Genomic DNA, 162,559 nt, shown 5'->3' on the forward strand with positions numbered 1-162,559 from the left:
GGCTCCACGAAGCGACGCACGAAGAAGTCAACAACCCCGCGTCCACGCCGCACAGGTTAAAGATCAAGCTAAGGGCTGTCCCGTAATCCCTGGCGTGCGCACGACGACAGCTACGGCACCTCGCCGCGCTGTCGGAACGCCCGAATACATCCAGTACGCGGACGCTCCTCCGCCTTGCGATGCACCGCATCTGACGCCGCGCGCTGATCCACCAGGGATTACGGGACAGCCCTTATCTTGAGCCGCGCCTCGTCGTTCTCGCGCAGCGCGGGGCCCGTGTAGTGGTGAATGCCGGCCCCCATGACCCGCTTGACGCTGCCGTCGTACTTCCCGTCGATCAGGAGGTACTTCGAGTGAATGATCCGGCTGCTGGTGGACGATTTGCCGTCGTGGTCGTCGTTGCAACAGACCGGGGTGAATCCCGTCGAGGGTGTTCCAGATGGTGTCCGTGCTGTTGCCGGTGCCGGGATAGTAGGAGAAGAAGTACACCTTGTACGTGGAGAAGCTTGCGCTGGTGTATTTCCAGGTGGACCAGCTCTTGCCGACGAGGGCGTCGAAGTGGGTGCCGTGGGCGTTGTAGAGGGCCGGGGAGCTCTACTACGCCGAGCGGGAGAGGCTCAGGGTGCCGGGCCAGGCAGCGACGGGGTAGCCGCGGATCATGTGTGCCCCCCCGGCAGGCGCGACAGGGTGGCCCGGCCAGGAACCAGGGTCAGCCCCGGCAGGGGCGTGTCGCCTCCGGGCGTGCCGCTTATGTGGGCACCAGACTGCCTGATATCGGCTGATTCGACACAGGTTATGCGGGTACCCACGTGCATGGGTGGCGGACTCCCGTGAAGGTGCCGATGTCACCTCCCGCAGTGCGGTTCCCGGGGCGCCCGGTCGCACTGCCACGCAAGCCGGGCCCACCGGCATTGGAACCGTGGGAAGGCCGTCGGGATGTAGCCCAGGCCCCCCGGTGACGTTCAGGAGCAGCTATGACCCACATTCCCTCGGCGGAGCAGGTGGACGTCACCTTCATCGGCAACGCCACGCTCCTCGTGCGGTACGGCCCTCTCACGCTGCTCACCGATCCGAACTTCTTGCACCGAGGGGAGCGGGCCTATCTCGGCAACGGCCTCTCGTCACGACGGCTGCACGATCCGGCGATGGAACTGTCCGGTCTTCCCGCGCTGGACGCCGTCGTGCTCTCCCATTTGCACGGGGACCACTGGGACCGGCGGGCCCGGCGAGGGCTGGGCAAAGACCTGCCGATCCTCACCACGCCGCACGCCTCGCGCCGTTTGCAGGGGCTGCACGGCTTCTCCCGTGCGGTGGGGCTGAGGACCTGGCAGTCCCAGACGGTGGTGCGTGGCGACCGGCAGGTGTGTGTGACGGCACTTCCCGGCCGCCATGGGCCCAAGGGTGTCCACCGGCTGCTGCCGCCGGTCATGGGGAGCCTGTGGGAGTTCGGGACGGTGGGCCGCGCGCCGGATCACCGTCTCTACGTCACCGGTGACACCTTGATGTTTCCGGGCATCCAGGAAATCGCGCGCCGTTGTCCCGATGTGGGGTTGGCCATTCTGCATCTGGGCGGAACCACACTGCCCGGCGGTCTCCTGGTGACCATGGACGCGCGCCAGGGAGCCGAACTCGTCCGGACCCTTCGGCCAGGAAAGGTAATGCCCGTCCACTACGAAGAGTACGGGGTAATGCGGTCCCCGTTGTCAGACTTCCTGGCGGAAGCAGCCAGGCAGGGATTCGCGGACGAGGTGGTGCATTGTGCACGGGGCGATCACTTCACGTGGGGGAATCCCGCATAGATGTGATGCTCATTGCGCGTCGAGTCCCGGGCGGCCGTATCGCAGCGGGGGAGGAGCGAGCCTTTTCGCTTTTCGTTCCCCGCTGTGGTCGCGGTGAGTTCTTTCAGGGTTTCCCGGCGGAGGGAAGGCCCACCAGCGCCTGCAGTTGTTGGGGTCGGAACGGGGTCGGACCGTGCCACTCCACCAGCATGACGGTGGCGTCGTCGTTGAGGCGGCCGTGGTGATAGCCGAGATGGTGTCTGATCAGTCGGCGCAGGGTCTCCGGCACGGGCAGGTCGTCAGCGTGGTGGCGGATGAGGAAGTCGATCAGTCGTTCGAGGCCGAATTCCTGCCCGTCCTGGTTCCGCGCTTCGGTGATGCCGTCCGTGTAGAGCAGCAGGCGGTCCCCGGGTTCCAGTTGGTCGCGGCGCAGCGTGCCGGGCAGGCCCAGCCCCGTACCCAGAGGAGGGGCGGGCGGGCAGGTCAGGTGCACGACTGTACGGTTGCCGCGGATGACGACCGGGGGGTGGTGGCCGTAGTTCGTCCAGGTCAGCACGCCGGTGGGTAGGTGAAGTCCGCCCAGGAGGCTCGTGGCGTAACGGCGGCCGGCGAACTGCTCGGTCAACGTCCCTCCTACGCCCTCCGCGGTCTGCAGGAGATCCGCGCCCTGGCGGCGCCGGTTGCGGGCCGCGGCCAGCGCGAGGTTCGCGGTCAGTCCGGCGGCCGTGTCGTGCCCCATCGCGTCGAAGATCGAGAGATGCAGGGTCTCGTCGGCCAAGGCGTAGTCGAAGGCGTCCCCACTGACCTGGTAAGCCGGTTCCATGATCGCGCTGACCAGGACGCGGTCGGTGGCGAAGGTGCGCGGTGGCATCAGCTGCCACTCCATCTCGGCCGCCACCTTCATCTTCCGGCGGCGGACCAACTGGGAGTACGAGTCGCTCGTTTCACGCTTGCTCACCAGGAGGAGAGCGATCAGTCCGGCGAGAACGCTCAGGTCCTCGTCCACCTCCACCTGGGCCCCGGGGACACCCACTCGGAGCACCCCCAGACGCTCGGCGCCGTCCAGCAGGGGGACCCACCACTCGCCCTGCGTGGTGGACGAGGCCGGCAGGATCCGGCCCAGCTGAAACGCTCGCCCCGCGACGGTCCCCTCCACGGAGATCGAAGGCTGCGCGTCGGGTTCAGCGGGATCAGCACCGGCGGAGGCGGTCAGCAGATACAACTGTTCCTGCTGGAGATCGGCCAGATAGATCAGCACACGGGGCCAGCCCACCCGGGCGGCCCGCGACGCCACCGCGTTCGGCAACTGCTCCATGGGCATGAGATGGCTCGCGGAAATCAACCCGGCCAACGCCCCTGCACGCGTCATTCCCGCGCTTTTCATCCCCGAGCACCTCTCTGGACGGCCGACCCGCTGGCCGGCCGAGCTACCGGCGTCACCCCACCGGCCGAGGAACGGACACCTCGGACAGTAGGAGAATGACCGATTTGTCGTGGGAAGCGGTGAACGCCTCGCCCGGGGCGGCGAGCCGCGGCCTGTGAACGGCCGCTCCGTGCGGAGCTGAGGCCCACGGTGACCGGCCAACCCGGGCGGACCGACGTATTGACAGTACGCCGTCATGTCGCTGTGATGAGTGGGAGCGCTCCCATCCTGCACTGCCCTACGGTTCCCCAGCCCGAGGAGGCGCACATCCGATGGTTCCCGCACGATTACTGCGCAGACCCTGGACAGCGGCCGGAGCCGCCCTCGCGCTGGCCTTGTCCCTGTTCGTCGTGGTGCCCGCCAGCGGCTCGGCCATGGCGTCGGGATGCCGGGTCGACTACACCGTCAACGAGTGGGCCGGCGGCTATACCGCCCAGGTGCGTATCACGCATACCGGTCCCGAGCTGAGCGGTTGGCGGCTGACGTGGACGTACGACGGTGACCGGCACGTCACCTCCGCCTGGAACGCGACCGTCACGCAGACCGGCCACTCCGTGACTGCCGTCAACACGGCCTGGAACGGAGCGCTGACCAGCGGCGGTACGGTCGACTTCGGTCTGCAGGGGACCTGGCAGGCGGCCGACTCGGCACCCACCGACTTCGCCCTCAACGGCGTGTCCTGCGGCGGTGACGGCACCTCACCGCCGACCACGCCGCCGACCACGCCGCCGCCCACGACGCCACCTCCGACGACGCCGCCCCCCACGACACCGCCCTCCGCGTCATGCGGTGATGCCGCCGTCTGTGAGGACTTCGAGAACCAGGCCGGTCCGGCCCCCGCCGGCAACTGGCGGTTCACCGCACCCGACTGTCAGGGCACGGGCACGGCCGCCGTCGATACGGCCGTCGCGCACAGCGGCACCCGGTCGCTGCGGTTGGACGGGCGGGCCGGCTACTGCAACCACGCCTTCGTGGCCGCGACCGCGGACCTGTCGTCGGTCGGCCCGGTGCTGCACGTCCGCATGTGGGTGCGGCACACCACCGCGCTCCCGGCCGCGCACGTCACCTTCGTGTCGATGCCGGACAGCTCGCAGGGCGGCAAGGCGCTGCGGATCGGCGGCCAGAACGGCGCCCTGCAGTGGAACCGGGAGAGCGACGACGCCACGCTCCCGGCACAGAGCCCGGTCGGCGTGGGCCTGAGCAGGCCCATGCCGACGGGCAGCTGGCAATGCCTGCGGTTCGCGATCGACACCTCGGCACCGGGACTCGACACCTGGCTCGACGACGAGCAGGTGCCGGGGCTGCACGCCGACGGCGTACCGACGCAGGACGTCGACGGGCAGTGGCTCTCCCGGACCACTCCGCCGAGGCCTACCGCCCTGCGGCTGGGCTGGGAGAGCTACGGGACCGGCGACGACACGCTGTGGTTCGACGACGTGGTCGTCGGATCCTCGCCGGTCGGCTGCTGACGCCCGGCCGCCCGGCGAGCGAGGGAGAAACGGCGGCGGGCTGACGACGACACCGCGAGGGTGGAATCCGTCAGCCCGTCTCCGGCTCCGCTTGCCTCGCCTGAACGCAGGTGACCCGGGTCGTCCGCAGTGGGCGGTGGGAGACCTCGGTCGTGTGCAGGCCGTGCGCGCGGCCCTGGGTGCCGATGTCCGCCTGGGGGGCGCGTGTGCGACGCGGTGGTGGAGGCCGGCCGCCCGGGGACGGGAGGGACGGCCGTGCACGAGCTAGGCGTGGCCCCCGAATCCCCTCCTGGGACGATGACCTGCTGCCGCCCGCACACGCTCTCGAGTCGCCAAGCGCCGGCCTGCCACTTCAGACAGCAGCGGTGCCTGAACACGTGGGGCGGACGGCCGCCGGCCGCCTGCCCTCGTTCCGCGCCACCGCCACCTCGGGGGCGCTGGACCGAAGGAGCGCGTCGGCCTTCGCCAGAGCCTGCCTCACCTCGGAGACGCCCGTCATGACACACAGCGTGTACGCCGTGTCCTCGCGTTGCCGGACGGTGCTGGGGGTGGAACGGCGCTCGTCCTCGATCACCGCGTCGGCGTAGCGGGACAACGCGGCACGCAGGTCAGCAGGCGTGGGATGCAGCAAGGCCAACTCCTCATCCAATGGATTCGTCCTCCCGGCCGACACGGCAGCACGGGTGTCGTTCACGACGACGTCCGAATGCCCCGCTTCATGCGAAGCATTCCTGGGTTTCTCTGTGGTGTGTGTCCCCGGCCGGACGGCCGGGCGAGCCGGCACAGCGCGAGGACTGCCGTCGGCTCCGCTCCGTCCGCGGTCCCGAGGCGGCATCGCGAGGCCGGCCCAGCGGTTCGGCTGACGGTCGGCGGAGGGATGCCGCCCAGGCGATCCCCGCACAGGCGATCCCCGCACAGGCGGGCTGCCCGTCACCCCGTGGATTCGTCCGGGGTGGGGTGTTCCGGGTGGACGCTCGCGTTGCGGGCGGCGCTGCGGCCCGAGCCGGCCTCGTCGGGGTCGGGCTTGTCGGCCGCATCGGCCTCCGCCTCGCTCCCCGGCCCTGCGGCCGGGAGTACCACGTCGAGCGCGTCCTCGCCCTCCTGGACCTGCTGATCGGGCATATCGGCCGGTACGGGCGGCGGACTGCCCTTCGCCCCGGTGTAGGCGGGGCCCTGGGGCCTGCGGTCGGTCATGCTGCTCCTCCCGTGGGTGCGCGCCCACTGCGGGTGCGGCGCGGTCCGGTGTCGCACCTCGCGTACCCCGCGCGCCCGAGACGACGCACGGTCCGCCCCGCTGTGCCCTGTGCCGGGCACGGGCGATGCAGTAGGCAGGCTCAATTCCACGTCATCCGTGCGTCGCGCGCATCCGCTGCCGCGATTGCGGCGGAGATATCGGCACCACGGCCGTGCGCGTACCGGAAGGCGGGAGCCCTGCGGCGAGACGCGGGCAGCGGAAGGTGCGCCGTGCCGCAGCCGGCGTCATCAGGGCCGCCAGGGCCGCCGGCGGACGGTGAGCGGTGCACGGGGATCACTGGTGAGAGTTGCGGCACACGCGGGAGGCGGTACGTCGTGCCGCACCGGGTATACGGGGCCACGGGCGGCCGAGGGCGCCGCCCCGTACGTGACGTGAGGAGAACCTGATGGACGGGATCGTGCTGCTCAAGGAAGACCACAAGACGGTGGAGAAGCTGTTCAAGCAGTACGAGCAGGCCGGCGACAACGCCCACGCCCTGAAGCGGAAGATCGCCGACCGGGTGATCAGCGAACTGACCACCCACACCTGGATCGAGGAGAAGATCTTCTACCCGGCCGTCCGTGAAGCCGCCCCCGACACCAAGGACGACGTCCTGGAGAGCGTCGAGGAACACCACGTGGTGCTGTGGATGCTCTCCGAGCTCAAGGACCTCGACCCGGCCGACGAGCGGTTCGACGCCAAGATGAGCGTCCTCATGGAGAACGTGCGCCACCATGTCGAGGAAGAGGAGAAGGAGTGGTTCCCCGACGTCCGCAAGGCCATGGGACGCAACCGCCTCACCGAACTCGGCGAGCAGATGGAAGAGGCGAAGAAGAAGGCTCCGGGGGAGCCCCTCGCCGTCCCCAGCGCCGACCGGTAGCCCCACGCGCCGGCGAGCCGGGCCCGGTGGCCGCCCTCTCGGGCCAGGGCTCGGCATCCCCGCCCGAACCGCGGGGCCAGGCATCCGAGCCGAGAACTCCCCGGCCCGGTCTCCGGGTGCGGCGGCGCGGAGAGCGGCCGACGCCGTCGGCATGGGCCTGGGGCACCCTCGGCGGGCGGCCCAGGCCGATGCCGTCGCGTACGCGGGCCTTCGGAGCCGGTCCTCTCGGCGATGACGGCGGCGGCCAGGGCGGGAGCGGAAAGGGCCACCGCGTCCTCAGTGCGCGTCTATCGAGGGTGCGCCGCCCGGCGCAGGGCCGTGAGGAGTTCTCGATTACTGGCCCCTTTGAGCACGAACGCGCAGACGCCGGCCCCCGTCATCTGCTCGATGGAGCCCTTGTCGTCGTACGCGGAGAACGCCACGATGCGGCTGGCCGGGGAACACCGCGCGATGTCCCGGGCGACGGACGGGCCGCCGCCGGGGAAGCGGATGTCCAGGACCACGAGGTCCGGCTGATGGCGGCTCGCGAGCCGGAGCGCCTGCTCGTCGTTGCGCGCGGTGCCCACGACCTCCAGATCGGGCTGTGCTTGCACGACCTCGCGCAGGCTCTCCAGGAGCATCAGGTTGTCGTCACAGAGGATCACGCTGAACGGGGAGCCGGGGGAGTCGTCCGGTGTCGCCGCGGTCATGGCGCCTCGTCGGTCAGCGCCGGGACGGGAAGCGGAAGCGGATTGGGCACCCAGAACTCGACTGTCGTGCCCGTTCCGGGGCGGCTGTGCATCGACCACCATCCGCCTGCCGTCTCCGCTCTCTCCCGCATCTCGATGACCCCGAAGTGATCGCGGGTGCCGTCCTGGGACATCGGTGCGCCCGTACCGTCGTCCCTGACGTGCGTCACGATGCCCCCGTCAGCCGACTTGATACTGAGATCGACTCTGCTCGCATGTGCGTGCTTGTGCACGTTCAGCAGAGCTTCCTGAACGATGCGGAAGATGGTGATGGCGGTCTCGGGCGGGGGTTCCCGGTCCAGCTGGTGGTCGAAGGAGTAGGGCATCCCCCACGAGGAGCCCACGACGTCCTCCAGGTGACTGGAGAGCCCCTCGACCAGGCCATGCCTGTCGATCCCGGGCGGATGCAACCGGAAGGTCAGGCTCCGGAGGCGGCCGATCGCTTCCCGTACCGATGTGTCGAGACGCTGCAGTTCCGCGGCGTACGGCTCCGGCATGCGGTCCGCCAGCAGTTCCAGCCGCATGCCGACGGCGACCATGGCCTGGATGGAGTCGTCGTGGACGTCCCACGCGATGCGCCGTCGTTCCGTCTCCTGTGCCTGGACCAGGTGGTCGAACAAGCGGCGTCGCTCGGTGAGGGCGTGCTGCGCTGCCCGCCGTTCGGACATGTCCCGGGTGACCTTGCCGAAGCCCTGCAGTACGCCTTCTTCGTCCCACAAGGCGGTGATGACCACGTTCGCCCAGAACCGGGAGCCGTCCTGGCGGACGCGCCAGCCCTCGTCCTCCAGTCTCCCTTCGGCCACGGCGGTCTCGAGCTCCCACTGCGGCTTGCCCGAAGCCTGGTCCTCGGGCGGGTAGAAGACGGAGAAGTGCTGTCCGAGGATGTCCTCGGCCTTGTAGCCCTTGATCCTCTCCGCGCCCGCGTTCCAGCTGATGATGTAGCCCTGGGGGTCGAGCATGAAGATGCCGTAGTCCAGCACCCCCTGGACCAGCAGGGTGAAAGCCGCGTCCGACAACGGAGCGGCCTGCTTCCTCACCCACTTCCGCTGCTGCGGCTCCCGCGTCACTTGAGGAGTCCTTCACGTCGCGCGATGGTCACGGCTTCCAGCTGGGAACGTGCCTGCAGCTTTTCCAGCACCCGTTGGACATGGTTGCGCCCCGTGTTGAGAGCGACCCCCAGCTGCTCGCTGATCTCCGCGGTGGTGTGGCCCTCTCCCAGGAGATGGAGGGCTTCGCGCTCCCGCGGAGTGAGGTTCGCGCCGAGCCCCGGCGCCCGGCCGGTCAGCCTCTCCAGCACGTCGCCCAGGAGGTCCTGGCTGAACACCACCTCACCCGCCGCCACCCGGCGAACGGCCTCCTCCAGTTCGCTCAGACCGCGGGCCTTGAGGATCAGGCCCGCTCCGCCGGTCTCCGCGACGCGCGCCGCTACCGACGCGCTGCCCTCGCCGGCCAGGACCAGGACGCGCACGTCCGGCACGAGTGCCAGCAGATCGGGGATGGCGTTGACCCCGTCACCGTCCGGCAAGCGCCGGTCCATCAGTACGACATCCGGCTCGTACCGCTGCACGTCGGCGAGTGCCGACCCGACGGAAGCCGCGCGTGCCACGATCTGCAGATCGGGCGAGCGCTCCAGGGCAAGGCATATCGCCTCGGCCACCATGTCGTGGTCCTCGACCAGCAGGATCCTGACCGGTCGGCTGTGCGGGGGAGGTGAAGGCATCGGTGCATCCTCGGAGTGGGCGGATCGCCTGATCATGCCAGTTCTCTGAACGGCGACTCCGTAGTGGCCGCCGTTCCGTCCGCACGCGGAGCCGCGGCCGTTCCCGCCGGAGCGCCGTCTGCCGACTCCGGGGCCGTCCGCGTGTTTCCCGCGGTGAGGATGTCGTCGGCTCCGATGAGGCGGAGCAGCCGCGCCAACTGCGGGCCGACCCCTTCCACGACAAGATCCACGCCTGCGCGAAGAACGGCGATCCGTGCCCTGAGGAGAGCGCTCAGGCCGGCACAGTCGCAGAAGGAGACACCGGCCAGATCGAGGCACAGGCGGGGCGGCTCCTTCGCCAGGCACGCCGTCACCGCCTCCTGGACGACGAAACCGCTGTCCAGGTCGAGTTCGCCGACGAGAATCACTCGGACGACGCCCGAGCGAACCACGACACGCGAAGTGAACGGGTGAACATTCATAGCGCCCCGCACCTTCCCGTGTTCACGTGACGCGGGGAACTGCCCACCGCGGTGTCACGAGGCCTGGCTGCGGAGGGGCCCCCTGTCGTCAGCTGCCGCATCACTACCCCATAGTGTGAGGACATCAGTGTCGCCCTAGTGAATCTGCACTAGATGCAGAAGTCAACCCGCGTCGGCGGAGGCTGGCGCACCGCGCAGACGCGCAGAACGCCAGGCCGTGGGGCGGGTACTCCACCCGGACCTCTCATCGCCGACGGTCACGCCGCGCGGGGGAGGCGTAGCGGCGGGTGCCCGGGGGCAAGGGGGGAGGCATGACGACCACACTCGGCGCCTTCGTTCTCGGCACTCCCGACCCTCCCGCACTGGCCGACTTCTACCGGGCCCTGCTCGGCTGGCAAGAAGTCGAGCGCGAGCCGGAGTGGGTGCGCCTGAAAGCTCCGGAACGGGAACGCCCCAGCCTGAGCTTCCAGCTGGAATCCGATCACACCCCTCCGCAGTGGCCGCAGCGACCGGGGGCGCAGCAGATGCAAGCACACCTGGACCTCCAGGTGGACGACCTGGAGGCGGAGACCGAGCGGGCTCTCGCCCTGGGCGCGACGCTGGAGGAGCATCAGCCCCAGAAGGACGTGCGGGTGCTCCGTGACCCTCACGGCCATCCGTTCTGCCTCTTCCTTCCGGGCGCCTGAACGCCACCGGCCAGGCACCGGGGCATCGCCCTCGCGGCCGGCCGCGACGGCTTGATCGTCCTTGGGCGGGGTAGCGAAGTGGCATGGCCACTGACAACGCATCCACTGCCGCGAGCGGCTCCGCGCATCCCGAGGTCGACGTCCGGGCGCTGACCGGCATCCTCGACGGCGAGTACGCCGGGATCCGTGACCTCGTCCGGACCAACCTGGTGACGTACGCCTCCGTTCTGGAGGAGGCCGACGAGCTCGGAGTCGACGCCTACCGCGAGCGGGTGCGTGAGCTCGTGGTCGAGATGGCCGCGACGGGTCAGACAGGCATGGGTTTCCCGCGCGAGTACGGCGGGGGCGGCGACGTCGGAGCGTCGATCGCCGCGTTCGAGACGCTCGCCTTCGGCGACCTGTCGGTGCTGGTGAAGGTCGGCGTGCAGTTCGGGCTCTTCGGCGGCGCGATCCTGCACCTGGGCACCGGACGCCACCACGACGCCTATCTGCCGGACCTGATCACCGGGCGGCTGATGGGATGCTTCGCCATGACCGAGACGGGGCACGGCTCCAACGTGCAGGCACTCGGCACCGTCGCCAGATACGACGCCGCCGCCCAGGAGTTCGTCCTCACCACCCACGGCGACCAGGCGCGCAAGGACTACATAGGCAACGCTGCCCGCCATGCCGAGCTGGCGGTCGTCTTCGCCCAGCTGGAGGTGGACGGGGAGCGCGAGGGCGTGCACGCCTTCGTCGTACCGGTCCGGACCGGCGGGGAGGTGGCGCCCGGTGTCCGGATCGAGGACGACGGCCGCAAGATGGGCCTCAACGGCGTGGACAACGGCCGCATCTGGTTCGACGACGTGCGGGTGCCGCGCGAGGCGCTGCTCAACCGGTTCGCCGACGTCACCCCCGACGGCGTGTACGAGAGCTCGATCGAGAACCCGGACCGACGCTTCTTCACCATGCTCGGCACTCTGGTGCAGGGCCGGGTCAGCGTCGGCGGAGCGGGGGTCAACGCCGCCAAGGTCGCCCTCGCGATCGCCACGAAGTACGCAGTGCGGCGCCGGCAGTTCCGAGCGACCTCGGACGCGGAGGAACACGTACTCCTCGATTACGGTCTGCACCAGCGTCGTCTGCTGCCGCTCATCGCGCGCACGTACGCGCTGCACTTCGCACAGGACGTGGTGCGCACGGAAGTGCACGAGGTCTTCTCCGGTGTCAGGGACGACGAGAGCACGCGGCGCCGGCTGGAGTCACGGGCCGCCGGCACCAAGGCGCTCGCCACCTGGCACGCGACCCGGGTCGTCCAGGAGTGCCGCGAGGCCTGCGGGGGCGCCGGCTATCTCACGGTCAACCGGTTCGCCGCCCTCAAGAACGACAGCGACATCTTCACCACCTTCGAGGGCGACAACCACGTCCTGCTGCAGCTTGTGGCGAAGGGGCTGCTCACCCATTACGCGAGCGAGTTCGAGGACCTGGACCAGCTCGGGATGGTCCGCTACGTCACCAGCCTCGCGGTCGATACGGTCATCGAGAGGACGTCCGCGCACAAGCTCCTGGAACGGGTGCGTGACATTCTGCCCGGCGGCGACGAGTGGGACCAGGAAGCCGGCCTGCTCGACTCCGCGTACCAGCTCGCCATGCTCCGCTACCGGGAGGAGCACATGCTCGCCGGCGTGGCCCGCCGGCTCAAGCGGGGGATCGACCAGGGGCGCGACCCCGGAGACGTCTTCTCGCAGGCGCAGGACCACGTCATCGCCGTCGCCCACGCACACGTCGAGCGGCTGGTGCTGGAGGCGTTCGTCGACAAGGTGCGAGCGCTGCCCGAGAGCGGAAACAAGGTCGCGCTGGGCTTGTTGTGCGACCTGTTCGCCCTCTCGACGATCGAGGCGGACCGGGCCTGGTTCATGGAGCACGGCCGCCTGACCGTCCAGCGCTCCAAGGCGATCAGCCGGGAGGTGAACGAACTCGGCCGCAAGGTCCGGCCCCTCGCCGTCGACCTCGTGGACGCCTGGGGCGTCCCGCCCGAGATGCTGCGCGCGCCGGATCTGGTGGGCTGATCCGGGGGCCGCGCTCCTCCGTGCGGCCAGGTCCGGGACGGTGCCGGACGAGAACGACAGAACAGCCCTGGACCCGAATCGATTCGGGGCCAGGGCTGTTCTGTGCGGTGCGGGCAGGAAGTTCGATGAGCGGTCACCCGCACCTGAGGGCTCCCGCAGGAGCGTCAGCGTCTGCGGGAGGGGCGGCCGGCTCCGATGCCCGCGACGTGCAGGGCAAGAAGTGTCAGGCCCAGGAGCATGACGTTCACGGACGAGAAGACGTCGTTGGTGGTGATGTCCGCCGCGTTGATCAGGAAGGCGATGCCGAACAGGACGGCCGCTGCTATGCCGAGCATGAGGTGCTCCTCTCGAAGGGGGTGACGTGCGTGTGCCCGGACATCCCACGGACAGACCTCCTTTTCGGCTCGGCTTGCGATACCGGCCGGGCCGCGTGACGCCGCCGCGGGGGTGTGCCTCCAAGGCGGGGGTAAGAGGGCGGAGAGAGAGCGGAGAGAGCGGAGTGAGGGAGGGACGATGACGAAGGACACGTCGCTGCGCGCTGTGGGATGGGCGCAGACTTTTCCGGTGTCGCAAGGAGTGCGGGCGGGTCGTCGGTGGACGCGGGAACACCTGGCGTCCCTGAAGTGGACCGAGGACGCCCCCGAGACGGTGGACGCGATCCTGCTCAGTGTGTCGGAGCTGATCACCAACGCACACGTGCACGCACACAGTGACGCCCAGTTGGTCCTCACCTGGGACAGCCACTGCCTGCACGTGAGTGTCCACGACTCCGACCCCCTGCCGCCCGCCAAGCAGCCCGAAGACCTCACCATGACCGGGGGGCGCGGACTGGCCATCGTCGACGCGCTCGCCGACGGCTGGACGACGCATCCCCAGGCGTCGGGCAAGACCGTCACCGCCTGCTTCGTGCCCCCGGGCGCTCCGAAGCCCCGGCACGGTGGGGACGTCAGCTGAGTTGGGGGCGGGAGCGACGCGGAGCGGGAGGAAGGGCGCCCCGGTCCGGCATGGCCGGGGCACGCCTCACGCGCGTGAGGCCCGACATGCGTGTGGCCCGGCACGGCCGGGCCACACGCATGTCGGAGAGGGCGCGTCGCGCTCTCCGGGTCAGTGCTTGAAGGCGTCCTTCGCCTTCTCCTTCGCCTGGCGGGCGTCGCCCTTGGCCTGGTCGGCCCTGCCTTCGGCCGTGAGGCGTTCGTTCCCGACCGCGCGGCCGGCGACCTCCTTGACCTTGCCCTTGGCCTGCTCCGTCTTTGCCTGGGTCTTCTCATCGGCAGCCATGTCATTCACACCTTGCTCTGCTCGGCGTCAGGGACACTTCTCGTGTGACCGGTAGAAGCACGTGCAAACACCGCGTCGGTGGCCGGGTTCCGGGATGTCGTCGTCATCCACCATGACGAAGGGCCGAACCGCGTCAGCCCCCTTGGAGTCCGGCCCTCTCCGTCATGCCGAGCGGCTCGTGAGGCCGAGTTCGCCCCCTGCCCCGCCCCCTCCTCCCTCGCTCATCGCTCCGAACCCTCCGCGCACAGCGCCACGAGAGCGTCCGCGTGGGAGAGGCCGCTCTCCTCGACGACCTCGCGCACGCTCTGGGCCTCGCGGACCAGGGCGAGGCGGACGTGCCCGGAGGAGTCCGCGCGGTAGCCGTACACAGCGGGCCGGGGCAGGGAGTTGTACGAGAAGTGCGACGAGAAGTAGTACGCCCCGGTGTCGTACAGCGCCACCACGTCCCCCGGGCTGATCGCCGGCAGTTCGCGGGCGACCGCGGTCAGGTCTCCGGCGAAGCAGCACGGCCCCGCGACGTCCACGACCTGGAGCGGCCCCTCCTTGGGACGGCCCGCGGCGTCGAACACGCCGACGCGCAGGGGCCACGCGTCCGGCATGAACACCGTGCGGGTGGCCACCTGGGCTCCGGCGTGGGTGACCGCGATCCGCCGGCCACCGGCCGACTTGGTGTACTCGACGACCGAGCCGATGGTGCCGCTCTTCGCCAGCAGCGAGCGGCCGAACTCGGTGACCAGCGTGTAGCGGCCGTCGAAGAGTCCGGGGGCGACGCCGCGCAGTTCGGCGACGTAGTCGGCGTACGTGGGGCGGTCGTCCTCGGTGTCGAAGTTGACGGGCAGGCCGCCGCCGATGTCCAGGCCGGTGATCCGGGCGTGCCCCACCTGGTTGTTGATCCGCTCAGCGAGGTCGTACGCGGCGCCCACCCCCAGGGCGATGAGCGGCAGCGGGCAGCCCTGGGAGCCGACGTGGGCGTGCAGGCGGTTGAGCCAGGGGCGCCGGGCGAACGCGTCGATCACCGCGTCGACGGCTCCCGGGTCGCGCAGGGCGACGCCGAATTTGGACGTCGCGGTCGCGGTGCTCATCGCCCCGATCGCGCCGGCCCCGACCTGGGGGTTCACCCGCAGGCCGACGGGGCCGGCCGGTTCGCGGCCTGCCAGCAGACGGTCGACGCGCGCCAGCTCCTGGAAGTTGTCCAGGTTGATCGCGATGCCGTGATCGAGCGCGAACTCCAGCTCCTCGACCGTCTTCGCGGGGCTGTCGAAGACCAGGCGGCCGGGGCTGAAGCCGGCTGCCAGCGCCTGCTCCAGCTCACCGGGCGAGGCCACTTCGCATCCCATGCCCGCCTCGGCGAGCAACCGCAGCACCGGGACCAGTCCACAGGCCTTGGCCGCGAACGTGTGGTGGACCGTGGCCGGGCCCTCGAACGCCTCCTTCAACGCGTCCACCGCGGCCAGCACGCCGTCGACGTCGAGCAGACCGACCAGGGGCGCGCCGGGGCCGAGCAGGCCCTCCTCGACGGCACGGGCGAGGGCCGCCTCGCGTGCGCGGCTGCGCTGAGGGGCCTTGTCGGAAGTCACCTGAACCACACTCCTGCGGGAAGGGTCGCTCGTGCACCGCGCCCGTCGGTTCGCGGGCCGTGGTGCCCAGCTTCGGCGTGCGCAGCCCGTCATGTCTTCGTCGTCCGGAACCAGGAACGACCGGTGAGCTTGTCCGTGCCGACAGGGGAACGATCACGCAGAGGGCCCCCGCGCCGGAACGTGCCCGTCCGGTGCGGGGGCCGGGGCTCTGCGACGGCTCAGGGCCGGGCGGTCCCCAGACGCAGACCGATGTCCGCCAGGAGCCGCACGGCCGGGTCGGCCAGGTCCACGCCGAAGAGCTCCCGGGCGCGGCGCAGCCGGTACCGCAGGGTGTTGGGGTGAACGTTGAGGCGACGCGCGGCGGCGGCCGTGTCGCCGAACGCGTCGAGATGCGCGGAGACCGATGCGCCGTACCACGACCCGTGCGCCCGGTCGTGCTCCAGCATCGCGTGCACCGGTCCCGAGAGGGTCTCCCACAGAGGGGCCACCCGGTCGAGCAGCCGCAGCACCGTCGCCTCCGCCGCCACCTCCGCGTACGACGCCACCGCCGACCCGGCCCCGCCGGCGGGCAGCCGCGCGGCCCGCGCCCTCAGCACCCGCACCACCAGCTCCGCCGCGTCCCGCGAGTGGGGCAGCTCCGCCAGGTCCGCCACGACGGGCCCGGCCCCGGCGAAGACCACGCCGCGCGACACCGCACGGACCGTCGCCAGCAGGGTGCGCGCGGGATCCGCCTCACCGTCCACCGCCGGCACCAGGGCGTACAGCCGCTGCCCCGACCGTGCGGTCACGCACCCCGGACGGTAGGCGGCGGCCTGCAACGCGAGGACGTCGAGGACTCGTTGCGCGACCTCACCCGGTGCGGGCTCCAGGCCGTCGTACGCCTCCGCCACCATCACGGCGTACGGCCGGCCCCGTACGATCCCGGTGTCGTACGCCGCGTGGGCGCTGCCCGCGAGGAGTGCGTGCACCGCCCCCTCGCGCGCCCGGGTTGCGGCCCGGCCCCACGTCCGGTGGTGCGAGAGATGGGGGACGGCGGCGCGGCCCGCCGTCCGCAGCGCCGCCACCGCGTCCTCGGCCAGCGGCCGCCCGTCGGCGGCGGCCCAGATCGAGCCGAGAACCTCGGAGCCGTGCCGCACCGCGACCGCCAGCCGCTCGGCGTACCGGTCGTCGGCGGGTCGCCGCACCACGTCGTCGGTGCTCCACAGGGCCTGGAAGAAGCCGCTTTCCCGTAGTTCGGCGACCCGCCAGCGGGGCACCTCCTGGCCGAGGATCGTGAGCCTGCGCATCGGATCGGGCTCGTGATCCATCCGCGAGTACGCCAGCACCCGCGACTGCGGGTCCTCGATCGTGATCGCGCCGCCGACGAGGTCCGCGACGGTGTTGGCCAGGCCCGACAGATCGCCCAGCCGCAGCCCGTCCACCCCGGCCGCCCCCGCGGACCGGTCCGCGGCGCTGTGCGCCCATGCCGTCCGCAACTGGCCGAGCACCTCGGTCCAGCCCTGTCCACGTCGCCGGGTCAGCAACGCCGTACGCCCCCGCTCCGCCGCCTCCAGCAGAGCTGTTCGCGGCCCCCGGGCTCCGCGCCGCATCACCACGGCCGCCGCCCCGGCACGGTCCGCCGCGCCCAGCACGTCGACCGCCTCGGGCGAGGCGACCTCCACACCGACCGCGAGCAGGACCAGCCCGGTGGCGGCCCAGGCCTCTTCGTCCCTCTCCTCGCCCGAGTCGTGCAGCACCACGTCGGACACGGGCACGCCGGTGCCGCACGGGGCCATGACGACGTCGAGCGTCCCGGAGGGGAGCAGGGCGAGGAGCTGCGCCAGTGTGGGGCCGGGGGCGGGGCGGTCCGATTCAGCGATGCGCATCCGCCCATACTCGCCGCATGCCGCTTCCCCTCGGTGCCGAACGGTCCCTTGGACCGGAACAGTCCCCGTTCGTCCCCCGCTTTGCTCTGCCGTACCGCCCTGCGGATAGTTTGTGGCAGGACAGGTACGCAGGCCCGTGACGGCGGAGGCCCACGGGGGACGGGAGGTCGGGAAGAGTGTCGCTGCGCGGAGGCGATCCAGCCGAGATCGGCGGTTATCCGCTCGAGGCACGGCTCGGCTCGGGTGGCATGGGCACGGTTTTCCTCGCCCGTACGAGTTCGGGGCGGCCTGTCGCGATCAAACTGATCCACCAGCAGTTCGCGGGGGACGAGGAGTTCCGCATCCGCTTCCGGCAGGAGGTGGCGGCGGCGCGGCGGGTGAGCGGCGCGTTCACCGCCGCCGTGGTCGACGCAGCCCCCGAGGCGGAGCAGCCGTGGATGGCGACGACCTACATCGAGGGGCACACGCTCGCCCAGCACATCGCCGCTGAGGGCCCGCTGAACGGGGCGGAGCTGAGGCGGCTCGCCGTCGGGCTGGCGGAGGCGCTGCGCGACATCCACCGGGTGGGGGTCGTCCACCGTGACCTGAAACCCTCGAACGTCGTGCTCTCACCCGAGGGCCCGCGCGTCATCGACTTCGGCATCTCGCGCGCCGTGGACCAGCAGACGCTGACGATGACCGGGCGGGTCATCGGTACGCCGCCCTTCATGTCGCCGGAGCAGTTGCAGGCGCCGCGCGGCGTAGGACCGCGGTCCGACGTCTTCTCGCTGGGGACGCTGCTGGTGTACTCCTCGACGGGTCGCGGTCCCTTCGACGCGGACAGCCCGTACATGACGGCGTATCAGGTGGTGCACGAGGAGCCGTCGCTGGACGCCGTGCCGGTGGCCCTGCGCGCGGTCGTGGAGTTGTGCCTGGACAAGGAGCCCGAGGGGCGTCCCTCGGCGGACGAACTCCTCGTGCTCCTGCGGGACCTGCCGGCCGACCTCGGGGGAACCGAGGCGAACCGAGCCGGCGCGGGCCGCACCCGCGACATGATCACCCAGCATCACCTGGCGACGCCGGCCACCCCGGTGCCGGCTGCCGCCCCGGCCGGTCCCGATGCAGGGAGCGCCCGCACGCCCCTCGGCCGCCGTCTGCGCAGCCGATGGCGGCCCGCGCTCGCGGCCGCCGTCGCGGTGGCAGCGATCGGCGGGGGAGTCGCCGCACTCGACACGGGCGGCTTCGGGGAGAACGGCGGCGACACGGGCGACGGCGTCGCGGCGCCGGGCGCCGCGCTGCCGGCCGGCTTCCGGCCGTGGCGTCAGACCGTGCGGGGCGGTCGGGAGGACATCCCCGACGAGCTGCGCTGCGTCGCGCGCGGTGACGCACTGTTCTGCGGGGGCGGCGGGGTGGTCGCGACCCGGGTCGGCGCGCTGGACGGCTCGCGGGTGTGGACGGTGAAGAGCCCGGGCGTCCCCGTGCAGGGCATGCATCTGGTGGGCGCCACCGACGACACGGTGCTCGGCTTCCGCTTCGCCGCCGAGGACGCCCCGCAGGGCCCTCCCGCCGAGGTGGTGGCCATGGACGCGGACAACGGCCGGGAGCTGTGGTCCGTGCCGTCCGGCGCCCAGTCGACGGCCGTCACGGGGCGGACGCAGGACGCCCTCGTGATCGGCTCCGCCGTCGTGACGGTCGATGCCCTCAACTCCCGCCTGGAGGCGCGGGACGCGCACAGCGGTGAGGTCATCTGGACGGCGTCGTTCCCCACGGGCACGCAGTGCGCTCCCGTCCCGGCGGGCCCGCGCCTCTTCGCGATGTGCGCGACGGACGCGGAACTGGACGCCTCGGAGGTGCGCCACCCCACCCTGTACACGGTCGACCGCGCCTCGGGAGCACTGGGCAGGCCCATCGCGGTCGACGGCCCCGCCGTGCCGATGGGTGTCGCCGACGGCGAGCTCGTACTCCTGCGGGCGCACACGGAGGGGACGGCCCTGGCCGGCTACGACGGGGTGGCGCGGGTCGACCCGGGCTCGCGGAAGGTCACGTACTCCCGGCTGGACAAGCCGTACGCGGGGACGCCCGGCATGGCGGACGGCACCCTGTACGTCAGCGGGCAGACCGGTCTCGTCACGGCGCTCGACGCCGCGACCGGCCGGAAGAAGTGGTCGCGGCAGACCAGCGTGGAGGGCGGGTCGGGCCCCGTCGCGGGAGGCGACGCCCTGTATTTCAGCTCGGCCACCGGCCGCGTGGTCGCCCTGTCGCCGTACGACGGCACCCCCCTGTGGACCACGGATCCGCAAGCCGATGGTCTGACGGGCGAGCAGGGCGCAAGCCCGCGCGTGACCGTTGCCGGGCGGGTGGTGATCGTGGCCGCGGCGAAGAACACCCTCTTCGCCTTCGACGCGCAGAACCCGCCGAAGTCGGGCTGACGGCCGGGTCCGCGCCTGGTGGGACCGGCCCTGCACGGGCCACGCGACGGGGCGGGGACCGCGTCCGGAGCCCGGCGGCCCGCCCCTCGGGAGCGAGTCGCCGGGCCGGGCCGGATCAGACCGCCGGAGAAGCGGCCAGCAGGTCCGCGGGGATGCCGCCCTGGTCAGGGGCGTAGAAGTTCTTGATCTCGGCTTCCCAGACGTCCACCCCGATGCGGTCGGCGTCATCGGGCTCGAAGGCGTCGAACAGGGCGTGGATGTTCGGCAGGTCGAAGCCGACCCCGCGCAGCATGCCGATGAACACCGGTCGGGTGACGGCACCGCTGCCGTCGAGGTCGCCGAGGCGCGCGAAGCCGGCCGCGAACGCGTCGACCGCCTCGTCGAAGCGCTCCGGCGACAGGACGCACGCCTCGTACTCGGCGTAGGTGATCCGGCCGTCGTGATCGGCATCGAGGCCACCGGCCAGCGCGTTCCAGTAACGCGTGAAGCCGGCCCGCATGGCCTGCTTGCGGGCCTCGTCGGCTCCCGGCACGGCTGCGGCGACCCGGCTGCTCATCAGATCGAAGTCGTCGGCTTCCAGGACCCCGTTGCCGTCGGCGTCGAACAGGGTGAACACGAGTTTCACACGCTTGACCGCTTCGCTTCGCATGGGCTCTTACCTTTCGTCAGGCCAGGAGACGGGGACGGCCGCGCATACCGGCTGCGCCGTACGGTGCACGACGGTCCGGAGGCGTACCGGAGCCGCCGGCAGGTGCCGCGGAGATCGCGTGGGACGGGGGAGACCCGTGTCTCCGGCGGGCCGGTCGCACTGCCCTCGCGCTGTCACTGTGCGGGCTGAGGGAATCCGGTGTCTTCGGGAGACCTGGCTGTTCAGCAGAAAGAATGAAAACAGCGCCGCTCCCGCATGAACCGGTCGCCTCGCCGCCAGCCGGTTCCGCACGCCTCCTCGGACGGCGGCCGGGCGCCTGTGCCGGTCGTCGGGCCGCCCGTGGGAGACCGGGTGCACGGACCGAGCCGGCCGTCGCCGTGCTCCCCCTTCGAGCCCCGCGGACCCCGCGGGCGGAGCGGGCATCAGCCGCCCCGCGTCCCGCTCCCGCGTTCCGGCCGCACGGGGAAACCGCTCCGGACCGGCGGATCGGACAGGAGCCGGCGGGAGCGGCGCGCGCGGCGCACTGGGGGCGCCGGCAGTGCCCCGTCCGGTCTCCGCGCGCCCTACCGGGGGCTACGGGCCGCCCGGATGATGAACGGACCGCACCATTTCCTAGCGCATCCGCACACCTGCTTCCTGGCCGGGTGGACGTGCGGTGAAGGGACTCATCTTGTTGCTTCTCATCTCCCCGGACGGCGTCGAGGAGGCACTCGACTGCGCGAAGGCGGCGGAGCACCTCGACATCGTCGACGTCAAGAAACCCGACGAGGGCTCGCTCGGCGCGAACTTCCCGTGGGTCATCCGAGAGATCCGCGAGGCCGTCCCGGCGGACAAGCCGGTGTCCGCCACCGTGGGAGACGTGCCGTACAAGCCCGGCACCGTCGCCCAGGCGGCGCTCGGCGCCGCTGTCTCCGGAGCCACCTACATCAAGGTCGGCCTCTACGGCTGCACGACGCCCGACCAGGCCGTCGAGGTCATGCGGGGGGTCGTCAGGGCGGTGAAGGACTACCGGCCGGACGCCTTCGTCGTCGCGTCGGGGTATGCCGACGCCCACCGGATCGGCTGCGTCAACCCGCTGGCCCTGCCCGACATCGCGCTGCGCTCCGGCGCCGACGCGGCCATGCTCGACACCGCGGTCAAGGACGGTACACGGCTGTTCGACCACGTTCCGCCGGACCTCTGCGCGGAGTTCGTACGGCGGGCCCACGAAGCCGACCTGCTCGCCGCCCTCGCGGGCAGCGTGAAGGTCCGCGATCTCGGCGTGCTGAACCGCATCGGCACGGACATCGTCGGGGTGCGCGGCGCGGTCTGCGAGGGCGGCGACCGCAACAGCGGACGGATCCAGCCGCACCTGGTGGCCGCCTTCCGGGCCGAGATGGACCGGCATGCCCGGGAGCACACGGCGACCGTCACCGCCGCGAGCTGACCCTCGCGTGCCCACACCTCAGCGCCGGCAGTCGCCCACCACTCCCGGCGAGCGCTTCACCGTCCTCGATCCGGCCACCGGCGAGGCCTTCGACGAGACTCCCCACCAGCAGCCGGACGAGCTGGACGCCGTCGTCGGCCGGGCCCACGACGCCTGGCACGGCTGGCGGGCCGACCCTGCCGCGCGCACCACCGCACTCCTCGCGGCAGCCGACGCCGTGGACGCGGCCGGGACGGACCTCGCCCCCCTGCTCACCCGTGAGCAGGGAAAACCCCTGGCCGAGTCGTACGCGGAGGTCGCCCGCACGGCGGCCCGGCTGCGCTACTTCGCCGAGATGGCGCCCCGGCGCCAGCCCTTCACGGACGGCCGGCCGGTGCGCAGCGAGATCCGCTGGCGACCGCTCGGGCCCGTCGCCGCGCTCGTACCGTGGAACTTTCCCCTCCAGCTCGCCTCCGCGAAGTTCGCGCCCGCGCTCGCGGCAGGCAACACGATGGTGCTCAAGCCCTCCCCCTTCACCCCTCTCGCCACGCGGCTGCTGGGATCCGTCCTCTCCACCGCCCTCCCCGAGGACGTCCTGACGATCGTCACCGGCCGCGAACCCCTCGGCGCGCGCCTCGCATCCCATCCGGGGGTGCGCCACGTGACCTTCACCGGTTCGATCCCCGCGGGACGGGCTGTGGCCCAGGGCGCGGCGGCCACACTCGCCCGCGTCACCCTGGAGCTGGGGGGCAACGACGCGGCGATCCTGCTGGACGACGTGGATGTGGAGCGGATCGCGGACCGGCTGTTCTGGGCGGCGTTCCGCAACTGCGGGCAGGTCTGCATGGCGGTCAAGCGGGTCTACGCCCCGGCCCGGCTCTACTCGCACGTGGTCGAGGCCCTCGCGCAGCGCGCGAAGGCCGCCGTCGTCGGCGCGGGCCTCGATCCCGCTACGGAGCTGGGGCCGGTCAACAACGCCCCCCAGCTGGCCCGGGTCGAGCACTACACGGCGCGGGCCCTGGCGGACGGCGCCCGGGCCGTGGCCGGGGGCCACCGGCTGGACCGGCCGGGCTACTTCTTCGCCCCGACGATCCTGGCCGATGTGCCCGCCGGCAGCCCGGTGGTGACGGAGGAGCAGTTCGGCCCCGTGCTGCCGGTGCTGCCGTACGGGAACCTCGACGAGGCCGTCGAGGCGGCCAACGACACCGGTTTCGGGCTGGGGGGCTCGGTGTGGGGGACCGACCTCGACCGGGCCGAGGAGGTGGCCGACCGGCTGGAATGCGGCACGGCATGGATCAACCACCATGCCGAACTGTCCCTCGCCCAGCCCTTCGCGGGCTCCAAGGAGAGCGGTGTCGGCGTCGCGGGCGGCCCATGGGGACTCTTCGGCAATCTCAGACCGTTCGTCGTGCACCGTCCGCAGGAGGCGTGACGATGAGGTTCGGCGCCGCGGTACTGCGTTCGTACGAGAGCCCGTTCACCGTCGAGGAGGTGCTGCTGAACTCGGGGCCGGCCGAGGGCGAGGTCCTGGTCGAGATCGCGGGCTGCGGGATGTGCCGGACCGATCTCGCGGTCCGGAGGTCGGCGGGCCGCTCACCGCTGCCGGCGGTGCTCGGCCACGAAGGGGCGGGGGTCGTGGTGGACACGGGGGGTCCGCACACCGGCCTGGACAACGGCGACCACGTCGTGCTGAGCTTCGACTCCTGCGGCCGCTGCCACAACTGCATGGACGCTGCCCCCGCCTACTGCGACTCCTTCGGTTCGCTCAACCTCTTCGGAGGGAGGAAGGAGAACGCCGCGCGGTTCACGGACGCGGCCGGGGACGAACTGGCGCCCCGGTGGTTCGGCCAGTCCTCGTTCGCCGAGTACGCGGTGGTGCCGGCCCGCAACGCCGTGCGCGTCGACCCCGCGCTGCCCGTCGAACTGCTCGGCCCGCTCGGCTGCGGATTCCTCACCGGCGCGGGAGCGGTCTTCCACTCCTTCGGCGCCGGACCCGGCGACACCGTCGCGGTCTTCGGCGCGGGAGCGGTGGGGCTGGCAGCCGTGATGGCGGCCACCGCCTCCGGAGCGGTGAGCATCGCCGTCGACCGGCACCCCGCACGGCTGGCCCTGGCCGAACGGTTCGGCGCGGTCCCGCTGCACGCGGCATCGGCCGACCTGCCCGGCCGCATCCGGCAACTGACCGACGGCGGCGCGTACTACGCGCTCGACACCACGGCCTCCGCCCAGCTGATCAACGACGCGCTCCGGGCGCTGCGCCCGACCGGCCACCTCGGTCTGGTGGCCCGGCTCCACACCACGTTGCCCCTCGAACCGGGGGCGTTGGACCGAGGCAGGAGGATCTCCCACATCTGCGAGGGGGACGCGGTGCCGGGACTGCTGATTCCGCGGCTGACCGCCCTGTGGCAGGCCGGACTGTTTCCCTTCGACGAGCTGATCCGTACCTATCCGCTGACCGACATCAACGAGGCCGAACGCGACTGCGAAGCGGGCCGCGTGGTCAAACCCGTCGTGATTCCGGAGCGGAGGCGGCGATGAGCGGGACACGGACGCCTCTCGCGCGCCGATCGCCTTCGTCCGCCTTCGATCCGTCATCCGTGTCCCTCGCTGTTCGTGGTCCCAGCTCGCCCAACGGAGGAAACGTGGCCGGTACAACGCATCACCACACCGGTGGGGAAGGCGTGGAAGGGGGTGTCGGGGTGACCGCTCTCCTGGTCGCCGCCGCCCGGGCGATCGAAACCCATCGCCCCGACACCCTGGCACAGGACATCTACGCGGAGCACTTCGTGCGGGCCGCACCGGCGTCAGCCGGCTGGCCGGTCCGCCCGCACCAGGTCCCGGACGGGGACACGAACCCGCTGTGGGGGCGGTTCGCGCGCTACTTCGGTCTGCGCACGCGCGTCCTCGACGACTTCCTCCTCCGCTCGGTGCACACCGGAAGCGCCCGCCAAGTGGTGGTACTCGGGGCGGGGTTGGACTCGCGGGCCTTCCGGCTGGACTGGCCTCCCGGCTCCGTGGTCTTCGAGGTCGACAGGGAAGGGGTGCTGGCGTTCAAGCACAAGGTGCTCGACGGCCTGTCGGCCACCCCCAGGGCAACCCGCGTTCCCGTCCCGATCGATCTGCGTGCCGACTGGGTGGGAGCGCTGACCGACGCAGGCTTCGACCCGGCCGCACCGAGCGTCTGGCTGGCCGAGGGGCTGCTGTTCTACCTGCCGACCGCCGCCGAGACGTACCTCATCGACATGGTGGACCGGCTGAGCACGGAGGGGAGCGCTCTCGCGTACGAGGTCAAGCTCGAAAGGGACCTGATGGAGTACCGCGACAGCCCGCTCTACACCGCCACGGCACGTCAGATCGGCATCGACCTGCTCGAGTTGTTCGACCGGGAGCCGCGGCCTGATTCCGCCGGCGATCTGGAGCGCAAGGGCTGGTCCACGGCGGTCCACACCCCCTTCGACTTCACCCGCCATCACGGACGCGGCCCGTTGCCCGAGCAGAACGACGCCCTGGCGGGCAACCGGTGGGTGTTCGCGACCAAGCCCCGGCCGTAGCGCCGCGGTCTGTCGACCCGCCATCGGCCGGGGCCGGAGTCTCCCCGCAAGCAGGCACCCCTCAGGGCTGGAAGAGGCGTCGATCAGCGCGAGGCCGCCGGATCAGCGGCGTCGGAGCGAACACTTCCGGTCTGTCCGCAGCAGGCCGGCATCGCTCATCACATGGCGAAGGCAGGAAGATCTCTCTTCCTGCCACTCCCAAGATATAGCGCACCGGGGGGCTTGCGGCAAGACCCGGGTCGTGACGCAGAATCGTCCGCCGATGCCCCAACCTGCGGAAACGAGGGCGCCGGGTGCCGTCGACGTCCGGGGGAGGCGGTCACGCCGAGCCTGTGGTGCGGCCGGCAGCGACGTCGCGGGCGCCCGGGGCCGGAGTGCGGGGCGGGCGCGCGTACCGGCCGTCCGTCAGGGGGAAGGCAGCGCCGGACGGGGGCGTGCCCGACGGGAGATGCGACAGAAAGGGAGGCGCCGGTGATTCGATCGGGCACCGCAGTACAGGGGAGCACGGCCGTACCGGAGGAATCGCGATGAACGAGCAGTACGTGTGGGACCTTCGAGAGGTTGACGAGGGACAGGCCGAGGTCGTCGGCGGCAAGGGCGCACACCTGGGCGCGCTGTCGCGGATCGAAGGCGTCCGCGTCCCGGACGGCTTCTGCGTGACGACCCACGCCTTCCGGCGGATCATGGCGCAGGCGCCATCGGCCGGCGACCGGATCGATCAGCTGTCGCGCCTGAACCCGGACGACCGGGAGGCGATCCGCACGCTGAGTGCGGAGATCCGCCGGACGATCGAGGAGATCGCCGTTCCGGGCGATCTCGCGTCGGCGATCACCGGCGCGCTCTCCCGGCTCGGCGAGGGGGCCGCCTGCGCCGTGCGGTCCAGCGCGACGGCGGAGGACCTTCCGACGGCGTCGTTCGCCGGCCAGCAGGACACGTACTTGAACGTCGTCGGAGCCTCCGCGGTCCTCCGGCATGTCAGCCGGTGCTGGGCCTCGTTGTTCACCGAGCGGGCCGTGACCTACCGGCAGCGGAACGGCATCGACCACCGAACGGTCCACATGGCCGTGGTCGTGCAGCGGATGGTCTTCCCGCACGCGGCCGGCGTCATGTTCACCGCCGACCCCGTCACGGGCAACCGGAACGTCGCGACCGTGGACGCCGGCTTCGGCCTCGGTGAGGCCCTGGTCTCAGGCCTGGTGAACCCGGACGTCTTCGAGGTGCGTCACGGCGAAGTCGTCACCAAGGCGATCGCCGCCAAAGAGCGTGCCGTTCGCGCCGAGCCGGCCGGCGGCACGCGGGAAGTGGCGATCGATCCGCAGCGGCAGGAGGAGCCGGCGCTGACGGATGCGCAGGTCGTGCGGCTCGTGCAGCTCGGACGGCGTATCGAAGCGCACTTCGGCCGCCCGCAGGACATCGAATGGTGTCTGGCCGACGACGGCTTCCACATCGTGCAGAGCCGGCCGATCACCACCCTGTTCCCCGTCCCGGAGAGCGACGACCAGGAGAATCACGTCTACGTCTCCGTCGGCCACCAGCAGATGATGACCGACCCCATGAAGGCCCTGGGGTTCTCCATGTGGCAGCTGACGGCCATGGCGCCGATGCACGAGGCCGGCGGGAGGCTGTTCGTCGACGTCACCCGGCGCCTCGCCTCGCCCACGAGCCGAGCCGCCCTCCTGGACCTCATGGGGAAGGGCGATCCCCTGGTCAGGGACGCTCTGGAGACGGTCCTCGAGCGCGACGGTTTCGTCCCGTCGCTCCCGGACCCGGCGCCCGGCGGGCCGCCCGGAAGGGCTGCGCCCGCCCCGATCGAGACCGATCCGGCCCTCGTCACCCAGCTGATCGAGCGCAGCCGGCTGTCCCTCGCCGCCCTGGAGCGCGACATCCGGACGAAGACAGGACCGGCGCTGTTCGACTTCCTGCTGGAGGCCTTCGAGGAGCACAAGCGCGTCCTCAGCGATCCGCTGAGCATTCAGGTGATCATGGCGGGCATGGAGGCCACGTGGTGGCTCAACGACAAGCTGCGGGAGTGGCTGGGCGAGAAGAACGCGGCTGACACGCTCACGCTGTCCGCCCCCGACAACGTCACGTCCCGGATGGGACTGGAACTGCTCGACGTGGCGGACGTGATCCGCCCGCTGCCGGAAGTGGTGGCGTTCCTGCAAGGCGTGGAGGACGACGACTTCCTGGACGAACTGGGGAAGCTCGCGGGCGGGACCGAAGCCCGCGACGCCATCGAGGCCTACCTCGACCGGTACGGCATGCGCTGCGTCGGCGAGATCGACATCACGAGGCCACGGTGGCGCGAGCGCCCCAGCACGCTCGTGCCCGTGATCCTCGATCACGTCAGGAACTTCGAGCCGGGCGCCGCCGAGCGGCGCTTCGAGGAAGGGCGGCAGAGGGCGCAGGAGAAGGAACGGGACGTGCTGTCGCGCTTGCGGGCCCTGCCGGAGGGGGACGCGAAGGCCGACGAGGCCAAGCGGATGATCGACCGGGTCAGGACCTTCATCGGATACCGGGAGTACCCGAAGTACGGCATCGTCAGCCGCTCCTTCGTCTACAAGCAGGCCCTGCTGGAGGAGGCCGGGCGTCTCGTGCAGGCAGGGGTGCTCGCTGAGAAGGAGGACGTCTTCCACCTCACGTTCGGGGAACTCCACGACGTCGTGCGGTCGAACCAGGTGGACGGCCGGCTCATCCAGCGGCGCAAGGACGCGTTCCGGTCCTACCACGCCCTCACGCCGCCCCGGGTGCTCACCTCGGACGGCGAGGCGCTCACCGGGGCCTACCGGCGCGACGACGTACCGGCCGGCGCCCTGACCGGCCTGGCCGTTTCCGCCGGGACGGTCGAGGGAAGAGCACGCGTCGTCCTCGACATGGCGGACGCCGACCTCGAAGCGGGCGACATCCTGGTCACGACCTTCACGGACCCCAGCTGGTCGCCCCTGTTCGTCGGCGTCGCGGGCCTGGTCACGGAGGTGGGCGGCCTGATGACCCACGGCGCGGTCATCGCCCGGGAGTACGGATTGCCGGCCGTCGTGGGCGTCGGACAGGCCACCCGGATGATCCGGGACGGGCAACGGATCCGTGTGCACGGAAGCGACGGATACGTCGAGATCCTGCCGTGACCGGCCGCCCCACCGGGACGCCTCGTCCGTAACCACCGGGCGCACGGCCCTCGTTGCTCACGGGATCGACGCACGGAGATGCCCGGCTGGAACGGGAGCGCCGGGGAGCGGCGGTCCCGGTACCGGATCCATGGAGCAGTCGTGAAAACCCTGTGGAACCGCTGTCGGTGCGGCCGCTTATGCTGCACCGGACGATCAGGCGGGACCAGGGGAGGGCGCGGCATGTTCGGCAAGCTGTTCGGCAGGGACGGCGAGAGACCGGCGGCGGGTCCCCACGCGCTGCCGGTCCCGCGCAGGCAGAAGAACGGGATGTACACGCTGCGTGCGCTCGGGGACGTGCGGGTGCTCGCGCTGGTGGAGGCGGCCGACGCCGGGGAGTGGGAGTCGGTCAAGGTGGCGTTGGAGCCCTTCGATCTGGGCCGTGAGCACCAGGTCCTGAACGAACTCGAAGAACTGGACGGTGTGCAGGACTGGATCGGCCGAGCGGTCGAGGAGGACAAGGAGCACCGGGCGACGGCCCTGCTCATATCCGGGGCGCGTCACATCAACTGGGGCTGGGAGGCGCGCACCGCCGCGCGCGCCGTGAACGTGACGCAGGAGCAGTGGCGGGTCTTCCACGAGCGGCTCCACATCGCGGAGGAGCAGCTGCTCGAGGCGGCCGAGCTGCGGCCGGACTGGGTCGCGCCGTGGCGCCGGCTCCTCACCTCCGGCCGCGGCATGTCGCTGGGGACCGACGTCAAGGAGGCCCGGCGCGACGCGGCCCTGCGCCGTGCCCCGCTGGACCTGGAGACCCACGTCGAATGGGTCTCACAGTTGCAGCCCCGCTGGGGCGGTGAGCCCGGCCAGGCCATGGTGTTCGCCCGCGACGCGCTCGCCCGCGCCCCGCAGGGGGACCGGCTCGGCTGCGTGATCGCCATGGCGCACATCGAGGACTGGGTCGAGTCGGACCAGGAGGGCTGCCTCAGAACCCCCGAGATCCAGGCCGAGTTGCGGAACGCGGCCGACCACAGCATCCTCCACCCCGCCTACGTGCGGCGTCCCGGCTGGCAGCACGACTTCAACGTGTTCGCGATGGCCCTGTCGCTCGCCGGTGAGCGGCACACGGCGGCGCGGGTCTTCCACGCGCTCGACGGCGCCTACACCAGCTGGCCGTGGGCCTACTTCGCGGAGCCCGAGAAGCAGTTCGCACGCCACCACCGCCGCGCCTGAGCGCGCGCAGGCCCCCTTCCACCCGCCGCTTCTCCCCCTCCGGACTGCCTGATGACTCTGCCCGACACCGTCCCGAACCCGACCGGCGACGACCGCACCTTCCAGGTGGATCTGCGCGGTCTCGTCGATCTCCTCTCGCACCACCTCTACTCCAGTCCTCGCGTCTACCTGCGCGAACTCCTGCAGAACGCCGTGGACGCGCTGACCGCCCGGCACAGCCTCGAACCGGCCGCGCCCGCCGAGGCCTTCGGAATCCGCCTGTACGCCGACGGGTCGGTCGTGCGCGTCGAGGACGACGGCGTCGGGCTCACCGAGACCGACGTGCACGCCTTCCTGGCCACGATCGGCCGGAGCAGCAAGCGTGCGGAACGCATCGCGGAGCAACGCGGCGACTTCATCGGCCAGTTCGGCATCGGCCTGCTCTCCTGCTTCCTGGTCGCCGACGAGATCCACGTCGTGAGCCGCTGCGCCCGCACCCCCGGCGCACCCGCCGTGGAGTGGCGGGGGCGCGGCGACGGCAGCTACACCGTCCGGACCCTGCCCGCCTCCGCCCGCCCGCGCCCCGGCACCACCGTCACCCTGACGCCACGCGCCGACGCGGGCGAGTGGACCCGCCCGGCACAGGTGCACGCGCTGGCCCGGCAGTTCGGCTCCCTGCTGCGCCACCCGGTGACCTTCGACGACGGAACGGGCGGCCCGGGCGCACGGATCAACCCGGAGCCCGCGCCCTGGGCGCGTACCTATCCGACCCCGGGAGCCCGGTCCCGCGCGCTGGCCGCGTACGGGAAGGAGGTCTTCGGGTTCGAGCCGCTGGACACCATCGATCTGGACCTTCCGGCCGTGGGGCTGAAGGGCATCGCGTGCGTGCTGCCCGAGGCGGTGCCGACCGGTCGCCGCCACGGCCATCGCGTGCACGTCAAGGGCATGCTGCTGTCGGAGCAGGCCGAGGAGATCCTGCCCGAGTGGGCGTTCTTCGTCCGCTGCGTCGTCGATGCCGAGAGCCTGCGCCCGACGGCCTCCCGGGAGTCCCTGTACGAGGACGACACCCTCGCCGCCGTCCGCGACGCCCTCGCCGAGCGGCTGCGCGCCTGGATCTCCCGGGCCGCCGCCAGCGACCCTGAGCTGCTCGCCCGCTTCCTCCGGGCCCACCACCTGGCCGTGAAGTCGCTCGCGGTGCACGACGACGAGATCCTGCGGATGCTGCTGCCCTGGCTGCCGTTCGAGACCACCGACGGGTCCACCAGCCTCGACGAGTTCGCCCGCACCCACCGCACCGTGCTCGTCACCTCCAGCGTGGAGGAGTTCAGGCAGGTCGCGGCGATCGCCTCGGCCGCCGGGCTCGGCGTCGTCAACGGCGGCTACACGTACGACCGTGACCTGGTCCACCGGCTCCCCGAGATCAGGCCCGAGGTCAGCGTCGCCGACCTCGACCCGGCGACTCTCACCGCCCATCTCGACCCCGTCGACCGCGAGACGGAACTGGCCGCCGCGCCCTATCTCGCCCTGGCCCGCGACGCCCTCGCCGTCTTCGACTGTGACGTCGCGCTGCGCACCTTCCAGCCCGCCTCCGCCCCGGCCCTCCTCGTCGACAGCCGCGAGGCCCGGCACGAGCGCACCCGCTCCCAGCTCGCCCGTGAGCAGCAGGGCGGGGTGTGGGGCGACATCCTCGGCGCCCTGCGCCAGGAGGCCCCGCGCGCCCAGCTGATCCTCAACCAGCTCAACCCGCTCGTCCGCACCGCCACCGCCATCGATGAGCCCGAGCTGGCCCGTACCAGCGCCGAAGCCCTCTACGGGCAGGCCGCGATGCTGTCCCGGCGCCCGCTCAGGCCCGCCGAATCCAGCCTGATCAACCGTTCCTTCCTCAATCTCCTCGCCCACGCCCTCCGCAAGGACAGCTGACGATGCCGACCGCACCCCAGAACACCGACGAGCTGTACGAGGCGCTCCAGGAGAACCAGCGGCGCCCCTACGGCCGCGTCCGTACCGTCGCCGCCGAGGAACTCGTGGACGCCGCCGAGCAGATCGAGGATCCCCTCGCCCTGGTCCGCGCGCTCCTCGAACTCCAGGAGGCGTACACCTACGGCTCCGAACCACGGAAGGCGCCCGTCGTCTTCGCCCGTGTGCTCACCCTCTTCGACGAGCAGCCCGACCTCTTCGACGAGCGTCTGCGCCGCCTGCTGTTCTGGCGGTTCAAGTGGGTGGCCAACGCCCTGCGCGCCCTGCCCGAGATGCCGCTGACCAGCCTGCGCCAGTGGCTCACCGAGATGCGCGACCGCTACGAGAAGGCCGGACTCGGCCTCCAGCCCTACTACGGACAGGCGTACCAGCTCGCCGCCCACCTAGGCGAGGACACCGCCCTCGCCTACGAGCTGTGGGCCGGCCGCAGCCGCACCCCCCTCAGCGACTGCGAAGCGTGCGAGATCTGCGAACGGGCCCTCCACCACCTGGCGGCGGGCGACGACGCACGGGCGCTCCGCACCTGGGAGCCCGTCCTCAGCGGCAAGGAATCCTGCCAGGAGGAGCCGGCCCGCTCCCTCTCGTACGCGCTGCTGCCCCTGCTGCGCACCGGCAGCACCGACCGCGCCCGCGAACTGCACCTGGCCGGCTACCGCGGCTGCCGCCGCAACCCCCCGATGGCCGGAGAGGTCGGCCGGCACCTGGAATTCTGCGCACTGACCGGCAACGAGGCCCGCGGCCTGGAACTGCTCGCCGAGAACCGGACCCTGTTCGACGAGGTGGACTCACCGCTGGACCAGTTCGACTTCCTCACCGGCGTGGAGGTCCTCCTGCGACGCGTCGAACTCCTCGGTCACGGCGAACTGCCCGCCGCCGGATACGCGGGCCGCACCTGGACGGTGGCCGGCCTCTGCGCCGAGGTGCGCAGCCGCGCCGACGACCTCGCCGCCCGCTTCGACACCCGCAACGGAACCACGGCCCACACCGACCGCCGCAGGGCCCGCATCGGCCGCGCACCGCTCCTGGACGAGCTGGAACTGACCCTGCGCACCCGCAGCCTCGACGACGTCTCCCCGGCCGCCCCGGTGACCGCACCCACCGGCCATGAGACGCCCGCCGTCCCCGAGTCGGTGCCCGAACTCGTCGCCCGGGCACGGGAGTGGGGCGAGCAGGGGCACCCTGGGGCGCAGCTCTGCTGGGCCCGGCTGCGCACGCTCGTGGCCGCCCGCGACTACACCCATCCCGACGACCCCGCCATCGGTCCACTCGTACGGCTGCGTGCGGACCTGCTGGCCGACGAGGCGAGCCTGACCGGCGAGAAGGACGAGTTCGCCGACGCCGCCGACCTCTACGAGGAGGCCGCAGGCCTGTACGAGGACGCCGGGATGCCGCAGGACGCGGCGATCGCCCGCGCCTGCGCCGCGCTCGCCGTCGCCGAGACCCCTGCCGAGGACGACGACGGGCACGAGGCGAAGGCGGCGGCGCTGACCGCCGCCCACGCCCGCATGGTCCGCCTGCAGGAGGAGACGCCCGGCCTCGCCCCCTACCAGGAGGGGCGCCTGCTGCGGCTGCGCGCGACCACGCTCGGCCTTCGCCTGCAGGCCACGGGGGACGAGGAGCACGCCGCGGCGGCGTTCGCCGAAGCGGACCTGCTGCACGCGTTCGCCACCCGGCACGACCTGGACGCGCAGATCTCAGGCGCGGCCCTGCTGCGGGCCGGCACGCACGCCGTCTCCGGTGACCTGCCCTCCGCCGTCGCCGGACTCGACGCCCTCCTCCACCGGCTGAAGGAGCACGGTCCCGCCTGGCACCAGCCCCGCGCCCTGGGGCTGCGCGGCCGGATCCAGCTCGGTCTGCGGGACGCGCAGGCGGCGTACACCGACCTGGCCGAAGGCGTACGCGTGGCTGCCGAGTGGCAGGGCGTGGTCGCCGACACCGCCCGCCTGCACGGTGACCTCGCCGAGGCGTGCATGCACCTGGGCCGCCCCGACGAGGCACTGCGTCACCTGACGCGCTCGGCGGAAGTGGACCTCCGCCGCGGCAACAGGACGGGCGCGTTCTGCACCTACAGCAACGCGGCCGAGCTCAGCCTCGACCTGGGACGCGTCGAGGACTGCATCGCGCTGCTCGACTCCGTCCTCGCCGAACCCGATGTCGCCGCCGGAGAGCTGGACGACCGGCTCGCGGCACAACTGCGCCTCGTCCGCGCCCGCGCGCTGCACGCGGGTGAGGACCTCAAGGCCGCCACCGCGGAGTTCGTCGCCCTCGCGGCCGAGTCGGCCGGCTGGGACGACGACCCGGGGAGCCACGCCATGATCGCCGCCGAGACGGCGGTGCTCCTCGGCGAGTCCGGCGAGTTCGACCGGGCGCGCGAGGCCGCGCGTCAGGCACTCGCCGCGCACGCCCGGGCCCCGCGCTACGAGCAGCTCAGCAACGCCCTGCGCGAACTCGCCCGCCTCCAGGCCGAGCGGCAGGGGCCCGACGGCCTGGCCGACGCACTCGTCCACCTCGGCGACGCCGGCCGGATAGCCGACGAGGCCCGGGCTGCCGGGTTCCAGGCCCGCGGCCGCTCCCTGGACACCGCCCTGGCCTACGAACACGGGCGGGTCCATGCCCACGCCGGCGCGTACGAGGACGCCCTGACCGCCTTGGACAAGGCTCTCGCCCTGCTGGGCGAGCCGGGGCCGGAGAAGGACCACGCCGGCGAGTGGGCGGAGTGCGTCCGGCTCGCGGCGGCCGTGGAGGGGATCTACCTGGAACGCGCCGCCCCCGCCCTCACGCGTCTCGACGCGGCCGTCCCACGGCTGACCTCCCTGGGCCATGCCGAGGAGACCGAACCGCTGGTCGCGCTGGCGGGCCGGCTGCGCGACGAGGAGTGACGCGGCGCCGCGACGGCGGCGGTGGGAACGGCCGGCGGGCCGCCGCACGGACGTGCGGCGGCCCGCCGGACTCAGAGTCCGGTGACCTTGGCGCTCGCCGACACCTCGTAGACCAGGGTGACCGTCCGGCGGCCGCCCGGCGGGAGCGTGACGTTCCAGTGCACGATGCCCTCGGCATCGACCATGTCGGGCGCCGGGGAGCACGCCTCCTTGTGCAGCCGTACGTGCACGGCCGAGACCTCGGAGACGGGGATGCGTTCGCGGAGGGCGACCACCCGGTCGCCGTGCTCGCCGGGGGCGGAGAAACGGGACAGGTGGAGCCGGACCGTACGGGTGATCACCGTCCGCTGGGTGAGCCCCGCCGCTTCGCGGACCTCCTCGGCGTGCCGGAGCACCCTGTAGTCGTCGCTACTGCCGAAGGCCAGCTCGACGGGGGAGCCGGGGGCGGTGAAGTCCAGGGTGCCGCGGCCGCTGAAACCGCTGCCCCGGATCAGATCCACGGGCCCGGCGAGCAGCGCGTGGCCGGACCGGTTGTCGAACCGCACGACCTGGGTGACCAGGGGGGACAGCTCGGGCGAGCAGGCGTACTCACTCGGTGCGGCCGCGGTGAACGCGGAGAGACGCACCCGGTGCGCGCGGCCGTCAGCGGGGACCGAGACCGGTGCGGGGGGCCTCAGCACCCGCGCCTCGCCGCCGTCGTCCACCCCGGGCAGTCCGAGCACCGGGGCCGGCCCGAGCGTCCCGATCTCCTCCTCGCGCAGCTCGACGTCGACCGTACGGCGCTCCGCCGCGGAGCGGTCCTCGAGCGTCAGCCGGTCCTCGTCCAGCCGTGGCGGATCGGTGGCCAGGGCCGAACGGGCCGTCGACAAGGTCAGCCGTACGCCGGACCAGTCCTCACCGGTGCGCTGCCAGACCATGGCGTCGGTCTCCAGCGTCAGACCGTCGCCGTCGAGCACGGCCCGGTAGGCGGGCCGCCACAGTGCGCACGGGGTGAGGTGGCTCAGCCGCAGCCCGACCGGCCCGGCGGCCGCCGCGTCCACGGTCAGCTCGACGTGGCCGACCAGCTCGGCCGGTTCGTCCTCCGCGTGGAACAGCGCCCGCTGCGTTTCGGTGAGTTCGGCCGGGAGGGACGTCAGCCGTGCCCCGACCGTGCGCAGGTGCTCGGCGTGCACGTCGCGCTCGGCGTCCAGCCGGTCCAGCTCGCGGGTCCAGCGGAGCTGCTCCGTCTCACCGGAGCCGGCGCCTTCGCCGATCTCCCGCAGCAGGTCGGTGGCGAGGCGGCCGAGCAGTCCGAGCCGGGCCTGCAGCCGGTCGCGCCGCTGTCCGAGCTCCTGCTGCTCCTGTTCGAGGGCGTGCACGCGGTGGCGCAGGGCGGAGTCGTTCCCGGCGGGCGGCGACGGCTCGCGCGGTGTCCAACTGCGCACCATCCGCACGTCGAGCACCGTCGCGGGATGGTCCGCGGTCAGCTCGGCGTGGAGGGTCCGGTCGACGGCCAGCGCACTGACCGGCCCCAGGCGCAGCCGCTGGACCCCGGCCGCCAGGTCGAGCACGACGGCGCGCTCGATGTGGGCGCGGTCCTCCAGGCACGTGACGGCGGTGACGGGGAGGGCGATCGGCTTCGGTTCCGTGGACATGGGGTGTCAGCTCCTGCGGTTGCCGCCGGTCAGGGCCTTGCCGGCCGGGATGCGAATCTCGTAGCCGCCGTCGAGGGCGGCAGCGGCGCCTGCGGGCAGGTCCAGACGCCAGACCCGGGTGCCCGGCGCGTGCCGGTCGGGTCCCGCGCCTTCCTCGGGCGCCGTCCAGTCGGCCCGCTCCTCGATCCGCACGTCCGGCTCGAAGGTGACCGGGACGCGCTCGCGGACTTCCACGGTGACCGGTCGCGACAGCCGGTTGGCCAGCTCCACGTGGACGCGGTGGTCGAGCACGGTGGTGTTGTTGCGCAGACCCGAGGTCGACTCGTGCAGGCTGGTGCGGCGCGTCACCCTGACGCCCTCGGCCGGCCCGAGCCCCACCCGGCTGACGCCACCGGGCGCCAGCGTGGGCAGCGCGGTGGTCAGCAGGAACTCTCCGTCGACGGTGACCTCCACCGGGCCGGCCAACAGCGCCTGGTCGGTGGCGTTGGAGAGCACCAGCGTGGCGTACACGGTCTGCTCCACGGACGGCACACAGAGGTACTCGGTGCGGAGGCCGACCGGGATCTCACCGACGGTGACGGTGTGCCAGGTCCCGTCCGACGGGATGTCGGCGCGGGCGGCGGCGTCGAACCGGTGGTCGAAGGAGCCCGCCGACTCACGGGGACGCACCGCCTGCCCGGGCAACGGCAAGGCGGCCACCGCTTCGGCACGGCGCCGGTACTCGGCCGCCACCGGGTCGAAGGAGGCGCCGGGGAACAGCCGGCCTCGGCGACCGCCCTGCTCGTCCGGACCGCACAGCGCGAGGGCGGCGTAGTCGAGTTCGGCGCTGCTCGGCTGCGGCGGGCCCGGTACCGGCGGGGGCGGGGGCGGCGGAGCGGCCATGCCGGGAGCCGGCGGCGCCGCGGCGGCGGGGGCGCCCCCGAAGGAGCGGGTGCCGGTACGCGCCCGGGTGCGCGGCTGCGCCCCGGCCGGAGCCGCGGGGGCGGGCATCGCGCTGCCGTAGGCCGCCGGCGGAGCGCCGCCGGGCGGCGGCCCCGCGGCGAGTGGCGGGGGCGGAACGGGGCCGGACGCGTCGTACCCGGGCGCGGATCCGGCGGCAGCCGGTGCGGTGTCCGGCTCCGGGCGGGGGCCTGCCGCGTCGTACCCGGAGAACAGGTCGGCGAGTCCGGCCGGCGGTTCGCGCCAGCCGGAGGGCGCGGGGGACGGCTGACTGCGTCCGATGCGGACCGAGCGGAGCCTCGGCAGGTCCGTGCGGCGCCGGAGGTCGGCGGTGGCCAGCGCGATGCGCACGCCCGTCCAGTCCTCGCCGGTCCGCTGGGCGACCGAGGCACGCAGCACCATACGGCCGCTGCCGTCGCCCTGACGGTGGGTGAGGCGGTAGGCAGGCACCCAGACCGCGCCCGGCACCCCGTACTCCAGCTCCAGCCGCACCTCCGCACCGCCCGCGCCGGCGGTGCCGCCGAGGGTCAGGACCGCGCAGACCGTGGTGTCGACGTGCGCTGACGGTGCGTCGGTGGACTCGCGCTCCAGCCTGTCGGCGGCGACCATGAGGTCGTGCTCGGCTCGGCGCAGTGCCTCCTCCAGCTCGACCAGGCGGTGGTGCAGCCCCGTCAGCCGTTCGTCGACGAAGTCGGCGAGCTCCAGCCACGCGTCGACCGGGGTGCGGCGGTGCGGGTCATCGCGCTTGCGGGCCGGAGGGACCGGATGCAGGGCCCTGACCTCTTCGATCACGCCCAGCTGCCGGTCCCGTCGCTCCTGCGCCGCGGCGTACGCGTCGCTCAGCCGCTCGTACGCGCGCAGCGACGTGTCCGGCCCCTGCGCTGCGGGCAGTCCGGCCTCGACCTCGACCCGGGCCTCGGTGACCCGCGCTCCGGGGGCGTCGAGGACCCGGACCCGCAGCGAGCCCGGGTCCACGGAGCGGGGCAGTCCAGTCACCCGCACCCGGCCGTCGGCCGGCAGCCGGCCCCGGGCCAGGCGACGGCAGAGCGCGCCCTGCGCGTACACCACGACGGAGTCGAGGGTCGACCCCCACCTCTGTACCGAGTCAGCCGTCATGCGCTCCGCCCCCGCCGCGTTCATGGTGAGCGAAGCTTACGCCCGGGCCGTCCGCCCGTAGCGTCGGTCAGCCGGGACCGCAGTCCGGGCACAGGCCCCGGTAGGTCACCTCGGCCTCGGAGACGGTGAAGCCGAACCGTTCGGACTCCGGCAGCTCCGCCAGCAGGTCGCCCCGGGGGTGGACGTCCCGGATGGCGCCGCAGCCGGAGCACACCAGGTGCTGGTGGGGGTGGTGGGCGTTCGGGTCGTAGCGCTTGGCGCGACCGTCGGTGGCCACCTCGACCACCTCGCCGAGCGAGACGAGTTCGCCGAGGGTGTTGTACACGGTGGCGCGGGAGATCTCCGGGAGCCGGGAAGCGGCGCGGGCGAGCACCTCGTCCGCGGTGAAGTGGACATGCTCACCGGCGAGTACCTCGGCGACCACCCTGCGCTGAGCTGTCATCCGCCAGCCACGTGCGCGAAGCCGTTGCAGCAGGTCACTCATGCCCACCAGCCTAACTGTGCGTCGTCCGACGATCGGATGCGTACACGCCTGTCGTTCGTATTGACTTGGACTATGTCCATCGTAGGATCGGTTCCGGTCGACAGCCAAGGGACAGGACAGCACCGCGGAAAAGTACGTGACGTCAGAAGACGGGGCCGCTCGCCCCGGCATCCGGACCCGGCCTTTCCACCGTCCGTAGTTCCTCAGCACCGTGATCCGCCCCGTTCGGAAGGATTTCCATGACTGAGAACCACGATGCGATCGTCACCGACCCGAAGACGGAGGAGGTCGGCGGCTGCCCGCTCGCGCACGGTCGCGCGCCGCACCCGACCCAGGGCGGCGGGAACCGCCAGTGGTGGCCGGAGCGGCTCAACCTGAAGATCCTCGCCAAGAACCCCGCCGTGGCCAACCCGCTCGGTGAGGAGTTCGACTACGCGGAGGCCTTCAACAGCCTCGACCTCCCGGCGGTCAAGCGGGACATCGCCGAGGTGCTGACCACGTCCCAGGACTGGTGGCCCGCCGACTTCGGCAACTACGGCCCCTTCATGGTCCGGATGGCCTGGCACAGCGCCGGCACCTACCGCATCAGCGACGGACGCGGCGGCGCCGGAGCCGGTCAGCAGCGCTTCGCCCCGCTCAACAGCTGGCCGGACAACGCGAGCCTCGACAAGGCCCGCCGCCTGCTGTGGCCGGTCAAGAAGAAGTACGGCAAGAACCTCTCGTGGGCCGACCTCATCGTCCTCACCGGCAACGTGGCCCTGGAGACGATGGGCTTGAAGACCTTCGGCTTCGGCGGCGGCCGGGCGGATGTGTGGGAGCCCGACGAGGACGTCTACTGGGGCCCCGAGACCACCTGGCTCGGTGACGAGCGCTACACCGGGGACCGCGAGCTCGAAAGCCCTCTCGGCGCGGTGCAGATGGGCCTCATCTACGTCAACCCCGAGGGCCCCAACGGCACTCCGGACCCGATCGCCTCGGCCCGCGACATCCGTGAGACGTTCCGCCGGATGGCGATGAACGACGAGGAGACGGTCGCCCTGATCGCGGGCGGCCACACCTTCGGCAAGACCCACGGCGCGGGCCCCGCCGACAACGTCGGCCCCGACCCCGAGGCCGCCCCGATGGAGCAGCAGGGCCTCGGCTGGCGGAGCACGTACGGCACCGGCAAGGGCGCCGACACCATCACCAGTGGTCTGGAGGGCATCTGGACCGACACCCCGACCACGTGGGACAACAGCTTCTTCGACATCCTGTTCGGCTACGAGTGGGAGCTGTTCAAGAGCCCCGCGGGCGCCCACCAGTGGCGGCCGAAGGACGGCGCCGGCGCGGGTACGGTCCCCGACGCGCACGACCCGTCGAAGACCCACGCGCCGACGATGCTGACGACCGACCTCGCGCTCCGGCTCGACCCGGCCTACGAGGAGATCTCGCGGCGCTTCCACCAGAACCCGGACCAGTTCGCCGACGCCTTCGCCCGCGCCTGGTTCAAGCTGACCCACCGCGACATGGGCCCGGTCGTCCGCTACCTCGGCCCCGAGGTTCCCGCGGAGACCCTGGTGTGGCAGGACCCGCTGCCCGCCCGGACGCACGAGCTCGTCGACGCGCAGGACATCGCCTCCCTCAAGGCGCGGATCCTCGCCTCGGACCTGTCGGTGTCGGAGCTCGTCTCCACCGCGTGGGCGTCGGCCTCCTCCTTCCGCGGCAGCGACAAGCGCGGCGGCGCCAACGGCGCACGCATCCGCCTCGAACCGCAGAACGGCTGGGAGGTCAACGACCCGGACCGGCTGGCGACGGTGCTGCGCACCCTCCAGGGCATCCAGGAGTCCTTCAACTCCGCCCGGTCGGACGGCAAGCAGATCTCGCTCGCCGACCTCATCGTGCTCGCGGGCGCCGCGGCCGTCGAGAAGGCCGCCGGGGACGCCGGCTTCGCCACGGAGGTCCCCTTCACCCCGGGCCGCGTCGACGCCACCCAGGAACAGACCGACGTGGAGTCGTTCGTCGAGCTGGAGCCGTCATCCGACGGATTCCGCAACTACCTCGGCAAGGGCAACCGGCTGCCCGCCGAGTACCTGCTGCTCGACCGGGCGAACCTGCTGACCCTCAGCGCACCCGAGCTGACCGTCCTCGTCGGCGGTCTGCGCGTCCTGGGCGCCAACTACCAGCAGTCGTCGCTCGGGGTCCTCACCGAGACGCCCGGGCTCCTGACCAACGACTTCTTCGTCAACCTGCTCGACCTGGGTACGACGTGGAAGGCCACGTCCGACGACGCGAGCACGTTCGAGGGCCGCGACGCCGCCACGGGCGAGGTCCGGTGGACCGGCAGCCGGGCCGACCTCGTCTTCGGCTCGAACTCCGAGCTGCGCGCGGTCGCGGAGGTCTACGCGAGCGACGACGCGAAGGAGAAGTTCGTGCGGGACTTCGTGGCCGCGTGGGACAAGGTCATGAACCTGGACCGGTTCGACCTGGTCTGAGCACGACGTACGGGCCGGTCCGCGAGGGCCGGCCCGTACGCTCGGGTGGGTCAGGCGGTGGCCACCGCGAAGATGTGGATGATCCCGCCTTCCGTGGTGGACGGCAGGGTCACGCTCGCGAGTCGCTTGCCGGCCTGGAGCGCGATCGGGGCGGTGGCGAAGACCTCGGTGCCGACCGGATCCTTTCCGCCGCCCTGGACATCGCGGTACGCGGTGTGGACCGCGACCGTGTTGCCGAACGACGGCTTCTGCGAGCCGCCGCCCAGCGTCCAGTCGCTGAACCCGACCTCGGCCTGCTGCGCGGTGCCGTCGGTGTACGTCAGCGTGACCGTGCCGCTGGCCGCGCCCTCCGCCGCGCTTCCCAGCAGGCTGAGCCCGGTGTCACCCTGCGCCGAGGCGACGTTGAGCACCTGCGGGCGGGTTCCGCCCACCTCGATGTTGTCCGGTTCGCCCGCGGCCACGTCGGGCCAGCCGAAGTCGAAACCGGCGGCCGAGACCGTGGCACCCGGCGCCGCGCCCGCCGCGGTGAGCGCCTTGGCCGAGTAACTCCAGCCCTCACCGTCGAAGTTGGCCTGCGGATCGTCGTCGTCCGCGGAGACGCCCGTGCTGTTGCGGTTCCACAGCATGCTGTCGCGCTCGGCGACCGTCACCGCGGCCGACGTCCTCGGCAGGTCCTCGCCCGTCGACGACGTGAACGTCACCGGGACGGTGTAGTGGCCCTCGGCGGTGTCCGCCGCAGCCGACACGGCGAGTTCCGCGCTCGCCGAACCCCGGGCCGGGACCGTGAAGTCCCCCTCCGACGGCGTGACCGTGAGGCCGGCCGGCGGCTTCGCCGCCCAGTGCACGGTGACGGCCGTCGTCTCCAGGCTCTGTACCTTGACCACCGTCTCCGAGCCGCCCGAGCCGGGCTCGACCTTCAGCTGGTCCGGGGAGGCGCCCGTGAAGTACTTCAGCCCGCCACCGGGGAAGGACGGCGGGGCATCGGCCGGCGCGCTGCCCCAGGATGTGTCGGGCGTCGTGCCGAGCGTGAAGTCCAGCTTGCCGCCACGGGTGACGAGCGAGGCGGGCACCCACGGCTTCGTGGACGTCCGGCCGTCGACCTTCAGCCCGTGGATGTACGTGTGGTCCGCCGAGGCGGCGGGCGCGTCGACCGTGATGGTCCGGCCGTGCCCGGTGTGCACCACCGCGTGCGGGAACAGCGGGGCGGACAGGGTCATGTCGGCGCGGCTCGGGTTCTGCGGGTACATGCCCAGCGCCGAGAAGACGTACCAGGACGACATGGTCCCCGCGTCGTCATTGCCCGGGATGCCGCCCGGGGTGTCGGTCCACAGCTGGTCCATCTCGGCGCGGACGGTCTCCTGCGTCCTGTACGGAGCCCCCAGGTAGTCGTACAGATAAGGGGCGTTGATGTCCGGCTCGTTGGTCGGGTCGTAGCGGGTGGCGTCCTTCGCCGAGAAGTCGAAGGCGCCGTCCGGAGTACGGAAGAAGGCGTCGAGCCGCTCCATGGCGCGGTCGTTGCCGCCCATCGCGCCCGCCAGGCCGGCCACGTCCGAGTACACCATCCAGGTGTAGCGCGCGCTGGTCCCCTCGACGAAACCGCTGCCGGTGCCCGGCGTGAAGGTGCCCGCCCAGGTGCCGTCGGACTTCCGGTCGCGTATGTAGCCGCCCTGCGCGGTGGCGTTGGCGTCGAAGACGTTCGTCCAGTTCCCCGACCGGTCCAGGAACCTCTTCGCGTCGGCGGTCCTGCCGGTCTGCCGGGACAGTTCCGACAGACCGTAGTCGGCCGCGGCGTCCTCCAGTGTCTCGGCCGCCCCTCCCCAGCAGTGGCAGTTGTCCGCCGGTACGTACCCGAGCTCCAGGTACTTGTCGAGCGCGGGCCGCTGTCCCACGCACTCGACGTTGCAGCCCGCGCTGTCGGAGTCGTTCGCCGTCGGCACGGTCGCCGCCGTGACCAGCGACTTCAGCGCACCCGCGACATCGAAGTCATGGCCGCCGAAGGCGTAGATCCCGGCGAGGGCCGCGTCCGACGGGTCGCCCGACATGACGCTCGTCCTGCCGTTCTCCAGCAGCCACCGGTCCCACTCGCCGCCGCGCTGACTCGCGTAGTTGTAGAGGGACTGCGCGTAGTCGCTGCCTGCCCGGGGATTGAGCAAGGTCATCAGCTGTACCTGGGCGCGGTACTGGTCCCATCCGGAGAAGGTGCCGTACTGCGCCTTCTGCCCCTTGGCGAGGCGGTGGGGTTCGCGGTCGGCGCCGAGATAGCGGCCGTCCACGTCGCTGGTCAGCGTGGGCTCCAGCATGGAGTGGTAGAGCGCGGTGTAGAACGTGGTGCGCCGGGCGTCGGAACCGCCGCCCACCTCGATCGACTTCAGGGCCTTGTTCCAGGCGTCGGCGGCCTGCTTCCTGACGGAGTCGAAGCTCCGGCGGGGTCCGTTCTCGGCGCGGAGGTTGGCCTCGGCGTTCTGCGGGCTGACGTAGGAGATGGCGACCTTGGCCCGTGCCTCGGTGGTTCCGTCGGCGAAGGTGATGTAGGCCCCGGAGCCCTTGCCCTCCACGGCGTTGCCGGACGAGCTGTAGCCCGTACCACCGGAGGCCGACGTGGAACCGGGCTGGAGCGAGCCGTCCGTCCAGGTGCCGACCTTCGCGAAGTCCTTGTCGAAGTGAGCGGTGAAGTACAGCGTGTAGAGGTCCTTGCGGTTGTTCGCGCTCTGCGGGCCGCAGAAGTTACCCGCGGTGACGGACCCCGTGACGGTGCGGTCGGCCCTGTTGATCCGCACGGTCGCGCCGGTGCTGCCGGTCTCCGAGTTCGAGGTGCGGAAGAGCATGCTGGCGGGCTTGCCGGCCGGGAAGCCGAAACGCCCCGAACCGGTGCGGGCCGTCGTGGTGAGCGCCGCGGACGCGCCACTGGCCAGGCCGACCCGGTAGTAGCCGGGCGAGGCGGTCTCGTCGGCGTGCGAGAAGTCGCTCGCGTACTTCGCGTCGGTGGTGTCCGAGCTGGGGGAGGAGTCGACGTCGCCCACGTACGGCAGGATCGGGATGTCGCCGTTCGCGCCGGAACACCCGACGCCGTTGAGATGGGTGAGACTGAAGCCGCGGATCTTCTTCGCGTCGTACTGGTATCCGCCGGGCGCGGGCGTGGAGACCTGTCTGCCCCTTGAGTTCTGGGGGCTCCACGCCAGCATGCCGAACGGCTGTACGGCGCCCGGGTAGGTGTTGCCCGCGTTCGAGGTGCCGATCAGCGGGTCGACGTAGGCCACCGGGTTCCTGACGGTGTCCTCGGCGGATGCTGCCGACGCGGGAGCGGCCGTGGTCGCCATGCCCAGTACGGCCATGGCGGCGACCGTGACGGAACTGACGGCCCGGATCCCGGTGTGCGTTCGACGGTTGTGCGTCTGTGGCACCGTTCCTGCCCTTCGTGTGTGACGGACGGTCAACGCGGCGGGAGCGCGGGCGCCGTGACCGCTTCAGAACGGCGTCGCTCCGACAACGTTGTCAACGACGTGAGGATGCTCCTCCTGCCGCTCCGGCGTGTCAAGGATTCCCGGAACCCGTCCCTCCGGGCCGGCCGGGCGGTGGCATGTGAACCGCCCGGCGCGCGGACCCGGTTGCGGCGGCTAACGGCTGCCGGAGCGGCCCCGTTCCGCAGACGTCAGCGCAGCGACTCGGGGAGATCCTCCCGGTGGACGATCCCGAGCCGCTGCGTGGCCCGGGTCAGGGCCACGTACAGGTCGCTGGTCGCGAACAGGGCGGGCTCCACGACCAGCACGTGGTCGAACTCCAGCCCCTTCGCCTGCCGCGGGTCGAGCAGGACCACCGGGTGCGTCAGATCGGGTTCGGCGCCGGCCGTGACATCCGTCAGCGGGGCGGCGATCTCCTCGTGGAGCGCCCTCGGCGCGATCACCGCGAGGCGTCCCTCCTCGGGCGTCAGCTCCAGGACGGCCCGGGCCACCGCCCCGGCCAGGTCGTCCCCGGCATCCCGCAGCCACGGCGCCACACCGGTGGACCGTACCGAGGCGGGCGGCTCGAACGAAGGGTCATGGGCGCGCAGCACCCGGGCGGCCAGCTCCATGATCTCGGCGGGCGTGCGGTAGTTGACCTTGAGCCCGACGTGCTCGAAGCGGTCACCGACGTACGGCTCCAGGATCTTCTCCCACGAACCGACGCCCGCCTCCTCCGAGGTCTGCGCGGGGTCGCCGACCAGCGTCATGGACCGGGTCGGCGAGCGGCGCATCAGCAGCCGCCACGCCATCGGCGACAGTTCCTGCGCCTCGTCGACGATGATGTGCCCGAAGGCCCAGGTGCGGTCGGCGGCGGCGCGCTCGGCCGCGCTGCGGTGATCGGCCTCCTCCTGCCGCTCCGCCATCCGCTCCGCGTCGATGATGTCGTGGGCCGCCAGGACCTCGGACTCCTCGTCCTCGAACTCGAACGACTCCGAACCCCTCGACAGCTCCAGCACCCCGTGCGCGTAGGCGACGCGCTCCTGGCGCTCAGCCTCCGCGGCCGCCCGCTCGGCGCTGTCGTCGACCCCGAGGAGCTCCGCCGCCTCGTCGAGCAGCGGTACGTCGGCAGGGGTCCACCGCGCGTCGCCGGGCGCGCGCCGGATCGCTTCGGCGTCCTCGGCCGGTACGTACAGGGGGTCGGCCAGGTAGCCGGCGAGGAACCCCTCCGGGGTGAGCGGCGGCCACAGCTCGTCGACGGCGCTGTGCACGGCCTTGCTGACGGCGACGGCCTTGCCCAACTGGGCGATGTCGTCGGGGCCGAGGAAGTTGGGCCCGCCGTACGGGTCGGCTCCGATGCGCTCCGTGAGCTGCGCGGTGAGGGCGTCGATGACCCGGAAGGCGAAGTGCGGGCGGGCGAGGTTGTGCGGCAGCAGAGTGTCGCGGGCCGCCTGGCGGGCTTCGTAGGCGATCTCCCAGTCGAGGATCAGGTCGCCGTCGTCATGCGCGATGATCAGCGGCGCACCGGGCTCGGGCAGCGTCTGCCGGTCGCGCACGGCCATGGCGAGCGCCTCCGCCATCGGCTCACCGCCCTTGACGGCGGCGGCGCGGGGCGTGTCCGTGCCGTCGGCGTGGACTCCGGGGAAGAGCTCGGCCTGCGTGGCGAGCAGCACCCCGGTCTCACCCAGCGCGGGCAGGACCTCGCCGATATAACTCAGGAAGGCCGGGTTGGGGCCCACGATCAGGACGGCGCGCTTGGCGAGCAGCTCGCGGTGCTCGTACAGAAGGAACGCCGCCCGGTGCAGGGCCACCGCCGTCTTCCCGGTGCCCGGGCCGCCCTCGACGACGAGCACGCCGCGGTGCGGAGCGCGGATGATGCGGTCCTGCTCCGCCTGGATGGTCCGCACGATGTCGCCCATGCGGCCGGTGCGGGCGGAGTTCACCGCGGCGAGCAGGACGGTGTCGCCGCTGGGGTCCTCGAATCCCGTGCGCTGCCGGTCACCGACGTCGAGGATCTCGTCGTGCAACTCCGTGACGGTGCGGCCCTCGGTGGTGATGTGCCTGCGCCGGCGCAAACCCATGGTGGTGTGACCGGTGGCGAGATAGAAGGGGCGGGCGACCGGTGCACGCCAGTCGATCAGCAGAGGCGTGTGCGCGGTGTCGTCCTCGCGGATTCCGATGCGGCCGATATGGTGCGCGGCGCCGTCGGCGAGATCGATGCGGCCGAAACAGAGAGAGCCGTCCACGGCGTTCAGGGCGGCGAGCAGACCCGAGCGTTCGGCGACCCGCACATCGCGTTCGAGACGGGCCTGCAGCCCGGTCCCCACCGGTGTGAGCGCGTCCTCGACCTGCTCAGCGGCGGCATCGCGCAGCGCGTCGACACGGTCGTAGAGCCGGTCGATGAATTCCTGCTCCTTCTGCAATTCGGCGCTTTCCCGAGTTGACAACATTGCTCCCTGCCGGATATGGTGTTTCTTAGTGGCCCCCCTATGTGGGGCCTTTTCTGTGGGTACACAGAAACACTCAATATACTCGGGAAAATCCCCGGTCCGCAATTGCGGACCGGGGATTTCTTGTTGTTGCCGGTCGTGGGGCCGGAAGGCTGGGAGGCCGGCGCCGGCCCGGCCCGTGAGGCGGGGTGGGGAACGCCGGTGGGGCGGCGCACGCCGGTGTGGTGTCGGTGTGTGCCGCCCCGGGGCGGGTGGTGGTGGGTGCGGTGGCCTTGGGGGCCGGCATGGTGCTTGTTCGGTTAGGCGGGGTCGTTGTTGAACTTGGCGGTGGCCCAGAGGTGCTCCGTCGGAGGGCGGGGGGTCAGTTGCTGCGGGCGGTGATGTCGCCGTGTGCGGTGGTGGCGCGGATGTTCAGCTCGGCGGTGCCTTCGGTGTTCTTGAGCGCGTTGTGGATCCGGCCGTAGGAGGTGCCGGCGTCCAGGGAGGCGGACACCCCGCGCGCGGCGCCGACGACGATCTCGCCGGAGGCGGTGCGCAGTTCGACCGTGCCGCCGAGGGCTTCGGCGATGTGGATGTCGCCCTTCTGCGTGCTGATCTGTGCCGGGCCGCCCAGGCGGCCGACCGTGACGTCTCCGTCCTGGAGGGTGAGCCGGGCGCTCGCGGCCTCGTCGAGCTTGACCGTGCCCTGCGCGCCCTCGAAGGTGACGTCGCCGAGCCGTCCGACGCCCCGGACATCGGCGGCGGCCGCCTTCGCCTCGACGCGGGAGCCGGCCGGCAGCTGAACGGTCACCTCGACGGATCCGGAGGTGCCGATGACCCGGTTCTTCGTCGCCGCGGCCTCGATCCGCAGCACTCCGTGGGCGTACTCGACGGTGACCTGCTCCGCCGCCTTCGCGTCCCGGCTCTTCGACGGGTCGGCGGGAAGGACCTCGACCGTGGTGTCGGCCCGGTCGGCGGCGATGAAGCGGAAGCGCCCCGCGGGGATGTCCAGCACGGTGGAGACCGAGGCGGGGGTGGCGAACTTCTGCATGGTGTGCTCCTTGAACTCGTTGTTTCCGATGAAGGAAACGCTACGTTGCGTTCACGGATCGCACAATGAACTTGTTGCGTATGAATGCCGAAATCGCAGGCCAGAGCAGGGATTTCGTTGCAATGGTCTCCCGTCTAACGCAACGAAGGTGATTGCTTTCGTTGCAATGGAATGAGCGCGAACGCTATGCTGGCGGTGTCGGGGACCTCGAACGGCCATGAAGGGGACAGCGATGCCGGGAGGCAGGCTCACTCAGCAGGAACGTCAGCAGATCGGGCTCGGTCTGGCCGACGGTCTGCCCTACGCGGAGATCGCCCGGCGTCTGGACCGGCCGACCTCGACCGTCACGCGCGAGGTGATGCGCAACGGCGGCCCCACCGCCTACCGCGCCGACCTGGCCCACCGGGCCACCGAACGCCGCGCTCACCAGCGCAGGCAGGCCGTCCCCGAGGGGTCGCGGACGCCCCCGCTGCCCCACGGCCGCGACGCCGAGGCCGTGCGGGAGTACGAGGAGGTGTTCGCCACCGTCCTCATGCAGTCGGGCCTGTCCAACAAGATGATGTCCCGGGTGCTCGTCTGCCTCTACACCACCGACGAGGGCAGCCTCACCGCGGCGGAGCTCGTCCAGCGCCTCCAGGTGTCTCCCGCGTCGATCTCCAAGGCGATCACGTTCCTCGAAAGCCAGGGTCTGGTCCGCCGGGAGCGCGACGAACGCCGTCGCGAGCGCTACATCGTCGACGACGACGTCTGGTACCAGTCGATGATGGCCAGCGCCCGGGCGACGGCCCAACTCGTCGAGACCGCACGGCAGGGGGTCGGCGTCCTCGGCCCCGACACCCCGGCCGCCGTCCGCCTCGAGAACATCGCCCGCTTCCTCGACTTCGTCAACGAGGGCATAACCCGCTCCGCGGAGCAGGCCCGCGAAGTCCTCTACGCGAAGACCGGGCCCACCCCGGGTGGCGCGGGCGAGCCGGAACCCGGCGGCGCGTAGGCGTCCGCCCCGGCCTCCCGTCCGGTGGTGCGCGTCCTCCTCGGCCCGTCGTGTCCGCCGGGCACCCCGGTGCGGCGGCCTTCCGAGGTGAGGGGGCGTCAGGAGGTGTGGCCGGGCGCGGGCGCGACGCTCTCGCCACCCCCTGCGGGCCGGCTTCACCGCAGCACGTACTCAAAGAGTTGAGTAGTCATATCTTTGAGTACGATGCACCGGTGCCGGTGCCACCGGGCTGACCGGTGAGGAGAGGGAAGGGGCTGCATCGATGGCCTTGCGACATGCCGTGCTGGCGGCGCTGCTGGACGGCGAGTACAGCGGGTACCAACTGGCGAAGGCGTTCGACGTCGGCGTCGCGAACTTCTGGCACGCCCTGCCGCAGCAGCTGTACACCGAGCTGGCCAGGCTGGAGAAGGAAGGGCTGGTCACGGGCCGGGAAGTGGTGCAGGAGACTCGTCCCAACAAACGTGTCTTCCAGGTCACCGACGCCGGCCGCGACGAACTGGAGAAGTTCGCGGCGGCCGCGTCCAAACCGTCGTTCATCCGCGACGATCTGCTCGTCAAGGTCCAGTCCGCCGACCGCATCGGCACCGCGCAGGTGATCGAACAGCTCGATGAACGAGTGTCCGCGGCGGACGCGAAGATCGAGCTTCTCGACGGTCTGCTCGAGCAGATGCGCGGGGACGCGGACGAGGAGGAGTTCCTCCGCCACGGTGAACGGATCGGGCCGTACCTGACCTGCTTGCGCGGCGTGGCCTTCGAGCGGGGCCACCGGGACTGGTGCCTGCGGATCGCGGCAGTGCTGCGCGAAAGGCAGACGACGCATGCCGAGCGGTGAGTACGCGCGTTACGTCGCGCTGGGCGACAGCCAGACCGAAGGGATCGGCGACGGGGACGACAGCGTCGGGCTACGGGGCTGGGCCGACCGGCTCGCCGAGCAGCTCACGGCCGTCAACCCCGGTCTCCAGTACGCCAATCTGGCCGTGCGTGGACGGGTCGCCGGTCAGGTGCGCGCCGGGCAACTGGGGCCGGCTCTGGCCTTGCGCCCCGACCTGGCCACGGTCGTCGCCGGGGTCAACGACCTGCTCCGGCCGCGGTGCGACGTCGCGGCGGTGGCCGGGCAGCTGGAGGAGATGTTCGCCGCCCTCACCGCGGCCGGGGCCCAGGTGGCGACCCTGACCATCCCCGACGTGGGGAAGATCGCGCCCCTCGCCCGGCCGGTCAGGTCCCGGGTGTCGGAGCTCAACACCCACATCCGGGCCGCGGCCGCCCGCCATGGGGTGGCCGTCGCCGAAATCGCCCGGCACCCCGTCGCGACGGACCCACGCCTGTGGAGCGTCGACCGCCTGCACGCCAGCCCGCTCGGTCACGCGCGGATCGCCGCAGCCGTCGCCCAGGCCATCGAACTGCCCCGCAGCGACGACGCCTGGACGTTGCCCCTGCCACCACAAGAACTCCTCACCGGCCGGCAGTCGGCAGCGGCCGAACTGCGCTGGGCGGCCGCCTTCCTCGGCCCCTGGCTCGGCCGCCGTCTGCGTGGCCGGTCGTCCGGAGACGGACGCACCGCCAAACGCCCGCACCTTCTGCCCCTGAACGCCGGCACCTGACGCTCCGGGGGCGGAGCCACCGGTGAGCCACCGGCCCCGGGGGCCGTCCGCGCCCGGGCCGGTGGCTCACCGGGACGCGCGTCAGGAGCCCGTCAGCCGGCGGCGGCAGGTCCCGTGGCGTCCGGGGCGTCGAGCAGGCACGGTGCGGTGCGCCGGCGCCACGGCGGTGGCCCGCGCGTCCTTCCCCGAGTACGTGCACGACCGGCGTTGTCAGTGGTCGCACGTAGGTTGAGTGGTGTTCCGCCGTTGTGGCGCGGACGCCCCCTCGGTGCATAGGAGATGGTGCGTTGTCGGACTGGGCGAGGTCGAGCACGGCACGGGTGACAGCACCCGCGCGGCCACGCAAACTGGCCAAGGTCCCCTTCGTCGAGCTGGCCGGCGGGCGTCTGCAGGGCGTGGTGTCGAGCGGTTCGGACATCGGGCGGGTGTACGTCTCGTCGGTCGCGGCCGGCACGTACGCGTTCGCCTGCAGCACCAACAACAACAGGCCCTGCGGCGGCGCGCGAGGTGCGTTCTGCAATCACATCCGGGCCCTGATCAACGAGGCGGTGCTGCAGTACGGCGCCGAGCGCGTGGCCCGCTACCTGAAGGTGGAGACCGCGGGCGGGGAGCCGAGCGCGCCGGCCGTCGAGGCCGGCATGAGCGGTACCCGCCCCTCGCCGGCCGGCACCAAGGACGCCGCCCCCGTCTTCAGCCGGTTCCTGCGCCACCTGGCGTATCTGGAACTCGTGCCGAGCGCGGCCCCGTTGCCCGAGATGCAGTGGTTCCCGCCGACCAGGACGGCGGCGTGATGCGCACCGATCTTCTCCTCGAAACCGTTCCGGGGCTGGACGAGGCCCTGGCCGCCGTCGACTCCTTCGACCGGGCCCTCGTCGACGGACTGCTGCGGCCACGTCCGGACCGGGCCGCGGATTTGGCGGGGTTCGCCCACGCCGTCGCGGGCACACCACTGGCCGCGAGGGTCGCCGAGGCGGCCGGCCGGACCGCCGAGGGGTCAGCGGGCGAGGACGACTTCGTCGCCCTCGCCGCCGCCCGCACCGCGCTGCTCGGTTCGGTCCACGACGCGCTGATGAGCCGTGTCGGGGAAGCGACCGGCAGACCGTGCGGCGTGGCCGACGCACCCCTGCCCGAGAGCCGGCCCACGGTGAACCTGCACACGGCCGCCCGCTCCTGGCTCGCCGACCTGGCGCGCGCCGGCTGGCAGGGAATGGACCACGACCTGGTCGCGGGCGCGGCGCCCGTCGTCTCCGCGATGCTCCCTGAACCCTCTCTGCGCCGCCTCGCGACCCTGCTCGACGGCTTCGCCGCCGAACTCGCGGCGTCCTGTCCGGGCGCCGCGCTGGAGCGCGTGCCGGCACGCCGCTGGGCCGACCTGTGGTCCCGGGCGATGCTGCTGACGCTCCCCGGCGCCGCCGCGACGCACGCGACGGACACGGCCACCGGCCGGCTCCTGCCCCTCGGCGTCGACCTGCACGAACACGCCACCGCCGTACAGGCCCAGGTGCACGCGGTGTTCGAACCCGCCGACGGTTCGGCGCCCCGTCTGGTGCGGGCCGGCATAGCGGCTCCGAAACCCGACACGGTGGTCGGAGCCGGGATCTGGCAGCTGCTCCGTCCGCACATGTCCCTGCTGGCAGCCGTCGGCGAAGGGCGCTCGATGGAGCTCACCGCCATGCCGGTCACCGGTGAGGGCGACTTGATCTGGAGCGACGCTCACGCACGGACGGGCGGGGCCGCCGACGCGTTCGTCACCGCCCGGGTCGCCCTGCCCGTCGCCACCGACGCGGTCACGGCACCGCTGGACCGCCATCCGGCGCGCATCGCGGTGCCCGTGTTCCTGGAGGGATACGCGGTGCGACAGGACGACGACGCGCTGACCTTCACCGTGGCCGGCCACCCGCTGGCGGTCGACACGGACCGCATCCCGGCCGCCGGGCCGCTCACACCGGAAGCCGTCGCCGGATCCGGTGCGTGCATCGCCCTGCTGCGCTGGGACGCCGGCAGCTACCGCCTTCAGCCGCTGGCCGTCGAGACGACCGTACGGAAGAAGGCCGTCGCCCTGCACGCCGGCGGCTGGGCAGGCGGCACCACCGACAAGGCCGGCGTCAGGGCGGAGAAGGCCGCCACCGACGCGGTGGCCGTGCTGAGAGAGCGTGCGGGAAGGCTGCTGCGGAAATGACGGACTACCCGACCGACCTGCCGGCCCCGGCCCTGACCGGCCTGCCGGCCTCGCCCCCGCCCGGCCTGCCGGCCCGGCCCTCGCCCGCACTGTCCGAGCCTGGTACGGCCGTGAGGGAGCCGTCCGCGCCGGACGCGGCCGTGAGCGGACCGCCGGCGGCGGATCCGGCCACGTCGGCCCGCACGCCCGAGGCCGATCCGCACGAGAACCGCCGCCAGGTCCTGTACTGGCGCCTGCTCGCCCGGCTCTTCGACCCCGAGGAGCAGCCCGCGCTGGAGTCGGCGAGCCTCGCCGTCGTCGAGGACCTCCAGTTGCCGTCCGCGTTGCTGGACCCGCAGTCCTCGGTCGACTCGATCGTGCAGCGCCACCCCGCTCTGGCCGACGAGTTCGACGGCCTGATGGCCCCCGGCCCCGAGGAGGACGGCCCACGGGACCGGGCCGCCGAGGTGCGGCGGGCGGCACTGGTGACGAAGGTGCTCCTCAACGTCTTCGCCTCCGGCTCCGGCACGGTCACCGCCGGACAGCTGGCGCGCTGGCAGTCCGACGCGGGATGGCTGGAGCGGGCGCTCGGCTGCGCGCCCGGCGACCTGCGCGGCGGCCGTACCGGAAAGGGCGTGCTTGGCCAGGGCGTCGCCGGTCGAGGCGCCTTCGGCCAGGGCGCTTCCGGACCCGGCGCACACCCCGACCTCTCCCGTCTGATTCCGGCGATCGGACCGGAGCTCGGCGCCCTCGAAGCCGACCTCGTCCGGCGGATGCACCTGCGGGAGGTGCTGGCCGACCCCGTCCTCGCGGCGCAGCTCACCCCCAGCATGTCGCTCATCGAGCAGCTCCTGCGGGACAAGGGCAACCTCTCCGGAGTCGCCCTGGCCAACGCCAAGGCGCTGATCCGCCGCTTCGTCGACGACGTCGCCGACGTACTGCGCACCCAGGTACGGAAGTCCACGGTGGGCGCCGTGGACCGCTCCGTCCCGCCCAAGCGGGTGTTCCGCAATCTCGACCTCGACCGCACGATCTGGAAGAACCTCACCAACTGGAGCCCGGAGGAGGAGCGGTTGTACGTCGACCGCCTCTACTACCGCCACACCGCACGAAAGACGACACCCCAGCGGCTGATCGTCGTCGTGGACCAGTCCGGCTCGATGGTCGACTCGATGGTGAACTGCACCATCCTGGCGTCGGTCTTCGCCGGACTGCCGAAGGTGGACGTCCACCTGATCGCGTACGACACCCAGGCGCTCGACCTCACCCCCTGGGTGCACGACCCCTTCGAGACCCTCCTGCGCACCAAGCTCGGCGGGGGCAACGACGGTCCCGTCGCGATGGCGATGGCCCGTCCGAAGATCACCGACCCGCAGGACACCGTGATGGTGTGGATCTCGGACTTCTACGAGTTCGACCGCTCCCAGCCGCTCTTCGAGGGCATCGAGGCCGTCCACCGCTCCGGGGTGAAGTTCATCCCCGTCGGTTCGGTCACCAGCTCCGGCCGCCAGGAGGTCAACCCCTGGTTCCGCGAACGCTTCAAGGCCCTCGGCACGCCGGTGCTCTCCGGCCACATCAGCAAGCTCGTCCACGAGCTCAAGACGTTCCTCGCCTAGAAAGAGCCCTCCATGTCCGACCTGTTGCGCGCCCCCGCCGAGATCAAGTACGCCGAGGAACTGGCGTGGCTCGAGTCCGTCGACGACCACCCCAAGCCGTTCTCCTGGCGGCTCTCCCCGAAGATGGTCCGCCTGTTCATCCTGGGCTCCGAGCGGGCCGACGGCCTCGACCGGGAGATCACGCAGAAGTGGTACGGCGACCGCAGTTTCGTCGAGCGCTCCATCGTCACCCTGGCCTCCGACCGCGGTCTCCTGCTCATCGGTGACCCCGGTACCGGCAAGAGCTGGCTGGCCGAGCTGCTGTCGGCCGCGATCTGCCGCAACTCCACGCTGGTCGTGCAGGGCACGGCAGGGACCACCGAGGACCACATCAAGTACTCCTGGAACGTCTCCATGGTCATCGCCAAGGGACAGTCACGGGAGTCCATGATCCCCTCGCCGATCATGACGGCGATGGAGACCGGCGCGATCGGCCGCTTCGAGGAGCTGACCCGCTCCACCAGCGACGTCCAGGACGCGCTGATCTCGATCCTGTCCGAGAAGTACATCTCGGTGCCCGAACTGGACAGCGACAACATCGTCTTCGCCAAGCCCGGTTTCTCGGTCATCGCCACGGCCAACAGCCGCGACCGGGGGGTCAACGACCTGTCCTCGGCGCTCAAGCGGCGCTTCAACTTCGTGCGCATCCCGGTGGTGACGAACAAGAAGAGCGAGGCGGAGATCGTCCGCTTCCGCACCGAGGAACTGCTGCGCCGGCACAGCATCGAGCTGGACGTGCCGCCGACCCTCCTCGACGTGCTGCTGCAGAGCTTCGCCGACCTGCGCGCCTCCGCGGCCGCGGCCGGCAGCGACGACGAGAAACTGGAGTCCGCCCTGTCCACCGCCGAGCAGATCGGCGTGCTGGAGGACGCGATCCTGCACGGCAACTTCTTCGGCGAACGCGACCTGACCGCCCGGACCCTGGCCTCCTCGCTCGTCGGTTCGCTCGCCCGGCGCGATCCCGAGGACCTGGCCATCCTCAACAAGTACCTGCACGGCGTCGTCGAGCCCCGCAGCAAGGAAGAGGGCGGTTCCTGGCCTGAGTTCCTGGAGGGCGGCCGCGAGACGATCGCCACCCTGTCATGACCCCCGTGCACGAGCGGAGCTTCGCGGAGCTGCGCACGCAGTTGCAGGAGGCCGCCGCGGCCTTCGCCGACGGACCCGACGCCCTCGAGAGCATCCTCCTCGGCATCGTCGACGACGTGGACCGTGCCGTGCGTGAGCCCCTGGAGATCTTTCCCGTCTGTCACCACTCGCCCGCCTCGGCGATCGCGATGGCGCGCCGGCTGCGGGAGAAGCAGCCGAAGGTGGTCTATCTGGAGCTGTGCGAGGACATGGCCCCGCTGCTGGCCGAGCTGCGCAACTGCAAACTCCCCGTGGCGGTGCAGGCGTTCGCGACCGAGACCGACGGCTTCCCGGCCGACTGGGCCCCGCTGTCGGTGGTCGCCCCGGTCACCGAGGCCTCGGCCGAGTACCAGGCGATCGCCTACGCACTCGACACACCGGGCGTCGAACTCGTCCTCGTCGACCGCTCCTCGGACCACGTCTACCAGTGGGACGCCCGAGCGGCACACCCGGACGACGAGGCGGTGTCACCGGGCCCCGACGCACCGGCCGCCGAGGAGGAGGCCGCGTTGCACGGCGACGCGGTCGGTGTCGGGATCGGCGACCTGCGGCCCCGCTTCGCCGAACTGGAGGAGCACCTGCTGCGACACGGCAAGGTGCGGCACTGGTCGGAGTGGTGGCACCAGTACGTGGAACTGCCGCTCGGCGACGGTGACCACGACACCTACCGCCAGGTCATGCTCCTGATCGGCAGCCTCTTCCGGCACCTCGCCCCGGGCGACCCGCACCGGGTACGCGTGGACGAGGACCGCGAACGTCACATGTGGACGCGCATGCGCGCACACCTGGCGGCGACCGGGACCGACCCCGCCGACTGTCTCTACGTCTGCGGCGCCTTCCACGCGGCCAGCCGGGTCCCGGAGTTCGGCGTCCACGGCAGCGACACCTTCGAGATCGCCCCGCGCACCGCCACGAAGTGGCAGCACGGCCTGATCCCCTCCAGCCACGCGGCGATCGAGGCGCAGTTCGGCCTGGCCGCGGGCTCGGTGTCCATCGCCGCGACACTCTGGGCGAAGAACGTCCGGCGCACCCGCGCGGAGCCGTTCCGCCTGGCCGGCCAGGCGGGCGGGAAGAAACCCCGGTCGAGGAAGGCCGTCGCCGCGCCGATGACGGGACCGGTGGCCGAACCCGCCGACAAGTTGTCCGGATTCCTCCGGCGGCCGCCCGTCCTGGACCGGCTGGACGAGGCCGAACTGCTCGGCTGGTGCGTGGAGATCGTGCGCGCCGCCCGCCGCAACGGCTATCTCGCCTCCACCGCCGACGCGATCGCGGTGTTCGAGACGTCGATCCTGCTGGCCGGCATGCGCGACCGGGCGCGGCCCACGCCGTACGACTTCCAGGACGCGGCCGTCACCTGCATCGAGAAGGACACCGTGCCCGGCCGGCGCGACGTGCGCCGACTGGTGGAGATCATGATGGGCGGCGACCGGGTCGGCCAGGTCGGCTACGAGGCCCTGCCGCCGCTGGCCCGCGACGTGCACGACCGGCTCGCGGCCCTGGGGCTGCGGCTCGAGCAGCGCGGTGTGCAGCGGGCGCTCCTCGACCTCGCCTCACGACCGGAACTGGAGCGGTGCTCCGACGTCCTGTGGATGCTGCGCCGGCTGATGCCACCGGGCGCCGCGCGGCCGATCATCGGCGAGCGGATCCTGGGGGAGCGGTCGATCCAGGAGTCGTGGGACCTGGCACTGGGCACCCATCAGCGAGCCCTCATCGAGCTCGGCTACGAGGGCGTCAGCATCGAACAGGTCCTGGAACAGCGGCTGCGCCGCACGGCGTACGCCCCGCAGGCCACCGCGGCGGACGTCCTGGAAGCCGTCGAGGACGCGACGCTGTACCTGCGCAGCAGCCGCCTGGCCGACGAGCTCGGCACCCGCGCGCTGGAGGTGCTGGCGGCCGAACGCAGCGTCGACGGGGCGCCGGAGGTGCTGCGCCGGGTGCGGCGGCTGCTGGCGTACTACCGCACCGCCGAGCCGGTCCTGCCGCCGTGGATCGAGTCCTTCGTCAAGACCGGGTACGCGCACTACTGCACCCTGCTGCCGACGTCGTTCACCGACGACGACGCCACCGTCCGCCAGGTGGCGGCGATGCTCGGCTTCCTGTTCAGCATGGAGAGCCTGGCCCTGTCGCTGGGCTGCGACCGGGCCCAGCTCCAGCTGGCCCTGGCCCAGTCGCATCCCCGCGAGCCGGCGAGGACCGCGCTGCTGTGGGCGGCGCAGGTGCAGCTCGGCAGCCTCTCCCGCGCCGAGCTGCGGTCGAGGTGCGACGAACTGCTGGGCAACCCCCTGGTGGTGCCCGCCTATCCGCGCTACCTCAGCGGCCTGGTCCACGCCCTGGAACCCGTCCCCGGCCTCACGGACTTCGTCGTGGAGGCGGTGTCACAGGCGTTCGGCCGGCTGCCCGACCCGGTGCTCCTGCCCTGGTTGCCGACCCTCGTCTCGACCTTGCGTGCGGGCGGCGCCGACCTGGCCCCGCTGCTCATCCGTGAGGCCGGACGCACCTTCCCCGGCCGTCTCACGGCGCTCGACACGTGGATACCGCCGTGGCGGGCGCGGCCGGAGGCGCGGGGCGTGCCGGCGGCCGGTCATCCGGCCGCCGGCCGGGGCCGCACACTGCTCGCCGCGCATCCGGAGACCTGCGACGCGGTGGCGGGCCTGCTGGGCTGCGAGGGGACGTGGGAGAGCCCCGGATCCGGCCGGGCGGGCGTGGCCCTGGCAACCCGTCACCCGGACACCGCGCTGGCCGTGGAAGCGCTGCTCGCCGGCTGAGCACCGGGGACGCAGGTCAGTCGCGCGGACCGTGCCGGACGGGCCCGGGCCGCCGCATCACGCGGCGGCCCGGGCCCGTCCGGAGGGTGGTGAGGGATCAGCGAGCCAGGCGGATGCGGTGCAGCTGGTCCTTGCCGCCGGCGCCCGCACCGGACTTGTCGACGACGTACGCGATGCCGTCGGCGATCTCGATGTGGTTGGGGTTGGCGCCGGTGGCCACGGTCTCCACGACGGCACCCTTGCGCGGGCTGACGATGCTGACGGAGGCGTCCGTGCGGTTGACCACCAGGACGTTGCCCGAGCGGCCGTCCGTGGCGACGGACAGCGGGCCCTGGCCGGTGGCGACGGACTTGGTGACGACGCCCTTGCGGAGATCCACGACGGAGACGTCCCCGCCGGTCTGGTTGGCGGTGTAGGCGGTGCGGCCGTCCTTGGACAGGGCGACCGAGATCGGGCCGTCGCCGGCCGGGATCAGCCGCGGGGTGGTGGAGCGCGCGGCGACCTGGATGATCTGGTCGTTGGTGAGGTCGGCGGCGTACACCGTGCCGGAGCGCTCGTCGACGGCCAGGCCGGTGGGGCCCGAACCCGTGACCGTGACCCGCTTCTTCTCCTTGAGGGTGCGGCTGTCGAAGGCGACGAGCGTGCCGTCACCGAACGCGCTCGCCCATACGGTGTCGTGGCGCTCGTCGACGACGATCTCCCGGGCGTGGTTCACATCGGAGAGGGTGGCGAGGTGCTCGCCGGTGCGCTGGCTGTAGACGGCGACCGAGTTGTTGCGGGTGTTGGTGGTCCAGACGGTGTTGTGCTCGTCGTCGACCGCCACCCCGTAGACCGCCTCGACCGCGCCGGTGGCCGCATCCGTGACCGGCGGTGCGTAGGTCGCCTTCACCTGGAGCGTCCGGGGGTCCACCTTCGTCAGGGCGGAGTTCGTCACCGGCGGCCGGCCCACGGCGGAGGCGGTCCACAGCACGTGGTTCCGCTCCGAGTAGGAGGACTGGTAGAGGCCGTTGGTGATCGGCGCGGTGGTGACGGCCGAAGCGGCCGGCCGGGCCTGCGCCGACGCGGTGCCCGTCAGTGCCGCGGTGCTGCCAGCGGCGAGCACGACGGCGATGGCCGCACAGGTGCCGGTGCGACGCAGGCTGCGGGTGGGTGAGGTCATGCTGAGGTCAACTCCCTGAAGGTGTTTCATGGGGATCTGCACTCCTGAACTTAGCTTAGGCTTACCTAAGTAACGTTCTTTCAGGTATGTGATCTGACTAACAAACCGATGGATCACGAGGGGCTTTCCGGCAGCGTCAGCCCTGGTCGGGAGCCGGCCTCCGACGGCGGACCACGAACAGGGTGGTGCCCGCGGCGCCGCCCGCTCCGCCCACCGCGGCCGCCGCGGCCGACCAGGCGATGGTCGCGTAGGACACGGAACTCTCCACGGACGCGGTCGTGGTGGCGAGGGAGGCGGAGTCCGGTGCGGCGGCGGCCGGCGCAGGGTCGCTGCCCGCGGCACCGTCCGCTCCGGTCACCTGGAAGTCGACCTTGAGCGTCGTGGCGGGATCAGGCGCGAGGAAGCGCAGCCAGTGAGCTCCTGCCGGGGTGCCGGCCGGGACGGTCACCTCACCCTCGTACGAGCCCTTCGCGTCCGCCTTCCACTGGCCCAGGATCCCGTCGTCGTCGAGCTTGACGGTGACCGTCCGGCCGGCCGGGAACTTCGTCACCACGAAGTGCAGCCTTCCGCCCGCCTGGACCTGACTGGCGGTGATCTCGGCCTTGGCACCGCGGGAGTCGGAGGCTGCCGCCGGCGCGCCGGACGCCACAGGCGCCGGGGCGGCCGCGTCACCGACGGCATCCGGCGTCCCGGCGTCGCCGGAGGCGCCCGTGGTGACGGCGAAGTCCGCCCTGAGGCTGGTCGACGGATTCGGCGCGAGGAAGCGCAGCCAGTGTGCGCCCTTCGCCGCGGACTCCGGGATCGTCACGGTGCCCGAGAGGCTTCCGTCGGCGCCGATGCCGTTCGGCCACTGCCCGATGATCTCGGAGTCGTCGAGCTTGACGGTGAGTTGCTGCCCGGCCGGGAAGCCGGTCACCCGGAAGGAGACTCTGCCGCCGCCCGCGACCCGGGAGCCTGCCGTGATCGAGGCGGACGCGCCGGTGCTGCTGCCGGAGCCGCCCGCCGTGCCGGATCCGCCGCCGGAGCCCTCGTTCGTCCCGCCCCCGCCGGAGCTCCCGTTCGTCCCGCCCGCCGTGCCGGATCCGCCGCCGGAGCCCCCGGTCCCACCCGTGCCGGCGGTCGTCACCGAGATGTCGGCGCGCAGGCTGGTGGAGGGGTTCGGGGCGAGGAAGCGCAGCCAATGTGCCCCGGCCGACGTCGATTTGGGCAGGGTGACGGTGCCGGAGAACGTACCCGCGGCGTTCACCGCTGCCGTCCACTGCCCGATGATCTGGCTGTCGTCGAGCTTGACCGTGACGTTCTGGCCCCGGGTGAACCCCGAAAGCGTGAAGGAAACCGTGCCTCCCGCCGTGGCCCCGGAAGCGCTCAGCCGGACCGCGGGCTGTGCGGCCGGAGTGGTCGCCGTCGGCGTGGGCTTCGTCGTGGGGGTCGGAGTCGGGGCCGGGGTGGGCTTCGCCGTCGGGGTGGGTGTCGGTGACGGTGCGCCGCCCGTCACCGTCAGGTTCTCGCTTCTGATGCTCGTCTGCGGTGCCAGGAACCGCAGCCAGTGCTCGCCGCCCACCGCCGCGTCGGCCGGTACGGTCACGGTGCCCGTGACGCTGCCGTCGTCACCGACGGGAAACTGCTTCAGCAGCGTCTTGTCGTCGAACTTGACGCTGAGCGTGGCTCCGGCGGGAAAGCCGGAGGCCGAGAACGGGACTTCGCCGCCTGGCCGCACGGTGGTCGTGCCCAGCGCGACCGTGGGTGCGGTCGTGTCGGCGACGAGGGCGAGCGGACTCCCGGTCTGCGCCCCGTCGCTGCTCGCGGTGGCCAGTGGCGCGGCCAGGGCGCCGAGGCCGATCGTCGCGCCGGCGGCCAGCGCGGCCATGCGGCTGATTCTGGCGCGGGGGGCGGGGATACGGGAGGGTCTGTCGGGGTTCATGGTGGGCTGCTCCTGGCAGGCGGAGGTGGGAGGTGCGCATGGGAAGAGGGGAGCTTGCGGCTCGACGGCGGCAGGGGGAATCCGCGCAACGAGTGGCAAATTTAGGGCAGCCTAACCTAAGTAAGCCTGAGGGGTTCGAGGAGGTGTGGGGGGAGGCGTGGTGCCGCACACCTGCGGCGGACCTCGCGCGGCTCGAAAGGTAAGGTGACCCTAAGTTGACCGCCTCGTCATTCGGAGCCCCCTCTCGTGATCATGTCCGTGCCGCCCCAGGACGCCCCGCAGCGACCGCCCAGGACGGCACGGCCGGACCCGCCGGCCCGGCTCGCGGAACCCGTCTGCGCGCTGCCGGAGCCGGAGGGTGTCGAGGAGTTCTGGGCCGGGGTGGCCGCGGCCGGCACGCCGCTCGTCGGGCCGGATCCGCTGGGCAGCGGCGACCACGTGGCCGTGACGTTCCTCTGGCGCGGAGCCCCGGGAACCCGTGCCGTCCAGGTGCTGCCCAACAAGCTCGGCGACCCCCGGGCCCCCGAGGGCAACCTGATGGAGCATGTCCCCGGCACCGATGTGTGGCACTGGACGCTGAGACTGCAAAACGACTGGCGGGGCACGTACGACTTCTACGTCGACGAGGGTGAGGGCCCCGGACCGGAGGCGGCCGACTACTGGCGCCTGCTGCGCACCCGGCGCCGTCACGATCCGCTGAACCACCGTGCGCTGCCCCGTCGCTGGGGCGGCGACCCGGTCTCCTACGCCGAACTCCCGGCCGCCCCGGACGCCGGGGACTGGCTGCCGCGGCCGGAAGTCGCCCGGGGCGCGGTGTCCGTGCACGAGGTGCCCTCCGCGCGCCTCGGCGGATCCCGGCGCGTGTGGACCTACCGGCCGGCCGGCGAACTCGGGGCGACGGAACTGCCGGTGCTCGTCCTGATGGACGGAGAGCACTGGCAGCCGCACCTCGGCCTCGCCCACCTTCTGGACAACCTCATCGCGGAAGGGCGCATCCCCCCTCTCGTGGCCCTCCTGCCGGACTCCGTCGACGCGGCCACCCGCTGGTCGGACCTCGCCTGCAGCCCGGACTTCGTCGCGTTCCTCGACGAGGAGCTGCTGCCCTGGGCGGCCGCGCGCCTGCCGGTCACGGCTGACCCGGCTCGCACCGTCGTCGCGGGACAGAGCCTGGGCGGACTCACCGCCGCCTACGCGGCCCTCGCCGCCCCCGGCCGCTTCGGCAACGTCCTCGCGCAGTCCGGCTCGTTCTGGTGGCCGGACGGGCCGGACGCCGAGTGGCTCACCGCGCGCATCGCCGAAACCCCGCGTCTGCCCGTCCGCTTCTGGCTCTCCTTCGGCGAGCAGGAATGGGCGGCGCTGCCCGCCGCGCGCCGACTGCGCGACACGCTCGCGTCCGCCGGTTACGAGGACGCCTCCTACCGGGAGTTCAACGGCGGCCACGACTACCTCTGCTGGCGCACGGAACTCGCGGACGGCCTGGTGGAACTGCTGTCCCCGGGCACTCCCACCCGCTGACCGGCAGGGGGAGGCGGAAGCTCTCGCTTCCGCCTCCCCCTGCCGCTCAGGCGTCCAGCTCCTTCAGCCGGGCCCCGAGCACGTCCCCGATGGTGTCGAGGAAGCGATCCTGCATCAACTGCGGGTGCGTGCAGTCCAGATCGTGGTTCTCGACGGCACCCGTCACATGGGCGCGCCATGCCTCACGCGTGAGCCAGTCCTCCGCCCGTGGCGCAGCCGCGGTGAAGAACAGGAGGTCGCCCTCGTACCCCCGGTGCAGGTGCTCGCGCATCATGCGGGCGTGGTTGGGCACGATGTCGACGATCTTCGACAGCGTCCCGTCCCCGAGCCCGGCGAGCGGACTGCCCGCCCGGCGCAGCGTGGCCAGCACGTCCTCGCGGGTCCGTTCCCCGGTGCGCTCGAACCCCGCCATGCGCAGCACCGCGGTCAGGGCGTCGCCCTCCTCCGGCGCCGGCCGCTCCCGCCACTGCTCGGCGGGGAACGCGTCCAGCAGCGCCAGGAGTTCGACGTCCTCGCCGCTCTCCTGGAGCAGCACCGCGACCGTGTGCGCGAGCACCCCGCCCACCGACCAGCCCAGCAGCCGGTAGGGCCCGTGTCCCTGCACCTCCCGGATGCGCCCGACGTAGTCGGCCGCTTCGTCCTCCAGCGTCCGCGGCAGCGGTTCGTCGCCGACCAGGCCGCGCGCCTGGATGCCGTACACCGGCTGGTCCGGACCCAGACGGGCGGCCAGCCCGGCGTAGCACCAGGCGATGCCGCCCGCCGGGTGGATGGCGAACAGCGGCGTCCGCGCGCTCCCGCCCCGCAACCGCAGAACGACACCCAGGGCGTCCTCGGAGGCCGGGCCCGCCCCGTCGGTCCGCGCGGCGAGCGCGGCCGGGGTGGGCGCCTCGAACAGCGAGCCGATCGTCAGTTCGGCGCCGAACTCCTCCCGTACCCGCGCCACGAGCCGGACCGCGAGCAGCGAGGTCCCGCCCAGATCGAAGAACGCGTCGTCGGGCCCGACGGCAGTCACCCCGAGCACCTCCGCGAACAACCGCGTCAACGCCTCCTCGCGCGCGTTCATCGCACGCTGCCGGCCACCGCCGCCGGTGAAGACGGGGGCGGGCAGTTCACGCCGCTCCAGCTTTCCGCTGGGGCCCAGCGGGAAGGCGTCGAGGACGACGACCGCCGACGGCACCATGTGCTCCGGGAGCTCGCGGGCCAGCGCGGCCCGCAGGGCCGCCGGATCGGCGGATCCCGTCACATAGCCGACGAGCCGCTGTTCGCCGGGCCGGTCCTCGCGCACCACGGCGCAGGCCCCTTCCACCTGGGGCCGGGCCGCCAGCGCGGCCTCGATCTCGCCGAGTTCGATGCGCTGCCCGCGCAGCTTGACCTGGTGGTCCGTGCGTCCGAGGTACTCGACCTCGCCCTGCTCCGTCCAGCGCGCCAGGTCCCCCGTGCGGTACATCCGCCGCCCCGGGGGCCCGAAGGGGTCGGCGACGAACCGTGCGGCGGTCAGCTCCGGGCGGTTCAGATAACCGTCGGCGAGCTGCCGCCCCGCCAGGTACAGCTCGCCGGGCACCCCCGGCGGACAGGGCCGCAGCGCCGCGTCGAGCACGTACAGCCGGGTGTTCCACACCGGCTGCCCGATCGGCACGGGCCCGGTCTCGTGCGCAACGCACGCGTGGAAGGTGACGTCGACGGCGGCTTCCGTCGGCCCGTACAGGTTGTGCAGCCCGACGTGCGCCAGCCCGCGCCCGAAGGCGTGCGCGGTCTCCCGGGGCAGCGCCTCCCCACTGCAGAACACGCGACGCAGCCCGGTACCCGCCCCAGGGTCCGCCTCCGCGAGGAAGACCTGGAGCATCGACGGCACGAAGTGGCAGGTGGTGACGGCCCGTTCGCGCATCAGCCGGGCCAGGTAGGCGGGGTCCTTGTGGCCGCCCGGCTCCGCGACGACCAGCGCCGCACCCTCGCGCAGCGGCCAGAAGAACTCCCACACGGACACGTCGAACGACGAGGGCGTCTTCTGCAGCACCCGGTCGTCCGCCGTCAGCCCGTAGGCGTCCTGCATCCAGCGCAGCCGGTTGTCGATCGCACCGTGCGACACGACGACACCCTTGGGACGGCCGGTGGAACCCGAGGTGTAGATGACGTACGCCGGATGGGAGGGAGTCAGCGGGCGCGACGGATCGCACCACGGGTACCCCGAGACGTCGAGGCCGTCCAGGACGACCCGCGCCGTCGCCGCGTCGTCGGCGAGGCGGTCCGCGCGGTCGGTGACCACACAGACGGGCGCCGCGTCCCGCAGCATGTACGTGATGCGCTCCGCCGGATAGTCCGGGTCGAGCGGCAGATAGGCGGCCCCCGCCTTCAGCACGGCGAGCAGCGAGACGATCAGCTCCACGGACCGCGGTACCGCCACCGCCACCACGGCCCCCGGCCGGGCGCCGAGGGTGCGCAGGTGCCGCGCCAGCCGGTTGGCACGGGTGTTCAGCTCCGCGTACGTGAGGGAGACGTCCCCGTACACCAGCGCGGTCGCGTCCGGGGTGCGGGCGACCTGGGCCTCGATCGGGCCGATCAGCGTCGTCGGTGGCAGTGCGTGGTCCGTGCGGTTGAACTGTTCGACGACCAGGGCGTGGTCGGCGGGCGTCGCGATGCCGTGTTCGGCGAGGGCCGCGTGCGGGTCCGTCTCGGTCAGCCGCTCCACGAGGTGCAGGAACCGCTCCTGATGGGCGGCGAGGGCGTCCTCGTCGTACAGGGCCGGATTGCCGTCGTGGTCGACGCGCAGCCCGCGGCCGTCCGCGCGGTCGTAGATGTTGACGGTCAGATCGTCCACCGGACCCGCGGACAGGTTGCGCGCCCGGGCCGGCGCACCGGCGAAGTCCACGGCGTAGTCGAAGGGCATCACATTGACGAGCGGCCCCACCAGGCCCCGGCTCTCGCCGAGCAGGCGCAGATCACGGCGGATGTCCTCGTAGCGGTAGCGCTGATGGCGGCGTACGGAGCGGACGCCCAGCACGACCTGGCGCACCAGATCGGCGAAGCCGGTGCCGGGGGCGACGGTCAGCCGCAAGGGCAACACGTTCATCACCATGCCGGGCACCCGCAGCGCGACCGATCCCACCCGGCCCATCATGGGCAGCCCGAGCACCACCTCACCACGGCCGGTCGCCCGTGAGGTGTAGAGGGCCTGCGCGGCGATCAGCACCTCCGGCCAGGTCGCGCGCAGCCGGGTCGCGAGCTCCCGTACGCGCTCGGTGGCCTGCGGGCCGAGATGGGCGGTGCGGCGCAGGAACGTACGCGAGGGCAGCGCGCCGCGTCCCGCGAGCCTGGGCGGCTCGGGCCGGTCGGCGAACGCGTCGGACCAGTGGGCGCGGTCTGCCGCGAACGCCTCCGACGCCCGGTAGCCGGCGTCCTGCGCGACGAGGTCGGTGAGCGTCCCGAAGGGCCGGGGCCCGGGATCCTGGCCCCGGACGAGTGCGGAGTACACCTCGGCCGTGCGCCGGACGAGCAGCGAGTAGCCGAAGCCGTCCATGACGAGGTGGTGGATCCGCTGGTACCAGAGCCAGCGCTCCTGCCCGACGCGGAAGAGCGCGTGGCGGAACAACGGGCCCGCCGCCAGATCGCACGGCTCGGCGAGATCGGCGCGCATCCATGCCTCGGCCCGCCGGTCCGCGTCCGCCTCGTCCCGTAGGTCGTGCACGGTGAGCGGCAGCCCGACCGAGGCCGCGACGATCTGGTGCGGTCCCAGCGGCCCGTCGTCGATCCGGACGCGCAGCGCGTCCGCCTCCGCGGTGACCCGGCGCAGCGCGGCGGCGAACACCTCCGGGTCGAGCGGCCCGTCGATCTCCAGGCACTCCGCGGTGTTCTGCGCCGGACTGAGGGGATCGAGCGACTGGGCGTACCACATGCCCGACTGGGCGGCCGTCAACGGCAGTACGGTGTCCGGGCCGGCCGTCGCCGGGCCGGCGCCGTCGGTGAGCAGCGCCGTCATGAGACCCCCAGCAGCGGGGACCAGGCCTCGATGGAGGGCTGCTCGGCGAGATCGGCGAAGTCGGCCCGCACGTCGTGGTCGCGGCGCCACCGCCCGAGGAGCGCCATGATGCGGACGGAGTCGAGCCCGTAGTCGAGGAGGTTCTCGTCGAGGGGGACGTCCGCGGGGTCCTCGCCCAGGGACTCGGCGACGTCGTTGCGGATCTGTTCCAGGGTGAGGGCCACGGTGCTCAGATCTCCTTCAGAAGGGCGTCGGTGGTGGTCACGACCGCGCAGCGGCCCGCCGCCCAGCGCAGCGCCATGTCGTGGTCCGCACGTGAGAAGTCGGCGACGGCATCGGCCACGACGAACGCCTGGATGTCCCGCATCCACGCGTCGGCGGCGCTCATGAGCACCCCGATGTGCGCGTACACACCGGTGATGACGAGCTGGTCGCGGCCGGCGTCGCGTATCAGGGACTCGAGTTCGGTACGGACGAACGCGCTGTACTTCCACTTGGTGAGCACCGTGTCACCGGCTGCCGGTGCGACGGACTCCGGCATGGCCAGAGCCTCGGCGTCGTCGGCCGCACCGGGACCCCAGAAGTCCCACTGGAGCCCGCGTTCCTCGGCGCTCTGGCCGCCGCGCTGCGCCGAGTAGACGACCGGGACGCCGGCCGCGCGGCACTCCTCGACGATGCGGGCCGTGTTGCCGAGCATGCCGGTCAGCGGCTGTTCGCCGGGGCGGTACGCGTCGAGGAAGTGGTTTTGGAGGTCGTGGACGAGCAGGACGGCGCGCGCCGGGTCGACGGTCCACGCGACGCGGTTCGCGGGGAGGTCGTCCGCGCCGGGCAGGGGGTAGGGGGCGATGGCGGGGAGAGCCATGGGGGAGGCCTTTCAGGGCCGCGCGGAGCGGACTCGGTGCTGTTCGGCGGGGAGGGGAGCGGGGCCGGGGGCGGCAGCGGAACCGGCGGGGCCGGGAACCGGGGCGGACGCGCGCAGCCCCTTCTTGCTGACCTTGCCGATCCCGGTCTGCGGGAACGCGTCGACGAACTCGACGACGTCGGGCACCTTGTAGGCGGCGACGCCGCGCTCGCGCACGTGCCGCTTCACGGCGACCGGCCTGAGCGGCGCGGCGCCGTCGCGCAGGATCACGTACGCGAGCGTGCGTTCGCCGAGGAACGCGTCGGGGATGCCGACCACCGACACGTCGTGGACGGAGGGATGGGCCAGGATGATGTTTTCGATCTCCTCCGGCGCGACCTTCTCGCCGCCCCGGTTGATCTGGTCCTTCGCCCGCCCCTCGACCACGAGACCGCCGTCGGCGGTGCGGCGCACGATGTCGCCCGTGCGGTAGAAGCCGTCCTCGGTGAAGGCCGTCCTGTTGTGCTCGGGGGCGCGCCAGTAGCCGCGGATCGTGTACGGGCCACGGGTCAGCAGGTGCCCGAAGTCGCCCTCGGCGACGTCCTGTCCGGCGTCGTCCACGATCCGGATCTCGTCGTCCGCGGAGATCGGCCGGCCCTGCGTGGTGACCACGGTCTCCTGGTCGTCTTCCAGTCGGGTGTAGTTGACGAGACCCTCGGCCATCCCGAAGACCTGCATGAGCCGGCAGCCCAGGGCGGGCTCCAGGCGGCGGGCCGCCGCCTCGCTGTACTTGGCGCCTCCGACGAGGACCAGTTCCAGACTGGACAGGTCCCGCTCCGTGTCCGCGGCGGCCTCCGTCCACATCAGGGCGAGCGGCGGTACCAGGCCCGTCATGGTGACCCGTTCCCGCTCCACGAGCGCGAACGCCGTCGCCGGGTCGGGGCGCGGACACAGGACGACCGTGCCGCCCGCGTAGAGCGCACCGAGCCAGCCCGGCGAACTCATGGGGAAGTTGTGCGCGGCCGGCAGCACCACCAGGAAGCGGGTGTCCGTGTCGACACCGCAGATCTCGTCGGACCCGCGCAGCGAGTAGATGTAGTCGTCGTGCGTACGCGGGATGAGTTTGGGCACGCCCGTCGTGCCGCCCGACAGCTGGAGGAACGCCAGGTCGTGCGGCTCGGGCCCGTCGAACGGACCGGAGGCCTCGCACGGCACGTCGGACAGTGCGGTGTGCTCACCCGCGTCGCCGACGACGAACACGTGCCGCAGGCCCGGGGTCCGCGCCCGCACCGCGCTCGCCAGCTCGCGGTGGTCGAAGCCGGCGTGCCGGTCCGGGATGACGTAGGCGACGGCCTCGGTGAACGCGCAGAAGTAGCCGATCTCCGTCTCCCGGTGGGCGGGCAGGGCGAAGACGGGCAGGGCGCCGATCCGGAAGAGGGCGAAGACGACCTCGACGAACTCGGCGACGTTCGGCAGCTGGACGACGACCCGGTCGCCCTTGGCGATGCCCCGCGCGGCGAACCCCGCCGCCAGCCGGGCCGCGCGCTCGTCCAGCTCGCCGTACGTCCAGGCGCGGCGCCCGTCCACGGGGTCGACGACCGCCACCCGGTCGGGGTGGGCGGCTGCCCGCTCCTGGAGCACGCCGGTGAACGTCTCGCCCCTCCAGTACCCGGCCGCGCGGTAGCGCTCGGCGAAGCCGGCGGGCCAGGTGGGCGCGTCCTCCTGCGGGGTGGCGCTCACAGCGCGGCCCCCACGGCGCTGAGGAAGGTGCGGAACTTAGCGCCGGTCTCCGCGGTCTCCGCCTCGGGCGAGGAGGCGGCCACCACACCGGCCCCGGCGAACAGCCGCAGCGAGCGGCCCTCAGCCTCGGCGCAGCGGATCGTCACCACCCACTCTCCGTCGCCTCGGACGTCCTGCCAGCCGACCATGCCGGTGTACGCGCCGCGGTCGAAGGGTTCCGATTCCGCGATCACGGCGCGGGCCGTGTCCGTCGGGGTGCCGCACACCGCGGGCGTGGGGTGCAGCGCCGAGGCGAGGTCGAGGGAGGAGGTGCCGGGGTCCGCGAGGGTGCCGGTGACGGTCGTCGACAGGTGCCACATGGCCGCGGTCCGTACGAGCGTGGGTCGTTCGGGGACGTCGAGGCGCACGCAGAAGGGCGCGAGGGCCTCCCGCACGGCGGCGACGACCACGGCGTGTTCGTGCAGGTCCTTGGGGGACTCCAGCAGCGTGGCCGCGCGCCGCACGTCCTCGGCCAGGTCGTCGCTGCGCGGCGCGGAGCCGGCCAGCGGATTGGCCGTGAGGGTGTTCCCGGCGCGGGCGACCAGGAGTTCGGGGCTGGCGCCGACGAGGGTGCGCCCCGGCCCGCTGGGGACGGCGAAGGTGTAACCCTTCGGGTCGTGCTGCGCGAGCCTGCGCAGCATGGCGGGCAGATCGAGGTCGTGCGAGGAGGTCAGTTCCAGGGTGCGGGCGAGGACGACCTTGTCGAACTCCCCGGCACGCATCCGCCGCACCGCCGCGGCCACCGAGGCGGCGTAGTCGGCGGCGGCCGGGACCTCGCGGGTCTGCCAGGTACCGGGCTCGGCGGACGGCCCGGGAAGCGCGATGAGCGGGTCCTCGCACAGGGCCGGAGCCCGGCGGACCGAAAGCGGGACGGCCAGCGAGGGCGGGGCGTCCGGGCTGAAGGGCAGGGCGCCCACGACGACCGGCGCCGCGTCCCCGGCGCGCCGCCGGGCATCGAGCACCTCGCGCACCCGGACGGCCAACGGCCGTTCGTCGTGCGGTACTTCGGCGGCGGTGCCGGAGGCGAGCAGGGTCTGCCGGGACGAGGCGAGGAAACGGTCGGTGCCGGGCCGGTAGGCGTCGAGCAGTGCGGTGGCCTCGCCGGGGGAGGGGAGAGGGGAGGTCCGGGGGGCGGCCCGGTGCGGGGCGGTGGGTTCGCGCAGTGAGGCGGGCATGTCTTCTTGTCTCCAGTGGGGGAGGGCTGCGATCCGCTGTCGAAGGTCTCGGGCGGGCGGGTCAGGCCCGCAGCGTGGCGCCGCCGTCGACATAGAGGTCGTGGAGGGTGATGTGGCGGGCGCGGTCGGACACGAGGAAGGCGACGGCGTCGGCGATGTCGGCCGGGTCGGCGATCCGGCCGAGCGGAATGCCCGTGCGGTAGCTCGCCGGGTCCCCGTCGATGACCCGCTGGGCGGCGGCCTGTTCGTCCTGTGCGTCTCCGGCCGGCCACATGCCGCGCTGCATGTCGGTCAGGGTCGAGCCCGGGGACACGGTGTTGCAGCGGATGCCCAGGGGCGCAAGTTCGAGTCCGAGGCACTTGGTGAACATGACGGCCGCGGCCTTCGACGCCGCGTACGCGGCCATGTTCGTGCGGGGGATGCCCGCGGCATTGGACGCGACGGTGACGATGCTGCCCGTCCGGCGCCCGGCCATCCGGCGTGATACGGACCGCGAGACGTGGAACACCCCGTCGGTGTTGACGGCGAAGGTGGCCGCCCACTCCTCGTCCGTCAGCTCGGCGACCGCCGAACACCTCAGCACGCCTGCGACGTTGACCGCGATGTCCAGGGGGCCGAGCGTGTCCTCGGCCTCCGCTACGAGCGCCTCGACGGCTGCGGCGTCGGTGACGTCGAGTGTGCGGGCCGTGACCCGCTCGCCGTACTTCCCGGCGAGCGCGGTGACGCCGTCGGGGGTGATGTCGGTGGCCAGGACGTGGGCGCCGCGTCCGACGAGGGCGTGCACGACCGCCTCGCCGATCCCGCGGCCCGCCCCCGTCACGAGGGCGAGCCGGCCGGTGAGTTCCGGTGCGGGATTCACTTGACCATGGCCTTGCGGATGTCGTCGAGCACCGAGACGGCCGCCTGTGCGCCGCCCAGGCTCGTCCACTTGGTGCCGTCGATCACGGTCGACCGGCCGTTGCTCACGGCCTTGAGCTGCTTGTAGGCCGGCTTCTTCGACAGTTCGCCCACGAGGTCCTGGTCCGATCCGGTCGAGGTGAGGGTGCCGATGAAGAGCCAGTCCCCGTCGATCTCCTTGAGGTTCTCGTCGCTGATCGGCGTGGAGTGGCCCTCGCCCTTCTGGTTCTGGATACCGGGGCGGGTGAAGCCGAGGTCCCCCAGGACGTCGCTGATGAACACGCCCTGCTGCATGACCGCCGAGCCCTTGGCCGAGTAGCGGGTGACGGACACGCTTTTGCCCGCCTCCGCGCCGAGGTCCTTCTTCAGGGCGGCGGTCCGGGTGGCGTAGTCGGCGAGGAACGCCTCGGCCTGGTTGTCCCGGCCGAGCGTCTTGCCGGTCAGCGAGAGCGCCTTCTTCCAGTCCTTGCTGCCGTCGATCGTGACGACCGTGGGCGCGACCTTGCGCAGCTGCTGGAGGACCTGTTCGTCGGCGAGCTGGCCGGCGAGGATCACGTCCGGCTCGGCCTGGACGACCTTTTCCATGTCCGGGCCGGTGACGGCTCCCACGACGGGGATGCCCTTCGCCTGGTCGGCGAGGTAGCCGGGGGCGCCCTTCTGGCCGCGGCCGGCGGTCAGGCCCACCGGCTTCACGCCCAGCGCCAGAGCCGCGTCCAGGTCCATCTCGCTGAGGACCACCACGCGCTCGGGCGTGGCGGGAACCTTCACCGACGCGCCGGTCGCGTCCGTCACCTGAGTCGTCTTCGGGGCCTCGGCGGCGTCCGGGCCGGATCCGTCCGACGCCTCGGAGGATCCGCAGGCGGTCATCGCCAGGGCACAGAAGCCGATCAGCGAGGCAGCCACCGAAGGGCGGACGAAGCCGCGTGAAGAGAAGGTCGAATGCGGGGCCATGGCCGGGAATCTCCGTTGCGTTCGAGTGATGAGGTCGGTCCGGGCGGGTGTTCCGCCGCACCGAAAGCGGGCAGGACGGGGCAATTGACGCCGCCTCAGGGCGCGGGGGAGCCCTGGGGGCCACCACCGTTCGCCCGGCTAACTTAGGTTAGGCTAACCATATGTCGATCGTGCAAGGGGGACGGCCCCCCACCGGAGCCCGCCCCACCGAAACCCCGCCACGGGAGGGACGCGCGACTGTGTGGCCGGCGGCCGCCGTACTCGTGCTCCTGCTGCCGGCCCTCGTCCTGCTGTCCCTGCTCATCGGCACCGGATCCAGTTCGGCGGGCGGTGCCTGGGACTACCTCGTCGGCGACCCGGCCGCCCGCGCGGACGCGCAACTGCGCCTGGCCGTCGTGGACGTACGCCTGCCGCGCACGCTCGCCGCGGTCCTGGTCGGGGCGTGCCTGGGTACCGCCGGCTGCCTCCTGCAGGCCGCCACCCGCAACCCCCTCGCCGAGACGGGCCTGCTCGGCGTCAATGCGGGAGCCGCCTTCGCCGTGGTGCTGGGACTCACCTTCTTCGGCGCGGACTCCCCGGCCTCGTTGCTGGTGTGGGCCCTGGCCGGAGGGATGCTCGCGAGCGCTGCCGTCCTCCTGTTCGCCGCCTCCGGACGCGGCGGCGGATCCCCACTGCGGCTCGTCCTGGCCGGATCGGCGCTCGGCGCCACCTTCCACGGCCTCACCTCGTACGTCCTGCTGGGTACGCAGTCGACCTTCGACACCTACCGCTACTGGACGATCGGCTCGCTCGCCGGCATCGAGACCTCCGACCTGCTGCCCCTCCTGCCCCTGATCGCGGTGGGCCTGCTCACCGCGCTCGGCTGCGCCCGCCCGCTCGCGGCGCTCGGGCTCGGGGACGACGGCGCCCGCTCCCTGGGCCACCATCCCGGCCGGATCCGGCTCGTCGTCGCCGGGGCCGTCTCGCTGCTCGCCGGATGCGCCGTCGCCGTGGCCGGACCCATCGCCTTCCTCGGGCTGTTCGCGCCCTATGCGGCCCGGGCCCTGGCCGGAGCGCGGATGACCGCCGGGATCGTCCTCTCCGCCCTGATCGCGGCCGACATCATGATCGTCGCGGACATCCTCGCGCGGGTCGTCATCCGGCCCTGGGAGACCCCGGTCAGCGTGCTGCTCGCCTTCGTCGGCGGCCCCCTGCTCGTGTGGATCGCCCGCTCGTCCCGGCTGTCCACCGCGGGAGTCCCGGCATGACGGACGTGACCCCGCCCGACAGCGTCGTGCTCCGCACCGGAACACTGTCATGGCTCCTCCCGAGGCGCAGCGCGCTCACCGCCGCACTCCTCCTTCCGCTGCTGGCGCTCCTCATCACCGTGGCGGTGATGGCGAGTTCGACCGGAATGAGCCTGTCGCAGACGCTCTCGGGGCTGCTGGGAACAGGTGACGCCGGCACCGTCATGATCGTGCGTGACTTCCGGCTGCCCCGCATAGTCGTCGGCCTCCTGGTCGGCGCGGCGCTCGGCATCGCGGGCTGTCTCACCCAGACCCTGGCCGGCAACCGGCTCGCCACGCCCGACCTGGTCGGCGTCAACGAGGGCGCCACCGCTGCCGTGGTCGCCACCGCCGCGGGGTCAGCCACCGGCATGGTCGGCAACTGGTGGCTCGGGCCGCTCGGCGCGGTGGCCGCCGCGGTCCTGGTCGTCCTGTGCGCCGGAGGAGCGGGCACCGCCGGCTACCGGCTGCTGGTGGCCGGGATCGGCGTCTCCACCTTCCTCGGCGCGGTGAGCGACCTGATCATGTCGCGCGAGAACGACAACACGGCGGGCGGCGTGTTCCTCTGGGCCGTCGGCAGCCTCAACGGGCGCGACTGGGACGCCGGCCTGCCGCTTGCGGTGGCCCTGCTGTTCCTCGTCCCGCTCTCGCTGGCGGCCGGGCACCGCCTCCAACTACTGCGTTTCGGCGACGAAGTGGCGAGCTCGCTCGGAGTCGACCTGCGGCGGGTACGCGCCGTCGCGCTCGTGCTCGCGGTGCTGCTGGCCGGCACGGCGGTCGGGGCCGGCGGGCCCATCGCCTTCGTGGCACTGGCGGCGCCGGTCCTCGCCCAGCGGCTGACCGGCCCCACCCGCGTGCCGGTCACCGGCTCGGCGCTGACCGGAGCCGCGCTGATCGCCGCGGCCGATGCGATCGGACGCGTCGCCGCTCCGGTCGAACTGCCCGTCGGGGTCGTCACCAGCGTCCTCGGCGGCCCCTTCCTCCTCTGGGTACTGCTGCGGCCCGACCGGGCCGCCGGAAAGGCGTGAGCCGCACATGACCGAGCATCCGACCCGTCCGCAGGCGGGCCTCGACGTCCGCGGCCTGTGCGCCGGGTACCCGGGCCGCCCCGTCGTCGAGAACGTCGACCTCACCGTCCCCGCGGGACAGGTCGTCGCGATCGTCGGCCCCAACGGCTGCGGGAAGTCGACCCTGCTACGGACCGTCGCCCGCCTCCACCGGCCCGACTCCGGCACGGTCCTGGTCGGCGGGACGAACCTCTGGGAGACCGGCCGGCGCCGCGCCGCCCACCACGTCGCCCTGCTGCCGCAGGCGCCGCGCGCCCCCGAGGCGGTCACCGTGGCGGGTCTGGTGCGCTACGGGCGCAGCCCGCACCAGGGGCTGCTGCGCCAGTGGTCGCGCGAGGACGAGCGGGCGGTACGCGACGCGCTCGACGCCACCGGCACCACCGCACTGGCCGGCGAGCGCGTCGACCGGCTTTCGGGCGGCCAGCGCCAGCGCTGCTGGCTCGCGATGGTCCTCGCCCAGGAGACCCCGGTCGTCCTGCTCGACGAACCGACCAGCGCCCTCGACCTCGGTCATGCCGTCGAGGTCCTGGAACTGGTCCGCGAGGTCGCGGCCACCGGCCGCACCGTCCTCATGGTCCAGCACGACCTCGCCGCCGCGGCCCGCTACGCCGACCTGCTCGTCGCCATGAAGGGCGGCCGCGTCATCGCCCGGGGCGCTCCCCGCGAGACGGTCGACCAGGCCCTGGTGAGGGAGCTCTACGCGCTCGACGCGGACATACTCACCGCCCCCGGCGACGGCTCACCGGTCGTGGTGCCGCGCAGCCGGACCGCGGTGGCCGCGCAGCCCACCCCGTAATGTCTCTATTCACCCATTATTCCGATCAGTCACCTATGCCCTATAAGGCCCCCTTTATATAGGGCATAGGTGGCGAATATCCATTAAAACAGCCTTCTCGGGCGCAGTGGTCAGCGTCACGTTTCCGTCCGCCGACGCGGAAGCGGAAGCTTCGGTTCCCTGTCGCCCCAAGAAAGTTGACCCTCTCCCGTGTGGCCGGTGTCACGCCTTTCCTTTTATTGATCTTGCAAATCAATTGTGATCACGAATTCCCGGCTTGTTTCGCCCGGCCTTTCTCGCTTACGGTCACGGTCAATCCGGATGGAACGCCGAATCCTGCCGCCGTCCGGTAACCCGACCACTTATGTGCGGCAGGAGCGGGGGACCCAGGTTTGCCGCCGGTCCGGAAATCCGGAGCGGCTAGGGGTGAAGTCGCCATGTGCGGCCGGACATCTCCAGTCCGAACCCGACAGCTCACCTCGCAGGCGGCGGAGAGGAAAAGCGCCATGTCCATCAAGGGCCAGCACCGTCGTTCCAAGTCCACCCTGACCCGCGGTTTCATCGCCGTGAGCGCGGGCGGAGCCGTTCTCGCGCTCCCCCTGATCGCTGCCGGATCGGCGTCCGCCGCGCCGGCGCAGTCGGTCGTCGCCGGAAAGACCTCGGTCTCGACTTCCGTTGCCGGCAAGGAAACCGCCGTCCGCAAGGCCGAGTCCACCACCTATTCCGTGGTCTCCGGTGATTCGCTTTCCAAGATCGCCCGCGGGCATTCCCTCAGTGGCGGCTGGGAGCGGCTGTACAAGGACAACCGGAGTGCGGTCGGCAGCAACCCCGACCTGATTCACCCGGGCCTGAAGCTGACCATCGGCGCCAAGTCCACGGCCGCTGCCACGAAGAGCGCCTTCAAGGCGGAGAACACCTCGGGCAGCGCCTCGCAGCCGTCGGCCGACCGCTCCGAGAGCGCCGACCGCGCCGACCGTTCCGAGCGGACGGTCACGCCCGTCGTCGAGGAGACCGCCGCCGCGACGCCCGTCGCGGTGGAGACCGCCGCGACCACCCCCGCGCAGAGCGCGACGGCGTACACCGACGACCTCGACGGCTGGATCAAGGAGTCCCTCGCCGTCATGGCCGAGAACGGCATCCCCGGCAGCTACGACGGCATCTACCGCAACGTCATCCGTGAGTCCTCGGGCAACCCGCAGGTCGTCAACAACTGGGACTCGAACGCCGTCGCCGGCACCCCGTCCAAGGGCCTCCTGCAGGTCATCCAGCCCACGTTCGACGCGTTCCACGTGCCCGGCACCTCGCTGGACATCCTGGACCCCGTCGCCAACATCACCGCCGCGTGCAACTACGCCGCTGCCACGTACGGCTCGATCGACAACGTCTTCGGGGCCTACTGATCCACCGCGGTTCGGTCCCCGGGCCGAGTCGTGACAGGGGTGGAAGGGAGCTGAACCGCTCCCTTCCACCCCTTTTGCCGTGCCGCGCGACCCCTGTGCCGCGGGGCCGGTCATCCACCCGACCCGGCAGGCGGGCGCCGGTACCCCGCGGCGCGTGATCACCCCCGGGCCCCTCCCAACCCGGTGCGCGATGCCCCTAGGAACCTTTCATCCCGCGCGCTACCCTCCGCCGCATGATTTCCACGGTGGTCTGGGGTACCGGCAATGTCGGCCGCGCGGCCATCCGCGCGGTCGACGCCCATCCGGCGCTGCGACTCGCCCACGTACTCGTCCACGATCCCGGCAAGGTGGGCCGCGACGCGGGCGCCCTCGCCGGGCTGGACCGTGATCTCGGCGTCGCCGCGACCGACGACATCGACGCGGTGCTGGCCGCCGCTCCCCGCGCCGTCGTGTACGCGGCCTCCGGCGACATCCGCCCCGACGAGGCGCTGAGCGACGTCATCAGGGCGGTGGCCGGCGGCGCCGCCGTCGTCACCCCCGCCCTCTACGCGCTCTACGACCGGCGCGGCGCCCCGCCCGAGCTGCGGGAACCGGTGCTCGCCGCCGTCGCCGGCGGTGGCGGCTCGCTCTTCGTCTCCGGCGTCGACCCCGGCTGGGGCAACGACGTGCTGCCCCTGCTCGTCAGCGGCCTCGCCACCACGGTCGACGTGATCCGCTGTCAGGAGATCTTCGACTACTCCACGTACGACCAGCCCGACTCGGTCCGCCACCTGATCGGCATGGGGCACCCCATGGAGTACGAGCCGCTCATGCTCGCCGCCTCCGTCCCGACCATGGTGTGGGGCGGGCAGATACGGCTGATGGCCCGGGCGCTGGGCGTGGAGCTCGACGACATCCGCGAAACCATGGCCCGGCGGCCGCTCGAGACGACCGTCACTACCAGGACGATGGGCGAGTTCGAGGCCGGCACCCAGGGCGCGGTCCGCTTCGAGGTGCAGGGCATCGTCGAAGGCGAGCCCCGCATCGTCATCGAGCACATCACCCGCATCCACCCGTCGTGCGCCCCGGACTGGCCCTCCCCGCCCGACGGGGCCGGCGCCCACCGGGTGATCGTCGAGGGGCGCCCCCGCATCGAGGTCACGGTCGAGGCCACCGACGAGGACGAGAACCGTTCGGCGGGCGGCAACGCCACCGCCGTCGGCCGGCTGGTGAACGCCATCGACTGGCTCGTGGAGGCGGAACCCGGACTCTACGACGCGCTCGACGTCCCCCTGCGTCCCGCGGCCGGCCGACTCGGAAGGAAGCAGCCATGATCATCGACGTCCCCGAAGGGCAGGAGCCGATCGGCTACGTGTGGGGCGACATGGTCCCCGGCATCGGCATGGCCGCCGCGAACTTCTCGCTGTCCGTGTACGAACACACGACGCTCGGGCTCCGGGAGTTCGAGGCCGCCAGGCTGCGCATCGCGCAGATCAACGGCTGTCTCTTCTGCCTGGACTGGCGCACCGAACGCGACGGCCTGAAGGTCGAGGAGGAGTTCGCCGGCGCGGTGAGCGACTGGCGCACCACCGGGGCCTTCGACGACCGGACCCGGCTGGCGGCCGAGTACGCCGAGCGGTACGCCCTGGACCACCACGGCCTGGACGAGGCGTTCTGGGCCCGGATGACCGCGCACTACAGCCAGCGCGAGATCGTCGAGCTGAGCATGAGCATCGGCTCCTGGCTGGCGTTCGGCCGGCTCAACCATGTGCTGGGTCTCGACGCCGTGTGCGTGCTGCCGGGGCACTGAGCGGGCCGAGGGTGGGGCCGGCCCGGTCGCGGCGCGTTCCGGTAGGAGGTCTGCCCGCCGCCTCCTACCGGGAGGTCGCGCCCCGCCGGAGGCGCCGTCACAGGTCGGTGGCGATGATCTTCTCGATGTTCCGTTCGGCGAGTGCCGTGATGGTGACGAACGGATTGACGCTGGTGTTGCCGGGGATGAGCGAGCCGTCGATGACGTAGAGGCCCGTATAGCCGTGCAGACGGCCGTAGCCGTCGGTGGCCTTGCCGAGGACGGCGCCGCCGAGCGGATGGTAGGTGAGGTGGTCGCCCCAGATCTTGTTGACGCCGAAGAGATCGGTCCGGTAGATCGTCCCCTCCTTCGCGTTGATCTTGTCGAAGATCGTTTTCGCCATGTCGATGGAGGGCTGCTTCCAGGCGGTCTGCCAGTTCAGGTCGACCCTGCCCGTGGCCGCGTTCCAGGAGAACTCGGCGCGGTGCGGGTTCTTCGTGATCGACAGGTAGAACGACGCGAAGGTCTCGATCCCGGTCGGCAGCGGTGCGACCTCGGCGAACGCACCTCCGGCCGCCCAGTTGTCGATGCCGCCGCAGGGGATGCTCGACTGGACCGCACCGGTCGGGTCCCACAGGTGGTTGGCGCGGCCGCACATGACATTGCCGTTGTCGCCCCAGCCCTTGCCGACCTCGTCGCTCAGACCGGAGAGCGCGCCCGTGGCCTTCAGCCGGGTCAGCAGCTTGCTGGTGCCGACGCTGCCCGCGGCGAAGAACACCTTGTCCGCGGTGACCGTCTTGGTGGTGGCGACGCTCCCGTCGGTGCGCAGTGCGTCGATGACGACCGTGTAGCCGCCGCCCTGGGCGGGAGCCACCGAAGTCACCTGGTGCAGCGGCGAGACGGTGATGTTGCCGGTCGCCGCGGCCTGGGCGAGGTAGGTCTTCTGCAGCGACTTCTTGCCGTAGTTGTTGCCGTAGAGGATCTCACCGTCCAGCGCCGACTTGGGTACGGTGCCGGCCGCCTCCTGCTCCATGTAGTCCCAGTCGTACACGTCGGGCACGAAGACGAACGGGAAGCCCGAGCGCTGCGCGTGCTTGCGGCCGACCCGGGCGTACCGGTAGCAGTCCACGCTGTCGAACCACGCGGGGTCGACGGTGCCGACGCCGAGCCCGGCGTTGGCCCGCGGGTAGTACGTGGCGTACATCTCGTCGGCGTCCACCGAGGGGAGGACGGCGCCGAAGTTCTCGCGCTTGGGCGTCACCGCCATACCGCCGTTGACCAGCGACCCGCCCCCGACGCCGCGCCCCTGGTACACCGTGATGCCGCTGAACTCCTCGGCGTCCAGGATGCCGGTGTAGCGGGGGATCGCCCTGTCGATGGGGAAGCCGAGGAAGTTGCTGAGGGGCTGCTTGCTCCTCGTGCGCAGCCAGTAGGCGCGGCCGTCCGGGTTCTTCGTGTTGGCGAAGATCTTGCCGTCCGCCCCGGGGGTGTCCCAGGCCATCCCCATCTCGACCAGGTGGACGCGGACCCCTGCGCGGGCGAGCCGCAGGGCGGCGACGGAACCTCCGTACCCGGTGCCGATCACCAGGACCGGGACATGGTCCCCGCTGCCGATCACGGCTGCTGACCCGGTGGTACGCGCCTGGGCGGCGGTGGCGTGACCGGCAAGCGCTGCGGCACCCAGGATAGAACCTGTTCTAGCCATGAATGCGCGCCGTGAGACCTTGGACGAACCCTTGGGGGGTAAGCTCGAATCCGTCATGCGGCGTTCCTCACTTTCCGCTCGAATGGGAACGAGTTCTACTGGCGCTCGCGCGAGAAGTCACTACATACCTATGGGTAATTTCCCCCTCGCCCGGCCCGGCCGCCCGCCGCCGGGAGCGGACCACCGGCCGCCCGGGTGCGGCGCCGGGGCATCGCGTGGATGCTGGGAGGGTCAGCGTTCCTGAGGAGGAAAGTCATGAGCATGCTCGACAAGATCAAGGACATGATCAAGGGCCATCCCGACCAGGCCCGCAAGGGAGTCGAGAAGGGCGGCGACTTCGTCGACGGGAAGACGGGCAACAAGTACGGCGGCCAGGTCGACTCCGCCCAGCAGAAGCTCAATGACCAGATCGGGGACCGCCGCCCGCCCTCCGGTGAACAGTAGGGCGCGGCACCCTTCGAGGGGTGGACGGTACGCGTCGAAGGAGCGGCAGCCTCCGTGAGGACGGTGGCTGCCGCTCCTTCGTCATGTCGTCACGTGGTGGCACCGGGGCGCCGGAACGTCAGTTGTGGCCGAACTTGCGCTCGCGCTTGTGGGAGACCTGCTCGGAGATCGCCTTCACCGCATCCGGTGCGGGCGCCGCGCTTGACTGTTCCTTCGCCTCTGCGGCCGTGGAGCGCTCGTGCCCTCCGGTGCGGGCGCCGCGGTTCTGCCGGCTCTGCTTCTTGCCCATGATCGTGCCTCCTGTGCGGATGTCGGACGATGGGCTGCCTTCAGAGTTGCACATGTGGACGAAGGGTGCATTTCGGTTGCTCGGTGCCGGTCTTCGGGAGGGCGCGGCGCGGCGGCCGTCGTGGGCCCCGGCCCGCCAGGCGGTGACGCGGGCGGACCGGTCTTCCGCGACCGGTACCGCGTCGCCGCACCAGGCCGGGGGACGGCTTCAGCGCCGGCGGGCGTTCGGAGCGGGGACGAGCCGCACCGCGGTGTTCAGGACGTGGTCGATCACATCGCGCGAGGGCGTGTCCGTGAGATTGGTGAGCAGCCGGGCCAGGGTGCTGAGGAGGAAGGGCGAGCCCATCACGTAGCGGTTGAGCACCGGCTGGAACCCCGACCGGCTGAAGACCAGGTCGGCGGCCGTGTTGCCGAGCCGGTAGTAGCTGCCCCAGCGGCGGTTCATCTCGACCGGGTAGTGGTGGAGCGCCCTCTCCCGCCTCGGGCCCGCGGGCAGGGCCAGCGCGAGCGCGGCCGTCTCGGCCGCGACCTCGCCGGCCTCCAGCGCCTGGCCGATGCCCTCGCCGTTCCACGGGCTGACCATGCCTCCCGCGTCGCCGACCAGAAGGAGGCCCCTGGTGTACAGCGGATGGCGGTTGAAGCCCAGCGGCAGCGCGGCGCTGCGGACGGGGCCCTCGGCGTTCTCCTCGCGCAGCCCCCACTCCTCGGGCGTGCGGGCCAGCCACCGGTCCAGGGTGGCCCGCAGGTCTGCCTTGCCGTGACGGCGGTGGGGGATCGCACCGAGGCCCACGTTGACCCGGCCGTCACCCATCGGGAAGATCCAGCCGTATCCGGGCAGATAGTGCTCGCTCCGGGGAAACCGGAGGTCGGCCCAGAGCTCCAGGAATTCCTCCCGGGACCTCTCGGGGCTGCGGTAGTAACGGCGGGCCGCCGTGGCGATCTGCCGCTTCGTGTCCCGCCGCAGCCCCATCGCGAGAGCGAGCCGCGCGGAGGCGCCGTCCGCCGCGATGACGACCGGGGCCCGGTGCACCACGGGCTCCGCCGTACCCGACACCGCGGTGACACCGGTGACCCGGCCGGCCCGGTCGGTCACCGGCTCCGTCACCTTCACACCGGTGCGCAGCCGTGCCCCGGCCGCCACCGCGTGGCGGGCCAGGATGTCGTCGAAGTCGTGCCGGCTGCGCGTGAGGCCGAAGTCCGGGTAGCCGCCCAGCGAGGGCCAGTCGATCTGCACCTGCCGGTCCCCGGTCACCCAGCGCATCCCGCGCGACCGCGTCCAGCCGGGGGCCTTGATGTCGACGCCCATCCGGATGAGCTGGTGCACCGCCCGCGGGGTGAGGCCGTCGCCGCAGACCTTCTCCCGGGGGAACGCGGACTTCTCCAGCAGCAGCACGTCGATTCCCGCCCTGGCCAGGTGGAAGGCGGCGGACGAGCCGGCCGGACCCGCACCCACCACGATCACCTGGGCCTCCTCGGACGGGCCCGGGCCGGAGCGTTCGTCCGGGGTGGACTGGTCTGCGTGCGCTTCCCGCATGGGAACCCTTTCCTGGGACGACCGGCGCCGCCCGCGGACGGCGACCCTGTACACCGACATCCTGCCGGTTCACGCCGCTCCCCGGCAGGGTGATCGACGCCGCGGGGCCGGCGGGGTCCTTCGGCGGCCCGGCGGTGGAACGCGCCTCGGGGCCGCACGGAGTGCGGCCCCGAGGGCGAAGAAGAAAGGGCGCGGCGGTCAGTACGGCAGCGGGCGCCCGGACGGCGTGCGCAGATCGAGCGGCGGCGGGCGGGAGGGGAGCGGGGGACGTCGGACGATCCTGATGCGGCCCACTGACACCACCTCCTGTCGGTAATCCGTCATATGCCCGGGCGATGCGCCGTTCACACGTCCGGCGGTCATGAACCCGCTCCGGCCCGGACGGGCGGTGACGGCGAATCGTGTTAAACCTGAAGATGTGGGTGGCACAGGTCGCTTCCGGACGCGGTTTCACCACTCCGCCCGGCAGCCGCATCGGCAGGACGACCCGGGCGGTGCCGACCCGACGCCCTCCGGCCGTCACCCCGGGCGGTCCTCACCGGGCCGCCGGCTGCGCGACCTCTTCAGCGTCCACACCGTGGCCGGTCAGGTCTTCTTCCTCATGCTGGGCATCGTGTCGCTGCTCGTCGTGACGGCCGTCGTCGCTCTGGTGGTGCAGGGCAGACGCGACAGCACGAACGTGGCCCGGGCCCGGTCGCTGAGCGTCGCGGAGACCTTCGCCCACGCGCCCGGCGTCGCGGCGGCCCTGGACAGCAGGGACCCCACCGCGCTCCTGCAGCCGCGAACCGAGCAGATCCGTCGCGCGACCGGTGTGGAGTACATCGTGGTGGCCGGGACCAACGGCATCCGCTACACCCACCCCGACCCCGCGCTGATCGGCGAGCACATCATCGGCCCGTACAAGGAAGCCCTCGAGGGCAAGCCCTTCACCCGCACGCTCAATGCCAGCCGAGGCCTGGCCATCAACTCGGTGGTGCCCGTGCCACGGCCCGACGGCACGGCCGCCGGCCTGGTGTCCGTCGGCATCAGGGTCGAGACCGTGAACAAGCTCGCCTACCCGAGCATCCCGCTCGCCCTCGGTGCCGCGGTGGTCGCGCTCGCCCTCACGGCGGGCGGCGCTGCCCTGGTGAGCCGCCGCCTGGGCCGCCAGACCCGCGGGCTCGGCCCGGCCGAGATGACCCGGATGTACGAACACCACGACGCGGTGCTGCACGCGGTCCGCGAAGGCGTCCTCATCATCGGCGCCGACGGCCGGCTGGTCCTCGCCAACGACGAGGCCCGCCGTCTCCTGGGGCTGCCCGCCGACGCCGAGGGCCGCGCCGTGACGGCGCTGGGCCTCCACCCCCGCACCGCGGAGCTGCTGGCCTCCGGGCGGGTCGCCACGGACGAGGTGCGGCCCGCCGGCAACCGGCTGCTGGCCGTCAACCTCCGCCCCACGGGCGAGCGCGGCGGACCGCCCGGCACGGTCGCCACCCTGCGCGACACCACGGAACTGCAGGCCGTCACCGGCCGGGCGGAGACCGTGCGCGAGCGGCTGCTGCTCCTGTACCGGGCGGGGGCCCGCATCGGGACGACCCTCGACGTCACCACGACCGCGCGGGAGCTGGCGGAGGTCGCCGCGCCCGGATTCGCGGACTGCGCGACGGTCGACCTGGCCGACTCCGTCCTGCGCGGGGAGGAACCTGAGCCGCCCTCCGGGGAGGCGATGGACATGCGCCGCACCGCCGTGGGCGGCGTCGGCCCGGACCATCCCCTCTACCCGCCGGGCCGTGTGATCGGCTACGTGCCCACCAGCGCCGACGTCCTCGGCAGCACCCGCGGCCACACCTGGATGGTGCCCGACCTGGCCGCGTCCCAGGAGTGGCGCCTGCCCGACCCCGAACAGGCGGCGCGGATCCTGGAGCACGGATTCCACTCGCTGCTCTCCGTGCCCCTGCACGCGCGCGGGGTCGTCCTCGGCATGGCCAACTTCTGGCGCGCGCAGAACGAGGCCCCCTTCGACGCCGAGGACCTGTCCTTCGCCGAGGAACTGGTGGCCCGGGCGGCGGTCAGCGTCGACAACGCCCGGCGTTACACCCGTGAGCACGAAATGGCCGTGACGCTGCAGCGCAGCCTGCTCCCGAGCGGACTCCCCGAACAGAACGCCCTGGACGTCGCCTACCGCTACCTGCCGGCGCAGGAGGGAGTGGGCGGGGACTGGTTCGACGTGATCCCCCTGTCGGGCGCCCGGGTCGCGCTCGTCGTCGGCGACGTGGTCGGGCACGGCCTGCACGCCGCGGCCACCATGGGCCGGCTGCGCACCACGGTGCACAACTTCTCCACCCTGGACCTGCCGCCGGACGAACTCCTCGGCCACCTCGACGAACTCGTCGTCAGGACGGACCAGGTGGAGACCGGAGGGGCGATCACCGGGGCCACCTGTCTGTACGCGATCTACGACGCGGTCTCGGGGCGCTGCTCGGTGGCGCGGGCCGGGCACCCCGGACCGGCCCTCGTCCTGCCCGACGGAACCGTGCGGTTCCCCGAGATCCCCGCCGGTCTGCCGCTCGGGATCGGCGGCATGCCCTTCGAGGCGACCGAGCTGGAGGTGCCGGAGGGCAGCCGCCTGGTGCTGTACACGGACGGTCTGGTCGAGCGCCGCGGCCAGGACATCGACGACGGCCTGGAGCGGCTCCAGAATGCCTTGGCCGGCCGCGACCGTACGCCGGAGGAGACCTGCGACGACGTGCTGGAGGCCCTGCTGCCCAGCCGCCCGGGCGACGACATCGCCCTGCTCGTCGCCCGCACCCGCACCCTGGATCCGGCCCGGCGCGTCCAGTGGCAGGTGGACCCCGACCCCGCGGCCGTCGCGGGCGTGCGCAAGGAGGCGATCCGCTGGCTCGCCGACCGAGGTCTCGACGAGGAGGGGTTCGTCACCGAACTGATCCTGAGCGAGCTCGTCACCAACGCGATCCGCTACGGCTCCGAGCCGATCAGCGTGCGGCTGTTGTACGACCGGGCCCTGATCTGCGAGGTGTCGGACTGCAGCAGCACATCCCCGCACCTGCGCTACGCCGCGACGACGGACGAGGGCGGGCGGGGTCTGTTCCTGGTCGCCCAGTTCGCCGAGCGCTGGGGCACCCGCTACACCGAGCGCGGCAAGGTCATCTGGTCCGAGCAGGCACTCGGCGGGCCCCCGTCCCGGTAGCCGCGTGGAAGCGGGGCCCGGCAGCGTGTGCCGGGCCCCGCGGAGTCGCTCACCTCACCGGTGAGGTCAGGGGAAGGACACCACGTTCGACGGGACGGTGGACGTGCCGGAGGTGGGCGCTCCGGTGTTGTTGATGACGTGTTCGTACTGGCCCTGGCCGCCGAGGGAGACGACGAGCAGGTCGTGGAACCTCACTCCGGGTTTGACCGGGGCCTGGAAGCCGTGGTCCTGGCGGATGGTGGGGTCGACGTTGAAGTAGCAGTAGCTGCCGAGTCCCCAGCCCTCGTGGGTGGTCACGGAGTCGTCGACCTTGTAGGCGGCGAATCCCTTGGTGCTGCCGTTCTGGATGGCGGCCTGGTTGGGGGCGTCGTAGGCCTTCTCGTTCTGGAAGAAGATCGTCTTGCCGTTCTCGCCGGACCAGCGGACGTCGTACTTGTTGAAGTGCTCGACGAACAGGCCCGTCGCCAGCACGTTGTCGCCGTTGACCTGGAGGCCGTAGTCGGCCCGGTTGGTCTCCCAGCCGACCCCGTCTCCGTGGTCGGCGCGCCACAGCCAGGTGTGGTCGATGATCGTGTCGTTGCTGTTGATCACCATGCCGGTGGTGGCCTTGCCGGCGCCCGCGCCGCCGACCCGGACGAAGACGTCCTGGACGCTGGTCGGGTTCGCCGCGTGGCCCGCCGAGGCTCCGTCGGGGCCGACCTGGAGCAGCACCTGCGAGTTCTGCGGTCCGGCGTCGATGAGCAGTCCGGCGAGCTTGACGCCGTCCACGTCGCCGACCTTGAGGGCGGTCACGCCGTTGTCGGGGATGAGCGTGGCGAGGCCGAGTCCGAGCACGACCGTGTTGGCGCGGTTGATGTCGATGGTCTGGTTCACGTGGTAGACGCCGGGTGTGAACAGCAGGTGCAGGCCCTGCTGCACGGCCGCGTTGATCGTGGCGGCGGTGGCCCCCGGCTTGACGACGTAGAACTGGCTCAGCGGGATCGACTGGCCCTGCGGGGTGCCGTTCCAGGAGACGCCGCGTGCGTTGGTGCGCTTGGCGGGGACGAACACCTTGTAGTCGTTGCCGTCCAGGTAGAGGAACGGCTTCTCCCGGGAGACCGGCGTGGTGTCCAGGGTGGTGTACGGGGGGTTGGGGAAGCTCTGGGCGGGTGCGCCCTCGACGCCGGAGAAGGTCATGTTCCAGACGCCGTTGCCCCAGCTGCCGATCGAGCTGTCCCGGGTGTACCACTGCTGCTGCGAGTAGGGGCCGACCTGGCCGTCGATCTTGCTGTCGGCGATGTACCCGCCGCTCGCCCACCCGTAGCCATTCGGTGCGAGGTTCAGCCCGCCCTTGACGTGCATCCGGCGGAAGGGCGCGGCCTGCGAGACGGCCCAGCGGTCGGTGCCGTTGACCGGGTTGAGCGCGAGGTTCTCCGCCGAACGCCAGAAGTTCTGCGTGGCGTTCCCGTTGAACCAGCCGGCGTCGACGGTCACGTCACCGTTGAACGTGGTGTCGTCCGGCTTGAGACCGAGGCCGGCTATCTGGGTGTAGAAGCCGATCTGGGCGTTGATGTTGTTGTACGTGCCCGGCTTGAACATCAGCGCGTAGCGGCCGGTGCCGAACTGGGCCGATTCCTGCTGCTTGAAGATCTCGTCGACCTTGGCCTGGATGCCGGGCGTCGACGGGTCGAAGACCAGGACGTTCGGGCCGAGGTCGCCGCCGCCCGGGATCTGGGGGCCGCCCCCGCCGCCGGTGGTCCCGAATACCTGGAACTCCCAGAGCGAGTACCCGTACGGGGTGGCCCGGGTGGTGCCGGTCAGCCGGACGTAGCGGGCGGTGCCGGAGACGTTCAGCGTCTCGGTGCCGCCGGGGCCCGTGGTGGTGGAGTAGGCGGTGCTCCAGGTGCTGTCGTCCGTGGAGAACTCGATCCGGTAGCCCGTGGCGTAGGCGGCCTCCCACTTCAGGGCGATCTGGCTGACCGAGGCGGCGGAGCCGAGGTCGACCTTGATCCATTGGGGATCGGAGAACGCGCTCGACCAGCGGGTGGCGTTGTCGCCGTCCACGGCGGCGGTGGCGGGGGTGCCGCCGTTCTCCTGGCTGGAGGTGGTCACCGTTCTGCCCTGCGAGAGCAGCGAGGGTGCCGCGCTCGCGGAGGTGGACGGCACGAAGGCCAGCAGCGAGACGACGAGACCGGCGACGGCGGCCAGCACGCCGGTGCGTCTTTTCCCGGTGGAGGGCGCGATTCTGCGGAACAAGGGGGGTGCGTACATGGGGGCTTGTCTCCTGAGTCGCGGAACAGGTGCACGACACGAAGCCGGAGAGCGCTCTCTCCGGCAGATGGGGATACTTCTCCCTCGCCTCCCCACGCGTCAATAGGTGTGCAACACCCGCTTGAACAACTGGTGTTGAGAACAAGAATTGATGACGGATACCTCACGATTGACCTCATTGCCTATGCCTTGAGGCCATCGCGGCACCAGATCTGACGGAGCGTTGATTCAGATCATGATGTGGCGCCTGCGAGGAACGGCGCCCGGCCTTCGGGGGGCGCGAGGCCGGCCCCCCGGCTCCCCGTCCGCACCGCTGCGCCTGTTACCGGACAACCTGTCCACACGTGGGGGACAGCGGGCCCGGCTGCTCGCTATCCTCCGGGACATGAGCCGTGAGCGTGGCACGCGTGGCGTCCCTGACCAGGCGCGACGGGGTTCCGGGTGAGCGACGGCGTGGGTCCCGCCCCGGCGGACGCCCGGACCGCCGAGGTGTGGCGGACGTTCGGAGCCCGGTTACGACGGTGGCGCAGGCGGGCCGGCTTCACCCAGGTGCAGGTGGGCGCCCGGGTCGGCTACGACCACACCGCCATCAGCAGACTGGAGCACGGCAGTCGCAGGACCCCGCTGCCGCTGGCCCGCCGGCTCGACGAACTCCTGACGGCCGGGGGTGACCTGCTGGCCGCCTGCGAGGCGGCCGAGGAACAGGAACGGCTCGCAGGCGATCCGGCCCCGGCCCGGCAGGGCCCGCTGCCCGGGGAACCCGCCGGCGGAGCGCTCCTGGCGATGCTTCCTCCCGGGACCGCCTTGCCCGCACACCTGCCCGCGTACGGACTCGTCTGCCCGGTGCACGGCCGGGACGGCTGCTCGGTGCCCGTGCTCACGGACGTCATCGCCCTGCACGCGGCCTTCTGCGCGCCGGGCCCCGACGCGCGGACACGCCCAGCCCTGGACAGCGACACCGTGCACGCGCTGACCGCCCTGCTCGCGGTCTGTCTGCGCGCCGACGAGGAGCGGGCCTGGCCGGGTGCGACCGCCGTCGTCGAGCGCACGCTGCACGCCATGCTCCGCTGGATGGCGCTCCCCGCGGCGTCGTACCAGCCCCAACTGGCGCCGCTGGCCGCCGAGTACGCACAGTCGGCCGGCTGTCTGCGGTTGCTCTGGGGCCGCAACGGGACGGCGATGGCCTGGCTCGACCGCTCGCTGCTCTGGGCCGCCATGGCCGGCCGTGTCGGGACGCAGGTCGCGGCCCTCGGCGACATGAGCACCCTGGCACGGCTGGAGGGCGACGGCCCGTCGGCACTCGCCTACGGCGCCGCGATAGGCCAGGCCGCCGCGGGCCGGCACTGGGCGGGCGCCCTGAGCGATCTGTACCAGGCGCGCGGGCACGCCGTCCGCGGTGACGCCGCCCGGACCCTGTGGCACGTCGAACGGGCCTGGGCGCGGATGGACCGGGCCGGCGATCGCGACGAGGCGGAGGCGCCCTGGCTGTCCGTCGCCTCGGTGCGCCTGCGCGTGGAGTCCGGCGCGGCCGGCGCGCTGCGCGATCTCGCCGCGGCCACCGGTGACCGCCGTTACGCGCGGCGCGCCGTCGGATCGGCGCGCACCGCGCTCGGCCTGCTGCCCCCCGGCATGCACTCGGCGCGGATGCTGTTCCTGGCCCGCATGGCCGACGCCCACGCGTGCGCCGGTGACCCGGCGGCGGCTCAGGCGGTGGCGGGACCGGTCCTGGACACCACCGACGTGCATCCGTCCACGCTGCTCGGCCAGGAACTGCGCGGACTCCACGCCAGACTGGTGGCCGTCAGCGGCCGCCCGCCGTCCGACGACTTCGTCAGCAGACTGGCGGCGGCGGTCCGCTGACACGCAGGGGGCGGGGCGTGTGGACCACGCCCCGCCCCTGGCCCTTGATGAAGGATCAGCTCACGTCGAGCGCCACGTCGTCCACGACGAAGCTGGTCTGCAGGTAGGCGTCCTCCTTACTGGTGAACCCCAGCGTCACGGTCTGCCCCGCGGCCGAGCCGACGTCGAAGGACTGCTGGACATAGCCGCTGCCCGCGTCCAGATTCGAGTACGTCGCCAGCGTCCGGGATCCCAGCTTCACGGTGAACGTGTCGTAGGCGGTCGCGTCACCCGCCGACTCGTCGGTGTCGGTGCTCAGGTAGAACGACAGGCGGTACGTCGAGCAGCCCGCCGGAACGGCCAGTGACTGCGTGGCCGTGTCGCTGTGGGTGCTGCCCCAGCCGCCGAACCAGGCCTGGTACGCACCGCTGTGCGCGGGCTTCTCGGAGGTCCGGTTGTTGATGACCCCGTCCGTCTGCGTCCACGGCGTGGTGCCGTTCTCGAAGCCGCCGTTGGCGACGACCTGCCGCGCCTGGCAGGTTCCGCCGCCTTTGACGACCAGCGAGTACGTGGTGCTGTGGGTGGCGGTGCCCGTCCCGGTCACGGTGAGGGTGTACGTACCCGCGGTGACCTGTGCCCCTGCGGAGACGGTCATCGTGGACGAGGAACCCGAGGGCACGGAGGCCGGGGCGAAGGAGACGGTGACGCCGCTCGGCGCACCGGTGGCCGTGAGCCGCACGGTCTGCGCGGAACCGCCGGTGGTGGCCGTGGACACGGTCGCGGTGACGGAAGCGCCCGGCTGGACACTGCCGGACACCGGGTTCACCGAGACGGAGAAGTCGTCGGCGGGCGCGGTGGTGCCGACCGCCGTCCTCCACACGGTGTACGCGACCCCGTCCGCACTGCGGTCGAGCGCGGTCGCGTTGATGTTGGCCGTGGTGTCGCACGACTGGTGGTAGCACGCGTCGTACGAACGGCCCGCGGTGCCGCCCCACTTGGCGGCCTGGGCGGAGGACTTGGTGGCGCCGGCGCCGGTCGCGTACCCGGACGTGGCGATGCCGCCCTGCTGGAACGAGTAGTCGTCGGAGCGTCCCTGGCCCTCGACGTTCTCCTCGGGGGCGAGGCCGAGCGACGTCCAGTACTCCTTCATCGGGGCCGACGCGGCCGAGTTGAGGTTGTTGATGAAGTAGCCGCCGTTGGTGGAGGCGACCATGTCGAAGTTGTAGTACGCGGTGATCGCCGACCGCTGGGCGGCGGAGAGCTGACCGACGTAGAACTCCGAGCCCTCCAGGCCCTGCTCCTCGCCGTTCCACCAGGCGAAGCGCACGTGCTTGGTCATCGTCGGGTTCTGCTGGGCCAGGGCGAGCGCGTTCTCCAGGAGCGTGGCGGAACCTGAGCCGTTGTCGTTGATCCCGGGACCGGCGGCCACACCGTCGAGGTGGGCGCCGAACATCACGGTCCGGTCGGCCGGGCCGCCCGGCCAGTCCGCGATCAGGTTGTTGCCGCGGTAGGTGCAGGTGGTGCAGACCTGCTCGCTGACGGTGTAGCCGGCCGTCTGCAGCTTGCCCTTCACATAGGCGAGCGACGCGGTGTAGCCGCTGCTGCCGGCCCGCCGGTTCCCGCCGTTCTGCGAGGCGATGGTGTTGAACTGGGACAGGTGCGCCTGGACGGCGGCGACGCTGATGTCCGGGGCGGTGCTCCCCGGATTCCCGCCGTCACCGATCGTCAGGGTGTACTGCGCGGTGTGGTCCTGGGTGCCTGCCCCCTTCACCGTGAGGGTGTACGTACCGGGAGCCGCGGCCGAAGTCGTCGACACGGTCATGGCCGAGGTCGCCCCGGACTGCACCGAGGAGGGGCTGAAGGAGACGCTCACGCCGCTCGGCTGTCCGGTCGCCGACAGGTTCACCGTCTGCGCGCTGCCGGATGACACGGTGGTCCTGACCTCGGCCGTCACCGAACTGCCCGGCTTCACCGAGCCGGCGGCCGGGTCGAGCGTCAGGGAGAAGTCGTTGTCGCCACTCGGGGTGCACGTCGGGTCGCCGCCCTGGGCGGGGACGCTCACCGCGTCCCAGGCCGCCTTCGTCCGGTTGAACAGGACACAGGTGGCGTCGAGGTTCCTGGCCGAGGTCAGCGTGGCGCTGCGGTAGCGCTTGTACGTCATGCCGCTGGTCTTCAGCAGCATCCCGCCGTAGAAGACCTTGCCGGCACTCTGGATACCCACACCGGTCACCGAGGAGCTGTTGCAGGTGGGGCTGGACGGTTTGCCGCCACCGGGGTTCGAGCCCTCGGCCAGCAGGTAGAACCAGTGGTTGAGCGGGCCGGCCGCCGCGTGCTCCTCGGTGCTGGGTATGGAGGAGCTGTAGCAGTTCGGGTCGCCGGTCTGCCCCGGGTTGTACATGATCCGGATCGGCCCGTCGCCCACCAGGTCGATCTTCTCGCCGACGGTGTAGTCCGGGTCGTCGTAGGGGGCGGGCTCGTTGGTGTACGCCTCGGTCAGCGCGCCCATGATGTCGCCGGTGGCCTCGCCGAGACCGGACTCGTTGTTGGCGCCACCGGGCGTGTACTGGTCGATGCCGTGGCCGAACTCATGGCCCACGACGTCCATGGCGCCGATCCACTGGTTGGCGTTGTTGTGGCCGATGGAGACGCTGGAGCCGTCCCAGTAGGCGTTCACGTCGTTCAGACCGACCTTGACCGGCCAGCTGCGGCCGTTGCCGTCGTGGCCGTTGCGCCCCAGCCAGTCACGCAGCATGTCCCACTCGTGCTGGGCCGCCCACATGGCGTCGACGCAGCCGGTCTCCTTGCTGGAGGCGCTGCCGGTGCCCCAGGAGTCGCTCGACTTGGTGAAGACGCTCCCGGTGCTGAGGTCGGCGCAGCTCAGGCCGGGGCGGGCCGGGTCGCGCAGCGAGTAACTGCCGCCTGAGGAGGTGGTGTTGATGGAAAGCGGGGACGGTCCGTTCCACTGGCTGGTGCCGGTGCCGGCCTTGACGTCGTCGTAGCTGTCGAGCACCGCCCCGGTGCCCGCGTCGACGAAGACGTGCAGCCGGCTCGGGGCCTTAGCCGTGCGGCCGGTGAGCACGGTCTCCCAGGCCAGCCGGGACTTCGTGCCGGTGGCCCGGACGACCAGCCGGTGGCTGTCGACCCGCTCCACCGTGCGGAGCTTCCCGCGCGAGGTGGCTTCGGCGGCCCCGGCGGACACGGTCGCGGTGGTCGGCACGTCGATGCGCCGGGAGACCGCCGAACGCGTCCCGCGGATGCGGCCCTTGGAGTCGGCCACCACGACGGCGTCGCCGCCGACGACCGGCAGGCCGCGGTAGGTGCGTTCGTACGCGATGGAGTAGAGCCCGTCGACCCACGGGGTCACCATCTGTCGCTCGTACCGCTCCTCGGGCCCCTTGGCCAGGGCGTCGAGTCCACTGGCCGCCGCCCGGTCGGCGGCCGACACGGCGGTCGTGAGTGCGGTCGGCGTGGGGGGAGACGGTTCCGCGGAAGCGGACCGGCCACTCGTGGCGACCAGCATTCCGGCGAGGACGGCCAGGGTTGTCCCGGCCGTCATCGGTCTGCGTTTCATCGAGGCTCCTCGGTTCGTGGGGACCTCGGTCACGGGCAGCGGCGTGGGGAGACGGGTCCGCCCATGGTGTCGGCGCCGGCCGTCCGCCCAGGTGGTGTTCCGTGATCGGGCGACCGAACACTCACATGCAGTCATGAACTCGTCAATGAACTACGGGAGCGCGCAAGGGACTTGGCAAGTCTGGTCAAGTCGCGATGGTGTGATCGCACAGCCGGCCCATGGGGCGGGGCGGGGGACGAGGCGCCCGGGAGGGCCCGTCGTGCCGCGAGGGGGTGGACAGGGCGGTGGAGTGGATCTATCCTGCACTCGCACCAAGTGAAAGAAACCACAGACGCGTTGGCGCAACTTTAGCACGAACGGGCCCATGGCGCAAGACTTCTGGCGTCCCCTCACGTGGCCGACCTCTGAACCTCGCCTGACGAAAGGTCTCAGTCTTGACCCCGGAATCACCCGACGCGGCGGCTGCCGGCACCTGGCAGCTCGGCGATCTGACCGTCAACCGGATCGGTTTCGGCGCCATGCGCCTGACCCAGAACGGTGCCGCGTTCAGCCACGACCGTGGCCCGCACGACCGGGACCGGGCGGTCGCCGTGCTGCGCCGCGCCGTCGAACTCGGCGTGAACCACATCGACACGGCAGCCTTCTACTTCTCCCCCCTGCGTTCGGCCAACGAACTGATCAACCGGGCACTGGCGCCGTACACGGACGACCTGGTCATCACCACCAAGGTGGGCCCGGGGCGTGGCCCCTCCGGTGACTGGCTGGACTGGGCCCGGCCCGAACAACTGCGCGGACAGGTCCACGAGAACATCCGGCAACTCGGCCGCGACCACCTCGATGTGGTCAACCTGAGGATGAACGGGCCCGCCCCGATCAGCGAGCAGTTCGGCGCACTGGCCGAGCTGCGCGAGGAGGGGCTCATCCGCCACCTGGGCCTGTCCAACGCCTGGCCCGACCAGATCGCCGAGGCCAGGGCCATCGCGCCCGTCGTCTGCGTGCAGAACAGGTACGGCATCGGCGAACGCCGCGCCGACTCCGAGGACATCCTGCGCACCTGCGGCGCACTCGGCATCGCTTTCGTACCGTTCTACGCGATCGCCGCCGGGGGCCGTGAGGCCGGTGCGGACGCCACCGCGGAGCGCGAGGCGCTGCTCGACATCGCCCGGGCCCACGACGCCTCTCCCGCCCAGGTCCGGCTCGCCTGGACGCTTCAGCGGGGTCCGCACGTCCTGGCCATCCCGGGCACGGGCGACCCCGCTCACCTGGAGGCCAACGTGGCGGCGGGCGCACTGCGGCTCACCGACGACGAGACGCGGCGGCTCTCCGCACTGGGACAGACCGGCTGACAACCCGGGCCGGGGGCCGCCCGGGCGCGGAGCGGCGTGCTCCGCCCCCGGTGCTCTCCCGGCCAAGGCGGGGCTCGGGCCGGTCACCACGCGGGACGTAGCATGATCCCCATGGAACAGCGAGAACTGGGCAGGACCGGACGCGCCGTCTCGGTCGTCGGGCAGGGCACGTGGCAGCTCGGCGGCGACTGGGGCGAGGTGCGCGAGACCGATGCCTTCGACGTCCTCGACGCCGCCGTCGGGGCGGGCGTCACCTTCTTCGACACGGCGGACGTGTACGGGGACGGCCGGAGCGAACAGCTCATCGGCCGATACCTGAAGGAGCGCCCCGACGCCGGGGTCTTCGTCGCCACGAAGATGGGGCGCCGCGCCGACCAGGTCCCGGAGAACTACGTCCTGGACAACTTCCGTACGTGGAACGACCGCTCGCGGGCCAACCTCGGGGTCGACACCCTCGATCTCGTGCAGCTGCACTGCCCGCCCACGGCCGTCTACTCCTCGGACGAGGTGTACGACGCGCTCGACACCCTGGTCGCCGAGCAGCGGATCGCCGCCTACGGGGTGAGCGTCGAAACGTGCGCGGAAGCGCTGACGGCCATCGCCCGCCCCGGTGTCGCGAGCGTGCAGATCATCCTCAATCCGTTCCGCCTCAAGCCGCTGGACGAGGTTCTGCCGGCCGCGCGCGCGGCGGGCGTCGGCATCGTCGCACGGGTGCCGCTCGCCTCCGGCCTGCTCTCCGGCAGGTACACCGCGGACACGGTCTTCGCGCCCGAGGACCACCGTACGTACAACCGGCACGGGGAGGCGTTCGACCAGGGCGAGACCTTCTCCGGGATCGAGTACGGCACCGGGGTGGCGGCGGCGGCCGAGTTCGCCGGACTGGCTCCGCAGGGGGCGACCCCCGCCCAGACGGCACTGCGCTGGATCATCCAGCAGCCCGGTGTCACCAGCGTTATCCCCGGGGCCCGTTCGGTCGAGCAGACCCGGGCCAACGCGGCCGCGGCGGACCTGGAACCGCTGCCGCAGAGCACGCTCGACGCGGTGCGGGATCTCTATGACCGCAGGATCCGCGCGGCGGTCCACGACCGCTGGTAGCGGGCCGGGGTCGTGCCGGGCGGGCGTTTCGCGGCCCGCCTGACCGGTCCCCGTCCTACTGGTCCCCCTCCGCCTCGGGCGCGGGCGACGTGGGCCCGCTCGTCGTTCCGCTGTCCGGGGTGGTGGCCGAGCTGGAGTCGGGGGAGAACAGGCTCATCCCCAGGTAGACGGCGGCCAGGAAGGCGACGCTGCCCGCGATGGCGCTGGCCACTCTGGGCCGGCGTCTGATCGCCTCGCGGGTGCTGCGCCGCCGGTTGCCGCCGGGCCGGGCGGCCGCACGCCGCCCCCGGCCGTGCGCCTGGGGCAGCCGGTACGTCGTCGGGGAACCGGGGTCCGCACCGGAGCGCGGCGCGGCGGGTGAGGGCGGCACGGGCATCGGCGCGTAGCCCGCGGCCGGAGCGCGCGGGGGAGCGGGCCGGTGCTGCGGGAGTGGTTCCGCCTGCCCCCGCCAGGCCTCGCTGTGGAACCAGTCGGCGACCTGCTGGGCGGTGGGCCGGTCCTCCGGCTGCTTCGCCAGCAGGCCCAGGAGGTACGAGTCGAAGGCCGCGGACATGTCGACGCCCCGCTGCCGCAGCGGCACGGGCGGCGTGTCCACGTGCTGGTACAGGGTCGCGGTCGGGGTGTCCGAACGGAACGGCGGCTGCCCGAGCAGCAGTTGGTAGATGACGCAGCCCAGCGAGTACATGTCCGACGCGGCACCGGCGGTACGGCCGAGGGCCCGTTCCGGCGCGAGGTAGAGGCTCGTGCCGACGATGTGCCCCGTCGTGGTGAGGGCGGCCGAGGGGTCGTCGACGAACTGGGCGATCCCGAAGTCGCCGATCTTGACGGAACCCTCGGCGTCCAGCATCAGGTTCCCCGGCTTGATGTCCCGGTGGACGATGCCCTGCCGGTGGGCCGCCGCCAGTCCGGCGGCCGCCTGGCCGGCGATTCGGGCGACCTGTTCGGGACCCAGCCGCTCCTGCGCCAGCAGCAGGTCGGACAGGCTCCTGCCCTCGACGAGCTCCATCACGAGGAAGAGCCGGTCCTCCCAGGACCCGAAGTCGAACACGGCCACCAGATGCGGGTGGCTCAGCCGGGCGGCGGTCTGGGCCTCCAGCCGGAACCGGGCGGTCGCCGACTCGTCGGCGTGTTCCCCCAGCAGCAGCTTCACGGCGACGGCCCGGCCGAGGACCTCGTCCGTGGCCCGCCAGACCTCACCCATCCCGCCACGGCCGATGGCGGATATCAATCGGTACCGACCAGCAACCAGCACCTGTGCACACCTATCTCGAATAGCTCGCGTACGTCGAACAGCTCGGGCCGAGGACCGCTCCGGCTGCCGCGGCAGCGACCTCGCGTGGAACCAGGGGCGGGGTGGGGGCACGCGGCAAGATCAGGATATCCGGCGCGCGGACCCGGGGCGACCGGCCGTCACCTCGCCCCGGCCGCACGGCCGGTGACGGCCCGGCAGACGCGGTCTCGATCGGCCGGCCGGCGGGGTCGGACGGCCCCCGGGACGGCACCCGCCGGACCAGGCCCAGGCGGGCTCCACCCGGGCCCGGGCCGTCTCCACCCGTGAGGCGCGGAACCCCGATCAGGCGGGCCGGCAGCGGCGCGGTCCCGGTGAAGCCATGCGTACGCGGGCCCGGGCGTGAACTCGCCCCGTGTGCCGGTGAGGAGCGCTTTGTCACGGTGAGGCCGACCCGTCCCGGCCGCCGCGCCTCACCTCGTGGGCGGAGACGTACGCGCGATGAGAGGGCCGCCGAGGTCACGGTCCGGTCAGCGCGCCCCGGCCCCAAGGGGCCCCCACGGGTCACCAGTTCGGACGGATGAAGGCAGCGAGGCGGTCATGCCTGCCCTGGCCGTGTGCCACGAGTTCGCGGGCGCCGCGAATTCAGCCAGACGGTCATCCCCGGCCGGGTGAAGCCGCCCGGCCGACCGACTCCACCAGGGGCAGCAGCCGGTGCGGCACCCGCTCGCGCAGGGCCACCTCGGTCCGGGTCCTGACCACGCCCGGAAGCTGGATCAGCCGCTGGATCACGTCTTCCAGATGCCCGTTGTCCCGCGCCACCACCCGGGTCAGCAGATCGCCGCCTCCCGTGGTGGAGAACGCCTCGACGATCTCCGGCACCGCGGCGAGCGCCTCGCCCACGTCGTCGAGGTGCCCCTGCGTCACTTCCAGATGCACGAAGGCGAGCACCGGGTGGCCGAGGGCGGCGGGGGAGAGGAACGGACCGCTGCCGGTGATCACGCCGTCGCGTTCGAGCCGGTCGATCCGGGCCTGGAGGGTGCCCCGGGCGATGGAGAGGATCCGCGCGTACTCGCGCACGCTCGTCTGCGGCTGCTCGATGAGCAGCCGCAGGATCCGGGTGTCGAGGGCGTCCACCGCCATGGTCCGCCGGCCTTTCCGTGGTACGTCGGTCGGGGCAGCGACTGTACCAATGGCGCACCGGACCCGGAACGCCCGGACCCGCACCGCGGGCCCGCACCCGCCTGCGGGCCCACGGCGGGGGCCGGGGCTCGGAACCGCACGTCGGGGCCGTTCGCCGTGGGCCAGATCGAGCCGGCCCAGCGGTGGCGCCCCCTGTGGTTCGCGGGGCCCGTCCGGTGGTCCGTTGGCCGACTGCTGGAACCTCGTCGCGGTGATCGAATGGGCCATTGGTCCAGTGTTCGGAGCTCAATTTGAGCCAACGGGCCCTCGGGTGCTCTGATGTACCTGTCGATGGCGCTGCGGATCCCGTGGCGCCTTTTTCATGCCGGTACGCGGGACCGGTGCACCGAGGCGGGGAGCAGCAGTGCTGAAGAGAGCGTTCGTGGCCCGGGACCCGGGGCGGCTGAGGCTGCGCTTCGCCGGCCGGGCCGTGCTCGGTATCGGGCTCGCGGTGAGCGTGTGCGGCCTCGCCGGGCATTCCCTCGTCGCGGCGATCACCGGGGGCCTGGCCGCGCTCCTCGCCCTGTTCACGGTGACCGACCCCACCGTCCGCGGCCAGGCCGTCACCACGGCGCTGCTGCCCGCCGTCGGTTTCCCGGTGCTCGCGCTCGCCGCGGTCCTGCACGGCCACCCGGTCGCGCGTGACGTGGCCTTCCTCGCCGTCCTGGGCATCGGCGTCTACGCACGGCGGTGGGGTCCGCGCGGGCACTCCCTCGGCGTGTTCGCCTTCATGGCGTTCTTCACCACGCAGTTCCTCCACACGCTGCCCGGACAGCTCCCCGAGCTCTACTCCGCGGTCGCCCTCTCGCTGCTCTCCTCGTCGGCCGTCCGCTTCGGGCTGTGGTGCTACGAGCGCCGGCTGGCCCCGCCCGCCGTGCCCGCCCTGGCCGGCGGTACGGGCCTGGCCAGGGTCACCACACGGCAGGCGGTCCAGGCGACCGCCGGCGGAACCGTCGCGCTGATGGCGGGGCAGTTCCTGTCCGACCAGCGGTGGTACTGGGCCGTGGGCGCCACCTGGTGGGTCTTCGTGAACACCGCCTCGCGCGGCGAGACGCTGGTACGCGGCTTCCGCCGGGTACTGGGCACGCTGATCGGCATTCCCGTCGGCCTCGCCGTCGTCGTGCCCCTGCACGGCGCGCCGGTCCCCACCGCTCTCCTCGTCGCCGTCGGGGTGTTCGGAATCTTCTACACCGCAGCCGTCTCGTACACCTGGATGATGCTGTCCGTCACGGTGATGGCCGGGGCCCTCTACGGTTCCCTCGGCGTCCTCGACCCGGACCTGCTCGCCCTGCGGCTCACCGAAACGGCCGTCGGAGCGCTGGGCGCGATGCTCGCGGTGCTGTTCGTGCTGCCCGTCACCACGCACGCCACGACCGACGCCTGGATCCAGCGGGCCCTGCGCTGTGTGCACGCCTGCACCGAGGAGGCGGCCGCCCGGCTCTCGGGCTCGGCCACCGCCGACCCGGCGCCGCGCGTCGCCGAACTGGAGGCGCTCCTCGGCCGCGTCCGGCTCTCGCTGGCCCCGCTGGTGCACCCGCTGAGCCCGCTGCGCGCCCGCAAGGCCCGCGCCGGGCACGTGCTCGCCCTGCTCGACGAGTGCGCCCGGGAAGTGCGCGGACTGGCTTCCGTGGCGGCGGACCCGGAAGCCTCCCACGACGCCCGGCTCGCCGCGGCCTGCTGGCGCGTCGAGCATGCCGTGGAGGCGCTCACCGCGCCCGAGCGGCCGGCCCGCGCCACGGTCGCCGCCGGCCTCCCGGCGCACCCGGCGGTCACCGAACCCGCCCTCGCCCATCTGCACAGTCTGGAGCGCGCACTCGCCGAACTCGCCGCGCCCCTGCACGCTCCGCCCCGCGCCCCTCTCCTCCAGACCTGACCCCGCACCCTTGGTCCAGACCACACAGGAGCACTGCTACGGTCGCCGCGGAAGATCACGGCGGCCGTCGCCGTCGTGATCAGTCGGCGGAGAAAGGCAGTGCGGTGGACAGCAACAACGGTGCCGGGCGGGCATTCATCGGGTCGTTCACCTCGGCGGGCGGACGCGGCATCACCGTCGCCGCCGTGGCCGGGGAGACCGGGGCGCTCACGGTCCTCGGAACGACGGATGCGGTACCCGATCCCTCCTATCTCGCGCTCGGCCGGGGCTCCGGGCCCGGCGGCGCGGTCCTGTACGCGGTGAGCGAGACCGAGAAGGGTGCGGCCGCGGCCCTCGACATCAGCCATGACGTGCCGCGGCCCCTCGGGGAGGTCCGGCCGGTCGACGGCGACGGCCCCACCCACCTCGCGCTCGCGGGAGGCCATGTGCTCACCGCCAACTACGGCTCCGGCAGCGTCACCGTCCTGCCCGTGCTCGCCGACGGCTCGCTCGGCGCCGCCGGCTGCGTGTACGCGCATGAGGGCAGCGGTCCGGTCATCGAACGCCAGGAGGGGCCCCACGCGCACCAGGTCCTTCCCGACCCGTCAGGGAACTGGGTGCTCAGCGTCGACCTCGGCACCGATTCGGTACGGGTCTGCGCGCTCGACCCGGGCACCGGGGAGCTGCGCCCGCACGGTGAGACGGCGCTGCGGCCGGGCACCGGCCCGCGCCATCTCGCGTTCCACCCCGCGGGCGGCCACGCCTACGTGCTGAACGAGCTGGAGCCGACCCTCACGGTCTGCCGGTGGGACGCCGCGGCCGGGGTCCTGGAAGCCGTCGGCGAGACGCCCGTGCTGCCCGCCGGGGCGAGCGGTGGCGACGGCCCGGCGAGCTACGCGTCCGAGGTCGTCGTCGCACACGACGGCCGGTTCCTGTGGGTGGCCAACCGCGGGCACGACAGCATCTCCGTGCTCGCGCTCGACGCCACGGGCGAGCGGCCGGCCCTGGTCACGACCGTGAGCTGCGGCGGGCACTGGCCGCGCGACCTGGCGCTCGACCCCACCGGGCGACGGCTGTACGCCGCCAATGAGCGGTCGGGGAACGTCAGCTGGTTCACCGTGGACCCGGAGACCGGTGTACCGGTCCCGGCAGGGTCCCTGGAGGTCCCGGCGGCCTCCTGCGTGGTCTTCGCCTGAGGAACGGCAGACGCCCCGGGGCCCGTCGACGGGCCCCGGGGCGTACCTGTGTCACGGGCTGCGCACCCAGCCGCCGGCGGAGCGGATCAGAGGGCCGGAGCCCCCTGCGCCACGGCAGGGGCGATGCCGAGCGTGGTCATGTACATCGACAGCACCAGCTTGCCGATCGCCGGGTACGCGCCGAGGGGCTCGGCGCTCGCGCAGCCGGCCTCCTTCACCGCGGCGTCCAGCAGGCCGTCGGCCACCTCGGGACCCACCAGGTAGGGCGCCACGGCCAGCTGCAGCGAGCCGGAGCCCTTCAGCTGCTCGGCGATCGAGGCGACCGAGCCCTCGACGTCGAGCGCGGCGGCCATCACCGGCACCGCGAGTCGCGCGGCCAGCAGCATGCCGGTGATCCCCGCCGCCTGCACGGCCTCCTCGCCGCCCACGGTGGCCAGGACGATGCCGTCGGCGGCCGTGGCCACGGTGAACAGCCTGGCGCGGTCAGCGCGGGCGAGACCGGCCTCGGAGAGGCGCACGTGCAGCGCCTCGGCGAGCAGCGGGTGCGGGCCGAGCACATCGGTCATCTCGGCCGGAGCCCCGCTGTCCTCGATCGCGCGGCGTATCCCCTGCACCAGCGTGCTGTCGGGCCCCACGAGCAGCGGCACCACGACGGCGGCCGGGCCCTCGGGCTCGGCGACCTCACGACCGGCGGCCTTCGCCTGCTCGAAGCGCGCGACGCGCTCGGCGGCGGCGTGCGCGAGAACGGAGGAAAGGGCGGGGTACTCGGCGTCGTCGCCGTCGAGGTAACCGATCAGGGCGTTCAGGCCGGGCAGCTCGGAGCGGGCGATGCTGATGACTTCTTCGGCCAGACCGCGGCTGGCCGAAGAGGGGGTACCGGGAACGGCGAGAACGAGCGCGGCAGCGCCCTCAGGTGCGACCACAGGCTCCGGGCGGCGGTGCCGTCCGGACTGGCGAGGTCGCGGCATTCGTACAGGCAGGCCGGAAGCGGGCCCAGTGGGGGTGCTCATGGCGCCGCATGCTACTGGTTTTGGGTACCCCGCTGCTCGGGGAGGGGGCGGTCGAGCGTTGTCTGTCCGTATTTATCCGATCAGCCGCTTACCGGCCGACTGTCCTGCTCTGTCTCCTCCGGTAGGTCCGGGTTTCCCCCGGATGGCAACGTGACCCACAGCAGCGTGGGATGGAGCGGCAGCCGCAGGTCCCCGGCGGCCAACGCCTGCGCGATCCGCAGCGAACCGATCAGCGGATCACCCGAACCGGGGACCGCCCGTGCGTGCGGCAGCTGTCGTGCAAGCTCCTCGCGCACCGGCACGATCAGCGGCTCTCCCATCCGGAACAGCCCACCGGCCAGCGCCACTTCGTATCCCGCCTCGTCCGGGCCGCCCTCCGGGCAGACCGCGGCAGCGGCTTCGGCGATGTGTCCGGCGGCGTCGCGGAGGATCGCTGCGGCGACGGGGTCGTGCACCGCGCACGCGGCCACCTCGGGAGCGAACGAGGCGAGGACGGCGGGCCGGTCGCTCCGCGGATAGAGCAGGCCGGGCAGCTCCGGCGCCGGGCCGAACACCGCCTCCAGGCGGGCCAGCAGCGCCGGTGAGCCGCCGCGCCGCCCGTCATGGGCGCGCATCGCCGCGTCGAGCCCGGCCCGCCCGATCCAGGCGCCGCCCCCGCTGTCGCCCAGCAGGTGCCCCCAGCCGTCGGCCCTCCGCCACCGCGTGAGATCCGTACCGAGCGCGATCAGGCCGGTGCCACCCGCCACCACGGCGCCGGGCCGCTGCCCGACCGCGCCCGCGTACGCGGTCACCGCGTCGGCGGCGAGTGCCAGGCGTCGCAGGCCGAGCGCGTCGGCCAGCGCCCCGGGCAGTTCGGCGCGCAGTTGTCCGCCGAGCGTGGCCATGCCCGCCGCCCCGATCGCGGCGGTGGCGATCCGGCCGCCGGCGCCGTGCCGGGCGAGCAGGTCCCGGACGGTGGGCAGCAGCTGCTCGAGGAGGTGGGCGGCGTCGATGCCGCGGGGGCCGGTCCGTACCGGTTCGGCGCACGCCGACGTGGCCAGGGGCGCCTCCCCGTCCACGGTGCCCAGGGCCACCCTCAGCCCGGAACCGCCCGAGTCGACCCCGAGGACGTACTCCCCGGGCCCATGACCGTCTGACTGCATGGAGCGGCTCCCGTAAGCAGAGGAATGACGGCGGCAGCCTATCCCCAGGCGCGCCGCGGGAGACGGGTGGTGTCGCGCCGGTCCGTCCGCCCGCGCGTTCGCGGGTGCGGGGCGGCCGCAGATGACCTGCTGTTACGCCGGTAGGGTGAGGGCTGTGACAGCGCGACCGTTGAACGAAGTGGTGGAGCCCGGCTGGGCCGAGGCGTTGGCCCCCGTGGCGGGGCGCATCGCCGAGATGGGGGATTTCCTGCGCGCGGAGGTCGCGGCGGGCCGCACCTATCTGCCGTCAGGGGCGAACGTCCTGCGTGCGTTTCAGCAGCCGTTCGACGAGGTGCGCGTCCTGATAGTCGGTCAGGACCCCTACCCCACACCGGGGATGGCCATCGGTCTGAGCTTCGCGGTCGCACCCGAGGTGCGTCAGCTTCCGGGCAGCCTGGAGAACATCTACCGCGAGCTGCACACGGACCTGGGGCTGCCCCGCCCGTCGAACGGGGATCTGACCCCGTGGACCCGGCAGGGCGTGCTGCTGCTGAACAGGGCACTGACGACCGCACCCCGCAAGCCGGCCGCCCATCGCGGCAAGGGCTGGGAAGAGGTCACCGAGCAGGCCATCCGCGCCCTGGTCGCACGGGGCACCCCGCTGGTCTCCATCCTGTGGGGCCGCGACGCTCGCAATCTCCGGCCGTCACTGGGGGACTTCCCGGCGATCGAGTCCGCCCATCCGTCCCCCATGTCGGCGGACCGCGGCTTCTTCGGGTCGCGCCCCTTCAGCAAGGCCAACGAACTCCTGACCCGCCAGGGCGCGCAGCCGGTGGACTGGCGCCTGCCGTAGACGCGGGCCCCGGTCGCGGCCGGGCCCCGCGCCCGGTCCAGCGGACGCGCGTGGCGTCCGGTCAGCCGACGGTGGCCGCCCGGACGCACAGGACGTCCGGCAGGTGGGAGGCCAGCTGCTGCCAGCTGTCCCCGTCGTCCGCGCTCGCGTAGACCTCGCCGTTGCGGTTGCCGAAGTACACACCGGTCGGATCGGCGTCGTCCGTGCAGAGGGCGTCGCGCAGCACCGTGCCGTAGTGCGCGCCGTCGGGCAGCCCCGCCGACAGGGGTTCCCAGCTGCCGCCCGCGTCCGTGGTCCGGAAGACGCGGCAGCGGTGCCCGGCCGGCACCCGGTCGGCGTCGGCGTTGATCGGGAAGAGGTACGCCGTGTCGGCGCGGTGCGGGTGCGCCGCCACGGCGAACCCGAAGTCGGAGGGCAGGCCCGCGCCGATGTCCGTCCAGTGGTCACCGGCGTCGTCGCTGCGGAACACGCCCCAGTGGTTCTGGAGATACAGCCGGTCGGGGTCGACCGCGTCCCGGCTGACCTTGTGGACGCACTGGCCGAACTCCGGGTCGGGGTCGGGCAGGAAGACCGCCGACACCCCTCTGTTGGCCGGAACCCAGCTCTCACCGCCGTCCGCCGTCCTGAACACCCCGGCGGTGGAGACGGCGACCGTGACCGACCGCGGGTCCCGCTCGTCCGTCAGTACCGTGTGCAGCCCCTCGCCGCCTCCGCCCGGTACCCACTTCGAGCGCGTCGGATGCTCCCAGAGCGGGCGTACCAGCTCGAACGACTCGCCCCTGTCCCGCGAACGGAACAGCGCGGCGGGCTCGGTGCCCGCGTACACGACGTCGGGCGCCTCCGGGCCCGCCGGGTGCAGCTGCCAGACCCGCTCCAGCGACGTCCCGGTGAACTCCGGGAACTTCACGGCCGGTTGCTTCGGCTCGACCCAGCTGGCGCCCAGGTCGTCGGAGTGGAAGACGGACGGGCCCCAGTGCGCGCTGTCGCCGCCCACCAGCAGCCGGGGGACGTCCCCACGCTTGTCGATGCCGATCGAGTAGATCGCCTGCGCGTTGAAATGCGGTCCTGCGAACTCCCAAGTCCCGCCGCTCCTGCGGCCGATGAAGAGCCCCTTGCGGGTGCCGACGGTGAGCAGAACATCGGTCATGACCGAACCTCCCGAAACGCCGTTGTGTCGGACGGGAAGCCGGGGACGACGCGTGAGCGGAAGGCGGACGCGGTCCGGCGCGTGCGTTCGCGAGGTGCCGGGATGTCCCCGTGGCGGGTCGGCCAGGGCATCCCGGCAACGCGGGAAACGTGCGTACCAGGGCGTGGCCGCCCGGTCGCAGGTCGCCCGACAGCCTCTCAGGGCCAGTCTGCACCCGGGCACTGACAGGGGCGCGCAGGACAGGTCCGACACCGGCGCTTCGGCGGCGGGCGGAAGCCGGTGGACCGGAAGGCCCGCGCACCGACGAGCAGGACCGCCGACCGTTCGAGCGTCCCCCGGCGGGCCGGGGACGATCCTCCATCCTCCTGACGCCCGGATCGTCCGGGGTGGCGTCCCGGAGGCGTCACGCCGCGACGGCCCGCCCGCCCGCCGTCGCGGTGGTCCCGGTCAGCTGCTGGGCGCGGCCGTGCTGCTGCGCACCACCAGGTTGGTGGCCAGGTCGACCCGGGTGGTCGCGGGCTGCCGGCCCCGCCCGAGGTCCAGGACCAGCCGGGCCGCGGTCTCGGCCATCTCGATGAGCGGCTGGCGCACCGTGGTCAGCGGCGGCCCGATCCAGCGGGTGAGCGGCAGGTCGTCGAAGCCGACCACGCTCAGGTCCTCGGGAATGCGCAGTCCCAGTTCGCGCGCGGCCTCGTACACGCCGAGCGCCTGCAGGTCGTTCCCGGCGAAGATGGCGGTCGGCCGGTCAGCCAGGCGCAGCAGTTCCATGCCCGTGGTGTAGCCGGCCTCGTGCTGGAACTCGCCCTCGCGGATCAGATCGGGGTCGATCGGCAGGCCCGCGGTCTCCAGGGCGGCACGGTAGCCGTCCACCCGGGCGCGGCTGCACATCATGCGCGAGGGGCCGCTGACGACGCCGATCCTGCGGTGCCCGAGCCCGGTGAGGTGGCGGGTGGCGGCGAGACCGCCCTGCCAGTTCGTCGTCCCGACCGACGGGACGTCGTCGCCGGGGTCGCCGGCCGGGTCGACCACCGCGTACGGAATGTTGCGGCTGGTCAGCTGGGCGCGCTGGGCGGCGGTGAGGTCCGACAGCACCAGGATCACCCCGACCGGCCTGCGGGCCAGCACGCCGTCCACCCACGTCTGCCCGGGGGTGAGGCGGCCCGCGCTCTCCGAGAGCACCAGGCTCAGGCCCTCCTCGCGTGCCACGTTCTCCACGCCGCGCACGACCTCCATGGCCCACGCGCTGTCCAGCTCGTGGAAGACCAGATCGATCAGCTGCGACTGGGTCGTCGAGCCGCGTCTGCGCCGGTAGCCGTGGAGCAGCAGCAACTCCTCGACCTTCGTGCGCGTGCCGGGGGCGACATCGGCCCGCCCGTTCAGCACTTTCGAAACTGTCGGAGCCGAGACTCCGGCCGCTCGGGCGATTTCCGCCAAGGTGGCGGTGCCGTCCGACGACTCGCCGGCCGGCGCATTCTCCTGATGTGACTGGACGTTTGCGGGGCTCATGCAGGGAATCGTAACTGCCCGCCGCAAGGAGGGAGGGGTGGACCCCTGGGGAAAATTGCTTCGTCCGGACCTCTTGACTGGCTCGAAACACGACCGTACGGTTCCGGCAACATTCGCAAGCAGGGCCGAAACATTCGACAGAGGTGCGGTCATGGGGTCGGGAATTTTCACTCAGAGTACGCGGGCGGCGAGATGGACCGCGGCCGGTGCGGCCATGCTCATGGCGGGCGTGCTGGCGGGCTGCGGCTCGGGCGGCGACAGTGGCGGTGACGGCGGCGGGACCCTCACCGCGTACGTCTACGGCGACGACGCGGTCAAGATCCAGGAGGCCGCGGTCAAGGAGTTCAACAAGACCTCGAAGGTCAAGGTCAAGTTGATCCCGGTGCCGGGCACCGAGTACGTCAACAAGCTGCGCAGCGCCATGGGCTCGCCCAGCGCCCCGGACATCTTCTACAACTGGGGCGGCGGCTCCATCAAGCCGTACCTCGACGCGGGCCAGCTGGTCGACCTGACCTCGACCGTCAAGAACGACGCCACCCTCAAGGACGGCTTCCTCCCGTCCATCGTCGAGGCCGGCAGCCTCGACGGAAAGATCTACGGGGTGCCGATGCGCGGCATGCAGCCCGTGATGCTCTTCTACAACAAGAAGCTCTTCGCCGAGAACAAGCTGGAGGTCCCCAAGACCTGGGAGGAGCTCCAGCACGTCATCACCACGTTCAAGGGCAAGGGCATCACCCCGTTCGCGCTCGGCGGCCAGGAGAAGTGGCCCGAGCTGATGTGGATGGAGTACCTGCTCGACCGGATCGGCGGCCCCGAGGTCTTCAAGAAGATCCAGAACGGCGACTCCTCCGCGTGGGGCGACCCCGCCGTCCTCAAGTCCGCCCAGACCGTCAAGGCGCTGGTCGACGACGGAGCCTTCGGCAAGAACTTCAACTCCGTCGACTACGGCAGCGGCGCCGCCCCCACCCTGCTCAGCAAGGGCAAGGCGGCCATGCACCTGATGGGTTCGTGGGAGTACTCGACGCAGCTCGGCAAGGCGCCCGAGTTCGCCAAGAACGACCTCGGCTGGGCCAACTTCCCGACCGTGGCCGGCGGCGTCGGGGACCCGGCCGACGTGGTGGGCAACCCCACGAACTACTGGTCGATCAACTCCCGCACCAAGCACAAGGACGCGGCCATCGCCTTCCTCAAGACCATGGCGTCCAAGACCTACGCCAAGGCCCTGGTCGACAACGGCGACGTTCCGACCACGTCCAACGCCGCCTCCATGCTGAGCGGTTCGCCCAACCCGACGTACGCGACCGACCAGTACAACATGGTCCAGAAGGCCCCGAGCTTCACGCTCTCGTGGGACCAGGCGCTGGAGTCCCGTTACGCCACCCCGCTGCTCACCGAGATCAGCAAGCTGTTCGCCGGCAAGTCCACGCCCGAGCAGTTCGTCGCCGCGATGAAGGCCGTCAAGTAACAATGTCCCACGTCTCTTCGTACAAAAAGGTGCGCGGAGGAAGGAAGGCGGCCGTCGGCAACGTCGGCCGCCCGTCGGTCGCCTGGGCCGTGCCCGGCATCGTCTTCTTCGCACTCTTCGCGATCGTCCCGCTGGCGATCGCCGTCTACCTCTCCTTCTGCCGCTGGGACGGGCTGAACTCCCCGACCCCCATCGGCATGGGCAACTGGACCCGGCTGTTCAAGGATCCGGAGTTCCGCCAGGCCGCCTGGCTCAGCCTGCTGCTCACCTCGATCAGCTGGGCGTTCCAGACCCCCGTGGCGCTGCTCCTCGGTGTCTGGGCGGCGGGCAGGCAGCGCAGCCGGGCCGTGCTCTCGGCGGTCTTCTTCATCCCGCTGCTGCTCTCCACGACGGCCATCGCGATGCTGTTCCACGCCCTGCTCGACCCCAACTTCGGCGTGATCAGGACCATCGGGCCCTGGTTCGGCATCGACCCGAACATCATGGGCTCGTCCACCGGCGCCCTGCTCACCGTGGCGTTCGTCGGCGGCTGGCAGTTCATGCCCTTCCACACCCTGATCTACCAGGGCGGCACCCGGCAGATCCCCCAGGTGCTGTACCAGGCGGCGGAGATCGACGGGGCGGGCATGTTCCGCCAGTTCTTCCACATCACCCTGCCGCAACTGCGCCACACCATCACGACCTCCTCGGTCCTGATGATCGTCGGCTCGCTGACCTACTTCGACACCGTACTGATCATGACCAGGGGCGGCCCCGGCACGGACACCACCGTGCTGCCGTACCTCATGTACCGCACCGGTTTCCAGACCTACGACCTCGGCTATGCCGCGGCGATCGCAACGGCCCTGGTCGTGGTGGCCACCGCCCTGTCGCTGATCCTGGTCCGCTTCAGCGGCTTCGGGAACATGCGGTCCACCCGGGAAGGTATGTGACGAGATGTCAATCGACACCCGCCCCGTGGCGCGCCCCGCGTCGCCCGTGACCCGGAGCCGGCTGGCCGCCGCACGACGGCGCAAGAAGTGGGGCAACCCGCTGGCCGGTCTCGGCTCGGTGGTCTGGCTCGTGCTCGTGGTCGTCCCGCTGTACACGCTGATCTCCTCGTCGCTCATGCGCCAGGACGAGGCGCTCAACGGCGATCCGCTGGCCCTCCCGACCGACCCCACGCTCGAGAACTACCGCACCGTGCTGGACAGCGGGTTCTCCACGATGCTCACCAACACGGCGATCGTCGCCGTGGCCACGGTGGCCATCGTCCTGGTGCTCGCGGTGCCCGTCGCCTATGTCGCCGTACGGACCCGCAGCCGGCTCTCCTCGCTCGCCTTCCGGACCTTCCTGCTCGGCGTCGCGATCCCCGCGCAGGCCGTGATCGTGCCGCTCTACCTGCTCATCAGCAAGATGGGCCTGTACGACAGCCTGCCGGCGATCATCCTGCCGACGGCCGCGTTCGCGATGCCGGTGGCGGTGCTGATCCTCAGCGGCACCATGCGTGACGTCTCCGAGGAGATGTACGAGGCGATGGCGCTCGACGGCGCGACGCCCCTGCGGATGCTGTGGCAGCTGGCGATCCCGATGTCCAAGGGCGGCATCAGCACGGTGGCGATCTACACGGCCCTCCAGGCGTGGAACGGCTTCCTCTTCCCGCTGATCCTGACCCAGTCGGAGGAGAACCGCGTGCTGACCCTCGGTCTCTTCAACTTCATGTCCCAGTTCGGGATGAACATCCCTGCCGTGCTGGCCGCGATCGTGCTCTCCGTCGTGCCGATCTTCGCCGTGTACCTCGTGGCACGGAAGGCACTGGTCAACGGACTGATGGGGGTGGGCGGCAAGTAGCGCTGAACGCCGCCCCGCACCACCGCACTCATGAGAGGAACCCCTGCCCCCATGGCAATCCCCGCAGTCCCGCACGCCCGCAGCACACAAGCGGCCCCGGCCGTCGACGGCCCCTGGCGCGACCCCTCCCTCACCCCGGAGGAGCGGGTGGCCGACCTGATCCCCCGGATGAACCTGGAGGAGAAGGCCGCCCAGCTGTACGGAGTCTGGGTGGGCGCCGACGCCGAAGGCGACGGAGTCGCACCGCACCAGAACGACATGGTCGACGACATCGACTGGGACGACCTCACCACCCGCGGCCTCGGCCAGCTCACCCGCCCGTTCGGCACGGCCCCGGTCGACCCCGGTGTCGGCGCCCTCGCCCTGGCCCGGGCCCAGGGGCGGATCGTCGAGGCCGGACGCTTCGGCATCCCGGCCCTCGCCCACGAGGAGTGCCTGGCCGGCTTCACCGCCTGGGGGGCCACCGCCTACCCCGTCCCCCTGTCGTGGGGCGCGGCCTGGAACCCGGAGTTGGTCGCCGAGATGGCCCACCGGATCGGCGCCGACATGCGTGCGGTCGGTGTCCACCAGGGGCTGGCTCCCGTGCTGGACGTGGTGCGCGACCTGCGCTGGGGCCGGGTCGAGGAGACCATCGGCGAGGACCCGTATCTGGTGGCCACCATCGGCACCGCCTACGTCCGCGGGCTGGAGTCCGCCGGGATCATCGCCACTCTCAAGCACTTCGCGGGCTACGCGTCCTCGGCCGGCGCCCGCAACCTCGCGCCGGTGCGGGCCGGGGTCCGCGAGATGGCGGACGTGGTCCTGCCGCCCTTCGAGATGGCGCTGCGGGAGGGCGGGGCACGTTCGGTGATGCACTCCTACGCCGAGATCGACGGCGTGCCCGCGGCCGCCGATCCGGCCCTGCTCACCAAACTCCTCCGGGACACCTGGGGCTTCACCGGGACCGTCGTCGCCGACTACTTCGGCATCGGCTTCCTGGAGACCCTGCACAAGGTCGCCGCCGACCGCGCGGGCGCCGCCCGGCTCGCCCTGGGCGCCGGCGTCGACGTGGAGCTGCCCACCGTCCGCAGCTACGGCGACGTCCTCGTCGCCGCCGTACGGGACGGGGCCGTCGACGAGGCGCTCGTCGACCGGGCCCTGCACCGCGTGCTGCTGCAGAAGTGCGAACTGGGACTGCTCGACCCGGACTGGTCGCCCCTGCCCGCCGTGCTGAAGGGCGCGGACCCCGAGCAGGCCCGTGACACCGTCGACCTCGACCCTCCGGAGAACCGGGCGCTGGCCCGGGAACTCGCCGAACAGGCCTGTGTGCTGCTCGCCAACCCGGGCGGCACGCTGCCCCTGCGGGACGCCGGCCGGATCGCGGTGGTCGGGCCCCGCGCCGACGACGCGCTGGCGATGCTCGGCTGCTACTCCTTCCCCAGCCACGTGGGCGTCTCGCATCCCGAGTCCGAGATGGGGATCGACGTGCCGACGGTGCTGGAGTCGCTGCGCGGGGAGTTCCCCGGCTCCGACGTCGGCTTCGCCGCCGGCTGCGAGGTGGACGGCACGGACACGTCCCGGATCGCGGAGGCCGTGCGGCTGGCGGGGGACGCCGATGTCTGCGTCGCCGTGCTCGGCGACCGGGCCGGTCTCTTCGGCCGCGGCACGTCCGGCGAGGGCTGCGACGCGGCCGACCTCTCGCTGCCCGGTGTGCAGGGCGAGCTCCTCGACGCCCTGCTGGCCACCGGCACCCCGGTGGTCCTGGTGCTGCTGACCGGCCGCCCGTACGGGCTGGGACGCTGGGCGGACCGGACGGCAGCGGTCGTGCAGGCCTTCTTCCCGGGCGAGGAGGGCGGTCCGGCGCTGGCCGGGGTGCTCTCCGGCCGGGTCAACCCCTCGGGCCGGCTGCCGGTGAGCATTCCGCAGGGTGCGGGCGGTCAGCCGTGGACGTACCTGCAGCCGCCGCTGGGACTGGCGAGCGGGGTCAGCAACCTGGACCCGACACCGCTCTACGCCTTCGGGCACGGCCTCTCGTACACGACCTTCGACTGGGGGCAGGGCGACCCCGCCCCGGCCGAGATCCCCACCGACGGCTCCGCCGACATCGAGGTCACGGTCCGCAACACCGGGGAGCGCGAGGGCGCCGAAGTGGTGCAGCTCTACCTCCACGACCCGGTGGCCCAGACCACCCGGCCGCAGGCACGGCTGATCGGCTACGCCCGGGTCCCGCTCGCCGCCGGCGCGGCCGCCCGGGTCCGGTTCCGCTTCCACGCTGACCTGGCGTCCTTCACCGGCGTCGGAGGCACCCGCGTCGTCGAGCCCGGCGAGCTCGAACTGCGGCTCGCCACTTCCAGCGACGCCGCCGACGTCCGCCGGACGGCACGGCTGCTGCTCACCGGCCCCGAGCGCGTCGTCGACCACCGGCGACAGCTCGTCTGCGGCACCTCGGTCGAACCCGCCCCCGTACCGGAGCCGGCCGTCCACTGACCGGCGCCGCCCGCACAGCCGCACCATCCCTGTCGTGAACCTCCCCGCTGCCACCGCGCGGCTTTCCCGCCGGCTGCGGGGAGGTTCACGAAACTTTCGAAGCATCTTCATCGAACGCGCGTCGATCCCGGGGCCTGGTTCCGGTACAGGCGCGTCCACCGAAAGGGATATGTCATGCGCAAGACAACGCAGGCCGCCATGATCGGCACGGCCGCAGCGGCCCTGCTGGTCTCCTCCTTCACCCTCAGCGCCTCGGCGGCCCCGGAGCACTCCGGCTCCCACGGGAAGCCGAAGCCCCCCGCCGCCGGCACCCTGGGAGCTCTCGGCGAGCGGGCCGACCTGCGCATCGGCACGGCGGTCGACATGGCCGCCCTGGCGGCCGACGCGCCCTACCGCGCCAAGGCCGCGGGCGAGTTCAGCTCCGTCACTCCCGAGAACGTCATGAAGTGGGAGGTCGTCGAGCCGCAACGGGGCGCCTACGACTGGGCGGCGGCCGACGAGCTGGTCGACTTCGCCCGGGCCAACGGACAGCTGGTGCGCGGACACACCCTGGTCTGGCACAACCAGCTCCCCGCCTGGCTCACCGGCGGCGACTTCAGCGCCGACGAACTGCGCGCCATCCTGCGCAAGCACATCACCGACGAGGCCGGTCACTTCAAGGGCCGGATCTGGCAGTGGGACGTCGTCAACGAGGCCTTCAACGACGACGGGACCCTGCGCGACAGCATCTGGCTGCGCAAGCTCGGCCCCGGCTACATCGCCGACGCCTTCCGCTGGGCCCACCAGGCCGACCCCAAGGCCAAGCTGTTCATCAACGACTACAACATCGAGGGCGTCAACGCCAAGAGCACGGCGCTCTACAACCTCGTCGTGGAGCTGCGCAAGCAGCACGTGCCGATCGACGGCGTCGGCATCCAGGGGCACCTCTCCGTCCAGTACAACGCCCCGCACGACATCGCGGACAACATGAAGCGGTTCGACGACCTCGGTCTGGAGACCGCGATCACCGAGGCCGACGTCCGCGTCCCGATGCCCTCCGACAGCACCAAGCAGGAGGCCCAGGCGGAGGGGTACGACGTGCTGCTGCGCGGCTGCCTGCTCACCCGCCACTGCACCGACTTCACCGTGTGGGGCTTCACCGACAAGTACTCCTGGGTGCCCGGCACCTTCGCGGGTGAGGGCGCGGCCAACCTCCTGGACGAGAACTACGCGGCCAAGCCCGCGTACACGGCCCTGACCGAGGACCTGAAGCTCGCCGCCGGCCGGGACTGAGGAGGATGCGATGACCACGGTCACGGAAGGGCGCCGCGATGACTGACAGCCTCCGGATCACCGGAGTGAGGATCACCCCGGTGGCTTTCCGGGACCCGGCGTTGCTGAACGCCGTGGGCGTGCACGAACCGTACGCCCTGCGGGCGATCGTCGAGGTCGACACCGGCGAAGGGCTCGTCGGCCTCGGCGAGACCTACGCCGACGAGAGCCATCTGCGCCGCCTGCGGGCGGCCGCGGACGCCCTCACCGGGATGGACGTGTACGCGCTCGGCGCCATGCACCGCAAGGTGGCCGAGGCCCTCGCCGGGGACGACGGCACCGGCGGCTCGGGACTGACCGGGATGATCACCACCAGCAGCGCCGTCGACCGGGTCTTCTCCCCGTTCGAGGTCGCCTGTCTGGACCTCCAGGGGAAGGCCGCCGGCCGCCCGGTCAGCGACCTTCTGGGCGGGGCGGTGCGGGACTCCGTCCCCTTCAGCGCCTACCTCTTCTACAAGTGGGCGGGACATCCCGGCGCCGAACCCGACGACTGGGGCGAGGCGTCGGACCCGGACGCCGTGGTCGCCCAGGCCCGGCGCATGATCACCGAGTACGGGTTCACCGCGATCAAGCTCAAGGGCGGCGTCCGGCCGCCGGAGGAGGAGATCGAGGCGGTGCTCGCCCTGCGCGAGGCCTTCCCCGGAGTCCCGTTGCGGCTGGACCCGAACGCGGCCTGGAGCGTGCCCACTTCGGTCGCGGTGGCCCGCCGCCTGGAGGGGGTCCTGGAATACCTGGAGGACCCCACTCCCGGCCTGGCGGGCATGGCGGAGGTGGCGCGGCAGACCCCGATCCCGCTCGCCACCAACATGTGCGTCGTCGCCTTCGAGCATCTGGCGCCCGCCGTCGAGCAGGGCTCCGTCCAGGTGGTGCTCTCCGACCACCACTACTGGGGCGGTCTGCACCGCTCGAAGCTGCTCTCCGGAATCTGCGACACCTTCGGCGTGGGGCTGTCCATGCACTCCAACTCCCATCTCGGCATCAGCCTCGCCGCGATGACCCACCTGGCAGCCGCCACCCCTCACCTCACCTACGCCTGTGACACCCACTGGCCGTGGAAGACGGAGGAGGTCGTCGAGCCCGGCGTACTCGCCTTCACCGACGGGTCCGTGCAGGTCCCCAAGGGGCCGGGGCTCGGTGTCGAGCTCGACCGGGACGCGCTGGCCAGGCTGCACGAGCAGTACCTCGGCTGCGGTCTGCGCAACCGGGACGACACCGGCTACATGCGCCGGATCGTCCCGGGCTACGAGAAGAAGTCGCCGCGCTGGTGACCCGCCGCGGAGCCCGCCGCCGGCTCCGCGGCCCCCTCCCCACCCCTTCACAGGACATCGAGGATCTCTCATGGCCCCTCTCGACTGGGCCGCCCTGGGCGGCTACTTCCTGGTGATGCTGCTCATCGGCCTCTGGTCGCACAAGCGCGTCGGTGACGTCAGCGACTACTTCACCGGTGGCGGCCGGATGCCCTGGTGGCTCTCCGGCATCTCCCACCACATGTCCGGCTACAGCGCCGCCGTGTTCGTCGCGTACGCCGCCATCGCGTACAGCTACGGGATCACCGTCTACGTCTGGGCCTTCCTGCCGCTCGCCCTCGGCACCGGCGTCGGCGCCTGGCTGTTCGCCCCGCGCTGGAACCGGCTGCGGCAGCGGTACGCGGTGGCGTCGCCGCTGGAGTACCTCGCCAAGCGGTACAACGTCCCCACCCAGCAGGCCCTCGCGTGGAGCGGCGCCCTGCTCAAGGTCTTCGACGTCGCCGCCAAGTGGGCGTCGGTGGCGGTCCTGCTCAACGTGTTCACCGGTATGTCCATGACCGCCGGCATCCTGATCACCGGCGTGGTCACCCTGCTCTACTGCACCGTCGGCGGACTGTGGGCCGACGCGCTCACCGACTTCGGCCAGTTCATCATCCAGGGCTTCGCGGCGCTGGCCATGGTCTGGGTCGTCCTCGACCGGCTCGGCGACGGCATATCCGGCCTCGGCACGATCTGGCACCGGCTGCCGGAGGGCCACGGCCACCCGCTGGTCGGTCCGTACACCGCGACCTTCCTCGGCGCGTACGTCGTCGTGAAGCTCTTCGAGTACAACGGCGGCATGTGGAACCTGGCCCAGCGCTACATGGCCACGGACACCCCGAAGGCCGCCCGGCGCTCGGCCGGGCTCTCCGCCGTGCTGTACGTGGTGTGGCCCGCGGTCCTGCTGTTCCCGCCGCTCGCCGCGGCCGTGCTGCTGCCGGACATCACCGAGCCGCAGAAGGTCTACGCACTGATGGCGGAGTCGTATCTGCCCGCCGGTCTGGTGGGGCTGACGCTCGCGGGGATGTTCTCCCACACGATGGCCATGGCCTCCTCCGACGCCAACGCGGTCTCCGCCGTCGTGACCCGGGACATCATCCCGGCCCTCGTCCGCGGAGCCAGGGACCTGTCCGCGGCGACCGGGCTGCTCATCGCCCGGGTCTGCACGGTCGTGTTCATCACCATCAGCATGGTCGTCGCCATCGAGGCCGATCACTTCGGCGGGGTGCTGGGCATCATCGTCGGCCTGGTCGCGGCCGTGATGGGACCGATCTCCATCCCGATGCTGCTCGGCCTGCTGCCCCTCTTCCGCCGGTGCGGTCCGCGGGCCGCGCTGTCCTCCTGGGGGCTCGGGCTGATCGGCTACGTGCTGGTGAAGTTCGTCCTCGACAGCACCGACCAGACCCTGGTCATCGTCACCCCGCTGGTGACCTCGCTGGTGGTGTACGTCGTCGCCGGGCTGCTCGCCCCCGAACCCGACGAGACGGCCGACGCGATCGTCGCGGCGGTCTCGGGCCCCGACGGCGACGACGAGCCGGCCGCGGCCGCGCGGCCGCAGCCCGTGGTGCCCGGCTCCGCCGGCTGACCCGCGCCGGGGCCCCTACCGGAGAACCGTTCCGGGCACTGATCCACCCAATTTGTCATGAGTATGAACAAATAGGAGAGCAGTATGGACGACAACGTCCCGCAGTACGCCGGCCGCAGAGCGGTACTGGGGCTCGGACTGGGCCTCACCGCACTCACCGCGACCCCCCTCGGCTCCCTCCTCGGCCTGTCGGCCGAGGCGTCCGCGAGCGGCCACGGTCCCGCGGTGCGGCCGACGGACCCCGGCGCGTACATCTCGTTCACCCCCCGGCGCGGCAGCTTCGCCCTGGTCAGGAACGGGCGAGCGGTCCCGATCCTGGTCAGCGACCGCGACTGGGCGGGTGTCGTCCGGGTGGCGGGTGACCTGCAGAGCGATCTCGAACGGGTCACCGGCACGCGCCCCACGCTCTCGCACGGCGCGGTGCCCCAGGGGCGCGAGATCACGATCATCGGCACGGTGGGCCGCAGCCCGCTGATCGACGGACTCGTCGCCCGGGGCAAGCTCGACGTCTCCGCGATCCGGGGCAAGTGGGAGACCAGCCTCCAGACCGTCGTCGACAAGCCGCTGCCCGGCGTCGACCGGGCCTTCGTGATCGCGGGCAGTGACCAGCGCGGCACGATCTACGGCACGTACGACGTCTCGCGCGGGATCGGCGTCTCGCCCTGGTACTGGTGGGACGACGTCACCCCCGTACACCGGGACGAGATCCACGTGCTGCCCGGCCGTCACACCCAGGGCACCCCCGCCGTGAAGTACCGCGGCTTCTTCATCAACGACGAGAACCCGGCGCTCGGCACCTGGGCCCCCGCCTACTTCGGCCCCGGCAAGGCGCCCGGCTTCGAGGGCGGCTTCAACGCCGACTTCTACGCCAGGATCTTCGAGGTCATGCTCCGCCTCAAGGCCAACTACCTCTGGCCGGCCGTGTGGGGACGCGCGTTCGCCGAGGACGACCCGCTCAACCACGCCACCGCCAAGGCGTACGGCGTCGTCATGGGCACCTCGCACGAGGCCCCCATGATGCGCGGCATCGAGGAGTGGAACCGGCACGCGGTCGCGGCGGTGCGCGACAGCGCCGGCGCCATCACCACCCCCGGTCACGACCCCTACGGCGGCACCGGCGAATGGTCCTTCCGCCGCAACGCCGAGGCGCTCAAGGACTACTGGGCCGAGGGCATCCGCCGGATGAAGGACGAGGACTTCGAGGGCGTCGTCACCCTCGGCATGCGCGGGAACGGCGACGTCAGCCTGCCCGACGGCGACGGCATCGAGCTGATGACGGAGATCATCGCCACCCAGCGCGAGATCCTGGCCGAGGTCTCCGGCAGGGACGTCACCACCATTCCGCAGGTCTGGACCCTCTACAAGGAGGTCCAGCGCTACTGGGACCGCGGACTGCGGGTCCCCGACGACGTCACCGTGGTGCTCACCGACGACAACTGGGCGAACATCCGCAAGCTGCCCGACCTGGAGAACGAGGCGCGCGAGGGCGGTTACGGCCTCTACTACCACTTCGACTACGTCGGGGTCGGCCGCAACTACAAGTGGGTGGACACGGCGTCCCTGCCGAACATGTGGGACCAGCTCCACCAGTCCGTCGCCTACGGGAACCACGGTCTGTGGGTCACCAACGTCGGCGACCTCAAGGGCAACGAACTGCCCACCCAGTTCTTCCTGGAGTACGCCTGGAACCCCGAGCGCTGGACCCTGGACCGGCTGCCCGAGTGGGAGGAGCGGTACGCCCGGCAGAACTTCGGCGAGAAGCAGGCAGCCGAGGTGGCCGCCGTCCTGCGCGCCTACGCCCGGCTCCAGTCGCGGCGCAAGCCCGAACTGCTCAACCGCAAGATCACCCTCGACCCGGCCAAGGACCCCGCCAAGGACGGCTCCGCGATCGTGTACGACGACGGGGCGACCCCGTTCAGCATCGTCGACTACCGCGAACTGGAACGTGTCACCGAGGAATGGCGGGAGCTCGGCGCCGAGGCCGAGCGGGTCGGGCGCCGGCTGCCGGCCTCCGCCCAGGACGCCTGGTACGAACTGGTCGGCTACGAGGTCACGGCCACCGCCAACCTGTACGCGCTGCGCGAGGCGGAGTTCACCAACCTGCACTACGCCGCCCAGGGCCGGGCCCGCACCAACGACCTGGCGGCCGTCGCCGAGGCCCGGCTCGCCGATGACCTGGCCCTGGCCGACCGCTTCAACACCCAGGTCGCCGACGGCAAGTGGCAGGGCTTCCAGACCCAGCCGCACATCGACTACGGCGACGTGGCCCGGTACGGCCCGAACGCGCCCTGGCAGCAGCCCGAGATCAACAACGTCGCGCTCAAGGACGTGATCTTCCCCGCGGTGAAGCGGATCGAGCTGCCCGCCGGCGCCGGGATGGGCGTCGCCGTCGACGGCTCGGCCGCATGGTGGCCGCACGAGCAGAGCCCGGCCGTGCTGCCGGTCTTCAGCCCGTACCAGAGCCAGCCCGCCCAGTACATCGAGGTCTTCAACCGGGGCCGCGCGCCGTTCGACTACCGCGTGCGCACCGGCGCCTCCTGGCTGACCGCGGACCGCGTCCGGGGCCGGGTCGAGCAGCAGGACCGGATCACCCTGCGCGTCGACTGGGCGAGGGCCCCGGAGGGGGTCACCGAGGTGCCGGTCACCGTCACCGGCCCGGACGGCCTGGAGGTGGTCGTCACGGCGGTCGTCGACCGTCCCGCCCTGTCCCGCTCGCGCCTCGACGGCTTCGTCGAGGCCAACGGGTACGTCTCCATCGAGGCCGACCACTACAGCCGGGCCGTCGACGGCGGCGGCATCCACTGGCAGCGCATCCCGGACATCGGACGGACCGGAGCCGGGATGGAACCCTTCCCGGTCACCGCGGCCCGGCAGACCCCCGGCGGCGACAGCCCGCGGCTGGAGTACCGCGTCAGTCTGTTCACCACCGGCCCGGTCACCGTCCACGCGTACCTGTCGCCCCGCAACAACCCGCTGCCGACCGACGGGCTCACCTACGCGGTCTCCTTCGACGACGCCGCACCGCAGTCGGTGAACGTCACGAAGGTGACGGGGGCCGACGACGGCACCATGAACGCGCAGTGGGCGCGCAACACCTCCGACAACGTCAACATCACCAGGACGGTGCACCACGTCGGCGCCGCCGGAGTGCATGTGCTGAAATTCTGGATGGTCGACCCCACGGTGGTGCTGCAGAACCTGGTGATCGACACCGGCGGTCTCAAGCCCAGCTACCTGGGCCCGCCGGAGAGCCTCCGGCTGCGCTGAGCCCGGGGGCCCGGGCCATGTCCCGTCCGGCGCGTGACGCGCCGGGCGGGACGCAGAGGAGAGCAGAGCGATGACGAGCGAGAACGAGGACACCGGCGCGCCCGCCGGAGACCTGGAGATCACCCCCGTCGGTGCGGGGGTCGAGATCAGGGCCACGGCGTCGACCGGCGCACTCGCCTTCGTCTGCACCCCGGCCCGGGCCCGGGAACTGGCCACCGCTCTCGGCCTCGCGGCGGACGAGGCCGAGAGCGCGCGGTCGGCGGACCCGGTCACCGTCAGGGCGGACGGACTGCGCCGCGGAGACGTGCGCGACGGCGACCGCGCCATGACGGTGGACTCCGTCCGGATCGACGGGGCCACCGCCCACATCACCTGGAAGTCGGGCGCCGGACGCAGCTGGACCCAGCTCTACGACGCCGGCACCCGCATCACGCTGCGCCGCCGCGGCCGGTAGTCCGGGCAACCCGTGGTCCTCCGCGTCCGCCCTGCCATGCGCGCCCGGGGGAGGGGGCGCACCCTGGAGGGGAGACTCCGGAGGTGAGCGCCATGACACAGACGGCTGTCGGATGGCACATCGAGCTGGAATTCGAGGAAGACACCCACCGCACCCGCGCGGCCGCCCTGGTGCGGCTGTCCGACGGGAGCGAGGTGCGCGCCCACGGCTACGCCAGCCGCCATCCCTCCGACTCCGAACAGCCCAGGGTGGGCGAGGAGATCGCGGGGGCCCGCGCACTCAACGAACTGGCGATGAAACTGCTGACCAAGGCCCACGACGAGATCGACGAGGCGTCCGGCCGTTCGTCGTACCCGCTGACCTGACGCGTCGCGCGTAACGGGCTCCTCGTTTCGCCCCTTGTACGGGAGGCGTCGTAATTTGACGGACGTCGTAGTACGGGATGTATCGTACTAGCGATCCTTCCGTACCCGGCGAAACGGAGTCCGTCGTGAGTGCCCTTTTCGAGCCCTTCACCCTGAGGTCGCTTGTCGTGCCCAACCGGGTATGGATGGCACCCATGTGCCAGTACTGCGCCGCGGTGGAGGGCCCCGGGACGGGTGTCCCCACCGACTGGCACTTCGCCCATCTCGCCGCCCGCGCCGTCGGCGGCACCGGTCTGATCCTCACCGAGGCGACGGCCGTCAGCCCGGAGGGGCGCATCAGCCCGGCCGACCTCGGCATCTGGAACGACACCCAGGTCGCGGCCTTCCGCCGCATCACGGACTTCGTCAAGGCCCAGGGATCGGCCGTGGGCATCCAGCTGGCGCACGCCGGCCGGAAGGCCTCCACCGCGGCCCCCTGGACCGGCGGCGGACCGGTCGGCCCCGACGCCCACGGCTGGACGCCCGTCGCCCCCAGCCCACTGCCCTTCGACACCGGCTACCCCGTCCCGCACGAGCTGACCGTGGACGAGATCCAGGCCGTCGTCGCCGACTTCCGCGAGGCCGCGCGCCGCGCGCTCGAGGCGGGATTCCAGGTCGTCGAGGTGCACGGCGCGCACGGCTACCTCGTCGGACAGTTCCTGTCGCCGCACAGCAACCACCGCACCGACGCGTACGGCGGCAGCTACGACAACCGCGTCCGCTTCGCCCTCCAGGTCGTCGACGCCGTACGGGAGGTGTGGCCCGAGGACCTGCCCGTCTTCTTCCGCATCTCGGCGACGGACTGGCTCACCGAGAACGCCGAGGACGAGCGCGAGGGCTGGACCGCGGACGAGACCGTACGGCTGGCCGAGGAACTCCGGGCGCACGGCGTCGACCTGCTGGACGTCTCCACCGGCGGAAACGCCCCCCGCGCACGCATCGAGACCGGCCCCGGCTACCAGGTCCCCTTCGCCGAGCGCGTGAAGCGGGAGACCTCGCTTCCCGTCGCCGCCGTCGGTCTGATCACCGACCCGCAGCAGGCCGAGAAGATCCTCGCCGAGGGCAGCGCGGACGCCGTGCTCCTCGGACGCGAACTGCTGCGCAGCCCGTCCTGGGCGCAGTACGCGGCCCGCGAGCTGAGCGACCGCGCCCACGCCCCCGAGCAGTACGCGTACGCGATCTGACCGAACCGGCCCGAAGCCCTTCCCGCGCGTCCCGTCCGGCCGTCCTGCGACGCCTGGGCGGGCGGACGGGAAGGGCGGTTGCGTATGTGCCGTCCGGATCGCGGCATCCGTTCACCGCGCATTCATCCGGGATGACGGCTGAGGCATTCCCTCCCGCGCCACAGGGACCTACGCTCGGCGGCGAATCGATCAACGTTGCGACCGGCCGGACCCGGCCACTGACAACGTTGTCCGGACTCCCTGGAAGGTACCGCGACATGCCCCCCAGACAGCTGACCGCGACGCGGCGCCTCGCCGCGCGAACAGCCGCCGTGGTCGTCACCGGCGCGCTGGCCGCCGCCGTCCTGCCCGCCGCCGCACAGGCCGCGGCACCCGTCACCCGGCCCACCGCCTACGTGGACCCGCTGATCGGCAGCGCCAACGGCGGCAACACCTTTCCCGGCGCCACGCTCCCGTACGGGATGATCGCCTGGTCGCCGACGAGCACCAGAGGCGACCAGACGAGCACCGGCGCCGCGAACGGTTACGAGTACGGCGCCACCCGGTTGCGCGGACTGAGCCTCACCCACGTCAACGGCGCCGGATGCAACCCCGGCGCGGCCGGCGACATCCCGATCATGCCGTTCGTCGGTGACGTCACCTCGTCGCCGTCCGCCGACACCAAGGACGCCGTCTACGCGGCGGACTTCTCGCACGACGACGAGCGAGCCGTTCCGGGCCGTTACACCCTCGGCCTCGACTCGGGGGCCACCGCCGATCTCGCGGTGAGCCGCCGCGCCGGCGTGGCCGACTTCTCGTTCCCGGCCGGGAAGCCCGCCAACCTCCTCTTCCGCGTCTCCAACTCGCTCAACGGCAGCGAGGACGCCGAGGTGAAGATCGACACAGCGCACCGCAAGGTGACGGGGTCGGTGCTCACCGGCGCGTTCTGCGGCCGGCGGGCCAACGGCGGCACCAACAACCGCAAGAGCTACTACCGCCTCTACTTCAGCGCCTCCTTCGACCGCGCCTTCTCCTCGACCGGCACCTGGAAGGACGGCACGCTCGCCCCCGGCTCGACCGCGGGCAGCGGTGGCGAGGGCTACGCCACCGGAGCGGACCGGGCAGGCCGCGGATCGGGCGGCTGGGTCGGCTTCGACACCACGTCCGACAACGACGTCCACATGCGGATCGGCATCTCCTACGTCAGCCAGGCGGGCGCCGAGACCAACCTGAGGAAGGAAATCGCACCGCGCGCCGGCGTGGACGAGGTCGCGGCCGCCGCGAGCCGGGCCTGGGACCGCGAACTGAGCTCCGTCCGCACGGGCGGCGGTACCGAGGCGCAGCGCACCACCTTCTACACCGCGCTGTACCACTCCCTCATGCAGCCCAACCTGATCAGCGACACCGACGGGCGCTACCCCGGCATGGACGGCGCGCCCCACCGGATCGAGCGCGGGCAGGGGGCGCAGTACAGCAACTTCTCCGGCTGGGACCAGTACCGCGCGCAGATACAACTGCTCGCCCTCCTCAAGCCGGACGTCGCCGGTGACTTCGCCCAGTCGCTGTACAACTTCGCCCGGCAGAACGGCGGCGTGTGGGACCGCTGGGTCCACATCAACGGCGCCACCCACGTCATGACCGGCGACCCCACCGCGGCCACCCTTGCCACGTTCTACGCCATGGGGGTACGGAACTTCGACTACGAGGGCGCGTACGAGTCGCTGGCGCGCCAGGCGACCGTTCCCGTCGACGACGGGCTCTCGGACGCGGGCTGTCCGGGTCAGTGCACCGGTCAGCGGCCCAACCTGGCCCAGTACCTGGCGTCCCACTACGCGCCGCAGGACGTGTGCCACTGCTGGGGCGGCGCCGCCGAGACGCTGGAGGACGCGGTCGCCGACGCCGCACTCGGCCGCTGGGCGCGACTGCTCGGGCGGGACGAGGAGGCAGCGGCGTTCGAGGAGCGCGGTGGCTGGTGGCGCAACGTGTACAACCCCGAGGCCACGGACGGAGCCGGCGCCCACGGCTACATCCAGGCCCGCAACCTCGACGGTTCCTGGGTCACGCCGTTCAGCCCCGGCAGTGACCGGGGATTCGCCCAGGGCACCAGCGCCACGTACACCTGGATGGTCCCGCAGGACGTCCAGGGGCTCGCCGAGGCGATGGGCGGCCGGGACGTGGCGGCGCAGCGTCTGGACGGCTTCTTCCACAAGGCGGACGGCTCCTGGTCGGTCAAGGGCGGTGACGCCGTGCGCTACGACCCGACGAACGAGCCCGGTATCCACGCCCCTTGGCTCTACAACGCTCTCGGGCAGCCCTGGAAGACCCAGGAGACCGTCCGCGAGATCCTGGACACGGTCTACGGGACGGGCCCGAGCGGTCTGCCCGGCAACGACGACCTGGGCACCATGTCCGCCTGGTACGTCTTCTCCGCGCTGGGTCTGTATCCGCAGACGCCGGGCGGCGCCGCATTCCTGCTGGGAGCGCCGCTGTTCCCGAAGGCGGTGATCGACCGGCCGCACGGCAAGGACATCACCATCAGCGCACCGGCGGCCGGCGCCGGCCATCCCTACATCGACGCGGTGACGGTCGACGGGCGTGCCCACGAACGGTCGTGGACGGACGCGAGCCTGCTCACGCGGGGCGGATCGCTGGCCTACCGGCTGGCCCCGACGGCCAACACCTCGTGGGCCACGGCTCCTTCGGGGCTGCCGCGGTAGAGCGGCAAAGCTGCCGCGCCGGATCGCCGCGTTCCTGAGCGGCGATCCGGCGCGGGCGGTGCGCGCGTCCGGGGCCACGGATTTATATCGTTGAAAATTCTCCGTGCACGACTGTTGTTTTACGTTTGGTGCTGTGGCTCAATGTTCGATTATGTGCTGTGCCTCACAGGTTCGAGGCACGTGAGCTCTCTCGACAGGACGACGCCTTGAGACGACAAATGCCCCGGTCCCGCGCTGTTCTCAGAACGGTGGCCTGCGCCGCCGCACTCCTGATACCCGTCGGAGCCACCCTGGTCCCGGCGGCCGCGGCCACCCCGGCCGCCGCCGCCGGTGCCGCCTCCGCGACCACGTTCACGGCCGGCGATCCGGCCACCGCCGTCCACGGGCTGAAGGGTGAGTACTTCAGCATGTCCGCGCCCGGTGCGCGGGACTTCGCCAAGCTCGGCGGGGTCGCCCTCGACCCGCAGATCAACTTCCCCGGTCTCACCGGCACGTTCGAGTCCACCACCGGCCGGACCGAGAACACCACCGCCCGCTGGACCGGCGCCATCACGGCCCCCGAGGACGGCGACTACACCTTCGCCGCGAGCGGCGACAACGGCTTCCGGCTCTTCATCGACGGCCAGGTGGTCATCGATCACTGGGTGCCCGACTGGGACAACGAGCAGACCAGCAAGCCGGTCGCGCTCAAGGCCGGTGAGCCGCACGAGTTCAGGCTGGAGATGTTCCAGGACACCGGCGGTGCCAACATGTTCCTGCGCTGGTCGAGCGCGAAGCTCGCCAGGCAGATCGTGCCCGAGTCCGCCTTCACCCCGCCGGCCGGCTTCGAGGTCTACCCCGTCGGGCTGAGCGTCTCGGACGACGGGCTGAAGCTCCAGGCGACGTTCGACGACAAGGTCAGCGACTACGCGGCGCTGAAGGACCACCTCACGATCGAGGCCGACACCTCACCTATCCCGGTGAAGTCCGTCGCCCCGGTGCCCGGCGACCCCAAGGCGCTCCTCGTCACCCTGACCGGGCCGGTGCTCAAGGGCCAGCAGGTCAGGGTCGCGTACGACGGCGAGGCGGGCCTCCGGGCGGGCGGCGAGACCGTTCCGCAGATCAGCCGCAGTGCCCGCAACCTGTCCACGCACCGGCTGACCACCACCTGGGGCGACAAGGTCGACCGCGACCACCCGCTGCCGGAGTACCCCCGTCCGCAGCAGGTGCGCGACGACTGGAAGAACCTCAACGGCCCGTGGGAGTTCGCCGGAGCCGCGGCGGGCGAGCAGCCGGTCTTCGGCAAGACCCTCGGTGAGCGCATCACCGTGCCCTACCCCGTCGAGTCGCAGCTCTCCGGTCTCGAGCGCCACGAAGACCACATGTTCTACCGGAAGCTCGTCACCGTCCCGAAGAACTGGTCCGTCAAGGGCGACAAGGCCGGCAAGGACAAGGGCAACCGGCTGAAGCTCAACTTCGGCGCCGTCGACTACCAGGCGCGCGTCTGGGTCAACGGCAAGCAGGTCGCCGAGCACACCGGTGGTTACACCGCCTTCAGCGCGGACATCACCGACGCGGTCAAGGGCAGCGGGCCGCAGGAAATCGTCGTCGCGGTCACCGACACCACCGGAGCCGACCAGCCCACGGGCAAGCAGTCGGCCAACCCCGGCGGCATCTTCTACACCGCCTCCTCCGGTATCTGGCAGACGGTCTGGATGGAGCCCGTCGCCCCGGCAGCCGTCGACTCCCTGACGACCACCCCCGACATCGACAAGGGCCGGCTCGCCCTGACGGTCAACTCCGAGGACGCCTCGGAGTCCGCCCGGATCACCGCCGTCGCCCGCGACAAGAAGGGCAAGGTCGTCGGCCGGATCACCGGCCCGGCCAACCACGAGCTGAGCCTGCCGGTCGCGAAGCAGCACCTGTGGACGCCCGACGACCCCTACCTGTACGACCTGGAGGTCACCCTCAAGGACGGACGGTCCAAGGACACCGTCGACAGCTACTTCGGCATGCGCTCGTTCGGCGTCGCCGAGGTCGGCGGGTACCAGAAGCTGGTGCTCAACGGAAAGCCGTTCTTCTCCCTCGCCCAGCTCGACCAGGGCTTCTACCCCGACGGCCTGAACACGGCGCCCAGCGACTCCGCCCTGGTCTTCGACCTGAAGGCGCAGAAGGACCTGGGCTTCAACTCCGTCCGCAAGCACATCAAGGTCGAGCCCGCGCGCTGGTACTACCACGCCGACCAGCTGGGTCTGCTGGTGTGGCAGGACTTCGTCTCCGGCAACCTCACCAACGAGAAGGGCCACAAGGCCTTCCTCGACCAGGGGGCCGAGATGATGCGGCAGTTGCACAACTACCCGTCGATCGGCGCCTGGATCGTCTTCAACGAGGGCTGGGGCGAGTGGGACCGCACCGAGACCGGCAAGATCACCGAGCAGGTCCAGGCCGCCGACCCCTCGCGCGTCGTCAACGCCCACAGCGGTGTCAACTGCTGCAACTCCAAGGGTGACTCGGGCAAGGGCGACATCATCGACCACCACGACTACAACAACACCGACCCGGCCTTCCCGGACGCCGGCCGCGCGGCGATGGACGGAGAGCACGGCGGCTTCACCCTGCGGATGCCCGGGCACATGTGGCCCGGCGCGCCCACCGCGATCTACAGCGGTGTCGCGGACAAGGCGGCCCTGACCGCCAAGTACGTCGAGAACACCCGCACGCACTACCTGGAGGCGGCCGGCGCCGAACTCTCCGGCTCCATCTACACCCAGGTGACCGACCTGGAGAACGAGCTCAACGGGCTCTGGACGTACGACCGCCGCGAGATCAAGGTCGACCCCGCCCAGGTGCGGAAGATCAACCTGGAGGTCATCGCCGCAGGCGCGGCCGCGGGCGAACGGGACGAGATCAAGGGCGGCGGCGCCTGGGCCCTCGACGAGAACAAGGGGACCGTGGCCGCCGACAGCGGGCCGAACCACAAGGACCTCACCCTCTCCGCGGGGGCGTCCTGGACGGCCGGAGTGCGGGGCTCGGCGCTGAAGTTCAACGGCCAGGGCCAGTACGCGCAGACCGACGGCCCGGTCGTCGACACCACCGGTGACTACACCGTGTCGGCCTGGGCCTCGCTGGACGCGCTTCCCGGCAACTACGCCACCGTCGTCAGCCAGGACGGCCGGCGCCAGGAGAACCCGTTCTATCTCCAGTACGGCCAGGGCGCGTTCGCCTTCTCCACCCCGGGCGCCCACCGGGCCCGGCTGGAGATGACGCCGGAGCTCGGCCGGTGGTACCACCTCGTCGGCGTCCGCAGCGGTGACGAGATCAAGCTGTACGTCGACGGCGAGCTCGCCGCGACCGCGGCGGCCGGGACCGCCGATGTCAGCACCGGAGCGCTGTCCGTGGGCCGCGCCAAGTGGTCGGGCGGGAACACCGACTTCTGGAACGGTTCCGTCGACCAGGTCGCGGTGTACGACAAGGCGCTGACGGCCGACGAGGTGAGCGCGCTGCACGACACCGAGCAGCCGTAGCCGACAGCTTCCCGGTGAAGCGCTGAACAACTGGACGCTGCCTGCTGCCGCCCCCGCGGCAGCAGGCAGCGGCATGCGCCCCGACCGGAGCCCGGGGCGCTGTGTGAGGATCGAGGAATGGGAGAGCCGCACATCCGTCACCGACGCGACGACGACCTGAAGGCCTGCGTCGAGGCATTGGCCACCGTTCACGAAGCGGACCGTTACCCCGCCGAGTGGCCGGCCGACCCGGGAGGCTGGCTGACGCCCGACCGCATGCTCGACGCCTGGGTGGCGGTGGAGGGCGCGGACGTCCTGGGCCATGTGGCGCTGACCCGCACCGACGACGCCCTGGCCGCGGACGCGGGGCTCGCGCAGGACGAACTCGCCTCGGTGGCACGGCTGTTCGCCACGGCGTCGGCCCGCCGGCGCGGCGTGGCGCGTGCGCTGCTGGCCACCGCGACGGCAGCCGCGGCCGCCGAGGGTCTGCGGCTGGTCCTGGAGGTGGAGGACGGCGGCGGCGCCGCCATCGCCCTCTACGAACGCGCCGGATGGCGTCATGCCGGCACCCGCGCCGGCGACTGGACGACGGCCGACGGACGGACGGCGCTGCTGCACACCTATGTGGCCCCGGCGGGAGGGGACGCGTGAGACGACCGACGGCCCGGCCACGACGCGGTCGCGTCGCACCGGGCCGTGGCCGTGACGGGGAGCCGTGCTCAGCTCACGGCGCCCAGGGCGCCTCCACCGCCCACGTGGTGTCCTCGGTGAACGTCGCCGGGTTGTCCCAGGCGTGCGTTCCGCCCGGCGTGGCCAGCCACACCTCCGAGTCGATGTGGCGCAGATAGCTGCCGGGCAGATTGGCGCTGGACAGCCGCACCCCTCCCGTACCGGCGACGGCGCACCAGGTGGCGTCGGCCCTGAACAGGGCCGAACCGTCGTCGGCGTCCCGCCGGACCCGGAAGTTCTGGTGCCGGAGGTACTCGCCGGGATAGTTGCGGGACTCCAGCGAGTAGCAGTTGCCGTTGGCGAGGCCGGCGACGATCCTCCACGTGGCGTCGTTCTTGAGCAGCGCGCTGCTCGCGCCGTCGACGACCGCGGTGAAGGCCAGCCCGTCCTGGTGGCGCAGGTACTTGTCGGTGTACCCGGGCGTGGTGACCCGCAGGGACTTGTACTGCCCGGTGGGCAGGGTCACCGGGGGAGCGGGGTTCTTCGAGGCGTTGATGAGGGCCTGGTTGGCCGCCTTCACCCGGGCGGTGTCCACCTTCACGACCTGGCGGTCGTAGGTGAGCAGACCGTTCGCCTCGTTCTCCACATCGGTGATCTCCGTGTACACGGAGGCGGAGAGGCCCGCGGGCAGCTGACCGGTACGGATGCTGTCGAGCAGACCGACGAACCGGTTGTTCAGCGCGGAGACGCTCGCCTGGTCCTCGTAACTGAAACCGCCGCCGGGGTACCACTCGTGTCCGGGGACCTTGTAGCCGAGTCCGCCGAACTCCCCGAGCACGGCTGCCCGGGTCGCTGTCGGGGCGGTGTTGCCGGGGCCGACGTAGATGTGGTTGTCGATCACGTCCCCGTTGCCGCCGTCCACCGACCCGCAGCAGTTGACGCCGCTCATGTTGTTCACCAGCCGCGACGGGTCGTACGCCTTCACGTCACTGGCGATGCGCGCTTGGTCGTACTGCCCCCAGCCCTCGTTCTGGTCCACCCACATGACCAGTGAGGGCGAGCTGCGGTGCTGGTCGATGACGGCGTGGTACTCGGCCTCCCACTGGGTGCGGGCCGCCGTGGCGGGACTCTTGCCGGTGTCCATGGCGGGCATGTCCTGCCAGACCAGGAGCCCCAGCTTGTCGGCCCAGTAGAACCAGCGCTGCGGTTCGACCTTGATGTGCTTGCGGACCATGTTGAAGCCGAGGTCCTTGTGCGCCTGGAGGTCCGACTTGAGGGCCGCGTCGGTCGGCGCGGTGTAGATGCCGTCGGGCCAGTAGCCCTGGTCCAGCGTGCCGGTCTGGAAGACGAACTTCCCGTTCAGGACCGGGCGCAGGATGTTGTCCACCTTCGCCACGGCGATCGAGCGCATGCCCGCGTAACTGCCCACCGCGTCGGTGACGGCCGATCCGTCGAGCAGCTCCGCCTTCACGTCGTACAGGAACGGGTCGTCCGGACTCCACAGCCGGGCGTTCGGAACCGGTACGGCGATCTCGGCGCCCACGGTCCCGGTGGCGGTGCCGACCACGGTGCCGCCGCTGGAGACGGTGATCCGGGCACTGCGGCCGGCCGCGGAAGCGGCCTGCGCCGTGACCCGCAGCGTGCTGTCGCCGAGCCTCGGAGTCATGTCCAGGCGGGTGAGGTGGGCCGCCGCGACCGGCTCCAGCCAGACCGTCTGCCAGATGCCGGACGCCGCCGTGTAGAAGATGCCGCCGCCGCTGTGGGGCCGTACGTCGTTGATGCGCTGCTTGCCGACGGCCTGGCCGCCGGTCTGTGTCGGGTCGTAGACGGAGACCACGACCGTGTTCGTCCCGCCGTTGAGCCGCGGTGTGATGTCGTACGCGAACGAGTCGTAGCCGCCCTTGTGCGCCCCGACCTGGGTGCCGTTGACCCAGACCGTGGTCTGCCAGTCGGAAGCGCCGAAGTTGAGCTCGACCCGGCGGCCGCTCCAGTCGGCGGGCACGGTGAAGGTGCGCTTGTACCAGAGCTTGTCGTTCTCGGTGATCTTCCGCTGGATGCCCGAGAGCGCCGACTCCGCGACGAACGGCACCCGGATCTGATCGGGGAACGACGCCGGCTGCCCGGCGTCCCGGCCGGTCACCGCGAAGTCCCAGAGGCCGTTGAGGTTCGCCCAGTCGGGCCGCGTCAGCTGGGGGCGCGGGTACTCGGGAAGCGGCTTGTCGACCGGGACCTGGCCGGTCCACGGTGTCGTCATGGGAGAGGGCTTCGGCGCCCAGGCGGCGGCGCCGGCCGGCGCCGAGCCGATCCCGGTCAGTGCGGTGGACACCAGCGCCAGCAGCCCGGTCGTGGCGATCGCCCGTCTCCACCACGGCCTTCGGCCGGGCACACGTAAACGGCTCATCGGTTCGTCTCCTTCGTTCGGTTCGGCCCCGGGACGGGGAAACTCCCCGCGCCGGGTGGCGCGGGGAGCGGTGCCAGATGGCGTGGAACGGTCAGAGGAGCTGCCAGAGGTGGTCGTCGGTGCCGTTGTCGTCGAACTGGACGACGTGGGCGCTGTCGGCGGTGGACATGGTGTCGACGCCGAGGACCTTTCCGGAGTGGCGGTTGCGGATGCGGTACCAGCCGTCGCCGTCCGGGACGAGCTGCCAGAGGTGGTCGTCGGTGCCGTTGTCGTCGAACTGGACGACGTGGGCACTGTCGGCCGTGGACATGTTGTCGACGCCGAGGACCTTTCCGGAGTGGCGGTTGCGGATCCGGTACCAGCCGTCGCCCTCGGGGACGAGCCGCCAGTCGTGGTCGTCGGTGCCCGTGTCACCGAACTGGACGACGTGGGCGCTGTTGGCGGTGGACATGGTGTCGACGCCGAGGACCTTTCCGGAGTGCTGGTTGCGGATCCGGTACCAGCGGTCGGAGAGCCAGGGCTGAGCGCCCGGATCGGCCGTGGGGAACGAGGTGATGCGCAACCGCGCCGCCCCCATGGGGACGAGCGTGATCTCCTCCACCGGCTCGGTGCTGCGGGCCGGGCCGTCCTGGAGCGGGGCGACGACGTGCTCGGCGTCCGCCGTCCACTCCGGTATCCGGCGGGCCTTCGCGGTCATGGTCAGCGGCGTGCCGTCGAGGGTGAACGGGTTGGCGTCCTTCGCGCGGCGGACGGTGCGGTGGCGCAGCGAGGCGGCAGGCTTCCGGTCGTCGAGGACGAGCCCGTAGTTCCACGGACTCGTGGCGTGCACCGCGTACTCCGGGAACTGTTCGGTGCCGCCGATGCGCTCGTACTCCTCACCGATCCGCAGGGAGTAGGTGAGCGGGCCGCGGTCCACGCTGACGGCGCCGTGGTTGTGGTCCCAGGTGCGGACCGTGGTCTTCTGCGGAAAGCGCAGGGTCACCGTGTCGCCGTCCGCCCAGGTGCGGTCGATCCGGGTGAAGGCCGGCCCGGCGGGGGCATCGACCGGACGCCCGGCGATTTTGATCTCCGGGCTGTCGCACCAGGCGGGAACGCGCAGCACCAGCGGGAAGCGCAGGCGCTTCGGTGACTTCAGGGTCAGGGTGACCGTGTCCGTGAACGGATAGCCGGTCTCCTCCGTGAAGGTGACCTCGGTGCCGTCCGCGACCTTCGCGGTGACCTCGCAGCTCGCGTACATCGCGGCGGCGAGGCCCCCGTCGGGGGTGGCGAGCCACAGCTCCTCGGTGAAGTAGGGCCAGCCCATGCCGTAGTTGTGCGGGCAGCAGCGGTACTGGTCGACGCCGGGCAGGAACGCCTGCATGGCGAAGCCGTTCTGGAACTGCCGGTCCCTCTTGGGGGCGTTGTCCAGATCGACGCTGTTGGCGCTGGTGATGTAGTGGACCGCCTTGCCCGACGGGTCGAGCGAGGCGGGCAGCGAGTTGAAGGCCAGCTCCTCGCAGCGGTCGGCCCACAGCGGATCACCGGTGATCCGGGTCAGCAACTGGTGGCTGGCCATGAACTCGACGATGCCGCACGTCTCGAAGCCCTGCCGGGGGTCGCCGTGCCCGGGGCGCGCGTTCTCGTCCCCGGCGAAGCCGCCACCGGGGAACTGCCCGTACTGGTCCATCGCCTTGGCGTAGGTTCCGTACGTGTCGCGGGTGTCCTGGTCCGAACCGCTGCGCAGCGCGTACTGGGCCGGCTCGCGGAAACCCTGCGCGATGTTGACGTTGTGCGGGTTGACCAGGTTGTCGCCCCAGTCGGCGCCGTTGGCGTGGATCTTGTCGGCGAGGTCCAGCAGGAAGCCGTCACCGGTGCGGTTGTAGAGCCAGAACACGCTGTCCAGCCCGTCGCCCCAGCGCAGGGCGATCCAGCTGGTGTTGAACGCGCCCGGCCCCTGGGCGTTCATGAAGCGGAAGAACCGGCTGAGGAAGGGGATGACACGGGTGTCGCCGCAGTACTCCTGCCATGAGCGCAGGGCCTGCACCAGCGGCAGGAAGGGCCAGAAGTCCGGGCCGCCGTTCAGGGACGTGCGCAGCTGCTTCGGGCCGAAGAAGCCGTCGGACTGCTGGGTGGTGAGGATCGCGTCGAACCAACGGCGCACGGCGGCGAGGGCCTTGGCGTCGCCGGTCACGATCGCGAGGTCGGTGTACCCGCGCAGCCAGTACGGGACCTCCTCCCAGCCGCCGAGTTCGGGGCGGACCCAGCCGGTGTCCGTGAAGTCGAGGAAGTGCGAGAACTCCTCGTAACGGCCGCACAGTCCCTCCAGCTGGAGCTTCAGCTGTCCGGCCAGCCAGCCGCGCGCGGTGACGCGGCCGGGCGGCAGCCTCAGGAACGCGGTCGGGTGCAGCGGGGCGGCGTTGGGGGAGTAGTGACCGCCGTGGGCCGGCTTCACCCGGTGCCCGGCCGCCGTCGCGGTGGCGGCCCAGCGGCCGGACGCGGCAGTGGCGGCGACGGCGGCCAGCGCACCGGCCATGAGGTGTCTGCGGTTCAGGGGCATGAGGGCTCCTGCTCTCGGCCGGCCGGCGGGGCCTCCGGCTCGGTGACGGCACATGGGACGTGCGGGAGATGCCGTGGCGGCCGCCGGCCCGGGGCCGGTCCCGGAGGCGCGCACGGTACGGCACGCCGTCGCGACCGGAGGGGTGGCGCGGCAACGTGCTTGCAACGTTGGAAAATTGGGTACCGGCGGTATGACAGCACGGCGTCAGGCGGCTGTCCAGGGGTACGGCGGCAACTGCCGGGCGGGAGCGGCCCGCTGGCGCCGCGCGACTCCGACACATTTTGGAAACGCATCGACCACGCTCTTGCCGCCTGCGCCACAGCGCCTATATAACGTTGTAAACCGAGCCGCCGAGAGGCCGCGCAGACTCTCACGACCACCGTTCGTGCAGCTAGGCGGGTCGTGAGGAATGCAGTGACATCAGCCGCCGAGCGGCAGCCGATGCATCGTCCAGCCATGCCCGACCGCACGCCCGTCGGCGTGCCGTCATCCCGCCAAGGAGCTCCCGCGCATGATCATCCAGCGCCGAACCCGTACTCTCGCCGTGGCCTGCCTCCTCGCCGCCACCGCCACGCTGGCCGCCTCCGGCTGCTCCAAGTCGGAGACCTCGGACACCGCGACCACCGACAGCAGCCAGGGCGCGCAGGCGGCCAAGACCCCGGAGTCCTCCTCCGGTGCGGGCTGCTCGCTGCAGACCTACGGCGCGCCGAAGCTGGACCTGAAGAACGCCGTGGTCGGCTTCTCCCAGTCGGAGAAGGAAGCCAACCCGTTCCGGATCGCCGAGACCCAGTCCATCAAGGACGAGGCCAAGAAGGTCGGCGTCAAGAAGCTGCTCACCACCAACGCCCAGTCGCAGTTGTCCAAGCAGATCAGCGACATCCAGGACATGCTGTCCCAGGGCGCCCAGTTCCTCATCGTCGCCCCGCTGAACTCCGACGGCCTGGAGCCGGCGCTGAAGGCCGCCGCCGCCAAGAAGGTCCCGGTCCTCACCATCGACCGCAAGGTCAACTCCACCGCCTGCAAGGACTACGTGGCCTTCCTCGGCTCCGACTTCGTCGAGCAGGGCAAGCGCGCCGCGGACGCGATGATCAAGGCGACCGGCGGCAAGGGCAAGGTCGCCATCCTCCTCGGCGCCTCCGGCAACAACGTCACCACCGACCGCACCAAGGGATTCGTCGACCAGCTGAAGGCCCAGGCCCCCGGCCTGGAGATCGTCGCCCAGCAGACCGGTGAGTTCGCCCGCGACAAGGGCCAGCAGGTCATGGAGCAGCTCATCCAGTCCAAGCCCGACATCACCGCCGTCTACGCGGAGAACGACGAGATGGGCCTCGGCGCCGTCACCGCTTTGAAGGCCGCCGGCAAGAAGCCCGGCAAGGACGTCAAGATCGTCTCCGTCGACGGCACCCGCAACGCCGTCCAGGCCCTGGTCAACGGCGAGTACAACGCCGTCATCGAGTCGAACCCGCGCTTCGGTCCGCTGGCCTTCGCGACCGCCCAGAAGTTCTACGGCGGCGAGGAGATCCCGGAGAACGTCATCATCACCGACCGCGCCTACGACGAGTCCAACGCCAAGGCCTCGCTCGGCGGCGCGTTCTGACCGAGTCCCGCCCCACCTGCCCGGATCCCGGCGGCCGGGCGGCCGGCCCGGCCGCGTACCGATCGGTGCGCGGCCGCCGGACCGGACCCGGACCCGCCGGACCCACCGCCGTGACGCGCCACCCGGCACGGCGGTCCTCCGGGCCCACACCCCTGGAAGAGCGGAAGGCCAAGAACAGCCATGGCACCACCCGAAGCAGTACCGCAGCCGCCGCAGCCGGCCGCCGACGCGAAGGAGGCATCCGCGGCGGGCGCCGACGCGCAGCCGGGCTCCGCGCCTGCCGCTGACGCGCGGCCGGACTCCGCGACGGCCGCGGGCGTCCTCGAAGCCCGCTCGGTGAGCAAGCGCTTCCCGGGCGTCGTCGCCCTCGACGATGTCTCCTTCACCCTGCGTGCCGGGGAGACCCACGCACTCGTGGGCGAGAACGGGGCCGGGAAGTCCACCTTGATCAAGGTCCTGACCGGCGTCTACCAGCCGGACGAGGGCGAACTGCGGCTGGCCGGGCACCAGGCGGTCTTCGCGCGGCCGTTCGAGGCGCAGCAGGCGGGCATCTCCACGATCTACCAGGAGGTGAACCTCGTCCCGCTGATGAGCGTGGCGCGCAACATCTTCCTCGGCCGGGAGCCCAAGAACCGGTTCGGCCTCATCGACTTCGCCCGGATGCACCGCGAGACGACCGAGCTGCTCGACGGCTTCGGCGTGCGTGTCGATCCGAAGCGCCCCCTGCACACCCTGGGCATCGGCACCCAGCAGATGGTCGCGCTGGCCCGCGCCGTCTCGGTCAACGCCCAGGTCGTCATCATGGACGAGCCCACCTCCTCGCTGGAGCCGCGCGAGGTGGAGACCCTCTTCCGGGTCATCGAGGACCTGCGCGCACGCGGCATCGCCGTGCTCTACGTCAGCCACCGCATGGACGAGCTCTACCGGATCTGCGACCGCGTCACCGTGCTCCGCGACGGCCGGCACATCCACACCGGGGACCTCGCCGACCTCGACCGTATGCAACTCGTCTCGATGATGCTCGGCCGCGACATGGCCGAGGTCCGCCGCTCCGGCCTCACCGGCTTCGGCTCCGAGGGCCACGACGCCGCCCGCACCCCCGTCCTCACCGCGACCGGCCTCTCCCGCAACCACCAGCTCCACGACATATCCCTGTCGTTGTACGCGGGCGAGGTGCTCGGCCTCGGCGGGCTCCTCGGCTCCGGCCGCAGCGAGACCGCGAAGGCCCTGGCCGGCGCGCTCGCCCTGGACTCAGGCGAACTGAGCGTCGGCGGACGCACCCTGCGCCGCCTCACCTCCGCCGGCGCCATCCGGGCGGGCATCAGCCTGCTGCCCGAGGACCGCAAGGCCGAGGGCATCGTGCCCGGCCTCTCCGTCCGCGAGAACATCGTGCTGGCCGCGATGCCCCGCCTCTCCCGCGCCGGCATCGTCTCCCGCGCCAAGCAGGACCGCATCGTCGACATCTTCATGAAGCGGCTGCGGATCAAGGCCGCGAGCCCCGAGCAGAAGGTCGGAGAGCTCTCCGGAGGCAACCAGCAGAAGGTCCTGCTGGCCCGCTGGCTCTGCCTGGAGCCCAAGGTCCTGCTGCTCGACGAACCCACCCGCGGCATCGACGTCGGTGCCAAGGCCGAGGTCCAGAGCCTCATCGACGAGCTCGCCCGCGAGGGCCTCGCCGTCCTGCTCATCTCCTCCGACATCGAGGAGCTCATCGAGGGCGCGGACCGCATCGTCGTCCTGCGCGGCGGCGCGGTCGCGGGCGAACTGGCGGGTGACGAGGTGGCCGAGAGCCACCTGCTGGAAGTACTCGCCGACCACTCACCGGCACCCGCAGGGAAGGCGCCGGGCACCGAGGAGGACCCCCGATGACCCAGGCCGCAGTCTCCGCCCCCGCAGCCCGGCCGCTGGCCCGGCTGCGCGACCCCGCCTGGTACCAGGAGTACGGCGTCTACCTCGCCGTTGCGGTGGTCCTCCTCTTCAACGCCCTGTTCACCGAGCACTTCATGACCGCGGACAACCTCCGCACCCAGCTCGTGCAGGTCGCCCCCATCGTCATCGTCGCCCTCGGCATGGCGCTCGTGATCGGCACCGAGGGCGTCGACCTCTCCGTGGGTTCGACCATGGCGCTGGCCACCGCCCTGCTGCCGCTCTACCTCGGCTACGGACTGGTGCCCGCCCTGGTCATGGCGCTCCTCGCCGGTGCCGTCGTCGGAGCGATCAACGGCTCACTGGTCTCCCTCGTCGGGCTCCAGCCGATCGTCGCGACCCTCGCCCTGTTCGTCGGCGGCCGGGGCCTGGCCCTGGTCATGGCGGACGGTCAGCTCAAGCAGATCGTCAACCCCGACCTGCTCTCGCTCGGCACCGGATCCTTCCTCGGCATCCCGCTGGTCGTGCTCATCGCCGCGGTCCTCGCGGTCGCCGTCGCCTTCCTGGTCCAGCGCACCACCTTCGGCCGCCAGGTCGTCGCGATCGGCGGCAACCGGTCAGCGGCCGCCCTCGCCGGGCTGCCCGTGCGGCGCGTGCTCATCGGCGTGTACGTGCTCTGCGGGGTGCTGGCCGCGCTGGCGGGCATCCTCGCCACCGCCCGGCTCACCGCCAGCGACCCCTCCTCGCTCGGCACCCTCATGGAACTCTCCGCCATCACCGCGGTCGTGGTCGGGGGCACCCCGCTCAACGGCGGCTCCATCCGGGTGCTCGGCACGGTCGCCGGCGCCCTGCTGATGCAGCTGCTGCGCGCCACCCTCGTCAAGCACGACCTGCCCGACTCCACCGCACAGATCGCCCAGGCGGCCATCATCATCGCCGCCGTCTACGTCGCCCGGGAGCGTCGGTCCCGATGAACCACACCTCACCCGCCCCCGTGGCCCAGGCCCCGCGCAAGGCACCGGCTGCGGCCGGCGCCGGCACGCCCCGCCCCCCGGCCGGGCAGCGCATCGCCGAACTCCTCCAGCGTCAGGGCGTGCTCGCGGTCCTGCTCACGGTCGTGATCATCGCGTCCTTCGTCTACCCGACGTTCGCCACCCTGGACAACGCCCGCGGCGTGACCATCCAGGCGTCGTTCCTCGCCGTCGTCGCCCTCGGCATGACCATGGTCATCATCACCGGCGGCATCGACCTGTCCGTCGGATCGGTCTTCGCCCTCGGCGGGGTGCTCGCCGCCTGGGCCTCGCAATGGGGATTCCTGGCCGCCCTGTTCGTCCCGCTCGTGGTGTGCGGTGCGATCGGACTGCTCAACGGCTTCCTCGTGGCCCGCGCCGGGATGGCGCCCTTCATCGTCACGCTCGCCACCCTGCTGGGGGCGCGCGGCCTGCTCCTCGCGTTCACCGACGAGGGCGCCACCACCTATCTCGTCCCCAAGGGCTCCGCCTTCGCCGACCTCGGACAGGGCAGCGTCCAGGGCTTCGGCTACCCCATCCTGATCGCCCTGGCGCTGTTCGGCATCGGCGGCCTGCTCCTGCAGCGCACCTCGTTCGGACAGACGCTCTTCGCGGTCGGCGGCAGCAGCGACGCGGCCACGCTGATGGGCCTGCCCGTCGCCCGCACCAAGATCCTCGTCTACACGCTCAGCGGGCTGCTGGCCGGACTCGCCGGAGCGCTCAACGCCGCCAGGCTCTCCTCCGGCGTCACCATCGTCGGCGTGGGCATGGAGCTCGACGCGATCTCCGCCGTCGTCATCGGCGGAACCCTCCTGATCGGCGGCGCCGGATCGATCAGCGGCACGCTCTGGGGCGTACTGCTGCTGGCCGTCATCCAGAATCTGATCAACCAGATCGGCTCGCTGAACTCCTCGTACCAGTCGGTCGTCAGCGGAGGTTTCCTTATCGTTGTCGTCGTGGCCCAGCGCTATCTGGCGCGCAGCCGCAGAACCACCTGAAACGGTGCCGGGGCCCGCCGCCCCGGCACCGTTCGAGCCGAACCGGCGGAGCCGGGCCACCGCGCGTCAACGCGCGACCAGTCGATCCAGGGAGTGCCGTGGGCGTCAGCCTCAAGGACGTTGCGCAACGGGCGGGCGTGTCCATCAAGACCGTGTCGAACGTGGTGAACAACTATCAGCACGTCACACCGAAGATGCGGGCCAAGGTGCAACAGGCCATCGACGAGCTCGGCTACCGGCCGAACCTCACCGCGCGCCATCTGCGCAAGGGCCGCACCGGCATCATCGCCCTCGCCGTCCCCGAGTTCGGCAACCCGTACTTCGCGGAACTGGCCGGAGAGGTCGTCGACGCCGCCGCCCGGCACGACTACACCGTGCTGGTCGACCACACCGGCGGCCTGCGGGAGAAGGAGCTCCTGGTCAGTCAGGGGTTCCGGTCCCACGTGATCGACGGCCTCATCCTCAGCCCGATCCATCTGGAGACCGAGGACCTGATGGCGCGCACCGAGACCGCGCCCCTGGTGCTGCTCGGCGAGCGTGAGTACGAGGCTCCGTACGACCACATCGCCATCGACAACGTGGCGGCGTCCCGCGAGGCCGTGCGCCACCTCATCGACCACGGCCACCGCCGGATCGCCTTCCTCGGCTCGCGCACCGGACGCGAACGCCAGCCGGCCCACCTGCGGCTGCGCGGCTGGCGCGAGGAACTCGCCGCCGCGGGCATCGAGGCGGACGAGTCGCTCGTCGTGGTCACCGACGGCTACGGCCGCGAGGACGGGGCCACCGCCATGGCCGCGCTCCTGGACCGCGGAGAACGCCCCGACGCGGTGTTCGCGTACAACGACCTCATCGCCATCGGCGCGATGCGCACCCTCTTCGCACGAGGTCTGCGCATCCCCGAAGACGTGGCCGTCGTCGGGTTCGACGACATCGAGGAGAGCCTCTACGGAGCCACCACCCTCACCACGGTGGCCCCCGACAAGGAGGCGATCGCCCGGCTGGCCGTCGACAGCCTCGTCGAGCGGCTCTCCGGCGACCCGGTGTCCGAACCCCGGCGGCCCCGGCCCGGCTACCGGCTCGTCGTCCGCGAATCCACCGTCCCGCGCCCTCCCGCCCGGAGCGCCGGACCGTAGACCGCGGCGCCGGACTCCGCTCGTCCGCAACGGAGTCCGGCTACAGCCCCCAGGGCCTGACACCCCTCCTTCGTCCGTCCGCTCGTCCGCTCGTCCGCTCGTCCCAAGGATCTCTGATGCCTCGCCCCACCGTGAACCGCAAACCGTTCGGCGCCCACGGGCCCACGGACGTCGATGTCTGGACGCTCGACTCCGGTACCGGAGTCAGGGCCGAGATCCTCACCTACGGCGGCATCCTGCACCGTCTCACCGTGCCCGACACCCAAGGAGCGTCCGCCTCGGTCGTGCGGTCGCTCGCCTCCCTCGACGACTACACGGGCAAGAACCCGTTCTTCGGCGCCCTCATCGGCCGCTTCGCCAACCGCATCGCGCACGGCCGCTTCACCCTCGACGGGGCGACCTACCACATCCCGGCCAACGACCGGGGCCACGCCCTGCACGGCGGCCCCGAGGGCTTCCACACCCGCGTCTGGCAGGCCGCCGGCGAGGCCACCGACACGGCCGCCGCGCTCCGGCTCACCCTGCACAGCCCGGACGGCGACATGGGCTTCCCCGGCGCGCTGGACGTCGCCGTGACGTACACCCTCGACAGGGCGGGCACCCTCGCCCTCGACTACACCGCCACCACGGACCGCCCCACCGTCGTCAACCTCACCAACCACGCCTACTTCGACCTCGCCGCCCAGGGCGACATCCGCGGACACACGCTCCAGGTGGACGCCGGCAGCTACCTCCCCGTCGACGACGAAGGCATCCCGGAAGGCCCCGCCGCCGCGGTGCGCGCCACCCCGTTCGACCTGACCACCCCGCGCACCGTCGGAGAGCGCATCACGCTGCCGGACGAGCAGCTGCGCCGAGCCGGCGGCTTCGACCACTGCTGGGTCCTCGACGGGCCCGGCACACCGGCCGGCCTGCGCCGGGCCGCCCGGCTCACCGCCCCCCGCGCCGAGCGGGTCATGGAGGTGTGGACCACCGAACCGGGCATCCAGGTCTACACCGCCAACCAGCTGGACGGCACCCTGGCCGACCCCGACGGCGGGCGCCACGAACGCCACAGCGCCGTCTGCCTGGAGACCCAGCACCTGCCCGACTCGCCCAACCGCCCCGGCCTCCCCGGCACCGTCCTGCGCCCGGACGGCGTCTTCTCCAGCCGCACCGAGCTGCGGTTCCCCCACCTGACAGCGGCGAAGGACTGAACCGCTGCGCCACCCGGGCGGGCCGGTGCGGGAATGCGGGAACAGGCCGGGCCGTTCCGACGTTCATGACCTTCTTCGTTGACGTGACGGTACGGGGCTACGAGCTCGACACGCAGGGCCATCTCAACCAGGCCGTCTACCTCCAGTACGCCGAGCACGCGCGCTGGGAGCTGCTGCGGGCCGCCGGGCTGCCCCAGGAGAAGCTGCTGGCGGACGGCGTGGGGCCCGTCGCGCTGGAGGTCACCATCAAGTTCCGCAAGGAACTGCGGGGCGGGGAACGGGTGCGGGTGTCCTGCCGGTTCGACTACGGGCAGGGCAAGACGTTCACGGTCGCCCAGCAGATCCTCAAGGAGGACGGGACGGTGGCGGCCGAGATCACGGGCGTGGCCGGCGTCCTCGACCTGACGACGCGCCGGCTCGTGCCCGACCCGGCCGGCCGGCTCGCCTCCCTCGCCAAGGACCCGGAGCTGCTGAGCGGCTGACCGGGGGTCAGCGGGGCTGCCGGCCCGCCGCCAGGGAGGCCCCCGCCTTCCGGAGGCGGGCCGGCCGGACGCAGGGGGTCGTCGCCGGCATGAGCCGCGGGAGCACCAGGGAGCGGCCGGACCCGCCGAACTGCTCGTAGAAGCGACGCGCCGGTTCGCCCGCCGCCAGGGCAGCGGTGAGACCGGCCGGAACGGCGGCCCTGCTCCGCGGGGGGCTGGCCGCCTCCGCCCGACCGCCCGACCGCCCGACCGCCCGACCGCCCGACCGCGCGCCCGCCCGCCCGACCGACCGCCCGCCCGACCGCCCGCGCGAGCCGCCTCGACCTCCGCGAGGCCGGACTCGCGCATCCGCCCGGCGGGCGTTCTCCGGAGTGTCCGACATCCGGCTGCGCCTCCTGAGGCCCGGGCCCGTGCCGTGCGACGACGCCAGGCCAGGCAGTCTTCAGGCCGGATCCTGTCCTGTCGCGCATGCGTCGAACTACGACGGGCCTCGTATCATGGGGAGCCCCGGACACAGCGACGATGCGGAGCGACCGTGACCCCTGCCAGCGCCACAGACCCCGCGGCCGGCGCGCGTACGCTGGCTCACCCGGCGCGGGACGAGATCAGGCTCGAGGCGGTCCTGCACGCGCTCGCGGATCCGGTGCGGCTGTGCGTGGTCCGCGAACTGGCCGCTGCCGACGCCGAACTCACCTGCTCGCGGTTCGACCTCCCCGTCACCAAGTCCACCAGCACGCATCACTTCCGGGTGCTCCGCGAGAGCGGCATCGTCCAGCAGATCTATCGGGGAACGGCCAAGATGAACGGGCTGCGGCGCGAGGATCTGGAGGCGCTCTTCCCCGGGCTGCTCGACCGCGTACTCGAAGCGGCGAACCTCCAGGCAGGCCGCCTCGGCGAGGGCTGACCACCCAGGGCCACGGGAGGCCGCCCGCGGACACGGTGAGACCGCCCGAGGCCGCCGGAGTCCGCTTCGAGGCCAGGGTGAGACCGCCCGGCACCGCAGCCGCCCGGGGCTACCCTCGGAGCGCGGCAGGGACGCCCGGAAGCCCGCACGTCCTCACGCCGGGCCGTCGCCGCGTGCCGCCCCCATGAGCCCCGGCCAGTCCGCGATCTTCACCGGCCCCCGGCCGAGCGACCGGCCCAGCGTCGCCTCCGCCCGCTCGATCGACAGCCAGCCGTCCCATTCGACCGGCCGCAGCCCCCAGGACCGGAGCACGGCGAGCGGATCCTCGGCGGAGGGCCGCCCGGTCAGCAGGGGGGCGTCCTCGAGCAGTGACGCGACGGTCTCCTTCGCACACGAACGGTTCGTCCCGATGACACCGGTCGGACCGCGCTTGATCCACCCCGCCACGTACTCCCCGGGCGACTGCGCCCCGTCCCGCAGGACCCGTCCGGCCCGGTGGGGCACCGTGCCGTGCACCGCGTCGAACGGCAGGCCGGGCAGCGGCACACCCCGGTAGCCGACCGCCCGCAGGACGAGTTCGGCGCCGATCTCCTCGTATGCACCGGTGTCGCGCACCCCGCCGTTTCCGTCCGGGGCCGTACGCGCGAACCGGACACCGGCCACCCGGCCGCCCCGTTCCAGCAGCTCGACCGGGCGCAGGAAGAACCGCAGCCCGATGGTCCTCGGCCGGCTGTCGCCCGCCCGCGTCGGACCGGAAGCCCATCCGCGCAGCACGTCGAGATTGCGCCGCACCATCGCCGGCACCGGCGGGGAGCCAGGCGCGCCATCGCCGTACGCCGGGTCCAGGGCGAGCTCCGCCGGGTCCACGACCATCCTGGCGCCGGGGAGCGCGCCGAGCTCACGGAGCTCCTTCGTGGTGAACCGTGCCTGGGAGGGGCCCCGCCTGCCCGCCATGTGCACCTCGCGCACCCGGCTGCCGGCCAGCACGCCGAGCGCGGGCTGCGGCACATCGGTGGGCCGCAGCTCGTCGGCGCCCCGCGCGAGGATCCGCGCCACGTCGACCGCCACGTTGCCGACCCCGATCACGACGGCCGAACGGGCCCGCAGCGCGAAGACGCCCGCGGCCGTGTCCGGGTGGGCGCTGTACCAGGACACGAACTCGGTCGCCGAATGGCTGCCGGGAAGCTCCTCGCCGGGGATGCCCAGCGGCCGGTCCGTGGCCGCTCCCACGCAGTAGACGACCGCGTCGTAGAGCTCGCCCAGCCGTTCGGGCGGCACCCCGTCCCCACCCACGGCGACATTGCCGACAAAGGTGACACGCTCGTGCTCCAGGACGGCCCGCAGGCTCTGCTGGAGCGATTTGATCTTCTCGTGGTCGGGTGCGACGCCGTACCGCACCAGCCCGTACGGACAGGGCAGCCGGTCCAGGACGTGCACCCTCACATCGGGCACCAGGGTCTGGGCGACCAGGGCCTGGGCGGTGTAGACCCCGCTGGGGCCGGAGCCGACGACGGCGACACGGAGCACGGCGCACCTCTTCCCTGAGGGTCTCTCCAGCATCGCACCGGCGGACCCGGCGGGGGAGAGGCGCGCCCCGGCCTCCTGGGAAACGACGTCTGCTTCCGGGGCCGTCACCCTTCAGGACGAGAGAGCGCGCATCCGGCCGATCTCGGTGGTCTGCTGGGCCACGACGTCATCGGCCATCTCCTCGACCTGCACGTTGTTCCCTTCCGCCAGGACCTCGGTCGCCATGGTGATCGCTCCCTGGTGGTGCGTGATCATCAGCTTGAGGAACATCTGGTCGAAGGCCGTTCCCTTCGCGGCCCGGAGCTCCTCCAGCTGACCGGCCGTGGCCATGCCGGGCATCGCCCCGTGCTCGTGCTTGCCGGACTGCGCGGACCGGCCGTGACGGGTGAGCCACCCCTCCATCGCGCCGATCTCGGGCTGCTGGGAGGCGGTGATGCGTTCGGCGAGCCTCTTGACGGTGGCCGAACGGGAGCGGGTGGGGACCAGTCCGGTCAACTCCAGTGCCTGCGCGTGGTGCTGGATCATCAGCTGTACGTACCGGACGTCCGCCGTGTTGGGGGTGTCCACCCCGGCCTCCTTGACGGCCTGTGAGGGGGAGAGCGTCCGCGCGGGCTCGCCAGGCTTCCCGGGCGCCACGACGGAACCGGCCTGGTGGCTCGCGGGCTTCGAACCGCTGTGACCACCGCCCGCGTCACAGCCGGCGGTGAGCAGGGCCGCTACCACGGCCGCACCGAGGACGAAACCGCGATTCCGCAAGGCCTGACGGCAAATCAACAACGCGACCTCCGTTGATACAAGGGGGATTGCGCTCTGTCCTAACATGCCAACGGACAGCTTTGATCAAAAACTTTCATTACGTCTCTGTTGCCATCTGTTGAGATGCCCATGGCAAGGACGATACTGCCGGAGTCCGTGAACCGGGCACCTACCTACAGATCCATGGGAGGACGCAGTGACCTCGTTGCACACCACCCAGGTGCGGCGCAGACGTCTGGGCGTGGCGGCGGCCGCCGTCGGGCTCTTCGCCACTCTGCTGACCGCCGGGCCCGCGGCCGCCACACCCGACCCCGGGGACGCGACCGCGAGCAGAACCGACGTTTCCGCGAGCCAGGAGGCGGAGGCGACCGCCGCGATCATGAGCGGTGAGGTACCCGGCGTGGACGAGATCGTCCACAGCCCCAACATCACCCACCTCGCCAATGTCCCCAAGGACGCGCTCAAGGGGCTGAACACGGACCTGGCCTTCCAGGGGAAGTACGCCTTCGCCGGGAACTACGACGGTTTCCGGATCTTCGACATCAGCAATCCGAAGGCGCCCCGCACGATCGCCCAGGTCCTCTGCCCGGGCTCGCAGAACGACATCTCCGTATCCGGGAACCTGCTGTTCCTGTCCACGGACTCGTCGCGCAGCGACAACTCGTGCAGCAGCACCACCCAGCCCGCCACGGAGAAGTCCTCCTGGGAGGGCATGAAGGTCTTCGACATCAGCGACAAGCGCGACCCGAAATACGTCGCCGCCGTCGAGACCGCGTGCGGATCGCACACCCACACGCTGGTGCCCGAGCGCGACAACGTCTACGTGTACGTCTCCTCGTACTCGCCGAACACGACGTTCCCCGACTGCCAGCCGCCGCACGACGGGATCTCCGTCATCAAGGTGCCGCGCAAGGCACCCGAAGAGGCCCGCGTCGTGAACTTCCCGGTCCTCTTCCCGGACGGCGGCAACCCGGGCGGTCCCACCAACCCGGGTGTCTCCAAGACCACGGGCTGCCACGACATCACCGTGCTGCCGTCCAAGGACCTGGCCGCCGGAGCCTGCATGGGTGACGGTCTGCTGTTCTCCATCAAGGACCCGGAGAACCCGAAGATCATCGACCGGGTGCAGGACAACGTGAACTTCGCGTTCTGGCACTCCGCGACGTTCAACCAGCGGGCGGACAAGGTCGTCTTCACCGACGAACTCGGCGGCGGCGGCGCCGCCACCTGCAACGAGGAGATCGGGCCGAAGCGCGGCGCCGACGGCATCTACGACATCGTCGGCAGGGGCGACCACCGCAAGCTCGTCTTCCGCAGCTACTTCAAGATCGACCGCCCGCAGGCCGAAACCGAGGTCTGTGTCGCCCACAACGGCTCGATCATCCCGGTCAAGGGCCGTGACCTGATGGTCCAGGCCTGGTACCAGGGTGGTGTCTCGGTGTGGGACTTCACCGACTCCTCCCACCCGAAGGAGATCGGCTTCTTCGAGCGCGGCCCCGTCAGCACCGACGCGGTCACCACCGCCGGCCCGTGGTCGGCGTACTACTACAACGGCTACATCTACTCCAACGACATCGCCAAGGGCTTCGACGTCCTGAAGATCGACGACCGGCGGACCGACCCGGCGAAGCGGGTGCGGACGGGCGAGCTCAACGTCCAGACGCAGCCCGACTACTTCGACCGCTGAGCCCCCGCCGGTGGCCGGCCGCCGAGACCGGTGGCCGGCCGGCCGCCTGAGCGCACGACCGGTCCCGCCGGGTCTCGACCCGGCGGGACCGGCCCCCCGTGGCCTGTGCGCTCATTGACCGATCCGCCGCGCCGGGACATGCTGTACCCCCGCACCGGCCGGCTGATGTACGCAGTCCGTCCCGCGGTCCTCGGCCGGCGCCGCCGGCCGGGGTGACCGGCTGGTTCCGGCGACGCAGGGGATCGCCGGAGTCAGACGTCTCAGGCGGCCTCGTAGCGGTGCGCCCGGCCACCCCGCCACTCGACCCACTCGGGGTCGTCCAGGATCCGCTCGGGGTCGTCGAGCCCCGCACCCTCCAGGAACACGATCACATCGTGATCCGAGTGCGCGAGACCGAGTATCTGCACCCGCCCGCCACGCTGCACGGTGACGCGCCGCCCGCCGGAGGGGGAGGGCCGGAAGATCACGATCGGCGCAGAGGTCATGCCTCCAGGGTGCGACGCGCCGACGACCGCCGCACAGCGAACCGGGAACCCGGACCCGCAGCGGATCAGCCAGGCGTACGGGGCCCGCGCCGGGCGTCCGGTCGCCGGAGGGTCAGGCGGCCGGCCTGGCGCTGCCGCCGGTCGCCGCCGCCCACTCGACCAGCAGGCGCTGGTACTCCTCCTCGTCCTCCGGGGACAGACATCCGCCCGAGCGCTGCCACAGGTCGCGAATGTCTTCATTCACCACTGCGGCGGAACGCACGGAACCGGACGGGCACGGAGTCGGGCACATACCTCACAGGCTAAGGCCACGATGTGACAATCCGACCCATGCCGCGTCAGGGACATCTCTCACATGTTCCTCAGGCAACCTCGGCGCCCAGTGCGAGCTCCCGCAGTCCGTCCGGCCGCTCGTCCACCGGAGCGTGCCGCACGAACCGCACCTCGCAGCCCAGTGCGGCAGCCCCGCCGTCCGCGTGCCGGTCGTCACCGACCATCACCACATCGGTCGGGTGCTGTCCCAGAAGTGTGCAGGCGGTGTGGAAGAGGCGTGCGTCCGGCTTCTGGACGCCGTACTCGAAGGACAGCACGTACGCGTCCACCCAGGCGTCCAGACCGTGCGCCCGGAAGACCGGCCTGATGTCCCACCCGATGTTGCTGACCACGCCGATCGCGACGCCCCGCTCGCGCAGCGAGGCGAGGACCTCCGCGGCGTCCGGATACGGACGCCAGGCGGCCGGGGTCCGGTGCCGGTCGTACAGGGCGTCGTAGAGCCCCGGATCCGGCAGCTCCACCTGACGGGCCAGCCCCGTGTACGCCTCGCGGTGCCGGTGCGCGCTCTCGTCGCGGGAGGCCCAGGCCTCCGCCAGGCTTGCGGGAACGCGCTGCGGAGGCGGGCCGCCCGGCAGCGCCCCGGTGGCCTCGAGCTCCTGTACGTACCGCTCGAAGGCGGCAGGCTCCACGCTCACCTCCCGCGCCGCGAGGGTCGCGGCGAGCCAGGAACGGACGGATTCGATCCGGAACAGCGTCCCGGAGAAGTCGAAGAGCGCACCCTTGATCGGCATGGCCCGATCCTCGCGGACGCGGTGATCGCCGGACAAGGGTGCCCGCTCCGGACCGGCGGCCCGACGTCCGGCCTGGCACGCCTCGTCAGGTGGTCCGGCCGCCGCTGGCCGTCGGGTACGGGCTGACCATGGTGTCGAAGTAGCCGTCAGGCGCTTCTTCCAGGAAATCCAGAATGTTGTCGAGGAAGGCGCGCAGCGGCGGGATCGCGTTGTGCCGGTCCAGATCCTCCTGGGAACGCCAGACCTCGTACAGGAAGAGCCGGCCGTCGTCCTGTGCGTGCAGGTGGTACTCCAGGTTGCCTTCCTCCTGCCGGGTGGGCTCCACGAGAGAGGTGAGGAGCCGGCGCACCTCCTGGGCGCGTTCCGGCCTGGGGCGCAGGAAACCGTAGAGGGAGATGGGTGCTCGGGTCGTCGTCATGCCGCCCACGCTAGGATCTGACATCAGTGTGAGGTTCAAGGTCATCGCGTGTGAGGCGGGTCACATGAAGATCGGCGATCTGGCGCGCGAGACGGGCGTGAGCGTGCGTCTGCTGCGTTACTACGAAGACCAGGGCATTCTGGCTTCGTGCCGTACGGACGGTGGTCACCGTCACTACACCGCCGACTCCCCAGCCAAGGTCGCGCAGATCCGCACTCTTCTGGCCGCCGGACTGCCCACGAAGATCATCCGGGAGCTCATGCCCTGCTTCCTCGGCGACGGCCCCGAGCTCGACGCCTGCGTCCAGGAGCACCTGCGGAAGCAATTGCACGAGCTGGACGGCCGCATGGACGACCTGCGGCACGCTCGCGCGTCGCTCAGCGACCTCCTCGACGCCTCGACCCGCGCCTCCCGGGTCGTGCCCTCGTCCGTCTGACCTGGCGGCAAGGCCGCAAGGCGCCCCTCCGCCAAGGCCATGGGCCGAGCGGCCCCGTGCCGGGCTCGTGCTGTGGGCGGTGGCCGGGACGGAACGGGGCCGTGGCGGTGCCGGACTGCCCCCATGGGGCCCGGGGGAGGTGCCGGTGCTCTCGCCCTCGGCGGTCAGGACGGCTGGATCCGGTCGAAGAAGGCGAGGGCTTCGGCGGGGTCCGGGCTCACGAGGCGTTCCAGGCCGGCCATCGTGATCTCCGCCCATCTGCCGGCCCGGGCCCACATCCGTTCCTCGAAGAGGCGGACGGCCCCGTCCAGATCTCCGGGGCCGGTGGCGATGGACTCCGCGAGTTCGGCGCCTTCCAGCATCGCGAGGTTCGCGCCCACCCCCAAGGGGGGCATCAGATGGGCGGCGTCGCCCAGCAGCGTCACGCCGGGGACGTGGGTCCAGGTGTGGGTGGCGGGCAGGACGTAGAGGGGGCGGTGGGCGAAAACGGTCCCGTGGCGGAGGAGGCCGAGGACGGGGGCGGCCCAGCCGTCGAACAGGGCCAGCAGAGTCGCTCGCACGGCCTCGGCATCGGTCAGGCCGACGTTCGCGTGCCAGTCCAGCGGCGCACGGAACTGGGCGTACACCTTGACGTGACCGCCGCTGTTGCGCTGGGCGACGAGCGCTCGTTCCACGCCGTACACGGCCACGGAACCGTCGCCGATCAAGCGGGCGAGGCCGGGGTGGCGGGCATCGACGTCGTCCAAGGAGGTTTCGACCACCGTCACGCCGGTGTAGTGCGGCGTCACCGGCGAGACCGCCGGGCGGGTCCGGGACCAGGCGCCGTCCGCGCCGACCACCAGGTCGAACGTCTCCTGGCGTCCGTCCGCGAAATGGACCCGCACGCCGTCCTGGGCCCCCGGCACCACCTGCGTCACGCCCTGCCCCCACCGGACGTCGAGGGGGCCGAGCAGCAGGTCACGGAGTTGCCCGCGGTCGATCTCGGGATTGGCCCGGTCATCCGGCCGGGGCAGCCAGTCGCGCAGGACCGTCCCGTCCGTGTCCAGGATGCGCATGGCCTGCCCCTCGGGACGCGACAGCGCCCGGAACTCCGCCAGCAGCCCCGCCTTGTCCAGCGCGAGCTGGCCCATCCCTTCGTGCAGGTCCAGCGTGCCGCCCGGGGGGCGGGCGTCGGGGGCGGGGTCGCGTTCGAGGACGGCGACGGGGTGGCCGAGGCGGTGCAGGACGCGGGCGAAGGTGAGGCCGGCGGGGCCGCCCCCGACCACGGCGATTCGGTGTCTCATGTCGATACACCGTATTGTGTCATGACGATGTATCGCAACAGTACGATGTGACCATGACTGTGTGGGACCGGCCGGAGCCGCCGACTCGACCCGTGCCGCTCGACCGGGAGCGGATCGTCGCCGCCGCCGTCGCGCTGGCCGACGAGGGCGGGCTGGAGGCGGTGTCGCTGCGCAAGGTCGCCGCCCGCCTGGACGCCGGCCCGATGCGGCTGTACGGATTCATCTCCACCAAGCAGCAGCTGTTCGACCTCATGCTGGACGAGGTCTACGCCGAGTTCCTCCCCGAGGGGCCGCCCGGTGACGGGCTGGAGGCACTGCGCACCCTCGCCCACCGCACCAGGCAGGCCGCTCTGCGCCACCCGTGGCTCGCCGACCTGCTCGGCGGCCGCCCGGCCCTGGGCCCGAACGGCCTCGCCGTGGGCGAGGCCGCGCTGGCCTCCCTCGACGGTCTCGCCGACATCGACACCGTCATGCGCGCCGTGGAGACGGTCAACGCCTACTCCACCGGCGCCATCAGACGCGAGATCGCGAACCTGCGGGCCGAACGCGAGACGGGTCTGTCCCAGCAGGACTGGCAACGCGCCTCCGGCGCGCATCTGACGAAAATGCTGGCCACGGGCCGCTTCCCGGCGCTGACCAAGGCCGTCCACGACGGCGCGGACGTGGATGCCGAGGCGTCCTTCGCGACCGGCCTGGACTGGGTCCTCGACGCTGTGGCCGCCAGACTCACCCCGCCCCCCGCGTGAGGCTCAGCGCCAGCCGGTCCGCCGAGCTGACGTAGGCCGCACCTCGGCATGTGCGGCTCCACCGGACCCGGGGCCTGCTGTGGTCTGCCCCTCACCCGGCCCCGTGCCGGGTGGCGTACCGGTCGTACCCGGCCGCCGCGAAGGCGGTGAGGGCGGCGCCGAGCAGCCATCCGCCCAGTACGTCGGACGGCCAGTGCACGCCCAGGTACAGCCGGGTGAGACCGACGCCGAGCACCGAGATCCCCGCGGCGGCCAGGGCGGTCCGCCGGATCCACGGGCGTGTGCCGGACCGGCGCAGCAGCCACAGCAGCAGACCGCAGCTCACCATGGCCGTCATCGCGTGCCCGGAGGGGAACGCCGCGTAGTGCGCCGAGTCCACGGGGTCGGGCCATCGGGGGCGCTCCCGGCCGACGGCGGCCTTGACGCCCTGCTGGAGGAGGCTGGAAACCAGACTCGTCACCGCCACCCAGGCCGCCAGCAGCCGGGCCCCGCGCCACCACAGGACGATCACGGCGACGGCGATCAAGGCGCGCATCGTCCAGGGGTCCCACAGCCAGTCCGTCAGGATCCGGTTCACGTGGACGAGACCGGGCTCCGTCACCGCCCGCCGGTGCAGGGCCTCGGCGACATCACGGTCCAGGCGCATCAGGGGCGACCACCGCGCGGCGACCAGGGCCAGCAGCGCGAGTGCGAGGGCCCCGCAGACGATTCCCGCCCACGGCGCCGGTGCGGGGGAGCGGGTGGGGTGCGCGGGGGCGAGGGGCGGGGAGTGCATGAGGGAATCCTCGCCGACGGGCGGGCGGAAGGACATCCTGGCGCGGCGGAACCGTTCAGCGGGTGGTGCCGGGGCGCGGTCGCGGCCGGGCGCATCGGACGCGAGAGCCGGGGCCGTCCGCCCAGGCATTTCGAGCCTACGGGGCAGCCCGGGGCCAAGGCCTGCCGTTCGAGCGGCGGTGCCCGGGTCAGGCCGTCCGGGCGCGGTCGAGACGCGACGCCCTACCCCAGCGCGCTCAGCGCCGGAACGAACGCCACCAGAAGCGGAATCGCCGGCAGGAGTGTGGCCGCCGCGGTCAGCCGCAGCCGGCGGCCCGCCGTGAGCCGCCCCGCCGGCGCCAGCAGCCGGTTCACCCGCAGCGGCATCTGCGCGTCCGGCGTCGGGCAGGGGCCGAACACCCCGCGCTCCTCGTTCAGTTCGACCAGTGCCAGGGCGATGGTCAGCCGGCCGAAGCGCCGGGAGGCCGTGTCGTCCGCGGCCAGTTCGACGAGCCGGTGCATCTCGCCACGGAACGCCGCGAACACCGGGACCTGGGGAAACCCGGAGGCCAGCGCCGTCGAGCAGTTGAGCAGCCAGTCGTGCCGTGCGTTCGCGTGGCCCTGTTCGTGAGCGAGCACCGCGTCGAGCTGACGGCCTTTCAGTCTCCCCAGCGCGGCGGTGGTGATGACGAGCCGGGGTGCCGCGCCGGGCAGCCACCAGGCGTCCGGGCGCTCCCCCTCCAGGACCACCAGCCGGCCACTTCCCGGCTCCTCGCCGGGCATCAGCGGTGAACGCACCAGGAGTTCGGCCCGTCGCCGCCCGCGCTCCAGGCGCACCCGGCGGATCTCCCGGGTCAGCATCGCGGCCGTCCACACACCACCGAGAGCCAGGAGCACGGCCATCACCGCCGACCACGGTCCGTAAGCCGCCAGCGCGTAGGCCTCGACCACGGCGTGCGGGGCAGGAGCGAAGACGTGCCCGCGCACCGCCTGCCAGGCCGCGGCCGCGCTGAACGTCATGGACAGCGCGAACGACAGCAGCACCCCCGCCACCACGCACTGCCACACCCACAGCGCCACCACGGGCTCGCGTTCGGGCCATTCGGCCCGCGCCATCAGCCGTGGGGTCACGACGGCGGCCAGTGCGCCGAGCAGCAGCAGCACGAGGGAGACCAACATGGCGTCAGCCTATGAGCGGCACGGCCGGCACGGGTATGGCTGCGCTCGGCAAGTGACGTACGCCACGGTTTGCCGGGCCCTCCGTCTCACAAGGTGAGCAGCATGGCGAACATGGCTATCCCCATGGTCAGCCGACAGGCCAGTGCCAGTTCCGGCCGCGCTCCCCAGCCGCCCGCCGACGGACCGCCCGCGACGGCCCCGCCACCGGTCACCGCCGCGCTCACGGGTATCAGCCGGGCGCCGGAGCGCAGCACGTACGCGGCGTAGTAGGCGAGGAGCAGCCCGGTCAGCAGCGGAACGCCCCCCGCGGCTGCCATCGCGTGGGACGCGTGACCGCCGTGCCCCGCTCCGCCGGACCGCGCCATCACGACGGACATGTAGACCATCGCCGACGAGCCGACCAGGTGGTGCAGATGGTGACCGCTGAGGCGGGAGAACCACAGGGCGCGTAACGCGGCGACCCCGAACAGCACGGTGTACAGGGCCCATCCCCACGCGGGCGGGGCGACCACGGCCGCCGGCACCGCCATCGCGGCCATGCCGAAGCCCATCAGCGCCTCCGCGCGTGCCGCCCTGCGCTCCTCACCGGTCCGGCCGCGGGCCCGCAGCAGGCAGTACGCGCCGGTCACCGCGCACAACGCCATGAGCAGCCAGCCGGACATCGCAGGTCCGTGCACAGCAGGCCTCCCCCTGGGCGAATGACTCCGTCGTCCAGTCGATGCCCGCGGCCGGACCCCCGTACGCGGCGCACTGGGGCAAAGGGGGAGCGCGCGGCGGGGGTGAATCGCGAGAGCGTGGCGCGGACCCGCGAGGACCGGGGTCGCTCAGCGCGACGGCGGTGGTCCGGAACATCGATCCGCACTCGGGAGTTACTCTGCTGCCGCACGGCGAGACAGCAGAGAATCGGAGAACCTCACCATGGACACCGCCCCGCCCCGCGATCCGGGTCAGCTGACCTTCCGCGACGCGACCGACGCGGACGTTCCCGCGCTCGTGGAGCTGATCCAGTCCGCGTACCGCGGTGACTCCAGCCGCGGGGGGTGGACCACCGAGGCGGACATCCTGCAGGGGCAGCGCACCGACCCGCAAGGCGTGCTCGAGGTGGTGCGGGACCCCGGGAGCCGGCTGCTCGTGGTGGAACGCGACGGCGAGCCGGTCGCCTGCTGCCAGCTCGAACACCGGGGTGAAGCCGCCTACTTCGGTATGTTCGCGGTCCGCCCCTCGTTGCAGGGCGCGGGTCTCGGCAAGGTGATCATCGCCGAGGCCGAGCGCATTGTTCGGGAGAGCTGGGGTGCGCGCGAGATGCACATGACCGTGATCTCGGTGCGGGACGAGCTGATCGCCTGGTACGAGCGCCGCGGCTATCGCCGTACGGGAGAGCTGAGCCCGTTCCCGTACGGCGACGAGCGCTTCGGCATCCCGCAGCGCGACGACCTGTCCTTCGAGCTGCTGGTCAAGGAACTGCCGGCAAGCTGACGGCGAAGCCCCTGCCACGAGGACCTGCCGGCCGACCGCAAGGACCGCGCACCAGATCCCGCGCCAGAGCTGACCGCGAGGCCCGCGGGCGGCTGTGCGGGCGGCTATGCGGTGAAGCGGCCCGCGCGGCGGATCTCCGGAAAGTCGGTGGTCGCGCCGTCGAGCCCGAGTCCGCGGGCCAGCCGCAGATGATCCTGGGTGTTCACCACCCATCCGACCACCGTCAGCCCCTCGGCGTGGGCCCTCTCGACCAGTTCCAGGGTGATGCGCCGGACGTTGAGCACCAGCCGGGTCGCGCCCACCGCCTTCGCCCGGTCCACCACGTCCTCCCCCCAGCGGCTGGCCACCAGGGCCGTCCGCACCCCCGGCACCAGCTGCGCGATCTCGGCGATCGCCTCGTCGTGGAACGAGATCACCTCGACCCGGTCGACGAGATCGCGCCGCCGCATCACCCCGGCCAGGGTGCGGGCCGCGGCCACGTCCTTGATCTCCGCCTGCAGGGGGGACCGCACGGCGTCGAGGACCTCCTCGAAAACCGGCACCCGCTCTCCCTGCCCGGCGTCGAGTGCGCGCAGTTCCGCCAGGGTCTTCTCCGCGATCGGGCCCTTTCCGTCGGTCGTCCGGTCCACCTCGGCGTCGTGCATGACGGCGAGGGCGCCGTCCTTGCTCAGATGAAGGTCCAGCTCGATGAGGTCCATGCCGGCCTGTTCGGCGTGGACGAACGACCGCAGCGTGTTCTCCGGCTCGACACCCATCACCCCGCGATGACCGATGGTGAGAAAAGACAAGGGACTCTCGCTTCCGTCGACGGCTTTTCCCCGTCTGCTGCTCCTACCCACGCGGCGCTGCGGCACGAACCACTTCCGGCGGCCCCTGGCGTCCACGTGGAGTACGGGCCGGGCCGCGCGCCGTGGAGTGGCTTCCCGCACACGCGCCGGCGGGGCGTGTCCCGCGCGGGCTGCCGGGTAGGCGCACGACGGAGGCCGGGCGGTCCTGACGCCGCCCGGCCACCGCCCTCCACCGTCCACGGAAGAGTCGTCGAAACGCTGGATGACAGGAAAAATCGCGGTGACCATGGGGGATGTGCAGGATAATTTCCAGGTCCCCACTTGTCTCCGAGAACCGTGCACGGATACGGTTGCGTGACGCGAGGTTCTCCCGTGGAGGAAGTGTGATGACGGAAATTCTTGTGCACGACGTCGCCGCCGGCGACATAGCTTCAGCCGAGCGGGTGGTCGAGCACCCCGCCTGGCCCGCGCTCAAGAATGCCGTGGAGGAGATTCGCCCCTGGCAGGCCAAGGACGGCTCCATCGACTTCGACGCCGAGGACGCGCCCACCCCGGCGGTCGCCGGGGAGGCCCTGGACCGGGTGGCCACCGCGGTCGAGCAGCTCTCACCGCTGCTCCCGCACGACGCCGCGTACCACCGCGCCCTCGTCACGGACCTGCGCCGCTGGGCCGCCGAAGGATTCGGCGTCCCCGACTTCCTCGACTCGCTGCTGGCCTTCCAGCCCGCCAAGGACCGCGTCGACGGGCTTCAGCACCTCGTGGTCTTCGCGATGTACACGCAGAACGGCAACCCCGACCGCAATCTCGAAGCCGTCGTGCTCCGGATGGTCTGGCCCGAGTGGCTCGCCGAGCTGGAGGCCACCCGTTACGACAACCCGTTGTTCTGCGGCATCACCTTCGAGGACTTCACCTCCGGGTACGACACCAACTCGGCCGTGCTCTTCCCGGAGACCATCGCCGTGCGCGAGGCCCCCGAGCGCTTCAGCTGGGGCGGCATCTTCTGCGACCGCGAGGCCGCCCGCTTCCGCCGCGTCACCGAGGCCTCCGTCGAGCTCCTGGGCGTCGAGCTGCCCGAGGACATCCGTGCGATGGTCGGCGACCAGCAGCGCTGCGAGCAGGCCTTCGTGCTCTGGGACATGGTCCACGACCGTACCCACAGCCACGGCGACCTGCCGTTCGACCCGTTCATGATCAAGCAGCGCCAGCCGTTCTGGATGTACGGGCTCGAAGAGCTGCGCTGCGACCTCACCGCCTTCAAGGAGGCCGTGAAGCTGGAGGCGGACGGCTTCGGGCAGGGCCGAGACGTGCAGTACGCCGTGCTGTTCGACCGGATGTTCCGCTTCCCGGTCACCGGCGAGCGCGTCCGCAACTACGACGGTCTCGGCGGCCAGCTGCTCTTCGCGTACCTCCACAAGCACGACGTCGTGCGCTGGACGGACAACACCCTGAAGATCGACTGGGAGCGGGCCCCGCAGGTCACCAACCAGCTCTGCGCGGAGATCGAGAAGCTGTACCGCGACGGGATCGACCGCCCCAAGCTGGTCCACTGGTTCGCCGCTTACGACCTGGTCGCGACGTATCTCGCGCCGCACCCCGGATCCCGCTGGGCCAAGGGCCCCGACGCACTGGACCTCTCCCAGCCGCCCCGCAAACTCGTCGACGACGTGCTTCCGGACGAGTTTCCCCTGAGCATGTTCTATGAGGCGCTCTCCAAGAAGCTGAAGAACGTGATCGCCTCCACCAAGGGGATCACCGCCGCGGACGCCGGGCAGGCGGCCGCGTGAGCGCACGTAGTGAGGAGGCGGTGGCCATGAACGGAAACGGCAAGGGCAGCGGAAGCGGTGCGCTCGAAGGCGCTGTCGTAGCCGTCGCGGGGGCGGCCGGCCCGGCCGGCCGGGCAGCCCTGCTCCGGCTCGCCGAGGCGGGCGCGACCGTCGTCGCCTCGGACGCGAACGCCACCCGGCTCGCCGAGGCGGTGGACGCGGCGCGCTACGCCCACGGCGGCGCCACGGTCACCGGTGACACCGTGGACCTCCTCGATCTCGGCGCGGCCCGTGAATGGGCGGACAAGACCGAGAAGGAGTTCGGCAGGATCGACGGTCTGGTCCACCTCGTGGGCGGCTGGCGCGGCAGCGCGAGCTTCGCCGCGACCGACCTCGCCGACTGGACGCTGCTGGAGAAGCTGCTGATCCGTACCGTCCAGAGCACCTCCCTGGCCTTCCAGGAGGGACTGCAGCGCAGCGACCGCGGCCGCTACCTGCTGATCAGCGCGGCCGGTGCGAGCAACCCCACCGCGGGCAACGCCGCCTACGCGGCGTCGAAGGCGGCGGCGGAGGCCTGGACCCTCGCGCTCGCGGACGCCTTCCGTAAGGCGGGGGGCGACGAGGGCCCGCGGAGCGCTGCTGCGATCCTGGTCGTGAAGGCACTGGTGCACGACGCGATGCGCGCCGAGCGCCCGAATGCGAAGTTCGCGGGCTTCACGGACGTCAAGGAGCTGGCCGATGCCATCGCCGGCGTCTGGGACCGGCCCGCCCCGGAAGTGAACGGAAAGCGCCTGTGGCTGACCCCGCAACCGTAAGGACCGACGCGCGTCGTCATCACGACCCGCAGGTACGCGGATTCGCCAGTGACAACTACGCGGGGACCCACCCGGAGATCCTCGCGGCCCTCGCCCTCGCCAACGGCGGCCACCAGGTCGCCTACGGCGAGGACGACTACACCGGTCACCTCCAGCGCGTGATGCACAGCCACTTCGGCCCCACCGCCGAGGCCTTTCCCGTCTTCAACGGGACCGGCGCCAACGTGGTCTCGCTCCAGGCGATGACCGACCGCTGGGGCGCGGTCATCTGCGCCGAGTCCGCCCACATCAACGTGGACGAGGGCGGCGCTCCGGAACGGGTCGGCGGCCTCAAGCTCCTCACCGTGCCCACCGAGGACGGCAAGCTCACACCTGAGCTCATCGACAGGCAGGCGTACGGCTGGGACGACGAGCACCGGGCCATGCCGCAGGTCGTCTCGATCACCCAGAACACCGAGCTGGGAACCGTCTACACACCGGACGAGATCCGGGCCATCTGCGAGCACGCCCACGGACACGGCATGAAGGTCCACCTCGACGGCGCCCGGATAGCCAACGCCGCGGCCTCCCTCGACGTCCCCATGCGTACGTTCACCAACACCGTCGGCGTCGACGTGCTCTCCTTCGGAGGGACGAAGAACGGGGCCATCTTCGGCGAGGCCGTCGTGGTGCTGGACCCGGACGCCGTCCGCGCGATGAAGCACCTGCGCAAGCTGTCGATGCAGCTCGCCTCCAAGATGCGCTTCGTGTCGGTACAGCTGGAGGCGCTGCTCGCGGGCGACCTGTGGCTGCGCAACGCCCGTCACGCCAACGCCATGGCCCAGCGGCTCGCCGAGGGCGTCCGGGCGGTGGACGGTGTGGAGATCCTCTACCCCGTGCAGGCCAACGCGGTCTTCGCGCGGTTGCCGCACGAGGTGAGCGAGCGGCTGCAGAAGCGCTTCCGGTTCTACTTCTGGGACGAGAAGGCCGGCGACGTGCGCTGGATGTGCGCCTTCGACACCACGGAGGACGACGTCGACGCGTTCGTCCTCGCCCTGAAGGAAGAGATGGCTGCGCGCTAGGGCATGCATGACTATGCGGTCGGCCGGAAAGGTATTGACTCCGGTCGGCCGCTTCCCTACGCTCGGCGGCCATGGAGCTGATACAGCAGGTGCCCCGGCTTTCCGCGTACCTCGCCGCCGACGACGCCATCGACCATGAACACCCGCTGGTCCGCGAAACGGCCGCGCGGCTCCGTTCCGGGGCGGCCGATGCCCACGCGTACGCGGAAGCGGCGTACCGCTTCGTACGCGACACCGTCGTGCACTCCGCCGACTCGGGCGACATGCGCGTCACCTGGCGCGCCTCGGACGTCCTCGCCACCCGCAACGGCATCTGCCACGCGAAAGCGCACGCCCTGGCCGCGCTGCTGCGGGCCGAAGGCATCCCCACCGCCCTCTGTTACCAGGGGCTGGCGGACGACGACGGGAGCCCCGGGGTGATCCACGGACTGATCGCCCTGCGCCTGCCCGGCCGGGACCGCTGGGACAGGCAGGATCCGCGGGGCAACCGCCCCGGGGTGGACGCGCAGTTCTCGCTGGACGAGGAGAGGCTGGCCTGGCCCGTCCGGCCGGAGCTCGGCGAAGTGGACTATCCGGTGCTCCACGCGGCACCGCATCCGCGCGTCCTGCGTGGCCTGCGCACGGCCGCCGACCGTGCCGAGCTCTGGCGCATACTGCCTACGGCGCTCTGAACGCCGCTCCGCGGGCAGCACTGGACGAGGCCGTCACCTTCCCGGCGTCGCGAAGCGAGGGCCCGTCCCTCGCGTACCTGGGAAGGCCGGGCCCCGGGGCACGGAGCGCCGCCCCGTGCCCCGGAGGGACGTTTCCACCCCGGCCCGCGGCGGGCCTCAGCCGCGCTCGCGCACCTCGGCCGCCGTCGGAGCCGTACCCCCGAGGTGCGAGGGCACCCACCAGGTGTCGCTCGCGTCCTTCGGGCGCACGGGGTAGGCGCGCTGGGCCGCCTCGAGCAGGTCCTGTACGCGGTCCCGCAGCCGCCGGGTGATCGCGCCCGCGTACTGATCGGTGGGGGCTTCCACCGGCTCGCCGACCCGGATCATCACCGGGATGTGGCTGCGCCTGAAGTTGCGCGGCCGGCCCTTGGTCCACAGGCGCTGGGTGCCCCACAGCGCCATCGGGATCAGCGGCACTCCGGCCTCCTGGGCCAGCCGTGCCGCACCCGACTTGAAGCTCTTCAGCGTGAAGGACTCCGAGATCGTCGCCTCGGGGAACACGCCGACGATCTCGCCGGAACGCAGGGAGGCCAGCGCGTGCGCGTACGCGTCCTCGCCCTGCTTGCGGTCGACGGGGATGTGCTTCATGCCGCGCATCAAAGGGCCCGAGACCTTGTGCCGGAACACCGACTCCTTGGCCATGAAGCGCACGAGCCGCTTCTGCGGCAGCGCCGCGAGGCCGGTGAAGATGAAGTCGAGATAGCTGATGTGATTGCTTACCAGAACCGCGCCCCCGGTCTTCGGGATGTGCTCCGAACCCTGGGTGTCGATCTTCAGGTCGAGCGCCTTGAACAAGGTACGAGCGGCGCCGATGACCGGTTGATAGACGAGTTCTGCCATCTGGAGAAGACCCTTCTTCTGCGCCGGGGAGGGTTCTCCCGGCGGAAGTTACGCAGCCGTAGGTTTGCGGCATTGCGCCGATCGTGCCCCATGCGCGTCGCGGTGGCCAGTCTCGGCGGACGCGGGCCGCGAGATTCTCGTCACGTGGAACGTCGGGGAATGTCCCGGCGGCCCTGGGCGCTGATCCGATGCGTAGAGCTCTGACAGGAGGCTGAAGGTGGACGGGCGGACCCGTGCGGACAGGCTCGACGCGGCCCAACTCGGCGTCGAACTGGGGGAGAGGGCCACGCTGGTCCAGTTCTCCAGTGCGTTCTGCCAGCCCTGCCGGGCTACCCGACGCACCCTCGCGGAGGTGGCCGGCATGGTCGAGGGGGTGGCCCATGTGGAGATCGACGCCGAGGCGCATCTCACTCTCGTACGCGCGCTCGACATCAGCCGGACCCCCACCGTCCTGGTCCTCGACGCCTCCGGCCTGGTCGTCCGCCGGGCCGTCGGGCAGCCACGCACGGTCGACGTCGTCGCGGCGCTGGGGGAGGCGATGTGACGGACCGTGACGCATCTCCCACCTGGTGGGACGCTCTTGACTGCACCCGCCACGCATCGTCACTCTGACGCTATGCCGCCAGAACCCCTTCTCCATGGCCGGGTCCCCCTCGACCTCGCCCGCCACGCGAGTGCGCGCTGTCCGGATGCCTGAGCATCCACGGCCCCGCACCTCAGACGCGCAGAAGGACAGCTCCATGACGGCATCACCCGAGACCGGCAGTCCCCGTACGGCATCCCCGGATCTCCTCCGCTCCGTGTTCCGGCAGCATGCCGCCGGTGTCGCGGTGATCACCGCGGCGGGTGACCGGCCGGTGGGCTTCACCGCCACCAGCCTCAACTCCGTCGCCGCCGATCCGCCGCTCATCTCCTTCGGCGTCGGCACCGCGTCGTCCAGTTGGCCGGTCATCGCGGAAGCGGACCACATCGGCGTCCACGTGCTCGGTGAGCACCAGCGGGAACTGGCCGCCACCTTCGCGCGCAGCGGGGCCGACCGGTTCGGTCCGTCCACCGATTGGCGCAGCGGACCGGAAGGTGTCCCGGTGCTGGACGGCGTGCTCGCCTGGCTCGTCTGCCGGGTCGTGGCGCGGATCCCGGCGGGTGACCACCGCATCGTGATCGCGCAGGCGGTCGTCGGTGATCCGGCCGGCGGCGGCAGGCCGCTCGTCCATCACCAGGGCAGGTTCACGGCTCTGCGAGACTGAGAACTCCGGGCGTCGCCGGCGTGCCGGGCGTAGGCCAGATCACAGTGCCAAGCGCTTGCTTAATGGACACCCAATAGGTGTACTGACGAGTAATATTACGGTCGGAGCGTCGGTCGCCCCGACCGGAAATCGCCCCATCAGGCGCCTATGCTGCGTGCAACAAGGCAGCCCGGAAATGACGATGCAGTAGGAGAGCCGGCGTGAGCTTGAGGATCGTTGTCTGTGTGAAGTACGTGCCCGACGCGACCGGTGACCGGCATTTCGCCGATGACCTGACGTTGGAT

123 protein-coding genes, 1 pseudogene and 1 riboswitch are annotated in these 162,559 nt (G+C 71.9%); of the genes and pseudogenes, 72 read left to right on the top strand and 52 right to left on the bottom strand.

What is annotated here, in order from left to right; genetic code table 11:
- Positions 1 to 974: 974 nt before the first annotated feature.
- On the top strand, positions 975 to 1,799 hold the full coding sequence (locus tag ABZ454_RS27750; protein WP_359541915.1) for an MBL fold metallo-hydrolase: 825 nt from the start codon (positions 975 to 977) through the stop codon (positions 1,797 to 1,799).
- A gap of 103 nt (positions 1,800 to 1,902) precedes the next feature.
- Here the strand turns inward: ABZ454_RS27750 and ABZ454_RS27755 are convergent, their stop codons facing one another.
- Positions 1,903 to 3,093, bottom strand: a complete 1,191-nt coding sequence (locus tag ABZ454_RS27755; RefSeq protein ID WP_359541917.1) for a PP2C family protein-serine/threonine phosphatase — start codon at positions 3,091 to 3,093, stop codon at positions 1,903 to 1,905.
- A gap of 380 nt (positions 3,094 to 3,473) precedes the next feature.
- On the opposite strand from ABZ454_RS27755, the gene ABZ454_RS27760 reads away from it, so the two are divergent.
- On the top strand, positions 3,474 to 4,670 hold the full coding sequence (locus tag ABZ454_RS27760) for a cellulose-binding domain-containing protein (protein WP_359541919.1): 1,197 nt from the start codon (positions 3,474 to 3,476) through the stop codon (positions 4,668 to 4,670).
- 352 nt (positions 4,671 to 5,022) lie between these two features.
- Here the strand turns inward: ABZ454_RS27760 and ABZ454_RS27765 are convergent, their stop codons facing one another.
- Both ABZ454_RS27765 and ABZ454_RS27770 read right to left on the bottom strand, forming a co-directional pair.
- Positions 5,023 to 5,301, bottom strand: coding sequence for a DUF5133 domain-containing protein (locus ABZ454_RS27765; RefSeq protein ID WP_359541921.1), 279 nt, complete (start codon positions 5,299 to 5,301; stop codon positions 5,023 to 5,025).
- Positions 5,302 to 5,600: 299 nt separating this feature from the next.
- A complete protein-coding gene (locus ABZ454_RS27770; RefSeq protein ID WP_356318667.1) occupies positions 5,601 to 5,864 on the bottom strand; it encodes a hypothetical protein in 264 nt (87 codons plus the stop codon).
- A 446-nt stretch (positions 5,865 to 6,310) separates the two neighbouring features.
- Here ABZ454_RS27770 and ABZ454_RS27775 point away from each other — a divergent pair, with 446 nt between their 5' ends.
- On the top strand, positions 6,311 to 6,784 hold the full coding sequence (locus ABZ454_RS27775; protein WP_356318665.1) for a hemerythrin domain-containing protein: 474 nt from the start codon (positions 6,311 to 6,313) through the stop codon (positions 6,782 to 6,784).
- Positions 6,785 to 7,071: 287 nt separating this feature from the next.
- Here the strand turns inward: ABZ454_RS27775 and ABZ454_RS27780 are convergent, their stop codons facing one another.
- The 4 genes from ABZ454_RS27780 to ABZ454_RS27795 are packed head-to-tail and all read right to left on the bottom strand — an operon-like array spanning position 7,072 to position 9,693.
- On the bottom strand, positions 7,072 to 7,473 hold the full coding sequence (locus ABZ454_RS27780; protein ID WP_356318663.1) for a response regulator transcription factor: 402 nt from the start codon (positions 7,471 to 7,473) through the stop codon (positions 7,072 to 7,074).
- Entirely contained in the window at positions 7,470 to 8,579 is a 1,110-nt protein-coding gene (locus ABZ454_RS27785) for a PAS domain S-box protein (RefSeq protein WP_359541925.1), read from the bottom strand. The genes ABZ454_RS27780 and ABZ454_RS27785 overlap by 4 nt, the downstream gene beginning before the upstream one ends.
- Positions 8,576 to 9,232, bottom strand: coding sequence for a response regulator transcription factor (locus tag ABZ454_RS27790; RefSeq protein WP_359541927.1), 657 nt, complete (start codon positions 9,230 to 9,232; stop codon positions 8,576 to 8,578). Before ABZ454_RS27790 ends, ABZ454_RS27785 begins: the two co-directional genes overlap by 4 nt.
- 32 nt (positions 9,233 to 9,264) lie before the next feature.
- The gene (locus ABZ454_RS27795) at positions 9,265 to 9,693 is read right to left on the bottom strand and encodes an STAS domain-containing protein (protein ID WP_359541929.1); all 429 of its coding nucleotides are present in this window, start codon (positions 9,691 to 9,693) and stop codon (positions 9,265 to 9,267) included.
- A gap of 311 nt (positions 9,694 to 10,004) precedes the next feature.
- On the opposite strand from ABZ454_RS27795, the gene ABZ454_RS27800 reads away from it, so the two are divergent.
- Complete coding sequence (locus ABZ454_RS27800) at positions 10,005 to 10,379, top strand: VOC family protein (RefSeq protein ID WP_356318655.1); 375 nt, start codon at positions 10,005 to 10,007, stop codon at positions 10,377 to 10,379.
- Between the two features lie 83 nt (positions 10,380 to 10,462).
- Entirely contained in the window at positions 10,463 to 12,424 is a 1,962-nt protein-coding gene (locus ABZ454_RS27805) for an acyl-CoA dehydrogenase (RefSeq protein WP_359541932.1), read from the top strand.
- Between the two features lie 164 nt (positions 12,425 to 12,588).
- Here the strand turns inward: ABZ454_RS27805 and ABZ454_RS27810 are convergent, their stop codons facing one another.
- The gene (locus ABZ454_RS27810; RefSeq protein WP_356318651.1) at positions 12,589 to 12,759 is read right to left on the bottom strand and encodes a hypothetical protein; all 171 of its coding nucleotides are present in this window, start codon (positions 12,757 to 12,759) and stop codon (positions 12,589 to 12,591) included.
- A gap of 178 nt (positions 12,760 to 12,937) precedes the next feature.
- Here ABZ454_RS27810 and ABZ454_RS27815 point away from each other — a divergent pair, with 178 nt between their 5' ends.
- Positions 12,938 to 13,378 carry an ATP-binding protein gene (locus ABZ454_RS27815; protein WP_359541933.1) on the top strand — a complete coding sequence of 147 codons (441 nt, stop codon included), beginning with the start codon at positions 12,938 to 12,940 and terminating at the stop codon, positions 13,376 to 13,378.
- A 150-nt stretch (positions 13,379 to 13,528) separates the two neighbouring features.
- Here ABZ454_RS27815 and ABZ454_RS27820 read toward each other — a convergent pair whose 3' ends face one another.
- The 3 genes from ABZ454_RS27820 to ABZ454_RS27830 form a co-directional block, all read right to left on the bottom strand.
- Complete coding sequence (locus ABZ454_RS27820) at positions 13,529 to 13,702, bottom strand: CsbD family protein (protein ID WP_359541935.1); 174 nt, start codon at positions 13,700 to 13,702, stop codon at positions 13,529 to 13,531.
- 221 nt (positions 13,703 to 13,923) lie between these two features.
- Complete coding sequence (locus ABZ454_RS27825) at positions 13,924 to 15,279, bottom strand: diaminopimelate decarboxylase (RefSeq protein ID WP_359541938.1); 1,356 nt, start codon at positions 15,277 to 15,279, stop codon at positions 13,924 to 13,926.
- Between the two features lie 218 nt (positions 15,280 to 15,497).
- Entirely contained in the window at positions 15,498 to 17,144 is a 1,647-nt protein-coding gene (locus ABZ454_RS27830; RefSeq protein WP_356318643.1) for a helix-turn-helix domain-containing protein, read from the bottom strand.
- A gap of 176 nt (positions 17,145 to 17,320) precedes the next feature.
- On the opposite strand from ABZ454_RS27830, the gene ABZ454_RS27835 reads away from it, so the two are divergent.
- Positions 17,321 to 19,552: a PQQ-binding-like beta-propeller repeat protein gene (locus ABZ454_RS27835; RefSeq protein WP_359541940.1), complete on the top strand. Its 2,232-nt coding sequence runs from the start codon at positions 17,321 to 17,323 to the stop codon at positions 19,550 to 19,552.
- Positions 19,553 to 19,667: 115 nt separating this feature from the next.
- Here ABZ454_RS27835 and ABZ454_RS27840 read toward each other — a convergent pair whose 3' ends face one another.
- The gene (locus ABZ454_RS27840) at positions 19,668 to 20,201 is read right to left on the bottom strand and encodes an EF-hand domain-containing protein (RefSeq protein WP_359541943.1); all 534 of its coding nucleotides are present in this window, start codon (positions 20,199 to 20,201) and stop codon (positions 19,668 to 19,670) included.
- Positions 20,202 to 20,871: 670 nt separating this feature from the next.
- Between ABZ454_RS27840 and ABZ454_RS27845 the strand changes: the two genes are divergently transcribed.
- From ABZ454_RS27845 to ABZ454_RS27880, 8 genes are all read left to right on the top strand, one after another.
- The gene (locus ABZ454_RS27845) at positions 20,872 to 21,627 is read left to right on the top strand and encodes a (5-formylfuran-3-yl)methyl phosphate synthase (RefSeq protein ID WP_356318637.1); all 756 of its coding nucleotides are present in this window, start codon (positions 20,872 to 20,874) and stop codon (positions 21,625 to 21,627) included.
- Between the two features lie 7 nt (positions 21,628 to 21,634).
- Positions 21,635 to 23,038 carry an aldehyde dehydrogenase family protein gene (locus tag ABZ454_RS27850; RefSeq protein ID WP_359541945.1) on the top strand — a complete coding sequence of 468 codons (1,404 nt, stop codon included), beginning with the start codon at positions 21,635 to 21,637 and terminating at the stop codon, positions 23,036 to 23,038.
- Between the two features lie 2 nt (positions 23,039 to 23,040).
- Positions 23,041 to 24,144, top strand: a complete 1,104-nt coding sequence (locus ABZ454_RS27855) for an NAD(P)-dependent alcohol dehydrogenase (protein WP_359541947.1) — start codon at positions 23,041 to 23,043, stop codon at positions 24,142 to 24,144.
- Positions 24,145 to 24,248: 104 nt separating this feature from the next.
- Entirely contained in the window at positions 24,249 to 25,157 is a 909-nt protein-coding gene (locus tag ABZ454_RS27860) for a class I SAM-dependent methyltransferase (RefSeq protein WP_356318631.1), read from the top strand.
- A 527-nt stretch (positions 25,158 to 25,684) separates the two neighbouring features.
- Positions 25,685 to 28,282 (top strand): rifamycin-inactivating phosphotransferase, encoded by a 2,598-nt coding sequence (gene rph / locus ABZ454_RS27865; RefSeq protein ID WP_359541949.1) that lies wholly within the window; start codon positions 25,685 to 25,687, stop codon positions 28,280 to 28,282.
- A gap of 222 nt (positions 28,283 to 28,504) precedes the next feature.
- Positions 28,505 to 29,491: a hypothetical protein gene (locus tag ABZ454_RS27870; protein WP_359541951.1), complete on the top strand. Its 987-nt coding sequence runs from the start codon at positions 28,505 to 28,507 to the stop codon at positions 29,489 to 29,491.
- Between the two features lie 51 nt (positions 29,492 to 29,542).
- Positions 29,543 to 31,390 carry an HSP90 family protein gene (locus tag ABZ454_RS27875; protein WP_359541952.1) on the top strand — a complete coding sequence of 616 codons (1,848 nt, stop codon included), beginning with the start codon at positions 29,543 to 29,545 and terminating at the stop codon, positions 31,388 to 31,390.
- 2 nt (positions 31,391 to 31,392) lie between these two features.
- Positions 31,393 to 34,326: a hypothetical protein gene (locus ABZ454_RS27880; protein WP_359541954.1), complete on the top strand. Its 2,934-nt coding sequence runs from the start codon at positions 31,393 to 31,395 to the stop codon at positions 34,324 to 34,326.
- A 71-nt stretch (positions 34,327 to 34,397) separates the two neighbouring features.
- Here the strand turns inward: ABZ454_RS27880 and ABZ454_RS27885 are convergent, their stop codons facing one another.
- The 3 genes from ABZ454_RS27885 to ABZ454_RS27895 all read right to left on the bottom strand — a co-directional run bounded on the left by ABZ454_RS27885 (position 34,398) and on the right by ABZ454_RS27895 (position 38,499).
- Positions 34,398 to 35,960, bottom strand: coding sequence for a mucoidy inhibitor MuiA family protein (locus ABZ454_RS27885; RefSeq protein ID WP_359541956.1), 1,563 nt, complete (start codon positions 35,958 to 35,960; stop codon positions 34,398 to 34,400).
- Positions 35,961 to 35,966: 6 nt separating this feature from the next.
- Positions 35,967 to 38,015: a DUF4139 domain-containing protein gene (locus tag ABZ454_RS27890; protein WP_359541959.1), complete on the bottom strand. Its 2,049-nt coding sequence runs from the start codon at positions 38,013 to 38,015 to the stop codon at positions 35,967 to 35,969.
- Positions 38,016 to 38,082: 67 nt separating this feature from the next.
- Positions 38,083 to 38,499 (bottom strand): Fur family transcriptional regulator, encoded by a 417-nt coding sequence (locus ABZ454_RS27895; protein WP_356324926.1) that lies wholly within the window; start codon positions 38,497 to 38,499, stop codon positions 38,083 to 38,085.
- A 239-nt stretch (positions 38,500 to 38,738) separates the two neighbouring features.
- Between ABZ454_RS27895 and katG the strand changes: the two genes are divergently transcribed.
- Complete coding sequence (gene katG / locus ABZ454_RS27900; protein ID WP_359541960.1) at positions 38,739 to 40,970, top strand: catalase/peroxidase HPI; 2,232 nt, start codon at positions 38,739 to 38,741, stop codon at positions 40,968 to 40,970.
- 50 nt (positions 40,971 to 41,020) lie between these two features.
- On the opposite strand, the gene ABZ454_RS27905 is transcribed toward katG, so the two are convergent.
- The 3 genes from ABZ454_RS27905 to ABZ454_RS27915 form a co-directional block, all read right to left on the bottom strand.
- On the bottom strand, positions 41,021 to 44,302 hold the full coding sequence (locus ABZ454_RS27905) for a GH92 family glycosyl hydrolase (RefSeq protein WP_359541962.1): 3,282 nt from the start codon (positions 44,300 to 44,302) through the stop codon (positions 41,021 to 41,023).
- A 317-nt stretch (positions 44,303 to 44,619) separates the two neighbouring features.
- Positions 44,620 to 46,830 (bottom strand): ATP-binding domain-containing protein, encoded by a 2,211-nt coding sequence (locus ABZ454_RS27910; RefSeq protein WP_359542109.1) that lies wholly within the window; start codon positions 46,828 to 46,830, stop codon positions 44,620 to 44,622.
- A gap of 388 nt (positions 46,831 to 47,218) precedes the next feature.
- On the bottom strand, positions 47,219 to 47,887 hold the full coding sequence (locus tag ABZ454_RS27915) for a DUF4097 family beta strand repeat-containing protein (protein WP_359541964.1): 669 nt from the start codon (positions 47,885 to 47,887) through the stop codon (positions 47,219 to 47,221).
- Between the two features lie 232 nt (positions 47,888 to 48,119).
- On the opposite strand from ABZ454_RS27915, the gene ABZ454_RS27920 reads away from it, so the two are divergent.
- The 8 genes from ABZ454_RS27920 to ABZ454_RS27955 all read left to right on the top strand — a co-directional run bounded on the left by ABZ454_RS27920 (position 48,120) and on the right by ABZ454_RS27955 (position 58,182).
- Complete coding sequence (locus tag ABZ454_RS27920; RefSeq protein WP_359541967.1) at positions 48,120 to 48,878, top strand: helix-turn-helix domain-containing protein; 759 nt, start codon at positions 48,120 to 48,122, stop codon at positions 48,876 to 48,878.
- Between the two features lie 262 nt (positions 48,879 to 49,140).
- Positions 49,141 to 49,710, top strand: coding sequence for a PadR family transcriptional regulator (locus tag ABZ454_RS27925; RefSeq protein WP_359541970.1), 570 nt, complete (start codon positions 49,141 to 49,143; stop codon positions 49,708 to 49,710).
- Entirely contained in the window at positions 49,697 to 50,479 is a 783-nt protein-coding gene (locus ABZ454_RS27930) for an SGNH/GDSL hydrolase family protein (RefSeq protein WP_359541973.1), read from the top strand. Before ABZ454_RS27925 ends, ABZ454_RS27930 begins: the two co-directional genes overlap by 14 nt.
- 320 nt (positions 50,480 to 50,799) lie before the next feature.
- Positions 50,800 to 51,270, top strand: a complete 471-nt coding sequence (locus tag ABZ454_RS27935) for a hypothetical protein (protein WP_359541974.1) — start codon at positions 50,800 to 50,802, stop codon at positions 51,268 to 51,270.
- The gene (locus ABZ454_RS27940; RefSeq protein ID WP_359541976.1) at positions 51,240 to 52,658 is read left to right on the top strand and encodes a hypothetical protein; all 1,419 of its coding nucleotides are present in this window, start codon (positions 51,240 to 51,242) and stop codon (positions 52,656 to 52,658) included. The genes ABZ454_RS27935 and ABZ454_RS27940 overlap by 31 nt, the downstream gene beginning before the upstream one ends.
- Positions 52,655 to 54,253, top strand: coding sequence for a VWA domain-containing protein (locus tag ABZ454_RS27945; protein ID WP_359541978.1), 1,599 nt, complete (start codon positions 52,655 to 52,657; stop codon positions 54,251 to 54,253). The genes ABZ454_RS27940 and ABZ454_RS27945 overlap by 4 nt, the downstream gene beginning before the upstream one ends.
- A gap of 12 nt (positions 54,254 to 54,265) precedes the next feature.
- Positions 54,266 to 55,378: an AAA family ATPase gene (locus ABZ454_RS27950; protein ID WP_359541979.1), complete on the top strand. Its 1,113-nt coding sequence runs from the start codon at positions 54,266 to 54,268 to the stop codon at positions 55,376 to 55,378.
- Positions 55,375 to 58,182: a hypothetical protein gene (locus tag ABZ454_RS27955; RefSeq protein WP_359541981.1), complete on the top strand. Its 2,808-nt coding sequence runs from the start codon at positions 55,375 to 55,377 to the stop codon at positions 58,180 to 58,182. The genes ABZ454_RS27950 and ABZ454_RS27955 overlap by 4 nt, the downstream gene beginning before the upstream one ends.
- 97 nt (positions 58,183 to 58,279) lie before the next feature.
- Here ABZ454_RS27955 and ABZ454_RS27960 read toward each other — a convergent pair whose 3' ends face one another.
- Positions 58,280 to 59,341, bottom strand: a complete 1,062-nt coding sequence (locus ABZ454_RS27960) for a YncE family protein (protein ID WP_359541984.1) — start codon at positions 59,339 to 59,341, stop codon at positions 58,280 to 58,282.
- A 136-nt stretch (positions 59,342 to 59,477) separates the two neighbouring features.
- Positions 59,478 to 61,262: a hypothetical protein gene (locus ABZ454_RS27965; RefSeq protein ID WP_359541986.1), complete on the bottom strand. Its 1,785-nt coding sequence runs from the start codon at positions 61,260 to 61,262 to the stop codon at positions 59,478 to 59,480.
- A gap of 246 nt (positions 61,263 to 61,508) precedes the next feature.
- Between ABZ454_RS27965 and fes the strand changes: the two genes are divergently transcribed.
- Positions 61,509 to 62,777 (top strand): enterochelin esterase, encoded by a 1,269-nt coding sequence (fes, locus tag ABZ454_RS27970; RefSeq protein ID WP_359541988.1) that lies wholly within the window; start codon positions 61,509 to 61,511, stop codon positions 62,775 to 62,777.
- Positions 62,778 to 62,823: 46 nt separating this feature from the next.
- On the opposite strand, the gene ABZ454_RS27975 is transcribed toward fes, so the two are convergent.
- From ABZ454_RS27975 to ABZ454_RS28005, 7 genes are all read right to left on the bottom strand, one after another.
- Entirely contained in the window at positions 62,824 to 66,750 is a 3,927-nt protein-coding gene (locus ABZ454_RS27975; RefSeq protein WP_359541991.1) for an amino acid adenylation domain-containing protein, read from the bottom strand.
- Positions 66,747 to 66,974 carry a phosphopantetheine-binding protein gene (locus ABZ454_RS27980; protein WP_359541993.1) on the bottom strand — a complete coding sequence of 76 codons (228 nt, stop codon included), beginning with the start codon at positions 66,972 to 66,974 and terminating at the stop codon, positions 66,747 to 66,749. The genes ABZ454_RS27975 and ABZ454_RS27980 overlap by 4 nt, the downstream gene beginning before the upstream one ends.
- A 5-nt stretch (positions 66,975 to 66,979) precedes the next feature.
- Positions 66,980 to 67,612 (bottom strand): isochorismatase family protein, encoded by a 633-nt coding sequence (locus ABZ454_RS27985; protein ID WP_359541995.1) that lies wholly within the window; start codon positions 67,610 to 67,612, stop codon positions 66,980 to 66,982.
- A 12-nt stretch (positions 67,613 to 67,624) separates the two neighbouring features.
- Positions 67,625 to 69,331, bottom strand: a complete 1,707-nt coding sequence (locus ABZ454_RS27990; protein WP_359541997.1) for a (2,3-dihydroxybenzoyl)adenylate synthase — start codon at positions 69,329 to 69,331, stop codon at positions 67,625 to 67,627.
- Positions 69,328 to 70,545: an isochorismate synthase gene (locus ABZ454_RS27995; RefSeq protein ID WP_359541998.1), complete on the bottom strand. Its 1,218-nt coding sequence runs from the start codon at positions 70,543 to 70,545 to the stop codon at positions 69,328 to 69,330. The genes ABZ454_RS27990 and ABZ454_RS27995 overlap by 4 nt, the downstream gene beginning before the upstream one ends.
- A 61-nt stretch (positions 70,546 to 70,606) precedes the next feature.
- The gene (locus tag ABZ454_RS28000; protein ID WP_359542001.1) at positions 70,607 to 71,404 is read right to left on the bottom strand and encodes a 2,3-dihydro-2,3-dihydroxybenzoate dehydrogenase; all 798 of its coding nucleotides are present in this window, start codon (positions 71,402 to 71,404) and stop codon (positions 70,607 to 70,609) included.
- Complete coding sequence (locus ABZ454_RS28005) at positions 71,401 to 72,393, bottom strand: iron-siderophore ABC transporter substrate-binding protein (RefSeq protein ID WP_359542003.1); 993 nt, start codon at positions 72,391 to 72,393, stop codon at positions 71,401 to 71,403. The genes ABZ454_RS28000 and ABZ454_RS28005 overlap by 4 nt, the downstream gene beginning before the upstream one ends.
- A gap of 161 nt (positions 72,394 to 72,554) precedes the next feature.
- Between ABZ454_RS28005 and ABZ454_RS28010 the strand changes: the two genes are divergently transcribed.
- The 6 genes from ABZ454_RS28010 (at position 72,555) to ABZ454_RS28035 (ending at position 78,689) form a co-directional block, all read left to right on the top strand.
- Positions 72,555 to 73,640 (top strand): iron ABC transporter permease, encoded by a 1,086-nt coding sequence (locus ABZ454_RS28010; protein ID WP_359542005.1) that lies wholly within the window; start codon positions 72,555 to 72,557, stop codon positions 73,638 to 73,640.
- Positions 73,637 to 74,686, top strand: coding sequence for an iron ABC transporter permease (locus ABZ454_RS28015; protein WP_359542008.1), 1,050 nt, complete (start codon positions 73,637 to 73,639; stop codon positions 74,684 to 74,686). Before ABZ454_RS28010 ends, ABZ454_RS28015 begins: the two co-directional genes overlap by 4 nt.
- A gap of 7 nt (positions 74,687 to 74,693) precedes the next feature.
- Positions 74,694 to 75,521, top strand: coding sequence for an ABC transporter ATP-binding protein (locus tag ABZ454_RS28020; RefSeq protein ID WP_359542010.1), 828 nt, complete (start codon positions 74,694 to 74,696; stop codon positions 75,519 to 75,521).
- A gap of 296 nt (positions 75,522 to 75,817) precedes the next feature.
- Positions 75,818 to 76,001, top strand: a riboswitch (cyclic di-AMP (ydaO/yuaA leader).
- Positions 76,002 to 76,006: 5 nt separating this feature from the next.
- Positions 76,007 to 76,900, top strand: coding sequence for a transglycosylase SLT domain-containing protein (locus ABZ454_RS28025; RefSeq protein WP_359542012.1), 894 nt, complete (start codon positions 76,007 to 76,009; stop codon positions 76,898 to 76,900).
- Positions 76,901 to 77,133: 233 nt separating this feature from the next.
- Positions 77,134 to 78,213 carry a dihydrodipicolinate reductase gene (locus ABZ454_RS28030; protein ID WP_359542014.1) on the top strand — a complete coding sequence of 360 codons (1,080 nt, stop codon included), beginning with the start codon at positions 77,134 to 77,136 and terminating at the stop codon, positions 78,211 to 78,213.
- Positions 78,210 to 78,689 carry a carboxymuconolactone decarboxylase family protein gene (locus ABZ454_RS28035; RefSeq protein WP_359542016.1) on the top strand — a complete coding sequence of 160 codons (480 nt, stop codon included), beginning with the start codon at positions 78,210 to 78,212 and terminating at the stop codon, positions 78,687 to 78,689. The genes ABZ454_RS28030 and ABZ454_RS28035 overlap by 4 nt, the downstream gene beginning before the upstream one ends.
- A 97-nt stretch (positions 78,690 to 78,786) precedes the next feature.
- Here the strand turns inward: ABZ454_RS28035 and ABZ454_RS28040 are convergent, their stop codons facing one another.
- A complete protein-coding gene (locus ABZ454_RS28040) occupies positions 78,787 to 80,430 on the bottom strand; it encodes a GMC oxidoreductase (RefSeq protein ID WP_359542018.1) in 1,644 nt (547 codons plus the stop codon).
- A 198-nt stretch (positions 80,431 to 80,628) separates the two neighbouring features.
- On the opposite strand from ABZ454_RS28040, the gene ABZ454_RS28045 reads away from it, so the two are divergent.
- A complete protein-coding gene (locus ABZ454_RS28045; RefSeq protein WP_356319553.1) occupies positions 80,629 to 80,817 on the top strand; it encodes an antitoxin in 189 nt (62 codons plus the stop codon).
- A gap of 118 nt (positions 80,818 to 80,935) precedes the next feature.
- On the opposite strand, the gene ABZ454_RS28050 is transcribed toward ABZ454_RS28045, so the two are convergent.
- Together ABZ454_RS28050 and ABZ454_RS28055 are read right to left on the bottom strand one after the other, a co-directional pair.
- Positions 80,936 to 81,106: a hypothetical protein gene (locus ABZ454_RS28050; RefSeq protein WP_359542021.1), complete on the bottom strand. Its 171-nt coding sequence runs from the start codon at positions 81,104 to 81,106 to the stop codon at positions 80,936 to 80,938.
- 207 nt (positions 81,107 to 81,313) lie between these two features.
- Positions 81,314 to 82,639: a geranylgeranyl reductase family protein gene (locus ABZ454_RS28055; RefSeq protein ID WP_359542024.1), complete on the bottom strand. Its 1,326-nt coding sequence runs from the start codon at positions 82,637 to 82,639 to the stop codon at positions 81,314 to 81,316.
- Positions 82,640 to 83,240: 601 nt separating this feature from the next.
- Here ABZ454_RS28055 and ABZ454_RS28060 point away from each other — a divergent pair.
- A complete protein-coding gene (locus tag ABZ454_RS28060) occupies positions 83,241 to 85,826 on the top strand; it encodes a SpoIIE family protein phosphatase (RefSeq protein ID WP_359542112.1) in 2,586 nt (861 codons plus the stop codon).
- A 66-nt stretch (positions 85,827 to 85,892) separates the two neighbouring features.
- Here ABZ454_RS28060 and ABZ454_RS28065 read toward each other — a convergent pair whose 3' ends face one another.
- Positions 85,893 to 88,076 (bottom strand): discoidin domain-containing protein, encoded by a 2,184-nt coding sequence (locus ABZ454_RS28065; RefSeq protein ID WP_356319550.1) that lies wholly within the window; start codon positions 88,074 to 88,076, stop codon positions 85,893 to 85,895.
- A gap of 441 nt (positions 88,077 to 88,517) precedes the next feature.
- On the opposite strand from ABZ454_RS28065, the gene ABZ454_RS28070 reads away from it, so the two are divergent.
- Complete coding sequence (locus ABZ454_RS28070) at positions 88,518 to 89,936, top strand: helix-turn-helix transcriptional regulator (RefSeq protein ID WP_359542027.1); 1,419 nt, start codon at positions 88,518 to 88,520, stop codon at positions 89,934 to 89,936.
- Positions 89,937 to 89,991: 55 nt separating this feature from the next.
- Here the strand turns inward: ABZ454_RS28070 and ABZ454_RS28075 are convergent, their stop codons facing one another.
- Positions 89,992 to 93,471, bottom strand: a complete 3,480-nt coding sequence (locus tag ABZ454_RS28075) for a M28 family peptidase (protein ID WP_359542113.1) — start codon at positions 93,469 to 93,471, stop codon at positions 89,992 to 89,994.
- Positions 93,472 to 93,920: 449 nt separating this feature from the next.
- Between ABZ454_RS28075 and ABZ454_RS28080 the strand changes: the two genes are divergently transcribed.
- Together ABZ454_RS28080 and ABZ454_RS28085 are read left to right on the top strand one after the other, a co-directional pair.
- Positions 93,921 to 94,832: an oxidoreductase gene (locus tag ABZ454_RS28080; RefSeq protein ID WP_359542029.1), complete on the top strand. Its 912-nt coding sequence runs from the start codon at positions 93,921 to 93,923 to the stop codon at positions 94,830 to 94,832.
- A gap of 102 nt (positions 94,833 to 94,934) precedes the next feature.
- Complete coding sequence (locus ABZ454_RS28085) at positions 94,935 to 95,927, top strand: aldo/keto reductase (RefSeq protein ID WP_356319547.1); 993 nt, start codon at positions 94,935 to 94,937, stop codon at positions 95,925 to 95,927.
- Between the two features lie 55 nt (positions 95,928 to 95,982).
- Here ABZ454_RS28085 and ABZ454_RS28090 read toward each other — a convergent pair whose 3' ends face one another.
- Both ABZ454_RS28090 and ABZ454_RS28095 read right to left on the bottom strand, forming a co-directional pair.
- Positions 95,983 to 97,179 carry a serine/threonine-protein kinase gene (locus tag ABZ454_RS28090; protein WP_356319546.1) on the bottom strand — a complete coding sequence of 399 codons (1,197 nt, stop codon included), beginning with the start codon at positions 97,177 to 97,179 and terminating at the stop codon, positions 95,983 to 95,985.
- Positions 97,180 to 97,812: 633 nt separating this feature from the next.
- On the bottom strand, positions 97,813 to 98,298 hold the full coding sequence (locus tag ABZ454_RS28095; RefSeq protein ID WP_359542031.1) for an Lrp/AsnC family transcriptional regulator: 486 nt from the start codon (positions 98,296 to 98,298) through the stop codon (positions 97,813 to 97,815).
- Positions 98,299 to 98,701: 403 nt separating this feature from the next.
- Between ABZ454_RS28095 and ABZ454_RS28100 the strand changes: the two genes are divergently transcribed.
- Both ABZ454_RS28100 and ABZ454_RS28105 read left to right on the top strand, forming a co-directional pair.
- The gene (locus ABZ454_RS28100; protein ID WP_359542033.1) at positions 98,702 to 100,210 is read left to right on the top strand and encodes an FUSC family protein; all 1,509 of its coding nucleotides are present in this window, start codon (positions 98,702 to 98,704) and stop codon (positions 100,208 to 100,210) included.
- A gap of 104 nt (positions 100,211 to 100,314) precedes the next feature.
- Positions 100,315 to 101,385 carry a lactonase family protein gene (locus ABZ454_RS28105; RefSeq protein WP_359542035.1) on the top strand — a complete coding sequence of 357 codons (1,071 nt, stop codon included), beginning with the start codon at positions 100,315 to 100,317 and terminating at the stop codon, positions 101,383 to 101,385.
- Positions 101,386 to 101,471: 86 nt separating this feature from the next.
- Here ABZ454_RS28105 and ABZ454_RS28110 read toward each other — a convergent pair whose 3' ends face one another.
- On the bottom strand, positions 101,472 to 102,395 hold the full coding sequence (locus ABZ454_RS28110) for a hypothetical protein (RefSeq protein ID WP_359542037.1): 924 nt from the start codon (positions 102,393 to 102,395) through the stop codon (positions 101,472 to 101,474).
- An 80-nt stretch (positions 102,396 to 102,475) separates the two neighbouring features.
- Positions 102,476 to 103,537: a BadF/BadG/BcrA/BcrD ATPase family protein gene (locus ABZ454_RS28115; RefSeq protein ID WP_359542039.1), complete on the bottom strand. Its 1,062-nt coding sequence runs from the start codon at positions 103,535 to 103,537 to the stop codon at positions 102,476 to 102,478.
- Between the two features lie 154 nt (positions 103,538 to 103,691).
- On the opposite strand from ABZ454_RS28115, the gene ABZ454_RS28120 reads away from it, so the two are divergent.
- Positions 103,692 to 104,369 carry a uracil-DNA glycosylase gene (locus tag ABZ454_RS28120; protein WP_356319540.1) on the top strand — a complete coding sequence of 226 codons (678 nt, stop codon included), beginning with the start codon at positions 103,692 to 103,694 and terminating at the stop codon, positions 104,367 to 104,369.
- A gap of 61 nt (positions 104,370 to 104,430) precedes the next feature.
- On the opposite strand, the gene ABZ454_RS28125 is transcribed toward ABZ454_RS28120, so the two are convergent.
- Both ABZ454_RS28125 and ABZ454_RS28130 read right to left on the bottom strand, forming a co-directional pair.
- Complete coding sequence (locus ABZ454_RS28125) at positions 104,431 to 105,516, bottom strand: exo-alpha-sialidase (protein WP_359542042.1); 1,086 nt, start codon at positions 105,514 to 105,516, stop codon at positions 104,431 to 104,433.
- Positions 105,517 to 105,963: 447 nt separating this feature from the next.
- Entirely contained in the window at positions 105,964 to 107,022 is a 1,059-nt protein-coding gene (locus tag ABZ454_RS28130; protein ID WP_356319538.1) for a LacI family DNA-binding transcriptional regulator, read from the bottom strand.
- Positions 107,023 to 107,236: 214 nt separating this feature from the next.
- Here ABZ454_RS28130 and ABZ454_RS28135 point away from each other — a divergent pair, with 214 nt between their 5' ends.
- The 14 genes from ABZ454_RS28135 to ABZ454_RS28200 all read left to right on the top strand — a co-directional run bounded on the left by ABZ454_RS28135 (position 107,237) and on the right by ABZ454_RS28200 (position 129,103).
- On the top strand, positions 107,237 to 108,487 hold the full coding sequence (locus ABZ454_RS28135) for an extracellular solute-binding protein (RefSeq protein ID WP_356319537.1): 1,251 nt from the start codon (positions 107,237 to 107,239) through the stop codon (positions 108,485 to 108,487).
- Positions 108,488 to 108,489: 2 nt separating this feature from the next.
- The gene (locus ABZ454_RS28140; protein ID WP_356319536.1) at positions 108,490 to 109,419 is read left to right on the top strand and encodes a sugar ABC transporter permease; all 930 of its coding nucleotides are present in this window, start codon (positions 108,490 to 108,492) and stop codon (positions 109,417 to 109,419) included.
- Positions 109,420 to 109,423: 4 nt separating this feature from the next.
- Complete coding sequence (locus ABZ454_RS28145) at positions 109,424 to 110,317, top strand: carbohydrate ABC transporter permease (protein WP_356319535.1); 894 nt, start codon at positions 109,424 to 109,426, stop codon at positions 110,315 to 110,317.
- Positions 110,318 to 110,368: 51 nt separating this feature from the next.
- Entirely contained in the window at positions 110,369 to 112,783 is a 2,415-nt protein-coding gene (locus ABZ454_RS28150) for a glycoside hydrolase family 3 N-terminal domain-containing protein (protein ID WP_359542045.1), read from the top strand.
- Positions 112,784 to 112,957: 174 nt separating this feature from the next.
- The gene (locus ABZ454_RS28155; RefSeq protein ID WP_359542048.1) at positions 112,958 to 114,055 is read left to right on the top strand and encodes an endo-1,4-beta-xylanase; all 1,098 of its coding nucleotides are present in this window, start codon (positions 112,958 to 112,960) and stop codon (positions 114,053 to 114,055) included.
- Positions 114,056 to 114,093: 38 nt separating this feature from the next.
- Positions 114,094 to 115,362 (top strand): glucarate dehydratase family protein, encoded by a 1,269-nt coding sequence (locus tag ABZ454_RS28160; RefSeq protein WP_359542051.1) that lies wholly within the window; start codon positions 114,094 to 114,096, stop codon positions 115,360 to 115,362.
- Positions 115,363 to 115,432: 70 nt separating this feature from the next.
- Entirely contained in the window at positions 115,433 to 116,965 is a 1,533-nt protein-coding gene (locus ABZ454_RS28165) for a sodium:solute symporter family protein (RefSeq protein ID WP_356319531.1), read from the top strand.
- Positions 116,966 to 117,049: 84 nt separating this feature from the next.
- The gene (locus ABZ454_RS28170; RefSeq protein WP_359542055.1) at positions 117,050 to 120,232 is read left to right on the top strand and encodes a glycosyl hydrolase 115 family protein; all 3,183 of its coding nucleotides are present in this window, start codon (positions 117,050 to 117,052) and stop codon (positions 120,230 to 120,232) included.
- 70 nt (positions 120,233 to 120,302) lie between these two features.
- Positions 120,303 to 120,686: a hypothetical protein gene (locus ABZ454_RS28175; protein ID WP_359542058.1), complete on the top strand. Its 384-nt coding sequence runs from the start codon at positions 120,303 to 120,305 to the stop codon at positions 120,684 to 120,686.
- A 92-nt stretch (positions 120,687 to 120,778) separates the two neighbouring features.
- Complete coding sequence (locus ABZ454_RS28180) at positions 120,779 to 121,051, top strand: DUF1876 domain-containing protein (RefSeq protein ID WP_356319528.1); 273 nt, start codon at positions 120,779 to 120,781, stop codon at positions 121,049 to 121,051.
- A gap of 125 nt (positions 121,052 to 121,176) precedes the next feature.
- Entirely contained in the window at positions 121,177 to 122,274 is a 1,098-nt protein-coding gene (locus ABZ454_RS28185; protein WP_359542061.1) for an NADH:flavin oxidoreductase/NADH oxidase, read from the top strand.
- 257 nt (positions 122,275 to 122,531) lie between these two features.
- Entirely contained in the window at positions 122,532 to 124,970 is a 2,439-nt protein-coding gene (locus tag ABZ454_RS28190) for a GH92 family glycosyl hydrolase (RefSeq protein WP_359542063.1), read from the top strand.
- A gap of 218 nt (positions 124,971 to 125,188) precedes the next feature.
- Entirely contained in the window at positions 125,189 to 128,473 is a 3,285-nt protein-coding gene (locus tag ABZ454_RS28195; protein ID WP_359542065.1) for a LamG-like jellyroll fold domain-containing protein, read from the top strand.
- Between the two features lie 117 nt (positions 128,474 to 128,590).
- Positions 128,591 to 129,103, top strand: coding sequence for a GNAT family N-acetyltransferase (locus tag ABZ454_RS28200; RefSeq protein WP_359542066.1), 513 nt, complete (start codon positions 128,591 to 128,593; stop codon positions 129,101 to 129,103).
- A gap of 73 nt (positions 129,104 to 129,176) precedes the next feature.
- Here the strand turns inward: ABZ454_RS28200 and ABZ454_RS28205 are convergent, their stop codons facing one another.
- Complete coding sequence (locus ABZ454_RS28205) at positions 129,177 to 131,447, bottom strand: AbfB domain-containing protein (protein WP_359542115.1); 2,271 nt, start codon at positions 131,445 to 131,447, stop codon at positions 129,177 to 129,179.
- Positions 131,448 to 131,613: 166 nt separating this feature from the next.
- Positions 131,614 to 134,058 (bottom strand): RICIN domain-containing protein, encoded by a 2,445-nt coding sequence (locus tag ABZ454_RS28210; RefSeq protein ID WP_359542068.1) that lies wholly within the window; start codon positions 134,056 to 134,058, stop codon positions 131,614 to 131,616.
- A gap of 511 nt (positions 134,059 to 134,569) precedes the next feature.
- Between ABZ454_RS28210 and ABZ454_RS28215 the strand changes: the two genes are divergently transcribed.
- The 8 genes from ABZ454_RS28215 (at position 134,570) to ABZ454_RS28250 (ending at position 143,241) form a co-directional block, all read left to right on the top strand.
- On the top strand, positions 134,570 to 135,655 hold the full coding sequence (locus ABZ454_RS28215; protein WP_356319522.1) for an ABC transporter substrate-binding protein: 1,086 nt from the start codon (positions 134,570 to 134,572) through the stop codon (positions 135,653 to 135,655).
- 180 nt (positions 135,656 to 135,835) lie between these two features.
- Positions 135,836 to 137,521: a sugar ABC transporter ATP-binding protein gene (locus tag ABZ454_RS28220; protein ID WP_359542070.1), complete on the top strand. Its 1,686-nt coding sequence runs from the start codon at positions 135,836 to 135,838 to the stop codon at positions 137,519 to 137,521.
- A complete protein-coding gene (locus ABZ454_RS28225) occupies positions 137,518 to 138,492 on the top strand; it encodes an ABC transporter permease (RefSeq protein WP_356319520.1) in 975 nt (324 codons plus the stop codon). Before ABZ454_RS28220 ends, ABZ454_RS28225 begins: the two co-directional genes overlap by 4 nt.
- Positions 138,489 to 139,526: an ABC transporter permease gene (locus ABZ454_RS28230; protein ID WP_359542072.1), complete on the top strand. Its 1,038-nt coding sequence runs from the start codon at positions 138,489 to 138,491 to the stop codon at positions 139,524 to 139,526. Before ABZ454_RS28225 ends, ABZ454_RS28230 begins: the two co-directional genes overlap by 4 nt.
- Positions 139,527 to 139,624: 98 nt before the next feature.
- Positions 139,625 to 140,659 (top strand): LacI family DNA-binding transcriptional regulator, encoded by a 1,035-nt coding sequence (locus ABZ454_RS28235; protein WP_359542073.1) that lies wholly within the window; start codon positions 139,625 to 139,627, stop codon positions 140,657 to 140,659.
- 116 nt (positions 140,660 to 140,775) lie between these two features.
- Positions 140,776 to 141,855, top strand: coding sequence for an aldose epimerase family protein (locus tag ABZ454_RS28240; RefSeq protein ID WP_359542074.1), 1,080 nt, complete (start codon positions 140,776 to 140,778; stop codon positions 141,853 to 141,855).
- 65 nt (positions 141,856 to 141,920) lie between these two features.
- Positions 141,921 to 142,337 (top strand): thioesterase family protein, encoded by a 417-nt coding sequence (locus ABZ454_RS28245; RefSeq protein ID WP_359542075.1) that lies wholly within the window; start codon positions 141,921 to 141,923, stop codon positions 142,335 to 142,337.
- 535 nt (positions 142,338 to 142,872) lie between these two features.
- On the top strand, positions 142,873 to 143,241 hold the full coding sequence (locus tag ABZ454_RS28250) for a helix-turn-helix transcriptional regulator (RefSeq protein ID WP_356319515.1): 369 nt from the start codon (positions 142,873 to 142,875) through the stop codon (positions 143,239 to 143,241).
- A 153-nt stretch (positions 143,242 to 143,394) separates the two neighbouring features.
- On the opposite strand, the gene ABZ454_RS28255 is transcribed toward ABZ454_RS28250, so the two are convergent.
- Positions 143,395 to 144,768 carry an FAD-dependent oxidoreductase gene (locus tag ABZ454_RS28255; protein WP_356319514.1) on the bottom strand — a complete coding sequence of 458 codons (1,374 nt, stop codon included), beginning with the start codon at positions 144,766 to 144,768 and terminating at the stop codon, positions 143,395 to 143,397.
- A 111-nt stretch (positions 144,769 to 144,879) separates the two neighbouring features.
- Complete coding sequence (locus tag ABZ454_RS28260) at positions 144,880 to 145,590, bottom strand: DUF305 domain-containing protein (protein ID WP_359542078.1); 711 nt, start codon at positions 145,588 to 145,590, stop codon at positions 144,880 to 144,882.
- Between the two features lie 130 nt (positions 145,591 to 145,720).
- Between ABZ454_RS28260 and ABZ454_RS28265 the strand changes: the two genes are divergently transcribed.
- On the top strand, positions 145,721 to 147,211 hold the full coding sequence (locus ABZ454_RS28265; protein ID WP_359542081.1) for a hypothetical protein: 1,491 nt from the start codon (positions 145,721 to 145,723) through the stop codon (positions 147,209 to 147,211).
- 260 nt (positions 147,212 to 147,471) lie between these two features.
- On the opposite strand, the gene ABZ454_RS28270 is transcribed toward ABZ454_RS28265, so the two are convergent.
- The 4 genes from ABZ454_RS28270 to ABZ454_RS28285 form a co-directional block, all read right to left on the bottom strand.
- Positions 147,472 to 147,696 carry a hypothetical protein gene (locus tag ABZ454_RS28270; RefSeq protein ID WP_359542082.1) on the bottom strand — a complete coding sequence of 75 codons (225 nt, stop codon included), beginning with the start codon at positions 147,694 to 147,696 and terminating at the stop codon, positions 147,472 to 147,474.
- A gap of 112 nt (positions 147,697 to 147,808) precedes the next feature.
- The gene (locus tag ABZ454_RS28275) at positions 147,809 to 147,988 is read right to left on the bottom strand and encodes a hypothetical protein (protein WP_359542084.1); all 180 of its coding nucleotides are present in this window, start codon (positions 147,986 to 147,988) and stop codon (positions 147,809 to 147,811) included.
- 70 nt (positions 147,989 to 148,058) lie between these two features.
- Positions 148,059 to 148,760 carry an HAD family hydrolase gene (locus ABZ454_RS28280; protein WP_359542086.1) on the bottom strand — a complete coding sequence of 234 codons (702 nt, stop codon included), beginning with the start codon at positions 148,758 to 148,760 and terminating at the stop codon, positions 148,059 to 148,061.
- 85 nt (positions 148,761 to 148,845) lie between these two features.
- On the bottom strand, positions 148,846 to 149,178 hold the full coding sequence (locus ABZ454_RS28285) for a putative quinol monooxygenase (protein ID WP_359542087.1): 333 nt from the start codon (positions 149,176 to 149,178) through the stop codon (positions 148,846 to 148,848).
- A 64-nt stretch (positions 149,179 to 149,242) separates the two neighbouring features.
- On the opposite strand from ABZ454_RS28285, the gene ABZ454_RS28290 reads away from it, so the two are divergent.
- Positions 149,243 to 149,614 carry a MerR family transcriptional regulator gene (locus ABZ454_RS28290; protein ID WP_359542088.1) on the top strand — a complete coding sequence of 124 codons (372 nt, stop codon included), beginning with the start codon at positions 149,243 to 149,245 and terminating at the stop codon, positions 149,612 to 149,614.
- Between the two features lie 164 nt (positions 149,615 to 149,778).
- On the opposite strand, the gene ABZ454_RS28295 is transcribed toward ABZ454_RS28290, so the two are convergent.
- Positions 149,779 to 150,897: an NAD(P)/FAD-dependent oxidoreductase gene (locus ABZ454_RS28295; protein ID WP_359542091.1), complete on the bottom strand. Its 1,119-nt coding sequence runs from the start codon at positions 150,895 to 150,897 to the stop codon at positions 149,779 to 149,781.
- A 53-nt stretch (positions 150,898 to 150,950) separates the two neighbouring features.
- Between ABZ454_RS28295 and ABZ454_RS28300 the strand changes: the two genes are divergently transcribed.
- Positions 150,951 to 151,643, top strand: a complete 693-nt coding sequence (locus ABZ454_RS28300; RefSeq protein ID WP_359542093.1) for a TetR/AcrR family transcriptional regulator C-terminal domain-containing protein — start codon at positions 150,951 to 150,953, stop codon at positions 151,641 to 151,643.
- A 91-nt stretch (positions 151,644 to 151,734) separates the two neighbouring features.
- On the opposite strand, the gene ABZ454_RS28305 is transcribed toward ABZ454_RS28300, so the two are convergent.
- The 3 genes from ABZ454_RS28305 to ABZ454_RS28315 all read right to left on the bottom strand — a co-directional run bounded on the left by ABZ454_RS28305 (position 151,735) and on the right by ABZ454_RS28315 (position 154,252).
- Positions 151,735 to 152,418 (bottom strand): phosphatase PAP2 family protein, encoded by a 684-nt coding sequence (locus ABZ454_RS28305; RefSeq protein WP_359542096.1) that lies wholly within the window; start codon positions 152,416 to 152,418, stop codon positions 151,735 to 151,737.
- A 221-nt stretch (positions 152,419 to 152,639) separates the two neighbouring features.
- Positions 152,640 to 153,575, bottom strand: coding sequence for a M56 family metallopeptidase (locus tag ABZ454_RS28310; RefSeq protein ID WP_359542098.1), 936 nt, complete (start codon positions 153,573 to 153,575; stop codon positions 152,640 to 152,642).
- An 86-nt stretch (positions 153,576 to 153,661) separates the two neighbouring features.
- Complete coding sequence (locus ABZ454_RS28315; RefSeq protein WP_356319503.1) at positions 153,662 to 154,252, bottom strand: DUF5134 domain-containing protein; 591 nt, start codon at positions 154,250 to 154,252, stop codon at positions 153,662 to 153,664.
- Between the two features lie 241 nt (positions 154,253 to 154,493).
- Between ABZ454_RS28315 and ABZ454_RS28320 the strand changes: the two genes are divergently transcribed.
- Positions 154,494 to 155,051, top strand: coding sequence for a GNAT family N-acetyltransferase (locus ABZ454_RS28320; RefSeq protein WP_359542101.1), 558 nt, complete (start codon positions 154,494 to 154,496; stop codon positions 155,049 to 155,051).
- 104 nt (positions 155,052 to 155,155) lie between these two features.
- Here the strand turns inward: ABZ454_RS28320 and ABZ454_RS28325 are convergent, their stop codons facing one another.
- Complete coding sequence (locus ABZ454_RS28325) at positions 155,156 to 155,839, bottom strand: glycerophosphodiester phosphodiesterase family protein (RefSeq protein WP_356319501.1); 684 nt, start codon at positions 155,837 to 155,839, stop codon at positions 155,156 to 155,158.
- A gap of 386 nt (positions 155,840 to 156,225) precedes the next feature.
- Here ABZ454_RS28325 and ABZ454_RS28330 point away from each other — a divergent pair, with 386 nt between their 5' ends.
- The 4 genes from ABZ454_RS28330 (at position 156,226) to ABZ454_RS28345 (ending at position 160,149) form a co-directional block, all read left to right on the top strand.
- Complete coding sequence (locus ABZ454_RS28330; RefSeq protein ID WP_359542104.1) at positions 156,226 to 157,623, top strand: DUF6421 family protein; 1,398 nt, start codon at positions 156,226 to 156,228, stop codon at positions 157,621 to 157,623.
- 26 nt (positions 157,624 to 157,649) lie between these two features.
- Complete coding sequence (locus ABZ454_RS28335) at positions 157,650 to 158,417, top strand: SDR family oxidoreductase (protein ID WP_356319569.1); 768 nt, start codon at positions 157,650 to 157,652, stop codon at positions 158,415 to 158,417.
- Entirely contained in the window at positions 158,396 to 159,478 is a 1,083-nt protein-coding gene (locus ABZ454_RS28340; protein WP_356319499.1) for a low specificity L-threonine aldolase, read from the top strand. The genes ABZ454_RS28335 and ABZ454_RS28340 overlap by 22 nt, the downstream gene beginning before the upstream one ends.
- A 71-nt stretch (positions 159,479 to 159,549) precedes the next feature.
- Complete coding sequence (locus ABZ454_RS28345) at positions 159,550 to 160,149, top strand: transglutaminase domain-containing protein (protein ID WP_356319498.1); 600 nt, start codon at positions 159,550 to 159,552, stop codon at positions 160,147 to 160,149.
- A gap of 156 nt (positions 160,150 to 160,305) precedes the next feature.
- Here the strand turns inward: ABZ454_RS28345 and ABZ454_RS28350 are convergent, their stop codons facing one another.
- Positions 160,306 to 161,028: a lysophospholipid acyltransferase family protein gene (locus ABZ454_RS28350; RefSeq protein WP_356319497.1), complete on the bottom strand. Its 723-nt coding sequence runs from the start codon at positions 161,026 to 161,028 to the stop codon at positions 160,306 to 160,308.
- Positions 161,029 to 161,245: 217 nt separating this feature from the next.
- On the opposite strand from ABZ454_RS28350, the gene ABZ454_RS28355 reads away from it, so the two are divergent.
- The 3 genes and pseudogenes from ABZ454_RS28355 to ABZ454_RS28365 form a co-directional block, all read left to right on the top strand.
- Entirely contained in the window at positions 161,246 to 161,572 is a 327-nt protein-coding gene (locus tag ABZ454_RS28355) for a thioredoxin family protein (protein WP_356319496.1), read from the top strand.
- 196 nt (positions 161,573 to 161,768) lie between these two features.
- Entirely contained in the window at positions 161,769 to 162,275 is a 507-nt protein-coding gene (locus tag ABZ454_RS28360) for a flavin reductase family protein (RefSeq protein WP_359542107.1), read from the top strand.
- A gap of 200 nt (positions 162,276 to 162,475) precedes the next feature.
- A pseudogene (locus ABZ454_RS28365) lies at positions 162,476 to 162,559 on the top strand (electron transfer flavoprotein subunit beta); the annotation flags it as partial.

This window comes from Streptomyces sp. NPDC005803 (genome assembly GCF_040630435.1).
GTDB lineage: Bacteria > Actinomycetota > Actinomycetes > Streptomycetales > Streptomycetaceae > Streptomyces.

Coding starts and splice junctions, on each gene's coding strand:
- ABZ454_RS27760 (WP_359541919.1), top strand. CDS start 3,474: ATGGTTCCCGCACGATTACTGCGCAGACCCTGGACAGCGGCCGGAGCC.
- ABZ454_RS28165 (WP_356319531.1), top strand. CDS start 115,433: ATGGCCCCTCTCGACTGGGCCGCCCTGGGCGGCTACTTCCTGGTGATG.
- ABZ454_RS28230 (WP_359542072.1), top strand. CDS start 138,489: ATGAACCACACCTCACCCGCCCCCGTGGCCCAGGCCCCGCGCAAGGCA.
- ABZ454_RS28330 (WP_359542104.1), top strand. CDS start 156,226: ATGACGGAAATTCTTGTGCACGACGTCGCCGCCGGCGACATAGCTTCA.
- ABZ454_RS27975 (WP_359541991.1), bottom strand. CDS start 66,750: ATGACGGCGCTGCTCACCGACGGCGCCGGCCCGGCGACGGCCGGCCCG.
- ABZ454_RS27995 (WP_359541998.1), bottom strand. CDS start 70,545: ATGCCCGCCTCACTGCGCGAACCCACCGCCCCGCACCGGGCCGCCCCC.
- ABZ454_RS27965 (WP_359541986.1), bottom strand. CDS start 61,262: ATGAACCCCGACAGACCCTCCCGTATCCCCGCCCCCCGCGCCAGAATC.
- ABZ454_RS28360 (WP_359542107.1), top strand. CDS start 161,769: ATGACGGCATCACCCGAGACCGGCAGTCCCCGTACGGCATCCCCGGAT.
- ABZ454_RS28220 (WP_359542070.1), top strand. CDS start 135,836: ATGGCACCACCCGAAGCAGTACCGCAGCCGCCGCAGCCGGCCGCCGAC.
- ABZ454_RS28135 (WP_356319537.1), top strand. CDS start 107,237: ATGCTCATGGCGGGCGTGCTGGCGGGCTGCGGCTCGGGCGGCGACAGT.
- ABZ454_RS27960 (WP_359541984.1), bottom strand. CDS start 59,341: ATGACCTCACCCACCCGCAGCCTGCGTCGCACCGGCACCTGTGCGGCC.
- ABZ454_RS27985 (WP_359541995.1), bottom strand. CDS start 67,612: ATGGCTCTCCCCGCCATCGCCCCCTACCCCCTGCCCGGCGCGGACGAC.
- ABZ454_RS28310 (WP_359542098.1), bottom strand. CDS start 153,575: ATGTTGGTCTCCCTCGTGCTGCTGCTGCTCGGCGCACTGGCCGCCGTC.
- ABZ454_RS27755 (WP_359541917.1), bottom strand. CDS start 3,093: ATGGAGCAGTTGCCGAACGCGGTGGCGTCGCGGGCCGCCCGGGTGGGC.
- ABZ454_RS27915 (WP_359541964.1), bottom strand. CDS start 47,887: ATGCAGAAGTTCGCCACCCCCGCCTCGGTCTCCACCGTGCTGGACATC.
- ABZ454_RS28280 (WP_359542086.1), bottom strand. CDS start 148,760: ATGCCGATCAAGGGTGCGCTCTTCGACTTCTCCGGGACGCTGTTCCGG.
- ABZ454_RS28180 (WP_356319528.1), top strand. CDS start 120,779: ATGACACAGACGGCTGTCGGATGGCACATCGAGCTGGAATTCGAGGAA.
- ABZ454_RS27885 (WP_359541956.1), bottom strand. CDS start 35,960: ATGTCCACGGAACCGAAGCCGATCGCCCTCCCCGTCACCGCCGTCACG.
- ABZ454_RS28295 (WP_359542091.1), bottom strand. CDS start 150,897: ATGAGACACCGAATCGCCGTGGTCGGGGGCGGCCCCGCCGGCCTCACC.
- ABZ454_RS27800 (WP_356318655.1), top strand. CDS start 10,005: ATGACGACCACACTCGGCGCCTTCGTTCTCGGCACTCCCGACCCTCCC.
- ABZ454_RS27795 (WP_359541929.1), bottom strand. CDS start 9,693: ATGAATGTTCACCCGTTCACTTCGCGTGTCGTGGTTCGCTCGGGCGTC.
- ABZ454_RS27925 (WP_359541970.1), top strand. CDS start 49,141: ATGGCCTTGCGACATGCCGTGCTGGCGGCGCTGCTGGACGGCGAGTAC.
- ABZ454_RS28190 (WP_359542063.1), top strand. CDS start 122,532: ATGCCCCCCAGACAGCTGACCGCGACGCGGCGCCTCGCCGCGCGAACA.
- ABZ454_RS28005 (WP_359542003.1), bottom strand. CDS start 72,393: ATGGCCCCGCATTCGACCTTCTCTTCACGCGGCTTCGTCCGCCCTTCG.
- ABZ454_RS27820 (WP_359541935.1), bottom strand. CDS start 13,702: ATGGCTGCCGATGAGAAGACCCAGGCAAAGACGGAGCAGGCCAAGGGC.
- ABZ454_RS28225 (WP_356319520.1), top strand. CDS start 137,518: ATGACCCAGGCCGCAGTCTCCGCCCCCGCAGCCCGGCCGCTGGCCCGG.
- ABZ454_RS27955 (WP_359541981.1), top strand. CDS start 55,375: ATGACCCCCGTGCACGAGCGGAGCTTCGCGGAGCTGCGCACGCAGTTG.
- ABZ454_RS28030 (WP_359542014.1), top strand. CDS start 77,134: ATGATTTCCACGGTGGTCTGGGGTACCGGCAATGTCGGCCGCGCGGCC.
- ABZ454_RS27770 (WP_356318667.1), bottom strand. CDS start 5,864: ATGACCGACCGCAGGCCCCAGGGCCCCGCCTACACCGGGGCGAAGGGC.
- ABZ454_RS28060 (WP_359542112.1), top strand. CDS start 83,241: ATGCTGGGCATCGTGTCGCTGCTCGTCGTGACGGCCGTCGTCGCTCTG.
- ABZ454_RS28210 (WP_359542068.1), bottom strand. CDS start 134,058: ATGCCCCTGAACCGCAGACACCTCATGGCCGGTGCGCTGGCCGCCGTC.
- ABZ454_RS27775 (WP_356318665.1), top strand. CDS start 6,311: ATGGACGGGATCGTGCTGCTCAAGGAAGACCACAAGACGGTGGAGAAG.
- ABZ454_RS28285 (WP_359542087.1), bottom strand. CDS start 149,178: ATGACGACGACCCGAGCACCCATCTCCCTCTACGGTTTCCTGCGCCCC.
- ABZ454_RS28025 (WP_359542012.1), top strand. CDS start 76,007: ATGTCCATCAAGGGCCAGCACCGTCGTTCCAAGTCCACCCTGACCCGC.
- ABZ454_RS28140 (WP_356319536.1), top strand. CDS start 108,490: ATGTCCCACGTCTCTTCGTACAAAAAGGTGCGCGGAGGAAGGAAGGCG.
- ABZ454_RS28300 (WP_359542093.1), top strand. CDS start 150,951: ATGACTGTGTGGGACCGGCCGGAGCCGCCGACTCGACCCGTGCCGCTC.
- ABZ454_RS28260 (WP_359542078.1), bottom strand. CDS start 145,590: ATGTTAGGACAGAGCGCAATCCCCCTTGTATCAACGGAGGTCGCGTTG.
- ABZ454_RS28170 (WP_359542055.1), top strand. CDS start 117,050: ATGGACGACAACGTCCCGCAGTACGCCGGCCGCAGAGCGGTACTGGGG.
- ABZ454_RS28015 (WP_359542008.1), top strand. CDS start 73,637: ATGACGGACGTGACCCCGCCCGACAGCGTCGTGCTCCGCACCGGAACA.
- ABZ454_RS27870 (WP_359541951.1), top strand. CDS start 28,505: ATGTTCGGCAAGCTGTTCGGCAGGGACGGCGAGAGACCGGCGGCGGGT.
- ABZ454_RS27830 (WP_356318643.1), bottom strand. CDS start 17,144: ATGCGCATCGCTGAATCGGACCGCCCCGCCCCCGGCCCCACACTGGCG.
- ABZ454_RS28065 (WP_356319550.1), bottom strand. CDS start 88,076: ATGTACGCACCCCCCTTGTTCCGCAGAATCGCGCCCTCCACCGGGAAA.
- ABZ454_RS28275 (WP_359542084.1), bottom strand. CDS start 147,988: ATGTGCCCGACTCCGTGCCCGTCCGGTTCCGTGCGTTCCGCCGCAGTG.
- ABZ454_RS27780 (WP_356318663.1), bottom strand. CDS start 7,473: ATGACCGCGGCGACACCGGACGACTCCCCCGGCTCCCCGTTCAGCGTG.
- ABZ454_RS28050 (WP_359542021.1), bottom strand. CDS start 81,106: ATGGGCAAGAAGCAGAGCCGGCAGAACCGCGGCGCCCGCACCGGAGGG.
- ABZ454_RS28110 (WP_359542037.1), bottom strand. CDS start 102,395: ATGAGCACCCCCACTGGGCCCGCTTCCGGCCTGCCTGTACGAATGCCG.
- ABZ454_RS28085 (WP_356319547.1), top strand. CDS start 94,935: ATGATCCCCATGGAACAGCGAGAACTGGGCAGGACCGGACGCGCCGTC.
- ABZ454_RS27805 (WP_359541932.1), top strand. CDS start 10,463: ATGGCCACTGACAACGCATCCACTGCCGCGAGCGGCTCCGCGCATCCC.
- ABZ454_RS27920 (WP_359541967.1), top strand. CDS start 48,120: ATGCCGGGAGGCAGGCTCACTCAGCAGGAACGTCAGCAGATCGGGCTC.
- ABZ454_RS28035 (WP_359542016.1), top strand. CDS start 78,210: ATGATCATCGACGTCCCCGAAGGGCAGGAGCCGATCGGCTACGTGTGG.
- ABZ454_RS28150 (WP_359542045.1), top strand. CDS start 110,369: ATGGCAATCCCCGCAGTCCCGCACGCCCGCAGCACACAAGCGGCCCCG.
- katG (WP_359541960.1), top strand. CDS start 38,739: ATGACTGAGAACCACGATGCGATCGTCACCGACCCGAAGACGGAGGAG.
- ABZ454_RS28195 (WP_359542065.1), top strand. CDS start 125,189: ATGCCCCGGTCCCGCGCTGTTCTCAGAACGGTGGCCTGCGCCGCCGCA.
- ABZ454_RS27950 (WP_359541979.1), top strand. CDS start 54,266: ATGTCCGACCTGTTGCGCGCCCCCGCCGAGATCAAGTACGCCGAGGAA.
- ABZ454_RS28245 (WP_359542075.1), top strand. CDS start 141,921: ATGACCTTCTTCGTTGACGTGACGGTACGGGGCTACGAGCTCGACACG.
- ABZ454_RS28240 (WP_359542074.1), top strand. CDS start 140,776: ATGCCTCGCCCCACCGTGAACCGCAAACCGTTCGGCGCCCACGGGCCC.
- ABZ454_RS28095 (WP_359542031.1), bottom strand. CDS start 98,298: ATGGCGGTGGACGCCCTCGACACCCGGATCCTGCGGCTGCTCATCGAG.
- ABZ454_RS28320 (WP_359542101.1), top strand. CDS start 154,494: ATGGACACCGCCCCGCCCCGCGATCCGGGTCAGCTGACCTTCCGCGAC.
- ABZ454_RS28350 (WP_356319497.1), bottom strand. CDS start 161,028: ATGGCAGAACTCGTCTATCAACCGGTCATCGGCGCCGCTCGTACCTTG.
- ABZ454_RS28020 (WP_359542010.1), top strand. CDS start 74,694: ATGACCGAGCATCCGACCCGTCCGCAGGCGGGCCTCGACGTCCGCGGC.
- ABZ454_RS28155 (WP_359542048.1), top strand. CDS start 112,958: ATGCGCAAGACAACGCAGGCCGCCATGATCGGCACGGCCGCAGCGGCC.
- ABZ454_RS28010 (WP_359542005.1), top strand. CDS start 72,555: ATGTCGATCGTGCAAGGGGGACGGCCCCCCACCGGAGCCCGCCCCACC.
- ABZ454_RS27880 (WP_359541954.1), top strand. CDS start 31,393: ATGCCGACCGCACCCCAGAACACCGACGAGCTGTACGAGGCGCTCCAG.
- ABZ454_RS28215 (WP_356319522.1), top strand. CDS start 134,570: ATGATCATCCAGCGCCGAACCCGTACTCTCGCCGTGGCCTGCCTCCTC.
- ABZ454_RS28305 (WP_359542096.1), bottom strand. CDS start 152,418: ATGCACTCCCCGCCCCTCGCCCCCGCGCACCCCACCCGCTCCCCCGCA.
- ABZ454_RS28130 (WP_356319538.1), bottom strand. CDS start 107,022: ATGAGCCCCGCAAACGTCCAGTCACATCAGGAGAATGCGCCGGCCGGC.
- ABZ454_RS27945 (WP_359541978.1), top strand. CDS start 52,655: ATGACGGACTACCCGACCGACCTGCCGGCCCCGGCCCTGACCGGCCTG.
- ABZ454_RS27810 (WP_356318651.1), bottom strand. CDS start 12,759: ATGCTCGGCATAGCAGCGGCCGTCCTGTTCGGCATCGCCTTCCTGATC.
- ABZ454_RS28345 (WP_356319498.1), top strand. CDS start 159,550: ATGGAGCTGATACAGCAGGTGCCCCGGCTTTCCGCGTACCTCGCCGCC.
- ABZ454_RS28145 (WP_356319535.1), top strand. CDS start 109,424: ATGTCAATCGACACCCGCCCCGTGGCGCGCCCCGCGTCGCCCGTGACC.
- ABZ454_RS28290 (WP_359542088.1), top strand. CDS start 149,243: ATGAAGATCGGCGATCTGGCGCGCGAGACGGGCGTGAGCGTGCGTCTG.
- ABZ454_RS28125 (WP_359542042.1), bottom strand. CDS start 105,516: ATGACCGATGTTCTGCTCACCGTCGGCACCCGCAAGGGGCTCTTCATC.
- ABZ454_RS28040 (WP_359542018.1), bottom strand. CDS start 80,430: ATGACGGATTCGAGCTTACCCCCCAAGGGTTCGTCCAAGGTCTCACGG.
- ABZ454_RS27840 (WP_359541943.1), bottom strand. CDS start 20,201: ATGCGAAGCGAAGCGGTCAAGCGTGTGAAACTCGTGTTCACCCTGTTC.
- ABZ454_RS28175 (WP_359542058.1), top strand. CDS start 120,303: ATGACGAGCGAGAACGAGGACACCGGCGCGCCCGCCGGAGACCTGGAG.
- ABZ454_RS28160 (WP_359542051.1), top strand. CDS start 114,094: ATGACTGACAGCCTCCGGATCACCGGAGTGAGGATCACCCCGGTGGCT.
- ABZ454_RS27895 (WP_356324926.1), bottom strand. CDS start 38,499: ATGAGTGACCTGCTGCAACGGCTTCGCGCACGTGGCTGGCGGATGACA.
- ABZ454_RS27750 (WP_359541915.1), top strand. CDS start 975: ATGACCCACATTCCCTCGGCGGAGCAGGTGGACGTCACCTTCATCGGC.
- ABZ454_RS28115 (WP_359542039.1), bottom strand. CDS start 103,537: ATGCAGTCAGACGGTCATGGGCCCGGGGAGTACGTCCTCGGGGTCGAC.
- ABZ454_RS27905 (WP_359541962.1), bottom strand. CDS start 44,302: ATGGCCGTACTGGGCATGGCGACCACGGCCGCTCCCGCGTCGGCAGCA.
- ABZ454_RS27890 (WP_359541959.1), bottom strand. CDS start 38,015: ATGACGGCTGACTCGGTACAGAGGTGGGGGTCGACCCTCGACTCCGTC.
- ABZ454_RS27930 (WP_359541973.1), top strand. CDS start 49,697: ATGCCGAGCGGTGAGTACGCGCGTTACGTCGCGCTGGGCGACAGCCAG.
- ABZ454_RS28270 (WP_359542082.1), bottom strand. CDS start 147,696: ATGACCTCTGCGCCGATCGTGATCTTCCGGCCCTCCCCCTCCGGCGGG.
- ABZ454_RS28055 (WP_359542024.1), bottom strand. CDS start 82,639: ATGCGGGAAGCGCACGCAGACCAGTCCACCCCGGACGAACGCTCCGGC.
- ABZ454_RS28200 (WP_359542066.1), top strand. CDS start 128,591: ATGGGAGAGCCGCACATCCGTCACCGACGCGACGACGACCTGAAGGCC.
- ABZ454_RS27790 (WP_359541927.1), bottom strand. CDS start 9,232: ATGCCTTCACCTCCCCCGCACAGCCGACCGGTCAGGATCCTGCTGGTC.
- ABZ454_RS28075 (WP_359542113.1), bottom strand. CDS start 93,471: ATGACGGCCGGGACAACCCTGGCCGTCCTCGCCGGAATGCTGGTCGCC.
- ABZ454_RS27815 (WP_359541933.1), top strand. CDS start 12,938: ATGACGAAGGACACGTCGCTGCGCGCTGTGGGATGGGCGCAGACTTTT.
- ABZ454_RS28335 (WP_356319569.1), top strand. CDS start 157,650: ATGAACGGAAACGGCAAGGGCAGCGGAAGCGGTGCGCTCGAAGGCGCT.
- rph (WP_359541949.1), top strand. CDS start 25,685: ATGAACGAGCAGTACGTGTGGGACCTTCGAGAGGTTGACGAGGGACAG.
- ABZ454_RS27875 (WP_359541952.1), top strand. CDS start 29,543: ATGACTCTGCCCGACACCGTCCCGAACCCGACCGGCGACGACCGCACC.
- ABZ454_RS27855 (WP_359541947.1), top strand. CDS start 23,041: ATGAGGTTCGGCGCCGCGGTACTGCGTTCGTACGAGAGCCCGTTCACC.
- ABZ454_RS28045 (WP_356319553.1), top strand. CDS start 80,629: ATGAGCATGCTCGACAAGATCAAGGACATGATCAAGGGCCATCCCGAC.